Source organism: Streptomyces sp. JLBT605, assembly GCF_058215555.1.
Genome location: NZ_CM177087.1, coordinates 4203720 through 4433902 on the forward strand (window position 1 = coordinate 4203720; position 230183 = coordinate 4433902).

Sequence of the window (230183 nt, forward strand, 5' to 3'; positions counted from 1 at the left end):
CGGTGCGCCTCGTGCACCACCCGGTGGTGCGGCACGAAGCCGGAGGGGTCGTCCAGGCTTCCGAGCAGCGCCGGAAGGCCGTCCAGCAGCCAGGGGCCGCCCGGCCCCCAGGCGTCGGCGACGACCTCGCCGCCCGCCCGGGCGATGCGCACCGTGCCCGGCCCCTCCGGGGTCCGGCTGGCTCGCCACACCGCCCCGTCCGCGCCGACCCGGAACGAGGGATCCCCCGGCCCCCGGCGCAGCGGCCCCAGCGTCAGCCCGAGATCCAGCGCGCCCTGCGGCACCCAGCGCCGCGCATGTGCCGCCGCCTCGGCCGGGCGCGCCCGCGGCACGGCGACGCGACCGCCGCGCACGGTGGTGCGGGTCAGCGGCGTGCCATCCATCGGGTGCCTTCCTGGAGTAGGTGCCCTCCGAGCGTAAACCGGGGTCCTCAATCGGGACGGGCTGCAATATCCAGCCCGTCCTGGGGGCACCTCCCTGGGGGCACCCCCGGACGAAGTCTGGGGGAGGTAGCTGGGGGAGTTTGAGGGCCGGGGCCCGGGGCGGAGCCCCGGAAACAGGAAATCAGCGCACCTCGACGAAGGCGTCGGCCACCCGCCCCGGCCGCGGCTTCGGCGGCTCCGCCGCGTGCCCCACCGCCACCGCGCCCATCGGGTCCCACTCCTGCGGCAGCTGAAGCACCTCGCGCACGACATCCCGGCAGAACATCGTCGAGGACACCCAGGCCGAGCCCAGCCCCTCGCCGGCCAGCGCGACGAGCAGGTTCTGCACCCCGGCGCCGGTGGCGACCACGAACATCTCGCGCTCCGCCGCCGACCGCCGCGCGTCCGGATAGGCGTGCGAGCCGTCCATCACCAGGCAGGGCACCACCAGATACGGCGCGTTGCGCAGTACATCGCCGCGCCGCACCCGCTTGGCGATGCTCTGCTCGCTGAAACCGTCGCCGCGCAGGTCCGCGATCCACGCCTCCCGCATCGCGTCCACCAGCCGCAGCCGCGACTCGGCGGACTCCAGCAGCACGAACCGCCACGGCGTGGTGTGGTGCGGCGCGGGCGCGGTCACCGCCGCGGCGACGGCCCGGCGCACCGCGCCCCGGTCCACCGGCTCCTCGGTGAACGCCCGCACCGTGCGCCGCTGCGTCACGGCCTCCCGCACGGCTTCGGAGGTGCCCAGCCGGAACATGTCCTCGGCGGCGCCGCGTGCCAGGGCCCGGGCGCCCTGCCCGTCCCAGGGTCCGTGCCCGTCCTCCATGAGGTGCGGCAGGCCGCGGACGACGGCGACCGGCATCCCGGTGGTCTTGCCCTTCACCAGGTCGCCGGCGGCGGCCAGTTCGTCGGCGGTGGCGACGACGGTGGCGTTCAGCGCGTTGCCGAAGGTGTCGGTGGAGCCGCGCAGGTCGTCCAGGACGCGGATCCCGGCGGAGCCGATGGCGACATCGGTCAGCCCCTTGCGCCAGGCGCGGCCGAAGGTGTCGGTGACGAGCACGCCGACGTCCACGCCGAGCGCCTCGCGCAGCCGGTCGCGGATCTGCCGCGCCGAGGCGTCGGGGTCCTCGGGGAGCAGCAGCACCGTCCCGGCGGGGGTGTTGGAGGCGTCGACCCCGGCGGCGGCCATGACGAAGCCGTGCCGCGACTCGACGATCCGCATCGTCCCGCGGCGGGCGACGACCCGCACCATCTCGGCGTCGATGGCGGCCTCGCGGTCCTCGGCCTGGATGATCCGGCCCTCGGCCTTGCTGACGATCTTGGAGGTGACGATCACCGTGTCGCCGTCGGCGAGGCCGGGCAGCCCCTCGGCGGTCGCGGCGTCGGCGATGAGCTTGCCGAGGTCGTCCCCGGACCGCACCTCGGGCAGCCCGGGCAGTGCCCACACCCGGTAGGACGGGACCGACGGTGTGCTCATGCCCGTGCCTCCTCGGCGAGCGCCAGCGCCTGCGCGGCCATCCGGGCCGTGGCGTCGACGTCGGTCATCATCAGCGGCACCGCCCGGCACCGGATCCCGGCCTCGGTCACCGCGTCCACCGCCGCGGCGTCCACCGTGTCCACCAGCCAGCCGTCGAGCAGGTCGGCGCCGTAGTGCCGGGCGACCGCGGCGGCCGTGGACTCCACGCCCACCGCCGCCAGCACCTTGTCGGCCATGCCGCGCACCGGCGCGTCACCGACGATGGGGGAGAGGCCGACCACCGGCGCGTCCGCCTCGACGATCGCCTGCCGCACCCCCGGCACCGCCAGGATCGTGCCGATGGAGACGACCGGGTTGGAGGGCGGGAAGAGGATGACGTCGGCCTCGGCGATCGCCTCCAGCACGCCGGGCGCGGGCTTGGCCTCCTCCGCGCCGACCGGAATGACCGCGTGGGCCGGGACGGACGCCCGCAGCCGCACCCAGTACTCCTGGAAGTGCACCGCCCTGCGCCCCTCGCCGCCGTCCTCCGCGGCCGAGTCGCCGAGGTCGGCGGTGTCGATGAGCACATGCGTCTCGACCCGGTCGTCGGACATCGGCAGCAGCCGGACGCCCGGCTGCCACCGCGCGCACAGCGCCTCGGTGACGGCACTCAGCGGATAGCCGGCGCTGATCATCTGGGTGCGGACGATATGGGTCGCGAAGTCGCGGTCGCCCAGCCCGAACCACTCGGGCCCGACCCCGTACGCCGCCAACTCCTCCTTGACCGTGAAGGACTCGTCGGCGCGCCCCCATCCCTGTTCCTCGTGGATGCCGCCGCCGAGCGTGTACATCACGGTGTCGAGGTCGGGACAGACCTTCAGCCCGAAGAGGTGGATGTCATCGCCGGTGTTGCCGATGACGGTGATGTCGGCGTCCGGAGCCGCCGACTTGAGACCGCGTAGGAAACGGGCACCGCCGATTCCGCCTGCCAGAGCCACAATGCGCATGCGCCAAGTCTGGCACCAGCGGATGTCAGTTCGTGACGGACTCCGGCGACGCCGTGGCCTGTGCGGCAACCTGCTGCTGGCTGGGGTGCATCGGCATGTCCGTCAGCCCCGGGAAGTAGATGTGCAGGCTGACCGCCGGCTCCAGGGAGTCGTTGGCGATGTCGTGCACATAGCCGGGGGCGAAGACCCGCTGGGCGCCGGGGGCCAGGGTGTGCTGGGTCCGGCGCGCGGGGGTGCGCTCGGTCAGTTCGCCCTGGAGCACGGTGAGCACACCGGAGGAGGCGCCGTGGTCGTGCGCCCCGGTGCTCTGGCCGGGCACCCAGCTCAGCAGCCAGACCTCGTAGCCGATTGGGGCCTCCCCTGCTCGAGCGGAGTCGAGAGCTTGGGGAACGGTGCGCAGCCGGTGGTACCAGCGGCTGGTGGCGTCGTACCGCACGAGCGGGGCCCAGCTGTCGCGGTCGGCGGCGATGGTCCGGGCGAGGCCGGCGAAGGCGGAGACGGTGGAGGGGTGCGCGGGTACGGGCGGCAGCAGATGCGGGATGGCGAGCGGGTCACCGGCGATCTGGACGTCGCTGTTCATGAAACGGATTCCTCGGCAGGCAAGCGGAAGCGCGGAAGTCGGGAGCGCGGAGGCTCCTCGTGCGGAAGCACGGTGCGGGAGGTGCGGGAATGCCGGAGGCGCGAAGAGGGCGCACTCGGAAGCTGGAGCCTTCTTGAGTGGCATCAACAGCTGGAACAGCGACAGCGAGCCTGCACAGCGCAGCGGGACCCGTGGGTACGGGTCGGCTGGAGCATGTGGGTCACTGGCATGGAACCAAGGAGAGCGGGTAGAGGACGCTCCTGTCAACCTACCGCCCGTTTTGCCGTCAATGTTTCACCTCATCCGGTTGATGCAGCCGGAGAAAGGTTTGCTCAAGCGGTAATCAGGAGAGGTGGCGCAGCAACCGCCCGCCGGATGCAACGAGATCGGCAGCCGTGACGTCCTCAATCCCTGAAGGGGGAGGCCCGGGTGGCGCGCGGGACAAGTGTCTGTTTTAAGCCTATTTCAACACTTACCGCGCACCCTTGGTTCCGCAGAGTGAATAAGGGGCCCAATAGCAGATCTCGGCTTGACTGGCCCGGATCGGCACACTTGTAATTTCACTCGTGTCGTTCGCCGGGGGGAGTCATCCCATCGGCGGCGGCGCGGGGACGTAAAAACAGACGAGGGGCGCACATGACCGAGTTGTTCCAGCAACTGCTGGTCGAAGAGGCGGATGAAGAGCTCGGTTGGCAGGAGCGCGCACTGTGCGCCCAGACCGATCCCGAGTCGTTCTTCCCGGAAAAGGGTGGTTCTACGCGTGAGGCGAAGAAAGTCTGCCTGGCGTGTGAAGTCCGTTCCGAGTGCCTTGAGTACGCCCTCGCCAACGACGAACGCTTCGGTATCTGGGGCGGCCTGTCGGAGCGTGAGCGCCGCCGCCTGAAGAAGGCCGCGGTCTGACCCCCGGCGCGCCGGACGGACGCCTGGCCCCGTGCCCCGGCCCGGCACCCGGGATGCCCGCCGCGGCCACCGGAGCCTCCGCCGCCGCATCCGCGTCTGACGCGCCGCCTCCGGCGCCCCGGCCACCGGCACCTCCCCGGCCGACACATCCGAACAAGTCGCCGCATACCGTACAGTCCGCCTCCCGCACCCCCGGTGCAGGGAGGCGGACCGCTGTGGGCGCAGCCGTTAATGTGGGGTCCCCTGGGGACCCACACCAGTGGGGCCACCCTGGCCTGGCCGGGACCCCAGCGACGCGCGGGCGGCCCCAGGGCGCGCGCGCCCACCGCAGTCCAGCACCGCAGTCTCCCGGGGGCTCCGGCCCACAGCGGCTTCGCCGCGGGCCCCCGCACCCCCGGTCGGAGGGCCCGTACCTCGATGTCCGTGCACAGCCAGCCGTCGGCCTCCTATCCGGCCGCCGCCCCCGCGCCCACCTCCGGGCCCCCGGCAGCCCCCGGCGCCGCCCCTGGCGCCGCGCCCGCCCCCGGCCCCCTCGCGGACCGGACGGGGACGGCCCCCGCGTTCCCGCGCCATGTCGTCACCGCCGTGCTGGTCGCCCATGACGGCGCCCGCTGGCTGCCCGACGCCCTCGCCGGGCTGACCGGCCAGGAACGCCCGGTGCAGTACATCGTCGCCGCCGACACCGGCAGCGCCGACGACTCCGCCCAACTGCTCGCCGACGCCCTCGGCCCGGACCGGGTGCTCCACCTCGCGCGCCGCTCCGGCTTCGGCACCGCCGTCGACGAGGCCGTCCGCACCGCCCCGGTGCCCGGCCCCGACCAGCTGCCCTACCTCAAGCGCCCCAGCAGCTGGGACCCGGCCACCCGCACCTGGCGCGACGACACCTACGACATGCCGGAGCTGCCGCACGGCGAACCCGTCCAGTGGCTGTGGCTGCTCCACGACGACTGCGCCCCCGCCCCGGACGCCCTCGCCGAACTCCTGAAGGTCGCCGACGCGAGCCCGCGCACCGCGATCGTCGGCCCCAAGCTGCGCAGCTGGTACGACGGCAGGCAGCTCCTCGAAGTCGGCGTCAGCATCGCCCGCAGCGGCCGCCGTTGGACCGGCCTGGAGCGCCGCGAGCAGGACCAGGGCCAGCACGACCAGGTCCGGCCGGTGCTGGCGGTCTCCACCGCCGGCATGCTCATCCGTCGCGACGTGTGGGAGCAGCTCGGCGGCTTCGACCCCAGACTGCCGCTGATGCGCGACGACATCGACCTGTGCTGGCGCGCCCAGGCCGCCGGCCACCAGGTGCTCATCGCCCCCGACGCCGTACTCCGGCACGCCGAGGCGTCCGCCCGCGAACGGCGCCCCATCGACTGCGTCGGCCGCTCGGTAGCCGACCCGCACAAGGTCGACAAGGCCGGCGCCGTCTACACCCTGCTCGCCAACACCCGTGGCGCCCTGCTCCCTTACGTCCTGCTGCGGATCGTGCTGAGCACCCTGCTGCGCACCCTCGCCTACCTCGTCGGCAAGGTTCCCCGCCAGGCCCTGGACGAGATCACCGGCCTGTTCAGCACCCTGCTGCGCCCGGAGAAGATCCTCGCCGCCCGCCGGACGCGCGGAAAGCCCCAGGTGGAGGCGGCCGAACTGCGCCCCCTCTTCCCGCCGCCCGGCGCCACCGTCCGCGCCACCGTCGAGCAGGTCGCCAGCAACGTCGGCGGCCGCTCGGAGCCCGAACTCTCCGCCGGCGGACGGCACGGCGCGGTCGAGTCCGGCCCCGGCGACGACGACGCCGACTTCCTGGAAGTCGACCAGTTCGCCCGGCTCAAGCGCATCGCGCGCAAGCCGGGCCCGATGCTCTTCGCCGTCCTGCTGCTGGTCTCCTTCGTCGCCTGCCGCGGCCTGATCGGCGGCGGCGCACTGGCCGGCGGCGCCCTGCTGCCGGCCCCCAGCGACGTCACCGACCTGTGGGCCCGCTACACCGACGGCTGGCACCCGGTCGGCACCGGCGGCACCCAGACCGCGCCGCCCTATCTCGCGGTGCTCGCCGCGCTGTCCACGGTGTTCCTCGGCTCCACCGGCTTCACCCTCACCCTGCTGCTGGTCTGCTCGGTGCCACTGGCCGGCATCACCGCCTACTTCGCCTCCCGCCCGCTGGTCGAATCCCGGCTGCTGCGGGCCTGGGGCGCCGTCGCCTACGCCTTCCTGCCCGCCGCCACCGGCGCGCTGGCCGCCGGACGGATCGGCACCGCGGCACTGGCCGTCCTGCTGCCGCTGCTGGCCCGCGCCGCCGCCGCGGCCGGCGGCTTCACCCGGTCCCGCCCCAGCTGGCGCGCGGTGTGGGCGTACGCCCTGCTGCTCACCTTCACCACCGCCTTCACCCCGGTGGTGTGGCCGCTGGCGCTGCTGCTGGGGCTCGGCGTGCTGGCCTTCCGCTTCTACGAGACCCGCACCGAGCAGCTGACCGCCTACGGGCTGCGCCTGCTGGCCGTGCTCGCCACCCCGCTGCTCGTCCTCGCCCCCTGGTCGCTGGGGCTGCTGGCCCACCCGGGCCGCTTCCTGGACGAGGCCGGGCTCGACCCCGGCACCGGCTCCGGCACCGCCCTCGAACTGCTCTCGCTCAGCCCCGGCGGACCGAAGGCCGGCGGCTCGCTGCTGCTGCTCGGCTTCGTCCTGGCCGCCCTCGGCGCCCTGCTGCGCGGCGAGCGGCAGACCGCGATCCGCACCGCCTGGGTGGTGGCGCTGGCCGGTCTGCTCTTCGCCGCGATCAGCAACGGCTCCGGCTGGGCCGGCCCCGCGACCCTGGTCTACGGACTCGGTCTGCTCAGCGCCGCCGTGGTCGGTGCCGAGGGAGCGCGGGAGCGCGTCGCGGCGCAGAGCTTCGGCTGGCGGCAGCCCGCCGCCCTGCTGGTCGCCGTCGCCTCGGCCGCCGCCCCGCTGCTCGCCGCCCTCAGCTGGATGGCGGGCGGCGCGAACGGCCCGGTCGAGCGCCGCGACCCGGTGCAGGTCCCGGCGTTCGTCGCCGAGGAGGCCACCGACCCCGACCAGGCCCGCACCCTGGTCCTCGACGGCGACCAGGCACGCGTGGACTACGTCCTGGTGCGCGGCCGCGGCGCCCGGCTCGGCGACGGCGAACTCGCCGCCGAGGCCGGCAGCGACCCCCGGCTCGACGCCGTCGTCGCCAACCTGGTGGCCGGCTCCGGCGCCGACCAGAGCAGCCAGCTCAGCGGTTACGCGGTGGGCTATGTGCTGATCCGGGAAGGCGCCCCCCGCCCGCTGGTCAAGGTGCTGGAGACCACGCCCGGACTGACCCGGCTCAGCCAGGAGGACGGCACCACCCTGCTCCGCGTCGACCAGCGGGTCTCCCGGGTCGCCATCCTGCCCGCCCCGGACGGCGACCGGCCCGCGGCGGCCGCCTCCGCCGCCCCGGTGCCGGTCGGCGCCGGCCCCGTCGAGGCCCACACCGACATCCCCGCGGGCCCGGCCGGCCGGGTGCTGCGCGTCGCCGACCGGGCCGCCCCCGGCTGGCAGGCCACGCTGGACGGCAAGCCGCTGAAGGCCGTCAAGGTCGACGACTGGGCGCAGGGCTTCGAACTCCCCGCCGAGGGCGGCCGTCTGGACCTCACCTACGAAACCCCGCTCACCCACACCGCCTGGGTGTGGACCCAGGCCCTCTTCGCGGTCGTGCTGCTCGTCCTCGCCCTGCCCGGCCGCCGCCGGGAGATCGACGACGACCTCCCCGAGGCGGAGGCCGCCGCCCAGGCCGCGGCGGCGCTGCGCGCCCAGGAGATCTCGGGCGACGGCCGCCGGGCCCGCCGGCTGCGCGCCGCCGCCGAAGCGGCGGAGGCGGCCGCCACCCCGACCGCCGGCCCTTCCGGTGCCGCCGTACCGGACGCCTGGCCGACCGGTCCGACCGGACCGGGCGAGCCGGGGCAGGTCCCGGCCGCCGCCGGGGACACCGGTGCGGCGCCGACCCCGCCCATGCCGGACGTCCTGCCCCACAGCGCCCACGCGCCGGGCGAGGCGGGCCAGGCCACCGCGCTGCCTGCCGCGGCCATCCCCGAGCAGGCCCGCCCGGTCGGCTCCGGCCAGGCCCCCGAGGCGGCCGCCGGCTACCCCGCGCCCGCCGGGGCCGTGCCCGCGCCGCCGACCGCGCCCCCGGCGGCCGGTGACCCGTACGCCGAGGCGCCCGCCGAGGCCCCGCCGGCCGGCGGGCAGACCTACGACGACTGGCCGGGCACTCAGCAGCCCTACCCGGCGGCTCCGGCGGACTACGCGACGTACCAGGGCGATCCCTACCAGGCAGGGGCGTACCCGAGCGGCTCCTATCCGTCCGCGTCCTACCCCCAGGGCCGGTACACCGGCGATCCCGCGGCCACCGGCCCCTACCAGGACGGCCAGTACGCCGGAGGCCAGTACGGGGACGGCCAGTACCAGGACAGCCAATACGGTGAGGGCCAGTACGCGCAGGCCCAGTACCCCGACGGCTCGTACCCGGAGGATCCGTACGCCGCCGCCCGGTACCCCGAGGACCCGTACCCGGCGCAGCCCTACCAGCCCGGCGGGCCGCACTACTCCGACGGCACCGCCGCGGCCGCCCCGCACGGCGACTACCCCTCGCCCGGCGACACCACCTACGGCGGCGGGGACTCCGAGGCCCACCGCGACGGGAGCGAGCACCAGCGATGAACCGCACCACCTGGTCCCTGATCGCCGCCGCCACCGCGCTCGCCGCGGTCACCGGCGTCGCCGTCCTCACCGAGCCCTCGGACTCTTCGGACGCGCCCGCCGCGGTGGCCGCCCGGCTGCCCGTCGAACGCTCCACCCTGCTGTGCCCCGCGCCCAGCCAGTCGGAGCTGGCCGAGACCGGCTACACCGCGTTCACCCCGCAGACCAAGGGCGAGGCACCGGCGCCGGCGAAGAAGGGCAGCGCCGAACTGCTGCCCGCCGCCGACGCCACACCGACCGGCGGGGAGACCGGGACGGGCGACGACGCGGACGGCGACGGAGACGACGCCAAGCGGTCGAAGAAGCCGGCGAAGGAGAGCGGCGAGCCGGTCGCCCCGCTGAAGCAGCCCGGCACCCCGGTCACCGCCGACGCGGACGGAGCCGGCGCCCCCGCACTGGTCGGTGCCGCCGACGGACGTCTGGCCCCCGGCTGGACCGTGCAGCAGACCACCGTGGTGGACGCGGGCGTCGGCCGCGGCCTGCTGGGAGCCTCCTGCACCACCCCGGACACCGACTTCTGGTTCCCGGCCGCCAGCACCGCCAGCGACCGCCAGGACTACGTCCATCTGACCAACCCCGACAGCGGCTCCGCAGTCGTGGACCTCCAGCTGTTCGGCGCCGAGGGCGAGGTGAGCGACGAGGCGGGGGAGAACATCAAGGTCCCCGGCCGGTCCACGGTCGCCGTGCTGCTCTCCACCCTCACCAAGGAACCGCAGATCAACCTGACCCTCCATGTGACCGCCCGGTCAGGACGGGTGGGCGCCGCCGTGCAGGCGTCCGACACCAACCTGGGCGGCGACTGGCTGCCGGCCTCCGCCGACCCGGCCCCGAGCCTGGTCCTCCCCGGGATCCCGAAGGACGCGACGGGGGTGCGCCTGGTCGCCTTCGCGCCCGGCGAGGACGCCGACCTCAAGGTCCGGCTGTCCGGCCCGTCCGGCTCCTTCACCCCGGCCGGCAGTGCGTCGCTGCACGTCAAGAGCAGGATGACGGCCGAGATGGACCTCGGGGACGTCACCAAGGGCGAGGCCGGCTCCCTGGTGCTCACCCCGGCGGGCCGCGGCGGGGCCCCGGTGGTGGCCGCGCTGCGGGTCACCCGGGGCAAGGGCGACAAGCAGGAGACGGCCTTCATCCCCGCCACCCCGGCCATCGACAAGCGCGGCACCGTCGCCGACAACCGCGCCAAGGGCACCACCCTCTCCCTGACCGCCCCGGGCAGGACCGCGACGGTCCGGGTCACGTCCTCCGCGACCACCGAGGGCGGCAGCCCGGTGAGCGAGACCTACACCGTCAAGTCCGGGACGACCAAGGCCATCGAGCCGCCGCGCCCGTCAGGCGGCAAGGGCCCGTACGCGGTGACCGTCGAGCGGCTGACCGGTGGCCCGGTGCACGCCTCCCGGATGCTCGCGCTGGAGCGGGACGGGGTGCCGATGTTCACCGTGCAGACGCTGCCGGACGACCGGGGGACGGTCGAGGTCCCCAAGGCCGAGCAGGACCTCTCCCTCCTCAACCACTGAGCGGCGGGGCGCCGGGCGCGCAACGGGACAGGGCGGCGCGGCGGGACAGGCCAGGGTGCCAGGCGGCTTCAGGAGGTGTCCGGTGGGGCGACGCCGCGCGGGGCGGGCCCATTCGGACAGCCCTTATTCCTGCCCGTACCTCGGGTCCACCGACTCGGGAGCCAGCCCCAGCAGCTCGGCGACCTGCTCGACGACGACCTCATGGACGAGCAGCGCCCGCTCGTCCCGGTTCTTGGAGCGGATCTCCACCGGTCGGCGGTAGACCACGATCCGGTCCCGGCCCTCGCCATGGGCGGCGATGAACCTGCCCAGCGGCACGGAGTCGCCGTCCCAGGGCGGCACGTCCCCCTCCGGCCCCGTACCGTCGGCACCGACCGAGGGCACCTCCAGGACCGCGAAGTCGACCCCGGACAGCTGCGGCCAGCGTCTTTCCAGCCGCTCCGCCGAGTCATGCACGAGATCGACGAAGGACTCGGCGCGGCTGACCGACAGCGGCACCTGCGGTGGCGCGATGGGACCGCGCATGCCGCGTCCATGCCGATCGCGGTGGCGCGGACGCGGATCGGACGGGTAGGAAGGTACGGGGCTGGTCATCACTCATGAGAGTAGCCGTCAGCACCCATCCGGCACGCTCTCAACGGTCACCCACGGCGGCGTCAAAGGTCCCACACGAACAATTCAGCCATCGATGGGGGCAAAAACAGACGTCTGGCGGAATGTGCCTCCCGCTCCGGGCGCTCGCCCGGCGACCGCGCCCCGGACACGGCGGCGCACGCCCCCGACCGCCCCGATCAGGACGCGGCGCAGGTCAGAGCAGCTGTTCGCGTATCGGACGGTCCGGGCGAACCGGGACGACACGGTGGAGTGAGCCGCTGGGGAGTCGTCGCGGCCCGCTCAAGAGTGCGGTACCGTCCAACGTCGTGAGCCCTGTACGTCGCTGTTCGCGCACCGCGTGCGGCCGCCCCGCCGTCGCGACGCTGACGTACGTCTACGCGGACTCGACCGCAGTCCTCGGACCGCTCGCCACCTACGCCGAGCCGCACTGTTATGACCTGTGCTCGGAGCACTCCGAGCGGCTGACCGCGCCGCGCGGCTGGGAGGTCGTGCGCCTCGCCGTCGATGCCGGTCCGGCCCGCCCCAGCGGGGACGACCTCGAAGCCCTGGCCAACGCGGTCCGCGAGGCCGCCCGCCCGCATGAGCGCGCGGCCGGCGGCGGAAGCGGCGGCCCCGGCGCCGTCGGACCGAACGGCCGGGAGGGCAACCCGGTGGAGGTCGCCCGCCGCGGCCATCTGCGGGTGCTGCGCTCGCCCGACTCCTGAGCGCGGGCCGTACGGCCCGAAGTCCGGGCCCACGCCGCCCGCACACCTCTGCCACCCCTCTGCCGCCCCGCCCCGCGCACCTCCGCGCTTCCGGCGTGGCTCCCGGACGTGGCGCGGCGCACGCCCCAGCCACCCTTCGCGATCAGCACCTGCGGGTAGGTTGGGGGCGTCCGAAGACCTCCGAAATACCTCCCAGAACTCCAGAAGGGGTGGGCCGTGCCCGACTTGTCGCAGATCGTGAAGGCTTACGACGTGCGCGGAGTGGTCCCGGACCAGTGGGACGAGTCGCTCGCCGAACTCTTCGGTGCCGCCTTCGCGCGCGTCACCGGAGCGGCCGCGATCGTCGTCGGCCACGACATGCGTCCCTCCTCGCCCGGCCTGTCGCGGGCCTTCGCGCGCGGCGCCGCCAACCTCGGCACCCACGTGACCGAGATCGGCCTGTGCTCCACCGACCAGCTCTACTTCGCCAGCGGCCGGCTCGACCTGCCCGGCGCGATGTTCACGGCCAGCCACAACCCGGCGCAGTACAACGGCATCAAGATGTGCCGGGCCGGTGCCGCCCCGGTCGGCGCGGACACCGGGCTCGCCGAGATCCGCGCCCTGGTCGAGGAGTGGGCCACCACCGGCGCGCCCGCCCCGGCCGTCACCCCCGGCGAGATCACCCAGCGCGACGTCCTCGACGACTACGCGGCCCACCTGCGGTCCCTCGTCGACCTCTCCGCCATCAGGCCGCTGAAGGTCGTCGTGGACGCGGGCAACGGCATGGGCGGCCACACCGTCCCCACCGTCTTCACCGGGCTGCCCATCGACCTCACCGCGATGTACTTCGAGCTCGACGGCACCTTCCCCAACCACGAGGCCAACCCCCTCGACCCGAAGAACCTGGTCGACCTCCAGGCCCGCGTCCGGGAGACCGGCGCGGACATCGGCCTCGCCTTCGACGGCGACGCCGACCGCTGCTTCGTCGTCGACGAGCGCGGCGAGCCCGTCTCGCCTTCCGCGATCACCGCGCTGGTCGCCGCCCGCGAGCTCGGCAAGCACCCCGGCGGCACGGTCATCCACAACTGCATCACCTCCTGGTCCGTCCCGGAGGTGGTCGAGGAGAGCGGCGGCACGCCCGTCCGCACCCGCGTGGGCCACTCCTTCATCAAGGCCGAGATGGCCCGCACCGGCGCGATCTTCGGTGGCGAGCACTCCGCCCACTACTACTTCCGCGACTTCTGGAACGCCGACACCGGCATGCTCGCCGCGCTCCACGTCCTCGCCGCGCTCGGCGGCCAGTCCGGACCGCTCTCGCAGCTGGTGGCCCAGTACGACCGCTACGCCGCCTCCGGCGAGATCAACAGCACCGTCGCGGACCAGGCGGACCGCGCGGCCGCGGTGCGCGCGGCGTTCGTCGGGCGCGACGGCGCCCGACTCGACGACCTCGACGGCCTGACCGTCACCACCACCGACTGGTGGTTCAACCTCCGCGCCTCCAACACCGAGCCGCTGCTCCGCCTCAACGTGGAGGCCCGCGACCCGGAGACCGTCGCCCGCATCCGCGACGAGGTCCTCTCCATCGTCCGCGCCTGACCCCCGCGCGACGCCGCCCGCCGGCGCCGACGCACGCATTGCACGCCTGGTCCACCCGCCGGTCGCGCGCCGACTGCCTCAGGCGTCGGCGCGCGGCCCGCTGCGCGATGCCGGCCCGCCGATCACCCCGGCGCCGCCGCGCCACCCGCGCGTAACGCCCCGGTACCTGCGGGGCGTCGCCGGCACCGATCACCGCGCACCGGCCGCGTCCGGGCGAGATGATCGGAAGTGGGCTGGCGCCTGCCCACCAGCCTGCAGGTGACCGGCGGATGGCCGGCTCGGACGAGCGGCAAGGGCCGCCCACGCGCCTGCCGCAGAGCTGCCCGACCCACCGGCCGCCCGACTGCCCGCGCGTCACCCGGCACCGCGTCGCGCGCGCCCGCCTCCCGACCCACCCCGCCTCCCGACCCGCCCCGCCTCCCGACCCGCCCCGCCTCCCGACCCACCCCGCCTCCCGACCCGCCCCGCCGCCCGGCGGTCCGCGGCGACCGGCCGGGTGGCGGGTCGACCGCCCGGGCCGCGCCACCGGCGGCCCGGCGGTACGCTGACGACGCCGAATCCAATCCCGAAGGGACACCGCCGATGCCGCTCGAAGCCGGTCTTCTGGAGATCCTCGCCTGCCCGGCGTGCCACGCCCCGCTGCGCGAGGAGTCGGGGCCGGAGACCCCCGAGCTGGTGTGCACCGGCCAGGGCTGCGGTCTCGCCTACCCGGTACGGGACTCCATCCCCGTGCTGCTCGTCGACGAAGCCCGCCGCCCCGCCTGACCCCGCCCGGGCACCTGACCCCGCCCGGGCGCCGCGCTCCGCGCCCGGCCGAACGGCGGCCGGGCCCGGAACCGGCCGGACGCCCCGCCGTCCGGACGGAGCCCGGTCCGGGCGGAGCCCGTCCCGACGACGCAGAGCCGGTCAGCAGGACGACGCAGAGCCGGTCCGCAGCCTGGATTCCGGGGTACCCGGATCCGGAACCCCCGCGGGGATCGAAGCCCCCGTGGAGCCGCACACGGCGATCGGAGGCCGACGCACCATGCTCGATGAATCGCTCCTCGACGCCCCCGAGGCCCTCGCCCGCGCCGACATCCGCGGACTGCTGCGCGGCGCCGCGGAGTCCGGCGCGCGGGTGCGCACCGCGGCCCGGCACGCCGCCGAGGCCGGCATCCCGGACCTCCAGCCGGGCGGCCGCCCCCGCGCGCTGCTGGTCGCCGGGCCGGGAGCGGCCGGGAGCTGCACCGCCGACCTGCTGGCCGCGCTCAGCGGCGGCAGCCTGCCGGTGACCCTGATCGCCCCCGGCGGCGTCGCCCCCGCCCCCGGAGCGCTGCGCTGGACGCTGCCCGGCTGGGCCGGCTCGGCGGACCTGGTGCTGATCGCGACGCCGGACGGCACCGAACCAGGCCTCCCCGAACTGGTCGAGCAGGCATACCGCAGAGGCTGCTCGATCGTCGCGGTGAGCCCCGCCAGCTCCCCGCTGACCGAGGCCGTCGCCCAGGCGCGCGGCCTCGCCGTCCCGCTGGCCGCCGCCCCGTACGACACCGGCCCGTTCATCCCGACACCCTTCGACACCGAGGACGGGGAGACCCCGGCCGAGCAGGCCGTCACCGGCACCGTCGACATCACGGCGACCGGCGCGCTGGGCGGCGCACCGGAGGCCGCGGCGGCCGGGCACGCGGCCCACCCGCACGCCCACACCGGCGCCGGACACACCGAGGACCCCACCGGCACCGCCCCCGACGAGATCACCGGCCCGGCCCTCCCCGGCACCCTGTGGGCCCTGCTCACCCCGCTGCTCGCACTCGTCGACCGGATCGGCCTGGTGGACGCGTCCCCCGCCGCGCTGTCCCAGGTCGCGGACCGGCTGGACCAGGTCGCCGAGCGCTGCGGCCCGGCCATCGCCACGTACACCAACCCGGCCAAGACCCTGGCGGCCGAACTCGCCGGGGCGCTCCCGCTGGTGTGGACGGAGGGACCGGTGGCGTCCGCCGCCGGCCGCCGCTTCGCCGGACTGCTCGCCGCGCTCGCCGGCCGGCCCGCGCTCGCCGCCGAGCTGCCCGTCGCGCTCTCCGCACACAGCGCGCTGCTGACCGGGGCATTCGCCGGCGGCGCGAACCCGGACGACTTCTTCCGGGACCGGGTCGAGGAGCCCGAGGCGCTGCACGCGCGGATCGTCCTCTTCCACGACCAGCCGGTGAGCGCCATCTCGGCCGTGCCCACCGCCCGCGATCTCGCCCTCGCCCACGACACCCCGGTCAGCGAGCTCGCGCCGGCCGAGGGCACCGCGCTGGAAACCGCCGCCGAGCTTCTCGCCATCGCGGATTTCGCCGCCGTTTACCTGGCGCTCGCCTCGACCGAGAGATCATGACGGGGCGGCCGCGACCGGACCCTCCCGCTACGCCCTGCGGGCATGGGAGGACCCCCAGCGGGCACGGGGGGACCCTCAGCGGGCCCCCCACGCGAGGACAGTCACCGGCCGCGACCGCCACCGGCCGCCGCCACCGCCGGTCACCCCGTCCCGCTCACCCCACGCCTCACCCACAGCAGGAAGCGACCCGCCATGGACCGCCTCGCCAACACCGTGCGCCCCTACGCCTGGGGCTCCACCACCGCCATCCCCGAGCTCCTCGGCGTCCGGCCCACCGGTGAGCCGCAGGCCGAGCTGTGGATGGGCGCGCACCCGGGAGCACCGTCCCGCGTCGAGCGCGGCACCGGGCCGGTCGCCCTCGGCGACATCATCGAGGCCGACCCCGAGCGCGAACTTGGCCCGGACGCGGTTCGGCGCTTCGGCCCGCGGCTGCCCTTCCTGTTCAAGGTGCTCGCGGCCGGGTCGCCGCTCTCCCTCCAGGTGCACCCCGACCTCGACCAGGCCAGGGCCGGCTTCGCGGACGAGGAGGCGCGCGGAGTCCCGATCGACGCCCCGCACCGCAACTACAAGGACGCCAACCACAAGCCCGAAATGATCTGCGCGCTCACGCCGTTCGACGGGCTGTGCGGCTTCCGCGACCCGGTCGAGACCGCCGACCTGATGGCCGCCCTCGACGTCGACTCGCTCAAGCCGTACGTCGATATCCTGCACGCCCATCCCGAATCGGACGCCCTGCGCGAACTGCTCACCGCCGTGCTCACCGCCGACCGCGAAGCCATGGCCGAGACGGTCGAACAGGTCGGCCACGCCGCCGAACGCCTCGCCGCCGGAATCCAAGAGGGCGAAGCCCTTCCGCAGCAGGGCGGTGGTGGGCTGGGGGCACCTCCCTGGGGGCACCCCCGGACGAAGTCTGGGGGAGGTAGCCGGGGGAAGGTGGGCCGGCACGCCCGGGACTACGCCGCCTACGCCTCCCTCGCCCGGGACTTCCCCGGCGACCCGGGCGTGATCGCCGCCATGCTCCTCAACCACGTGACACTGCAGCCCGGCGAAGCGCTCTACCTCGGCGCCGGCGTGCCGCACGCCTACATCAGCGGCCTCGGCGTGGAGATCATGGCCAACTCCGACAACGTGCTGCGCTGCGGTCTCACCCCCAAGCACGTCGACGTCCCCGAACTGCTGCGCGTCGTCCGCTTCGAGAGCGGCGCCCCGGGCGTGCTGCGCCCCGAGGCCGACCCCGACGGCGAGGAGCTGTACGTCACGCCGATCGACGAGTTCCGGCTCTCCCGCTACGTCCTGATCGAGGGCACCGCCCCGCACCGGCTGCCCGCCGGCACCCCGCAGATCCTGCTCTGCGCCTCCGGCACGATCCGGCTGCGCGCCACCGACGGCAGCGCCGAACTCTCCCTCGCCTGCGGCGAATCCGCCTTCGTGCCCGCGGTCGAGCACATCGAGGCGGCCGGCGGCGGCACTCTCTTCCGTGCCACGGTGGGCTCCTGACGCCAGGCCCCCGACCGGGCTGCGACAATGTCCCGCCGTAACAGGCAAAGGGGGAGTCAAGCTCCCGGATGAACCGAAGGGACACCCGGCTCGCATGAGTGCATCAGGCGGAACCAAGGCGATCGTCGCCGCGTTGGGCGCCAACCTGGCCATCGCGGTGGCCAAGTTCGTGGCGGCCGCGGTCAGCGGCTCGGCGTCGATGCTCGCCGAAGGCGTGCACTCGCTCGCCGACTCGGGCAACCAGGGACTGCTGCTGCTCGGCGGCAAGAAGGCCAAGCGGGAGGCGACCGAGCAGCACCCCTTCGGCTACGGCCGGGAGCGCTACATCTACGGCTTCCTCGTCTCCATCGTGCTGTTCACCATCGGTGGTGTCTTCGCGCTCTACGAGGGCTACGAGAAGGTCAAGCACCCGCACGACATCGAGCACTGGTACTGGCCGGTCGGCGTCCTGGTCTTCGCGATCATCGCGGAGAGCTTCTCCTTCCGTACCGCCATCAAGGAGTCCAACGAGATCCGCGGAAACCTCACCTGGTCGCAGTTCGTCCGCCGCGCCAAGGCCCCCGAGCTGCCGGTCGTCCTCCTGGAAGACCTCGGCGCGCTGGTCGGCCTGGTCCTCGCCCTCGGCGGCGTCGGACTCGCCCTGATCACCGGGGACGGCGTCTGGGACGGCGTCGGCACCATGTGCATCGGCGCGCTCCTCGTCCTGATCGCCCTGGTCCTCGCCGCCGAGACCAAGTCCCTGCTGCTGGGCGAGGCGGCCGATGTCGACCAGGTCGAGAAGATCCGCGAGGCGGTGGTCGACGGCGACACCGTCACCGGCCTGATCCACATGCGCACCCTGCACCTCGGCCCCGAGGAGCTCCTCGTCGCCGCCAAGATCGCGGTGGCCCACGACCACACCGCGGAGATGGTCGCCCGAGCGATCGACGAGGCCGAGGCCCGCATCCGCCAGGCCGTCCCCATCGCCCGCGTCATCTACCTGGAGCCCGACATCTTCAGCGCGGAAGCCGCCAAGCCGGCCACCTCCGACGCCTGACAGCCCCCTCAGCCGCCGGACGGGCTGTTCCCATCATTCGGACGGGCTGGGTTTTCCAGCCCGTCCTGGGGGCACCCCCGGACGAAGTCTGGGGGAGGTAGCTGGGGGAGCTCGAGGGCCGGAACCGGGGCGGAGCCCCGGTTCCGCACGCCCTACCCAATCTCCCCCAAGACCCCCAACACCTCCCCGACCCCCACCGCACCCAGCAACCGCTCCCGGAACCCCGCATCCATCAGCTTCCGCGAGAGCAGCGCCAGAATGCGCAGATGCTCGTCGCCCGCGGCCGCCTCCGGCACCGCGATCATGAAGACGAGCCTCGCCTTCGTCCCGTCCAGCGAGTCCCACTCGATGCCCTCGGCGGAGCGCGCGAACCCGACGACCGGCGCCGTCACCGCGTCCGTCTTCGCATGCGGGATCGCGATCCCCTCACCGAGCCCCGTCGTGCCCTGCTCCTCGCGGGCGAAGGCGACCCGGACCAGCTCCGCCACATCGGTCACCTTGCCGCTGACGGCCAGCAGCTCGGCCATCTCCTGGATCGCGGCCTCCTTGCCGTCCGCGTCCAGCGCCTCCTTGACCGTCCGCCCGGTCAGATACCCCGACAGCACCTCCCCGGCCACCCCAGGTGCGGCGACCGCCGGTTCGGGCACGGGCTGGGCCCCCATCGGCTGGGCCACCACACCCTCAGCCGCCGCACCCCCAGCGGTCACCGCGGCCCCCGCCCCCGACTCCCGCCAGGACATCAGCCCCACCGTCGTCAGCGCCGTCACCCCCGTACCGACCACCACCGCCACGAAGAACATCGGGACGCCACCCACCGCACCCAGCAGCGCGACGATCGGCCCGCCGTGCGGCACGCTGTCCTCGACCGCCGCCAGCCCGGCCACCGCGCCCGCGGCCGCACCGCCGAGCATGTTGGCCGGGATGACCAGCGCCGGGCGCGCCGCGGCGAACGGAATGGCGCCCTCGGTGATGCCGAAGAAGCCCATGAACAGCGCGGCCAGCCCCGTCTCCCGCTCCTGGTCGTCGAAGAGCCGGCGCCGGATCAGCGTGGCCAGTCCCTGCCCCAGCGGCGGAACCGGGATCGCCGCCGCACACGCGCCCATGACCTCCGGATTCTTCGAGACCAGTCCCGCCCCGAAGAGGAACGCCGTCTTGTTGACCGGACCGCCCATGTCGAACGCGATCATCAGCCCGAGGACGATCCCCAGCAGCGCCGCGCTCGTCCCGGTGAGCCCGCCGAGCCAGTCCGTCAGGTGCTCGAACACCCAGGAGATCGGCTCACCCAGCACATAGACGAAGAAGAGGCCGAGCGCCGAGGTCGCCACGATCGGGATCACGATGATCGGCATGATCGGCCGGACGAACCGGGGCACCTCGATCTTCTTGATCCACAGCACCAGATAGCCGGCGAGGAAGCCGGTGACGATCGCGCCGATGAAGCCCGCGCCCGCCTCGCTGTCGTACAGCTCGCCGTGGCCCGCTATCCACCCGCCGACCATGCCCGGCACCAGCGCCGGGCGGTCCGCGATCGCGTAGGCGATGTAGCCGGAGAGGATCGGAATCATCAGCTCGAAGCCGATGGCGCCGATGTCGTTGACCGTCTTCCACACGGAGTCCTCGGGGATGACGATCCCCTTCGACGTCGTATGACCGCCGAGCGCCAGCGACACGGCGATCAGCAGACCGCCGACCACGACGAACGGGATCATGAACGAGACGCCGTTCATCAGCGCCTTGTAGGTGGCGCCGCGCTCCCCGCCCGCGCCGGGCCGGCCGGTCCCACGCCCTTCCGCCGCACGCCCTCCCCTCCCGCGCTCGTCCCCATCGCGCCCGGCCGCATCGCCGTGCGCCCCCGCATCGCCGCCGGCCCCCGCTCGGTGCACCGGCGCGCCGCTCGCCCGCTCGATCAGCCACTCCGGGCGGTGGATGCCGTCCGCGACACCGACAGCCAGCACCGGCTTGCCGACGAAACGACCGAGGTCGACGTCCTTGTCCGCGGCGACGATGATGGCGTCCGCCTCGCTGACATCGTTGTCAGACAGGATGTTCTCAGCCCCGATCGAGCCTTGCGTCTCCACCTTCATGCTGTGACCGAGCGACGCCGCGGCCTGGGCCAGCTTCTCGGCGGCCATATAGGTGTGGGCGATACCGGTCGGGCAGGCGGTCACCGCCAGCAGCTTCAGGGGCCGCTGCCCCACGGGCCCGGTGGTCTCCGCGGCCCCCGCGGCCCCCGCGGCCCCCGCGGCCCCCTCGGACTCGGCGGGATCGGCTGGACTCGTCACGTGGATCTCTCCTTACGACTCTCGATGCGCGCGACACCGCTCTCAGCGCGCGAAGGGTGCGCAGGCCCCCGCGCCAGCCCGCATCCTGCAACACCCGCGGCGCGCGGCAAAGCTCCCGCACGGCGACCGCCGCCTCCCACACAGCGACTCGCCGCCCCCAATCCCCATCGAATCGCCCCCGATCCACTCCCCACGCCCCTCCCAAGCACTCCCCGACGGCTCGCGAAGCCTGTGATTCCGACTGAAGATCGACCCCGCGGGCTGGGGAACGCTCGGCCCACCGGTGTAGATTCGTGACAGAGCCAGACGTCGCTGCTGATGGCGGTCGGGCGGCCCATGCGCGGACCGTCCGAGGGAGAGAGGGCCTCCGACGGACTGCGCCTGTGAGTGGCGGACGCGCGCATGCCGCCGTTTTCGCATGCGCCGAAGTCCGCTACCGCATGCCCAGCCGAGACCACTCTCGCTCGAACCCATGGAGGACAACCGCATGACCACCGCCGCCACCGGCCAGGACTTCAAGGTCGCAGACCTGTCGCTGGCCGCCTTCGGCCGCAAGGAGATCAGCCTCGCCGAGCACGAGATGCCCGGCCTCATGGCGATCCGCGCGGAGTACGCCGACGCTCAGCCGCTCGCCGGCGCCCGCGTCACCGGCTCGCTCCACATGACCGTCCAGACCGCCGTCCTCATCGAGACGCTGGTCGCGCTCGGCGCCGAGGTGCGCTGGGCCTCCTGCAACATCTTCTCCACCCAGGACCACGCGGCCGCCGCCGTCGCCGTCGGCCCGAACGGCACCCCGGAGAACCCCCAGGGTGTCCCGGTCTTCGCCTGGAAGGGCGAGACCCTGGAGGAGTACTGGTGGTGCACCGAGCAGGCGCTGACCTGGCCGGGCACCGAGACCGGCGGCCCGAACATGATCCTGGACGACGGCGGTGACGCCACTCTCCTGGTCCACAAGGGCGTCGAGTACGAGAAGGCCGGTGCCGCCCCGGCGGTGGAGACCGCGGAGAACGACGAGCACCGCGTCATCCTCGAGCTCCTCAACCGCACCCTCGCCGAGAGCCCGCAGAAGTGGACCCGGCTCGCCTCCGAGATCCGCGGCGTGACCGAGGAGACCACCACCGGCGTGCACCGTCTCTACGAGATGCACCGTGAGGGCTCGCTGCTCTTCCCGGCGATCAACGTCAACGACTCCGTCACCAAGTCGAAGTTCGACAACAAGTACGGCTGCCGCCACTCGCTGATCGACGGCATCAACCGCGCCACCGACGTCCTCATCGGCGGCAAGGTCGCGGTCGTCTGCGGCTACGGCGACGTCGGCAAGGGCTGCGCCGAGTCGCTGCGCGGCCAGGGCGCCCGCGTCATCGTCACCGAGATCGACCCGATCTGCGCGCTCCAGGCAGCCATGGACGGCTACCAGGTCGCCACCCTCGACGACGTCGTCGAGACCGCTGACATCTTCGTCACGACCACCGGCAACAAGGACATCATCATGGCCGCCGACATGGCCAAGATGAAGCACCAGGCCATCGTCGGGAACATCGGCCACTTCGACAACGAGATCGACATGGCCGGCCTCGCCGCGATCCCCGGCATCGTCAAGGACGAGGTCAAGCCGCAGGTCCACACCTGGACCTTCCCCGACGGCAAGACGATCATCGTGCTGTCCGAGGGCCGCCTGCTCAACCTGGGCAACGCCACCGGTCACCCGTCGTTCGTGATGTCCAACTCCTTCGCGAACCAGACCATCGCCCAGATCGAGCTGTTCACCAAGCCCGAGTCCTACCCGACCGACGTCTACGTGCTCCCCAAGCACCTGGACGAGAAGGTCGCCCGCCTCCACCTGGACGCCCTCGGTGCCAAGCTGACCACGCTCCGCCAGGAGCAGGCCGACTACATCGGCGTCCCGGTCGAGGGCCCGTACAAGTCCGAGCACTACCGCTACTGAGCCCAGGCGCCGCGGCCCCGACCGTCAGGCGCGCTGAGCAGTCGGTATCAGGCCCCCGCCCCACCAGCGGGGGCCTGTCCCGTCTGTACCGTCAAGGACCCCACCATGCCTCGCGGCCGCTATTCGCTCCACGATCCGCACGACCACACCCCCCTCGGAGAAGAGCACTTCCACTGCGCCCCCGGCCCGTCCGGCTGGCGCTACGTCTCCCAGATCACCACCCCTTCCCCCGGCAGCCCCGGCAGCCCCGGCAGCCCCGGCAGCACGGCCCCCGGAACCACCGTCACCGGCTCCGTCGACCTCACCCTCGACGAACTCGGCCGCCCGCTCCGTCTGGAACTCCAGGCCGCGGACTGGCAGGTCCGCGGTGCCGCCCTCGACGGCGTCACCTGGGTCCGCACGGACCCCACCGGCGAACACGCCACCGAAGGCAACGTCCCCGCCCACGCCTTCACCGGCGCTTCCCCCGCCTTCCTCGTCGCCACCTCCCGACTGCTTCGGCTTGACCCCGGTGCCCCGGCCACCCGCGTGCGACTCGTCGCCTTCACCGCCCCCGTGCTCGCCCCCCGCACCCTCGACCAGTCCTGGGCGCTGATCACCAGGACAGCACACGCCACTGACAACGGCCCCCTGATGGTGGACGAATACCAGGTCAGCGCCCTGGACACAGGGGAGCAGCACACCATCCACATCGCCGGCGACGTCGTCCTGTCGGCCCCCGGGATCGAACTCGAAGACCTCGATTCCCCACCCTCCACCTTCCCCTGACCCCGCCCGCGCAGCCCGCCACCCCGCCCGCGCCCGCACCTTCCCGCACGGCGCCGGCCCCCCGCCGGATTGCGCGGTGCCAGACCCCTGACCACCCGGCCGCGCTCACGGCCACCCGAGCCCGCCGCGGGCCGGCGCCCCCAGGGGCTGTCCGCTAGCTCGGCGGTACGAAGCCCGTAGCCGCCCGAGAGCCCGCCGGCCGTCCCTTCCGCAGCCCGTCCGCCGCCGGTGCCCCGCCCGGACGCGCCTCCCCGGCCGCCTCGACCGCACCCCCGGTCGATCCCTCGGCCGATCCCTCGGCCTCCCCGGCGGCCGAACCCTCCCTGCCCCCGCTCGTCCCGTCCCCCGCAGAAACCCCCGCGTCAGAAACCCCCGCGCCGCCCGGCACCCACCCCAGTGCCGCGCCTTCCATCGCGCCGAACCCGCCCCCCGTGCCCAAGCCCGCACCGGACCCCGCATCGAAGCCCGCGCCGAAGCCCGAGGCGGCGGCCCACGCGCCTTCGGGCCGCGCACCCCCGCCCGGCGCGGGACCGAAGACCCGCCGAGCGTCGCGCTCCCGCCGCTCGCCCGCCACCGCCGCCAGAAACGCCGCGGGCGGCGTCCCCTCCGGCAGCTCCGTCCCCGTGCGCGCCGCGACCTCGGCCGCCAGCCGCTCCGCCATCGTGGCCGCCACGGCCCGATCGAGCTGGCTCATCCGCGTCAGGTACTGCCGCACCTCCAGCCACAGCCCGTCCGGCACCCCGGACAGATCCACACCGGCGAATCTCCCGGCCAGCCATGGCGGTGGCGCCGGCTGCATCACCGGCCGCGCCGCCGGTATCCGCTCCCGGACCACCAAGGTCCCCGCGAGTACATCGCCGACACGCCGCCCCCGCGCGGAGATCAGCGAAGCGATACACGCGATCGTGCCCAACGACGCCAGGATCTCGATCACCCCCACCGCCCCGCGCACCAGCGCGTGCCGGAAACGGATCGGCCCACCGTCGTCACGCACCACCCGAAGCCCGCACACGAGCTTGCCCAGCGAGCGCCCCTGGCTCAGCGTCTCCACCGCGATCGGAATCCCCACCAGCACCAGAAGAAACAGCGCCACCGCCACCGCCGCCGAAGCGGCCTCGTCGAGCGAGCCGATCGCGGCCAGCACCGCCATGGACACGGCGAGATAGACGAGCCAGGCCACCACCAGGTCGATCAGCACGGCCAGCGCCCGGCTGGGCAACCGAGCCGGCCGCAGGCCCAGGACCACCGCATCACCCGTGACGAGCTCGCTCATACGGGCCGCCTCCCGCCCATCTCCGACGTACGGCCCAGTCTGCCGCCGCCGCTGAGCACCCCGCCAAGGCAAGTGGCGGAGCCCGCCGGGAACCCGTGGCTCCGCTGCCCGCCGCCGGTCCGTCTGCCAAGCTGACTGTGCTCGCCCCCACCGCGAGGAGCAGCCGCCATGGACCTCGATGTCTTCGTCACGGCCCACCGCGCCGAATGGGAGCGGCTGGACGCGCTGGTACGCCGCCACCGCCGCCTCACGGGTGCGGAGGCGGACGAGCTCGTCCGCCTCTACCGGCGTGCGGCCACCCACCTCTCGCTGCTGCGGACCATGGCTCCCGAGACCCACCCCGCCGGGGCGCTCACCTCGCTGGTGGCCAGGGCCCGGAGCGCGGTCACAGGGCCGCGCAAGGCCGGCTGGCAGGACGCCGCACACTTCTTCGCGGCCGGCTTCCCGGCCGCCATGTACCGCTCCCGCCACTGGTGGGTCCCCACCGCGCTGCTCTCGCTGACCGTCGCCGCCCTGATCGGCTGGTGGATCGGCACCCATCCCGACGTGCAGTCGTCGATCGCGGCCCCGGAGGAAATCCGGGACCTCACCCGGCCGGGCGGCGAGTACGAGAGGTACTACTCAAGCCATCCCGCCACCTCGTTCGCGGCGCAGGTATGGACGAACAACGCCCAGGCCGTGGCGCTCTGCCTGGTCCTCGGCGCCTTCCTCTGCCTGCCGGTGCTGGGGATTCTCTTCCTCAACATGCTCAACCTCGGCGTCGGCCTCGGCCTGATGTCCGCCGCCGGAAGACTGGACACGTTCCTCGGCCTGCTCCTGCCCCATGGCCTGCTGGAGCTCACCGCGGTCTTCGTCGCCGCCGGCACCGGCCTCCGGCTCGGCTGGACGGTCATCGACCCGGGCCCGCGCCCCCGCAGGACGGCACTCGCCCAAGAGGGCCGCGCGGCTCTCGGTATGGCGATCGGCCTGGCGGCGGTGCTCCTCGTGGCCGGGGCCATCGAGGCGTATGTGACGCCCTCCAGCCTGCCCACATCGGCCAGGATCGCCCTCGGCATCGCGGCTGAGCTGGCCCTCCTCGGCTACGTCTTCGTCGTGGGCCGCCGAGCGGCGAGGTCCGGGGAGTCCGGCGACATCGCCGCGGCGGACCGCAGCGCGCCCGTGCCCACCGCCGCCTGATGTGCGTTGGACGCCTCTGAGCTGCTAGTCTCCTCTTCGCCCCACAAGACCTGTTGACACGGGTTGAGGGGGGAGGTAGATTTAAACGGTTGTCGGGAGGCTAGACCTAGCGGCTCGCAACTGTTAGCATCTACGTCGCTTCGCTCTGGAACTGACATTCCCGCGAAGCATCTTCGAATCAGTTGGGAAAGCAGCGCCGATTAGATCGGCGGAAGCGATTCTGATAAAGTCGAAACAGCCGAAAGGCAAAGGCCCTCCAACGGCCACCGGAAATGAATTCCGACCGGGAACGGAACGGAAAACGGATCTGGTAAGGTTGGAAACACCGAAGGGAAGCGCCCGGAGGAAAGCCCGAGAGGGTGAGTACGAAGGAAGCGTCCGTTCCTTGAGAACTCAACAGCGTGCCAAAAGTCAACGCCAGATATGTTGATACCCCGTCTCCGGGCCTGATGGTCTGGGACGAGGTTCCTTTGAAGAAAAAACACAGCGAGGACGCTGTGAACCGAGGGGACTATTCCTCCTCTTGGTTCCGCTCAACGCGAGTGTGCAACCGGATTACCGGTAAACATTCACGGAGAGTTTGATCCTGGCTCAGGACGAACGCTGGCGGCGTGCTTAACACATGCAAGTCGAACGATGAACCCGCTTCGGTGGGGGATTAGTGGCGAACGGGTGAGTAACACGTGGGCAATCTGCCCTGCACTCTGGGACAAGCCCTGGAAACGGGGTCTAATACCGGATATGACCACTGACCGCATGGTTGGTGGTGGAAAGCTCCGGCGGTGCAGGATGAGCCCGCGGCCTATCAGCTTGTTGGTGGGGTGATGGCCTACCAAGGCGACGACGGGTAGCCGGCCTGAGAGGGCGACCGGCCACACTGGGACTGAGACACGGCCCAGACTCCTACGGGAGGCAGCAGTGGGGAATATTGCACAATGGGCGAAAGCCTGATGCAGCGACGCCGCGTGAGGGATGACGGCCTTCGGGTTGTAAACCTCTTTCAGCAGGGAAGAAGCGAAAGTGACGGTACCTGCAGAAGAAGCGCCGGCTAACTACGTGCCAGCAGCCGCGGTAATACGTAGGGCGCGAGCGTTGTCCGGAATTATTGGGCGTAAAGAGCTCGTAGGCGGCTTGTCGCGTCGGATGTGAAAGCCCGGGGCTTAACCCCGGGTCTGCATTCGATACGGGCAGGCTAGAGTTCGGTAGGGGAGATCGGAATTCCTGGTGTAGCGGTGAAATGCGCAGATATCAGGAGGAACACCGGTGGCGAAGGCGGATCTCTGGGCCGATACTGACGCTGAGGAGCGAAAGCGTGGGGAGCGAACAGGATTAGATACCCTGGTAGTCCACGCCGTAAACGTTGGGAACTAGGTGTGGGCGACATTCCACGTTGTCCGTGCCGCAGCTAACGCATTAAGTTCCCCGCCTGGGGAGTACGGCCGCAAGGCTAAAACTCAAAGGAATTGACGGGGGCCCGCACAAGCGGCGGAGCATGTGGCTTAATTCGACGCAACGCGAAGAACCTTACCAAGGCTTGACATACACCGGAAACATCCAGAGATGGGTGCCCCCTTGTGGTCGGTGTACAGGTGGTGCATGGCTGTCGTCAGCTCGTGTCGTGAGATGTTGGGTTAAGTCCCGCAACGAGCGCAACCCTTGTTCTGTGTTGCCAGCATGCCCTTCGGGGTGATGGGGACTCACAGGAGACTGCCGGGGTCAACTCGGAGGAAGGTGGGGACGACGTCAAGTCATCATGCCCCTTATGTCTTGGGCTGCACACGTGCTACAATGGCCGGTACAATGAGCTGCGATACCGCGAGGTGGAGCGAATCTCAAAAAGCCGGTCTCAGTTCGGATTGGGGTCTGCAACTCGACCCCATGAAGTCGGAGTCGCTAGTAATCGCAGATCAGCATTGCTGCGGTGAATACGTTCCCGGGCCTTGTACACACCGCCCGTCACGTCACGAAAGTCGGTAACACCCGAAGCCGGTGGCCCAACCCCTTGTGGGAGGGAGTCGTCGAAGGTGGGACTGGCGATTGGGACGAAGTCGTAACAAGGTAGCCGTACCGGAAGGTGCGGCTGGATCACCTCCTTTCTAAGGAGCACAGCACCGTCTGCGAGCGAATGTCTCGCACGGTCAGCTCATGGGTGGAACGTTGACTACTCGGCACTCTTGTTGGTTGTGACTGTTAGTACTGCTTCGGCGTGGAACACAGGTCATCGGCTGCGAGGGTGTCGGGCACGCTGTTGGGTGTCTGAGGGTGCGAGCGTTTGCTTGCCCTTCAAACGCCGGCCCCAGTGCACTCCGGATGTTTGGTTCGGGGGTGATGGGTGGCTGGTCGTTGCTTGAGAACTGCACAGTGGACGCGAGCATCTGTGGCCAAGTTTTTAAGGGCGCACGGTGGATGCCTTGGCACCAGGAACCGATGAAGGACGTGGGAGGCCGCGATAGGCCCCGGGGAGCTGTCAACCGAGCTTTGATCCGGGGGTGTCCGAATGGGGAAACCCGGCAGTCGTCATGGGCTGTCACCCATACCTGAACACATAGGGTATGTGGAGGGAACGCGGGGAAGTGAAACATCTCAGTACCCGCAGGAAGAGAAAACAACCGTGATTCCGGGAGTAGTGGCGAGCGAAACTGGATGAGGCTAAACCGTATGTGTGTGATACCCGGCAGGGGTTGCGCATGCGGGGTTGTGGGAGTGAGCTTCAGTCGTCTGCCGGCGGCTGGGCGAGTCAGAAACCGTATGGATAGGCGAAGGACATGCGAAAGGTCCGGCGTAGAGGGTAAGACCCCCGTAGCTGAAATCTGTACGGCTTGCTTGCTTATTTCCCAAGTAGCACGGGGCCCGAGAAATCCCGTGTGAATCTGGCGGGACCACCCGCTAAGCCTAAATATTCCCTGGTGACCGATAGCGGATAGTACCGTGAGGGAATGGTGAAAAGTACCGCGGGAGCGGAGTGAAATAGTACCTGAAACCGTGTGCCTACAAGCCGTGGGAGCGTCGCATGCAAGCTTGCTTGTATGTCGTGACTGCGTGCCTTTTGAAGAATGAGCCTGCGAGTTTGCGGTGTGTTGCGAGGTTAACCCGTGTGGGGAAGCCGTAGCGAAAGCGAGTCCGAATAGGGCGATGTAGTAGCGCGCTCAAGACCCGAAGCGGAGTGATCTAGCCATGGGCAGGTTGAAGCGGAGGTAAGACTTCGTGGAGGACCGAACCCACCAGGGTTGAAAACCTGGGGGATGACCTGTGGTTAGGGGTGAAAGGCCAATCAAACTCCGTGATAGCTGGTTCTCCCCGAAATGCATTTAGGTGCAGCGTCGTGTGTTTCTTGCCGGAGGTAGAGCACTGGATAGGCGATGGGCCCTACCGGGTTACTGACCTTAGCCAAACTCCGAATGCCGGTAAGTGAGAGCGCGGCAGTGAGACTGTGGGGGATAAGCTCCATGGTCGAGAGGGAAACAGCCCAGAGCATCGACTAAGGCCCCTAAGCGTACGCTAAGTGGGAAAGGATGTGGAGTCGCAGAGACAACCAGGAGGTTGGCTTAGAAGCAGCCACCCTTGAAAGAGTGCGTAATAGCTCACTGGTCAAGTGATTCCGCGCCGACAATGTAGCGGGGCTCAAGCGTACCGCCGAAGTCGTGTCATTGCAGTACATACCCCCAACGGGGACTGTGATGGGTAGGGGAGCGTCGTGTGCCGGGTGAAGCAGTGCCGGAAGGTAGTTGTGGACGGTTCACGAGTGAGAATGCAGGCATGAGTAGCGATTCACACGTGAGAAACGTGTGCGCCGATTGACTAAGGGTTCCTGGGTCAAGCTGATCTGCCCAGGGTAAGTCGGGACCTAAGGCGAGGCCGACAGGCGTAGTCGATGGACAACCGGTTGATATTCCGGTACCCGCTTTGAAACGCCCAATATCGAGCCCATTAATGCTAAGGCCGTGAAGCCGCCTCTGATCTCTTCGGAGTGAGGGGGAGTGGTGGAGCCGCTGACCCAAGGTGGTAGTAGGTAAGCGATGGGGTGACGCAGGAAGGTAGTCCAGCCCGGGCGGTGGTTGTCCCGGGGTAAGGGTGTAGGCCGTGTGGTAGGCAAATCCGTCACACGTTAAGGCTGAGACCTGATGCCGAGCCGATTGTGGTGAAGTGGATGATCCTATGCTGTCGAGAAAAGCCTCTAGCGAGTTTCATGGCGGCCCGTACCCTAAACCGACTCAGGTGGTCAGGTAGAGAATACCGAGGCGTTCGGGTGAACTATGGTTAAGGAACTCGGCAAAATGCCCCCGTAACTTCGGGAGAAGGGGGGCCATTTCCGGTGATGGAATTTACTTCCTGAGCTGGGGGTGGCCGCAGAGACCAGCGAGAAGCGACTGTTTACTAAAAACACAGGTCCGTGCGAAGCCGTAAGGCGATGTATACGGACTGACGCCTGCCCGGTGCTGGAACGTTAAGGGGACCGGTTAGCTCTGTTTCGACGGGGCGAAGCTGAGAACTTAAGCGCCAGTAAACGGCGGTGGTAACTATAACCATCCTAAGGTAGCGAAATTCCTTGTCGGGTAAGTTCCGACCTGCACGAATGGCGTAACGACTTCTCGACTGTCTCAACCATAGGCCCGGTGAAATTGCATTACGAGTAAAGATGCTCGTTTCGCGCAGCAGGACGGAAAGACCCCGGGACCTTTACTATAGCTTGATATTGGTGTTCGGTTCGGCTTGTGTAGGATAGGTGGGAGACTGTGAAGCATGCACGCCAGTGTGTGTGGAGTCGTCGTTGAAATACCACTCTGGTCGTGCTGGATGTCTAACCTGGGTCCGTGATCCGGATCAGGGACAGTGTCTGGTGGGTAGTTTAACTGGGGCGGTTGCCTCCTAAAGGGTAACGGAGGCGCCCAAAGGTTCCCTCAGCCTGGTTGGCAATCAGGTGTTGAGTGTAAGTGCACAAGGGAGCTTGACTGTGAGACCGACGGGTCGAGCAGGGACGAAAGTCGGGACTAGTGATCCGGCGGTGGCTTGTGGAAGCGCCGTCGCTCAACGGATAAAAGGTACCCCGGGGATAACAGGCTGATCTTCCCCAAGAGTCCATATCGACGGGATGGTTTGGCACCTCGATGTCGGCTCGTCGCATCCTGGGGCTGGAGTCGGTCCCAAGGGTTGGGCTGTTCGCCCATTAAAGCGGTACGCGAGCTGGGTTTAGAACGTCGTGAGACAGTTCGGTCCCTATCCGCTGTGCGCGTAGGAGTCTTGAGAAGGGCTGTCCCTAGTACGAGAGGACCGGGACGGACGAACCTCTGGTGTGCCAGTTGTTCTGCCAAGGGCATGGCTGGTTGGCTACGTTCGGGAGGGATAACCGCTGAAAGCATCTAAGCGGGAAGCCTGCTTCGAGATGAGGACTCCCACCTCCTAGAGAGGGTAAGGCTCCCAGTAGACGACTGGGTTGATAGGCCAGATATGGAAGCCGGGTAACCGGTGGAGTTGACTGGTACTAATAGGCCGAGGGCTTGTCCTCAGTTGCTCGCGTCCACTGTGTTAGTTCTGAAGTAACGAATTCGCCTTTGCTGGCTGGAGTTCGATATCTTCATAGTGTTTCGGTGGTCATTGCGTTAGGGAAACGCCCGGTTACATTCCGAACCCGGAAGCTAAGCCTTTCAGCGCCGATGGTACTGCAGGGGGGACCCTGTGGGAGAGTAGGACGCCGCCGAACAAATTGTGAGAGTAAGCCCTGTCGGGGACCTTTGGTTCCTGGCAGGGCTTACTCGCGTTTACGGGCCTCTATAGGCTCTCTACCGGCGACCAGACCCGCCGTGTCTCAGAGGCGGCCCGTCTGTTTGAGGGAGAGATACGCATCGGCCAAGGCCGGCGCGAACGTCTCCGGTGGAGCGTCGACCACGGTGGCGCCGTGCCGACGGAGCCGTTCTCTCATCGCCTCCCGCTCGGCTTGCACCCCCAGGCCGACAGCGGCCTCGTACATCTGAGCAATACCTCCCCGTGCCTCGGCCATTTCGTCCACCCGGGGATCGGACACCGCCCCCACCAGGACGCGATTCCGTCGGGTGAGCAACGGCATCACGGGCAGCAACCCCTCTTCCAGCGCAGGTGCGTCGAGTGTCGTGAGAAGGACGATGAGCGAACCAGACGATGCGATCCGCATTGCCGTCGTGACCAGGCCATGAGCGTCGGTCTCCACCAAGGAGGCATCGACGGGCGACAGCGCGTCCACCAGTGCAGGCAGAATGTCCCTGGCATTGCGGCCCTGAACGAGTGTCCGGATGCGTCGGTCGTAGGCCATCAGATCCACTCTGTCTCCGGCACGCGAGGCCAGTGCCGCCAGGAGCAGAGCGGCGTCCATCGAGGCGTCGAGTCGCGGGGCATCACCGACGCGGGCGGCAGCTGTCCGGCCGGTGTCCAGCACCACGAGGAGCCGGCGATCCCGTTCTGGCCGCCAGGTGCGGATTGCCAGGTCCGAGCGTCGAGCAGTGGCCCGCCAGTCGATCGAACGAGGATCGTCACCCGGCAGATAGGTACGCAGGCTGTCGAACTCGGTTCCCTGGCCCCGGGTGAGGCTGCTCATCCGGCCGTCGAGCTCCCGGAGGCGTGCGAGCCTCGCGGGCAGATGCCGACGGCTGGGGAACGGCGGCAGCACCCGGACAGTGCAGGGAACTCGGTGATGGCCCTGGCGTGCGGCGAGGCCCAGCGGGCCGTACGACCGGACGGAGATGCGGTCGGCGTGATGGTCGCCGCGGCGGCTGGGCCGCAGCACCGTGGTGAAACGCCTGCGTTCGCCCGGGGGCACGGCAAGCTTGTGCCGGGGCGACATGACGCCATCCTGGTTGAGCCGGGCGGTAGCCGTAGTGTCCGGGGGCAGCGTGCTGGGTGGCCAGGCATCGCGGACCCGGGCACGGAGAAGCCGAGTAGTCGGATTGTGGACCGTGACCTCCAGCCGCACGTCCTCATCGAACCGAACAACAGTGTCACCAGAACGGGTGAACCGAAGCCCGGACACTGGCGCGGCGAGCAGCAGGTCGCACAGAATTGCTAGCAGCAGGGGGAAATTGACGGCGAGCACTCCAGCCCAGCTGGGGAGCACAAGGCCGACGATCAGCGCGCTGACTGCGGCGAGGAAAGCCACTCGCCCGGTGATGGCCACGGTGCCGGCCTCACCGGGGGACGGGGACGTGAAGCAGAAGCGCGGTGATCACCGAGTCGGTGGTGATGCCCTCCATCTCGGCTTCGGGCCGGAGTTGGAGTCGATGCCGCAGGGTCGGCAAGGCGAGCGCTTTGACGTCGTCGGGCGTCACATAGTCGCGGCCGGTAAGCCAGGCCCAGGCGCGTGAGGTGGCAAGCAGTGCGGTGGCGGCTCGGGGCGAGGCGCCAAGAGTGAGTGAGGGGGACTCACGAGTGGCACGACAGATATCGACGACGTAGCCGGTGACCTCAGGGGAAATTCTCGTCTCGGCCACCGCGAGGCGCGCTTCTTCGAGGTCGGCAGGACCCGCCACAGGGCGAATGCCGGCGGTGGCCAGGTCGTGCGGGTTGAAGCCTTCGGCGTGACGAGTCAGGACATCAATCTCGTCCTGACGACTGGGCAGCGGGACCGTCAGCTTCATGAGAAAGCGGTCCAGTTGAGCCTCAGGCAGCGGATACGTGCCTTCGTATTCGATCGGGTTCTGAGTTGCGGCGACAAGGAACGGCACAGGTAGCGGGCGAGGAATTCCGTCGACCGAGACCTGACGTTCCTCCATGGCCTCGAGCAGCGACGCCTGTGTCTTCGGCGGGGTGCGGTTGATCTCGTCGGCGAGAAGGAGATGGGTGAAGACCGGGCCGGGTTGGAAGGTGAACTCCGCTGTACGCGAGTCATAGACCAGAGAACCCGTCACGTCACTGGGCATCAGGTCGGGAGTGAACTGCACGCGCTTGCTGTCGAGTTCCAACGAGGCGGCGAGCGCGCGGACGATGAGGGTCTTGGCCACGCCCGGCACTCCTTCCAGGAGGACATGTCCTCGGCACAGCAGTGCGACGACCAGTCCGGTGATGACGGGGTCCTGGCCGACCACGGCTTTGCCGATCTCGGTTCGGATGGCTTCCAGGGAGGCTCGGGCACGGTCGGCGGTCGGGACGCTCACGCGGTGCTGTCCTTGTCTCTCGGGAGTGGAGCTTGCTGTGTGCGGTGCGTCGGTCCGGAGCTGATGGCGAGGGCGAGGGCATCGAGTTGGTCGGCGAGCCTGATGAGTTCCGCGTCATCCGCCGGGGTGGGACCGAAGAGGAGGGCCGGGACCGTCGGAAGCTTCGCCTCCTCACCCTGGTCGCGCAGCCGGGCGTGGACGGCGGGAGTCAGCAAGTCGGGCTCGTGTGCCTGGGATCGGGGGATCCCGACCAGCCCGGCCAGCCGGACGCGGGTGGCCGAGCGCAGGGCGGCGGCCGCGCGGTCGCGGGCATTGGCCCGGTGGTAGAGGCGGGCGTGGCCTTCGATGGTCTCGGAGGCCATCACCGAGACAGGGAGCGGCTCCACCACAAGGGGGCCCAGGCGGCGTGCCCGCCACACGGCGGCGAGTACGGCCGCGATGCCCAGCTGGAGCGCCCCCCAGCGCCAGCCGGCGGGGATGAGTTCGAAGAAGCTCCGGTCGCCATCGGCGGCGGAGACATCGTCCAGTGAGGGGAGGTACCAGACCAGATGCGGTCGGGATCCGAGGAGTTGCAGTGCCAGCGAGGCGTTGCCCCGCTCGCCGAGGCGCTGGTTGAAGAGGAGGTCCGGCGCGCCCAGCAGCACGGTGTCGCCAGGGCCGCTGCCGTCCGGCCCGGCCGGCAGGCGCAGCAGGGTGGGGAGTCCGGAGCTGGGGTAACAGCCCTCGGCGCCAGGGAGGATGGTGGTGTAGCGGATGCCGCCGAGGTCGGTGTCCCCCGCGCGGCGGGCGGCGGCCAGTGCGCACTCCGGGGTGCGCCGCTTCACGGCAGTGGAGGTCCGGGCTTCCACCCCCGGGGCCAGCGCGGTGAGGGACTCGGTGCCGGGAGCCAGCAGCACGGTGCGCCCGCCGGAAGGGGCGAGCCGACGGCGCAGGGCCTCTCGCTGCCGGTCGCTGAGCAGGTCGGGGTCGGTGATCAGGAGAGTCGTGTCCGGGCCCGCGGCGGTGCCGGCGGCCTGGGCGGTGGTGACGACGCGGACGCTGACTCCTCTGTCCCTGAGGAGTTCGGCGACGGCCCGGCTTCCGCGCGGGTCGCTGGATCGAGGGTCGAGCAGGCCGTGCCGCTCATCGGAGCGGACGACGGCGAACAGCAGACCGGCGGCGAGCAGGACGGCCAGGGCGATCAGCGGCCCCCGGGCGCGGGGCCACCACTGTGCGGCGGTGGGGGCCGGGATGCCGTCGGCGGCGGCCGTGGCCATCACCGCCCTCCGGTGGCGTCGGAGGGGAGGAGCGGCGGGGTGCGTCGCAGATCGCGGTCGAGTTCGGACAGCTGGGCGTATGAGTGCTCGCTGCCCGGCCGCCCTCCATACCGGATGCCGTCGAAGGTGCGAGCGGCCGCGGCCAGCCGGCCGGCCTCGGTGGGGATCGCGAGGCCCGCTTCAGCGGCGGTCTCCGCGGCAGTCCGGCCGGGGCGGACGTCGATCAGAGTCCGTTCCTCCAGCGAGCGGACGATGGCCCGCATCCGCTCCTGGACGGCGTCGCTCCAGCGGTGGTGGGCGGCGTGCTCTTCCGCCGCGGCGCGGTGTTCGGCGGAGCTGAGCGTCCGTTCCTCGAACAGTGCGCCCGGTTCGGCCTTCGCCGCAGGACGCGGAGGGCCGAGGCGCAGCCGCAGCGCGATGCCGAGCAGAAGGACGATCAGGACGATGACGGCCAGCCCTGTGCCGCCCCCGGGAGCGGCCCCGGAAGCGGCGTCGAGCACGTCACTGATCCAGTCCCACACCGCGTCGAAGACGCGCTGGACGATGTTGGGTTCATGCTCCTGGTATCGGGGCTTGGAGAGCTCGTCCTCGGCCGCTTGGCGGGCGGGGACGCGGGGGTCCGTCACCGGTACGCCATCCGCGGTGGGCAGCATCAGCAGGGCCCTCGCGGTCGTCGCTCCCGGTGCGGTCACCCGATCAGCCTCCGGACGCCTGACCGGGTGGGTTCCCCGTTCCCTGCCCTGTCCCGCCGTATCCCTCGGCACCGGCCGCGCGGCCGAGTTCGAGGTCCAGGGCCTCGCGGCGGATCCGCTGGTCCATGTAGAGCAGCGCGGTGACCCCTGCGGTGATCGGCAGCGTGATGGTGGTGCTGATGACCCCGCCGATTCCGATGACGGTGAGGAACGCCCAGCCCACCGAGGTGTCCTCGCCCGAGAGCCAGTCGGTCGCGCTGTCACCGCCGACGACCATGGCCACCATGCTCGCCGGGATCTCCACGATCGCCTCGACGATCAGGACGATGAGGAGGGCCAGCAGTTGGATGCCGAACACCCGCCACCAGGCGCCGCGCACCAGCCTGGCGGAGCGGCGCAGCGCGGTGGTCACCGGAGCCTTCTCCAGCATCAGTGCGGGCGCCGCGAGGCTGTAGCGGATCCACAGCCAGATGGCGGTGACCACACCGGCGAGGCCGCCGAGCAGGGCGAGGGCGGCGCCGCCGCTCTCCGCCCCGGCCAGGGCCAGCAGCAGGCCGGGTGCGATGCCGGCGAGCAGCGTGGCGATGACGATCAGCGGCAGCAGGAAGAGCAGGGCCAGCAGGCGCGGCAACTGCGGCCGGGCGGTGCGCCAGGCCTCGCCCATGGTCACCGGGCGTCCCAGCACGGCCCGGCTGGCGACGACGGTCAGCAGAGCGGTGGCGACGACGGTGCCGAGCACGCCGACGAGGGCCGCGACGCCGGTGGTGCCCAGAGTGCCGCCGATCGCGTCAAGGGTTTCGTCGAAGGTCGGATCCGAGCGGTCGTCGAGACTCTCCAGTCCCTCGGTGTCCTGGAACCACAGACCGCTCGCGACGGTCAGCAGGATCTGGGTGACGACGGCCACGGCCAGCGCGATGCCCAGGACGGTGCGCCAGTGGGCCCGCATGGTGGAGACCGCGCCGTCGAGTATCTCGCCGACGCCCAGTGGGCGCAGCGGGATGACTCCGGGCCGGGCGGCCGTCGGCGGGGCGGTCCACCCGGCTCCCCACTGGCGTCCCGGGCCCGCCTGGCCTGGAGGCGGTGCCGGAGGGCCGCCGGGTGCGGACCAGCGCCCGGCCGGTGGCTGCCGCTCGGCCCACTTCGCGCCCCAGGCGGGCTGCTCGGGTGCGGTGGGCCGGTCGGAGGACGCACCCTCTTGCCGGGCGTCCCGGCCGGGCTCGTCCGCCGAGGAAGATCCGGGCGGTGCCCAGCCCGGAGAGTCGTTCATCGTCACTCCTTCGCGCCGGCTTGCCGCCGGTGTGACGGAGGCCGGTTGGCTGCCATCGTGCCACGCTGCACCGGGCTTGGTCCCGGCCTCCCGACCGGCGGCGCCCCCTTCAACAGTCGGTGTTCCCCGGGGCAGACTGGGCCCATGGCCGACCAGCACCCGGTACCCCGGGAGTACGGCACCTCGTCCACGATCCACGCGCTGCGCCGGGTGCCCCTCGCCGCGCCGGGCTCCTCGGTGTACGACCCCGCCTTTGACGTCATACCCCCGAACTGCTGACGGCGGTCGTCACCGAGCACCGGGTGATACCGCCGGTCACCGGCGCCGCCCTCGGCGGCCTGGGCGCCGGGCTGCGACCGCCGCGGCCCGAGCCGTCCGGCTGATCCGGGAGGCTCGCCGCGCCACCAGGGGTGAGCGGTCGCCCCCTCCGCCGCGCCACGAGGCCAGGCGCACCCCTATCATCTGGGCTGCCGAGACTCAGTGGTCGGAACAATCCGTTACGTTCCTGGCTGATCCGGGCGAACGGCTCCGAATCGCGCAAGACACCCCTAGGACAGAGGCAGACATCAGCGGACAAGATGCCCTTAATCGTGAGCTGGATCACCCTGCTCTATGGGCTGGATGCGAAAATGGGATGATGTCGATATGAAGGGACGCGTCCTCGTCGTCGACGACGACACCGCACTGGCAGAGATGCTCGGCATCGTGCTGCGCGGCGAAGGCTTTGAACCATCGTTCGTGGCGGACGGCGACAAGGCTCTGGCGGCCTTCCGTGAGGCCAAACCGGATCTGGTGCTGCTCGACCTCATGCTGCCCGGACGGGACGGCATCGAGGTGTGCCGGCTGATCCGGGCCGAGTCCGGGGTGCCGATCGTCATGCTGACCGCCAAGAGCGACACGGTCGACGTCGTGGTGGGCCTGGAGTCCGGGGCGGACGACTACATCATCAAGCCGTTCAAGCCCAAGGAGCTCGTCGCCCGTATCCGGGCGCGGCTGCGGCGCTCCGAGGAGCCCGCGCCGGAGCAGCTGGCCATCGGTGACCTGGTCATCGATGTGGCCGGGCACTCGGTCAAGCGGGACGGGCAGTCGATAGCGCTGACTCCGCTGGAGTTCGACCTGCTGGTCGCGCTGGCCCGCAAGCCGTGGCAGGTCTTCACCCGTGAGGTGCTCCTGGAGCAGGTGTGGGGCTACCGGCACGCCGCCGACACCCGGCTGGTCAACGTGCATGTGCAGCGGCTGCGGTCCAAGGTCGAGAAGGACCCTGAGCGGCCGGAGATCGTGGTGACCGTGCGCGGCGTGGGCTACAAGGCCGGGCCGAGCTGACATGTCCGGGAACGACCCTGCTCCGCAGTCCGGTACGCCGGGCGGAGCCGGCGCGGGGAGCACCCGCACGGGACGGCCTGCCGACCCGGCGGGTGACATCCCGCTCTTCCGGCGCCTGTGGAGCGGCGGTCACCTCCTGCCCGACGGCGCCAAGGGCGGACCGGCGCACCCGCTGATCCGGCTCTTCGGCCGCTGGGTGCGGCGGCCCCTGGTCCCGGCCGCCCGGCTGTGGCGGCGCAACATCCAGCTGAGGGTCGTCGCCACCACACTGCTGATGTCGCTGGGCGTCGTGCTGCTGCTCGGCCTCGTCGTCATCGGCCAGGTGCGCAACGGCCTGCTGGAGGCCAAGCGGCACGCGGCACAGGGGCAGGCGGCGGGCGGCTTCGACGTCGCGGAGCAGATGGCCGAGGCCGCTGCCAGTGACGCCCGGGGCCAGGAGGAGGCGGGCGCGGGCAGCCGCGGCACCCAGGACACCGGTGCCTGGCTCACCGCGCTCGTCCACCAGCTGGCCAGCGGCGGCAAGGGCTCGTACTCCGTGGTGGCGCTCAGCTCCGGGTCCACCGGCGCGCCTGCCGTCGCCAGCCGGGGCCCGCGCGCCTCCGGTGACATCAAGCCGGCCAGTGTGCCGGAGGAGCTGCGGGAGCGGCTGAACAAGCCCGACGAGGTCTTCGAGCAGTACACCAAGATCGTCCACAACAGTTCCGAAGAGGACGAGCCGGGCCTGGTCATCGGCAAGCAGCTCGACGACAACAACGGCGAGCCGTATCAGCTGTACTACCTCTTCCCCTTCACCCAGGAGGAGAAGTCGCTGAGCCTGGTGAAGGGCACGCTCGCGACGGCCGGGGTGTTCGTCGTGGTGCTGCTCGGCGCCATCGCCTGGGTCGTGGTGCGGCAGGTCGTCACACCCGTCCGGATGGCCGCCAGCATCTCCGAGCGGCTGGCCGCCGGCCTGCTCCAGGAACGCATGAAGGTCACCGGCGAGGACGACATCGCCCGCCTCGGTGAAGCCTTCAACAAGATGGGCCAGAACCTCCAGGGGAAGATCCAGCAGCTGGAGGAGCTGTCCCGGATGCAGCGCCGCTTCGTCTCGGACGTCTCCCATGAGCTGCGCACTCCGCTGACCACCGTCCGGATGGCGGCGGACGTCATCCACGAGGCCCGCGAGGACTTCGACCCGGTCACCGCCCGCTCCGCCGAGCTGCTGATCGGCCAGCTCGACCGTTTCGAGTCGCTGCTGGCCGACCTGCTGGAGATCAGCCGCTTCGACGCCGGCGCGGCCGCCCTGGAAGCCGAGCCGATCGATCTGCGCGATGTGGTCCACCGCGTCGTGGACGCCGCCGAGCCGCTGGCCGACCGCAAGGGCAGCCGGCTCCTGGTGCGCGGCGCCGAGCATCCGGTACTCGCCGAGGCGGACTCCCGGCGCGTGGAGCGGGTGCTGCGCAATCTCGTGGTGAACGCCGTCGAGCACGGCGAGGGCCGGGATGTGGTGATCCGGCTGGCCGCCTCGCACAGCGCGGTCGCGGTCGCCGTCCGGGACTACGGCGTCGGGCTCAAGCCCGGCGAGGCGACCCGGGTGTTCAACCGCTTCTGGCGGGCGGACCCGGCGCGTGCCCGTACCACCGGCGGCACCGGCCTCGGACTGTCGATCGCCGAGGAGGACGCGCGGCTGCACGGCGGCTGGCTCCAGGCCTGGGGCGAGCCCGGCGGCGGGTCGCAGTTCCGGCTGACCCTGCCGCGTACGGCGGGCGACGCGCTGCGCGCCTCCCCGATACCGCTGGAGCCGGAGGACTCGCGCCGCAACCGGGGCGTCCACGGCTCGACGGTGGCACCCCGGTCCGGGCGGCGCGGACCCACCGCGCTCCCCACCCAGGTGCGGCCGGCGCTACCCCCCGGCCCGCCCGCGCAGCCGCCCGGGGGACCCGCGAACCGGCCGGGCGAGGAAGGCACGGGCGGTGCCTCGGGGAGGGTCATCCGTGGCACCGTGCACAGGACCGGCAACGAACCGGAGGGCCCTGCTGGTGGGCGCTGACAGTCACCGACATCATGGACGCCGCCCGCTCACCCGGCGCCGCTGGAGCGCGCCCGCCGCGCTGACCTGTGGCGCCGTGCTGCTGGCCGGCTGTGCCTCGATGCCCGACAGCGGTGATGTGAGCCGCGTCGACTCCTCTCCCCGCAGCGAGGTCGACACCCAGGTCCGGGTGTACGGCGTGAGCCCGGGCAAGAACGAGCCGCCCAGGGAACTGGTCTCCGGTTTCCTGGAGGCGACCACCAGCGACGAGGAGCACTTCGACACGGCGAAGCAGTACCTCGCGGAGCGCACCGCGGACTCCTGGGACCCGTTCGCCGCCATCACCGTGCTCGCCGAGGCGCCCGCGATGCAGGTGATCTCCGACCGGGACGGCGAGGGGGTGTCGGTGGAGCTGACCGGTACCCAGCTGGCCAGGGTGGACTCCCACCACGCCTACGAGCCGCGGGAGAAGCCGTACCGGCAGGTGGTCCACCTCGGGCGGTCCGGGTCCGAGTGGCGGATCGACAACGTGCCGGAGGGCCTGATCCTGGTCGAGTCCGACTTCCAGCGGCTCTACGGCGCGGTCAACAAGTACTACTTCGCCGAGCTCGGGCCGGACGCCCAGCGGGCGCAGTTCGACGACAGTCAGCTGGTCCCCGATCCGGTGTATCTGCGGCGCCGTATAGACCCCGTCACCTCCACCGTGAAGGCCCTGCTCAGTGGGCCGACGAACTGGCTCGACCCGGTGGTCCGCACGGCCTTCCCCCAGGGCACCAGGCTGGCCGACGACCACAGGCTGACCCTGGACGACTCGGACGCCCTGAAGATCCGGCTGCGCATGCCCGTGCGGGTGGACGGGGAGCGCTGCCGGCGGATGGCGGCCCAGGTGCTGTTCACCGTGCAGGACCAGGCGTCGGCGCACCTCAACGAGGTCCAGCTGGAGCGGGCGAACGGCTCCGAGCTGTGCTCGCTCTCCCGTGACGAGGCCCTTCCGTACGACCCGGAAACCATCAACGGGTCGGCCGGCCACCAGTACTTCATCGACGCCGAGCACCGCATGGTGCGCATGGCGGACCAGGACGACAAGCCGCAGACCGTGCCCGGCCCCTTCGGCGCGGACGGCGCCCTGCTGCGGGCGGTCGCGGTGGCCCGGGACGAGCAGCACGCCGCGGGCGTCTCCCAGGACGGCCGGCGGCTGTACGTGACGGACCTGACCGAGGGCGCCGAGCGCGGCCCGGTGAGGCTGCACAGCAGGACGGGCGGTGAGAAGACCGGGCTGTCGGTGCCCAGTTGGGACGGCCTGGGCGGCCTCTGGGTGGCCGACCGGGATCCTGATCGGCCGCGGCTGCTGCGTCTGCAGGACGGCACCGGTGACCTCACCGAGGTGCGGATACCGGATCTGAAGGGCGGGCGCATCGCCTCGCTGCGGGTGTCGGCGGACGGCATGCGGATCGTGTTGCTGGTGAAGCGCGGAGGACACACCAAGCTGCTGCTCGGGCGCATCGAGCGGGCCGGCAGCGCCGAGCGGCCCGAGCTGTCGGTGACCGGGCTGCGGCCGATCGCGCCGAAGCTGGAGGACGTGGACGCGGTGTCCTGGGCCGCCGGCAACCGGCTGGTGGTGGCGGGCCGGGAGACCCGGGGCGTGCAGCAACTGCAGTATGTGGAGACCGACGGTTCCCCGGTGAACGTCCCGCCGCCGCCCAGTCCGAACCGGGCGGAGACTTTGGCCGCCTCGGAGGCCCCCGACAAGCCGCTGATCGCCCAGTCGCCGGACGGCATTGTGCGACTCCCGCTGAACGGCGACTGGAAGACGGTCTCCAAGGACGGCACCGCCCCCGTCTATCCGGGCTGATCCCACCGCTTCGGCGGTTCCCGGCCGCGACCGGGGGTATCTCGCCGGGAGTTTTCCACAGGGGTGGCGGCCGGGTGGGACCCCAGGGAGAGTGGTCCCATGCGCGGGTGGTGGCAGGAGATCACCGGCCTGGTGCTGCCGGTGAGCTGTGCGGGGTGCGGTCAGCCGCGTTCGACGCTGTGCGCGGCGTGCCACGCGGTGCTGTGCGAGGCGGGATCGCGGCGTGTCCGTCTGAGCCCGGTGCCGCCGGGACTGCCGCCGGTGCATGCGGTGGCGGCGTACGAGGACCAGGCGCGGGCGGTGCTGCTCGCGCACAAGGAGCGGGGCGGTCTGCGGCTGGCCGAGCCCCTCGGGGCGGCTCTGGCCGGCGCGGTGCGCGGGGCGCACCGGGCGGCGGGCGGCGCCCCGCCGGGAAGAGGCGGCCGCGAGCCGGGGCCGCTGCTGCTGCTGCCGGTGCCGTCCGCGCGCCGGGCGGTGGCGGCGCGGGGTCATGACCCGGCCCGGCGGATCGCGCTCGTCGCGGCCCGGTCGCTGCGGCGTGCCGGGGTTCCGGCCCGGGTGGCGCCGGTGTTGCGGCAGCGCCGACCGGTGAGCGACCAGACGGGGCTGGACGGGCGGCAGCGGCTGGCGAACCTGGCCGGGGCCCTGGAGGTGGCGCCCGGGGCCGCGGGGCTGCTGGCGCCTGGCCGGGTGGTGCTGGTGGACGACCTGATGACGACCGGTGCGTCGCTGGCCGAGGCGGCGCGGGCGGTGCGCCGAGCGGCCGTGGCGGTGGTGGGGGCGGCCGTGATCGCCGCGCCACGGGACGCCTTCGGGGCGCACCACCGGTTGCGTTCGATTTGAAGCGGAACTCAAATAGAACATAAGTCGTTGCAGGTAGTGCGGGGAAAAGTGGCATCCGAGCGGAGGGTACGGCTCGGTAGGGGTGTCGACTTCCCCCCAGGGGAGCTATGTTCGGTCGTGAGGGATGGCGGGCGCTATACCCCTTACATCCTCTTGGTGCGCTTTCATGCTTCCTTCGCGAACATTGAAAAATCTGGGGTGGAGATCTTGTACAAGGGGGAGGAGGAGGTGAAAGCCGCCAAGTCGGGGGCTCCGGAGATCTCCGGAGCCTAGTGCAGCAAGGGACGCGCTCCGCCTCTTGATGACGGAGCGCCCCGGGAACGGAGTTCTGCGTGGACATCGTCGTCAAAGGCCGCAAGACAGAGGTGCCCGAGCGGTTCCGGAAGCACGTGGCCGAAAAGCTGAAGCTGGACAAGATCCAGAAGCTCGACGGCAAGGTGATCAGCCTGGACGTCGAGGTGTCCAAGGAACACAATCCGCGGCAGGCTGACCGATCCGACCGAGTCGAGATCACCCTTCGCTCCCGCGGGCCGGTGATCCGTGCGGAGGCCGCGGCCGCAGATCCGTACGCAGCGCTGGACCTGGCAGCGGGCAAGCTGGAGGCGCGCATGCGAAAGCAGCACGACAAGCGCCACACACGGCGTGGCAACGGGCGGATTCCGGCGAGCGACGTCACCGTCGCGGTGCCCGAGGCGGCCCGCATGAACGGAAGCGGCGAGATCGCCGCGCAGCGGGCCCCCGAAGCCGTACCCACCACCCGGATGGGCTCCCTGGAGGTGCAGGGGGAAGGCCCGCTGGTGGTCCGGGAGAAGACCCACGCCGCCGCGCCGATGTCGCTCGACCAGGCCCTGTACGAGATGGAGCTCGTCGGGCACGACTTCTACCTGTTCGTCGACTCCGAGACCAAACACCCCAGCGTCGTCTACCGGCGCCACGCATACGACTACGGCGTCATCCACCTGGAGCCGGAGGCGTTCGTGGGTGAGGAGGCCGGCGGAGCCGGCGGCTCTCTCGGCGGCTGACCGCCGCACAAGCGATCGACACCGATCGAAAAATCGATGACGTAGTGGTGCCCCGGGGCGACATGCGCCCCCGGGGCACCGGTGTGCCCCCCACCGAGGGCACCATCGCGTCGCCCAGGCATGGAATCATGGCCGACAGCGCACAACCGGCGTACGGACCGGACCGGTTGGACGTCGCACGCCAGTGTGCAGACAGCAGGCCATGGCCTTCAGGGGGAGGAACAATGGCGGACAGCTTCGGGCCCGCCTCGAGCGCGGACGACGACCGCGGCGTCGACGCCGGCGGGGAAAGGGGAGGGTCGCGCAAGGAGCCGATCAGGGTGCTCGTCGTGGACGATCACGCGCTCTTCCGGCGCGGGCTGGAGATCGTCCTCGCCCAGGAGGAGGACATCCAGGTCGTCGGTGAGGCGGGGGACGGGGCGGAGGCCGTCGACAAGGCGGCCGACCTGCTGCCCGACATCGTGCTGATGGATGTGCGGATGCCCAAGCGCGGTGGCATCGAGGCATGCACGTCCATCAAGGAGGTGGCCCCCAGCGCCAAGATCATCATGCTGACGATAAGCGACGAGGAGGCCGACCTCTACGACGCGATCAAGGCGGGGGCCACGGGCTATCTCCTCAAGGAGATCTCCACCGACGAGGTCTCCACCGCGATCCGCGCGGTCGCCGACGGGCAGTCGCAGATCAGCCCCTCGATGGCGTCCAAGCTGCTCACCGAGTTCAAGTCGATGATCCAGCGCACCGACGAGCGCCGCCTGGTGCCGGCTCCCCGGCTCACCGACCGTGAGCTGGAGGTGCTCAAGCTCGTGGCCACCGGGATGAACAACCGGGACATCGCCAAGGAGCTCTTCATCAGCGAGAACACGGTGAAGAACCATGTGCGGAACATCCTGGAGAAGCTCCAGCTGCACTCGCGCATGGAGGCCGTGGTGTACGCGATGCGGGAGAAGATCCTCGAGATCCGCTAGCCGCCGACCGCCGGCCCTCAGCCGCCGGCGGCCCGCCCGCTCCGGGTGTCAGCCCCCTGGGGTCAGCCCAGCGGTGTCAGCCCAGTGCGGCGGTGAGCGCCGCGGCCAGCTCCGGCCGGTCCACCCGCTCGATCCGCACCGCATCGCAGCCGACCCATTGCGCGGCCTCCGTCAGCGCCCGCGCCATCGGCTCCACGGCCTTCCGGGTCTCCAGCGACACCTGCCGCGCCACCAGCGTCTTCCCCTCCCGCGCCGGGTCGACCCGGCCGAGCAGCCGGCCGCCCGACAGCAGAGGCATGGCGAAGTAGCCGTAGACCCGCTTGGGCCTGGGCACATACGCCTCCAGCCGGTGGGTGAAGCCGAAGATCCGTTCGGTGCGCGCCCGGTCCCATATCAGCGAGTCGAACGGCGACAGCAGGGTCGTCCGGTGCCGGCCGCCGCCCGCGGAGGCCGCCGCCAGCGCCCCCGGATCCGCCCAGGCGGGCTTGGCCCAGCCCGCCACCTCGACCGGGACCAGCCCGCTGTCCGCGATCACGCTGTCCACCTGCTCACCCTTGAGCCGGTGGTAGTCGGCGAGATCCGCGCGGGTGGCGACGCCGAGCGACTGCCCCGCCAGCCGCACCAGCCGCCGCAGGCACTCCGCGTCGTCCAGGTCGTCGTGGAGCAGGGCATCCGGCACCGCGCGCTCGGCCAGGTCGTAGACCCGCTTCCAGCCTCGCCGCTCGGTGCACACCACCTCGCCGTACATCAAGGCGCGCTCCACCGCGACCTTCGCCGCGGACCAGTCCCACCACGGGCCGCCGTTCTTCGCGCCGCCGAGCTCGGTGGCGGTCAGCGGGCCCTCGGCGCGCAGCTGCCGGATGACCGCCTCGTACGCCCCGTCGGGGAGTGCGTGGCCCCAGTGCGGCCGGCTCCGGTAGGCGCGCCGCCGGAAGGCGAAGTGCGGCCACTCCTCGATCGGCAGGACGCAGGCCGCGTGCGACCAGTACTCGAAGCCGGACGGCCGGGGCCCGGAACCGGCAGCCGATGCCCCGGCGCCCTCCGGCGTGGCGCCGGACCAGTACGCCGCCTCCACCGCGCCGCGGCCGACCGCGCCCAGCCGTGCGTAGGGGACCAGCTCATGGGAGCGGGCCAGCACCGAGATGGTGTCCAGCTGGACCGCGCCCAGGTGCCGCAGCACCCCCCGCACGCCACCCTTGCGGTCCGGCGCGCCGAGCAGGCCCTGGGCGCGCAGCGCCATGCGCCGTGCTTCGTCGGCGGACAGGGTGATCTCCGGAGCGGGCGCCGGCGCGGCCTCGGGACTCGTCATGGGGACACCGTAGAGGCAGCCACTGACAACGCCGGGTGGATCACGCCCCGGAAGGGTCCGGTGCCGGGAGGTAGGGCGTCGTGGACGGCAGGCCCAGGTCGCCGGGGAGCAGCGCGCCGACCCAGGCGTCCCGCCGGGTGCCCTCGTGCGGGATCCGGCCGCGCAGCGTCCCCTCCATCCGGAAGCCCACCTTCAGCGCGACCGCCCGCGAGCCGGTGTTCCCCACTTCGGCGTACCACTCCATGCGCTCCACGCCCAGCTCGGTGAAGGCCCACTCCACCAGGGCCCGCGACGCCTCGACGGTGTAGCCGCGGCCCCGGTGCTCCTTGGCGGTCCAGTAGCCCAGCTCGGCCTGGCGCTCGGGGGCGTGCAGCCAGTGCAGCCGGACCAGCCCGACCGCTCCCACGAGCATGCCGCCGTCCCGGGTGACCACGGCGAGGTTGTAGACGGTGTTGTCCCGCCAGCCCTCGGGGGAGATGCGCTCGACGAACTCCGCCGCGTGTTCGCGCGTGTACGGAGAGGGGACGCTGGTCCAGCGCGGGATCTCCGGGTCCTGGCAGGCGGCGTGCACGGCCGGGATGTCGGAGGACTGAAACGGGCGCAGCACCAGGCGGTCGGTGGTGAGGGTTACGGGCTCCATACCGCGAGTCTCCGCCTTCACCCCTGCTCAGAGCCACCGTGTTTCCACCGCGATCGACCGCCTCGGGGCACCTTGTGGCGGCCCGGCACGTTGAATCCGGTAGGCGACACCCGGCCTTCGTGCTGACGGACCTCCCGGCGTGGCGGGGTCCTGTCTTACGATGGCCGTTGCGGCGGGGCCAGCGCCGCCTGATAATGCCGCGCCAGCGCACCCGACCGTGCCACGCCCGACCGGCAAGGAGCCAGCCTAAGTGTCCGTCCTCAACAAAATCATGCGTGCAGGCGAAGGAAAGATCCTGCGCAAGCTGCACCGCATCGCGGACCAGGTCAATTCCATCGAAGAGGACTTCCTGTCCCTCTCCGACGCCGAGTTGCGTGCGCTCACCGAGGAGTACAAGGAGCGGTACGCGGACGGCGAGAGCCTTGACGACCTGATGCCCGAGGCGTTCGCCACGGTCCGCGAGGCCGCCAAGCGCGTCCTGGGCCAGCGCCACTACGACGTTCAGCTGATGGGCGGTGCCGCGCTCCACCTCGGCTACGTCGCCGAGATGAAGACCGGTGAGGGCAAGACCCTCGTCGGCACGCTCCCCGCCTACCTCAACGCGCTGTCCGGCAAGGGCGTCCACCTGATCACGGTCAACGACTACCTGGCCGAGCGCGACTCCGAGATGATGGGCCGGGTGCACCGGTTCCTCGGCCTCGAGGTCGGCTGCATCCTCGCCAACATGACCCCGGCGCAGCGCCGCGAGCAGTACGCCTGCGACATCACCTACGGCACCAACAACGAGTTCGGCTTCGACTACCTGCGCGACAACATGGCGTGGTCCAAGGACGAACTCGTCCAGCGCGGGCACAACTTCGCCATCGTCGACGAGGTCGACTCCATCCTCGTCGACGAGGCCCGTACGCCGCTGATCATCTCCGGCCCGGCCGACCAGGCCACCAAGTGGTACGGCGACTTCGCCAAGCTGGTCACCCGGCTCACCAAGGGCGAGCCGGCCAACCCGCAGAAGGGCCTGGAGGAGACCGGCGACTACGAGGTCGACGAGAAGAAGCGGACCGTCGCCATCCATGAGGCCGGTGTCGGCAAGGTCGAGGACTGGCTGGGCATCGACAACCTCTACGAGTCGGTCAACACCCCGCTCGTCGGCTATCTGAACAACGCCATCAAGGCCAAGGAACTGTTCAAGAAGGACAAGGACTACGTCGTCATGGACGGCGAAGTCATGATCGTCGACGAGCACACCGGCCGTATCCTCGCCGGCCGCCGCTACAACGAGGGCATGCACCAGGCGATCGAGGCGAAGGAAGGGGTGGAGATCAAGGACGAGAACCAGACCCTCGCCACGATCACCCTGCAGAACTTCTTCCGCCTCTACGACAAGCTCTCCGGCATGACCGGTACGGCGATGACCGAGGCGGCCGAGTTCCACCAGATCTACAAGCTGGGCGTCGTCCCGATCCCGACCAACCGGCCGATGGTCCGGAAGGACCAGTCCGACCTGATCTACCGCACCGAGGTCGCCAAGTTCTCCGCGGTCGTCGAGGACATCGTCGACAAGCACAAGAAGGGCCAGCCGGTCCTGGTCGGCACCACCTCGGTCGAGAAGTCCGAGTACCTCTCGCAGCAGCTCACCAAGCGCGGGGTGCGGCACGAGGTGCTCAACGCCAAGCAGCACGACCGGGAGGCGATCATCGTCGCCCAGGCCGGCCGCCGCGGCGCCGTCACCGTCGCCACCAACATGGCCGGCCGTGGTACGGACATCAAGCTCGGCGGCAACCCGGACGACATCGCCGAGACCGAGCTGCGCGGCAGGGGCCTGGACCCGGTCGAGCACGTCGAGGAGTGGGCGGCCGCCCTGCCCGCCGCCCTGGAGCGGGCCGAGGCCGCGGTCAAGGCCGAGTTCGAAGAGGTCAAGGAGCTCGGCGGGCTGTACGTGCTGGGCACCGAGCGCCACGAGTCGCGGCGTATCGACAACCAGCTGCGCGGTCGTTCCGGCCGTCAGGGCGACCCGGGCGAGTCCCGTTTCTACCTCTCCCTGGGCGATGACCTGATGCGGCTGTTCAAGGCCCAGATGGTCGAGCGCGTCATGGCCATGGCCAACGTCCCCGACGACGTCCCGATCGAGAACAAGATGGTCACCCGGGCCATCGCCTCCGCCCAGTCGCAGGTCGAGCAGCAGAACTTCGAGACCCGTAAGAACGTCCTGAAGTACGACGAGGTGCTCAACCGCCAGCGTGAGGTCATCTACGGCGAGCGCCGCCGCGTCCTGGAGGGCGAGGACCTGCACGAGCAGGTGCAGCACTTCATGGACGACACGATCGACGCCTACATCCAGGCCGAGACCGTCGAGGGCTTCGCCGAGGAGTGGGACCTGGACCGGCTGTGGGGCGCCTTCAAGCAGCTCTACCCGGTGCAGGTGACCATCGACGAGCTGGAGGAGGCGGCCGGCGGCCGCGAGGGCCTGACCGCCGAGTTCATCGCCGAGGCCATCAAGGACGACGTCCACGAGCAGTACGCCGCCCGGGAGAAGCAGCTCGGCTCGGACATCATGCGCGAGCTGGAGCGCCGGGTCGTGCTGTCGGTACTGGACCGCAAGTGGCGCGAGCACCTCTACGAGATGGACTACCTCCAGGAGGGCATCGGCCTGCGCGCGATGGCCCAGAAGGACCCGCTGGTCGAGTACCAGCGCGAGGGCTTCGACATGTTCTCCGCGATGATGGACGGCATCAAGGAGGAGTCGGTCGGCTACCTGTTCAACCTGGAGGTCCAGGTCGAGCAGCAGGTCGAGGAGGTCCCGGTCCAGGCCGGCGAGGCGCGGGCCTCGCTGGACAAGGACGAGGAGGCCGCGGTGCCGGTCGCCGCGGGCGGCGGTCGGCCGGAGATCCGCGCCAAGGGCCTGGAGGCCCCGCAGCGCCCGGACAAGCTGCACTTCACCGCCCCGAAGGTGGACGGCGAGGGCGACATCGTCGAGGGCGACTTCGCGACGGAGCAGCCCCCGGCGCCGCGTGGCTCGGAGTCGGACGGCCTGACCCGTGCGGAGCGCCGCAAGGCGGGCAAGGGCGGACGCCGCCGCAAGAAGTAGCCCTTCGCGGTACGGAGGTGGGCCGGGATCCGGCGGCGCAGGCCGCCGGACCCCGGCCCCGCTGCGTTTGCGGCCCTGTCCCCGCTGCGTCCAGCGCAGCCGCGAGTCCCGGCCTTGCTGTGTCTGCTGCCCTGCCGGGTGCGGGCCAGGCAGCCGGACCTCGGTCCCGCTGCGTTTGGGGGCCGGTGCCGCGCGGGGCCGGGGGCAGGCGGTGTCGGGATCAGCTGATCGGGGGGCGGCCTGTCGTCGGTGGCTCAGAGCGCGGCGGCCGGGCCGAGGTCGACCGCGGCGCAGCGCCAGCGGTCGTCGCGCCCGCGCTCCAGCCGGAAGGCGAAGGCCGTCAGCCGGTCGCCGAAGGCGACGCGTGCGAACGCCTCGATGACCCCTTGGCGCGGCTGGTACTGGCCGCACTCGGCGACGTACGGCGCCGGACCGCAAGCCGGGCGTAACGGGGTCCGCGGTGCCAGCTCGACCAGCTGGTCGTAGGCGGTCGGCAGCGCGTGGCCCAGCAGGGTGTGCACCGGGCACTGGCCGCTGAGGGTGAGCAGCAGCCGATGGGCGAACCAGTAGCGCGGCTGCCCCTCGCGCGCTTGGCGCCGTGCGGCCACGGCAGCCTGTCGCGACACCGAGGCGGCTGCGGCCGGACGGCTCCCGTCGCCCGGCCGACGGGAGTCGCCTCGGCTGGACGGCCGGGCTCCGGCGGCCGGTCGCGTCCGGGACTGGGCCGGGACACGGCTCGCCGCCGGACGGCGGCGGGGCGCGTGGCTCGCCGGTGTGCCACCGATGTTCCTGGCGCCCGCACGGTCGGCGGAGTCCGTGCGAGCCGGGGCCTCCGCCCCGCCCGGCGCGCTCACGGCGCGGGCTGCCGCTGCCCTGTCGGCGGGCTGCCTGCTTCCGATGACTGTTGCCGGCTTGCCGCCGACGGTGGTGGCATCCGCCGTGCCGGTGCGGGCGGCCGCCCTGCCGGTGCCGGTCGCCGAGCTTTCGCCGCAGGACCGGTTGCCGGCCTCTGCCGTGGTGGGCGGCTGCGCGGCGGTCCCCGGGCGTGTGGTGATGTCTGGCCTTTCCGGGGCCGTGGCCGGGCTTGTCGCGCGGGATGTGGTGCCGTCTGCCGGGCCGAGGGGGTCCGTGGCGGGCGGGATGGGCGGGGTGGTCGTCGCGTGTGAGGTTCGGATGGTGTGGACGGCGTCGATGGCGCCGTGGCTTCCGTTCATGCTCATCGCCCCGATCAGAACCGGTACCCCTGTGGATACCGGTTGGTAACTTCCGTGGCGAGTCTTCTACCGGCGCGGTTCCGGCACGGGCAACGACGGTCGTCGGAAACCCGCTCGCTGGAGCCGGTTCACCTATCCGGGGGACGGGCGGGGCGTGATCAAGGGGTGGGGTGGGGCGTGACCCGGTCCTCGTGGGGTCGCACGGCGCGCGGCCACGTGCGGGAGAGGGCCGCGAAGGGACGGGGCTCGGCTGCCCCGAAGGGGGACCGGCGCCCGTATGCTGGCTGCACATCCGTATGTCCGTAAGCCTCGAAGAGCCTTTTACGAAAGCGGCAGCCATGCGTGTCTACGTCCCCCTGACTCTCCCCGGGCTCGCCGAGGCGTACAAGGCGGGCGAGCTGGGCCCGGCGCCGCTGGACGCCTACGCCGTCACCCCGGCGCTGCGCGAGTGGTACGTCTCCGACGACATCGAGGAGCTGGAGTACGCGGCGCTGAGCCGCGCCGCCCAGGCGTCGCTGCGTCGTCTCGCCGTCGACCCGCAGGCCGCCCGGCGGCGGGTGGTGGTCGCGGTGGACGTGGCCGACGGGGCCGCGGTCGCCGACCCCGACCGGGGGCTGGACCAGTCCGCGCTCGGCGAGGTGCGGATCAGCGCGGTGGTGCCGCTGGCCAAGGCCGCCGCGGTGCACGTTGACTCCGGGGACGCGGAGCAGGACGTCGCGGCGGCCGCCGATGCGCTGGGCGCGGCGGACCTCGGTGACGACGACGCGCAGTTCGTGGTGGACGGGGCCGAGGACCACGAGCTGATGTGGTACGCGACACAGGAGATCCCCAACCTCATCGGTTGAGGCCAACGGTGGCGGTGGCGGACACCGCGTTCCGGTGGAATCCGCTGTCAGCACCTCTCGGTACCGTCGTCAGCATGGGGAAGCACGTGGCACACATCGTCTGGGACTGGAACGGCACGCTCCTCCACGACACCGACGCGGTGATCGTGGCGACCAACGCCTCGTTCGCCGAGGTCGGGCTGGCTCCGATCACGCTGGAGCGCTACCGCGAGCTGTACTGCGTGCCGATCCCGCGCTTCTACGAGCGGCTGCTGGGGCGGCAGCCCAGCGAGGAGGAGTGGGAGGCCATGGACGCGGCCTTCCACCGGCACTACTGGGCGATAGCCGAGACCGCGGGCCTGGCGCTCGGGGCCAAGGAACTGCTCGCCGACTGGCAGGCCGCGGGGCTCACCCAGTCGCTGTGCTCGCTGGCGCCGCACGACCGGCTGGTGCCCCTGCTGCGTACGTATGGGATCGATCAGCACTTCATGCGGGTGGACGGCCGCCTCGGCAACAGCAACAACACCGGCAAGGCGCAGCAGATGGTGCGTCATCTGGGGGCGCTGGAGGGTGTGCCGCCGGAGCGGATCGTGGTGATAGGTGATGCGGTGGACGACGCTCTGGCCGCCGCGCACGCCGGGGCGCACGCCGTCCTCTACACCGGCGGCTCGCACAGCCGGGCCAGTCTGGAGGTCGCCGGGGTCCCGGTCGTGGACAGCCTGCTGGAGGCGGCGGAGATCGCCAAGGAGCTGGCCGGCGGCCGGCCGCTCAGCGGCCTGAACGGCGCCGGATAGGCCCGGACAGGACACGCCGGGCGCGCGAACAGGCACCGGGCAGGCCGGAAATCCCGTCCGGTGCCTGCGGTCACTTCACCGGCCGGCCGACCGCCTCCGCGGCGGTCAGCTCTCGGGTGCCTTGGCGCGGAGGATCTGGAGGAACTCGCGCATCCAGGCCGGATTGTCCGGCCAGGCCCGCGCCGAGACCAGGGGGCCGTCCACCACGACCTCCTGGTCCTGGAAGCTCGCCCCGGCCGCCTGCATGTCCGGCTCCAGGGCCGGATACGCGGTGACCCGGCGCCCGGTCAGCCCATCGACCACGGCGGTGAGCAGCGCGCCGTGGCAGGTCTGGGCGACGGGCTTGTCCGCGTCGAAGAACGCCTTGAGGACCTTGCGGAGCTCGGGGTCGTTGCGCAGGTACTCCGGGGCACGGCCGCCGGGGATCACCAGGCCGGCGTAGTCGCCGGGGTCGACATCGGAGAAGGCGAGGTCGGCGGGCCAGGTATAGCCTGGCTTCTCGGTGTAGGTGTCGAAGCCCTCCTCGAAGTCGTGGACCACGAAGCGGAGCTTCTTGCGGCTCGGGGCGGCGATGTGCACCTCGTACCCCTCCTCGCGCAGCCGTTGGTAGGGGTAGAACACCTCCAGTGAGTCGGCCGCGTCGCCGGTAACGATCAGAACTTTCGCAGCCATGCCGCCCACCTCTGCTTCGTCACGTACTTTCACGCTACTCGCCCTCGGCGCGTCCTACCGTGCACGTACACCGGCGGGTTGCCAAGAGCGCCTCCTCGGCCACGCCACAGCTGTCCACATCGTCAAACTTCCGGGCCGAGATTTGTACACATACAGCTCATGACGAGGCCGGGGGGGAGAGCGATAGCCTTACGGCGTGATCAGTGCGATATCAGCCAGGGGCGACGAAGCCTCTGCTGCTCAGCGCCCGGGACGCCCAAGCGTCCGGGCGGCCGCTGATCCGTGTCGCCAGGGGTCTTCGCCGGAATCGGCCGAGAACACCCCTGCCTTTCCCCATTTCGGCATACCGTCGTGGTATCGGAGCGGATACCCCGCGCCGCCACGCGATGCCACCACCATCGATGTCACGCAACGGCGCGCGACAGGAGCCAGAGGACATGCAGACCAAGCTGGACGAAGCCAAGGCCGAGCTGCTCGCACGTGCCGCCCGGGTCGCTGAGAACAGTCCTGCCGGGGGACCGGTACAGGGGCTGGGCCCGGAGTCCCTCCACGCGTACCTCCAGCGCTACTACCTGCACACCGCCCCCGAGGACCTCGCCGGCCGTGAGCCGGACGACGTGCTGGGCGCCGCCTACTCCCACTACCGGCTGGCTGAAAACCGTCCTCAGGGCACGGCGAACGTCCGGGTGTACAGCCCGACGGTCGAGGAGAACGGCTGGACCTGCCCCCACTCCGTGGTGGAGGTCGTCACCGACGACATGCCCTTCCTCGTCGACTCGGTGACCAACGAGCTGTCCCGCCAGGGCCGTGGCATCCACGTCGTGATCCACCCGCAGATGGTCGTCCGCCGCGACCTGACCGGCAAGCTCATCGAGGTGCTCGACTCCACCCGGGACGGCAACGGCGGCGGGGTGGCCGAGCTGCCGCACGACGCCCTCGTGGAGTCCTGGATCCACGTCGAGACCGACCGGGAGACCGACCGGGGCAACCTCAAGCAGATCACCGCCGATCTGCTCCGGGTCCTCTCCGACGTCCGCGAGGCCGTCGAGGACTGGGAGAAGATGCGCGACGCCGCGCTGCGCATCGCCGAGGACCTGCCCGCCGAGCCCATCCCCGGTGACCTGCGGGACCAGGAGGTCGAGGAGGCCCGCGAGCTGCTGCGCTGGCTCTCCGCCGACCACTTCACCTTCCTCGGCTACCGCGAGTACGAGCTGACCCAGGCGCCCACCGAGAACGGCGCCGAGGAGGACGTGCTGACCGCCGTGCCCGGCACCGGCCTCGGCATCCTCCGCTCCGACCCGCACCACCGCGAGGGTGACGGCCACGGCAGTCTCGCCCTCGCGGGCCACGCCGGCTCCCCGTCCTTCAGCCGGCTGCCGAAGGACGCCCGCGCCAAGGCGCGCGAGCACAAGCTGCTCGTCCTCACCAAGGCCAACAGCCGGGCCACCGTGCACCGCCCCTCCTACCTCGACTACATCGGGGTGAAGAAGTTCGACGCCCAGGGCAACGTGATCGGCGAGCGCCGCTTCCTGGGCCTGTTCTCCTCCGCCGCCTACACCGAGTCGGTGCGCCGGGTGCCGGTGATCCGCCGCAAGGTCCAGGAGGTCCTGGAGGGGTCCGGCTTCGCGCCCGCCAGCCACGACGGCCGGGACCTGCTCCAGATCCTGGAGACCTACCCGCGCGATGAGCTGTTCCAGACCCCGGTCGACGGGCTGCTGTCCATCGTCACCTCCGTCCTGTACCTCCAGGAGCGCCGCCGGCTGCGGCTGTTCCTGCGCCAGGACGAGTACGGGCGCTACTACTCCGCGCTGGTCTACCTGCCGCGCGACCGTTTCACCACCGACGTCCGGCTGCGGCTGACCGACATCCTGCTGGAGGAGCTGAACGGCCGCGCCCCGGTCGACTTCACCGCACTGCACACCGAGTCGGTGCTCTCCCGGCTGCACTTCGTGGTCCGGGTCCAGCCCGGCAGCGAGCTGCCCGACCTGACCGACGCCGACGTCGAGCGCATCGAGCGCCGGCTGGTGGAGGCCGCCCGTTCCTGGGCCGACGGCTTCGCCGAGGCGCTGGGCGCCGAGCTCGGCGAGGAGCGCGCCGCCGAGCTGATGCGCCGGTACGCGGGCGCCTTCCCCGAGGGATACAAGGCCGACCACTCGCCGCGCGCCGCCGTCGCCGACCTCCAGCACCTGGAGCGGCTGACCGCCGCGGGCGGTGAGGACGACTTCCGGCTCAGCCTCTACGAGCCGGTCGGGGCGGCCGGCGGTGAGCGCCGCTTCAAGATCTACCGGACCGGGGCGCAGGTCTCGCTCTCCGAGGTGCTGCCGGTGCTCAGCCGGCTCGGCGTGGAGGTGGTCGACGAGCGCCCGTACGAGCTGCGCTGCTCGGACCGCACCTCCGCGTGGATCTACGACTTCGGTCTGCGGCTGCCCTCGCGCAACGGCGAGACGCTGCCCGACGACGCCCGCGAGCGCTTCCAGAACGCCTTCGCCGCGGTGTGGACCGGCCGGGCGGAGAACGACAACTTCAACCAGCTGGTGCTGGGCGCCGGCCTGGACTGGCGGCAGGCGATGGTGCTGCGCGCCTACGCCAAGTACCTGCGGCAGGCCGGGGCCACCTTCAGCCAGGACTACATGGAGGACACCCTCCGCAACAACGTCCACACCACCCGGCTGCTGGTAAGCCTGTTCGAGGCGCGGATGTCGCCGGAGCGGCAGCGGGCCGGCACCGAGCTGACCGACGCGCTGCTGGAGGAGCTGGAAGCGGCCCTGGACCAGGTCGCCTCGCTCGACGAGGACCGCATCCTGCGCTCCTTCCTCACCCTGATCAAGGCGACCCTGCGCACCAACCACTTCCAGGTGGACAAGAGCGGCGAGCCGCACTCCTACCTGTCCATGAAGCTGGACCCGCAGGCCATCCCGGACCTGCCCGCGCCCCGCCCGGCGTACGAGATCTGGGTGTACTCGCCGCGGGTGGAGGGCGTGCACCTGCGCTTCGGCAAGGTCGCCCGCGGTGGTCTGCGCTGGTCCGACCGGCGTGAGGACTTCCGCACCGAGATCCTGGGCCTGGTCAAGGCGCAGATGGTGAAGAACACCGTCATCGTGCCGGTCGGCGCCAAGGGCGGTTTCGTCGGCAAGCGGCTGCCGGACCCGTCGGTGGACCGGGACGCCTGGCTGGCCGAGGGCATCGCCTGCTACAAGACCTTCATCTCCGGTCTGCTCGACATCACCGACAACATGGTCGGCGGCGAGGTCGTGCACCCCTCGAGCGTGGTCCGGCACGACGGGGACGACACCTATCTGGTGGTCGCCGCCGACAAGGGCACCGCGACCTTCTCCGACATCGCCAACGAGGTGGCCACCGCCTACGGCTTCTGGCTCGGCGACGCCTTCGCCTCCGGCGGCTCGGCCGGATACGACCACAAGGGCATGGGCATCACCGCCCGCGGCGCCTGGGAGTCGGTCAAGCGGCACTTCCGGGAGCTGGGGCACGACACCCAGACGCAGGACTTCACGGTCGTCGGCGTCGGCGACATGTCCGGCGACGTGTTCGGCAACGGCATGCTGCTGAGCGAGCACATCCGGCTGATCGCCGCCTTCGACCACCGGCACATCTTCGTCGACCCGGATCCGGACGCCGCGGTCTCCTACGCCGAGCGGCGCCGCCTGTTCGAGCTGCCGCGCTCCTCCTGGGCCGACTACGACACCGAGCTGCTCTCCCCGGGCGGCGGCATCCACCCGCGTACCGCCAAGTCCATCCCGATCACCCCGCAGGTCCGCGCGGCCCTCGGCATCGAGCCGGGTATCGCCAAGATGACCCCGGCCGACCTGATGAAGGCCATCCTCAAGGCCCCGGTCGACCTGCTGTGGAACGGCGGCATCGGCACCTACGTCAAGGCGCACACCGAGACGCACGCCGACGTCGGCGACAAGGCGAACGACGCCATCCGGGTGGACGGCCAGGACCTGCGGGTCAAGGTCGTCGGCGAGGGCGGCAACCTGGGCCTGACCCAGCTGGGCCGGATCGAGTTCGCCGCCAGCGGCGGCCACATCAACACCGACGCGATCGACAACAGCGCCGGCGTGGACACCTCCGACCACGAGGTGAACATCAAGATCCTGCTCAACGCGCTCGTCACCGACGGCGACATGACCGTCAAGCAGCGCAACAAGCTGCTCGCCGAGATGACCGACGAGGTCGGCGCGCTGGTGCTGCGCAACAACTACGCGCAGAACGTCGCCCTGGCCAACGCCGCCGCACAGGCCCCCAGCCTGCTCCACGCGCAGGCGCGCGCCATGCGCCGCCTGGTCCGCGACGGGGCCCTGGACCGCGCGCTGGAGTTCCTGCCCACCGACCGGCAGATCCGCGAGCGGCTCTCCGCCGGGCGCGGTCTGACCCAGCCGGAGCTGGCCGTCCTGCTCGCCTACACCAAGATCACGGCGGCGGAGGAGCTGATCGGCACCAGCCTGCCGGACGACGCCTACCTCCAGCGCCTGCTGCACGCCTACTTCCCCAAGGCGCTCAACGAGCAGTTCGGCGAGCAGGTCGACGCCCACGCGCTGCGCCGGGAGATCATCACCACGGTGCTGGTCAACGACACCGTCAACACCGGCGGGTCGACCTTCCTGCACCGGCTGCGCGAGGAGACCGGCGCCTCCGTCGAGGAGATCGTCCGCGCCCAGACCGCCGCCCGCGCCATCTTCTGCCTGGGAGAGGTCTGGGACGAGGTCGAGTCGCTGGACAACGTGGTCGCCGCCGACGTCCAGACCCGGATCCGGCTGCACAGCCGCCGCCTGGTCGAGCGCGGCACCCGCTGGCTGCTCAACAACCGCCCGCAGCCGCTGGAGCTGGCCGAGACCATCGACTTCTTCAGCGACGGGGTGGCGGCCGTCTGGTCCGCGCTGCCGAAGATGCTGCGCGGCGCCGACCTGGAGTGGCACCAGAACATCTACGACGAGCTGACCGGCGCCGGAGTGCCGGAGACCCTGGCCACCCGGGTGGCCGGATTCTCCTCCGCCTTCCCGGCGCTGGACATCGTCGCCACCGCGGACCGCACCGGCAAGGACCCGCTCGCCGTGGCCGAGGTCTACTACGACCTGGCCGACCGGCTGCGGATCACGCAGCTGATGGACCGGATCATCGAACTGCCGCGCGCCGACCGGTGGCAGTCCATGGCCCGTGCCTCCATCCGCGAGGAGCTGTACGCGGCGCACGCCGCCCTCACCGCCGACGTACTCGCCGTCGGTAACGGCGCCGCGTCGCCGGAGGAGCGTTTCGGCAGCTGGGAGGAGCGGAACGCGGCGATCCTGCAGCGGGCCCGCACCACCCTGGAGGAGATCCAGAGCTCGGAGACCTTCGACCTGGCGAACCTGTCGGTGGCGATGCGGACGATGCGGACGCTGCTGCGCTCGCACGCGTGACGCGAGGCCGCGTGACGCGACGCGTGTGACGCGGTCGGCCTGATACGCCGGAGGGGGCGGTACGGATTCCGTACCGCCCCCTCCGGCGTTGCGCCGGGCGCACTTACGGCTTGGGCTTCCACAGGGTCAGCTCGGTCGTGTACGACGGAATGCCCGGCCGCCCCTGGTGGATCTCCGGCTTGCTCGGGTCGCGGTAGCCCTGCCGCACCGCGGTGATCTTGACCATGGCGAGGTTGCCCTCGGAGGTGAAGGTGCAGAGCCAGTCGCCGGTTTGGATGCGGCCGGTGCTGCCGTTCAGATCGCTCGCCCGCATCTTCTCGGGCAGTCGCTTCTCCGGGTTCCTGGCGGCGAGTTCACACCCCTTCTCGTCCGGGCTGAGGCTCGGGCTGAACCGGTGAGGGGTGGTCAGCTCCTCGTACTCCATCCGCCACTCCAGCTTGGTGATGCCGATGGATGGTGCGTTGCCCGTCTTGATCCCCTGCTCTGTCTGCTGCTCCGCGGTGTCGAGGTCGGTGTTCAACTGGCCCATGGTCGAGGACGGCCAGACGAACGAAAGCGGCTTGTTGGCGTACACCAGCTCGTAGCCATGGGGTGCCGGGCGCGCGGTCCCGGTCGGCGTCGGGCTGCTCACACTGCCCGCGCTGTGCGTCTTCCTGCCGCCGTCGTCGTCACTCCGGGTGAGTGCCCAGATCCCGCCGCCGATCAGCGCCACGGCCAGGACGGCCCCGATGACGACCGGCCCGCTCTTCCGCCGCGACGGGCCGGGGGCTGGTGCGGGGGCCGTCGCGGGGGCGGCCGGGCCGGCAGGTGACGCGGCGGCCTGGGTGGGGACGGCGTACGCGGGCGTCGGCGCGGGCGCGTACCCCTGGTGCTGCGCTGAGGGTGCCGGCGAGGGAGCCGCCGCCTGGGTGGGCGCGTACATGGCCGGAGGCTGCTGCCCCGGTGCGGCCGCCTGCGTCGCGACGTACGCCGGCCCGAAACCGGGTGAGGCGGCCGCCGTCGGCGGCTCCGGCCTCGGGGGCTCTTCCGCCGCCGCCTCGCGTCGGGCGATCTCCTTGGCGAGCGGCGCGGGCAGCCAGTCGGCGAAGTCCCGCAGTTCCCGCCCGGCCGCCTGCGCGCACCAGTCGGCCAGGGCGGCCGGCGCGGGCCGCCGCTCGGGATCGGCCGCCAGGCAGGCCTCCAGCAGCTGCCGGAGCGGCTCCGGGTAGCCGCTCAGGTCCGGCGGCTGCTGGGCGGTGTTGGCGATGGTCGCGGCGATGGACAGGCCGGAGCCGTCGCCGTACGGGTGGCGTCCGGTGGCCACGACGGCGGCGATCAGCCCGAGCGCGAAGATGTCGGTGGCGGCGGTGACCTTGCGGCCCAGCGCGTGCTCGGGCGACATGTACTGCGGGGTGCCGATGAACCCGCCGGTCTGGGTCAGCTGGCTGGAGTCGGTGGCGCGCGCGATACCGAAGTCGATGACCCACGGCCCCTTGGAGCTGAGCAGGATGTTGCTCGGCTTGAGGTCGCGGTGGATCACCGACGCGGAGTGCACGGAGTGCAGCGCCTGCGCGGTGCAGCCGATGAGCTGGAGCGCCGCGGGCAGCGGCAGCGGACCGTAGGTGGCCAGGGCGTCGTCCAGGGCCATGCCGGGCACGTACGAGGTGGCGATCCACGGCTCGTCACCGCTCACATCGTGGTCCACCACCGGCACGATGTGGTAGCCGGACACCCGCCGCGCCGCCTGCACCTCCTGCTCGAAGCGAGCGCGGAAGTCGGGATTCCGGGCGAACTCGCGCCGGATGACCTTCAGGGCGACCGGCTGGTTGCCGCGGGTGCGGGTGAGGTACACCGCGCCCATGCCGCCCTCGCCCACCTTGGCGAGCAGCTGGTAGCCGGAGACCTCGCGCGGGTCATCCGGCCCCAGAGGCTTCAGGACAGGCTGATCGGCGTGCGGCATCGGTTCCCCCTAGCGGTGTGGCAACGGAGTCGATGCTATCGATCGCTCACTGCCGCAGCCGGTGCCGTAGCCGGGCCAGCCGGCGGCGCACCGCCACACCGACCCTGACCGGGGCCACCTCCAGCACCAGGGCCGCCTCCGGCCCTCGGACCAGCGGCTTGGCGTAGTACGGGCGACCGAAACGGAACCACCGGGTGCCGCTCAGCCGGGCCGGGCGCGGCACGGCCGCGGAGCGCTCCATCTCCTCGCCGCCCTGGCCGCCATCCCCCTGGACCAGGGTCACCGTCCAGCGGCCGGGCCGCAGGGCGGCGACCGGCAGGCAGGCACTGAAGGCGGGCCCGGAGCCCTTCGCTCCGTACCGGGCGGGCTCCTCGCGCACCGCGCCCGATTCATGGACGGCGCGCAGCCGCGGCGGCCCGCACTCGGCCGCGGAGCCGGCGGCGTCGCCGGTCAGCCGGCCGCCGATGGCCAGGGTGTTCTGTCTGCCTCCGCTGCCGGGTCTGCCGTGTCTGCCTCGTCTGCCGGGTCTGCCTTGTTCGGAGGGCGCCCAGCGCACCTCGGTGATCGCGCAGGGCAGGGCGGGCCCGTGCAGCACCCGCCCCACGTCGAGCGAGAAGTTGCCGTACGGGGTGAAGAACGGCGTCACCGCCGTCTTGTCGACCATCCGGGGCGGTGGCGCCGTCCGCTCGGCCGCGGCGTCCACTCCGGTGCGGCGGTGCCGCAGCCGGACGGTGCGGCTGACACCCTGCGCGCGCACATCCACGAACAGGTCCCAGATGCCGCGGCCCAGCGGGGCGCCGCCGTCGGCCGAGGCGAGATCGATGTCGGCGGTGAAACCCGCCTCCCGGTGCATGCCGTCGCCGGGCAGCTCGCTGGGCGCGGCGCAGGCGGTGGTGGGCACCCGGATGTCGGGGCGGTCGGCGTCCCGCATCCGCAGGATCAGCTCGGTCTCCGGGTCGAGGGTGGCGACGTGCTCGATGTACGCGTGGCCGGTGACCCGCAGCACCCCATCACCCTGCCAGCCGGCGGTGTCCAGGGCCTGGTGGGCGGGGAGCCGGTCGGTGACGTCGAAGCAGGCGTCGGGGATCGCGGCGGCCGGGTCGCGGAAGAGCGGATGGAGCCAGTAGACGCGGCCCTTGTCCACCAGATGGCCGCGCCGGGCATCCTCCTTGGCGTTCCGTGCCACGGTCAGCAGCTCCTCGAAGCGGTCGGCGCGCAGCAGATGGATCAGCAACCGGTCGGGCGCGTCGAGCTGCCGGCACAGGTCCTCGTTCGCCCAGGTCCTGGCCCAGTGCCGGAATTCGGGGAAGAAGCGGGTCCGGGCGTCCTCCTCGTCCTCACGCGGCAGCAGGGCGCGCAGCGGGCCGCACAGCTCCCACTCGACATGGCGGCGCATGATGCGGTCGCGGCGCGGGCCGGGCTCCAGGTAGCGGGCCACGGTCTCGAAGCACAGCCGGGTGCCGTCCATCCGGTGGACGAGGTCGGAGGCGACCCGGGTGAGGTTGTTGCCGTTCTCCCTGTTCCGCACGTAGTAGCAGTCGTAGTCGGCGACCACCGATATGCCGTCGGCGTTGAGGTACGCGGCGGCGGTGAACGGCTTGTCCTCGCAGTTGCGGTACGGCGGGAAGCGCAGGCGGAGCCGCTCGATGAGGGAGCGGCGGAACAGCTTCCAGGGGCCCAGGGTCCGGTAGGCGGCCGAGGTGAAGATGTCGGTGCGCGGCTGGTTGTGGCGGAAGACGGCGGTGGGCACGGCGCGCCCGCCGACCGAGACCATCTTGCCGAGCACCACGTCGGTGCCGTTCTCGTCGGCCATGGCGACCATGCGGCGCAGCGCGTCCGGTCCCAGGTAGTCGTCGGAGTCGAGGAAGAAGACGAAGTCGCCACGGGCGAGGTCCAGCCCGGTGTTGCGGGGGCCGCCCGCGCCCCCGGAGTTCTCCTGGTGCACCACGCGCAGCGCGGGGCAGTCGCGGGCCAGCCGGTCCAGCTCGGCGCCGGTGCCGTCGGTGGAGCCGTCGTCGACCGCGATGATCTCGATCCGCTCCAGGCCCAGCGTCTGCTCCATCGCCGAGGTGATGCAGCGGGTGAGCTCGGGCATCGCGTTGTAGGCGGGGACGATCACGCTGACCCGCGGGGCGGCGGCGGGGAGGGGTGGCGCTATCGCGGCGGTGGGGGACGGTCCGGTCACGGCGGCCTCCGGGCTCGTGAGGTCTTGAGGGTTCCGGGTCGAAGGGGCTACGTCAGACGGGTGTCTCGGCGGTCTCGCGTCCGGTCCGGCGGGGAGGTGAGGCGGGTTTGGACGGTCGGGGTGGTGTCTTGGCCTCGGCGGGCAGCATCACGGTCCTCACGACGCGTTCGGCGGCGTGGCCGTCGTCGTATTGGCAGAAGCGGTCGCGGAAGGCGGCGCGGAGTGCGGTGGTGTGGGGGTCTTGCCAGGTGCCGTCGCGGAAGAGGGTGATGAGTTGGTCCTCGGTGCGGGCGATGGGGCCGGGGGTTTCGCCGGGTTGTCCGGACAGGAGGTTGAAGTAGACGCCTCGGGTGGCGCGGTAGGTGTCCCAGTCGTCGGCGTGGATGATGATGGGTCGGTCGAGGTTGGCGTAGTCGAACATGATGGATGAGTAGTCGGTGATGAGGGCGTCGGCGGCGAGGCAGAGTTCTTCGACGCGGGGGTGGCGGGAGACGTCGATGACCAGGCCTTGCTGTTGGAGGCGTTGGAGTCCTGGGTCGGTGGTGTAGGAGTAGTGGGCGCGGACCAGCAGGACGGTCCCGGCGCCCAGCCCCCGCGCCACCCGCTCCAGGTCCAGATGGGGTGAGAAGCCCTTCTGGTAGTCCCGGATCGTGGGGGCGTAGAGGATCGCGGTGTGGCCGGCCGGGATGCCCAGGGACGAGCGGATGCGCGCGATGTCGTCCTTGGTCGCGGTGAAGAAGATGTCGTTGCGCGGGTATCCGTACTCCAGCAGCCGGTAGTTGGACGGATAGACCCGCTCCCAGATCTCGCTGGAGTGCGCGTTCGAGGAGAGTACGTAATCCCAGCGGTCGACGCGCTTGAGGAGATTGTTGAAACTCATCCCGGCCGCGGCCGCGGGGTAGCGCTGCTGGTCGAGTCCCATGCATTTGAGTGGTGTGCCGTGCAGCGTCTGCACATGAATCGTGCCCGGCCGTTTCACGACGTCGTTGGGGAAGTTCGCGTTGTTGACGAGGTATTTGGCGCGGGCCACCACCCGATAGAATTTCCGGGTTCCCGGGACGACGTAGTCGATTCCTTCCGGGAGGGAATCGATCTCGGATTTCTTCACCACCCACACGCCGCGGATGTGCGGGGCGAGTTCCTTCGCCTTGTAGTAGATCGCGGCCGGGTTGCACAGCACTCCGCGATTCCAGTACGCCGAGTAGACGGCCAGGTTCGCATCGACCGGCCGCATCCGGTGCAGCCGGTAGAGGCCCTGCTTGGCTCGCGCCGCCAGGGGGCGCCGGAGTGTCCGCTTCGCCTTGCGGGCGCCGGCCGCCGCCCGTCCGGACAGCTCGCGGTAGCGGTACCGGGCGAATGAGCCGTGCGCCAGCGCGTCGTAGCGCCACTTGTCCTCGCCGGGCGGGACGAAGCCCTCCGGCAGGTGCTCGCGATACCACTCCACAGCCCGCTGGAAATAGCGGCGGCGGTCCTGCGGTGCCACTCGGTTCGGGCGGTCCAGGCAGAACAGGAAATGGTGGACCGCTCTTTCGAAGAGTGCGGGGCGGAGGGGGTCGAGGTGGGGTTTGTCGTTGAGGTAGGTGAAGAGTCGGGCGTATTGCTGGAAGATGATGAAGTGTTCTTCGCCGGGGGTGCGGGTGGAGGCGCCGGTGCGGCGTTGTCGGTATTCGAGGCCGACGTGGTTGGTGCAGGCGATGGTGTCGGCGGTGAGCATGGTTTTGTAGGAGAGTAGGGCGTCTTCGTAGATGCCTTCGCTGAATCTGAAGTTGTGTCGGGTGTAGAAGTCGCGTCGGTAGACGCGGTTGGAGGACATGGCGAAGAGGCGGAGGAATTGGGGTCGGTCGAGGATGTTGAAGGTGTCGGTGCCGGCGGAGGTGAGGAGGTCGCCGAAGAGGCTGGGGTCTTTGCGTCCGTTCCAGTAGGTGCGGGTGTGGTCGAAGTAGAGGATGTCGGGGTTGTGGTTGTGGGTGAGGCGGTGGTGGAGGTGGGTGAGGGTGTCGGGGGCGAGGGTGTCGTCGCCGTCGAGGAAGAGGAGGTAGTCGCCGGTTGCGTGTTCGGCGCCTGCGTTGCGGGCGTGTCCGGGTCCGGAGTTGAAGGGTTGGTGGAGGGGGTGGACGCGGGGGTCGTGGGTTGCGTATTCGTCGATGATGGCGCCGCAGTTGTCGGGTGAGCGGTCGTCGACGGCGATGATTTCGATGTCCTGGAAGGACTGGGTGAGGGCGGAGTCCAGGCAGTCGCGCAGATAGCCCTGCACGCGGTACGCGGCGATGACGATGCTGAATCTGGGCATAACGCTCCTCTCGCTGACTGCTCACTATAGGGCGGTATGTCCGAATAAGTGGGATAAGTGAATGAGTGGCCGCGTGTGCGGAGTCCCCGCCGTGCTGGGCCGACCGGGTGGCCGCGCGGCCGCCGCGCGGAGAGCTCTCGGGTCCCCGCCGGCCAGGAGCGCTTCGGCCGGTCAGGATGACGACGGCGGCTTCGGCTTGATCACGGCGAACACCGCGCCCTGCGCGTCCTTCACCAGCGCCATCCGCCCCGCGACCATGTCGTACGGCCCCTCGATCGCCGCCCCGCCGGCCGCCGACATCCGCGCCACCGCCTCGTCGGCGTCGTCCACGGCGAAGTAGGTCAGCCAGTGCGAGGGCGTGCCGGGCGGGGCGTCCTTGGGCAGCTCGCGCATGCCGCCGACCACCCTGTCCCGCACGGACAGCGAGAAGTAGCCCTCAGCCCCCTCCGCCTCGAAGGGCACGGACTCGATCCCCAGCGCCGCCGCGTAGAAGTCGCGCGCCGCGTCGAGGTCGGTGGTGTTCAGCTCGTTCCAGATCGGCGCGTTCGGCTCGTTGACGACCTGCGAGCCGATGAACGACCCCGGCTGCCAGATGCCGAAGACCGCCCCGGTCGGGTCGGCCGCCACCAGCATCCGCCCCAGCTCCGTCACCTCCATCACCGGCGCCACCACCGTCCCGCCGTGGTGGATGACCGCCGCCGAGGTGGCCTCCGCGTCGGCGGAGGCGAAGTAGGTCGTCCACACCGTGGGCGGCGCCGGGTGATCGCCGAGGGGCTGCGCCGCCATGATGCCGGCCACCGGTTTCTCCCGTAGCGAGCAGACCGAGTACCCGCCCACCTCGGCCGGGCCGATCTCACCGGTCCAGCCGAACACCTCGGCGTAGTAGTCCAGGGCGGCCTGCTGGTCGGGGGTCACCAACTCGACCCAGCAGGGCGTCCCGGGCTCGTAGCGGGCGGTGACTTCGGGCATGGATCGTGCCTCCACGACAGGTCCGGCCCTGCCCCCGCCATGGCTGGCGGCGACCGGACCGCGGGTACGGTGGCCCCCCGGCTCAGCCTTCCCGGCGGGCCGGGGAGGCGCCACTCGAACGCGGCGGAGCGGGGGACGGCCACCTGGTCCCGGCCGTGGACGGGCCGGGGGCGCGGAGCGGACCGCTTGGCCGGCGCGAGGCCCGGTCAGCGCGGGAGGCCGGCCAGGAAGCGGTCGAGCAGGGCGGTCTGACGCGCCGGCGGGAAGCGGTCCGGATCGAACAGCGCCTGGACGACCAGCCCGTGCGCGAAGGCCGCGGCGAGCGCCGCCAGCTCCTCGGGGTCGGTGCCCGCGGGCAGCTCGCCCAGGTCCACCGCGTCCGCGAGGTGGACGCCGAGCGCCTCCCGCCACCGCACGTACCGCGCGGTCTGCCCGGCGCCCAGGCCCGGATCGGCGAGCGCGGCGTCCCAGGAGCTGACCCAGGCCCGGCTCATCCGCGTCATCTCCTCGGTCAGCGGGAGCACATCGAGGAGCGCGGTCCGCAGACCCGCCAGCCCGGGGCCGGGCGGGGTGCGCAGGGCGCGATGCGCGGTGCGCTCCTCGGCGACCTCCAGCGCATGCGCCATCAGCGCCCGCTTGCTCGGGAAGTAGTGGCTGACCAGGCCGGTCGAGGCGCCCAGCTCGGCGGCGACCGCGCGCAGGGTCAGGCCGCCGAAGCCGCGCTCGCCCAGCACCCGCCACACCGCGTCCGATACGTCGCGGCGCTTGGCGTCGTGATCGCCACGTGCGGGCATATGCGCTTCCTCCTCGGGCCGGTGACGCCTATCCTACGTGGTGCATAACAAACGTTTGGAACGCAGATGCGGACGCCGACGCGCATGCGCACGCAGACGCCGACGCGGAACCCAAGGACCCACGACAGATCGGAGTGCGCTGTGCTCAGCTCCCCTCTCGGCGACGGCGCGGAACTGTGCCCGCTGGAGCCCTGGCAGGCCGAGGAGTTCGCCGCCTACATCGACCGCCACCGCGCCCATCTGGCGCCCTGGCTGCCGTGGGCCACCGCCATCACCGACACCGAGAGCGCCCGCGGCTTCCTGCTCAGGTACGCCGAAGCCCAGCGTGACGACGACGGCCGGCTCTTCGCCATCCGGCTCAACGGGGAACTGGTCGGCGGCACGGTGTTCCGGATCTTCGACGTCGCGTCCGGGGTCTGCGAACTGGGCGTGTGGATCGCGCCGGAGACCGAGGGCCGGGGACTGGTCACCGCCGCCGCCCGCCGGATGATCGACTGGGCCTTCGGGGTGCGCGGCATGGCCCGCGTCGAATGGCGCGCGGCCCCGGACAACCTGCGCAGCACGGCGGTGGCCAGGCGCCTGGGCATGACCCACGAAGGGGTGCTGCGCCAGGTCTTCCCACTGAACGGCATCCGCTCGGACCTGGCGGTGTGGTCGCTGCTCGCCTCGGAGTGGGACGGCCCGACCGAGCCGGGCGGGACCGCGCGGTAGGGCATACCGCGCGGGCCCACCGGACACCCCCTACTGCACCGGGTGGGCGCTGGAACGCGTTTCGTCGGGGACGTCGGGGCCGGCCGGCGCGGGGGTGGAGGCAGGGGCCGGCTCGGGAGCGGGGGCGGGCGCCGGGTCGGGGACGGCGGGGGTCGGCTCGGTCTCGGCGGCGACGGTCTCGGCGTCGCGCGCGTGCGGCAGCGGCGACTGGTCGCCGGTCTCCGTGCCCGGGCAGGGCATCAGTGCTCGTACGACGCGTTCGGCGGCGTGGCCGTCGTCGTATTGGCAGAAGCGGTCGCGGAAGGCGGCGCGGAGTGCGGTGGTGTGGGGGTCTTGCCAGGTGCCGTCGCGGAAGAGGGTGATGAGTTGGTCCTCGGTGCGGGCGATGGGGCCGGGGGTTTCGCCGGGTTGTCCGGACAGGAGGTTGAAGTAGACGCCGCGGGTGGCGCGGTAGGTGTCCCAGTCGTCGGCGTGGATGATGATGGGTCGGTCGAGGTTGGCGTAGTCGAACATGATGGATGAGTAGTCGGTGATGAGGGCGTCGGCGGCGAGGCAGAGTTCTTCGACTCGGGGGTGGCGGGAGACGTCGATGACCAGGCCTTGTTGTTGGAGGCGTTGGAGTCCTGGGTCGGTGGTGTAGGAGTAGTGGGCGCGGACCAGCAGGACGGTCCCGGCGCCCAGCCCCCGCGCCACCCGCTCCAGATCGAGGCGCGGGGTGAAGCCGCGCTCGTAGTCGCGCAGGGTCGGGGTATAGAGGATCGCGGTGTGGCCGGCTGGGATGCCAAGAGACGAGCGGATGCGCGCGATGTCGTCCCCGGTGGCCGTGAAGAAGATGTCGTTCCGCGGATAGCCGGTCTCCAGCAGCTGGTACGAGGACGGGTAGACCCGCTCCCAGATCTCGCTGGAGAACTGGTTGGCGGAAAGAGCGAAGTCCCAGCGGTCGACGCGCTTGAGGAGATTGGCGAAACTCATCGTCCCTGCCACGACGGGATAGTGCTGCTGGTCGAGTCCCATGGTCTTCAGCGGGGTGCCGTGCAGCGTCTGCAGATGGACCGAGCCGGGCCGCTTGAGCAGATCGTTGGGGAAATTCACGTTGTTGATGAGGTATTTGGCGCGGGCCACGGTGCGGTAGTAGTCGCGTGTGCCGGGAATGACGTATTCGATTCCGTCCGGCAGGAATTCGACCTCCGATCTGCGTACTACCCACACCCCGCGCACCTGGGGCGCCAACTCCCGGGCCTTGTAGTAGATCGCGGCCGGGTTGCACAGCACTCCGCGGTTCCAGTACGCCGAGTAGACGGCCAGGTTCTCGTCGATCGGCTGGCGTAGCTGGAAGCGGTAGAAGGCGCGTGTGGCGCGGGCCGCCAGCGGACGGCGGACCGCGCGCCCCATGCGCTGGGCCCGCTTGACGCCCTCGATCGCCACCTCACGCGCCCGGTAGCGGGCGAAGGAACCGCGGGCGAGAGCCTCGAAGCGCTCGGCGTTCTCGGCCGGCGGCACGAACCCGACGGGGCGGTGCAGCTGGTACCAGTCGGCGGCCTTGCGGAACCAGCGGGCGCGGTCGGCCGGGGCGACGCGGGACGGATTGTCCAGACAGAAGAGGAAGTGCGAGAGGGCTCTTTCGAAGAGTGCGGGGCGGAGGGGGTCGAGGTGGGGTTTGTCGTTGAGGTAGGTGAAGAGTCGGGCGTATTGCTGGAAGATGATGAAGTGTTCTTCGCCGGGGGTGCGGGTGGAGGCGCCGGTGCGGCGTTGTCGGTATTCGAGGCCGACGTGGTTGGTGCAGGCGATGGTGTCGGCGGTGAGCATGGTTTTGTAGGAGAGGAGGGCGTCTTCGTAGATGCCTTCGCTGAATCTGAAGTTGTGTCGGGTGTAGAAGTCGCGTCGGTAGACGCGGTTGGAGGACATGGCGAAGAGGCGGAGGAATTGGGGTCGGTCGAGGATGTTGAAGGTGTCGGTGCCGGCGGAGGTGAGGAGGTCGCCGAAGAGGCTGGGGTCTTTGCGTCCGTTCCAGTAGGTGCGGGTGTGGTCGAAGTAGAGGATGTCGGGGTTGTGGTTGTGGGTGAGGCGGTGGTGGAGGTGGGTGAGGGTGTCGGGGGCGAGGGTGTCGTCGCCGTCGAGGAAGAGGAGGTAGTCGCCGGTTGCGTGTTCGGCGCCTGCGTTGCGGGCGTGTCCGGGTCCGGAGTTGAAGGGTTGGTGGAGGGGGTGGACGCGGGGGTCGTGGGTTGCGTATTCGTCGATGATGGCGCCGCAGTTGTCGGGTGAGCGGTCGTCGACGGCGATGATTTCGATGTCCTGGAAGGACTGGGTGAGGGCGGAGTCCAGGCAGTCGCGCAGATAGCCCTGCACGCGGTACGCGGCGATGACGATGCTGAATCTGGGCATAACGCTCCTCCTGCGGCGGGACGGCGGACGGCGATCGGGTGGGGGCGGCGACCGGAAAGCGGCGGCGATCGGGGGAGGCGGCGGGCGTCGGGTCGAAAGGCGTCAGGTCGAAAGGCGGCGGGGAGAGGCGGGAGGGGACGGTCAGGGCGCGGCGAGCGGCAGCCTCGCCGGGGCGGCGGCCGGCGGACGGTGACCGCCCTGGGCCGGGGCGGGCCTGCGCTCCGCCGGCGGCACCACGGGTGGCAGGGCCTCGCCCCGCTCGCCGAGGAAGACCCGCCGCACCACGCGCTCGGCGGCCTGCCCGTCGTCATACGGGCAGAAGCGCTCCCGGAAGGCGGCGCGCAGTTCGGCGGCGTGCGCGTCGCACCATGCCGGGCCGGTGGCCTCGCCGCCGCTTTGAGCGTCGGCCGGTCGCGTGAACAGGGCGATCAGCTCCTCCTCGGTGCGGGAGACGTGTCCCGGCGGGGTGGCGAGGAGGTCGAAGTAGACGCCGCGGGTGGCGCGGTAGGCGTCCCAGTCGTCGGCGTGGATGACGATCGGCCGGTCGAGGTTGACGTAGTCGAACATGATCGACGAGTAGTCGGTGATCAGGCCGTCGGAGGCCAGGCACAGCTCCTCCACGGCCGGGTGCGCCGAGACGTCGATGATCCGCCCGTCGCCGCCGGGGCCGTCCGGCTCCTCCAAGGGGAAGCGGCGCACCCCGTCGGGCGGGAGGCGGTGGCCGCCGTCCGGCGGGAGGCCGTGCGCCTCCTCCGGGCGGCCGGAGGGCGCGCGGGCGAGCAGGACGAAGCCCGGGCCGAGGGCGCGGGCCAGCCGGGCCGGGTCCAGCCGGGGGATGAAGTCGCGCTGGTAGTCGCGGTGCGTGGGCGCGTACAGGAGCGCCGTCGCCCCGAGCGGGATGCCCAGCCCCGCGCGGATCCGCCGCACGTCGTCGGCGGTGGCCCGCTGGAAGGCGTCGTTGCGCGGGCGGCCGTACTCCAGGGTTTCGAAGCCCGAGGGGTAGACGCGCTCCCAGGTCAGGGTGGAGTGGCGGTTCGCCGACAGGCTCACATCCCAGCGGTCCGCCCCCGCCAGCAGCCGCCGGATGTCCATGGAGCGGGCGGCGGCCGGCCGGTCCTTCAGGTCCAGGCCCATGTGCCCCAGCGGGGTGCCGCGATGGGTCTGGAGGTGGATCTGCCCCGGGCGCTTGCGCAGCCGGTCGGTGAAGCCGGTGTCGTTGACCAGGAAGCCGGCGCGGGCCAGGGCCGTCCAGTAGGCCATCGAGCCGGGGCGCAGTCGGCGCACCCCCGGCGGCAGGGTGTGCGCGTGATCGGGGGTGGTGATCCAGGCGGTGCGGATGTGCGGGGCCAGCTTGCGGACCGCGGCCTCGATCGCCGCCGGGTCGCCGGCGTATCCGCGATGCCGGTCGGTGGCGAAGACCGCCAGCCGTTCGTCGAGGTGTCTCAGCCGCTGGATCCGGTAGTGCGCGGCCAGCACGGCCGCGCGCAGGGCCCGGCAGCCGGTGGCGGTCAGCGCCGCGGCCCGGCGCGCGCACCGGTGGGCGCGGCGCAGCAGCCCCCAGGTACGGCACGCCCCCAGGCGCAGCAGCAGCGAGTAGATCCGGGGCCGGAGGCCGGCGGCCCGTAGCTCACCGGCCCGGCTGCCGGTGGAGTGCGGTCGGGCGCCGCGCAGCCGGGCGCCGCGCCGCGCCGCCCGCGGGCCGGCGCCGCGGAGCCGAAGAGCCCGCAGGCCGGTGGCGTGCGCCCGGCCGGTCGGCGGAGCGGTGACGCGCGGGCCGGTGGCCGGGCGGCCCGCCGCCCGGGCCCGGTAGTGCCGGTGGTGGTCGCGGGCGCGGCGGGCGAACTCCGGGCGGATGCGGGGCGGCAGCCGGCCCGGCGCGGCGTGGATCGCGGCCAGCTGGTCGAGCATCAGCCGGAAGACGGCGGACCGCCAGCGGGCGAACTCCGGCCGCCCGTCGATGAAGGCGAAGACCCGGTCGTACTGGTCGAAGACGTCGAAGTGGGCCCGGCCCGCGGTGTCCAGGATGCTGCCCCGGCGCCGCTGCCGGTGGTGCACGCACACCCGGTCCAAGGTGGCCATGGAGCGGGCGGTGAAGAGCACCGGAAAGGTCCAGGCGGTGCCCTCGTAGAGGCCGGGCGGGAAAGCGAAGCTCTCCCGCCCGACGAAGTCCCGGCGGTAGGCCTTGTTCCAGGGGACCATCGGCAGGCGCAGCAGCGCGGGCCGCTCCGCCAGCTCGAAGACCTCCGGTCCGTCCGGCTCCCCGGCCAGCAGCGCGGTGCCCGGATGCGGGGTGAGCGTGCCGGCCCAGTGCTCGCGGACGTGCCCGTAGACCAGCACCTCGGGATCGCCGGTCTCCGCCAGCCGGTCGGCGAGGGCCCGCAGTGCGCCGGGGGCCAGGGTGTCGTCACCGTCCAGGAAGAGCAGGTACTCCCCGGTGGCGTGGCGCAGTCCGGCGTTGCGGGCCCGGCCCGGGCCGACGTTCTCGGTCAGGTGGATGGCACGGACCCGCAGGTCCTTGGTGGCGGTCTCGTCGAGGATGGCGCCGCAGGCGTCGGGGGAGTGGTCGTCGACGGCGATCAGTTCGAGGTCGGCGAACTCCTGGGTCAGCACCGATCGCAGGCAGTCGTGCAGATATGCCTGGACCTTGTAGGCGGGGACGATGACGCTGAACCGAGGCACTGCGCATCCCAAGGGTCGAGCGGGTAAGAAGCTTGTCCCACTATCATCTGAATAGTTCGGGAATCGTGGCTTCTGCTCCGCTCGGGATGAGGAAGACGCCCCGTTCGGGCTAAGGGGGTGCCCGACGGGGCTCCGCGGCGTCGCGCCATCGGACACCCCCTAACGCCCGGCGGCGCCGACCGGCCGCGGCTCTCCTCCCCGCTACTTCACCGCACCCTCCGTCACCCCGGCCACGAACTGCCGCTGGAAGGCGAAGAACACCACGAGCGGCACCACCATCGAGATGAACGCACCCGGCCCGAGCACGTCGATGTTGTTCCCGAACTGCCGCACCTGCTGCTGCAACGCCACCGTGATCGGCGGATCCCCGCTGTCCGCGAAGATCAGCGCGACCAGCATGTCGTTCCACACCCACAGGAACTGGAAGATGCCGAGCGAGGCGATCGCCGGACCGCCCAGCGGCAGTACGACCTTGAAGAACAGCCGCAGCTCACCGGCCCCGTCCAGACGCGCCGCCTCCAGCAGCTCGCGCGGGATCTCGGCGAAGAAGTTCCGCAGCAGATAGATCGCGAACGGCAGTCCGAAGGCGGTGTGGAAGAGCACCACCCCGGTCGTCGTCTCGAAGATGCCGATCTCGCCGAAGAGTTTCGCCACCGGGATCAGCGCCACCTGCACCGGCACCACCAGCAGCCCCACCACCACCAGGAACCACCCGTCGCGCCCGGGGAAGTCCATCCACGCGAAGGCGTATCCCGCCAGGGCGCCGAGCAGCACCACCAGCGCCGTCGCCGGCACGGTGATCGCCGCCGTCGTCCACAGCGAATCGGTGATCGCCTCATTGCTCAGCAGGTCGTCGTAGGAGCTCAGGGTCAGCTGGCCCGGATCCCCGAAGACCTTCCACCAGCCCGAGACGTCCACCTCGGCCGGATCCCGCAGCGAGGACAGCAGCAGGCCCACCGTCGGGGTCAGCCACACCAGCCCGACCACGACGAGGAAGACCCGCACCGCCCCACCGCCCGCGCGCGCCGCGATCCGCGCGGCGAGCGACTGCTTCGCCGGCGCGGCCCGCTCCGCGCCGGCCGGCATGGCAACGGCCGCGGCCGTGTCCGCAGATGTCATCGGCGGCTCTCCTTTCGGATCCGGCGGATGTTCCAGAGCATCACGGGCACCACCAGCACCAGCAGGAACACCGAGATCGCGCTGCCCACGCCCTGGTTGACATCGGTCCCGAAGGACGACTGGAACAGCTGCAGCGCCAGCACATTGGCGTCGTCCTGCGTGGTGCCCGGAGCGATGATGTAGACCAGGTCGAAGATCTTCAGCACGTTGATCATCAGCGTGACCATCACGACCCCGAGCACCGGCGCCAGCAGCGGCACCGTCACCCGCCGGAACACCTGCCACTCATTGGCCCCGTCCACCCGGGCCGCCTCCAGGAGCTCCCGCGGCACACCCGCCAGACCGGCCGCGATCAGCACCATCGCGAACCCCGCCCACATCCACACATAGCTGCCGATGATCGCCGGGGTGACCAGCGACGGGCCCAGCCAGTCCACCCCGTTGTACGGCTCGTCGAAATTGGCCGCGGGCAGTCTCAGCCGCGCGCCCGCCGCCTCGCCCGGCAGGGTGTACGTACCGTCCGAGCGCGTCCTCGCCTCGGCGACGACCCGGCCGTCCTTCACCGCCTCGACGGTGACCCCGGCCAGCGCCTTCTCGCCCGCGTCCAGGACGCCGTGCCGGCCCCCGCCGCCGCGGGTGAAGTCGAACCACACCGTCCCGGTGACCTTGCCCGGCTCCGGACGCGCCGCCACCGCCTCCGCCGCGCCGCTCACGTCCCCGCGCTTGGCCCCCACCAGCGGAATCAGCTGCGCCGATCCCGCGCCGGCCACCGCCGGGGCGGTGTACGAGCCGTCCGGCGACTCGCGCAGACCGGCGTCGGCACGCGGATGGGCACCGGGGAACGGCGGCCGGTCGGCGAAGGTGTCGTGCACCGTCGTCCACATGGCGTTCGCCACGCCCCGGTCCGGGTCCTGCTCGTACACCAGCCGGAAGATGATCCCGGCCGCCAGCATGGAGATCGCCATCGGCATGAAGACGACGAGCTTGAACGCCGTACCCCAGCGGACCCGCTCGGTCAGCACGGCGAAGATCAGCCCCAGGGCGGTGGCCACGGACGGGGCGACGATCACCCAGATGACGTTGTTCTTGACGGCCGTCCGGATGGAGTCGTCGGAGAAGACCTCCCGGTAGTTGTCCATCCCGACGAAGCCGTCACCCGACGCGTCGAACAGACTCCGCCAGAGGGAGTAGCCGATGGGATAGACCACCAGCGCGCCCAGCAGCGTCAGCGCGGGCAGCAGGAACAGCGCCGCCACCCAGGGGCGGCTGCCCATCAGAGATTTCCTGGATTTCCGGGCCTTACCCGGCGGGCCGGAGGTGCCGCCTGAGCTTGAGGTGGGTGGTCGCGAGCCAGGCGCCGCCGCGCCGCCCGCCGTCACGGTCGACATGATGTGGGCCTCCCGGTCGCCTGATCAGTCCTGGTACGCCTTGGCGGCGTCGGCCTCCAGCCGACGCTGCGTGCCGCGCACGTTCCGCGGATCCCCCAGAAAGTCCTGGAGCGCCTTCCACTCGCCCTGCGCCGGCTTGCCGCCGAAGGAGGCGGGCGCCTGATCGGACATGTCGAAACGGAAGTCGTCACCGGCCGCGATCACCGCGGTGGCGATGGACCGCAGCGGGGCGCTGGGGTACGCCTTCACATCCAGTGCCTTGTTCGCCGAGACGAAACCGCCCGCCTGGGCCCAGATGTGCGCGGCGTCCGGCGAGGCGAGGAAGGTCAGCAGCGCCTGCGACGCCTTGCTGTTCTTCAGCGCGACCGCGACATCTCCGCCGGTGACCACCGGCGCCTTGCCGCCGTCCACCCCCGGGAACGGGAACACCTTCGCCTCCGTGCCCAGGTCCGCGCCCGCGTCGGCGACGTTCCCGGCGACGAAGTCACCCTCGAAGACCATCCCGGCCTCCGGCTCGGCCGCGTTGCCGAACACCTTGGTCACCGAGTCCGGGAACGCCGTCCGCAGCGAGCCGCCCCTGCCGCCCGCCAGCAGCCCCTTGCCGCCCCACAGTTCGGCGAGCGTCGTCAGCGCCTTCGTCACCGAAGGATCCGTCCACTTGATCTTGTGCTGGGCGAGCAGGTCGTACTTCTCGGGCCCCGCCTGGGAGAGGTAGACGTTCTCGAACCAGTCGGTCAGCGTCCAGCCGTCCGCGCCCCCCACGGACACCGGATCGGTGCCGGAGTCGGAGATCAACTGCGCCTGGGCGAGCAGATCCCGCCAGTCCTTGGGCTCCTTGGCGCCCGCGTACTCGAAGGCCGAGGTGTTGTACCAGATCAGCGACTTGTTGCTGACCTTGAAGTACACGCCGTAAGGGGTGCCCTGGTACGAGCCGAGGTCCTGCCAGCCCCGCGCGTAGTTCTTGGCCAGCTGGGCCCTGGCCTCCGGCCCCAGCGGCTTGGCCCAGCCCTTCTCGGCGAACTCCCGCAACACCCCGACCTGCCCCACCAGCGCCACGTCCGGCGGCCGGCCGCCCGCGATCTTCGATCCGACGAAGGAGGACATGTCATCGCCGCTCGGCACGAACGACACCTCGGCGCCGGTGCGCTTCTCGAACTCGGTCAGGACCTTGGTGAAGTTCGCCTGCTCGGTCCCGGTCCACACCGCGGTCACCTGGAGCTTCTCCCCCTTCAGCTGGGGCAGCCGCACGGTGACCGGAGCCGGACTGCCCCCGGCCGCGGCGTCCTCGCCGCCACAGCCCGCGGCGGCCAGGACGAGTGCGACGGCCGTCGCCAGCGCCGGCACCACCCGCGTCGCCCGCCGCGCCTGCCTGGTGGGCCGCACCCGCCGCGGTGGCTCCGGTCGCCCCTCGCGCCTCCCGCACTTGCGAAGCGGTGTGTGCATCCCCGCAGCCCCTCCCGTTACGGACCCTGCCCGCCGTCCCCGTCCGTGCTTTGGCCGTTTCCCGTTCGCACAGTCCTACGCCCCGTCCCCGGCCGCCGCAATACCGTGATCAAGGTCAACTCCCCGATCGTGACCGGGATGTGATGCGGGGTCAGGTAGTGGGGTTGAGCGTCTGGCGGAGGTGGGACCAGGGGCGGTTGGGGCGTGGGGCGCGGGTTGTCAGAGGAGGGCGGGGATGGTGGGCGCTTGCGCCGACTGCGCGGCGCGCTGCAACGCGCTGGCGAGCAGGGCCAGATCCGTCGGGCCGTTGCCCAGTTCGCGCAGCGGTCGGCGGGTGGGCGGGTCGCCCATCCGCCGCCAGTCCAGCGGTACGACCGTCGGCCGCTGGGTCGCCGTGCGCGGGATGCGCCCGGTCACCCGCCCCGCCTGGAAGGGCATGACGGCGCCGTCGTCCGGCCGGTGCAGGCGGCCACGGCCCGCCCCCGGGGTGCCCGTCGTGCCCTGGTCGTCCCCACCTGGAGCCGGCCGCGGCTCCAGAGTGATCCAGAGCCCGGCGTGGGCGACCGCCGCCGTGTCCGCCGTACGGTCCGGGCGGCCGGATGCCGCGATCAGGTGCACCCCGAGCCGGGCGCCGTCCCGGGCCACGGCCTCCAGCGCCCGTACGACCGACCCGGCCGCGGGCCGACCGGTGCTGCCGAGCGCGGGCGCCACCAGTGCGTCGAAGTCGTCGACCAGGACGACGAGCCGGGGCAGCGCGGTCCGCTCGGTCAGCCGCCCCTCCGCCTTGTCGGATGCCGCCTGGGTGCGCAACCGCAGTGTGCCGCTGGGCGCCGGGTCAAGATCGCCCCCGCGGCCGGGTTCCGGGGTGTGGCCTGGGCCGGAGCCCGAGCCCGAGCCCGGGGCAGGGCTGGTTCCGGCGCTGGTGCCTCTGTCGGCGCCCGACACCGGTCCGGGCGCCCCGGGTCGGGAACGCGGGCCCGGCATCGTGCCCCCAGTGCCAGTGCCAGTGCCAGTGCCAGTGCCAGTGCCGGCGTCCGCCCCGGGCCTCGGGGACCCCGGGGCCGCGCCGGGCGGTGTCTCCTGCGCGGATCCGGAGTGCGAAGCGCGCGGCGCGGCAGCCGGGTCGGTGTTACCGGCCCGCCCTCCGGCCACGCCGGGTGCGCCGGACGGGCCGGCGGCCGGGGTGGGGGCCGTCGCCCGGACGGCGTCGGCGCTGGAGCCGTGGCCGGCTTCGGCGGCGGCCGACACCGCACCGGCGTCCCCGGCACGGCGGGGTGAGACCACCCGGGACCCGCGCTTGTGCCGTGCGTGCCAGGTGACGAAGTCCAACTGGCCCAGCAACTCGGCGCGGCGCTTGAGCTCCGATGTGAGCGCCTGCGCGAACTCCCGCATCCGGACCGGGTCCGAGGCGGCCAGATACGTCGAGACGTGCGGCAGATCCGTGCAGACCCGGAGTCCTTCGCCGCGCTCCGTGCCGCCGCCGTCCACGAGCACCAGCCCCAGCCGGTCCGGCCGCTCGGCGGCGGCGAGCGAGGCGGCGAGGGAACGCAGGAGCTCCGTCTTACCGGTGCCCGGCGCGCCGTCGACCAGCAGATGCGGCCCCTCGGCGGCAAGGTCGACGGAGATCGGGCCCCGAGGCCCCGCCCCGAGCACCGCCAGGGTCCGCCCGCCGATCGGCGCCTGGTCGGCGGCAGCGGCCCAACGCGCCATCAGGGAGGCGGGGGTGGCCCGCGCCAGGCCCAATTCATCCAGGAGACGGGAGGATTCGGGCAGCGCGGAGGCCGACAGGGCGGAGCCCGCGGGCTCCGCGAGGCCGAGCGAGCGCAGCGGGGCGAGCGCCCGGGCGAACCGCTCGGCCCAGGCGGCGGACACCGCGTCCACCGTCGCGTCACCGTCGCCACCGGGCGCCGCGGCCAGCTGCCTCACCTCGGGCAGGTACCCGGCGTGCCCCGCGGCGGCGTCGAAACCGACCGGCCGTGCCTGGCTTCCGGCAGCGCCCTGCCCGGTGGCCGCGCCCGGCGGCACCTGCCCCGCGTGGCCGACCGGCGCATGGCCGGTGTGAGCGGCTGGTGCCGGGCCGGCTTGGGCGGCGGACCTGTGCCCGGCCTCGGTGGCCGGGACGTGTCCCGCCTGGTCGTCTGGGGCGTGTCCGGTTCGGGTAGTCGGGGCGTGCCCGGCTCGGCCTGCCGACACCTGGCCGGCTTGGCCTGCAGTGGCGTGCCTGGCCTGGGCGGCTGCTGGGCCCGCCTGATCGGACGGGGCCGCCGGGGCGTGCCCGGCTCGGCCGGTCGCCCCTGGGCCCGCAGGGGCGGCCGGCTGCCCGGAATGGGCGCCTTGGGCGTATCCCGCTCGGTCGGCGGGGACCTGCCCGGCCTGGTCAGCCGGGGAGGACTGGGCGTGCGGCGAGGTTTGAGGGGGAGTCGGGGGCACGCCCGGGGCATCCCGGACGGGGCCTCCCGCGACGGGCGCCCGCTCCGGGCCGGCCCCGCCGGAGGTGTGGCCGGACGCACCGCTTCCACCGCCGTACCGGGCGCTCGCGGCCGGAGCCGCGCCGGAGGACGACCGCGTCCCCGGGGCACCGGCCTGGGCCCAGCCCGCCTCGGGGCCGGGCGAGTGCGGGGCGTGACCAGGGGCGGCGCTGCCTCGCTCCCCGGCCCGGCCTCCGGCGACCCGGCCCTCGCCGCTGCCGGGCGCACCGCCGGGGCGGTCGTACGGTGCGGCGTGCTGGCCGGTGGCGGCAGGTACACCGGCCCCTGGGGCCTCTGCCGGGCGGCCCTGACTGGCGGGCCCGGCCCAGCCTGATGCTCCTGTGGCCCCGGCCACAGCGGACCCGTTCGCTTGATGAGGGGCGCGGTGATCACGGGCATCACGGTGATCGCGGGTCTCGCGGGTCTCACGGGGGTCGAAGCTCGCGTCGGGCGCGGCAGGCGCCCCCGCGCAGCTGCCCGGCTCCTGACTGCCCGGCCCCTGATCACCCGCGCCGGGCACGCGCTGGCCATCTCCTGCGGTGGGCACCGCCGCCCGGTCACCCGCGCCGGGCGCCGCCTGGACCGCGCCGCGTACAGCCGCCGAGCCGCCGGGCCGGGCGGCGGGATCTCCGGCCTGGCCGAATGGGGCCTGGCCGTACGACGCCTGGCCGTATGAGGCTTGGCGGTACGACGCCTGGTCGTACGGGCCTTGAGCGGCCGGGTCGTGAGCAGGCGAGGCGCCGTGCACAGCAGGCGAGGCGCCGTGCCCGGTGGCGGCGTACCGGGCGGCATCCGGGCCGGCCGCCGGGCCGGCCGCCGGGGCGGCGGCGACCGGCGGCCTGGACGGTGCCGCGCCGTACCGGCGATGGGCGCGCTCGGGCCGGGCGACATGGAGCCTCGTCGCCACGTCACCGCCGAGCAGCGCCACCGTCCCGCACTCGGCGAACACCGGGGAGACCGCACACGCGTCCGCGTAGCCCGCGGAGAGCGGATCCGTGGCGGCGACGGCCGGGGTCTCGGCCAGGCAGATCAGATGCACACCGCCCGCCGCGCCGCCCGCCGCCAGGCGGGCGAGCGATTCGCGCAGGGCGGGCGAGCCCGGGTCGCCGTCCACGATCACCACCGCGAACGGCCCGTCGTACTCCTCGGCCGCCGCGTCCACCGCCGCCGGCGGCGCGGTGGCCCAGGCCGGGCCCAGCTGACTCTCGTCCAGCCGCCGGACCAGCTCCGTCGCGCGAGCCGTGGCCTGCTCGCGGTCGTAGGCGAGCAGGAGCCGGCAGTCCTGCCCGTGGGACGGGTGCAGCTGGGGCAGCCAGCCGAGCCAGGACCACTCGGACAGCCGCTCCTCGACGCCGCGCCCCCGGTCCGTGCTGATCAGGACGATCTCCAGCACGGCGGGGGAGTGCAGTGCGGCCAGCTGGGCGATCACGGAACGGGCCAGTCCGGAGAGCCGGGCGCGCGGCCCCGCCAGTCCGAGGGACCCGGCGCGCCGCAGATCCAGGGTCACCGGCGCGGCGGGGATCAGGGCGCCGTCGGCCGAGGGCCGGTCGGCCGCGCCCAGCCGCACGGTCAGCGCGTCGGGGTGGCGCGGCCCGCGCTCCCACAGCCGGGGCCCGGGCCCGAGGGCCGTCATCAGGATTTCGGCGGCGTCCGGCCAGCGCCGCTGCAACGCCGCCGCTTCGGCGGCGGCGCGCGCCCGCTGGGCGTCGAGGTCCTCGCCGGTCCACTCGTCCTGCTCCGCCGCGCGCTCGGCCGCCCGCCCGCCCGCGAGCCGCCGGGCCCAGGCGCCTATGCCGCCGCGTCGGCGCGGTGAGGACGATGACGACGGCGGCGGCTGCGAGGCCCCGCCGCCGGGCTGCCCGGCAGCGTGCCCCGCCCGTGCGGCGCCCTGCCCGCCGGCGCCGACCGCTCCGGGGTCCTGCGGGTCCGTCCAGTACGTCCCCGGGCCGGGCTCCCGTTGGTCCGTCCGGTACGTCCCGGGGCCGGGCTCGCCGGTTGCGTAGCCGTGTCCGCCGGGCCCCGGCTCGGGGCCGTGCGCGGGCGGGTAGCCGGTGGCGGCTCCGGCGGCGGCGGACTGCGGCCGGTCCGTCGGGTGGCTGTGCGGTGACGGGGGCGCGGCGGCCTGCGGGATGTCCGCCGGGACCGGCGTGCCGCGCAGCGGCGTCCCCCGGCCGGCTCCGCTCGGCGCGCCTGGCCGGCGGCCGACCAGGGATCCGCTGCCAGGGTGGGTGGCATCGGCGCCGCCCGGGTGGGAGCCGAGGCCACCGCCGGGCGGCTCGCCCCCGGGGGCCCCGGGACGCGACTTGGCCACCGAGTGGGGCCCGTGGCCGTCTCCTGGATACGAATCGGCCCCGGGACGCGGCCCGGCGTAGCCCCCGGGATACGCGCCCGGAGGCGTCCTCGAAAGCGCCCCGGCATCCGCCGCCGGTGAGCCGGAGGCGGCGGGATGGGCGCCCGGGGCACCCGGGGCGCCCGCGGCCCGGCCCGGGGCCGGGGTCCGCAGCCGCAGCGCGGATTCGCCGATCCGGAGCAGCGCGTCCGGGGTCAGCGGGACCGGCGCGCCGCCGATCCGCTCGCCGTCGACCGAGGTGCCGTTGGTCGAACCCAGGTCGGCGACGGTGATCCGGCCGTCCTCGGCGACCGTCACGGCGCAGTGCATCCGGGAGACGTCCGGATCGTCCAGCGGTACGTCCGCGTCCATGGAGCGGCCTATCCGGATCTGGCCGCCGTGCAGCAGATGCACGCCGCCGGCGTCCGGCCCGGCGACGACATGCAGCTGGACGCCGGTGTCGGCCGCGGAGGCGGTGAGCGCCTGGTCGCCGGGGTGGGCATGAAGATCGGCCGGGGCGTGGAAGGAGAGCACCGCGCCATCCACCACAGGGGGCTCGCCCAGCACGCTGCCCTGCGGGTCCAGCCGCTCGGCGCCCGCGAAGAGCACGCCGGATCCGCTGCCCACATCCGCACCGGCCGCGGCCACGGCGTCCGCCAGCCCGCCCGTCACCGCCGAGAGGAGGGTCCCGGCCGGGGCGGTCACCAGGACGTCCACCGCGCAGGGGGGCCCGGGATGAGCCGCCGCTCCGGAGGGCGCGGGGTGCGGTGGCGGGCCGGACCGGGTGGCGTGCGCCTCGTTCGCCTGCTGATGGCCCGGCTGGCCCGGCCGGCCCAGTGAGCCGGGGTGGGCAGCACGCGGCCCGAGGACGGTCAGCCGAATTCGCATAGCCGTCAACGGTCCCTTCTGCCCGCGGGGTCCGGGGCGCCGTTTCCCCATCGCCCCCAGGCGCTCGGCACGTACGCGTACAGGTCGTACACGTACGACAAGGTTCGTACTCGGCGCGGAACGCGACCCCCGGCTGGCCGTGCCACCGCTTCCGTGCTGCGTGCATCCTCGCACCTGCCGCTGACACTCCGTCGGGCGGCCACCAGTCCGTGATCTTGATTGGTCGGTCGGCTGGCTGAAACCGCCCGGTTGGGACCGAGACGGTGGGCGCCCGATGACGTCATGCGTCCGTGTCGTAACGCCGACTGTCCACAGGTGACGACGATTGACCGTTTCGATAACGACCGGATGGCGGTGGATGACCTCACCACTTCTTCCCGGAGCCGCGGCAACCATCCGTCCGGATCCCGCGTCTTCCTTCCGCAGCCGCCGGTACCCGATGGCCGGTGACCGGTGGCAGGCAGGCCGGCCCGGTGAGGGACACCGCCCGGCGGGCTGTGAGACGGGCCACCCGGGGCGCGCCGCGGCGGCACTAGAGTGGGGCGGACCGGCCGCCTCCGCCGCCGGAGCAGACGCGCGGCACCGCAGGCCCGGCAGGGCCGCGGAGCACCACCGGCGGCACCGAGGAGCACCAGAACACCAGAGACCGGACACCAGGCAGCAGACGACGGACAGCAGTCAGCGTTTCAGCCGAGACACGCAGACGCAGCAGCACACCGTAATGACCACGATCAGGGAGCGCATGACGTGCGGCCGGTAGGCAGCAAGTACCTCTTGGAGGAGCCGCTCGGGCGCGGAGCCACGGGCACCGTCTGGCGAGCGAGTCAGCGGGAGGCGGCGGGCGCGGAAGCCGCCGTCGCCGGACAGCCCGGCGAGACCGTCGCGATCAAGGTCCTCAAGGAGGAGCTCGCGAACGACGCCGAGATCGTGATGCGCTTCCTGCGCGAGCGGTCCGTGCTGCTGCGGCTCACCCACCCCAACATCGTCCGCACCCGCGACCTGGTCGTCGAGGGTGATCTGCTCGCCCTGGTCATGGACCTGGTGGACGGGCCGGACCTGCACAAGTACCTCCGCGAGAATGGCCCCTTCACCCCGGTGGCCGCGTCCCTGCTCACCGCGCAGATCGCCGACGCGCTCGCCGCCAGCCACGCCGACGGCGTCGTGCACCGCGACCTCAAGCCCGCCAACGTGCTGCTCGCGGGCACCGGCGAGGGCGAGCAGATGCACCCGATGCTGACCGACTTCGGCATCGCGCGCCTGGCCGACTCGCCCGGGCTGACCCGCACCCATGAGTTCGTCGGCACCCCGGCCTATGTGGCGCCGGAGTCCGCCGAGGGCCGCCCGCAGACCTCCGCCGTCGACATCTACGGCGCGGGCATCATGCTGTACGAGCTGGTCACCGGCCGGCCCCCGTTCGCCGGGAACACCGCTCTGGAGGTGCTGCACCGGCATCTCAGCGAGGAGCCGCGCCGGCCCAGCACCCTGCCCGAGCCGCTGTGGACGGTCATCGAGCGCTGCCTGCGCAAGAGCCCGGAGGAGCGGCCGAGCGCCGAGAACCTGGCCCGGGCGCTGCGGGTGGTCGCCGAGGGCATCGGCGTGCACGCCTCGCCCGCCCAGGCCGAGGCCGCGCTGGGCGTCGCCGCGCTGCTCGACCCGGACCCGGCACCGGCCCCGGTGCCGGGCGGCGATCCGGCCGGTGCGGCCGATCCCACCCAGGTGCTGCCCTCCGGCGCCGCCGGCGCTCCGTCCTACGACCCGGCCGCGGCGACCAGTGTGCTGCCGCAGACCGGGGGACCGGGCGGGCCGGGGGCCGGCGGACCGGACGCCGACCCCACCCGGGCGATGCCCACCGGCTCCGGGCCGGCCGGTGCGGCCGACCCCACCCGCGCCATGCCCACCGGCTCCGGCCAGGGCGCCGGCTCCGGGCCGGACGAGCCGCACCCCTGGCAGAACCAGATGCGCGCGGCCCGCGACCGCAACGAGCAGACCCAGTACCTCGACCCGGGCCAGGACCCGCTGGCCCGCCGCCCGCAGCGCCGCCCCGCGGCCCAGCAGCCGTACCAGCAGCAGGGGTACCAGCAGCCGCAGCAGCGCCGCCAGCAGCAGCCGCCGCCGTACCAGCCGTATCCGCCGCAGCACCAGCAGCCGCAGCCGCCGCCGATGGCCCAGCAGCGGCCGGTGCCGCCGGCCCCGCCGCCGGCTCCGTACCGCCGGCAGCCGCAGCCCCAGCCGTACGCGCCGCCTCAGCAGCCCCACCAGCCCCAGCCGCCGCAGCCCGCGCCGCGCCGGGAGCCGCGCCAGCGCAGCGCCAATCCGATGCGGATCCCGGGCATGGGCTGCCTCAAGGGCTGCCTGTTCGTGATCGTGCTGATGATCGTGGGCTCCTGGCTGGTCTGGGAGCTGACCCCGCTCAAGGACTGGATCGCCGACGGCAAGAACTTCTGGGACACCGTCACCGGCCTGCTCGGCGAGCTCAAGGACCTGCTCAGCAAAATCGACAACCTGACCCAATAGCGGCCTGCCCCGGTCACTCCGGTGTAATTCACGCGATATCGGCCCCGGTTGCCCTGCGACCGGGGCCGATTCGCTGCCGACCTTGGAGATTTGTCGACATCTGAAGGGTGTTTTCTGCCGCAGAAGTGACAGTTGGCACGCACTGTGGCTCCCTATCGGGCCGCGGCCGCGTAGTTTTGTCGCCAACATGCCCGTCGGAGGAGTCGGAGCAGTCTTGTCACGGAAGATCGGCAGCCGGTACACCGCCAACCAGATCCTCGGTCGCGGAAGTGCCGGCACGGTGTGGCTGGGCGAGGGGCCGGACGGTCCCGTCGCCATCAAGCTGCTGCGCGAGGACCTCGCCTCCGACCAGGAGCTCGTCGGCCGCTTCGTCCAGGAGCGCGCCGCGCTGCTCGGCCTGGACCACCCCCGGGTGGTCGGCGTGCGCGACCTCGTCGTGGACGGCAACGACCTCGCCCTCGTCATGGACCTGGTGCGCGGCACCGATCTGCGGACCCGCCTCGACCGGGCGCGCCGCCTGCCTCCCGAGGCCGCGGTCGCCATCACCGCGGACGTCGCAGACGGGCTGGCCGCCGCCCACGCCGCCGGGATCGTGCACCGGGACGTCAAGCCGGAGAACATCCTGCTGGACATGCAGGGCCCGCTCGGCCCCGGCGACTCCCACCCGGCCCTGCTCACCGACTTCGGCATCGCCCGCCTGGTGGACGTACCGCGCCGCGCCACGCCCCCGGCCGGCACCGGCTCCACCCGGGCCACCGCCACCCGGGTCATCGGCACCCCCGACTACCTCGCCCCCGAGATCATCGAGGGCCTGCCGCCCCGGGCCAGCGTCGACGTCTACGCCCTGGCCACGGTGCTCTACGAGCTGCTGGCGGGCTTCACCCCGTTCGGCGGCGGGCACCCCGGCGCGGTGCTGCGCCGCCATGTCACCGAGACCGTCGCCCCGCTCCCCGGCATCCCCGACGAGCTGTGGCAGCTCCTCGTCCAGTGCCTCGCCAAGGCCCCGGCCTCCCGGCTGCGCGCCTCGGAGCTGGCCGGCCGGCTGCGCGAGCTCCTTCCCGCCCTGGCCGGATATCCGCCGCTGGACATCGACGAGCCGGAGGAGGAAGGGCCGGCCGACGGCCCGGCAGGCGCCTCGGGCCCGGCGCCGGGAGAGTACGACCCCTCCGCGTACGCCGCCGGGGATCCAGGCGTGCCCGGAGCGGGCGGCGTCCCGGCCCGGCGCCGCGGCGCGGTGCCGCTGGTGCCCGGGGCGGTGCCCGACTCCGCCCGGGACACCCACACCAGCATGCGGGTGCCGGACGCGGAGGAGCTGGCCGGCGGCGCGCACGGCACCGCCCGCGCCCCCCGGGCCGCCGGGCAGCGCCGGGCCGGATCGGCGCGCAACCGCACCGCCTCCCCGGCGGTGCGCCGCCGCCGGGTGAAGCTGGGCGTGGCCGCCGCCGGAGTGATCGCGGCCGCCGCCCTCGGCGGCTGGCTGGCGGTCGGCCAGGACGGCGGGGACGACGCCCCCAAGGGCAGCGAGCACTCGGCCCCCGAGGGCCCCGGCGCCCCCGCTCCTTGATCGCTCTGGGATCGACCCCGGAGCCCCACAGATCACCCATACAGTCCGCCCCGAACCGGCCCGCACCGCTCTGACCAGCCGCTTTGCGCGTCTTTAGGTCCCGCGCCGGCCGAGGCGCGGCCCGGCTGCGGCCGCCTCGGCCCCGGCCCCCGGCGGGCCTGTTCCCGCCCTTGTCGCAGCGGCCGGGCACCGACCGGGACAGGTTGCCCGCGTCAGCCGTTACGCTGGTGCCGTGGCAGTTGTCGATGTATCCGAAGAGCTGAAGTCCCTCTCCTCCACCATGGGGTCGATCGAGGCGGTCCTCGATCTGGACAAGATGAGGGCCGACATCGCCGTGCTCGAGGAGCAGGCGGCGGCCCCGTCCCTGTGGGACGACCCGGACAACGCGCAGAAGATCACCAGCAAGCTCTCCTACCTCCAGGGGCAGCTGCGCCGGACCGAGGAGCTGCGCGGCCGGATCGACGACGTCGAGGTGCTCTTCGAGCTCGCCGAGGCCGAGGGCGACGAGGACACCCGCACCGAGGCCCTCGCCGAGCTGGACTCGGTGCGCAAGGCCGTCGACGAGATGGAGGTCCGCACCCTCCTGTCCGGCGAGTACGACGCCCGTGAGGCCCTGGTCAACATCCGGGCCGAGGCGGGTGGCGTGGACGCCGCCGACTTCGCCGAGCAGCTCCAGCGCATGTATCTGCGCTGGGCCGAGCGCCACGGGTACAAGACCGAGGTGTACGAGACCTCGTACGCGGAAGAGGCCGGCATCAAGTCGACCACCTTCGCCGTCCAGTCCCCGTACGCCTACGGCACCCTCTCCGTGGAGCAGGGCACGCACCGGCTGGTCCGGATCTCGCCGTTCGACAACCAGGGCCGCCGCCAGACGTCCTTCGCGGGTGTCGAGGTGCTCCCGGTGGTCGAGCAGACCGACCACATCGAGATCGACGAGTCCGAGCTGCGGGTGGACGTCTACCGCTCCTCCGGCCCCGGCGGTCAGGGCGTGAACACCACCGACTCGGCGGTGCGCCTGACGCACATCCCCACCGGGATCGTGGTCTCCTGCCAGAACGAGCGGTCGCAGATCCAGAACAAGGCCACCGCGATGAACGTCCTCCAGGCCAAGCTCCTCGAGCGCCGCCGCCAGGAGGAGCAGGCCAAGATGGACGCGCTCAAGGGCGACGGCGGCAACTCCTGGGGCAACCAGATGCGTTCGTACGTCCTGCACCCGTACCAGATGGTGAAGGACCTGCGCACCGAACACGAGGTCGGCAACCCGCAGTCCGTGCTGGACGGCGAGATCGACGGCTTCCTGGAGGCCGGCATCCGCTGGCGCAAGCAGCAGGAGCAGCAGGCCCAGTAGCCGCCGATCCGGCTGAAACCCCCCTGCCCGGCGCCGATTTCGTCACAGTCCCGTACCCGTACGGGCGTCAAGGGCCTGCATAACGGACATCTCGTGCGCAATGCCCTTGACGCTGCTGGGGAAACTGGGAAAGCTGACGCGCGGCATGCGTGTGACCGGGGCGCGTGCGCAGGGGGGCAGGCGGACCGCCGCATGGCCGCGTCCGCAACTCAGCACCCCCTCACGGCCGTTGCCCCGTGCGCTGCTCCATGACGAGTACAGCTACTGGGGGTAGCAGCCATATGACGAAGAAGACGCGGCTGCGCGTCGCTCGATTCGCGGCCGGTGCGGTGATCGCGGCGGGTGCGTCGCTCACCGCCGCCGGGGCCGCTTCGGCCGCCGGCATAGATGTCAGCGTCGGTGGCGTCGGTGTGACGGCCAGCGCGGACGCCGACGGCGTCAACGTCGGTGTGAAGGCTCCGGACGACGACCCGACCACCATTCCGACCGACCCGCCGACGGACCCGACGGACCCGCCGACCATCCCGACCGACCCGCCGACCGTTCCGACCGATCCGCCGACCATCCCGACGGACCCGCCGACGACTCCGACGGACCCGCCGACCACCCCGACGGACCCGCCGACCACGCCCACCGACCCGCCGACGACTCCGACGGACCCGCCGACGGACCCGACGGACCCGCCGACCACGCCCACCGACCCGCCGAGCAACGGCACCGGTGGCAACAACGGAGGCGGCGACAACGGCAACAACGGTGGCGGTACGGACAACACCGACACCGACAGCGCCGGCAACAAGCCTGTCCAGCAGGGCAAGGCCAAGGAGGAGCTGGCGGAGACCGGTGACAGCGGTGAGCTGGCCGAGACCGGTGCCGGTCAGACCACCTTCCTGCTGGTCGGTGCCGCGACCATGATCGCCGGTGGCATCGGCTTCCGGGTCATGCCGCGCCTGATCAACCGCAACACCATCGCCTGACCTGGCGGAATGGCGTAAGGGCCCGGAGCGCACGCGCTCCGGGCCCTCGTCGTATCAGGCGGTGACCTGGTCGCGCTAGGCGGTGACCTGGTGGGCCAGCAGCGCCACCGCGATCAGCGCCAGCAGCAGACTGGCCAGTGCGGCCGGCGTCAGCCCGGCGAAGAGCCCGTCCTGCTGCTGCAACCGCTCCCGGCTGGCCCGGCAGACCGGGCACCGGGCCTCGCTCACGGGGCTCGAGCAGTTGGCGCAGACGAGCCTGTCGTACGTCATGCGCTCTCCTTCTCCCGCGCGGCCGAGCCGCTCATTCGTCACGGGGTGAACGCCTTCACCGATGGGATTGTTCCCCCTACCACTGTGCCAGCTTCCACCCGGTTCGGCGCGCCCCGTACGATTCTGTGCCCGGACCGTACCGGGCTCGTGGCATCGCCGCCGGCCCGGCGGCGGGCCGGTGCGGGACCGGTGCCGGCGCGGTGCGGGCGCTCAGTGGCTCAGCGGGAGTCTTCCGTCCGCTTTGTCCGTGATGTGCCGTGAAGAAACGCACCAACGCGGAGTGACGACTGCGCGTGCGCACGCGCTTCGCGTATGGTCACGCACACCGACGGGAGCCGCACCAGCGGTACCCGTCCTCCTGTCCAGGTCGACCGTGGACCGTGGTGCTTTTCAGTGATCCGATTCGACAACGTCTCCAAGTCCTACCCCAAGCAGAACCGCCCCGCGCTCCGCGATGTCTCGCTGGAGGTCGAGAAGGGCGAGTTCGTCTTCCTGGTGGGGTCCTCGGGGTCGGGCAAGTCCACCTTCCTGCGCCTGCTCCTCCGCGAGGAGCGCGCCACGCACGGCGCGGTCCATGTGCTGGGCAAGGACCTCGCGCGGCTCTCCAACTGGAAGGTGCCGCAGATGCGCCGCCAGTTGGGGACGGTGTTCCAGGACTTCCGGCTGCTCCCCAACAAGACCGTCGGGGAGAACGTCGCCTTCGCCCTCGAAGTGATCGGCAAGCCGCGCGCCGCCATCCGTAAGACCGTCCCCGAGGTGCTGGAACTCGTCGGCCTCGGCGGCAAGGAGGACCGGATGCCCGGCGAGCTCTCCGGTGGTGAGCAGCAGCGGGTGGCCATCGCGCGGGCCTTCGTCAACCGGCCGCTGCTGCTGATCGCCGACGAGCCCACCGGCAACCTCGACCCGCAGACCTCGGTCGGGATCATGAAGCTGCTGGACCGGATCAACCGGACCGGGACCACCGTGGTCATGGCCACCCACGACCAGCAGATCGTGGACCAGATGCGCAAGCGCGTGATCGAACTTGAACAGGGCCGTCTCGTCCGCGACCAGTCGCGCGGCGTCTACGGCTACCAGCACTGAAAGGACGCCATGCGCGCCCAGTTCGTCATGTCGGAGATCGGCGTCGGTCTCCGCCGAAATCTCACGATGACCTTCGCGGTGATCGTCTCCGTGGCCCTTTCACTCGCCCTGTTCGGCGGGTCGCTGCTGATGCGCGAGCAGGTCAGCTCGATGAAGGACTACTGGTACGACAAGGTCAACGTCTCGATCTTCCTCTGCAACGAGAACGACCAGGAGACCTCGCCCCGGACCTGCGACAAGGGCGCGGCCACCGCGGAGCAGAAGAAGGAAATCCGCGATGAGCTGAACAAGATGGGCATCGTCGAGTCGGTCCACTTCGAGACCACCGACGAGGCGTACAAGCACTACAAGGAGGAGTTCGGCGACTCCCCGCTGGCGGCCTCGCTCACCCCGGACCAGATGCAGGAGTCGTTCCGGATCAAGCTGAAGGACCCCGAGCAGTACAAGGTCATCTCCAGTGCCTTCGCGGCCCGCCCCGGCGTCCAGGAGGTCAACGACCAACGCGAGGCGCTGGACAACCTCTTCGACCTCCTCAACGGCATGAACTTCGCCGCCCTCGGTGTGATGGCCCTGCTGCTCGTCGTGGCGCTCATGCTGATCGTCAACACGGTCCGGGTGTCGGCCTTCAGCCGCCGCCGCGAGACCGGCATCATGCGGCTGGTCGGCGCCTCCAGCTTCTACATCCAGATGCCGTTCATCATGGAGGCCGCCATCGCGGGCCTGATGGGCGGCGTCCTCGCCGGCGTGCTGCTCGTCTGCGGGCAGCAGTTCCTCATCCAGGGATGGCTGGCGGACCGGATAAGCGTCATCGACTTCATCGGCTGGGACGCGGTCCTCGCCAAGCTTCCGCTGGTACTGGCGATCGGGCTGCTGATGCCCGCCCTCGCGGCGTTCTTCACGCTCCGCAAGTACCTCAAGGTGTGACACATTCGCCCCGGGCGCCGTGGGTTCAACAACCCTTGCGGCGCCCGTCGGTGGCCTAGACTCACCGCCATGTCGGGCCCGTGTTCATACCTACCTGCCCCTGGCGCCGGCGGTGGAACCCCCCGTCGCCTGTGCCGCGGGGCCGCCCTGACACTGGTCTTCGCCGGCGTCCTGGCCACCGGGGCCGCCACCGGCTCCTGGGGTGACGCCCCGCACCGCGAGCCGGAGGCCGCCGCGCCGGTGCCGGCCGCACCCGTGGCCGACGCGGCCGACACCCGCGAGGCGGCGGCCGTGGCCGCGGTGGCCGCCGCCGTCCAGGAGGGCCAGTCGGGAGCGGCGGCCCGCGAGGCGGTGAGCCGCAGCGGCGACCGCTGGAGCGCCGTCTACAGCGCCCGCGAATACGAAGGCTTCCGGCAGCGGCTCGACGGCCGCTACGTGGGCGTGGGGCTGGCCGCCCGGCGCGCCCGGAGCGGGCAGCTCGAGGTGGACCGCGTCGAGGCCGGCAGCCCCGCCGCCCGGGCCGGCATCCGCCCCGGCGACCGGCTGCGCACCGTCAACGGCACCCCCACCGCGGGCCGGCCGGTCACCGAGGTGGTGGCCGAGCTCCGCGGCGACCACCTCGGCGACCGGGCCGAGGACACCCCGGTCGTCCTCGGCCTCCAGCGCGGCACCCGGCGGTGGGAACGCACCCTGCGCCGGGCCCGGCTGCGCACCCGGCCGGTGACCGTCGACCGGCTCACCGACCGGCGGCCGCCGGCCACCCGTATCAGGGTCCAGTCCTTCACCAAGGGCACCGGCGAGGAGGTGCGCCGCGCGGTCCGCCGGACCCCCGACGGCGACGGCATCCTCCTCGACCTGCGCGGCAACTCCGGCGGACTGGTCACCGAGGCCACCTCCGCCGCCTCCGCCTTCCTCGACGGCGGCCTGGTGGGCACCTACGACGACCGGGGCGAGCAGCGGGTGCTCGACGCGGACACCGGCGGCGACACCGACACCCCGGTGGTTGTGCTCGTCGACGGCGGCACCATGAGCGCCGCCGAGCTGCTCACCGGCGCCCTCCAGGACCGCGGCCGCGCGGTGGTCGTCGGCTCCCGTACTTTCGGCAAGGGCTCCGTGCAGGTGCCCAGGGAGCTGCCGGACGGCTCGGTCGCCGAGCTGACCGTGGGGCACTACCGGACCCCGTCCGGCAGAAACGTCGACGGAGCCGGAATCGTCCCCGACCTGAACACCGGCGGCGATACCGGCCAGGCCGCCGAGGAGCGGGCCCGCAAGGTATTGAGTGGCCTCGGGGGCGGGTCCTAGTGCGAGAATGGCTGGGCTATGGCTAAGGAAACGGGTCGCAAACTGATCGCGCAGCACAAGAAGGCGCGACACGACTATCACATTCTGGACACGTACGAGTGCGGCCTGGTGCTCACCGGCACCGAGGTGAAATCACTCCGCCAGGGACGTGCCTCGCTGGTCGACGGCTTTGTGCAGATCGACGGTCACGAAGCGTGGCTGCACAACGTCCACGTCCCGGAGTACAGCCAGGGGACCTGGACCAACCACAGCGCCCGCCGCAAGCGGAAGCTGCTGCTGCACCGCGCCGAGATCGACAAGCTGGAGCAGAAGATCCAGGAGACCGGCCACACCATCGTGCCGCTCTCCCTGTACTTCAAGGACGGCCGGGCCAAGGTCGAGGTGGCGCTGGCCAAGGGCAAGAAGGAGTACGACAAGCGGCAGACGCTGCGCGAGAAGCAGGACCGCCGGGAGGCGGACCGGGCGATCTCCGCGGCGCGCCGGCGGCAGCGGGCGTAACCCTCTCCGGCCCGCGGGAATACGCTGGCACGGTCCCGCGTTGTTCCCGTACGATGGCACCTGCACGCTCGCTCGCCGGGTGTGCGCACCTTGATAAAACAACATGGGGATGATCGGTTTCGACAGCGGCTGTCGAAGCAGGGGAAGCGAGCCGAGGAAGCGGCAATGATCTCGTAAACCATATGCCGAAACCAATAATCGCCAACACCAAGCGCGATTCCTTCGCCCTCGCTGCCTAAGTAGCGACTTGCGAAGTGTCAGCCCGGGGCTGTTCCCGACCCGGATCCTGGCATCAGCTAGGGGACTAAACCACTGAGCCCGGCCACGGGACTCGGTGGGAAATCAAACAGTGGCTGAGCCCGTCGGAGACTTGTCCGCGTGATCTCCGGGGCCGAGAAAAGCACAGCGGACTGCGCTCGGAGAAGTCCTGGTTCCGCACCGTTGGACGCGGGTTCGATTCCCGCCATCTCCACTTCATCCCATGTGAGGCGAAGGCCCCGCTGCCAATCCGGCAGCGGGGCCTTCGTCATGTCTCACCCCCGCGAGGCAACCCCGACCGTGATCACGGGCTCTTCACCAGCGACGAGAGGGGATGCCGTGAGCGGGATGCCGAAGCGGGCGGCGGTGGCGATGGCGGTATGCGGCGGGGTGCTGAGCTGCGCGATCGTGGCGGGCCCGGCGTACGCCGACGGCGCCGGCCCGGCCGGTGAGGGGGACCCGTCGCTCTCCCTGATCCTCAACGGGGCCGAGGGAGCCCGCCCCGGCGAGGTCGTCGACCTGGCGCTGGACCACATCGGCACCGCACCGGGCCAGGACACGGCGGTGGCCTCCTCACCGGTGTTCCGCGCCCCGGTCCGCCTCCGCCCCGAGCAGGGGTCGCCCTATGCGGCGCGGGAGCCGATCGTGATGACGGCCAAGCCCGGCACGTACCCGGTCGTCGTCAAGGTCGGCGGCAAGGTCGTGGCACGCGACAAGGTCAAGGTCGTCGCCTCCCAGCGGCCGCGCTTCGAGGTCTCCGCGATGGACACCGACGTGGCCCGGCCCGGGGAGCGGCTGTACCTGGCCTTCGACGACCTCTACCCCGGGGAGACCGGCACGGCGTTCACCGCACGCTCCAAGGCGTTCGCCGCGCCCGTCCGGCTCACCCACGACGACGAGTACGACTGGAACAACCCCAGGATGTTCAGCGCGCAGCCGCACCTGCCGCCGGGCACCCCGGACGGCGTGTACGCGGTGACCGTGACCGGCGGCGACGGCCATCGGGTCACCGAGGCGAAGCTGACGGTACGCGCCGCCCGGTCCGGCGACGGGGACTACGTCGGCAAGGTGCGGAAGCTGGCGTTCTTCGGCAAACACGGGTACCCGGACGCCTCCCGTACGAAGGGCTACCGCCTCAGGTCCGGGGGCGCGGTCAACGTCCTGCTGCGCGACGCCTACCCGGACCCGGGCGAGGAGGACCGGCTCACGGCGACCTCCCCGGCCTTCGCGGGCCCGGTGAAGCTGCGTCGCGACGACAGCAAGGCGGGGGACGGCGACGATCCCCGCTACTACGGACTGGCGAAGACCCGGCGCGGCCTGGAGCCGGGCAGCTACCCGGTCACCGTCGTCAGCCACCACGGGCGGGTGAAGCGGACCGCCCACCTCACCGTCACCAAGGGACCGGCGCACGACTACGAGGACGAGGACGGGGGCGGTGTGCCGGGCGCGGTGTGGGCCGGCGGGGGCGCCGGTGCCGCCGCCCTGCTCGGCGCGGCGGCGGCCGTCCTCGTACGCAAGCGCAGGCGGGCGGCGAACGGCTGACGTGAGGTCAGCGCGCGCCGGGCGGGCCCGCGTTCCACTGTCCCGCCGCGTCCCGCCGCGTTTCGCCCTCCACCCCGGCTCGTCTCCCGCCCCCTATCGTCGCGGCCGCTCCTGCGGGACCCTCACGTGACATGAGCAGACGTGTGAGTGCCACCCAGCGCCCCGCCTCCCTCCGTGCGCGCGCCCGTGCCCGCGCCGGTGCCGGTGGCCGGACCCGCGCCGAGGCCGATGCCGGTGGCCGGAACCATGACCGCCGTGCCGGGGCCCGGGCCGGGGCCGGTGACCATCGGCCCCGCGCCCGTAGCCGCGCCTGGGCCTGGCCGCTGGTCCTCGGCCTGGTCGCCACCCTCACCTGGAGCGCCCCGGCCGGCGCCGACTCCGCCCGGACCGGCGGCGACGACGACCTCAAGAGGGCCATCGACACCATCCTCCAGGACCGCCGGCTGAGCGGTGGCGCCGCGAGCGTGGTCGTCGCCGACGCCGCCACCGGCGACATCCGCTACCAACACCGCCCCGCCGACCGGCTGATGCCCGCCTCCACCACCAAACTGACCACCTCGGCCGCCGCCATGGAACTGCTGGGCCCGGGCTACCGCTTCCGCACCGAGGTGCTCAGCGACGGCCGCCGCCAGGGCTCCGACCTCGTAGGCGATCTGTACCTGCGCGGCACCGGCGACCCGACCATGCTCGCCAAGGACTACGACAAGCTCGCCGCCGACCTGGCCCGCACGGGCATCAAGCGGGTCACCGGGCGGCTCGTCGCCGACGACACCCGCTTCGACACCCAGCGGGTCGGCCGCTCCTGGGCCGCCGACGACGAGTCCGCCTACTACGCGGCCCAGATCTCCGCGCTCACCGTCGCCCCCGACACCGACTACGACGCGGGCAGCGTCATCGTCCAGGCCACGCCCGGGCCGGCTGTCGGCGACAAGCCGAAAGTGACGCTGACCCCCGCCAACGACCACGTACGCGTCGACAACCGGGCCACCACCGTCGCCCGGGGCCGCCCCGGCACCCTCACCGTCGAGCGGCTCCACGGCACCAACACCATCACCCTCACCGGGCAGATCCCCATCGGCGCCCCGGCCACCAAGGAGTGGGTGAGCGTCTGGGAGCCCACCGGTTACGCCGCCGCCGTCTTCGCCGACGCCCTCGCCGACCACGGCATACACGTCACCGGCAAGCCCCGGCTCGGCCTGCCCGCCCCGCCCACCGCCAGGTCGCTCGCCGGCCACCGTTCCATGCCGCTCAAGGACCTCCTCGTCCCCTTCATGAAGCTGTCCAACAACAACCACGCCGAGGTGCTGACGAAGACCATCGGCTACGAGGCGACCGGCAAGGGCACCTGGAGCGCCGGGCTCACCGCCATCAGCGGCTACCTCAAGCGCGCCGGGGTGGACCCGGGCACGCTGCGCCAGGTCGACGGATCCGGCCTGTCCCGTATGAACACCATCCCGGCGGGCGAGTTCGCCACCCTGCTGCTCTCCGTCCGGGACGAACCCTGGTACGCCGACTGGTACGCCGCCCTGCCCGTCGCCTGCGGCCCGGACCGCCTCACCGGCGGCACCCTGCGCTCCCGGATGTGCGGCACCCCGGCGGAGCGCAAGGTCCACGCCAAGACCGGCTCCCTGACCGGCGCCTCCGCGCTCTCCGGGTACGTCACCGATGCGGACGGCCGTGAGCTGGTCTTCTCCATCGTCCTCAACAACTTCCTCGCCCCGTCGGTGAAGAGCGTCGAGGACGCGATCGTGGTCACCCTGGCGTCGTCGCACGCGGACGGCACGGTCGCGGCCCGGCCGCACGTCTCCTTGCGGAACACGGAGCTGCCCGGAGATCTGGAATGCGCCTGGCGGAAACCGGTCCACTGCTGATCCTGCCCCTGCCCCTGGCCTTGCCCCTGCCCCTGGCCTTGACGCACGCGGCCGCCGCCCGCTCTCCCTGCGACGCGGGCGGCGGCGACCGCCTTTTGAGAGCGGATACCGCACACACGCCCGGCGAACGGGCGATCAGGCGGTGGTCACCGTGCGGCGGGTCGCGCCCGCCACGGCCGCGACGAAGGCGAGGGTCGAGGCGAGCGCCGGAGCGGCGTAACCCGCGTCCGCACCGAAGTGCTCCACCGTCCAGCCGCCGGCGGCCGCCCCGGCGGAGATGCCGATGAGCAGGCCGGTGTAGACGGTGGTGATCCCCTCGTTGAGCTGGGCGGACGGCAGCAGCCGCTGGACCAGCGTCATGCCGGTGATCATCGTCGGCGCGGTGGCCGTCCCGACGAGGAACAGCAGCACCGCAAGGGTGCCGAGCCCGTCCGCCGCCAGCAGCACCGGCACGGCCAGCGCCATGGCCGCCACCCCCGCCACGAAGCGCCAGGTGGCCGACGCGCGCACCGGCAGCGCGCCGAAGACCAGCCCGGCCAGGCACGATCCGGCGGCCTGCAGCCCCAGCACGGCACTGCTCGCCGCACCGTGGCCGGCGTGTCCGTACGACTCGACGGTCGCCACCGTGGCGACCTCCATGGAGCCGAACACCGCCCCGGTCGCCAGGAAGGTGATCAGCACCATCCGCAGCCCCGGCAGGCGCAGCGGCGACCGGCCCGGCCCGCCGTCGGCCCCCGCCGCCTCCCCACGGCTCTCCGTACCGACCGCCCCGGCCGTCCCCGGGTTCTTGCGGGGGTGCGGTGGTGGCTCGGTGGCGCGCTGGGCCGCGAAGGCGAGGACGCCGACGACCAGCAGCACGGCCCCGGTCAGCAGCCCGGCCTCCGGGAAGAGCGCGGTGCACAGCACCATCGCCAGCGCCGGTCCGACCATGAAGCACAGCTCGTCGATGACCTGCTCGAAGGAGCCGGCGGTGTGCCGGGCCGCCGCGTCGTCCCGGTGGATCGCCACCCACCGGGCGCGGGTCATGGCCCCCACGCCGGGCACCCCGGCCGTACCCACCACGCAGCCGAACAGCGCCCAGGCCGGGGCCCCGTAGTGCACGCACAGCAGCATCGCCAGCGCCCCGAGGGCGAAGACCCCGGCCGCCGGGACCGCCACCCTCGCCTGCCCGTACCGGTCCACCAGCCGCCCGAGCAGCGGGGACGCGACCGCGGCGACCGCCACGCCGGTCGCCGAGACCGCCCCGGCGAGCGCGTAGGAGTCCCGGGTCAGCGCGATCATCAGCACGTTGCTGACGCCGAGCATCGCCCCGGCGAGCCGGGCGAGCAGCGCGGCGAGCGTGAAGGCGAGCGCCCCGGGCGCGTCGAAGATCCGCCGGTACGGACCGAGCAACGCGCCCCGCCGCCGGGCTGCCTTCGCGCGTGCGGCCGGGCGGCCCCCAGCGCCGGGGAGCGCGCCCTCGGACACCGCGCCAAGTCGGCGACGGGCAGGGACGACAGGCCGCGAGGCAAGGAAAAGGATCACCCGACCACGGTCGCCGGACCGCCCCGCTCCGGTCCAACACCTGACCAGCCCCCATTCACTCACTGGCGTTGTCAATGCCGGACGGGGAAGGATGGGCGGGTGCCCCATGACATAGAGCCGCGACTGCTGCGGTCCTTCACCGCCGTGGCCGAGGAACTGCACTTCACCCGTGCCGCCGCCCGGCTGTTCGTCGCCCAGCAGGCCCTCAGCCGCGATATCCGCCGCTTGGAGGGCGAGTTGGGCGCGGACCTCTTCGTACGCACCACCCGGCAGGTGACCCTCACCCCGGCCGGTGAGCGCCTGCTGCCGCACGCCCGCCGGGTGCTGACCGCCCACGACGAGCTGACCGCCGCCTTCGTCCGTGACGAGCGTCCGCTGCTCGTCGACGTCGGAGCGAAGGTCGGCACCGCGTACCAACTCCTCAGCCGCACCCGGGCCACCGCCCCCGAGCTCGAACTGATCGCCCGCTTCCACACCGGCCTGACCGGCGCGGCCGCCGAGATCCTCGCCGGTCGCCTGGACGTCTCCTTCGGCCGCGTCGCGGGCCTGGCCCCGGCCGTCCTGGCCCGCCTCGACCACCGCCCGGTCCGCTACGAGCCCATGACGGTCCTGCTCCCGGAGGACCACCCCCTGGCGTCCCGGGCCGAAATCCCCCTCGCCTCCCTGGCGGGCGAAACCCTCTACGCGGCGGCAGGCAACCCGCACACGGCGGAATGGACGGACCTCGCGACCCGCCTCTTCGCGGGCCGCGGCATCCATATCGCCGAGCCGTTCCCGGAGATCGACGGCGAGGAGGAATTCATCCGCGTCGTGCGCAAACGCCGCTGGTCCGTCCTGGCCAGCGTCGAATTCATCGAACTCCCCGGCATGGTGCTCCGCCCGATCGTCGACCCGGTCCCGCTCTCCCCGATCTCCCTGGTCTGGCGCAAGGGCCTGCGCCACCCCGGCCTGGACGCCCTGCACCGCACGGTGACCGCCCTGTCCGCCTCCGCGGGCTGGCTGACCCGCCCGCCGGGCTCCTGGCTCCCGGACCCCGACCTTCGGCTGATGTCGCCGGAACGGTGAGCGAGAGCCGGGCATGCTACCGCAGGACTTCATGCCACCATGAATGGGCAGGCGGACCTGCCCACACGGTAGGTAGCGTCGATCCACACACCGACCCGCAACGCCAAGGGGCCAGCAATGAGCGCACAACCTGTTGAGCCTGGCGCGACAGAGGCCTACTACCGGCTTCGCGACCTTGCCGAAGAGATGGTCGACACGGCCGATCGGCGAGGCACCCGGGTGAGGGCCGACGTCGCCGACCAGAGGATCAACATCATCATGATGAGCCCGTCCCCCCGCCACGGAGAGATCGTGGGTCTGCTGACCGAGCAGATCAGAGGCCAGGACCGGGGGGCGGCGGCCATGCCCGAGACCCGCGTGGAGCACCCCGGGCTCGGCCTGTGCCGGACCGCAGACCTGCTCGTCATGTCACGGGACGCGTTCGACGCCCAAGAGGACGACGCGGCCGCCTTCGCTCCCGATGTCGATCTCGCCGTGGAGGTCGTGTCGAAGTCGAACCCGGCCAACGACTACATGGTCAAGCTCCGCGAGTACCCGCGCATGGGCATCCGCGCCTACGCGATCATCGACCCGCGTGACGGCACCATCAGCGTCCACACCGACCCTGACACCATCAGTGGCGAGCCGCAGTACCGCACTCACCAGCGGCACGTGTTCGGCGAGAAGATCCTTATGGGCCAATGGATCGTCGACACGTCCCGCTTCCCCCGATACCGCAGCGGAAGCACTGCCTGACCGGCAGCCGGGTACCCGGCGGTTGACGCTGGGCATGATCGAAAATCGGTGGTCCACCGCACGCCGCCGGCATCATCCTCAAACCAAGGAAGAACCGAAGTACCAGATTCGCGCGCTACACGGAGACCACGGTCACCGTCTACCAGGCGTACCCGCCGGAGATCGGCCTGCCCGCGGCACGGGACGGCCGATTCCCCGCGGCCTGGAAACGGGACCGGATGACCTGGATCAAGCCGTCATTCCTATGGATGATGTACCGCTGCGGCTGGGCGACGAAGCAAGGCCAGGAGACGGTCCTCGCCGTCGAGATCTCCCGCCAGGGTTTCGAATGGGCGCTGCGGAACGCCTGCCTCTCCCACTACGAGCACGGCCTGCACCCCGACCAAGCCGCCTGGAAGCGCCAGCTGAAACAAGCCCCCGCCCGCGTCCAATGGGACCCCGAACGCGACCTCCACCTGCGCCCGCTGCCCCACCGCTCACTCCAACTCGGCCTGAGCGGCGAAGCCGCACACCGATACGCGGATGAGTGGATCGTCTCCATCACGGACGTGACGCCGCTGGCCCGTGAGGTCGGAGCGCTGGTCAAGGAAGGAGACCTGAGCGCTGCCCATCGGAACCTGCCGCTGGAGCGCCCTTACCCGGCCGAGGACGAGCCCTTGGCCCACCTGGCCAGATGAGCTGAAATCCGGGGTCGCGGGTCATGCCCGGAGAGCCCTTGTCAGGAGCGGCCGCGGAGTCATTGCGTAACGGTGCCGTCAAATTTGATGAATGGGTGTACCGATGCCAGCTGTCCGACAAGATGAACCATTTCTCTTGGGTTCACTCCGGGCAGGGAGAGGAATTTCCACGGGCTAACGTCCAAGGGCATCACTGCCATCCTCTGTGTGCTCTTCAACACCACCATGCAGCGAATATCTCTAGAGCGCAGTCTGTACGCCAGCATGGGGACCAAGTATGCATCGTCGAAGTCTTGGTGATTGCGGCTCATCCACTCGACGTTGCCTTCGTGTGCGATGCTGGCATCCTTGGCCGATTTCATCAAGGTGACCGCAAGGCCTGGCGGCAACCTCTTTACGCGGCGTTCCGCAAGCCGGACTGCGACACTACGACCCGGGGTGCGCATTGAATTACTCCCAGCCTCGAATGTAGATGGGAGTATCCCAGTCGATATTCTTGTTTTGAGGGTCTTTGGCCCGTTCGATGAGCTCTGCCATTCTGTGATTACCCTCCAGCATGTGTCCGTCGCTGTGGTAGGTCATGAAGGTTCGAAATTCGTCATCTGGGTCGAATACTGCTCGGAGCAATTTGTGGTCGTCCAGACTTCCGAGCATACCCCTCTTCATTGGGTCATAGCTCCACTTATCGTGCTCGTCCACGACGTCGTGGGTGATGCCGCGTAGATCTCCCACCGTTGCGTTTGCTGGAGGCGGCTCGGGCTTTTCCTTCCTTCCGAAGAGTCTGTCGAGAAGTCCCCTTCGCTTTGGCTTACCTTCTTCACACTCTGGGGCCAGCCCAAGGCAGTCGGTCCAGGTATGCGGGTTGTGGACATAGGCTGCAGGGTTGGCTGCTGGCGAGAGGCCGAGCGGATCCGCAGACAAGTACCGCGCCGTTTGCGGGTCGTAGTAGCGCTGGACGTTGTAGTGCAGGCCCGTTTCGGGGTCGAAGTACTGGCCTGGGAAGCGGAGCGGGGTGTAGGCCGTGCTGTCGGTGGCCCAGGTGGTGGTGCCCCAGAGTGTGGACCGGGTGCGCCAGGCGATGTCGCCTGTCTCGGCCACGAGCTCCGTCGGGGCGCCCACCAGGTCCGTGACGATGGCGAAGAATCGGGCGTCGATCTCGCGTTGGGTGGTGGCGTCGGTGATGCGTTCGGTTTGGGATATCGGGCGGAGGCCGGCGTGGTCCCAGGTGAGGGTGACGGGGTGGGGGAGACCGGGCGAGCTGGTGGTTTCCTCGACCAGGGTGGGGCCGTCCCAGGTGAAGGTGACTTCCTCGGTGACCTCGTGGTCGGCGCCCAGGCGTTGCTTGGCGACGCGGCGGCCGAAGGGGTCGTAGAGGTAGCGCCAGATCGTGCCGTCGGGGGTGGTGACGGAGGTCAGGCGGTCCTCGGCGTCCCATGTGTAGCGCCAGGTGTCCGGTTTCTTGGACAGGCGGGTCTTCTGGCGCAGGGTGAGGCGGCCGGCGGCGTCGTGCTCGTAGCGATAGCTGCCCGCGCGGGTGATGCGGGTGCCGGTGTAGGCGCGGGTGCCGGTGGCCTCTTGGGAGGGGTGGTCGGCGGGCCAGGCCGCCTGGGTCTGGTTGCCGGCCTCGTCGTAGGCGTAGCTCTCGGTCCAGGCCCCGGCGTGGACGGCGGTGACCCGGCCCGCCGTGTCGAGGTCGAAGGTGCGGGGGCCGTTGAGGTGGTCGGTCAGCCCGGTGAGGTGGCCGTCGGCGCGGTAGGTGTAGGCCCGGTGTTGGATTCTTACCTGATCAGCGCCCGTGAGTGTTTGGGCCGTCAGGCGGCCCAGTGGGTCCCAGGTGCTGGTCAGCTCCAGGGCGTCGCCGATCCTCCGGGTCAGCTCGCGGCCCGCTGCGTCGTAGCCGGAGGCCACGGTGTGGCCCGACGCCGTGAGGGTGGTGCGGTTGCCCGCCGCGTCGTAGCCGTATGTGGTGACTGTGCCGGTGGGGGTGATGCGGCGGGTGCGGCGGCCGAGGGCGTCGTAGGTGTGGGTGAGCACGCGGCCCGCGACCATCTCGGACTTCACGCGGCCGAGGCGATCGCGTTGGTAGACGACCTCGGCGTCGGGGCCGGTGGCGGAGAGCAGGCGGCCGATCGGGTCGTAGGTGAAGGACGTCGTCCGCCCGTCGGCGTCTTTGCGGGTGGTGCGGCCGAGGGCGTCCCGTTCGTAGGTGATCGTCTGGGCGAGGGGGTTGGTACGGGTCGCCAGGCGGCCTGCGGCGTCGTACGTGTAGGTCAGGCGGCGGTCGTCGAAGTCGGTCTCGGAGAGCAGGCGTCCGGCCGGGTCGTACTCGTATTGCCAGGTCAGGCCCTGCGGGTTGGTGACCTCGGTGAGGCGGAGGGAGGCGTCGTGCGTGAACTCGTACCTCACCCCGTCCGGGCCCGTGCGGGCGGCGAGCAGGTCGAAGTGGGTGTACTCGAAGTGGGTGATGCCGCCGATGGGGTCGGTGTGGGTGGTGCAGTTGCCTTCGCCGTCGTAGGTCCAGTGCTCCTGTGAGCCGTCCGGGGCGGTGCGGCTGGTGAGCTTGCCTTCGATGGACCAGGTCAGGCGGGTGGTCGCGCCCGTGGGGTCGACGATGGTCGTCGGGCGGCCGAAGCCGTCGCGGTGGTAGGCGGTGGTCCCGCCGAGCGGGTCGGTGATCTCGACGGGCAGGCCGGCCGCATCGCAGCGGACGTGGGTCGTGTGGCCCAGGGGATCCGTGACCGCCGACAGGTGGCCGAGGGTGTCGTAGGCGTAGTGGGTGGTGTGGCCGGCCGGGTCCGTCACCGACGTGCGGCGGCCCGCCTCGTCGTAGGTCTGGCGCCAGGTGGCGCCGTCCGGGCCGGTGAGCTGCGACGGCAGACGCAGGTCGTTGTACTCGGCCGTGGACCGGCTGCCGTCCGGGCCGGTGATCGCCGTCAGGTTGCCCGCCGCGTCGTACTCGTACGCCGTGGTGTGGCCGAGGGCGTCGGTGCGGGTAAGGACGCGGTCGTGGCGGTCGTACGTGGTGCGGACGGTGTTGCCGAGCGGGTCCGTCGCTGACACGACCTTGCATCGCTCGTTCACCACGTACCGGCTGACGGCGCCTTGGGCGGTGGTGACCGTGGTGACGCGGTGGCCGGTCCCGTCGTCCGGATCCTGGTAGGCGAACCGCATCGTGATGTGGCCCGCCTCGCCGCCCTGGGCGATGCAGCGGTCGCGGTTGTCGTAGACGTAGTCGTAGCGGCGGTCGTTGGTGTCGGTCCAGGAGATGATCCGGCGCTCGTCGTCGTACGCGAAACGCAGCGGCAGGCCGCTGGAGTTGACGACCTCGGTGAGATTGCCGTCGGTGTAGCCGTAGCGGATCAGCTCTTGGTCGGAGCCCTCGGAGCCCTCGGAGCCGTGGGAGCTGCCGGGGGCCGCGCCCACCAAGTGGAGGGCGGTGATCCGGCCGTCGGCGGTCGTGAGCTTCAGCTCGTAGCCGGCGCTGTGGACGATGCGCGTCGGGACGCCCTCGGGGCCGTACTCGAACGTGATCCAGTGGCCACCACGGTCGGATATCTGCTCGATGCGGGCGGTGCCGTCGCTGCCGTTGGGCTCGCCCTCGGGTGCGGTGAAGTGCCGTACCCAGCCGGAATCCGGATCGGTGAGGGTGTAATCGCCGTGCGCGTCCCGCTCCAGCGGCCAGCGCGGGCCCGCTTCGGGGAGGGTGGGGACGCCAGGGGCCGGATGCGGGTAGGCCAGCAGCAGCCCGTCCTCGCTGACGAAGACGACTCCCTCGGCGTCGATCTCCAGGCGCTGGTCGACGGTGCTCGTCCAGCCCGGGCCGAACCAGCGCCCGAGCGCGTAACCGGACTCCGTCTGCCGCTTGAACTCCAGCGGCAGCGACCCGGGAAGCGCCACATCGGTCTGCGGCAGGAACATCTTCCCGGTCGCCAGGTCGACCGGGTCGCCGCACTCCTCCCGGTTCCGGTTCTCGGTCGTGTTCTCGTACGGGCCGTGCCGGGACGTGTCGCGCGCCGATGGGCCCTCCTCCGGCACCGCATGTGGCTCGTGCCGGCGGAGTCCCCGCGTCCTGACGCCTGTCTTCGCCGCCCCCGCGCCCTTGGCGCCGATGATCTCGGGAATGGCCCGGCCGAAGCCCTCCGACGGGTCCTTGGCGAATTCCCGGACCATGTCCTTGCCCGCCCCGGTCGGGTCGCTTGCGACCGTGTAGAGATCGGCCGCGGTGCTGTTCAGGCTGGTGACGTACTCCGCCGGGTGGCCGAGGTTGTACGGATCGGTCGGGTTGAGACTGCGCCCGAAGCCGATGATCCCGGCGCCGCCCTTGACCACCCCGGCGGCCAGGTGCTCGGTGTCCAGCGCGAGGCGCACATTCCCGTCCGCGACCTGGTCGCCGTAGGACGGCTTCGGTGGGGCCGCGGCCCGGGCGGTCTGGACAGCCAGCTGCGCGAGTGCCGCGGCCGCGTCGCGCTGCCGACGGGCCTCGTCCAGGATCTGCTGGGCCGCCTCCTCGAACGCGGGTCCGGGGTCCTGGAACTCCGCCGGCTTGGTCGGCGGCGGGCCGGGGTCCTTACCGATGAGGACTGCCGCGCCCCACTTCTTTTGTGCGATGTTGTACGTGCCGACGACGGCGTCGTAGGCGGTACGGGCCGCGGCGGAAACCTCCTTGCCCTGCTTGTACGTGTCGAGTGCCACCTGGGCCTGGCCCTGCGCCCACTCGACCGTGTCGGCGAAGCCGTCCAGCGCGCCGGCGGCCGACTCGCAGGCGTCCGCGGCCTTGAACCACTTCTTCGGCTCGACCGCCACCTGCAACCGGAAGGCGTCGGCCGCCTGGCCTTTCCAGTGCGTCGAGTCCAGCTTCCGCAGGCCGTTCCCGACGTTGTCGAACGCCTTCTGGAAATCCCGGAGATGGGACGCGGTGGACCGGATCTTCGAGACGCTGCCGTAGATCAGCTTCCTGGGGTTGTCGGTTTCTCCCAGACCCAGCTCGGAGACGTCCGCGCCCAGGCGGTTGGCCAGCGATTTGCTCTTGTCCCGGACCACGTCGGCCGCGCTGTCCGCACCGACCGCGTCCAACCCGTCGGCGAGCTTGCCACCTCCGTATTCGATGCCTTCGCCGACCACCTCCACGCCGTCCTCGACCGCGTCTTCGAGGCTGTCGGGCGTGACGTCGCTGACCCAGTCCCCGAAGCCCATCAGCCCTCATCCCCCGGCTGCGAGGGGAGCGAGAACCCGGTGAGCTTCTTCTTGTGGCCGGCGTCCCCAGCGGTCTGCCACGTCTCTCGGATGTCCTGCCCCGCCTCCTCGAACGACTCCTTGCTGTAGTCGGGGGCGTATGTCTCCGCCGAGAACAGCTCGCCCCAGCTCTTCTCCGTGACTTCCTCCTCGCTCAGGTGCGGGTTCCCGGCGACGGCGTTGGCGGTGATCTTGAAGGTGTCGTTGATGTACTTGTCGTTCTCGTAGTGGAGGCCGGCGGCCAGCCCGGTCTTCTGCGCCAGGGTGTTGGCGTCCTGGATCAGCGCCCGGACACCCCATTCCCAGATCTCGCAGAAGTCCTCGAAGTCCTTGGCCAGTTCGTTGTGCCCGGCCTCCATGCTGGTCATCGAGAGCTTCTCGAACCCGGCCCCGATCAGCGAGCTGGTCTCGTCGCCGATGCCCGCCAGTTCCTCGATCGCGGCCCGCAACCCCTTGGTGATGTTGTTCAGCGCCTCTTGGTCGATCTTCAGGTCGCTGTTGTCGCCGCCGCCGTCGCTCATCGAGCGTCGCCCCCCGCGTCTGCCGAGTCGTCCGGTGAGGTGTTCATGGAGCCGCTGACCGCTTCGGGGTACGCATCCACCGCGACCGCGTCCGGCACGATCCCCCGGGCCGGCGGGAAGAGCATCGATCCCTCCGGGTCGGCGACGTCCACCGCGACCCCGGCCGGGCCGTCCAGCGCCGGAATCACCACGTCCAACAGGCGCGCGCCCAGGACCTTCCGGTACGGCACCTCGGCATCGGCGGCGGCGCCGCGCCCCACCGCGAAGCGGGTGAGGGACTCTTCGTCGGTGAAGGCGTAGATCCAGCGGATCCCCTCCCGGCTTGCCGTCATCAGCCCGCCGTCGGCCACGAGCGGCACCAGCACCGCCGTACGCCGGAGCTCCCCGACCAGAGCCGCGGGGTCGCCCTCGCCGGCCCGTATCGCCGCAATCTCGTCCGACAAGCCCACGTCGGCCCCGCCCCTCACCGCTTGAAGATCCATCCGACGATACGACAAATGGTCACCGTGGATTGACGCTAGGTGTCCGCCCGCGTGTCGGGCGGTGTCGGGCCGGCCACACGGGCCACGCGGGGCGCTCCCGGGCCCGGAGCGCGCTGCCCCGGCCCGGGCTGCCCCACCCGCGGCCCGGAGCGCGCTGCCCCAGTCCGGAGCGTGGCCACCCCCCGGCCCGGGCTGCCCCACCCCCGGCCCGGCGCGGGCTGCCCCGGCCCGGAGCGCGGCTCACCACGTCGGCCCGCAGCCCGTGAGAGCAAGGTTTCGTCCGCGTCACCTGCCACCACAGCCGCGGTAACGCGCCGTTCCTACCGTCGTGGGCGACACCCCCCGGAACGAGCTCCGTAATGCCGGTACAGCCCTGTGGAGGCGTGATGACAGCCCCGACCACCACCACCCCACGTACGAGGGGCCGCTGGATCCAGCAGTGGGACCCGGAGGACGAGACCTTCTGGGAGGAGAAGGGGAAGCGGATCGCCACCCGCAACCTCGTCTTCTCCATCCTCTCCGAGCACATCGGCTTCTCGATCTTCGGCCTGTGGTCGGTGATGGTCCTCTTCATGGGGCCGGAGTACGGCGTGGACCCGGCCGGGAAGTTCTTCCTGGTAGCGATGCCGACACTGGTCGGCGCGGTGCTGCGGGTGCCGTACTCCCTCGTGGTGGCCCGGTTCGGCGGGCGCAACTGGACGGTGATCAGCGCGCTGCTGCTGCTGGTGCCCACCGTCGCGGCGGCGTTCGTGATGGAGCCCGGCACCTCGTACACCACCTATCTGGTGGTCGCGGCGCTCGCCGGGGTCGGCGGCGGCAACTTCGCGTCCTCCATGACGAACATCAACTCCTTCTATCCGCTGCGGAAGAAGGGCTGGGCGCTCGGGCTCAACGCGGGCGGCGGCAACGTCGGCGTCCCGGTCATCCAGCTCGTCGGGCTGCTGGTGATCGGCACCGCGGGGGCCGCGCACCCGCGGATCGTGCTGGCCGCCTACATCCCCTTCATCGTGGTCGCCGCCGTGCTCGCCGCGCTGTTCATGGACAATCTGGCGCCGGTCAAGAACGACTCCGGGGCCATGCGGGAAGCGGCCAGGGACGCGCACACCTGGATCATGTCGGTGCTCTACATCGGCTGCTTCGGCTCGTTCATCGGCTACAGCTTCGCCTTCGGGCTCGTCCTGCAGAACCAGTTCGACCGCACCCCGCTGCAGGCGGCCTCGCTCACCTTCATCGGCCCGCTGCTCGGCTCGCTGATCCGGCCCGTCGGCGGCCGGCTAGCCGACGCCTACGGCGGCGCCCGGATCACTCTGTGGAACTTCGGCGCGATGGCGGCGGCGGCCCTGGTGGTCGTCTACGCCTCCGCCGAGAAGTCGCTGTCGGTCTTCCTGGTCGGCTTCATCGCGCTCTTCGTGCTCAGCGGACTCGGCAACGGCTCCACCTTCAAGATGATCCCCGGGATCTTCCAGGCGAAGGCCGTGGCGCGGGGCATGGACGGGGAGGAGGCCGCGGCGTACGGGCGGCGCCTCTCCGGCGCCGCCATGGGCCTGATCGGGGCGGTCGGCGCGCTCGGCGGGCTGGGCATCAACATGGCCTTCCGGCAGTCCTTCCTCAGCGCGCACTCCGGCACCCCGGCCTTCGTCTCCTTCCTCGCCTTCTACGCCGTGTGCTCGGCGCTGACCTGGGCCGTATACCTGCGTAAGGCACCCATCTCCCGGCCGGCGGACGCCGCGGACCAGGGCGCGAGCGGTGCGGAGGCGGACGCGGGCACGGACGTGGACGCCGGCGCCGACCAGCGGCGTCAGCCCGCCTACGCGGACGTGTGAGACGGGGTGAGGACGTGCCAGGGCGCGAGATACGCGGGGGAAAGAGAGAAGGGGCCCCAGGGGCGCCTGAGACGACGTCCTCGCAACGCCTGAGCACGATGTGAGCAGTACGGAGGGGGCGGTTCCGGCCAATGGCCGGAGCCGTGCCTCCGTAACACCGGCGAAATCCCGTCGAACCGCGTCCGACACGGGCCGTCGGCAGGATGCCAAGACCCGCAGGGCGCGCGGACCGCCATGGCGCGCAGACGACAGCGGATCGGGACGAGAACCATGCACGGACAGCACCACACCGGACCACACGGTCCGCCCAGCACGCAGGACACCACCACTACCGACATCCACGCCGAGACGGGCACCGGCACCGGTACAGACGTCAACGCCGGGACCAGGACGACGACCGCCGCCAGGGCGGCCTCAGCCGAGAGCGGCAAGGCGGCCGAGGGCGGCAAGGCGGCCGAGAGCGGCAGAGCGGCCGGGGGCGGGCCCGGGCCGCTGGCCGGGTTCACCGTCGGCGTCACCGCCGCCCGCCGCGCGGACGAACTGATCGCGCTGCTCCGCCGCCGCGGCACGGACGTGATGCACGCTCCCGCGCTGCGCATCGTCCCGCTCCCGGACGACGCCGAACTCCTCGCCGCCACCAAGCAACTCATCACGGAGGCCCCCGATGTCGTGGTCGCCACCACGGCCATCGGCTTCCGCGGCTGGATCGAGGCGGCCGACGGCTGGGGCCTGGGCGACGCGCTGATCGAACGGCTGCGGGGGGTGCGGCTGCTGGCCCGCGGTCCCAAGGTGCGCGGGGCGATACGGGCCGCCGGGCTCACCGAGGAGTGGTCGCCCGCTTCCGAATCCATGGCCGAGCTGCTCGACCGGATGCTGATCGAGGGCGTCTGCGGCCGCCGGATAGCCGTCCAGCTGCACGGCGAGCCGCTCCCCGGCTTCGTCGAATCGCTGCGGGCCGGTGGCGCCGAGGTCGTCGGGGTGCCGGTCTACCGGTGGATGCCGCCGGCCGACCTCGCCCCCGTCGACCGGCTGCTGGACGCCATCGTCTCCCGCGGCGTGGACGCGGTCACCTTCACCAGCGCGCCGGCGGCGGCCAGTCTGCTGGAGCGGGCCGAGGGGCGCGGCATCCTCGGCGAGGTGCTGGACGCGCTGCGGCACGATGTGCTGCCCGCCTGCGTCGGCCCGGTCACCGCACTGCCGCTGCAAGCCCACGATGTGCCCACCAGCCAGCCGGAACGCTTCCGCCTCGGCCCCCTGGTGCAGCTGCTCACCACCGAACTCCCCGGCCGCGTGCAGCCGTTGCCGGTCGCCGGCCGCAGGCTGGAGATCCGCGGCCACGCGGTGCTGGTCGACGGAGAACTGCGGCCGGTGCCCCCGGCCGGCATGGCGCTGCTGCGCGCGCTGGCCCGCCGCCCCGGCTGGGTGGTCGCCCGCGCCGACCTGCTGCGCGCGCTGCCCGGCGCGGGACGGGACGAGCACGCGGTGGAGACGGCGATGGCCCGGCTGCGCAGCGCCCTGGGCGCCCCCAAGCTCATCCAGACCGTGGTCAAACGCGGCTACCGGCTGGCGGTGGACACCTCGGCCGAGACCAAGTACGGGTACGGGGACGGCGAGGTGGACCGAGCCCGGGTGAGGTAGTGGCTCACGCCGCGGCCCGCCCGGGGCGCCCGAGCACGTCCCGGGCGGCCGCGCGTGCCCGCCGCACGCCCCTGTGGGGGGCTCGTGCCTTGCCTGACGGGGTGGGCTCGTGGATCGAGGAACCCGCCGCTCGGGGCAGTCCCGGGAATTCCTCCGGCGGAGATGAACGGACCGCCGCCCCCGTCCGTACTGCCGGACAGCGGGGCCGGGGCGGGGCGGCCACCGGGACGGCGACGCGGTATCGACCTGGGGGCTTTGGTTGCGTGAGGATACGCGGGTGACCGAGAGGACCACGCCTGAGGACGACCTCATGCGGGCGCTTTACGACGAACACGCCGGGGCGCTGTTCGCCTTCGTACTGCGCCTGGTGGCGAACGACCGCCACCGCGCCGAGGACGTGGTGCAGGAGACGCTGCTGCGCGCCTGGCGCAACGCCGACCAGCTCCAGCGCGCCACGGGCTCGGTGCGCCCCTGGCTGGTGACCGTCGCCCGCCGCATCGTGATCGACGGCCACCGCAGTCGGCAGGCCCGGCCGCAGGAGGTCGACCCGGCGCCGCTGGAGGCCGTGCCCGCGCCGGACGAGATCGACCGGGCGCTGCGGCTGATGACCATCTCGGACGCGCTGGGCGACCTCTCCGACGCCCACCGGGAGGCCCTCGTCGAGACGTACTTCAAAGGGCGCACGGTGAGCGAGGCGGCGAAGGCGCTGCGCGTGCCGGACGGGACGGTTCGGTCCCGCGTCTTCTACGCGCTGCGCTCCCTGAAGCTCTCGCTCGAAGAACGAGGAGTGACGGCATGACGCCGCCCGCAGAGCACATCGGGCACACCGGCCACACCGGGCACACCGGGCACACGGACGTCGGCGCCTACGCGCTCGGCATCCTCGACGGCGCGGACGCCACCCGCTTCGAGGAACACCTGGCCGGGTGCGACCGCTGCGCCGCCGAACTCGACGAGCTGATGGGGATTGCCCCGCTCCTCGCGGAATTCGCCGAGGCCGCGCCGGTGGGAATCACGGCCGACGGGGCGGTGGGGGAGAGGGCCGCCGGGGGAGTGGGGGAGACGGCTGCCGCGGAGTGGGCCGCCGCCCGGCCCGGCCCGCACCTTCTCGACAACCTCCTCGACGAGGTCGCCGCCACCCGACGTGCCCGCCGCCGGCGCCGCCTCTGGCTGGTCGCGGCGGCCGCGGCCCTCATCATCGGCGGTCCGCTGGCCACCTTCGCCGTCACCGGCACCTCGGACTCCTCCGGCTCCGGGCACGTCGCCGGCCCGGCCCGGCAGACGTTCGAGCACGGTGAGCAGATCGGCGCCGTCGACCCGGTGACCAAGGTGTCGGCGACCGTCTCCCTGGAGCCCAAGCCCTGGGGCACCCATGTCGCCCTCAAGCTCGCCAACGTCACCGGTCGCCGCGAGTGCGACCTGGTCGCCATCGGCAAGAAAGGCGAGGAGCAGACCGTCACCACCTGGGCCGTGCCCGCCGCGGGCTACGGGGTTCCCGGCAGCGGCGCCAAGTGGAACAAGGAGCCGCTGTACGCGCACGGCGGCGCGGCCCTCGACCGCGACGAGATCGACCGCTTCGAGGTCCGCACCCTGACCGGCGAACGGCTGGTGACGGTCAAGGTCTGAGCGATCACCGCCGCCGCCGGCTTGGCGCCCCCCCGCGGCCGGCCGCCTACCGCATCGCGCCGCAGCCCACCCACCGCACCACGCGACAGACCACCCACCACGTCGCGCCGCACGCCACCCGCCTGCGCGTGCGCGCGCCCGCCAGGCCCCGCAGCGCATCCCGCCGCAGGCCACCCGCCCTGTGGCGGGGGGCCGTCGCGGCGAAGCGCGCGCGTCCGGACAGGTGCGCACATGCCCCGGTTCGCGTACGGTTGACGGCTGCCTCACGCACAGCAGAAGGGGGCCTGGTGGCCGCGCAGAACGCCACACACTCCGCACCAGCGGAGATCTCGGACGGGGATGGCGTCCGGGACCGGGAGATCCGGATCGAGCAGGAGCACCTCGACCGGGTGTACCGGCGCCTTGAGGAGAAGATCCACGAGGCCGAGTTCCTGATGAACGACGCCGCCAAGCGCGGCCAGGTCGGGACGCCGGGCGCGCTCGCCGAGCGCGACGCCCAGGTATTCCGGGCCGGGGTCCATCTCAACCGGCTGAACAGCGAGTTCGAGGACTTCCTCTTCGGCCGCATCGACCTGCTGCTCGGCAAGGACGGCGAGCGCGGCCCGGACGGCGCGTACACCTCCGTCGAGCCCGCCGACGACGCGGTGCGGACCGACGAGTCCGGCGGGACCCGGGCCGAGATCGCCGAGACCCTGCACATCGGCCGCCTGGGCGTCCTCGACGCGGACTACGCCCCGCTCGTCATCGACTGGCGTGCCCCGGCCGCCGCCCCCTTCTACCGCTCCACCCCGGTCGCTCCCGGCCGGGTCGTCCGCCGCCGGGTCATCCGCAGCAAGGGCCGCCGGGTGCTGGGTGTCGAGGACGACCTGCTGAGACCCGAGCTGACCGCGACCCTGGACGGGGACTCGCTGCCGGTGGTCGGCGACGGCGCGCTGATGGCCGCGCTCGGCCAGGCCCGCAGCCACACCATGCGCGACATCGTCGCGTCCATCCAGGCCGAGCAGGACCTGGTGATCCGCGCCCCCGCCGCCTCGATCACCGAGGTCGAGGGCGGCCCGGGCACCGGCAAGACCGCGGTCGCGCTGCACCGCGCCGCGTACCTGCTCTACCAGGACCGGCGGCGGTACGCCGGCGGCATCCTCGTCGTCAGCCCCACCCCGCTCCTGGTCGCCTACACCGAAGGCGTGCTGCCCTCGCTGGGCGAGGAGGGGCAGGTCGCCATCCGCGCCCTGGGCTCGCTGGTCGACGGGGCCGAGGCCACCGCGTACGACGAGCCGGCGGCGGCCCGCATCAAGGGCTCCGCACGCATGGCGAAGCTGCTGCGCCGGGCGGCGCGCGGGGCCCTGGAGCGGTCCGCTCCGGACGGCCGGCCCACCCCCGACCGGCTGCGGGTCGTCGCCTTCGGCGCCCGCCTGGAACTCGACGCGGACGACCTGCGGCGCATCCGGCAGACCGTGCTGGGCGGCACCGCGCCGGTCAACCTGCTGCGCCCGCGCGCCCGCCGGCTGCTGCTGGACGCGTTGTGGAGCCGGTCCGGCGCCCCCAAGCCCTACACCGACCCGGAGCTGGCGGCCGAGGCGCGCGGTGCGTTCGACGAGGACATCACCACCGAGCAGGAGTTCATCGACTTCCTCGCCGCCTGGTGGCCCGAGCTGACCCCGCGCGGGGTGCTCGCCGCGATGGCGGACGAGAAGCTGCTGGGCCGGTGGGCGCGCCGGATCCTCACCCCCCGGGAGACCCGGCAGCTGGCCCGCTCGCTCAAGCGCCTCGGACCGGACGGGCAGGGCGCCCTGTCGGTCCACGACGTGGCACTGCTCGACGAGCTCAACACGGTGCTCGGCGCCCCGGCGCGGCCCCGGCGGCGCGACGTCGACCCGCTGGACCAGCTGACCGGCCTGGAGGAGCTGACCACCTACGCCGACCGGATGGCGGGCGGCGGGCGCTCCCGCGAGGAGCGGCTGGAGCGTCTCCGCGACGAGGCGCGCACCGACTACGCGCACGTCATCGTCGACGAGGCGCAGGACCTCACCCCGATGCAGTGGCGCATGGTGGGGCGGCGCGGCCGGCACGCCACCTGGACCGTGGTCGGCGACCCGGCGCAGAGCTCCTGGTCGGACCCGGACGAGGCGGCCGAGGCCCGTGACGAGGCCCTGGGCACCCGCCCGCGCCGCCGCTTCACGCTCACGGTGAACTACCGCAACCCGGCGGAGATCGCCGACCTGGCGGCAAAGGTGCTCGCCCTGGCCATGCCCGGCATGACCGCCCCGGCGGCGGTCCGCTCCACCGGCCTGGTGCCGAGATTCAGCGTGGCGGACGGCCAGGACCTCGGCGCCCGGGTGCGCGAGGAGGCGTCCCGGCTGCTCGCGGAGGTGGAGGGCACGGTCGGCGTGGTGGTCGCCATGGGCCGCCGGGCCCAGGCCCGCGAGTGGCTGGCCGGACTCGGCGACCGGGTGGTGCCGCTGGGCAGCCTGGAGGCCAAGGGGCTGGAGTACGACGCGACGGTGGTGGTCTCGCCCGCCGAGATCGCCGACGAGTCCCCGGCGGGCCTGCGCGTGCTGTACGTGGCGCTGACCCGCGCGACGCAGCAGCTGACCGTGGTCTCCGGCGAGCGTGACGAGCCGGACGCCGCGGGCGTGCCGGACCTGCTGCGCGACTGACGTCGGGTGGTCCCCGGCTCCGGTCGCGCGAGCGATCCGGCTGCCCGCTGATCCGGCCGCGTGACGGTTCGGGCCAGTTGGAGCAGTTGGGCGTGTGCGACGGGAATCGCTTCCGGGGATCGTTTGTTAGCCTGAGTACGGCACCGGCTCGATCCAAGCCCCCGGGCCCAACCTTCGTCGCTTCGAGCGACCACTTGCCGCGAGGCGAGCATGGCGGGTCGGTGCCACCTCAGCGTTCCGGACAGGTCCGCGTCAGTCTCTGACGCGGACCTGTCCCGTTTCCGGGCGCGGTTTCCGGGCGCCCCGGGCCGGCCCTGCCGGCCGGTGACACCTCGCCGACTCCCTCCCGTATCGCAGAACAATATTTCCGAAACTGGGGGCTGGTTACCTCGTACCGGCAGGTAGGTGCGACGATCGGATGGTGCGCCCAGGCCGCTTTGCCGGTCACCACCACGCACGAACACGCACGAACCCGCACCAACGAGCACCACCACGCACGGACCACGTGCGACACAAGCGAAACAGGGAAAGCAGAGGAAGCAGGCCATGGCAACGGCGCCCAGCGTCTCCTACTCGATGACGATCCGGCTCGAGGTTCCGGCCAGCGGCACCGCCGTGAGCCAGCTCACCACCGCGGTGGAGTCCTCCGGCGGCTCGGTCACCGGCCTGGACGTGACGGCCTCCGGCCACGAGAAGCTGCGCATAGACGTCACCATCGCCGCCACCTCCACCGCGCACGCCGACGAGATCGTCGAGAAGCTGCGCGGCATCGAGGGCGTCGCGCTGGGCAAGGTCTCCGACCGTACGTTCCTGATGCACCTCGGCGGCAAGATCGAGATGGCTTCCAAGCACCCGATCCGCAACCGCGACGACCTCTCCATGGTCTACACCCCCGGTGTCGCGCGGGTCTGCCAGGCCATCGCGGAGAACCCCGAGGACGCCCGCCGCCTGACCATCAAGCGCAACAGCGTCGCGGTCGTCACCGACGGCTCGGCCGTGCTGGGCCTGGGCAACATCGGCCCCAAGGCCGCGCTGCCGGTCATGGAGGGCAAGGCGGCCCTCTTCAAGCGCTTCGCGGGCATCGACGCCTGGCCGCTGTGCCTGGACACCCAGGACCCGGACGAGATCGTCGCCATCGTCAAGGCGATCGCGCCGGGCTTCGCGGGCATCAACCTGGAGGACATCTCCGCGCCCCGCTGCTTCGAGATCGAGGCCCGGCTGCGCGAGGCCCTGGACATCCCGGTCTTCCACGACGACCAGCACGGCACCGCCATCGTCGTCCTCGCGGCCCTCACCAACGCGCTGCGCGTGGTCGGCAAGAACATCGGGGACGTGCGCGTGGTGATGTCCGGCGCGGGCGCGGCCGGCACCGCCATCCTCAAGCTGCTGATCGCCGCCGGCGTCAAGCACGCGGTGGTCGCCGACATCCACGGCGTGGTGCACGCGGGCCGCGCGGACCTGGTCGACGCCGACCCGGACTCGCCGTTGCGCTGGATCGCCGACAACACCAACCCGGAGGGCGTCACCGGCACCCTCAAGGAGGCCGTGCGCGCCGCCGACGTCTTCATCGGCGTCTCCGCCCCCAACGTCCTCGGCGGCGAGGACGTGGCCGCCATGGCCGACGGGGCGATCGTCTTCGCGCTGGCCAACCCCGACCCCGAGGTGGACCCGGCGGTCGCCCGGCAGACCGCCGCGGTGGTCGCCACCGGCCGCTCCGACTTCCCGAACCAGATCAACAACGTGCTGGTCTTCCCGGGCGTCTTCCGCGGCCTGCTGGACGCCCAGTCGCGCACCGTGAACACCGAGATGATGCTGGCCGCGGCCGGTGCGCTCGCCGACGTGGTGCACGACGAGGAGCTGAACGCGAACTACATCATCCCCAGCGTGTTCAACGACAAGGTCGCGGGCGCGGTCGCCGGAGCGGTCCGGGACGCCGCCAAGACCGCGGCCGCCGACGAGACGCTCTGACGGACCGTCCGGAGCTCCGGCGAGCCGTCCGGAGCTCTCTCGGACCGTCCGGAGCTCTGTCGGGCCGGCCGGAGCTCTGGCGGGGCGCCCCGAGCCCGCTGACGAACGCCCCAGGCCGCTGAGGAACCGTTCCGTCCTCTGACGGACCGTCGAGCCCTGGCGGACCCGTCCGGGCTCTGACGGCCGTCCCGGGCCGCCGACGGGCCCTCCCGAGCCTCTGACGGGCTCTCCCGAGCCGCTGACGGCCCCTGACGGGCCGTCGGGCGAGCCGTCCCCGGGCATCAGGCCAGGGTATCGACCCCGGGTGCCGTCGCGGCGGCGCCCGCCCGCCCGGGGCGGCTTGTCGGGCCTGGCACGGCGCGTCGCGCGGCGCCCCGCTCTGCCCGTCGCCATAGGGTGACGGGCAGAAAAACGGCCGTCGCGGCACCCGCGGCGTGATCTTCCTGGGTGCCGGATTGGCTTTCCCGCCACAGGTGGGGGCAGGATGCTTCCCCGAGGACTCCGTCCAGGGGGCACCCCCGGGGCGCGGAAAGATCAAAAGGCCAGACCCGGTCCGGGGACTGTCCGAGGGCCCTGGCAGCATCGGCTTCGATCTCACGCCTCATTGGCAAGAAGAACACGGGAGTACAACATGAACCGCAGTGAGTTGGTGGCCGCGCTGGCCGACCGCGCCGAGGTGACCCGCAAGGACGCCGACGCCGTGCTGGCCGCCCTCGCCGAGACCGTCGGTGAGGTCGTCGCCAAGGGCGACGAGAAGGTCACCATCCCTGGCTTCCTCACCTTCGAGCGCACCCACCGTGCCGCTCGCACCGCGCGCAACCCGCAGACCGGTGAGCCGATCGAGATCCCGGCCGGCTTCAGCGTGAAGGTTTCGGCGGGCTCCAAGCTCAAGGAAGCCGCCAAGGGCAAGTAAGCCCCGAGGCGCGAAGGGCGGCCACCCACGGGAGGGTGGCCGCCCTTTCGGCGTTGAAGACGTTCTTCCGGCGGCGCCCTCCGCCACGGACGCAAGCGAACGGGGCCCGGGACATGTCCCGGGCCCCGTTCGGCGCTCAGAGGGCCCTACGGCCGTTCACCCGGCCGCGCGGGCTCTTAGGAGCCGCTGGGCAGCTCGACCTTCGCCCCCAGCGTGGCCAGCTTCTCCATGAAGTTCTCGTAGCCGCGGTTGATCAGGTCGATGCCGTGCACCCGCGAGGTGCCCTGCGCGGCCAGGGCCGCGATCAGGTAGGAGAAGCCGCCGCGCAGGTCGGGGATGACCAGGTCGGCGCCCTGGAGCTTGGTCGGGCCGGAGACGACCGCCGAGTGCAGGAAGTTCCGCTGGCCGAAGCGGCAGGCGGAGCCGCCCAGGCACTCGCGGTAGAGCTGGATGTGGGCGCCCATCTGGTTCAGCGCCGAGGTGAAGCCCAGCCGCGACTCGTACACCGTCTCGTGCACGATCGACAGGCCGGACGCCTGCGTCAGGGCGACGACCAGCGGCTGCTGCCAGTCGGTCTGGAAGCCGGGGTGGACGTCGGTCTCCAGCGCGATGGCGTTGAGCGAGCCGCCCGGGTGCCAGAAGCGGATGCCCTCGTCGTCGATCTCGAAGGCGCCGCCGACCTTCCGGTAGGTGTTGAGGAAGGTCATCATCGAGCGCTGCTGGGCGCCGCGCACGTAGATGTTGCCCTCGGTGGCGAGCGCCGCGGACGCCCAGGAGGCCGCCTCCAGGCGGTCCGGGATGGCCCGGTGGTTGTAGCCGCTGAGCTTGTCGACACCCGTGATCCGGATCGTCCGGTCGGTGTCCATGGAGATGATCGCGCCCATCTTCTGCAGCACGCAGATGAGGTCCTCGATCTCCGGCTCGACGGCCGCGTTCGTCAGCTCGGTGACGCCCTCCGCGAGCACGGCGGTGAGCAGCACCTGCTCCGTCGAGCCGACCGACGGGTAGGGCAGACGGATCTTGCAGCCGCGCAGTCGCTGCGGGGCCTCCAGGTACTGGCCGTCGGCGCGCTTCTCGATCGTCGCGCCGAACTGCCGCAGCACCTCGAAGTGGAAGTCGATCGGCCGGCCGCCGATGTCGCAACCGCCCAGGCCCGGGATGAACGCGTGGCCCAGCCGGTGCAGCAGCGGGCCGCAGAAGAGGATCGGGATGCGGGAGGAGCCGGCGTGCGCGTCGATGTCGGCGACGTTCGCGCTCTCCACGCGCGTCGGGTCGAGCACCAGCTCACCGGGCTCGTCACCGGGTCGTACCGTCACGCCGTGCAGCTGCAGCAGCCCCCGCACCACGCGCACGTCGCGGATGTCGGGCACATTGCGCAGCCGGCTCGGCTCACTGCCGAGCAGCGCGGCGACCATGGCCTTCGGCACGAGGTTCTTCGCGCCGCGGACACGGATCTCGCCCTCGAGCGGGGTGCCGCCGTGGACGAGGAGTACATCATCGATGCCGGTCATCTGGTCTCGCGTTCCTGGGATGGGCAGGGGCAGGAGAAAAGGGTAATGGCCATGGCGCCCCCCTCCGTAAGGCTCAGGGGGCAGCTGGCGCGCCGAATCGCGCCACGGCGGACGCTCCGCTTCCGGTCGTGCGCGGAGGGTGAGCCCCAGGGTGCGTGCGCCGCCGCTGCTGTCGTACGCCCCGCCCTGCTCTCGCCCCAAATCTCTCCTCCACTCCCCCTCGGGGCGGGATATGGGGGATCATGTGGCCATGACCGAGGTGTCCTCCCTCACAGGGCGGCTGCTCGTCGCCACTCCGGCCCTCGCCGACCCGAATTTCGACCGTGCGGTCGTGCTCCTCCTCGATCACGACGAGGAGGGCTCGCTCGGCGTCGTCCTCAACCGTCCCACCCCGGTGGGTGTGGGCGACATCCTGGAGTCCTGGGCCGCGCTGGCGGGCGAGCCGGGCGTGGTCTTCCAGGGCGGCCCGGTGTCGATGGACTCGGCCCTGGGCGTGGCCGTGGTGCCCGGCGAGGCCGACCGCGCCGACCGGGCGGGCCTGGCCTCGGCGGCCGAAGGCGGGTCGTCCTCCGGCTCTCCGCCGCGCACGGGCGGCGGGGACCTCATCGGCTGGCGGCGGGTGCACGGCGCGATCGGGCTGGTCGACCTGGAGGCGCCCCCCGAGCTGCTGGCCGCCGCGCTCGGTTCGCTGCGGATCTTCGCCGGCTACGCCGGGTGGGGGCCCGGCCAGCTGGAGGAGGAGCTGGCCGACGGCGCCTGGTACGTCGTCGAGTCCGAGCCCGGCGACGTCTCGTCCCCCGCGCCGGAGCGGCTGTGGCGCTCGGTGCTGCGCAGGCAGCGCAGCGAGCTGGCCATGGTCGCCACCTACCCGGACGACCCCTCCCTCAACTAGCGCAAGCCGGCCTCGCGGCGCCCTCCCGGCACCCTCGCGACACCTTCCCGACACCCTCGCGGCGCTCTCCGGGCCCCCTCCCCGGGCCGCCCGATGGCCCACCCGGGTGGCTCACACGTGTGGCCCATCCGTGCACCAGGCAGCCGGGGCGTGCGCTCCCCGCACTTGCCCGGCGTGAGTACCCTTGGGCCGTATGAGCACTCTTGAGCCCGAGCGCGGGGCAGGTACGGGGACCCTCGTTGAGCCGACACCCCAGGTGTCGCACGGTGACGGCGACCACGAGCGCTTCGCCCACTACGTTCAGAAGGACAAGATCATGGAGAGCGCGCTCTCCGGATCCCCCGTGGTCGCCCTCTGCGGCAAGGTCTGGGTCCCCGGCCGGGACCCGAAGAAGTACCCGGTGTGCCCGATGTGCAAGGAGATCTTCGACGGCATGGGCGCCGGCGGAGACGACAAGGACGGCAAGGGCGGCGGCAAGAAGTAGCCGCTCCGCACCACACCCCCGCCTCAGGCCCGCGCCCCCGGTGACCCCGGGGGCGTCCGGCGACCCCGGAAGGCCCGCATGCATGCCTGGCCCCCGTCCGCACCTCACCACGGCGGGGGCCTCGCCATGCCCGGCCGCCCCGCCGCCCTCCGCCCTACGACCCGCAAGAGCAGTAGGCCGCACCCCGCACAGCACGCACTGTCCCGCGTGCTGTGCGGGGTGCGGGGCGGCAGTAGGGTCGGCGCATGAGCGGGGACGCCGTCAAGCGGGTTTCGTATCTGGTCTTCGGGGCGCGGGAGGTCGACGAGTCCGACGACCGGGTCATGGCGTACTGCCAGTTCGAGAAGGACTGGGACGCGCAGCTCGAGCGCTGCGCCCGGCTGGCGAAGGAGCGCGGATACCAGCCGGTGGGCAGCAGCGTCTTCTCGGTGACGCAGCCCACCCTCGCCCGGGTGCTGGAGTGGGCGGACGATCCCGCCTGCGAGGTGGTGCTCGCGGCGAGCGACCGCATCCTGGGGCGGTTCCGGGAGGGTTGGCCGGACTGGCAGCTGGTCGAGGACCGGCTGCGCGCGGCCGGCGCGGTCCTGGACTCCGTTCCGTATCCCGAACCGGCCTACCCGGGTGAGGAGTTCTGCCGGCGAAGCTAGCGGCGGCCTGCTGTGAGAGCGGCTTCCATGCCCGGTCATGTCGATGTCCGATCGCCGCCAGCGCGGTCTGCCGCAGCTGATCACACTTGCGGCATGACCACTGCACCCACCACCGACTCGATGACCGTCCTGACCGGCATGTACGCGGCGGAGGCGGAATACCTGGCGTCCGGAGGCCCGGGGGAGGCCCCGTTCGAACCCCTCGCCCCCTTCTTCGCGCCCGATGTCGTACTGCACCAGGCCGACGCCCTGCCCTACGGCGGAACGTGGCGCGGGCACGAGGGCATCGAGCGCTTCTTCCTGGCGATGAGCCAGGTGTGGGAGTCCTTCGAGATGGCGGAGCAGGAGTTCCTGGCCACGGGCGAGACCGCGGTGGTTCTCACCCGCGTCCGTGCCCGCGCTCGTGCGACCGGCCGGGAGCTCACCTTCCCGATCCTGCAGACCATCACGATCAAGGGCGCCCGGATCACCGAGGTCCGTCCCTTCTACTGGGACACCGCGGCGATCGCCGACGCCTGCGCGGGACCGTCACCGGCCGCCGCCGCGGACTGACCGCCCGCCCGCGTGGTGGCCTGCACCCGGATGGCGGCCTTCCCGCGCTCGCGCGGCGGGAAAACCTGGGGAGGTTCCCGAGGAGAGGAAGCGACCCCCATGGCGAAGAACGCCCATGTGCGCCAGGCCGGTGACGGACCCGCATTCTGGATGCTGAACGGCCTCTACGAGGTCAAGGCGTCCAGCGAGGAGACCGGCGGCGCGATGACCGTCATGGAGATGACCATTCCGGAGGGGATGGGCCCGCCGCCGCACACCCACCCCGGCACGGAGAGCGTCTACGTCGTCGAGGGCACCGTGCGCTATCACATCGCCGGCGAGACGTACGAAGGCGGACCGGGCTCCTTCTTCCACATCCCCGAGGGCACCCTGGAGAACTTCGAGCCCACCAGCACGGTGCGGCTGGTCATCACCTACACGCCCGGCGGCATCGACAAGTTCTTCGCCGAGGCGGGCGAACCGGCGCAGCGGCGCGAGCTGCCGCCCCAGTCCGACACCCCGCCCGACATCGACCGCATGATCGAGGTCGGCAAGCGGTACGGCGTCGAGATGCAGCGGCCGTAGGCGGACCGGCCCCTAGGGGGTGTCCGGTGGGTCGGCGTGGGAGAAGGAGCGGCGTCTGGTGCCTGTGATCGCAAGGCGGAGGAGGGAGTCCACGCGGAGCGGTGGGGGCACCTCCCTGCTCGAGCGAAGCCGAGAGCTTGGGGGAGACTGACGACAACGCCGCGAGCGCTGGTGCCAGGCGTCGCGACGCCGCGCAGACCCATCGGACACCCCCTAAGACGCTTCAGCGCGCGAGGGCGCGTAGCAGCCGTATGTGCAGGCTCCAGCGGGCCGGGCGGGCTATCGCGCCGGTGCAGGCCAGTTCGGCGCGGTCCATGCTGTCCTCCAGGCACGCGTCGTGAAGCGGGCGCCAGGCGAGCGGCCAGGTGATGCGGGCGAGACCGTGGGTTCGCATGGCGAGGGTGTGCCGGAGCAGCGTGTGGTCGTCGTCGACGGGCAGGACGGCGTACTCGTGGAATCCGTGGAAACCGTGCGGCTCGGTGAAGGTGAAGCGCACCCAGGTGGCGGGGACGTACGCGGCGACGGTGTACCGGACCGGGCCATGCCCGCCGACCGCCCCCGAGGCCAACGGCCGGTCGAACTCCATCGGCGGCCAGCTCGCGTGCGGCCAGAGCTTGTCGTGGTCGGTCGCCAGGGTGTCGATGAGCGCTCCCACCTCGCTCGGCTTCGCGGCCAGCAGCCGCTCGTGCACGTTGTAGACGCCGCCCATGTGTCCTCCCGGAGGGATTATTAGAGAGCTATCTCTAATATAGGCGGCTGATGATGCCGCGTCGCCATCGGCCCCCGGGTGGACGCCGTCGCGACCCTATGGCGCTCACTGTAGTGTCGCTATAGTGAGGCTATGGCGACGACGACGATTCAGGTTCCCCGGGAAACGCGTGATCATCTCGCCGAGCTCGCGAAGGAGCGCGGCCTGAGCATCGGCCAACTGGTCGAGGCCCTTGCCGCCGAGCAGCCGACCGCAGCGCAGCGAGCCGAGCGGCTCGCCGCTGACCGGGAGGTCGTGCGCCGTCTGGTCGGCGTCGAGATCAGTGACGAGGAGTTCGACCAGGCGCCCGACGTGCTCGGCAACATCTACAAGATCGCCGCCGAGAAGGCCCGGGCCGCCCGGGGCGACGCCGCGTGATCATCCTCGACACCAGCGCCATCCGGGCGCTCGCCGGTGGGCACAAGGCCCTGAATCTGCTCGCCGGCAACATGGCCCACACGCCCGGCGACAGGCTCAGCGTCCCCGCCCTGTGTCTGACGCAGGCGCAATCGGAGGACGGGGGCGTCTCCCAGCGGCTGCTCGCCTTCTCGTCCGTCACCGTCGACAGTCTCGATGCGATCGCCGCCGTCAGCGTCGGCACGATGATCCGCGACGGCTACGGCAGCCCCGACATCTGCCATGCCCTGTACTGCGCGCTGCCACGCCCGGAGTTCACCGGCATGTCGATCCTGCTGACCGGCCACGAGGGCGCCTACCCGCCGGGTGTGGTCACCGTCGACATCGATTCGGCCGACATGCTCGGCTTCCACTGAGGCAACGGGCTCAAAAACCCCACTGGGCCCGCTGTCGGGCACGCTCGCGCTCGTCCATGCCGGGGAAGGCGCGCTCGTTGAGGAGCCGGGTGAGCTGGGCGTTCACGACCGAGGCGTCATCGATGGAGAGCTGGACGTCCTCGGTGGCGATCTGCACCGCGCCTCGGAAGACGTGGGCCCGGATGCTGAACCGGTCGCCATCGAGGCGTACGCCGTCGGTCAGTTTCAGCGTTCGGGGGAGCCGTTCCAGGCGGTGGTCGCTAGGTTGGGTCATGTCGACCTGTCCTCTCTGCTTTCAGGTTGGCCATGCCCCCGGGCCGGTTGCGTCGGTCGCGGGGGTCTGACGTGTGGGCGCACGGTGGGCAGGCCGGGGTGAAATCCCACCGTGCGTGCCTCCATGGTCACGGAGCGCCGGTAGCCTGGGAAGCGCTGCGGTTTACAGCCCGCGAGAGGCAAACGGGAGGCAACGATGCCTGCGCCCAAGGAACTTGACCCGTCGACTTCGCTCGAAGCGCTGTTCGGGAAGAAGCTCCGCAAGCTGCGGATGAGTAAGGGCTGGACGCAGAAGCAGTTGGGCGACAAGATCCCGATCGCCCACAGTCGCATCGCCCAGTTCGAGTTGGGCAAGGAGACGCCCACCGAGGATGTCTGCGAGGCGTTGGACGCGCTGCTCGGAGCCGACGGCGACCTCCGAGATCTGTGGGGGCACATGAGGCGGACGCCGTTCCCGAACTGGGCGCGGAAGTACATGCACTACGAGGCCAGGGCCGTTGCGATGCACAAGTACATGGCGCACACCGTGCCAGGCTTGCTGCAGACCGAGGCGTACGCCCGGGAACTGCTACGGCTCGGCTTGCCTTGGTGCAGCGAGTCCGAGATCGAAGAGAAGGTGCAGGCTCGACTCGATCGGCAGAAACTCCTCTGGGGGCCAACGCGCCCACTGCTGTGGGTTGTATTGGACGAGGCGGCGCTAAGGCGGCACGTCGGCGGAGCTGCGGTTATGTGTGAGCAGTTGGCGCGCGTAATCGAATGTTCCGAGGCGCCGAACCTCGCGGTGCAGGTTCTTCCGTTCTCCACCGGCGCACATTCAGCTCTGGGCGGCTCATTGACGTTGCTGTCCTTCGAAAACGGTCCAGACAGGGCCTACTTGGAGACGAGCCACAACGGCGAGTGGGTGGAAGACCGAGCCGCCGTCAGGAGACACGCCCATCGGTACGATCTCGTGCATGCCTTGGCGCTTCCCCCAGCCGAGTCAAATGCCATGATCCGTCGGGCGATGGAGGACTTCAGCAGATGTGCACCACCGCGCGCACGGGCATAGCGGCTGTCAGGTGGCGCAAGAGCACCTACAGCAACGAGGGCGGCGGCGACTGCATCGAGGTGGCCGACGGCCTCGTCGGCGTCGTCCCGGTCCGCGACAGCAAAAGCCCTGACGGCCCCGCCCTCGTCTTCGACGCCTCCGAGTGGGCCGCGTTCGTCAACGCCGTGAAGGCGGGGGAGTTTCCGAACGCCTGACGCGCGGCAGGCATGGGTGCATGACCGACACGGATCTCATTCCGGCACCGCTGAGCGTCTCCGCGTCCACCGGCGGCGGGTTCGCTCTTGACGAGCACACCACGCTGACGGCGGGGCCCGGCACGGGCAGCACCGAGCGGTGGTTGCGGTCCGTGGTGGGAGCGGCGACCGGGTTGCCGTTCCCATCGGGGGAGCCCGGCTCGCGGGCGAACACCGCCGAGAGGGCGATCGAGCTGCGGATCGACGGCGCGCTTCCGGTGGAGGGTTACCGGATCAACGTCCGCGACGGGCGGGCCCTGGTGAGCGGCGGGGACCCGGCGGGGGTTTTCTGGGGTGCCCAGACGCTGCGGCAGCTGCTCGGGCCGGACGCGTACCGGCGTGCGCCGGTGCGCGCGGAGCGGCGATGGGAGCTGCCCGCCGTGGAGATCGAGGACGCCCCGCGCTTCGGGTGGCGCGGCATGCTGCTGGACGTCGCGCGGCACTTCATGCCCAAGGACGGCGTGCTGCGCTACCTCGACCTGCTCGCCGCCCACAAGCTCAACGTGCTCCATCTGCACCTCACCGACGACCAGGGCTGGCGGATCGAGATCGAGCGGTACCCGCGGCTGACGGAGGTCGGCGCGTGGCGGGAGCGGAGCCGGTACGGGCACCGGGCCTCGCCGCTGTGGGACCCGCGGCCGCACGGCGGGTTCTACCGCCAGGACGACATCCGGGAGATCGTCGCGTACGCCGCCGAGCGGCACATCACCGTCGTGCCGGAGATCGACGTCCCCGGCCATTCGCAGGCCGCCATCGCCGCGTATCCGGAGCTGGGGAACACCGACGTCACCGACACCGCCGGGCTCGGGGTCTGGGACGACTGGGGGATCAGCCCGCATGTGCTGGCGCCGGCGGACCACACCCTGCGCTTCTACGAGGGCGTGCTGGAGGAGGTGCTGGCGCTCTTCCCGTCGACCTTCATCCATATCGGTGGGGACGAGTGCCCCAAGGGGGAGTGGCGGGCCTCGGCGGCGGCGCGGGCGCGGCGGGAGGCGCTGGGGCTGGCGGACGAGGACGCGCTGCAGAGCTGGTTCATCCGGCACTTCGACCGCTGGCTCGCGGAGCGGGGGCGGCGGCTGATCGGCTGGGACGAGATCCTTGAAGGCGGCTTGGCGGAGGGGGCGGCGGTGTCGTCGTGGCGGGGGTACGCGGGCGGGGTCGCGGCGGCGCGATCCGGCCATGACGTGGTCATGTGCCCTCAGCAACAGGTCTACCTCGACCACCGGCAGGCGCCGGGCCCCGACGAGCCGATGCCGATCGGCTACGTCCGCACCCTGGAGGACGTCTACCGCTTCGAGCCGGTGCCGCCGGAGTTGACCGGGGCGGAGGCCGCCCGGGTGCTCGGAGCGCAGGCCAATGTGTGGACCGAGGTGCTGGAGACGCAGGCGCGTGTCGACTACCAGACCTTTCCACGGCTGGCGGCCTTCGCCGAGGTCGTCTGGTCCCGGCTGCCGTCCCCGGCCGCGCGCGATGTCGCCGGATTCCAGCGGCGCATGGCGGCGCACTACGCCCGGCTGGACGCCCTCGGCGTCGATTACCGGCCGCCCGGCGGGCCTCGCCCCTGGCAGCGGCGTCCGGTCCCGCCGGGGATGCGGGGCACCCTCGGACGTCCGATCGAGGGGGCGCCCCCGATCGTGTGAGCCCGGCCGGAAGGGGCGCGCGGGGTCGCGCACGGTGCCGCCGGTGGAGCCCCCATCAGCGCCCTGCCCGGCGAGCCGTCCAGCGCCCTGCCCAGAGCCCCGTCCAGCGCGCCGCACAGCGCCGACCCGGCTCCCCGGACGCGCCCGGGAAGCGCCGCGGAAACCTGGGAGGGCCGTGAGGGTCCTCGGGGGCTCCGGGAGACCCCAGCAGCCGCCGCTGGAGGGGGCGGTGGGGCCCGCCGGGGCCCGAACCGGAGCACGAACCGGGGCGGAAAGTGCGCACGACAAGCCGTACAAGGATCCCTGAAACGTGCCAATCGGACTCCGTGCCGACGTCTCCGGCAAACCGGACCATTACCCAGGTCAACGGCAGACCGCCGCTTCACGGACCCTCGCGACGACGGACTCCGAAGATGTGCCAGAGTTGCCACGTCCGGGCCGTCAGCACGTACCGTACGGCGAACAGCCGGGACACCGGGGAAGGGGCAGCGGTTGACCACGCACGCACCGCAGGCGGCGCACACGGTGAACACGGTGACGTTGCCGGGCTCGCTCGACGAGGCCGTGGCGGCGCTCACGGCCATGCCCGCCGCCGTGCCGGTGGCGGGCGGCACCGATCTGATGGCCGCGGTCAACGCCGGGCTGCTGCGGCCCGCGGGACTGGTCGGCCTCGGCCGGATCAGCGAGATCCGCGGCTGGCAGTACCAGGACGGACACGCGCTGCTCGGCGCCGGTCTCACCCACGCGCGCATGGGGCGCCCGGACTTCGCCGCGCTGATCCCCGCGCTGGCCGCCGCCGCGCGCGCCGCCGGACCGCCGCAGATCCGCAACGCGGGCACCCTCGGCGGCAACATCGTCAGCGCCGCGCCCACCAACGACGCGCTGCCGGTGCTGGCCGCCCTGGAGGCCATGCTGGTGGTCGTCGGCCCGGGTGACGGCGGGGGCACCGCCGGCCGGGAGATCCCGGTCGGCCATCTGCTGGCCGGAGTCGAGATGCTGCGCCCCGGCGAGCTCGTCGGATTCGTCCGGGTTCCGCTGCTGCACGCCCCGCAGGCCTTCCTGAAGGCCACCGGCCGCACCGGCCCCGGCCGGGCCACCGCGTCCGTCGCCGTCGTGCTCGACCCGGCCCGGCGCCATGTGCGGTGCGCGGTCGGCGCGGTGGCGCCGATGCCGCTGCGCCCGCTGGACGCCGAGGCGTGGGTCGCCTCGCTGATCGACTGGGACGGCGACCGCGGCCTGGACCCGGAGGTGTGCAAGGCGTTCGGCGAGTACGTCGCCGTGGCCTGCATCCCCGATCTTCCGCAGGAGGAGGGCGCGGAGCCGGTCACCCTGCCGCCCGCCGCGCTGCACCTGAGGCGTACCGTGGCAGCTCTGGCCCGCCGAGCACTGGGGAGGGCACTCGCGTGAGTGACGAACAGCAGCCAGTTCAGCCCGAGGCCGGGGCCGGCTGGCAGCCGATGCCGCGCGGCCCGGAGTACGACGCCGAGGGCACCGCCTTCGTGCAGCTGCCCCCCGACCTGGCCGACCCGGCCGCGATGCCGGTGGGTTGGGACCCGCTGGCCGCGCCCGGCACCGGCTACACCCCGCCCGACTTCACCCAGGGCGGCCCCCAGACGGCCTCGCCGATGACCGCGGACCCCTCCCAGGGCGGCCAGTGGCAGGCGCACGCCCAGGGCCTGGCGGCCGGCTACGCACAGCGGCACGCCGAGCAGCAGCCGCAGCACGGCGGCGCCCAGCCGTACGCGGCGTCGGACGCGCAGCCGTACGGGCAGCCGGGGCAGGTCCACGGCGAGGCGCCGGTCGGCTCCGGACCGGGCGACAGCGGGCAGTGGGCCGTGCCCGGCGGCTGGCCGGCCCCCGGCACCCCGACGGACACACCCGCCTGGGGCACGCCCGGCATCGCCGACGGCGGCACCGGGGAGTACCCGGCGGCCGGGGCGACCGACCCGCACCCGAACGATCCCCACACGGCCGATCCGCACGCGGTCGGCCCCCACGCACACGACCCCCACGGGACCGATCCGCACGCGACCGTGCACTGGCCGATGCCGGCCGGTGGCGCCGACGTCCGGACAGGCCAGTGGTCCATCCCGGTGGCCGACGAAGGCGCGGACGAGACCGGGGAATTCACGGTCGGCCATGCCTCACCGGCCATGCAGTGGCCGATGTCCGCGGTGAGCGGCGACACCGGTCAGTGGGCCTCCCCGGATGGACAGGGCACCGTCGGCGGCCCGGTCGACGGGACGGGAGAGGTGGCGCTCGGCGACCGGCTCACCGCACGCGGACGCCCCGCCGCACAGCAGCCCGCCGCGGCCCCCGCCACCGACCCGCATGCCACGGTGCAGTGGACGATGCCCTTCGCGGACGAGGGCGCGGACGGCCGGGCGCCGGGCCGAGCCGGGCAGCCGGGCCGAGCCGGGCAGTCAGGCAGGAACGCGCCGGCGGGCCACTCGGACCCGGCGGTTCCCGGCGCGCCGTCGGAGCGGACCGGCCAGGTCGGCGAGAGCGGCCGACCCGGCCAGGGCGGCCAGTGGTCGGTTCCGGTTGCCGGAGACGACCCGATGGACGACTCCGGCGAGTACCCGGTCGGCGAGCCCGGCGCGGGCCACGACGGGCACGCGGCGGCCTCCGCGGCACTCGGCGCTCCGGCAGCTCCGGCCCCCGCCGCGCCTTCCCATGACTTCCGCCCCGGGCCCGCGCAGGGCGGCCAGGGCATCCAGGGCGGGTATCCGGCCGGTCCGGAGGTGCCCGGGGCGGGCCGCCCCGGTGTGCCGCACGGTGCCCCGGACGCCCCCGTCGGCCCCACCGGCGGCCCCGGCGAACCGGTCACCGCTTCCGGCGCGTTCGCCCCCGACGGCCAGGGTGCCGCGCACCCGGACGGCACCGCCGTCTCCGGCGAGGCGACCGGGGCCACGAACGACGAGTACGCCGCGCACCCGGCCGATGCCGAGTCGGTGGGCGGTGTGGTGGCCGCGGGCCGGGATCGGCGTCGGGCGCGTGCGGGCCGGGGCCCTGGCGCGGCTGCGGGCGCGGAGGCCGCCGACGAGATGCCTGGCGTTGAGCCTGCCCCGGACGTGCTCCCTGGCGATGTCCCCGTCTCCGTTCCCGGCGAGGGTGCGGACGATTGGGGCGCGGACGCCGCGGGCAGCGCGGGCGTGCCGGCTGACGGTACCGACGTGGACGGTCACCCGGCCGATGTCGAGTCGGTGGGCGGTGTGGTCGCGGCGGGCCGGGATCGGCGTCGGGCGCGTGCGGGCCGGGGTCCTGCCGTGGCTCCGGACGCGGAGGCCGCCGCCGGTGTTCCCGCCGAGGTGCCTGGCGTTGAGCCTGCCCCGGACGTGGTCCCGGGCGATGTCCCCGTCTCCGTTCCCGGCGAGGGTGTGGACGACTGGGGCGCGGACGCCGCGGGCGCCGCGGGCGTGCCGGTTGACGGCCGTGGCGTGGACGGTCACCCGGCCGATGCCGAGCCGGTCGTTGGTCCGGCCGGTGCGGGGCGCGGGCGCCGCCGGGCCCAGCCGGGCCGGGGTGCCGCCCCGGCACAGGGCATGGACGTCCCCCCGGACTTCGTCCGGGGGGACCACGGCGAGGCTTCCGGCGCTGGTGCGCCGGGCGCCGACGCCTCCCCGGAGTTCGTCCGGGAGGACCTCCCTGCGGCCGAGCCCGGTGACGTCTCGTCCGGGCACGGCGCGCGGGTCCCGAACCACGCCGTCGCCGACGGCTCCGGCGAGGAGCCCGGGGCGCGGCCCCGGCAGGCCGCGCAGCTGCCCCACGGCGAGGCCCACTGGGCGCCCCCCGGGGCGGAGCCCGGCGACGGCATGAGGGACGGCGGGGACGGACCCGCGCCCGAAACGTCAGCGGGAGCCCTCGCGGACGGCGCGGAAGCGGCCGAGGCCGGCCCGCGGGCAGTGGCCGCCGTCCCCGGCGGCGCTGCGGCCGCAGGCGTGGAGACCGCCGGGTCCGCCGCGTCCGCCGCCCCGGCCACCGGCGGCACCACATCCACCGAGGCCGGGACCGGAGCCGAAGCCCGAGCCCGGCTCGGGGCCGAGGGCGAGCCCACGACGCCGGTAACCGACGCAGAGGCCGAGGCAGGAGCCGGGGCGCCCGTGGAGCGGGCCGACGTCCCGGAGCACGCCGAGGCCGACGCCGAGGCCGGGGACGCGGTGCGGACCGCCCCCGGGGCAGGCACCGGCACCCCCGACGGCGCCCCGGCCACCCCGGACGCGACGGACGCCGCGAACACGGACGCGACGGACGACGCGGCCGCGCCGGAGCTGCCGCACAGCGAGCACCCGGCCGCCTCCTACGTCCTGCGCGTCAACGGCACCGACCGGCCGGTCACCGACGCCTGGATCGGCGAGTCCCTCCTCTACGTGCTGCGCGAACGCCTCGGCCTGGCGGGTGCCAAGGACGGCTGCTCGCAGGGCGAGTGCGGGGCCTGCTCGGTGCAGGTCGACGGGCGGCTGGTCGCCTCCTGCCTGGTGCCCGCCGCCACCGCCGCGGGCTGCGAGGTCCGGACCGTGGAGGGCCTGGCCACCGACGGGCAGCCCTCCGACGTGCAGCGCGCGCTCGCCGCGTCGGGCGCGGTGCAGTGCGGCTTCTGCGTGCCCGGCCTCGCGATGACCGTGCACGACCTGCTGGAAGGCAACCACGCCCCGACCGAGCTGGAGACCCGGCAGGCGATCTGCGGCAACCTCTGCCGCTGCTCCGGCTACCGGGGCGTGCTGGAGGCGGTCCGCGAGGTCATCTCCGAGCGGGAGGCGGCCGACGCGGATGCCGAGGCCGGGCCCGCGGCGGCGGACGCCACGCCGCCGGGCGCCGCGCCCGGGGCGGAGCCCGCGGAGCAGGTCCGTATCCCGCACCAGAGCGGCCCGCACGGCGCCGGCGGATTCGGCGGCAACGGCGGCCATCACAGTCACACCGGCGGCAACGGCACTGGAGGGGCGAGCGCATGACCGGAATCGCGGACGGTGCCGTCACCACCAACGCCGTCACCAGCCAGTCCGCCGTGCCGGCACCGCCGCCGGCACCGCAGGGTCTGGGCGTCTCCCTGCCCTCCGCCGACGCCCCCGCGAAGGCCGCCGGCACCTTCCCGTACGCGGCCGACCTGTGGGCCGAGGGGCTGCTGTGGGCCGCGGTGCTGCGCTCCCCGCACCCGCACGCCCGCATCCTGTCCATCGACACCACGCAGGCGGCCGAGATGCCGGGCGTGCGGGCCGTGGTGACGCACGCCGACGTGCCGGGCGACGCCGGGCACGGGCGCCGGGTCGCCGACCGGCCGGTCTTCGCCAAGGACCTGGTCCGGCACCACGGTGAGCCGATCGCCGCGGTCGCCGCCGACCACCCGGACACCGCCCGGCTGGCCGCCGCCGCGATCGCCGTCGAGTACGAGGTGCTGGAGCCGGTCACCGACCCGGAGCAGGCGTTCGCGGCCGAGCCGCTGCACCCGGAAGGCAATCTGATCCGGCACATCCCGCTCAGCTTCGGCGACCCGGAGGTCACCGGGGACGTCATCGTCGAGGGGCTGTACCGGATCGGCCGCCAGGATCCGGCGCCGATCGGGGCCGAGGCGGGCCTGGCGGTGCCCCGCCCGGACGGCGGGGTGGAGATCTACACCGCCTCCACCGACCCGCACGCCGACCGGGACGCGGCCGCCGCCTGCTTCGGCCTGGACCCGGACCGGGTCAAGATCGTGGTCACCGGCGTGCCCGGGGCGATGGGCGAGCGCGAGGACCCCGGCATGCAGCTGCCGCTGGGGCTGCTGGCGCTGCGCACCGGCCGTCCGGTGAAGCTCGCCGCGACCCGCGAGGAGTCCTTCCTCGGCCACCCGCACCGCCACCCCACCCTGCTCCGCTACCGCCACCACGCGGACGCCGAGGGCAAGCTGCTGAAGGTCGAGGCGCAGATCCTGCTGGACGCGGGCGCCTACGCCGACTCCTCCGGGGACGCGCTCGCCGCCGCGGTGTCCTTCGCCTGCGGCCCGTACGTCGTCCCGCACGCCTTCATCGAGGGCTGGGCGGTGCGCACCAACAACCCCCCGTCCGGCCATGTGCGGGGCGAGGGCGCGATGCAGGTGTGCGCCGCCTACGAGGGCCAGATGGACAAGCTCGCCGCCAAGCTGGGCATGGACCCGGCCGAGCTGCGGCTGCGCAACGTGATGGCCACCGGCGACCTGCTGCCCACCGGACAGACCGTCACCTGCCCGGCGCCCGTCGCCGAACTGCTGCGCGCGGTGCGCGACGAGCCGCTGCCGCCGCTGCCCGACGACGAGCCGGACACCTGGCTGCTGCCGGGCGGGCCGGAGGGCGCGGGCGATCCGGACGCGGTGCGGCGCGGGGTCGGCTACGCGCTGGGCATGGTGCACATGCTCGGCGCCGAGGGCACGGACGAGGTGTCCACCGCCACCGTCAAGGTCTCCGGCTCGGTGGCCACGGTCATCTGCGCCGCGGTGGAGACCGGCCAGGGCTTCACCACCCTGGCCCGGCAGATCGTCCAGGAGATCCTGGGCATCGAGGAGGTGCACGTCGCCTCCGTCGACACCGACCAGCCCCCGGCCGGGCCGGCCGCGCGCGGCCGGCACACCTGGGTCTCCGGCGGTGCCGTCGAGCGGGCCGCCAAGATGGTCCGTACCCAGCTGCTCCAGCCGCTGGCGCACAAGTTCGGCATGTCGACCGAGCTGCTGACCATCGCCGACGGCAAGATCACCTCGTACGACGGGGTGCTCTCCACGACCGTGCACGAGGCCCTGGAGGGCAAGGAGCTGTGGGCGACAGCGCAGTGCCGCCCGCACCCGACCGAGCCGCTGGACGAGGCCGGGCAGGGCGACGCCTTCGTCGGGCTCGCGTTCTGCGCGATGCGCGCGGTGGTCGACGTCGACATCGAGCTGGGCCTGGTCCGGGTGGTCGACATGACGGTGGCCCAGGACGTCGGCCGGGCGCTCAACCCGCGCCAGGTCGCGGCCCGGATCGAGGCGGGCGTCGCCCAGGGGATCGGCGCCGCCCTCACCGAGAACCTGCGCACCTCGCGCGGAATCATCCGGCACCCGAACCTCACCAGCTACGCCCTGCCGACCGCGGTCGACGTGCCCCCGATCCGCATCGTGAAGCTGGTCGAGGAGCGGGATGTCGTCGCGCCCTTCGGGGCGAAGGCGGTCAGCGCGGTGCCGGTGGTGACTGCCCCCTCCGCGGTCGCCGCCGCGGTGCGCGCCGCGACCGGACGGCCCGTCAACCGGCTCCCGATCCGGCCGCAGGCGGCTGTGGGCGCGGAACTCCGAGGCTGACGCCCGCGCCGCGCGGATGCGCCGGCCGGGCGGGCATACGCAAAGGGGCGGCACCTTTTCGAAGGTGCCACCCCTTTGCGTGTGGAGGCCGCGGCGGGATTCGAACCCACGTGCTGTGCTTGTTCGGGGGCGACCCCCGCACCCCCGGCAGGGGGCGTGGGGGGGGCCAGGTTGCGTGTAGAGGCCGCGGCGGGATTCGAACCCACGTAACTCGCTTTGCAGGCGAGCCCCTGAACCACTCGGGCACGCGGCCGTGTTCCGTTCTTCGTGCGGATCACGTTAGGCGGGGCGCGCGGGGTCGTTCAACGGTTCGGGGGCCGCTGACATGTGAATGGCACAGCGCGTTCACGAAAGGGCCGGGCCGAGGAAGCCCTCCACCGTGGTGCGGAACAACTCCGGCTCGTCCACCCACGGGTAGTGGCCCACGCCGGGCAGTACCCGGACCCGGGCGTCGGGGAAGGACTCCGCCACCAGCTCACCGGCGCGCATGCCGGTCACCGCGTCCTGGTCGCCGGTGATCACCAGCACCGGGCAGGCCACCTCGTGCAGCGCGACCAGCAGGGCCCGCCGGGCCGGCTCGTCCACGCCCTGCCAGAAGCCCGCGCGGGGGACCGGGCCCAGCTGGCCGCCCTCGGCCGCGGCGTGGGCGCGCTGGGGCTCCTCCCACCGCCCGTACGCCATCGGGGCGGCGCGCAGCAGCAGGGTGCGGATCTCGCCAAGATCGGTGGCCTCGGTGAGCCGCTGGGCCGCGAGATACGCCTCCTGCCACCAGGGTTCGGCGGCGCGGGAGGTGAAGATCTGGCGGGCGTCCTCGGGGAGTTCGCCCTGCAGCCGGGAGCCGGGGCACACCAGGATCAGCCTGCTCAGCCGGTGCGGGTGGGCGGCGGCGTACGCCTGCGCGGTCGCGGCGGCCGCGTCGTGGGCCAGCAGGGCGAAGCGTTCCAGCCCGAGATGGCCGCGCAGCGCTTCGAGGTCCTCGGCCAGCCGGGGGAAGGCGTAGCCGCCCGGGTCGGCGGCGGGTGGTGAGTCGCCGGTGCCGCGGCTGTCCGGGACGATCAGGTCCCGGTCGGTGTCCAGGCCGCCGAGGTCGCCGAGGTAGGCCGCGTCCCGGCCGGGGCCGCCGGCCAGCGCGACCAGCGGGGGAAGGGAGGCCCGGTCGCCGCTGTGGTGTGCGGGCAGCACGCGGTAGGAGAGCTCGGCTGCGTCGTACGAGGGATAGTGCGGCATTTGACCAGCTTGCCCGAGGCGCGGGAACGGCGCGCGACCGCGCGACGGCGTACGGTCGCGGTGCCGCGAGTGACCCAAAAGCGCCTGAGGTCGTCTGACGCGTTACCCCAATTTCCGCTTATGATTCGAGGGTGTTCGATTCCCGGCACATCAAGACGTTCCACGAAGTGGTCCGGGCCGGTTCGTACTCGGCCGCCGCTCGTGCACTCGGCTATACGCAGCCGGCCATCACCCAGCAGATGAAGGCGCTCGAACGGGCCGTCGGCACGCCGCTGTTCATCCGGGTCGGCCGGGGGATGCGGCTCACCGAGGCGGGGGAGGCCCTGACCCGGCACGCGGACACCATCCTGGAGAGCATCGCCGCCGCGCAGGCCCAGATGAACGCCATCACCCGGCTGCGGGCCGGACGGGTACGGGTGTGCGCCTTCCCCAGCGCCAACGCCACGCTGATCCCGGAGACCATGGCCCGGCTCGCCGCCGGGCATCCCGGGGTCCGGGTGGATCTGCTGGAGGGCGAGCCGCCGGAGTCGCTGGGGCGGCTGGCGCGCGGCGAGTGCGACATCACGCTGGCCTTCACCTATCCCGGGCTGCACGACGACGTTCCGGAGGACGTCGTGGAGATCCCGCTGCTGGAGGACCAGCTGACGGTGCTGATGCCGACCGGCCACCCCCTCGCCCGCCGGCGCGCCGTGAAGCTCACCGACCTCGCCGAGGAGCGCTGGATCGCGGGATGCCTGCGCTGCCGCGCCAACTTCCTGCACGAGTGCGCGGAGCAGGGCTTCGCCCCGGACATCGCGTTCACCACCGACGACAACCTGGTCGTGCAGAGCCTGGTCGCAGAGGGGCTGGGGGTGGCGATGATGCCCGGACTGGTGCTCTCCTTCCTGTGCCACAGCAAGGTCACCGGGCGGGCGCTGGACCCCGCCTCGCGCCGTCAGGTCTCGGCGTACGTGCTCCGCGAGCATCTGCGGATCCCGGCCACCGCGCTGGTGCTGGAGGAGCTGAAGGCGGTGGCGGCGAGCCGGGTCGGCTGCTGAGCCGGGCCTGAGCGGGGCCGGGGCCCGTTGCCGAGACGGGGCCTGGGCCGGGGGCCTGAGCCGGTCCATCCATAAGCAGAGTTTGGGACCTGGCGAAAGAACCGTCGTTGGACGTGATGGGTCGGACGGCTGGACCCTGCCGTTATGACCACTCCGACCGCATTCCGCGCCGCCCGCACGACCGAACGGTTCAACGCGCTGCTCAGCGACGTGCGCGAGGCCGTCGACCGGGGACTGCCGCCGGACCTGACGGCCTATCTGGTCGGCGAACGGCTGGCGCCCCACCTCGGTGCGCCCGACCTGCTCACCGAGGAGCAGCAGACCGGCGACCCCGACTGCTACCGCCAGCACATCCTCCACGCCGAGCAGGACGGCAGCTTCTCCATCGTCGCGCTGGTCTGGATGCCCGGACAGCGCACCGCCATCCACGACCATGTGTCCTGGTGCGTGGCCGGAGTTCACCAGGGCGAGGAGAGTGAGACCCGCTACCGCCTGGTCTCCGACGGCACCAGCTCGCGGCTGGTCGCCACCGCGCAGGTGGTGAACCCGCAGGGCTCGGTGTGCGGGTTCGCGCCGCCCGGTGACATCCACCGGGTGCTCAACTCCTGTGACGGCAAGGCGATCTCCATCCACATCTACGGTGCGGACATCGCGCGGCTGGGCAACAGCGTGCGGCGGGTGTACGAGCCTCCGGCCGGCGAGCGGTGAGCCGCCGCACAGCGCACGGAGCCCTGGCCGCCACCACCAAGCCGGCAGAGCCCGCCGACCCCCCGCCGGCGGGCTCTGCCACCGCCCCCGACGCCCCTGCGTCCGACACTTCCGCGCCCGGCGCCGGCGCGTCCGACACCCACGAGTCCAGCGTCCCCGCGTCCACCGCCTCCGCGCCCGTCGGAGGGGCGTCCGGCGGGGTGCCGCGCGAGGCCGCCGGGCTGGCGTTCGCGGTGGCCGGGGTCGGCCTCGCCTGGCTGGTGCACTGGTTGCTGCCGGGCGTGCCGATGCTCACCGCCGCGGTCGTGCTCGGCATCACCGCCGCCCATCTGCCGGGCGCGCGCGGGCTGATCCGCGGCCCCGGCCGGGCCGGGCTCTCCTTCGCCGGAAAGCGGCTGATGCGGCTCGGCGTCGTCCTGCTGGGGCTGAAGCTCAGCCTGGACGATGTGCTGGGACTCGGCTGGGCCACCGTGGCGATGGTGTTCGCGGTGGTCGCGGCCACCCTGGGCGGCACCTGGTGGCTCGGCCGCCGGATGGGGCTGCCCGGCGACCAGCCGCTGCTGATAGCCACCGGCTACTCCATCTGCGGTGCGTCCGCGATAGGCGCGGTCAGCGAGGTCAACGACAGCGACGAGAAGGACGTGGCGACCTCGGTCGCGCTGGTGACGCTCTGCGGCACCCTCGCCATCGCCGTCCTGCCGCTGCTCCAGCAGCCGCTGGGGCTGGACGACGGGCAGTTCGGCCGCTGGGCCGGGGCGAGCGTGCACGACGTGGGCCAGGTGGTGGCGACCGCGCAGACCGCCGGGGCGGACGCCCTGACCGACGCGGTGCTGGTCAAGCTGATGCGCGTGGCGCTGCTGGCGCCGCTGGTCGCGGCGGTGGCGATCTCGGTACGGGCCCGGCGGCAGGCGGACGCGCGAGGCGATGACGCCGGAGCCGACGCGGGCCGGCGGCCGCCGCTGGTGCCGCTGTTCGTCGCCGGGTTCCTGGCGATGGTCGTCCTGCGCTCCACCGGCCTGCTGACCTCCGGAACGCTGGAGGCCGCACAGCACACGCAGGAACTGCTGCTGGCCGCGGCGCTCTTCGGGCTGGGCAGCGCGGTCCACCTGCCCTCGCTGACCCGCACCGGCGGCCGGGTCGCGTTGCTCGGCCTGTGCGCCTGGGTGGTGGTCGCCGGCGTCAGCTACGGCGGGGTGCTGCTCACCACCTGAACCTCTGGCAGATGGCAAGGCCCGCAGGGGGAACGGAGCCCGGCGCCGGAAGCGCGCCGGGCTCCGCGGGGTTCAGGAGGTGATCAGTTCGGTGATCACCGAGACGTTGTTCTCCGCGTCCACCTGGATGTCGTACGGGCCGTTGCCGGAGCACTTCTCCTTCGGGTCCTCCGGCTTCTCGCCCAGCGGGTCCGCCAGCTTGGCGACGCAGACCTGAAGGTGCTTGATGGTGCGCGTGCTGGTGGTGTCGTCGTCCAGCAGCAGCGGGTTGATCTCGGCGTCGTCCAGGATGGTGTACTGCTGGGTCTTGCCCGCGGGGGAGAAGAACGCGCCCTCGTTCATCTCCCGGTTGCAGCTGAGCTTGCCGTCCTTGGCGAAGAGGACGTTGCCCTCCATCTTCTCCGCGTAGATGAACTTGTGGCCCGGCGCCTCGATCGGGCAGCCGTCCTTGTCGAACTTCACGCCGCCCTTCCCGGCGGCGGTGTCGTCGCCCTTCCCGCCCTTGGGCGTGGCCGACGTGTCGCCGCCCGGCTTGGAGCTGGAGCTCGCCGAGGCGTCCGTGTCGGCGGTGTCCTCGTCCTGGCAGGCGGTCAGGGTGAGGGCCGCCGAGACGAGCAGGGCGGAGGCGAAGATACGACGCATACGCATGGAAATGGGGTTCCCTCGGTGCGCACCCGGCCGCTGTCGACCGGGTGGGAATGACATGAAGAGAAGTGGGGGGCCGGCGATGGGATACGCGCGGCGCGCGGGGCCCGGCGCGGATGTGCCGCGCCCCGCGGGGTTCAGCCGGTGTACTGCTCCGTCATCTCGGTGATCTTGCCGTCGGGTCCCACCGCGACGTCGTAGAAGTTGGTGCCGCAGGTGGACTTGTCGACCTTCGGGGCCTGCCCGCCGTCGTAGGTCTTGCCGTCCGGGTCCGCACACGACTTGACGTGGGCGATGCCGCCGGTCGCGGCGGTGGTCTTCTGCCGGCCGTCCTTGCCGATGATCGTCATCGCGGTGTCGCCGGATGCCATGGAGTAGATCTTCGGCTCGCCTTCGGACGGCTTGAAGACGACCCCTTCACCGCTGGAGCCGCACTCCCACACGGCTTCCCTTGCGACGATGTTGTTCATGGCGCCTTCGACGTTGTCGACCCAGATGACCTTGTGGCCCTTGGCCAGCTCGTAGCAGCCGTAGTCGGCGTTGCCCGCCGTGCTGCCGGGGGCCGGCTTCGCCTTGTCGCCGCCCGGCTTGGAGCTGGAGCTCGCCGAGGCGTCCGTGTCGGTGCCATCGTCCTGGCAGGCCGTCAGCGTGAGCGCCGCGGAGACCAGCGCGGCGGCGGCCAGGGCACGACGAATCTGCATGTTTCCGGTGCTCCCCCGTAAGTCGCCCCGGAGCCGTGGGCGTCCGGGGCGAGTTTCAGAATGAAAGAAGAGTGGTCCGCCGACGTAGGCGTGACGGGCGGTCAACTGGCCGAAATCGTACAGCCATGTTCATGGCGAGTTGATCTTTGAACGGTAAAGCATCGGAAACAGATGTCTCCGCACGGGAACACCGGAGCCGATGCCGGGACCAACACCCAGACCACCACCCGGACCACCACCCGGACCACCACCGGGACCGACGCCGCGACCAACACCGCGACCCGTGTGGTCCTACGCGCGAACGCCTAGGACCCATGGCGGAGAACAGCTCCGTCCCGCGACAGGCGTCAGGCCGTAAAACGCGCCTTACGCTGGCGCAATGACCGCTCTCGAAGCCGATACGGCCACGGCGGCGCACCCCGATGCCCAGACCCTCGGCACCGAGACCGTGCTCAGCCGCCGCTACCGCGCCCTGACCCTGGGCATCATCTCCGTCGTCTCGCTGATCGCCTTCGAGGCCAGCGCCGTCAACACCGCCATGCCGGTGGCGGCCCACGCCCTGGACGGGGTGGAGCTCTACGCGTACGCCTTCTCCGCCTACTTCACCGCCAGCCTCTTCGCGATGACGCTCTCCGGCGAGTGGTGCGACCGCAAGGGGCCGCTGACGCCGCTGTTCGCCGGGATCGCCGCGTTCGGCGCCGGACTGGTCGTCTCCGGCTCCGCGCGCCAGATGTGGATGTTCGTCGCCGGGCGCGGCATCCAGGGCATCGGCGGCGGGCTGGTGATCGTCGCGCTGTACGTGGTGGTCGGCCGGGCCTACCCGGAGCGGCTGCGGCCCGCCGTGCTCGCCGCCTTCTCCGCGGCCTGGGTGCTGCCCGTGATCGTCGGCCCGGTGGTCGCCGGCACGGTCACCGAACAGCTCGGCTGGCGCTGGGTCTTCCTGTCCATACCCGTGCTGGTGCTGCTGCCGCTGTCGGTGATGCTCCCGGCCCTGCGCAAGCTGCCGGCCGGGGACCGCACCCCGGCCATGAACCGCCGCCGGATCCTGCTGGCCCTGGCCGTCGCCGCCGGCGCCGGGCTGCTCCAGTACGCCGGACAGAACGTCACCGGGGGCCACGGTCTCTGGGCCGCCGGGATCCCCGCCGCCGCCGGGCTCGCGCTGCTCGTCCCCTGCATCCTGCGGCTGCTGCCGCGCGGCACCTTCCGGGCCCGCCGCGGACTGCCGTCGGTGATCCTGCTGCGCGGGATCACGGCGGGCGCCTTCCTCGGCGCGGAGAGCTTCGTCCCGCTGATGCTGGTCACCGAGCGCGGTCTGTCCGCCACCCTGGCCGGGCTCTCCCTCACCGGCGGCGGCCTGACCTGGGCGCTGGGCAGTTACGTCCAGTCCCGGCCCCGGCTGGAGCCGTACCGCGAGCGGCTGATGGGGCTGGGGCTGCTGCTGATCGCCGCCTCCATCGGGATGGTCCCGCTGGTGCTGCTGGACGGCGTCCCGGTGTGGATGGCGGCCGTCGCCTGGGTGATCGGCGGCTTCGGCATGGGCCTGGCGATCTCCAGCGCCAGCGTGCTGCTGCTCAAGCTCTCCACCCCCGAGGAGGCGGGCAGCAACTCCGCCTCCCTCCAGGTCTCCGACGCGCTCGGCAACATCACCCTGGTCGGGCTGAGCGGTGTGCTCTTCGTCTCCTTCGGCGGCGGCTCCACCTCCGGAACCGGCCACGACGGCCACCTCTCGGCCGACGCCGGCAGCCACCCCGCCGCCTTCGCCGCGGTGTACCTGGCGATGGCCGCGGTGGCGCTGGTCGGCGCCTTCGTCACCACCCGGGTGCGGCCGGTCACCAAGGAGCCGCCGGTCGGCAAGTAGCCGTGCGGACGGCGGATGTGAGCTGGATCCCACCCCGGGGTGGACCCCTGCGGTAACCCGGGGACGGGCCCGGTGACACAGGTAGGCTGACGCGGTTGCCGAGCCCGCGCCCGAGTTCCGATAAAGCCCGTGTCCGAGTCCGAGCCTGTCCGACGGAGACCGTGACTACCACCGCATCCCCCTCCAGCCACCATCTCTCCCCCGCCTTCCCCGGCCGGGCCCCCTGGGGCACCGCCAGCAAGCTGCGCGCCTGGCAGCAGGGCGCGATGGAGAAGTACGTCCAGGAGCAGCCGCGCGACTTCCTCGCCGTCGCGACCCCGGGCGCGGGAAAGACCACCTTCGCGCTCACCCTCGCCTCCTGGCTGCTCCACCACCACGTGGTGCAGCAGGTGACCGTCGTCGCGCCCACCGAGCACCTGAAGAAGCAGTGGGCGGAGGCGGCGGCCCGGATCGGCATCAAGCTGGACCCGGAGTACAGCGCGGGGCCGCTGGGGCGGGAGTACCACGGCGTCGCCGTGACCTACGCGGGCGTCGGCGTGCGGCCGATGCTGCACCGCAACCGCTGTGAGCAGCGCAAGACGCTGGTCATCCTGGACGAGATCCACCACGCCGGCGACTCCAAGTCCTGGGGCGAGGCCTGCCTGGAGGCGTTCGAACCGGCCACCCGGCGGCTGGCGCTCACCGGCACCCCCTTCCGCTCGGACACCAACCCGATCCCCTTCGTCACCTACGAGGAGGGGAACGACGGCATCCGGCGGTCGGCCGCCGACTACACCTACGGCTACGGCAACGCGCTCTCCGACGGCGTCGTCCGGCCGGTGATCTTCCTCTCCTACAGCGGCAACATGCGCTGGCGCACCAAGGCGGGCGACGAGCTCCAGGCCCGGCTCGGCGAGCCGATGACCAAGGACGCGGTCTCCCAGGCGTGGCGCACCGCCCTGGATCCGCGCGGCGACTGGATGCCCAACGTGCTGCGCGCCGCCGACCAGCGGCTGACCGAGGTCCGCAAGGCCATCCCGGACGCGGGCGCGCTGGTGATCGCCACCGACCAGGACTCCGCCCGCTCCTACGCCAAGCTGCTGCGCGAGATCACCGGGGAGAAGGCCACCGTGGTGCTCTCCGACGACTCCGGCGCCTCGCAGCGCATCGAGGACTTCAGCCACAACGAGGACCGCTGGATGGTCGCGGTCCGCATGGTCTCCGAGGGCGTGGACGTGCCCCGGCTGGCCGTCGGCGTCTACGCCACCACCATCTCCACCCCGCTGTTCTTCGCCCAGGCCGTCGGCCGCTTCGTGCGGTCCCGGCGGCGCGGCGAGACCGCCTCGGTCTTCCTGCCCACCATCCCGATGCTGCTCGGCTTCGCCAATGAGATGGAGGTCGAGCGCGACCACGTCCTGGACAAGCCGAAGAAGGAGGGCGAGGAGGAGGACCCGTACGCCGAGTCCGAGAAGGAGATGGAGGAGGCGAACAAGGAGCAGGACGAGGACACCGGCGAGCAGGACATGCTGCCCTTCGAGGCGCTGGAGTCCGACGCGGTCTTCGACCGGGTGCTCTTCGACGGTGCCGAGTTCGGCATGCAGGCCCACCCGGGCAGCGAGGAGGAGCAGGACTACCTCGGCATCCCCGGGCTGCTGGAGCCCGACCAGGTGCAGCTGCTGCTCCAGAAGCGGCAGGCCCGGCAGATCGCGCACAGCCGCAAGAAGCCGGACACCGAGGCCGATCTCCTCGAACTCCCGGCGGAGCGGCGGCCGGTGGTCACCCACAAGGAGCTGCTGGAGCTGCGCAAGGAGCTCAACTCGCTGGTGGGCGCGTACGTCCACCAGAGCGGCAAGCCGCACGGGGTGATCCACACCGAGCTGCGGCGGGTCTGCGGCGGACCGCCGAGCGCGGAGGCGACGGCCGGGCAGATCCGGGAGCGGATCAAGAAGGTCCGGGAGTGGGCCACCCGGATGCGCTGAGCGGCGTCGCCCCGGCGCTGTCGCGTCGGGCGCTGTCAGTGGTGTCGCGTCCGGCGCCTTGTCCGGTGCGGTGCCCTATCCGGTGCCGTACGGGCTCGCAAGCCCTTTCGGGAATTCTCATGAACCTGCCATGAATTCCGACCCGTGAGCGGGATAAAGCGGGTGATAACACCCTATGACCGGCGCCGTCGTGTGTCACAGGGTGTCAGGTCCGCTCGGATTCTGGACGGACTCTTCCGCTGAGCGGACCGCGTCGCTAGGTTTCCGGCTACGCACACGCCCCGTGGCAGCGCCGCCGCGGAGCGCAGCCGGTGCGTGCGACCCGCGACCGGCGGCCTCTTCCGCGCGCCGTCGCAGGGACGATGACGCATCCGCGTGGAGAGCCGCCACTCACACCGAGGAGGGGGCGTCGTGACCGCGGAGACCTCACAGACGCTCGACCGAGGACTGCGTGTCCTCAAACTGCTGGCCGACACCGACCACGGCCTGACCGTCACCGAGCTGTCCAACAAGCTCGGGGTCAACCGCACCGTGGTCTACCGCCTGCTGGCCACCCTGGAGCAGCACGCGCTGGTCCGCCGGGACATCGGCGGCCGCGCCCGCGTCGGCCTGGGGGTGCTCCAGCTCGGCCGCCAGGTGCATCCGCTCGTCCGCGAGGCCGCGCTGCCCGCGCTGCGCGCCCTCGCCGAGGACATCGGGGCCACCGCCCACCTCACCCTGGTCGACGGCACCGAGGCCCTCGCGGTCGCGGTGGTGGAGCCGACCTGGACCGACTACCACGTCGCCTACCGCGCCGGATTCCGCCACCCGCTGGACCGCGGCGCCGCCGGCCGCGCGATCCTCGCCGCCCGCAGCGGCCGGGGCGACGACCCGGGCTACGCCCTGACCCACGGCGAGCTGGAGGCCGGTGCCAGCGGCGCGGCCGCCCCGCTGATGGGGGTCACCGGGATAGAGGGCAGCGTGGGGGTGGTGATGCTCGCGGACTCGGTCCCCGAGCGGGTCGGCCCCCGCGTCCTGGACGCCGCCCGCGAGGTCTCCGACGCGCTGCGCTGACCCCGGGGACATCCACCGGACACCATCGGCCACCCACCGGACACCCCCTAGAACCCCGACGGCAGGCGCGGCGTGTACGGGGCTTCGAGCGCCGCGACCTCGTCCTCGGTCAGCCGCACGTCGAGGGCGGCGACGGCATCGTCGAGATGGTGGGGCTTGGTCGCTCCGATGACGGGGGCGGCGACCACCGGATTGCGGAGCACCCATCCGAGGGCGACCTGCGCCATCGGGATGTCCCGCTCGGCCGCGATGCGGTGGACGGCGTCGACGATGGGACGGTCGCCGTCACCGAAGAACCGCTGACCGCCGGGGTCCGCGGCCGAGCGTTCCGTCCGCTGTCCGTAGGGGCGCGCCAGGCGTCCCTTGGCCAGCGGGCACCAGGGCAGGCTGGAGACGCCCTGGTCGGCGAGGAGGCCGAACATCTCGCGCTCCTCCTCGCGTTGGACGAGGCTGTACTGGTCCTGCATCGAGATGAAGGCGGCCCACCCGCGTCGCTCGGCGGCGTGGTTCATCTTGGCGAACTGCCACGCCCACATCGAGGAGGCGCCGATGTACCGGACCTTCCCCGACCTGATGACATCGTTCAGGGCCTCCATCGTCTCCTCGACCGGCGTGTCGGGGTCGAAGCGGTGGATCTGGTAGAGATCGATGTAGTCGGTCCCCAGGCGGGTGAGCGAGGCGTCGACCTGCTCCATGATCGCCCTGCGGGAGAGCCCCGACCCGCCGGGGCCGGAGTGCATCGGAAGGTGGACCTTGGTCGCGAGGACGACGTCCTCCCGGCGGGTGTAGCGCCGCACGGCCCGTCCGACGATCTCCTCGGAGGTGCCGTTGCCGTAGACGTTGGCGGTGTCCCACAGCGTGATGCCCAGGTCGACCGCGCGGCGGAAGAGCGGTTCGGCGGCGTCCTCGTCCAGCGCCCAGGGGTTGAACGGGGTGGGTTCGCCGAAGCCCATGCAGCCGAGGGCGATGCGGCTCACCTTCAGCCCCGAGCGTCCGAGTCGGGTGTGTTCCACGAGTGCTCCTTGTTCTCAGGGGTTGCCAGGGTTCTCAGGATCGTCAGGGTTCTCAGGCCGGGTAGGGGGAGGCGTCGCGCGCCGCACGCAGGGCACCGGCCCACCAGGCGAGCTGTTCCAGCAGGGTCTTGGCGTAGACGGGCGCCTCCTGGTCCAGCGGGCTGCCGTCCTCCCAGGCGGTGAAGTAGTTCGGGAAGGCCAGGCCGTCGCGGATCGTCACCGCGTGCAGTTCGGTGAGGACGTTCTCCAGGTGGAGGACGGCGTGGCGGCCTCCGGCGGCACCGCCGTAGCTGACGAAGGCGACCGGTTTGGCGGTCCACTGGGTGAAGTGCCAGTCGATGGCGGCCTTCACGGAGGCCGGGTAGCTGTGGTTGTACTCGGGCGTGACCACGATGAACGCGTCCGCGTCCGCCAACGCGGAGGTCAGGGGCGCCATGGATTCCGGACGCGGGTAGGAGTCGCCGGCGAACTTCGGGGGCATCGCCGGCAGCGACAGCGGGATCTCCATGTCGGCGAGGTCGACGACGCGGACGTCGAACGCCCCGTGCAGGCGTGCCTGCTCGGCGACCCAGGACGCGACAACCGGCCCGAAACGGCCTTCCCGGACGCTGCCGACGATGATGGCCAAGGTGTGCTTCTCACTCATGTGCTCCACCATCGGCCGCCGCGGAGGGGGTAACCAGACCGGGCGGAGGCTGGCCCCCGTGGGGCCACCCTGCGGCTTCCGGGGCCCTGTCAAGATCGCCTAGACTCTCGGGCATGTCCACGCCGTTGGGTGACTTCATACGCGCCAAGCGCGACAGCATCCAGCCGGAGTCGCTCGGACTCCCCGATCACGGCCGCCGTCGTGCTCCGGGGCTGCGACGCTCTGACCTGGCCCTGCGCGCCGGCATCAGCGTCGAGTACCTCACCCGTATCGAGCAGGGACGGGACCGCAATCCGTCCCCCGCCGTGGTGACCGCTCTCGCGGACGCCCTGAGCCTGGACGCCACCGAGCGCGATCACCTGAGCTACCTGGCCAAGATCGCCGGTGGTGCCTGCGCCGCGCACCGGCAGCCGGCACCCCCCGACCGCCAGGTGCGGCCCACCGTGCTGGAGACCCTCCGGCTCCTGGAACCCGGGATCGCGTTCGTCACCAACCGCCTGGGAGACGTGCTGGCCCGCACCGCCGGCTTCGACCTGGTGATGGACGGGAGCGGTCTGCTGGAGGCGGCGACGCCCAATCTGACGCGGTACGTGTTCACCGACCCCCGGGCCCGGACGTTCTTCGCCGACTGGGACCAGGTCGCCGACGAGCAGGCCTTCGACCTGTGGCTCGGGCCGTCCGCGGAGACCTCCGAATGGTTCAGGGCCGAGCTCGCCCCCGCCGCCGGACCCGAATTCACCCGGCGGCTCAACCGCCACCTGCCCCCGCCCCCCGCCGTGCTCCGGCTCAACCACCCCACCGGCCACGAGCTGCGATGGCATCGGGAGAGGCTGGAGCTGCCGAGAACCGACGCGCAGGAGCTGGTGGTCCTGCTGCCCGCCGACGAGGCGACGGCCCAGGCGATGGAGCGGCTGCGCCGGCCCGACCCCGTCCTGCGCGCGGCAACCTGACGGCGACCGCGCGGCCACCGGCCCGGACGGTGGCGCGGGAGGGCGTGGGCGAGCCGCGACAGCGGAAGGCTAGGGTGGCCGCGTGTCTCCTCGCGCTCGCATCCTCACGGTCTGCTCCGCGCTCGTCGCGGCCCTGCTCGCGGTGGCGGCGTTCGCCCCGCTGCCGTTCTCGCTGGCCGCGCCCGGCTCCACCGTGAACGTGCTCGGTGACGACAAGGGCAAGCCGGTGATCACCATCTCCGGCGCGGCCACCCGCAAGACCAAGGGCCAGCTGCGGATGACGACCATCGTGGCGACCGGCCCGGACGCCGACGTCAGGCTCGGCGACGTGCTCGACGGCTGGTTCGACGAGGACCGGGCCGTACTGCCGCGCGACTCGGTCTACCCCGAAGGCGACTCGGCCGAGGAGATCGAGCGGCACAACGTGCGGGAGATGAAGAAGTCCCAGGACGACGCGGCCGCGGCCGCGCTGCGCTATCTGCACCGGTCTGGCGAGGGCATCGAGGTGCGGCTGCGCCTGGCGGACGTGGGCGGCCCCAGCGCCGGGCTGCTGTTCAGCCTCGGCATCATCGACAAGCTCGACGGCGACGGCCGCGGCGGCGACCTCACCGGCGGCCAGGCCATCGCCGGCACCGGGACGATCGAACCGGACGGCACGGTCGGCCCGGTAGGCGGCGTCGAGCTGAAGACGAAGGCCGCCAAGCGCGACGGGGCGACGGTCTTCCTCGTCCCGGAGGAGGAGTGCTCCGAAGCGAAGGCCGAGCTTCCCGAGGGGCTGCGGCTGATCCCGGTCACCGAGCTGAAGGACGCGGTGTCCTCGCTCAAGGCCCTGGCTGCCGGCAAGAAGGTCCCCACCTGCTGAGACGCACCCCCTGCCGAGACCCCGGGCTTGCCGGGGCTCCGCGCATACCGGGACTCCGGGCTTGCCGGGGCTCCGCGCTTGCCAGGGGATCCAGGTTTGCTGGGCTTCCGGCGGGGCGTCAGTCCTCGGCGGCCTGCCGCACCAGCGGGATGATCCGCAGCGGCACCGGATTCTCCATCACGATCGCGGTGGAGGCGCGCACGATCCCCTCGATCCCCACCACCCGGTCGATCACCCGCTGGAGGTCGGCGTTGGAGCGGGCGACCAGGCGGCAGAGCATGTCCCCGTGACCGGTGGTGGTGTGCAGCTCCAGCACCTCCGGGACGGTGGCCAGATGGGCGCGGACGTCCTGGCCCTGGCCCTGCTTGATCTCCAGGGTGGCGAAGGCGGTGACCGGGTAGCCGATGGCCGCCGGGTCCACATCCGGACCGAAGCCGCGGATCACCCCGCTCGCCTGGAGGCGGTCCAGCCGCGCCTGCGCGGTGCCGCGCGCCACTCCGAGCCGGCGGGACGCCTCCAGTACCCCTATCCGCGGCTCCTCGGCGAGCAGCCCGATCAGCCGGGCGTCCAGCACGTCGATCCCCATGGCATGCCTCTCCTTAGCCGCCGATGCTGGTCATCCTGCACAGAACGACCGGCGGATCCCCGGTAACACTATGCAAAGTGTCCAGCAGAAACGACAACTATTGCGCACCTTGTGGAACAGCGGGAACCTGCGGCCATGACTGAGACCATCGATCAGACCCCCCACACCGCTCGGCAGGCCGACCCGTTCCCGGTGAAGGGAATGGACGCGGTCGTCTTCGCCGTCGGCAACGCCAAGCAGGCCGCGCACTACTACTCCACGGCCTTCGGCATGAAGCTGGTCGCCTACTCCGGCCCGGAGAACGGCAACCGTGAGACGGCGGCCTACGTTCTCGTCTCGGGCGGCGCCCGGTTCGTGTTCACCTCCGTCATCAAGGCGTCCACCGAGCGCGGCCGCTTCCTGGAGCAGCACGTCGCCGAGCACGGCGACGGCGTGGTCGACCTGGCCATCGAGGTGCCGGACGTGCGCGCCGCGTACGCCTACGCGATCGAGCACGGCGCCACCGGCCTGGAGGAGCCGCGCGAGGTGAAGGACGAGCACGGCACCGTCGTGCTCGCGGCCATCGCCACCTACGGCCAGACCCGGCACACCCTGGTGGAGCGGACCGGCTACGAGGGCCCGTACCTGCCGGGCTTCGCCGCCGCCGACCCGATCGTGGAGCCCCCGGCCAAGCGCACCTTCCAGGCCATCGACCACTGCGTGGGCAACGTCGAGCTCGGCAAGATGGACGAGTGGGTGAGCTTCTACAACAACGTCATGGGCTTCACCAACATGAAGGAGTTCGTCGGCGACGACATCGCCACCGAGTACTCCGCGCTGATGTCCAAGGTCGTCGCGGACGGCACCCGCAAGGTGAAGTTCCCGCTCAACGAGCCGGCCATCGCCAAGAAGAAGTCGCAGATCGACGAGTACCTGGAGTTCTACGGCGGCCCCGGCGTCCAGCACATCGCGCTCGCCACCAACGACATCGTCGCCACGGTGCGGGCCATGCGCGCGGCCGGTGTGCAGTTCCTGGACACCCCCGACTCCTACTACGACACCCTCGGCGAGTGGGTCGGCGAGACCCGGGTGCCGATCGACACCCTGCGCGAGCTGAAGATCCTCGCCGACCGCGACGAGGACGGCTACCTGCTGCAGATCTTCACCAAGCCGGTGCAGGACCGGCCGACGGTCTTCTTCGAGATGATCGAGCGGCACGGCTCGATGGGCTTCGGCAAGGGCAACTTCAAGGCGCTCTTCGAGGCGATCGAGCGCGAGCAGGAGAAGCGCGGCAACCTGTAACCGCGCCCAGCGGCGAAACGTTTGCCCTTCAGCTCCGGACGGGCTGATTCCGAGCCCGTCCGGAGCTCGAATGCTGGGCCGGAGCCCGGCGGAGTGCCAGTCTGGATCCATGACGGACCTGGTCGAAACACTGCGTGAGGGACTCCCCGAAGAGGCGGTACTGACCGACCTCGACATCACCGGCAGTTACGCCCATGACATGGCGAGCTTCTGCGAGGCGGGCGTCCCCGCCGTCGTGGTGCTGCCGCGCACCGTCGAGCAGGTCCAGCACGTGATGCGCACCGCCACCGCGCTGCGTGTCCCGGTCGTCCCGCAGGGCGCCCGTACCGGCCTGTCCGGCGCGGCCAACGCCACCGAGGGCTGCGTCATCCTCTCCCTGGTCAAGATGGACCGGATCCTGGAGATCAGCGCCGTGGACCGGATCGCGGTGGTGGAGCCGGGCGTGGTCAACGCGACCCTCTCCCGCGCCGTCGGGGAGCTGGGGCTGTGCTATCCGCCGGACCCCTCCAGCTGGGAGCAGTGCACCATCGGCGGCAACATCGGCACCGCCTCCGGCGGCCTGTGCTGCGTGAAGTACGGGGTCACAGCCGAATACGTGCTCGGCCTGGACGTGGTGCTGGCCGACGGCCGGCTGCTGTCCACCGGCCGCCGCACCGCCAAGGGCGTGGCCGGCTACGACCTCACCCGGCTCTTCGTGGGCTCCGAGGGCAGTCTGGGCGTGGTGGTGCGGGCGGTGCTCGCGCTCAGGCCCGCCCCGCCGCCGCAGCTGGTGGTGGCCGCCGAGTTCCCCTCCACCGCCGCCGCCTGCGCGGCCGTCTGCGGAATCATGGAGGCCGGCCACGCACCCGCGCTGCTGGAGCTGATGGACCGCACCTGCCTGCGCGCGGTCAACGACCTGGCCCACATGGGCCTGCCGGAGTCCACCGAGGCGCTGCTGCTCGCCGCCTTCGACAGCGCCGACCCGGCCGCCGACCTCGCCGCCGTCGGCGAGCTGTGCACGGCGGCCGGCGCCACCGAAGTGGTGCCGGCCGAGGACGCCGCCGAGTCCGAGCTCCTCCTCAAGGCCCGGCGGATGACGATCACCGCGCTGGAGAAGGTGAGCTCCGCGACGATGATCGACGACGTGTGCGTGCCGCGCTCCCGGCTCGCCGAGATGATCGACGGCACCGCGGCCATCGCCGCGAAGTACGACCTCACCATCGGCGTGGTGGCGCACGCCGGTGACGGCAACACCCACCCGACCGTCTGCTTCGACGCGGCCGACCCCGATCAGTCGCGGCGGGCCCGCGCCTCCTTCGACGAGATCATGGCGCTCGGGCTGAGCCTGGGCGGCACCATCACCGGCGAACACGGCGTCGGCATGCTGAAGAAGGAGTGGCTCGCCCGGGAACTCGGCCCGGTGGGGCTGGAGCTGCAGCGCGGCATCAAGCAGGTCTTCGACCCGCTCGGCCTGCTCAACCCGGGCAAGCTGTTCTGACCCGGCCGGCCGGACCTTCTAGCCCCGGCCGGCCGGATCGCCGCGGTCAGTCGCGCAGCGAGTCGATGTCGATCACGAAGCGGTAGCGCACATCGCTGGCCAGCACCCGCTCGTACGCCTCGTTGATCTGCTCGGCGCGGATCACCTCGATCTCCGAGCCCAGCCCGTGCTCCGCGCAGAAGTCCAGCATCTCCTGGGTCTCCGCGATGCCCCCGATCGCCGAGCCGGCCAGCGTCTTGCGGCCCAGCATGAGGGAGAAGAGGTTGAGCGAGACCGGCTCCTCCGGGGCGCCCACGTTCACGAAGGCGCCGTCCGTCTTCAGCAGCCCCAGGTAGGCGTCCAGGTCCAGCGGCACCGCGACCGTGGAGACGATCAGGTCGAAGGTGCCGGCCAGCTTCTCGAAGGTCTCCGGGTCGGAGGTGGCGTGGAAGTGGTCCGCGCCCAGCCGCAGCCCGTCCTCCTGCTTGCGCAGCGACTGGCTCAGCACGGTCACCTCGGCGCCCAGCGCGTGGGCGATCTTGACGCCCATGTGCCCGAGCCCGCCCATGCCCACGATCGCGACCTTCTTGCCCGGACCGGCCTTCCAGTGCGTCAGCGGGGAGTACAGGGTGATCCCGGCGCACAGCAGCGGGGCCGCCGCGTCGAGCCCGATGCCCTCGGGGATCCGCACGGTGTAGTTCTCGTCCACGACGATGTGGGTGGAGTAACCGCCGTAGGTGGGCTCGCCGTTCTTGTCCAGGGCGTTGTACGTGCCGGTCATGCCCTTGACGCAGTACTGCTCCAGACCCTGCTCGCAGTACTCGCACTCGCGGCAGGAGTCGACGAAGCAGCCGACCCCGGCCCGGTCGCCGACCTTGAACCTGGTGACGGCGGAGCCGACCTCGGTGATGACACCGGCGATCTCATGGCCGGGGACCATCGGGAAGATGCCCTCGCCCCAGCCGTCCCGGGCCTGGTGGATGTCGGAGTGGCAGATCCCGGCGTACGCGATCTCGATCAGGACGTCGTGCTCGCCGACCGGGCGGCGGGGGACGGTGGTGCGCTCCAGCGGCGCCTTCGCGGACGGAGCGGCGTAGGCGGTCGCGGTCAGGCTGCTCATATCAGGTGGCTCCTGGTGTCACGGTGTTGAAAATGAGGAAGTTCAGGCGGGGGCGCGGTCCAGTCGGCCAGCAGCCGCAGCGCCGCCTCGGAGGGCGAGCCCGGCTCCACGCTGTAGACGCACAGCGTCTGATCGGGGTCGGCCGGGAAGGTGAGGGACTCGAAGTGCAGGGTCATGTCGCCCACCACGGGGTGGCGGTACGCCTTGGTCCCGTGGCACTTCTCACGCACGTTGTGGTCCGCCCACCAGCGCCGGAACTCCGGGCTCTTGATGGTCAGTTCGCCGACCAGCTCGGTCAGCCGTGGATCGTCGGGATGCCGCCCGGCCTCCAGCCGCAGCACCGCGACCATCTCAGAGGCGCACTTCTCCCACTCGCGGTACAGGTCGCGGGCCGCCTCGTCCAGGAACATGAACCGGGTCATGTTCCGCTCGCGGTACGCCAGCGCGTCGAAGTCGGTGATCAGCGCCCGGGCCAGCCGGTTGCTCGCCAGCACGTCCGTACGCCGGCCGAGGACGAAGGCCGGCGAGACCCCGTCCAGCATCCGCAGCATCTGGTGCACCTCCGGGCGCACCCGCTGCGGGCGCTGCGGGCGACGGCGCGCCGTGCGGTGCGGCCGGGCCAGCTGGAAGAGGTAGGCGCACTCGGTGGCGTCCAGCCGCAGGGCGCGGGCGACCGAGTCCAGCACCGCCTCCGACACATTGAGATGCCGGCCCTGCTCCAGACGCGTGTAGTAGTCCGTGCTCACCCCGGCCAGCTGCGCCAGCTCCTCGCGGCGCAGCCCCGGCACCCGGCGCGGGCTGGCGGCATGCACGCTCACGCCCGCGTCCTGCGGGCGCAGCCGCGCCCGGCGGGAGCGCAGAAACTCACTGAGCTCGGCGTTTCGATCCATGCACTCCAGTATGGAGGCGCCCTCCGCTTCGGCGGGGGCCTCAGCCTGGGTCTGTTGGACCTAGGCTGCGCGAAGCCCGTTTAAGGGTGGTGGCGGCCTGCCGCCCGCCTGGTGCCGGCGTCTGCCGCCCCACCTCACTCGTCCCCGTGCGTGGGCGCCAGCAGCTCGCGCAGGGCCCCGTCCACATCCAGCTCCTGGCTCTCGCTGCCCGGCGGCACCACCCGCAGGGTGCGCTCCAGCCACGCCGACACCGCCGGGGCCGGCGCCTCCAGCAGCGCCTCGCCGTCCGGCGAGCTCAACCCCATCACCACGATGGCGCGCCCGCCCAGCTTGGCCGGCCACACCCGCACGTCGCCCTCGCCGCTGGCCCTGAACACCCCTTCCACCAGCAGTTCGCGGGCGAAGGTCCAGTGCACCGGCAGCTCCGAGCCGATGTGGAAGGTGATGTGCACGGCGTACGGGTCGGCCGTCCGGTAGGCCAGCAGGGCCGGGACCGGGATGCTGTGCTCAGGCGACAGCACCAGGTGCATTTCCAGTTCTCGCTCCACCACGGTGTTCATCGCATGTGCCTCTCTGCTCTCCTCGCGGGGGCCCGTCTCCTCGGGCCCATACCAGGGAGAGGGCACCGCCCCCGCGTCATTACGCGACTTTCCGCAAACCATCTGAACTTTTCTTCACCCGGCCTTCGCCCATGCGGGAGACTCGCACGGGAGAGTGGTGCCACCCGCCGTGCGAGCCCGGGCGGCGGCCCCCGTCTGATAGACCTGACTCCACTCCACGCCAGTTCGCGGCCCGCCCCGCGGCGACGCGGCGACGGAACGGCACGCAAGAGGCGGCGGAGCGATGTCCCGCACATCGCGCTCGTGCGGCAGACTGCATACGCCCCACCGACAGCACACGGCAGACTCGGGACATCGGAGATCATGAGCGCCCCTACCTCAGGATCCTCGGACGGCAGCTCCATCCCCGGCTACTATCCGGACCCGTCCATCCCCAACTACATCCGCTACTGGAACGGCGCGGCCTGGGTCCCAGGCACCAGCCGGCCCGCGCCCGCCGAGGGCGAGCCGCTGCCCGCGCCCCCGCCGGGCGTCGCTGTGGTGCACCCGGGGCCCGCGTCGTCCAACGCGACCCAGATGACGACGTTCGCGCCGGACGTGACCGGACCGATGTTCCTCGACCAGTCGCCGGCCGAAGACGAGCCGGGCGGCCCCGCGCTGCCGCAGACCCGCCCGCGCGGCGCGGCGGACGCCCCGGACGCGCCCGCGCTGCCCGGCGCCCGGCAGGCGCAGGACCCGCGCTCGACGCCGCCGGCCCCGGTGGCCTGGGACGATCCGCAGCGGCTGCACGGCAGCCGGCCCGAACCGGCCACCGCCTGGCAGGCCGACGCCGGACGCCAGGCCGGCTTCGGCGGCGACCAGGACCAGCGGGTCGCCTGGGGATCGGACGCGCCGCGTGGCGCACAGCTGCCGGACCCCCGGCAGGGCGGCGCCCCGGATCCCGGCGCGGCCGGAGCCGGGACGCGGCCGGCCGCCGGGGACGCCGCGGGCGGCCCCGCCCGGCAGTCGCCGCCCGCCCGGCAGAACCCGGCACTCCCCCCGGCCCGCGCCGGAGCCCCCGGCGCGGCCGACCGGCCCGGCGCCCCCGAGGGCGCGGGCCCCAAGGGCGGCCCCGACGGCACGCTGACGCTCCGCGCGGTCCAGCAGGGCGCCGCGCCCGGCGCGGGAGCGGCGGGCGGCGCCTCGGACGGCCGCGGCGAGGGCACCATGACCATCCGGGCCGTCGCGCCCGACGCGGCCGGACCCGAGACGGCCCCGCCGGGCGGCGGCACGGCGACCGCGCCGGGCTCCGCTCAGCCGGCCCGGGCCGGATCCGCCGCGCCCGGCACCCCGAGCACCCCCATCGCCTCCGCCCCGCCCGCCCCGACCGCGGCCCCGGGCCCGGCCGCCGCTCCCGGTGTGCCGGGACAAGGCGGCGCGCCCGGCGCCCCGCAGGGCTGGGCCCAGCAGGTCCAGCAGCTGGCGCAGCAGCCCGCCGCCGGGCCCGCCGCCGGAGCTGCCGGGCCCGCGCCCGGAGCCGCCGGGGCCGCCGGCGGACCGGGCACGGCCGGCGCGGCGGGCGGCCCGGGCGCACCGGAAGGCGTCATCCCGTGGAAGCCGCCGGTCGACAACCCCTTCCTCCAGGCCGCCCAGGCCCAGGGCCGGCCCGCCCCCCTCGGCCGCCGACTCCTCGCGCGGTTGATCGACACCGTGCTGCTGCTCGCGGTGGTCGGCGCCGCCGCGGTCCCGCTGTGGACCAAGGGCAAGGACCACGTCGAGGCGAAGATCGACGAGGCGAAGCTGACCGGTAAGACGGTCACCGTCTACGTACTGGACGGCACCATCGGGGCGTACCTCGGCATCCTGCTGGGCGTGCTCCTGGTGGCCGGTGTCCTCTACGAGGCCCTGCCGACCGCCAAGTGGGGCCGCACGCTGGGCAAGAAGCTGTGCGGACTGCGCACCCTGGACATCGAGTCGCACTCCACCCCGTCCTTCGCGGCGGCGCTGCGCCGCTGGCTGGTGTACGGGCTGCTCGGCGCGGTGGCGGTCGGTGTGGTCAATGTGCTGTGGTGCCTCTTCGACCGCCCCTGGCGGCAGTGCTGGCACGACAAGGCGGCCCGCACCTTCGTCGCCACCGACAGCTGACCGGTCGCCAGCGGGCCCGAAGCCGCAGGGCTTTCCGGCGCCGCTCCGCAACGCGCCCCGCGTAGCCCGAACGGCGCGCGCCGGATGCGGTGGAGCGGCTGCCGGGTTCGACTCGGGCCATGAGCAGCGAGCCGGGCGACAACGTCCCGTATCCGCAGCAGCCGCCGTCCGGACCTCCGCCAGGCCGGGACGGCGGCCCGCACGGCACCGGCACCGGTCCCTGTAACGGCACTCCGTACGCCGGGGCGCAGGCCGGCGGGTCCCACGGCGAGGGCCCGACCGGCGGCGGCCCGGGCGGTCCCCCCGGCGGTGGCCCGCCCGGCGGTGGTCCCTACGGCGGCGGCCCCGGGAGCGGTTCCGGCGGCGACGATCCCTTCTCCGGCGCGCCGCCCGGCGGGGAAGGCCCACCCGGCGGTCCTCCCGGCGGCGGTCCTCCCGGCGGCGGCCCTCCGGGCGGAGGCGGTCCGTACGGCGGCGGCCCTCCCGGCGGGGGCGGTCCGTACGGCGGGGGCGGTCCGTACGGCGGTGGCCCGTATGAGGGCGGGCCCTACGGCGGCGGGTACGGGCCGCCCGATCCGCTGGCCGGCATGCCACCGCTCGGCGGACTCGGCCGCCGGCTGGCCGCCCGGATCATCGACGGACTGATCATCGGCGTGCCGGTCGGCCTCATCATGGCCGTGCTGCTGGGCGGTTACGACCCCGTCGAGGACAACGGCAAGGCCACCGTGGTGACCGTGGTCGGCGCCCTCACCTACTTCGCGTACGAGGGGATGATGCTGACCAGCAGCGGCCAGACCATCGGCAAGCGGCTGATGAAGATCCGGGTCGCCCTGCTCCAGGACGGCTCGGTACCGGCCGGGCAGGCGGGCTGGCTCCGCGCCGCCGTCTACTCGCTGCCGACCGTGGTGCCCTGCTGCGGCTTCATCTTCTGGCTCGTCAACGTCGTGTGGTGCACCTGGGACCGGCCGTACCGGCAGTGCGTCCACGACAAGGTGGCGGCCACCGTGGTGGTCTCCGCCCCGGTCCCGAACTACCCGCCCGGTCCGGGGGGCTGATGTAATCGGGGCATGAGCCCGGACCACCAGCAGCCCTACCCGCCCGCCCCTGCCATGCCCCCGGCGCCGCTCGCCGGTATGCCGCCGCTGGCCACACCGGGCCAGCGGTTCGGGGCCCGGGTGATCGACGGGATGGTGCTCGGGGTGATCTGGTCGGTGATGTTCGCCGCCACCGGCGGGCTCCAGTACGCCATGGACAACCCGGGCGAACAGGACGCGTCCAAGTCGCTCGTCGCGGCGGTGCTCACCTTCGTCCTCTACTTCGCCTACGAGGGGGCGATGCTGGCGCACAGCGGCCAGACCCTCGGCAAGAAGGTGCTGCGGATCCGGGTCGCGATGCTCTCCGACGGCGATGTGCCCGGCCGGCAGGGCTGGGTGCGCGGCGCGGTGTACGCGCTGCCGGGCACCCTGACGCCGCTGACGGTGGGCACGATCTTCTGGCTGCTGAACTCCCTGTGGCAGCTGTGGGACAAGCCGTACCGGCAGAGCATTCACGACAAGGCGGCCAGGACCGTGGTGGTCTCGGCCCTCTGACGTCCCCGCCGGTCAGCCCCGGCGCGAGCCCACCGCCGATTCCGGCTGCTGCGCCGCTCGTTCCCCCGGCGCGGGCGAGGACGCGGACTGGGCGGGAATGGTGGTGCGCGCCGGACCGCCCGCCGCCACCGGGTGCCCGGTGTTCCGGGAGCGGGCCGGGCGCTGCGCGGCGCGGGGGAGCGGCGCGGTGACCGCGACCAGCAGCCCGAGCAGCAGACCCGCCACCGTGATGACGGCGATGCCGGTGGCCGAACGCGACTGGGTCAGCAGCAGCATGGCGAAGGTCGCGAAGACGACGGTGGCCGAACCGTAGGCGAGCTGTGCGGGGGTCGGACGCGGCATGGCGGGATCCGTCCTCAAGACATCGGTGAGCAGGCTTCGGTGCTCAGGGCGGCAAAGGCACGGCGCCCAAGGTGCCAGATGCCCTCGGGCGGCGGCCGGTAAGCGTGACCTGACCCACGCCTCCGTTGCACAGGGGGCGCACGGAGTCATAGCGTGTTTCAACCTGCGAGGCGCTCGCGGCCCTTGGCCCGCAGCGGGGACACGGCGCATGTCCGCTATCCGTGCGATGAGGGCCGGTTAACGTACTGGCCCGCCCTGGCCATGTCAAGGTCTGTCTTTTCTCCTGTCACTCCGGTCAAATACCGCCAAGGTTTGACTGGGGAGGCATATCAGAGTGAACAGCCAACGGAGGGCCGTCAGATCGGCCGCCATCGCCACCGTGATCGCCGCCGTCGGTGCGGCAGCCCTCGGCACGGGTCTGGCGCAGGCGGACGAGACTTCTGCTGCGAAGCCGGTCGAGCGCCATGACCCAGCGCTCGTCACGCCCGGCACCGAGCATGATCTGACGGGGCCGTTCGACAAGGAGCAGGACGCCCGCCGCGAGGCAGCCCTGCGACAGGTCATCTCCGGAGACGCCAAGGCCGTGCGGCGTGGCGACTCCAAGGTGGTCAAGGTCGGCAAGGGGAAGTACGTCGAGCTGGCCCGGGAGAAGACCGACAAGATCTTCACCATCCTGGTCGAGTTCGGCGACAAGGTCGACAACACCACGATGCACGACCCGGACGGCCCCGACGGTCCGCAGCCGCCGGTGAAGAAGTACGGCGGCGAGCCGGGCCCGGCGCACAACACCATCGACCAGCCGGACCGCACCCAGGACAACAGCACCGCCTGGCAGAAGGACTACAACCGCGAGCACTTCCAGGACCTGTACTTCTCCAAGGAGAAGGGCAAGCAGTCCCTGAAGAAGTACTACGAGAAGCAGTCCTCCGGCCGTTACTCGGTCGAGGGCGAGGTCGCCGACTGGGTGAAGGTCGACTGGAACGAGGCCCGCTACGGTTCCAACTACTGCGGCGACACCAACTGCGCCAACGCCTGGGACCTGATCCGCGACGGCGTCAACCAGTGGGCCAAGGACCAGAAGGCGGCCGGCCGCACCGACGCCGAGATCAAGGCGACCGTGGCCAAGTACGACCAGTGGGACCGGTACGACTTCGACGCCGACGGCAACTTCAACGAGCCGGACGGCTACATCGACCACTTCCAGATCGTGCACGCCGGTGAGGACGAGTCCGCGGGCGGCGGCAAGCAGGGCAAGACGGCCATCTGGGCCCACCGCTGGTACGCCTACGGCTCCGACGCCGGCCAGACCGGCCCCGGCCAGAACAGGGCCGGCGGCACCCAGATCGGTGACACCGGCATCTGGGTCGGCGACTACACCATGCAGCCGGAGAACGGCGGGCTGGGTGTCTTCGCCCACGAGTACGGCCACGACCTGGGCCTCCCCGACGAGTACGACACCACCGGCAAGGGTGAGTCCTCCGTCGCCTACTGGTCGCTGATGTCCTCCGGTTCCTGGCTCGGCCGGGGCAAGGACACCATCGGCGACCTGCCCGGCGACATGAACGCCTGGGACAAGCTCCAGCTGGGCTGGCTCAACTACGGCAAGGCCAAGGCCGGGCAGAAGTCCAGCCACAAGCTGGGCGTCGCCGAGTACAACACCAAGCGCAAGCAGGCGCTGGTCGTGGACCTGCCGGCCAAGCCCGTCACCACCGAGGTCGTCAAGCCGGCCGAGGGCACCAAGCAGTGGTGGAGCGGCCAGGGCGACAACCTCAAGAACACCCTGACCCGCTCGGTCGACCTCACCGGTGCCTCCAAGGCCTCCCTGGACCTCAAGGGCTGGTGGGACATCGAGGAGAACTACGACTTCGCCTACGCCGAGGTCTCCACCGACGGCACCAACTGGACCCCGATCGACGGCACCGCGGACGGCAAGCCGCTCCCGCGTGACGGCGGCGACAAGCCGGCGCTCACCGGCGCCTCCGGCGCGTACAAGCAGCTCTCCTTCCCGCTCGACGCCTACGCCGGCAAGAAGATCGACATCCGCTTCCGCTACCAGACGGACGGCGGCGTCAACCTCAAGGGCTTCGCGGCCGACGCCATCACGCTGACCGCCGACGGCAAGCAGCTGTTCGCCGACAACGCCGAGGGCGACGACAACGGCTGGAAGGTCAACGGCTTCTCGCGCATCGGCGCCTCCATCACCAAGGATTACGCGCAGTACTACATCGCGGAGAACCGCCAGTACGTGTCGTACGACAAGACCCTCAAGGTCGGTCCGTACAACTTCGGCTGGACCACCACCAAGCCCCACTGGGTCGAGCACTTCCCGTACCAGAACGGCCTGCTGATCTGGAAGTGGGACACCTCGCAGCAGGACAACAACGTCGGCGTCCACCCCGGCTACGGCCTGGTCCTCCCGGTCGACGCGCACGCCAAGCCGGAGAAGTGGGCGGACGGCACCCTGATGAAGAACCGCTTCCAGGCCTACGACTCGACCTTCAGCCACTTCCGCAGCGACGGCTACACCGTGCACCGCGACGGCGTGGCCACGAAGATCAAGTCGAAGAAGGGCAGCGCGGTCTTCGACGACCGCACCGGCGTCTACTGGTACGACACCAACCCGACCGGTGGTGTCCGGATCACCGACACCAACACCCGCATCAAGATCTCCAAGGAGGCGCTTGACGGCACCTGGATGAACGTCCAGGTCGGCCCGAACGCCAAGTAAAGGAGATCGTCGCAGGTCAGAGCCTTGTTGAGGCTTTAACGGCCGCCGCCCCTAGCGGGCGGCGGCCGTTCGCGTTCATGATGCTCTACGACCACTCTTATTGACATGACATCTCACGGGGGAGATCACCGTATGGCCTACGGAGGATTCACCAAGCTGCCGGGAGGGAGTGTGGTCGTGGCGCTGTCCCTGCCACGCCCACTGGGCGCGGGCGGCATGCCCGGCTCACTCGTCCGGGTACTGGTGCACGCCGCGAACCGCCAGCGCGCCCTGACCAGGCTGCGCAACCTGGGACTGCGCGCCGTCTACCTGCGCGGCAACACCGAGCCGCCGACGCCGGACGAGGTGACCGCCGTCCTGCACCACCCCGACGGCCTGGTCTGGCGCGCGGTCCCGGAGTGCGGCGGGGAACTCTGGCACCCGATCCGGGCCCTGCTGCGCCCGGTGCCCCCGCCGGCCCCCGCCGCGCCCCGCGGCGGAGGCGGCCCCAGTGGGCTGGGTGTCCCCGGCGGCCCGGACGGCCCCGCCCTGATCGCTCCGGTGGCCCCGACGATCCCGGCCGCCTGAGGGTCAGACGACCGGCTTCCCGGTGAGCTCCACGCCCGCCGACCGCAGCTCCTCCAGCGCCTGCTGGGTGGTCTGCTCGGCCACCCCGGCCGTCAGGTCCAGCAGCACCTGCGTGCGGAAGCCCTCGTGGTGGGCGTCCAGGGCGGTGGCCCGCACGCAGTAGTCGGTGGCGATGCCCACCACGTCGACCTCGGTCACATCCCGCTGGCGGAGCCAGTCCGCCAGCGGGGTGCCGTTCTCGTCGGCGCCCTGGAAGCCGCTGTACGCCGCCGCGTAGGCACCCTTGTCGAAGACCGCCTCGACCGCTCCGGAGGCGATGGCCGGGGCGAAGTTCGGGTGGAAGCCGCTGCCCTCGGTGCCGGCCACGCAGTGCACCGGCCAGGTGTGGACGAAGTCGGGGTCGGCCGAGAAGTGGTCACCGGGATTGACGTGGTGGTCACGGGTAGCGACGACATGCCGGTACCCGGCGGTCGCCTGCCCGATCAGATCGGTGATGGCGGCGGCGACGTCGGCGCCACCGGTGACCGGGAGGCTGCCGCCCTCGCAGAAGTCGTTCTGCACATCGACGACGATCAGTGCGCGGTGCATGACGCGTACCTTCCGTAGGGCCGGACCGGGCCGGCGTGCCGTTCCGGTCCGAGGAGGATGTAACTGAGGGTAGAGACTCAGGAGTCAATCCGGGAGTGGGCGGACGGGCACCGGCCCAGGCCGGTCGTCCGGCGGTACCCGGCCACGCGGGCCGGGCCGCCGCTCACCTGAAACCGCCGCTCAGCTGTACTCGGTGGGCAGCACCGGCTCGCCGCGCGAGAGCTGGGTCGCCGACAGCGGGAGCCCGGCCCGCGCCGCCGCGTGCCGGTCGCGGGCGGTGTCCAGCGGCTCGCGGGCCACCACCTCGCCCCCGCGCACCAGCTCCACCAGCAGCTGCCGGTCGCGCAGCTCGGAGGGGACCTCGCCGGAGCCGACCACCTCGGCCTCGGCCACCCCGGCCGCGTCCAGCCGGCGCGCGGCCCACTTGCGGCCGCCGATGGAGAGCTTGCCCCCCATCGACTTCTTCGCCACCGGCCGCAGCGGCGCCCCGGGCGTGCCGCTGTCCGCGCGGGCGACCAGCTTGTAGACCATCGAGCAGGTGGGGTGCCCGCTGCCGGTCACCAGCTGGGTGCCGACGCCGTACGCGTCCACCGGCGCGGCGGCCAGCGAGGCGATCGCGTACTCGTCGAGATCGCTGGTCACCACGATCTTGGTCTCCTTGGCGCCGAGCTCGTCCAGCTGCTGCCGCACCCGGTGCGCGAGCAGCAGCAGGTCCCCGGAGTCGATCCGCACCGCGCCGAGCCCTGTCCCGGCGACCTCGACGGCGGTGCGCACCGCCTCGGTGACGTCGTAGGTGTCCACCAGCAGCGTGGTGGAGCCGCCGAGGGTGTCGACCTGCGCGCTGAAGGCGTCCCGCTCGCTGTCGTGCAGCAGGGTGAAGGCGTGCGCGCTGGTGCCCACGGTCGGGATGTTGTACCGGAAACCGGCCGCCAGATCGGAGGTGGAGGTGAAGCCGCCCACGTAGGCGGCGCGGGCGGCGGCGACGGCGGCCAGCTCATGGGTGCGGCGGGCACCCATCTCGATGAGCGGCCGGTCACCGGCGGCGACGGCCATCCGGGAGGCCGCGGCGGCGACCGCCGAGTCGTGGTTGAGGATGGAGAGGATCACCGTCTCCAGCAGCACCGCCTCCGCGAAGGTGCCCTCCACCCGCATGATCGGGGAGCCGGGGAAGTACACCTCGCCCTCCGGATAGCCCCAGATGTCGCCGCGGAACCGGTAGTCGGCGAGCCAGGCGAGGGTGGGTTCGTCGACGATGCGCTGCTCGGCGAGGAAGTCCAGTACGCCGCTGTCGAAGCGGAAGTTCTCCACGGCGTCCAGCACCCGGCCGGTGCCCGCGACCACGCCGTAGCGGCGGCCCTCGGGCAGACGGCGGGTGAAGACCTCGAAGACCGAAGCCCGGTCGGCGGTGCCGGCCCGCAGCGCGGCCTGCACCATGGTGAGCTCGTACCGGTCGGTGAAGAGCGCCGTCGAAGGAACGGCTACGGGCAACCCCAGATCCGCAGTGTCCATGCACATGATCCTACCGCGAAATCGTCACTCTGACGAAATCTGTCCGACCCCGTTTGTGCGGCGCCCTGCACCGGGTGGCAGCATGGAACCCGTGAGTGTCGCACCGGTGGAGATCGAACGGACCGAGTCGAGCGAGGCGCCCTCCGCGGTGCCCGAGCCCGACGTTCCCTGGGTGACGGTGGTCCACAACGACCCGGTGAACCTCATGAGCTACGTCACCTATGTCTTCCAGAGCTACTTCGGCTACCCGAAGGACAAGGCGCACCAACTGATGCTCGACGTCCACCACAAAGGCCGCGCGATCGTCTCCAGCGGCAGTCGCGAGGAGATGGAACGCGACGTGCAGGCCATGCACGGGTACGGCCTGTGGGCCACCCTTCAGCAGGACCGCTGATGCTGGGACATTTCGAGCCGGTCCCCGGCGGTGGCGCGGCCATCACCCTCGACGACGCCCAGATCTCCATCCTGCGCAGCCTCGCCGTCCAGCTGCTGGAGCTGATCGGCCCCGGTGACGCGGAGCCGCAGGACGCGACCGACCCGTTCGCCGCGCTCTTCGCCGAGGGGCCCAGCGAGCCGCCGTCCGATCCGGCGCTCGCCCGCCTCTTCCCCGACGCCTACGGCGGGCCGGACCGCGAGCTGGGACCGGCGGAGGCGGCCGAGGCGCGCGCCGCGTCGGCGGAGTTCCGCCGCTACACCGAGAACGACCTGCGGGCCCGCAAGCGGGAGGACGCCCTGGTGGTGGTCCGCTCGCTGGACTCGGCCGCCGCCGGTATCTCCGACCTCTCCGGGGCCTCCCGGGCGGACGCGGACACCGATGCCGGCACGGATGCCGGTACGGACGCCGACGCCGAGATCACCGTGCTGGAGCTGGACGCGGAGGACAGCGGGCGGTGGCTGGGCACGCTCAACGACCTGCGCCTGGCGATCGGCACCCGGCTGGAGGTCACGGACGAGGAGGACGGCGGTCAGCTGCTGCGGCTGCCGGACTCCGATCCGCGCAAGCCGATGGTGGTGGCGTACTTCTGGCTGGGCGAGCTTCAGGAGTCACTCGTAGAGACGCTCATGACCTGAGACAAAGCGGCTGATTTCACCGCGTTTCGGACATCTCGGGTGGGTGTTCGCTCAGAGGACCCTCAACTCCGGATAACGATCGCATCACCGCGTACGCCGTATTTGCTGACCGATGAGTCTTTTGTCCGCTTTTTCCTGTGAACCAGTCCACAATCGCCGCTCTGGATCAATGTTGCGGGCGTGATAAATCTTCACGACCACCCGTGGACGACACCCCTGTCCGCGGGGCGCTATCAGTCGGCAGACCGTCGGCAGCACTCCATCCACATCCGGGGGGATCGGGACCCGATCCGAGCCACAGCGGCCGGGTCGGTATGGAGAAAGGCGTCCATCCATGACCTCAGTGCAGGTCGACAAGGTTCACGACGGCAATGAGGCCGCGGGTAACACCCCTGAAGAGGGTTACGAGCGGGGACTTGGCAGCCGCCAGGTCCAGATGATCGCCATCGGTGGTGCCATCGGTGTCGGTCTCTTCATGGGAGCCGGGGCGAACATCGCCAAGGCCGGCCCCAGCATCATCCTGATGTACGCCCTCGCCGGCGTCATCATCTTCTTCATCATGCGGGCGCTCGGCGAGCTGCTCCTGTACCGGCCGTGCTCGGGCTCCTTCGCGGAGTACGCCCGTGAGTTCCTCGGCCCGTTCTTCGGGTACGTCACCGGCTGGACCTACTGGCTGATGTGGGTCGTGACCGGCATGGCCGAGCTCACCGCCGCGGCCATCTACGTCAACTTCTGGTTCCCGGACATCCCGCAATGGGTCAGCGCCCTGGTCTTCCTGGTGGTGCTCTTCGGCGTCAACCTGATCTCGGTGAAGATCTTCGGTGAGGTCGAGTTCTGGTTCTCGATGGTCAAGGTCACCGCGATCATCGGCATGATCGTCATCGGTCTGGGCGTGCTCACCCTCGGCTTCTCCGACGCCGGTGACACCGCCACCCCGTCCAACCTCTGGTCGCACGGCGGCGTCTTCCCCAACGGCATCGGCGACAGCCTGATGACCCTCCAGGGCGTGATGTTCGCCTACCTCGCGGTCGAGCTGGTCGGCGTCACCGCCGGTGAGTCCGAGAACCCGGAGAAGACCCTCCCCAAGGCGATCAACACCCTGCCGTGGCGGATCATCATCTTCTACGTCGGCGCGCTCGCGGTCCTGCTGGCCGTGGTCAAGTGGACCGAGTTCGAGGCCGGGCAGAGCCCGTTCGTCCACGCCTTCGACAAGATCGGCATCCCGTTCGCGGCCGGCATCGTCAACTTCGTGGTCCTCACCGCGGCCCTGTCGTCCTGCAACTCCGGCATGTACTCCACCGGCCGCATGCTGCGCGACCTGGCCGCCAACGGCGAGGCGCCGGGCGTCTTCGGCAAGCTCAACTCCCGCAAGACCCCGGCCATCGGCATCACGCTCTCGGTGATCCTGATGGGCATCGGCGTGGTCCTGAACTACGTCGTCCCGGACAAGGCGTTCGAGTACGTCGTCTCGGTCGCCACCGCCGCCGGTATCTGGACCTGGATGATGATCCTCGTCAGCCACATCCGCTACCGCAGCGCGGTCACCAAGGGCCGACTGCCGGGCTCCTCCTTCCCGGCCCCCGGCGGTGCCGTCTTCAGCTGGGTCGCCCTGATCTTCCTGATCTGCGTCACCGGCATGATCGCCTACGACAAGGACGCCCGCGTCTCGCTGTACGTCGGCGCCGGCTGGGCGGTCGCCCTGGCCGTCGGCTGGTTCATCCTCAAGAGCCGCAACCCGCAGCTCGCGCAGGGTGGCGCCGCCGAGCAGGAGAAGGAGCTCGCCGCCAAGTAACGCGGCGTCTCACGGCAGCATCTCAGCAGGCGGGCTCTGGATCTCGACTCCAGAGCCCGCCTTTTATTGTGTGCACCATGCTGACCATCACCAAGGCCCTCCACGACCAGATCGTCGCGCACGCCCGTGTGGACCACCCCGACGAGGCGTGCGGCGTGGTCGCCGGCCCGGCCGGCAGCGGCCGCCCCGAGCGGTTCATCCCGATGCTCAACGCGGCCCGTTCGCCCACCTTCTACGAGTTCGACTCGACCGACCTGCTCAAGCTCTACCGGGAGATGGACGACCGGGACGAGGAGCCGGTCGTCATCTACCACTCGCACACCGCCACCGAGGCCTACCCCTCCCGCACCGACATCTCCTACGCCAACGAGCCCGGCGCGCACTACGTCCTGGTCTCCACGGCCGACTGCGGCAATGACGAGGGCCCGGTGCAGTTCCGATCGTTCCGCATCGTGGACGGCGAAGTGACCGAAGAAGAGGTCAAGGTCGTCGAGGCGTACTGATCCGCCACCTCCGGGCCCCATTCATCCCAACACGTGGTCGCAGAACGTCCGGATCCCGGGACGAGCTTCCGGGGCCGGGCCCGGGAATCGTTACGATGACCGCATGGTTGTCCAGGACGTGAGCGACACCTGACTCCTCCCTGACCGCGTCCGGGGGGAGCCAGTGGAGCGCCGTCCACCGCCGGACGGGCCCGCCGTCAACAGCCCCGCCTTCTCACAGGAGCCCCTACATGGCCATCGAGGTCCGTATCCCGACCATCCTCCGCACCTACACCGACGGCCAGAAGGCGGTCGAAGGCAAGGGCGGCACGCTCGCCGAGCTCTTCGCCGACCTCGAGACGCGGCACACCGGCATCGAGGCCCGGCTGGTCGAGGACGGCAAGCTGCGCCGCTTCGTCAACGTCTACCTCAACGACGAGGACGTCCGCTTCCTGGACGGCATCGCCACCCAGCTCTCCGACGGCGACAGCGTGACCATCCTGCCCGCCGTGGCCGGAGGCGCGCGCTGAGATGCGCTACGACAGCCCGCTGGCCGCGGTGGGGAACACCCCGCTCGTCCGGCTGCCCCGGCTCTCCCCCTCCACCGACGTCCGGATCTGGGCGAAGCTGGAGGACCGCAATCCGACCGGTTCGGTCAAGGACCGCCCCGCGCTCCACATGATCGAACAGGCCGAGAAGGACGGCCGGTTGCGGCCCGGCTGCACCATCCTGGAGCCGACCAGCGGAAACACCGGCATCTCGCTCGCCATGGCGGCCAAGCTCAAGGGCTACCGCATCGTGTGCGTCATGCCGGAGAACACCAGCGAGGAGCGCCGCCGGCTGCTCGCCATGTGGGGCGCGGAGATCGTCTCCTCACCCGCCGCCGGCGGCTCCAACACCGCCGTGCGGGTCGCCAAGGAGCTGGCCGCCGAGCACCCCGACTGGGTGATGCTCTACCAGTACGGAAACCCGGACAACGCCGGCGCCCACTACGCCACCACCGGCCCGGAGATCCTCGCCGACCTGCCCTCCATCACCCACTTCGTCGCCGGGCTCGGCACCACCGGCACGCTGATGGGCGTCGGCCGCTATCTGCGCGAGCACGTCCCCGGCATCCAGATCGTCGCGGCCGAGCCCCGCTACGACGACGTGGTGTACGGACTGCGCAACCTGGACGAGGGCTTCGTCCCCGAGCTGTACGACGCGTCGGTGCTCACCACGCGCTTCTCGGTCGGCTCCGAGGACGCCGTCGCCCGCACCCGTGAACTCCTCAACCAGGAGGGGATCTTCGCCGGGGTCTCCACCGGCGCCGCGCTGCACGCCGCGCTCGGCGTCGCCCGCAAGGCCGTCAAGGCCGGGCAGAGCGCCGATGTGGTCTTCGTCGTCGCCGACGGCGGCTGGAAGTACCTGTCCACCGGCGTCTACACGGCGGCCACGACCGAGGAAGCGATCGAGGCGCTGCACGGCCAGCTCTGGGCCTAGCAGCTCCGCGACCCGCCACGTCACCTCCGCACGGCCCACGGCCGGACCTTGGAAAAGGTCCGGCCGTCCTGGTGATTCCAGCCACAACGCAGGCTCGCAGAGGAGCGACCTGGGCTTTCGCGCCTTACTCTCGTGGGCACCGCATGACCCCCGGACCCGCCCCTGGCCTTCGGCATGGGGACCCCCAAGGAGGTTCCTGCTTCATGAAGCTCACCGTCGTCGGATGCTCGGGGTCGTTCCCGTCAGCGGAATCGGCCTGTTCGAGCTACCTCGTAGAGGCCGACGGCTTCCGGCTGCTGCTCGACATGGGCAACGGCGCCCTCGGCGAGCTCCAGCGCCACATCGGTCTGTACGACCTCGACGCGGTCCTGCTGTCCCACCTGCACCCCGACCACTGCATCGACATGTGCGGCTACTTCGTCGCCCGCTACTACCGCTTCGACGGCGGGCGCGCGCACGCCATCCCGGTCCACGGACCCGAGGGCACCGAGCAGCGGCTGGTCCGGGCGTACGACGACGTCCCGGACGAGACCTGCATGCGGGAGGTCTTCGACTTCCACACCCTGACTCCGGGCACCTTCACCGTCGGCCCGTTCACGGTGACCTGCGCCCGGGTCTGCCACCCGGTGGAGGCGTTCGGCTTCCGGATCGAGCACCGCGGCCGCACCCTGGTCTACTCCGGCGACACCGGGCCCTGCCGGTCGCTGCGTGAGCTGGCCGAGGGGGCGGACCTGTTCCTGTGCGAGGCGGCGTTCACCCACGGCAAGGAAGACATCCCCAAGCTGCACCTCAACGGCCGCCAGGCGGGGGAGCACGCGCAGGCCGCCGGCGTCCGCAGCCTGGTCCTCACCCACATTCCGCCGTGGACCGATCCGCAGGTCAACCAGCGCGACGCGCAGGAGGTCTTCGACGGGCCGGTGGAGCTGGCGAAGGCCGGCGCGGTCTACGAGATCTAGCGCCGCCGCCGGCGGACGGACGTGCGAAGGGCCCCCGAACCGAGCGGTTCGGGGGCCCTTGACGCAGTCGGTCGGGATCAGGCCTTGTACTGGGCCTTGTCCTGCTCGGCGATCTCCTCGTCGGACTCGCGGCCCGGCGTCGGGAGATTGAACTTGATGATCGCGAAGCGGAAGATCACGTAGTACAGCGCCGCGAAGCACAGGCCGACGCCGACCAGCATCCACGGCTTGGTCGCGATGCCGAAGTTGAGCAGGAAGTCGATGGCGCCGGCCGAGAAGCCGAAGCCGTCCTTCATGCCCAGAGCCCAGGTCAGCGCCAGCGAGACACCCGTGAGCACCGCGTGGATGGCGTACAGCACCGGCGCGATGAACATGAAGGTGAACTCGATCGGCTCGGTCACACCGGTGACGAAGGCAGTGAGCGCGACGGAGAACATCATGCCGCCGACGACCTTGCGCCGCTCGGGGCGGGCGCAGTGCACGATGGCCAGGCAGGCGGCCGGCAGGGCGAACATCATGATCGGGAAGAAGCCGGTCATGAACTGGCCGGCGGCCGGGTCGCCCTCCAGGAAGCGGGCGATGTCGCCGTGCTTGTCGTGGAAGTCACCGGCCTGGAGCCAGGGGAAGGAGTTGAGCAGGTGGTGCATGCCGACGGGGATCAGCGCCCGGTTGGCCACACCGAAGATGCCCGCGCCGGCGGCACCGGAGCCGACCAGCCACTCACCGAAGTTGTGCAGACCCGAGCCGAGGACCGGCCAGATGTAGCCGAAGGCGACGCCGATGAACAGGCCGGCGAAGGCCGCCAGGATCGGGACCAGGCGGCGGCCGCCGAAGAAGCCCAGCCAGTCCGGGAGCTTCTTGCGGCTGTACCGCTGGTAGAGGAGGGCGACGACGATGCCCATCACCACGCCGCCGAGGACGCCGGCGTTGACCGCCGGAGCGACTTCGACGATCTTGTCGCCCTCGACCACCTTCTCCTTGGGCAGATTGCCGTCGGTGAAGGTGCCCAGCACCTTGCTGAAGACGAGGTAGCCGACGACGGCGGCGAGCGCGGTGGAGCCGTCCGCCTTCTTGGCGAAGCCGATGGCGATGCCGACGGCGAACAGCAGCGGCATGTTGTCCAGCAGCGCGCCGCCGCCCGCCGCCAGGAACTCGGCGATCTTGTTCAGGAAGGCGGGAAGCGATTCCTTCCCGAGCATGTCGTCATGGCCCAGGCGGACCATGAGGGCCGCGGCGGGCAGCGTGGCGATGGGCAGCATGAGGCTGCGGCCGATGCGCTGGGCCACGGCCATGACGCTGGAGCCGCGGCCTTTCTTGTCGGGGGCCGCGGTGGCGGTGGCCGTACTCATCGGGTTCCTCCTGGTGAGGCGGGCGCTCGAAGGGGGGACAGCCCGCTTTTGGTCTACACCACTTGGTGGTGTAGACCTGTTGTAGCACGGGGGTCTCCGTGGAAGGAATCCGTTGTTCCATGGTGCCACGTGGTCTAAACCAGATTGTGATCGGGGCGACATCGGCTTCGCGGCCGCCCCTCAGGCCCTGACGTTCTCCTCCTCCCGCTCCTCGGTGTCCGGCTCCCGGCCCGGCGTCTGGAGATCGAATCTGGTGATCAGGAAGCGGAAGAGGGCGTAGTAGACCGCCGCGAAGCACAGCCCGATCGGGATGATCAGCCACGGTCTGGTGGCCAGTCCCCAGTTGATGACGTAGTCGATCAGCCCGGCCGAGAAACTGAAGCCGTCGTGCACCCCCAGTGACCAGGTGACCGCCATCGACACCCCGGTGAGCAGGGCGTGGATCGCGTAGAGCGCCGGGGCCACGAAGAGGAAGGAGTACTCGATGGGCTCGGTGATGCCGGTGACCAGCGAGGTGAGCCCCACCGACAGCATCATCCCGCTCACTTCCTTCCGGCGCGCGGGCTTGGCGCAGTGGGCGATGGCGAGCGCGGCGGCGGGCAGCGCGAACATCATGATCGGGAAGAACCCCGAGGTGAAGATCCCCGCATGCGGGTCCCCGTTGAGGAAGCGGTTGATGTCGCCCTGATAGGTCTTGCCGTCCGGCGCGGTCCAGCTGCCGTACTGGTACCAGGCGAAGGTGTTGAGGAACTGGTGCAGCCCCACCGTGAGCAGCGCCCGGTTCGCCACCCCGAACAGCCCCGACCCCCAGGCGCCCAGACCGGTCAGCCAGTCGCTGAACTCCTCCAGCGCGTCGCCCACCGGCGGCCAGACCCCCAGGCACACCACCGCGAAGACCACCCCGACGAAGGACATCAGGATCGGGACCAGCCGCCGGCCGTTGAAGAACCCGAGCCAGTCCACCAGCCTGGTGCGGTGATACCGCTGCCAGATCCAGGCGGAGAACAGGCCCAGCAGGATGCCGCCGAAGACTCCGGGGTTCTGCGGCTTGCCGTCGTCGTCCGGGAACTGGGCCAGCACGTTGTGGTAGACGAGGAAGCCGGCCACCGCCGCCAGCGCGGTCGAGCCGTCCGACTTCTTCGCCATGCCGATGGCCACGCCCACGCAGAACAGCAGCGGCAGCCCGAGCACCGGGTCGAGCAGCGCGCCGCCCGCCCCGGCGAAGACCTTCGCCACGTTGTCCCAGCCGAGCCCGTCGGAGCCGAACACGTCCTTCTGCCCCAGCCGGTTGAGGATGCCCGCCGCGGGCAGCACGGCGATCGGCAGCTGAAGGCTGCGGCCCATCTTCTGCAGGGCCTGGAAGAGTGAAGAGGTCCAGCGGCGCCCGGCCGGCCGGGACCGGGCCGGGGGACCTCCGGGCGGCGGGCCCTCGGGACCGGAGGCGGCCGCCGCGCTGTCGGAACTCATCCCAGCCCTCCCGGCTGCGGTTGTCCAAGACGCTTGCCGCATAATGGTGTAGACCACTCGCGGGTGTGTGGTCCGGCGCATGGGCCGGCCGGGGCGCCGCCCTGGCCCACGCCGCCGGATGATCGTCATCTTTCGTCAGATGACGGACATACGCCTGCGAAGTTGGGCTGAACGTGGTTAACGTATGAAAACCGCTCGTCGGTATCGCCGAAGGGCCGAGACAACAGGAGTGGCCATGGCCAGCAAGGCTGAGAAGATCGTCGCCGGGCTCGGCGGTCTCGACAACATCGACGAGATCGAGGGCTGCATCACCCGGCTCCGCACCGAGGTCGCCGACCCCGACCTGGTCAACGAGGCCGCCCTCAAGGCCGCCGGTGCGCACGGCGTGGTGAAGATGGGCACCGCCATCCAGGTCGTCATCGGCACCGACGCCGACCCGATCGCCGCCGAGATCGAAGACATGATGTGACGTTTCGGCGCACGAAGACATGATGTGACGTCCGGCGCACGGTGACGTCCCATCCGGCGAAGGGCCCCGGCCCCCGCGAGCGGCAGCCGCTCACCGGGGCCGGGGCCCTTCGCCTAGCCGATAGGCTCATCCCATGTCTCGAATCGACGGCCGCACCCCCGATCAGCTCCGCCCCGTGACCATCGAACGCGGATGGAGCAAGCACGCCGAGGGCTCCGTCCTCGTCTCCTTCGGGGACACCCGCGTACTGTGCACCGCCAGCGTCACCGAAGGTGTCCCGCGCTGGCGCAAGGGCAGCGGCGAGGGCTGGGTCACCGCGGAGTACGCCATGCTGCCCCGCTCGACCAACACCCGCGGCGACCGCGAATCGGTGCGAGGCAAGATCGGCGGCCGCACCCACGAGATCTCCCGGCTCATCGGCCGCTCGCTGCGCGCCGTCATCGACTACAAGGCCCTCGGCGAGAACACCGTGGTCCTGGACTGCGACGTCCTCCAGGCCGACGGCGGCACCCGCACCGCCGCCATCACCGGCGCCTACGTCGCGCTCGCCGACGCCGTCAGCTGGGCCCAGGCCCGCAAGCTGGTCAAGGCCGGCCGCCGCCCGCTCACCGGCACCGTCGCCGCCGTCAGCGTCGGCATCGTCGACGGCGTCCCGCTGCTGGACCTGTGCTACGAGGAGGACGTGCGCGCCGAGACCGACATGAACGTGGTCTGCACCGGCGACGGCCGCTTCGTCGAGGTCCAGGGCACCGCGGAAGGCGCCCCCTTCGCCCGCGAGGAGCTCAACGGCCTGCTGGACCTGGCGGTGGCGGGCTGCGGGCGCCTGGACGAGCTCCAGCGTGAGGCCCTCGCCAAGACGCTCTAGCCGTCGCCGGCCGTCGTCGTTTCCTCCCGGGCTTGCGGATGAGCAACCCGGGAGACGGGTTCAGGCGTTCTTACAGATGCCCGTATCGAGGGGGAGGGACCCGCAGATGACCGCACACCGATCGACCGGCCGACGCCGCACCACCGTCACCGCGCTCGCCGCCGTGGCCGCGCTCGCCCTGGCCACACCACTGCTGACCGGCTGCGACGCCGTCCGCAAGGCCGTCGACTGCGCACAGCTCGCCCTGGAGATATCCAACGACGTGGACGATCTGCAGCGCGCGGTGACCGGCGCCGCGGTGGACCCGGACGAGGCCGACCGGATCATCGACACCCTCGACCAGGACATCGACAAGATGGCCAACAAGGCCGACAACCCGGACGTCGGCAAGGCCCTCGACGACCTCCAGAAGGCCGTCGACAATGTCCAGACGGCCATCGACCAGGGCAAGAACCCCGACTTCACCCCGGTCGCCGACGCCATGGGCGAACTCACCAAGGTCTGCTCACCGGGATAATCGCCCAATGCAGCAGCCACCATCCGATCCAGCGGTCCGCCTGATCCTCGCCACCCGCAACGCCAACAAGGTCACCGAACTGCGGGCGATCCTCACCGGGGCCGGGCTCGACGTCGAACTCGTCGGCGCCGACGCCTACCCCGAGATCCCCGACGTCAAGGAGACCGGCGTCACCTTCGCCGAGAACGCCCTGCTGAAGGCACACGCCCTCGCCCGCGCCACCGGCCTGCCCGCGGTCGCCGACGACTCCGGCCTGTGCGTGGACGTACTCGGCGGCGCCCCCGGCATCTTCTCCGCCCGCTGGGCCGGCCGGCACGGCGACGACAAGGCCAACCTGGACCTGCTCCTCGCCCAGCTCGGCGACATCGCGGACGAGCACCGCGCCGCCCACTTCGCCTGCGCCGCCGCGCTGGCCCTTCCCGACGGCCGCGAGCAGGTCGTCGAGGGCCGTCTGGAGGGCACCCTGCGGCACGAGCCCGCAGGCTCCGGCGGCTTCGGCTACGACCCGATCCTCCAGCCGCTCGGCGAGTCGCGCACCTGCGCCGAGCTCACCCCGGAGGAGAAGAACGCCATCAGCCACCGCGGGAAGGCGTTTCGGGCACTGGTGCCCGTGGTGCGCGAACTGCTGGGCTGACACGCGAGTGGCGGAGCCCCGGTCTGCGGGGCCCCGCCACTCCTGTGCACGTGGGACCGGTCGGATTCGAACCGACACTGTTCAGCACCTAAAGCTGTTGCCTCCTGCCGTTGGGCTACGGTCCCGGCTCGACCAGGGTAGTACTCGGCGAAGACAGGTGCTTCAACCCCCCTCGGCTTGACGTCTCTTCACGGTGGGACGCCCGGGTGTGCGGACGGTCTGCGAGGCGGTGGTCCGGTTCTTTCCACGGCCGCAGTAAGTGTCCGTAACCGCATGACAATTCGGGCACAGCAGCCTGAGATTACCCGGGGTGTTGTCCAGCCAGTCACCGTTGATGTGGTCGACTTCCAGCGTCATCGGGCGCCCGCGCCAGACAGGCCCGACACCGCAGCCTGCGCATCGCTCCGGGACGCCTGTCTCCAGCAGCTTGCTGACTGAGCTGCGATATCCGCGAGTAATGCGCGGGTGTACTTCATCGGGCGCATGGTTTCCCTCCCGAGCGTGCGCCGCATCGTCGAACTGATCAACGAAGGGGAGGGTGGGTGGTTACGCGCCTGTGCGGCGGAGTGCGCCGCACAGGCGCGCCGGAGTCAGAGCCCCAGGTCCTTGATGATCTTCGCTACGTGGCCGGTGGCCTTCACGTTGTACAGCGCGCGCTCGACCTTGCCCTGCTCGTCGACGATGACGGTCGAGCGGATCACGCCGGTGACCGTCTTGCCGTACAGCTTCTTCTCGCCGAAGGCGCCGTACGCCTCCAGGACGGACTTGTCCGGGTCGCCGAGCAGGGTGACCTTCAGCTCCTCCTTGTCGCGGAACTTCGCCAGCTTCTCCGGCTTGTCCGGCGAGATGCCGATGACGTCGTAGCCGTGACCGGCGAGGAAGTCCAGGTTGTCGGTGAAGTCGCACGCCTGCTTGGTGCATCCCGGGGTGAGGGCGGCCGGGTAGAAGTAGACGATGACCTTCCGGCCCGCGTGGTCGGCGAGCGAGATCTGCTTGCCGTCCGCGTCGGGCAGGGTGAACGCCGGGGCGGTGTCGCCGGGCTGGAGTCGCTCGCTCATGGCTCTCCTCGTGAGGTGCGGTGCGTACCCCCGAGACTAGCCAGCGGGGCAAACGGGGGTGCTGTGGGGCATCGGCGCGAGTGAGCTGACAGACTGTCCACCACGGACGGACTTCAGATCGACGACCATGTGACGGAGGCAGCGCGGTGTCGGATGCCAGGACCCCTGCGCAGATCGAGGCGGACATCGCCCGCAGGCGGCAGGAGCTCGCCCTCACGCTCGACGAGATCGGGGTGCGCATGCACCCCAAGACGATCATCGGCGACGCGAAGGCGAAGGCGGCGTCGGCCGTGGACCGCACCGCCGGGCGTGCCTACGTGGCCGCCAACCGCGTGCTGACCAACGTGCGCGGCCAGCTGGTCGGGGAGGACGGCGCGCCCCGGCTGGAGCGGATCGTGCCGGTCGCGATGGTGGCCGTCGGCGTGATCGGGCTGCTCACGGTCTCCGCGCGACGCCGTCACAGCTGATCGCCGGGGCGTGGCTGTGGCCGCCCTGAGGCGCCGTCGGGCCTTGCGGACAGGTACGGTCATGTCGTGAGTGCGAACACCTCCCATGACAAGCTGCCCATCCGGATGCTGCACGACCGGGTGCTGGTCCGTACCGACATCCCCGAGGGCGAGCGCCGCTCGTCCGGCGGCATCGTGATCCCGGCGACGGCCGCGGTGGGCAGGCGGCTGGCCTGGGCCGAGGTGGTCGCGGTCGGGCAGAACGTCCGCACCGTGGAGACCGGCGACCGGGTGCTGTACGACCCGGAGGACCGGGCCGAGGTCGAGGTCCGGGGCGTCGCCTACGTCCTGATGCGGGAGCGGGATCTGCACGCGGTCGCGGCCGAGCGCCTGGAGGGCGCGGACGACTCCACGGGGCTGTATCTGTAGCGGGAGCCGTGGCGGGATCCTTGGCGGCGAACGACCGATCCATCGGATCGATCAAGGGTGGTGACGGGAGTCACCACCCTTTTTCTGTGTCTTTGCTACGGTCGAGGACATCCCGACGAGACGCGCCGTACCGGGTCATGCAAAGACGACGCACCCCCTGGAGAGATTCCTGACACGGAGGTGCCGTCATGGCCTGGGTCCTGCTCATCGTCGCCGGTCTGCTGGAGGTCGGCTGGTCGATCGGGATGAAGTTCACCGACGGATTCACCCGGCTGTGGCCCAGCGTCCTCACCGGCGCGGGCATCGTGGCCAGCATGCTGCTGCTGTCGTACGCAGCCCGGACGCTGCCGATCGGTACCGCTTACGGCGTGTGGGTGGGCATCGGCGCGGCCGGCGCGGCGGTGCTCGGCATGGTGGCGCTCGGTGAGCCCGCCACCGCCGCCCGGATCTTCTTCGTGGGGCTGCTGCTGGTGGCGGTGGTCGGCCTGAAGGCCACCTCCGGCCACTGAGACCTGCCCTCACCAGGCACTGACGCGGGCGGCGGCCCGACCCGATGGGTCGGGCCGCCGCCCGATGTGTCCGCCCTGGCCGCGCAGGCGCGCCCAGGGGCCGGCTAGCCCGTGGCGCCGCCCAGGTCACCTGGGTCGCCGGGCCCTCCGCCGGCGCCCCCGCTCGGGCCGCCGTCGGTGCCGCCGTCCACGCCGCCGTCGGTCTCCCCGCCGGTGCCGCCACCGTCCGGGAAGCCTGTCGGCGGCTCGAAGGTGGGCTCGGTCGGCGGGACGGTCGGCGGTTCGGCGGTCGGCTCGGTGCTCGGGACGCTGGTCGGCGGGGTGACCGTCGGCGGGACCTCGGTGGCCGGGGGCTGGGTGCCCGCGGGCGGCTGCTCGCCGGTGGGCGGCAGCTGCGGGGTCCCGGTGCCGTCCTGGGTGTCCAGGTCGAAGTCCTTGACCGGCTTCCCCTCCAGCGCCTTGGCGGTGTACGCCGCCCAGATCTTCGCCGGGGCACCGCCGCCGTTGATACGCGGCTGGCCGGTGGCCCCGTACAGCGGCTTCTGCGCGCCGGTGTTGGAGTCCTGGCCCATCACGGAGACCACGGTGACCAGGTCGGGGGTGTACCCCGCGAACCAGGCCGCCTTGTCCTCCTCGGCGGTGCCGGTCTTGCCCGCCGCCGGGCGGCCGGCCGCCTGCGCCTCGGTGGCGGTGCCGCCCTCGACGACGCTCTTGAGGATCGCGGTGGTGGAGTCCGCGGCGGCGCGCGGCACGGCCTGCTTGACCTCACCGAGGCCCGGCACGTCGACCTCCTGCCCGTCCTTGGTGATCTTCGAGACGAGGGTGTAGCGACCGTGCTGGCCGTGGTTGGCGAGGGTGGCGTACGCCTTGGTCATGTCCAGCACGCTGGCGGTGGAGGTGCCCAGCGCGATCGACGGGTACGGGGCCAGGTCCGGGGTCTTCTCCGGCACACCGAGGTCGACCGCGGTCTCCATGACCTTGCGGGGGCCGACGTCCACGGCCATCTGGGCGTAGACCGAGTTGACCGACCGGTCGGTGGCCTCGGTGACGGTGATCGGCCCGTACGACCCCTGGTCCTCGTTCTCCGGGGCCCAGGGCTCGCCGCCCCAGCCGACGATCGGGCGCTTGTTGGTGCCGTCGTAGATCGTGTTGGGGGTGATCGTCTGGCCGCTCTGGGTGGTGGCCCCGTTCTGCACCGCCGAGGTGAAGACGAACGGCTTGAAGGTCGAGCCGACCTGGTAGTCGCGCCGGGTGGCGTTGTTCACGAACTGCTTGGTGAAGTCGATACCGCCGTAGAGCGCGACGACCTTCCCGGTCTTGGGGTCGATCGAGGCGCCGCCCGCGCGGACGTACTTGTCGACCTTGCGGTCCTTGCTGAGCTTGCTCATCAGCTGTTCCTGGACCGCGTCGACGAAGGCGTCCTGCTTCTTCCGGTCGATCGTGGTGGTGATCCGGTAGCCGCCGCGCGCCAGGGTCTGCTCGTCGATGATGCCGTTGCTGGTCAGGTAGTCCTCGACCGCCTCCACGAGGTAGCCGCGCTGGCCGGACATGGCCGACTGCGGCTTGATCCTGCCGGGCGTGGGGAACTTCATCGACTCCCGCTCGGCGGAGTCCAGCCAGCCCTGCTTCACCATGCCGTCGAGCACGTAGTTCCAGCGGGCCACGGCCGCGGGCTTGTTCTCCGGGTGGGCCACCACGTCGTACGCGCTGGGGGCGTTGAGCAGCGTCGCCAGGTAGGCGGCCTCGGCGGTGCCGATCTTCTCGATGTCCTTGCCGTAGTACGCCTGGGCGGCGGCCTGGATGCCGTAGGAGTTGCGGCCGAAGTAGCTGGTGTTCAGGTAGCCCTCGAGGATGTCGTCCTTGCTCACCTCGCGGTCCAGCTTGATCGAGATGAAGAACTCCTTCACCTTGCGGGTGACGGTCTGGTCCTGGTCCAGGTAGTAGTTCTTCACGTACTGCTGGGTGATGGTGGAGCCGGACTGCTTGCCCTTGCCGGTGACGGTGTTCCAGCCGGCCCGGACCATCGCCAGCGGGTTGATGGCGGACTCGGTGTAGAAGTCGCGGTCCTCGGCCGCCAGCACCGCGCGCTGGGCGGTCTTGGGCACCTGGCTGAGCTGGACGTTCTCCCGGTTGACCGCGCCGTCGCGGGCCAGCGGGGTGCCGTCGGAGTAGAGGTAGACGTTGGTCTGCTTGATGGCGGCCTTGTTGGGCTTGGGGATGTCGACCAGCATGTATCCGGTCACGAAGGCGCCACCGATGAGCAGCACGATCAGCAGGAAGCCGCCCAGCACCATGCGCCAGGTGGGGAACAGCCGGCGCCAGCCGGTGCGCTTGGGTCGCTGCTTCTTGCCCTTCTTGTTCTTTTTGTCCGCCTTTGCGCCTTCGCTGCTCTGTGCGCCAGAATTCCCGCCCGGAGTCGGGGCCATGGCGCCCGGGATCAGGCCCGGGGTCGGGTTGACGGCTCCGGGGGCCGGGGCCGGGGCAGGGGTGCCCGGCGGCGGGCCGCTCGGCTTGGCCGCGCCGCTCGCTGCGGCCGCGTTGCCTGCTGCCGCCGCGCCGCCTGCTGCCGCCGCGTTGCCGCCCGCCGGGCCGTTCAGGCCCGCCGCGCGGCCGGTGCCGCTGGTCGTCTCGCCGGACGGGCGCGCCGGGGCGCCGCCGGGGCGTTCGCCGCCGGGGCCCTCCTTGCCAGGGCTCTCTTTGCCAGGACCCTCATTGCCCGAGCCATCCTTGTCGCCGCTGCCCGCGCCGGGGCCGCCATCACGGGGGCTGTCCGCGCCGGAGGCGGCGTCGGCGGGGCTGTCGTCGCCGGGCTTGCCACCGCCGTCCCGGGACGCCCAGCTGGGGCCGGAGCGGGAGGGAGAGGAGCCGGAAGCGGAAGGGGAACCAGACGGGGAACCGGAGGCTGGGTCACTGTCGTCCTTCGGCTGTCGGGGTTCCTGCTGCTGGGGCTCGTCGCTCATGTCTCCTGAGACTCCTCGGCCGCCGTGAAAGGTTGCGTCGACCCCGGCGGAAATGGTGGCGTGTCGGGCGAATAGCGTGGTACGCCCCAATAAATCACTGTCGCATCATGCCTTCTGGGCGGAGCGGCTGGCACGCTCCCGTGACAGGTCTGTGACCGGCCGAACGGATGATCTTCATCACTCCAACCGGTGAAAACCCCTTGGCTCTTCCCAGGGCCCCCGCATTAGGCTCGGGAGCTTTGGCTACGGGAACGAGGGAGGGGCCGACGCGATGCGGTTATACGCGGCCGTCGCGGTGAGCGGATTCCGGCGCTACGCGACATACCGGGCCGCTACCGCGGCAGGAGTGTTCACCAACACCGTCTTCGGATTCATTCTCGCCTATACCTACCTCGCGCTGTGGGACCAGCGGCCGCACCTCGGCGGCTACGACGCCTCCCAGGCGCTGACCTTCGTGTGGATGGGCCAGGCGCTGCTGGCCGCCGCCGCGCTGATGGGCGGCAGTTTCCAGGAGGAGCTACAGGACCGTATCCGGTCCGGGGACATCGCCGTCGACCTCTACCGCCCGGTGGACCTCCAGATGTGGTGGCTGGCCTCCGATCTCGGCCGCGCCGCCTTCCATCTGCTGGGTCGCGGCATCGTACCGATCATGGCGGGCGCGCTGGTCTTCGAGCTCACCCTGCCTGCCTCGCCGCTCGTCTGGCTGGCGTTCCTGCTCTCGCTCGCCCTCGGCGTCCTGGTCGGTTTCGCGGTGCGCTACCTGGTCGCGCTGACCGCCTTCTGGCTGCTCGACGGCTCCGGAGTGAACGCGATCAGCGCCCTGCTGTGCCTGTTCTTCTCCGGCATGCTGCTGCCGCTGACCGTCTTCCCCGGAGCGCTCGGCGAGATCGCGCGCGTCCTGCCGTGGGCCGGGATCTTCCAGGTTCCGGCGGACGTCCTGCTGGGGGAGTACCAAGGGGCCTCGCTCGCCGGGGCGTTCGCCTTCCAGGCGGCCTGGGCGGTGGCACTGCTGGCGGCCGGGCGCGCGCTCCAGACGGCGGCGACCCGGAAGGTGGTCGTCCAAGGTGGCTGACGCACGCCCGCGCCCGGGCGCACGGCCGTGCGGCGCATCGGAGCGGCGCGACGCATGGGAGCCGGACCACGAGGCGGAGCCGGACCACCAAGCAGAGCGTGACCACGAGAGCGAGCCGGGCCACGAGGGGCAGCCGGGCCGGGACCGGGAGCCGCGCCATGGCTCGCGGCTGCGCCAGGGGCTGCGCGCCTATGGGCTGATCGTGGCCATGTGGGTGCGTTCCACGATGGCCTACCGCGCCTCCTTCCTCATCATGACCTTCGGCAATCTCGCCGTCACCGGTCTGGACTTCGTCGCCATCTGGCTGATGTTCGCGCACGTGGACAGCCTCGGCGGCTTCACCCTGCCCGAAGTCGCCCTGCTGTATGGCACCACGAGCACCGCGTTCGGCCTCGCGGACCTGGCGCTGGGTTCCATGGACCGGGTGGGCCGGCGGGTGCGCGACGGCACCATGGACACCCTGCTGGTGCGGCCCGCGCCGATCCTCGCCCAGGTCGCCGCCGACCGCTTCGCGCTGCGCCGGCTGGGCCGGATCAGCCAGGGGCTGTTGCTGCTGGTCTGGTCGCTGACCGCCGTCGAGGTCGACTGGTCCTGGGACCGGCTGCTGCTGGTGCCGGTGATGCTGCTGAGCGGGGCGGCCATCTACGGGTCGGTGTTCGTGGCGGGCGCGGCCTTCCAGTTCTGGGCCAGTGACGCCGCCGAGGTGCAGAACTCCTTCACCTACGGCGGGAACACCCTGCTCCAGTACCCGCCGACGGTGTTCGCCAGGGAACTGCTGTGGGGCGTCACCTTCGTCGTCCCGCTGGCCTTCGTCAACTGGCTGCCCGTACTGCACATCCTGGGCCGCCCGGACCCGCTGTCCCTGCCGGCCTGGACCGATTTCGCCTCGCCGCTGGTCGCCCTCACCACCGGCGTGCTCGCCGGGCTGGCGTGGCGCGCGGGGCTGCGTACGTACCGGAGCACGGGAAGCTGATCCGCTGCGAAGTCTCCGGTCGCCGGAAGCTCCGGCCGGCGGAAGCGGAATCAACGAGGAAAGCGGAATCAACGATGAAAGCCGAGGGGAGCGGAGTGCGTTGGACGAGTGCGGATTCATCGACGTCGACCGGATCGAGAAGGTCTTCGTGGTGCGGCGCAAGACCGGGCGGGTGCGCCGGGAGCGGCAGGAGGTGCGGGCGGTGGACGGCATCAGCTTCCAGGTGCCGCGTGGCGAGATGGTCGGCTACATCGGGCCCAACGGCGCGGGCAAGTCCACCACCATCAAGATGCTGACCGGCATTCTGGCGCCCAGCGGCGGCCGGCTGCGGGTGGCCGGTGTCGACCCCTCGCGCGACCGGCACCGGCTGGCCCACCGGATCGGGGTGGTCTTCGGGCAGCGCACCACCTTGTGGTGGGACTTGCCGCTACGCGATTCCTACGCCCTGGTGCGCCGGATGTACCGGATTCCCGACCGTCGCTACCAGCGGAATCTCGACCGCTGCGTGGAACTCCTCGATCTTGCGAAGCTGTTGGAGGTGCCGGTCCGGCAGCTGTCGCTGGGGCAGCGGATGCGCGGGGACATCGCCGCCGCGCTGCTGCACGACCCCGAGGTGCTCTATCTCGACGAGCCCACGATCGGGCTCGATGTGGTCAGCAAGGCGAAGGTGCGCGCGTTCCTGCGCGAGGTGAACGCCGAGCAGGGCACCACGGTGCTGCTCACCACCCACGATCTGACCGACATCGAGCAGCTCTGCAGCCGCGTCATGGTGATCGACCACGGCCGTCTGGTGTACGACGGCGGGCTGGAGGGGCTGCACGCGGTGGGGGAGAGCGAACGCACCCTGGTGGTCGACCTGGAGCGGGAGTTGCCGCCGATCGAGGTGGCGGGGGCGCGGACGGTGCGGACCGAGGGGCCGCGGCAGTGGCTGGCCTTCCCGGCGACCGGCAGCGCGGCGCCGATCGTCGCCGCGGTGGCCGCCGGATATCCGCTGGTGGACCTCTCGGTACGTGAGCCGGACATCGAGGACGTCATCGCCAGGATGCTCTATCCGGCGGCGGACGAGGCGGGCCCCTCACCGGACTCCGGCCGGGAGGACCCTCAGCCGCGCCGTCGATAGGGTGTGCGACATGACCGATGATCTCCCTGAGATGCGTGCCTCCGACGCCGAGCGCGAGCGGGTCGCCGATGCCCTGCGGGACGCCGTCGCCGAGGGCCGGCTGACCATGGAGGAGTTCGAGGAGCGGCTGGACGCCGCTCTCCGGGCCCGTACCCACGGCGAACTGGAGCCGCTGGTACGAGACCTGCCGGCGCCCGCCCGGGCCGCGGCGCACCACGCGGCGTACCCCGCGCCCACCGGGCCGGCGGGAGACTCCGACTGGCCGGCCCGGATCGGCCACACGCCCACCTCCCGCAGCGGCATCGCGGTGCTGAGCGGCTTCGACCGCAGCGGCGGCTGGGTGGTGCCGCGCCGCTTCACCGCCTTCAGCTTCTGGGGCGGCGGGGAGATCGACCTGCGCGAGGCCCGCTTCGAGGACCGCGAGGTGGTGATCCGCTGCATCGCCATCATGGGCGGGGTGCAGGTGACCGTGCCCCCGGACATGGAGGTGCACGTCAACGGCATCGGCATCATGGGCGGTTTCGACCACAGCGGGGCGGGCGAGGGAAGCCTGGGATCGCCCCGGGTCACCGTCACCGGTTTCGCCTTCTGGGGCGGCATCGGCGTGGAGCGCAAGCTCCGCAAGGCGGAGCTCAAGCGGCTGAAGGCCGAGCGCAGGGAGCTTCGGGCGCAGCGCCGGGAGGACCGCAGGGAGGACCGCCGGATGGAGCAGCAGCGGCGCCGGCCCCTGGAGAAGTCCCGCGATCCGGAGGACTGGCCGGACCGCGACCGGGACGAGTAGGGGACCGGCGGCGGGTCAGAGGGCGGCGGCGGTGCGGCCGCGCAGGCGGTCCAGGTCGAGTGCCCGGGCCATCGCGCGGTAACCCTCGTCGCTCGGGTGCAGGTGGTCGCCGGAGTCGTACTCCGGCCGCAGCCGCCGCGCGTCGTAGGGGTCGCTGAGCGCCCGGTCGAAGTCCACGACGGCGTCGAAGACCTTCCCGTCCCGGATCTGCCGGTTCACGCCCTGCCGGGTGGCCTCCAGCTCGGGCGTGTAGCCGCGGTGCCCGTAGAAGGGCATCACGGTGGCACCGATCACCCGCAGGCCGCGTGCGTGGGCCTGCTCGGTGAGGCGGCGCAGCCCGTCCGCCAGCTTGTCGGCGTCGGTGACGTGCGGGTTGCGCAGTATGTCGTTGATCCCCAGCTGGATGACCACGGTCTCCACGCCGGTGCGGGAGAGCACATCGCGGTTGAAGCGGCTCAGCGCGCTGGGGTTGTCCGGCGGGAAGTGGTGGCCGTTGCTGAGCACGCGGTTACCGCTGATGCCCTGGTTGAGCACGCTGTACCGGGGCGCCCCGCGCTGGGTGCGCAGACGCTCGGCCAGGTAGTCCGTCCAGCGGTGGTTGGCGCCCGCGGTCGAGGTGACGCCGTCGGTGATCGAGTCGCCGATCACCACGACCGCGCCCCGCGCCTCCTTGGACCAGACGTCCACCGCGGTGAGGTACCGCCAGTACGGGCTCTGCTCGGTGTAGGCCAGCCCCAACGGGTCCTGGGCACGGTCGCCGCGCGCCAGGTACGAGGTCTGACGGGCGTGCGGGTGGTAGGTGACCAGGCCGGAGGGGGTCGGGGAGTAGGTGGTGACCAGCAGGTCGGCGGCGTCCGGCACGGTCAGCCGCACCGCGTCGCTGACCGCGCTCTGGCCGGCCGGGATGGTCACCGAGGGACGGTCACCGAAGGTCAGCCGGCGCAGCGTGCCGGGCGCGGCCGCCGGGTTGCTGGGGGTGGCGGCCACCGCCACCGAGGCGCTGGTGATGGTCAGCGGACGGGCGCCGTACAGGTTCGACAGGTGGATCCGGACCATGCTGCCGCCGACGCTGGTGTGCACCACGTTCCGTATCGACATGTCGGTAAAACCGTCGTACGTGCGGGGTTCGGCGGCGGCCGCGGACGTGGACCAGGTGCCCACCCAGCTTCCCGAGGACGCGGGCTCGGCCGCGCTGCGCGGCTTGTGCGGCGAGGCGTCCAGCGTCCCGTCGCCCCGGCCGACGCCGAGGTATATCGCCGTCGAGACGAGGACCACCACGGCCACCAGCGCAGCCAGTACGGCGAAGGCCGTACGCCTGGGCATCGTGGGCACGGTCATGTGCGGGTGTCTCCTCGGGCAGGCGGAGCCCCGGGGCTCCGAGTGGACGGGAAGGGTGCGGTGTAACCACGCGTGATCGAGGGCGCCGTTGCCCGTCCGATCGGCCCTCCATGATCCCACGTTCGGGTAACGCGCCGTGCCCCGGGCCGGTGTGCCGCGCCCGGGCGCGGGGCGGGAACTGAAGGTGAGATGCCGGGAGTAGGACAGGTGTGAACAATGCACAGGGGGACGGCCTGACCGGGTGGAGTGGATGGAACGGACGAATGCGGATACGGCAGGCGAGCCCCGCGCTCCGATGAGCGAGCGCCCGGCGAGTGGTGGCGGTGACGCGGAGCACGACGGTGTCGCGGCAGGTGGCGGCGGTGCGGCGCCTGGCGGCGGCGCGGAGCCTGGCGGCGACCCGTCAGGTCGTGGCCCCGTGTCAGGTGGCGGCGCGTCGCCGGCCGGCACTGCCGCATCAGCCGGCACTGCCTCGTCAGGTGGCACTGCCTCGTCAGGTGACCGAGGGTCGGTGGCTGGTGGCGGTCCGTCGGGCACCGGCGGCTCGTCCGGCGGGGGCTCGGCCCGCGGCGGCTCGGCGGGCGGTGGCGGCTCGCCCGCAGGTGGCTCAGGCGGCTCAGCGGGCCCTGAAGGCCCGGGAGGTCCTGCCGGCCCCGGTGGCCCGGTCCGCGGGGGCTGGTCCGGCGGCGGCCGGTCGCCAGGGGGCGGTCCGGCGGGGGGTTTCGTGCCGGAGGGGCCCGCGGATGCGGAGCGGCGGCGCGGGGTGCGCCGGATGAAGGCGTTCGCGACCGGGTTGCTGCTGGCGGTGGCCGCCGTCTACGCGCTGGCCGCGTGGGCGCGGGCGGCCGGGGCCGGCGGCTGGGCCGGTTATGTGGCCGCGGCCGCCGAGGCCGGGATGGTCGGCGCCCTCGCCGACTGGTTCGCCGTCACCGCGCTGTTCCGGCGGCCGCTGGGCCTGCCCATTCCGCACACCGCGATCATCCCGACCAAGAAGGACCAGTTCGGCGTCAGTCTGGGTGAGTTCGTCGGCGAGAACTTCCTGCCCGGAGAGGTGATCCGGATGCGGCTGCGCGCCATCGGCGTCGGTGGCCGGCTGGGCGCCTGGCTGGCCGAACCGGCGCACGCCGACCGGGTGACCGCCGAACTGGCCGCGGCGCTGCGCGGCGCGCTCACCGTGCTGCGCGACTCCGATGTGCAGGCCGTGGTCGGCGAGGCCATCAACCGTCGTGCGGCCGCGCAGGAGATCGCGCCGGGGCTGGGCGACATGCTGCGCAGGGTCGTCGCCGACGGCGGCCACCGCCGGGTCGTGGACCTGGTGTGCGTACGCGGCCATGACTGGCTGGTGCTGCACGGTGACGCGGTGATGGAGGCGGTGGTCGTCGGCGCGCCGGGTTGGACGCCGCGGTTCGTGGACCGCAGGGTCGGCGAGCGGGTCTACAAGGAGCTGCTGCGCTTCGTCACCGAGATGCGGGACATGCCCGATCATCCGGCGCGGGGCGCGGTGGACCAGTTCCTCACCGATTTCGCCGGGGATCTGCGATCGGACGCCGACACCCGGGCGCGGGTGGAGCGGCTGAAGTCGGAGCTGCTGGGGCGCTCCGAGGTGCAGGATCTGATCGCCTCGGCGTGGGCCGCGGTGCGCGGCATGGTGGTGGCCGCCGCGGAGGACGAGCGGAGCGAGCTGCGGCTGCGGGCCCGGGCCTCGATCCTGTCGCTGGGGGCGCGGATGTCCGGCGACGAGCGGCTGCGCGCGAAGGTGGACGGCTGGCTGGAGGACGCGGCGGTCTACGTGGTGACCACCTACCGCGACGAGATCACCTCGCTGATCACCGAGACCGTGGCCGGCTGGGACGCGGAGCACACCTCGCGCAAGATCGAGGCGCACATCGGCCGCGATCTGCAGTTCATCAGGATCAACGGCACGGTGGTGGGCGCGCTGGCGGGCCTGTGCATCCACGCGGTCTCGCGCGGGCTTGGAGCGTGACTTTCGAACGAGACGGAAGCCCGACAGGACGGAAGCCCAGGTCTGAGACCTGGGCTTCCGAGGGCCCTGCCGCGACGTCAGCGCCTGCGAGGTGGGCTTCCTTCGGCGGCATTGTCCGCATCAGGTGATTGGAGGTCGCCGTCCAGTCTTCGGACCTCTCGGTCGTCCGACCTTCGGGCCTCTCAGCCGGGCCAGTCGATGGCGCCGTCAGCGGGACTTCGGGTTTCCCCTGGGTCTCACGACGTCACCTCGTGGTCAAGCTCCCTCGCTCGCCCCACAGGCTTACTAAAAGAGTAACTCTGTCGCGGAAAATGCAAAAGGCCTGAGCTGAGGCAATATAGGTTGATTTCTCTCCCTTTGACCCCGGTTACGGTCCAGTCTGTGAACGAGCCCTTGCCCAGCGGAGCCGGCTCTTGGAGGATCGAACAACTCGGGGTCTGGGTCCGTCCCCCCGGACCGATCTGTCGACCACGGGAGTCAAGAGATGAAGCTGCTGCGTGTCGGGCCGGCGGGGGCGGAGCGCCCGGCCCTGCTCGATTCCGCCGGGGTGCTCCGCGACCTGTCCGACGCGGTGCGGGACATCGACGGCGAGCTGCTCGCCGATGACGCCGCCCTGGACCGGATACGCACCGCCGCCGCCACGGGCCGGCTGCCCGCGCTGGACCCGACGGGGCTGCGTACCGGCCCACCGCTGGCTCGTATCGGCAAGATCGTGTGCATTGGGCTGAACTACCACGATCACGCGGCCGAGACCGGCGCCGCGATCCCGCCCGAGCCGATCCTCTTCCTGAAGGCCCCGGACACGGTGGTCGGCCCCGACGACACGGTGCTGGTGCCGCGCGGCAGCGAGAAGACCGACTGGGAGGTCGAGCTGGCCGTCGTCATCGGCCGCACCGCCCGCTACCTGGAGTCGGACGAGGCCGCGCTCGCCTCGGTCGCCGGGTACACCATCGCGCACGACGTCTCGGAGCGGGAGTTCCAGATCGAGCGAGGCGGCCAGTGGGACAAGGGCAAGAACTGCGAGACGTTCAACCCGCTGGGCCCCTGGCTGGTGACGGCCGACGAGATCCCGGACCCGCAGGCACTGCGCCTGCGGCTGTGGGTCAACGGCGTCCTGCGGCAGGACGGCACGACGGCCGACCAGATCTTCCCGGTCGCCCAGGTGGTGCGGTACGTCAGCCGGTTCATGACGCTGTACCCCGGTGACGTGATCAACACCGGCACCCCGGCGGGCGTGGCCATGGGCCGGCCGGACCCCAAGCCCTACCTGCGGGCCGGTGACGTGGTCGAGCTGGAGGTGGACGGCCTGGGCCGCCAGCGCCAGCAGCTGAAGAACGCGTAAGCGCTCGCCGCTCGGCCGCTCCGCGCGTCGCGGGCCTGTGCGGGTGCGGGGAGGGGGCTGGTCCGCGATGCCGGGGGGCTTGGCGGAGCGGGCCCCCGGTAAGCGGAGCGGGGCCCGGCTGCAGGAGGGGCGCAGCCGGGCCTGCGGCGAGGTCTCATCCTCAGCCTCCCCGGACTTCGTCCGGGGGCGCCCCCAGGACGGGCTGGATTTCGTCAGTCGCCGAACGGGCTGGGCTTCGTCAATCGCCGGACGGGCTGGACTTCGTCGGGTCGAGCGGGACCGTACGGCCTTCGGTCGCGGAGCGCCGCGCCGCTTCCAGGACGCGGAGCGCGGCGGCCGCCTGCAGGGCCGTCACCGGCGGTTGCCCGCCGTCCCGCAGGGCCGCGGCCACCCCCGCGTAGTACGCCGGGTAGTCGCCGGGCAGGGTCGCCACCGGCTCGCCGCCGCCGGTCAGCGGCGACTGGCCGGAGCCCAGGCGGCCCCACGCGGATTCCGGCTCGACGCCCCACGCGGTGGAGTCGCCGGGCCGCGCGCCCGCGCGCAGCGCGGCCTCCTGCGGGTCCAGCCCGTACTTCACGTAGCCCGCCGCACTGCCCAGCACCCGGAAGCGGGGGCCGAGCTGGGCGGTGGTGGCGCTCATCCACAGATGGCTGCGGACGCCCGAGGCGTGGGTGAGGGCGATGAAGGTGTCGTCGTCGGCCGCGGCGCCGGGCCGGCGCACGTCGATCTCGGCGTACACCGAGGCGGCCGGGCCGAAGAGGGTCAGGGCCTGGTCGACGAGGTGGCTGCCCAGGTCGTACAGCAGCCCGCCGATCTCGGCCGGGTCGCCGGACTCGCGCCAGCCGCCCTTGAGCTGCGGCCGCCACCGCTCGAAGCGCGACTCGAAGCGCTGGACCTCGCCGAGCGCGCCGTCCGCGATGAGCTTCTTGACTGTGCGGAAGTCGTTGTCCCAGCGGCGGTTCTGGAAGGCGCTGAGCAGCAGCCCGCGCTCGCCGGCCAGCACGGCGAGCTCCTCGGCCTCGGCGGCGGTGGCGGCCAGCGGCTTGTCGACGACCACCGGCAGACCGGCCTCCAGCGCGGTCCGGGCGAGCGGGACGTGGGTCCGGTTGGGCGAGGCGATGACGATCAGGTCCAGCTCGGCGGCCCTGCTCCACAGCTCCTCGGGGGTGGCCGCGCACCGCGCCTGGGGGTGCTCGGCCAGCGCCTGCCGCTGCCGCTCGGGGTTGCCGGTGACCACGGTGTCCAGGGTCAGTCCCTCGGTCGCCGCGATCAGCGGGGCGTGGAAGACGGAGCCGGCCAGGCCGAAGCCGATCAGTCCCACGCGGAGCGGGCGGCCGGCGCCGCCGGATGTGGCGGATGTGCTGGGGCTGCCGGTGGTGCCGGTGGTGCTTGGGCTGCCGGGAGTGGCGGATGCGCTGGGGGTGCCGGTGGTGTCAGCCATGCACTCCACTTTGACAACGCTGTTGCCAAAGCGCAAGCGGCGGGGAGAATGGCTCCTGTGCGGCAATTTCACGACACCGGTTCCGGAGCCAACCTCTCGGTGCTGCGCGGCCACAACGCCGCGCTCGTCCTCGGCCTGCTGCGCGAGGCGGGCGAGGCCGGGGCGAGCCGGCTGGAGCTCGCCGAGCACACCGGCCTCACCCCGCAGGCGGTCAGCAAGATCACCGCGCGGCTGCGCGCGGAGGGTCTGGTCGCCGAGGCGGGCCACCGTCCCTCCACCGGCGGAAAGCCGCGCACCGTGCTGCGGCTGGTGCGCCGGGCGCGCGGCGCGATCGGGCTGCACCTGGACCGCGACCGGCTTACTGCGGTGCGGACCGATCTCACCGGTGAGCCGCTGGAGGTGCGCGAGGCCCCGCTGGATCTCGGCGCGGATGTCGCGGCGGTCCTGGCGACCGTGGTGACCGAGGCGGCGGCGCTGCTCGCGGCGGGGGACGGTCCCGGGGCACCGGACACCGCCGGGAGGGCGGGGGCCGGGCCGGTGCTCGGGGTGGGGGTCGCCGCGCCCGGGCCGCTCGACCACGCCTCCGGCGTGCTGCGCCGGGTCACCGGCGCCCCGCACTGGGACGGCTATCCGCTGCGCGACGCGCTCGCCGGCAGGCTTGGGTTGCCGGTCGTCCTCGACAAGGACACCAATGCCGCCGCGCTGGGCCTGGCGCTGCGCGCGACCGACGGCCCCACCGGCTCGCCCGGCGGCGCCACCGGCTCCACGACTGGGAGTACCGGCACCACCACCGACTGGCTCGGTTCCCCCACCGACTCGTTCGCGTATCTGCACCTGGGGACCGGCCTGGGCGCCGGGCTGGTGCTGGGCGGCGAGGTGTACCGGGGGGCGCGCACCGATGCCGGGGAGTTCGGGCACCAGGTGATCCAGCTGGACGGGCCGGTCTGCGGCTGCGGCAATCGCGGCTGCCTGGAGGCGATGTGCCTCGCCGCGGTCGCCGACGGTGACCCGGCGCGCGCGGCGCGACTGCTCGGGGTCGGCGCGGCCAATCTCGTCCGGCTGCTCGACATCGACCGGGTGCTGCTCGGCGGCAGGACCGTGCTGGCCGACCCCGGACCGTACCTGCGGGGCGTCGGCGAGGCGCTGGCCGAGGACGCGGTACGCCGCGGGGCCGCCGCCGTCCCGGTCGCGGTGGCCGGATCCGACGGGCGCGCGGTCGTGACGGGCGCGGCGCAACTGGTGCTGGCCCCGCTCTTCGCCCGCCGGATGGGATAGCCGGGCCCCGGCCCCCGTACCGGGCGTGCCTGGCCCGGCCCTGCCGATCGGGACCGGCACTGGGCTGATCGAGCGGGATTGTGACGGCCAGTCGGAGTCAGTCGGCGGCCGCCGCACGGTGTCGCCGTGCTCGCGGGGAAAGTCCGATTAGCCCGGAAAGCACGGCAGCAAAGGTTCGTTATGCGTCTGCCCACCATGCCCGCCGTCTGCGTCGCGGCGGTGGCCACCGCGATCGCACCCCTCCCGTCCTGGCCCGCGGCCGCCCATGCGCACCCCGCCGCGCACGGGCCGGGCCGGGCGCCCGCGCCCGTACTCGCCGCCGCGCCCGCCCTGGCCCCCGGGCACGCCCCCGCCGCCGCCCCCGCGCCCGCCTGCGGGGAGCGGGACAGCCCTCGCTTCCCGCTCCGCGCCGAGCTGCGCGGCGGGCCGAGCCGGTTCCCGCGCGGCGGGTACTGGCGGGCCTGGCACCTGGAGTTGCGCAACACCACGCGCGCCGAGTGCCGCGCCATCCACCCGGTCGTCGTCCTGGCCGACCGGGGCCGGGCGCTGCGCCCCGACCACATCCGCCTGGAGTTCTACGACGAGCGGGCGGCCCTGTGGCGCGCCGTACGGTTCGAGACCACCGGTGAGGACGAGAACGTCGGCGTCCTGGACGGCGCGGGATTCAAGGGCTTCGCCGTGCCGTCGCGCCGTAGCGTCACCGCCGCCATGCGGGTGCGCTTCACCGAGAAGGCCCCGACCGGGCCGGTGACCGCCAATGTCACCACGGTGCAGCGGCGCGAGGGGGACGGCGACTGGGTCGGCCAGTCCGGCGACGTCTCCTTCCGGATCACCCAGGGCCCGGCCGCCGATGCCGATGCCGATGCCGCGGGCGCGGGAACCGACCGTGAACCGGGCGGTGGCAAGGACTCCGGCAGCCCCGTCGGCGCGGGCCCGGACGCCGCGAAGCCCGGCACGGGCAAGGAGCACACCGGCCCCGGCAAGGGGGACGAGTCCGGCCCCGGCAAGGGGGACGAGTCCGGCCCGGGCAAGGGGAAGGAGTCCGGCTTCGGCAAGGAGCGGGAGCTGGGGCCCGAGGCGTATCCGCAGGCCCCGGCCCTCGCCGAGACCGGCCACCCCCGGCGGGCGGAGCGCGACCGGCTGCTGCCGATCGCGGGCATCAGCCTCGCCTGCCTCCTCGGCGGCTTCGGACTGGTCGCCCTCACCCGCCGCCTGCGCCGCTGACGCGCCCCATCATGGCCTGGAACCGCCCCCCGCAGGTGATTGCCTAGGCGCTCGGCATGGGCAGACCCTGCGGGGAGTACCCAGGGGAGGGGCCATCATGCAGCGGAAGACCGTGCTCGGGATCGTGGTAGCGGTGCTGATCGTCGGGAGCGTCACCGACGTCTTCGAGAGCGACGACAAGGATGACAAGAAGGGCGGGGCCGCCAAGGGGAAGCCGACCGCCGCCGCCAGCGCGCCGGCGAAGCCCGGCAAGGGGTCGAAGACCGCCTCGAAAGCGGTCTCCGCGTTCCCGTCCCCCAACCCCGCGCAGACGAAAGACCTGTTGAAGCGGCTCGGCAAGATCCATCCGTATCTGGCCGCCAAGGAGGTCAGATCCGTCAGCCGGGCCCGCAACGTCTGCAACGACCTGCGGCACCACAAGGGGGACACGACCGGAGTGAGCCGGCGCGCCGCCGCGTACTTCAGCGGCGGCGACGTGCCCAACCTGAGTCCGGCCCAGGGCGCCCGCATCGTCACCGCCGTGCGCAAGACGTTCTGCCCGTGAGGCTCAATTCACCACGGCACGCGCGATCAGCGTGCCGATGTGACCGGGCGTGGGCGCGTCGAGAACCCGTACGTCGGCGTCGCCGAAGCCGGCCCTCAGCAGAAGATTGGTCCATTTCCGGGGCGTGTAGCTGTAGCGGTACGTGAACATGGCCTTCCCCGCGAATCCGCCCTTGTACATCCCCTGCGGGCCGTATGCGCCGGGGATCGCCGGAGGGTGGGAGAAGGCCAGCACCCCGCCGGGGTTGAGCCGCTGGGCGATCAGCGGGAGCAGCCGGGCCGGGTCGGTGAACCAGACCGCGCCGAAGATCGAGTAGATGGCGTCGTAGGTCTCCGTGCTGCTGCTCAGATGCTCCAGCACTTCAGCGCAGACGAACTGCGCGCCCCAAGGCCCCCACCGCTCGGTGGTGTGCGCGACCATCACGGGCGAGAGGTCGACGCCGGTGGCCTTCACCCCGCGCTGAGCGAGGCAGGCCAGCGCCCGCCCGGTGCCGCAGCCGATCTCCAGCGCCGTCGCCGGGTTGCCCAGGAGCTCCGGCCCCGGCCCATGCCCGGCGTACTGGGTCCAGCAGAAGACGGGGTCGGACTCGAAGACCTTGTCCTTGGTGCTCTCCGCGTAGGTGTCCCAGAGTTCGCGCTCGGCGTCGATGTCGTGTCGTACGGGCAACGGGCTTCCTCGCTTGGTGGGTAGGAACGCGGCATTGCCCCCACCCCCGGTGAGGAGGGCAGGGGCAGGCACTCTAGTGCCGGTTCAGTGGCTGTCGGGGACCTTGTTGTCACAGGGCGAGCAGTCGGAGGCATCGACCTCCCACAACTCGTCGTCGACCTCGAAGCCGTTCTTGCGCAGCAACCCGGCGGTCCGCAACACGGTGCCGTCGCGGCGGCGTTCGATCAGCGGCGCGTGGTGCTTGTACTTCCCGCCGTTGTACTCGTCGCACAACGCGAAGTAGAGGGGGGTGTCGAGGATGAGCTGGTGGACCCCGATGTCGACGGTGTGGCCGACGCCCATGTCCACGCCGGGCTTTTCCATGGCGGTGATCAGGTACGCGATGCCCTGGCCGAGGATGCGCTCGGCGAGGCTGCGCACCACCACGCTGTCGCGCAGCAGCAGCCGTACCTCGCGCTCCCAGAGGTCGGTCACGCCGGCATCCGAGACCAGGTGGGGGACGCGCTGCTCTAACGCGTTGAGGATGATGCGCGGATCACGGGTCCGCGTCTGCATGGCCGTACTCATCGTGCGTTCTCCTTCTGTGTGTGGAGTTCGCTGCACTTGCTGACCCGGACCGGTCGCTCTGAGCCTTCCTGCTCGTCGGCGGCCGGACCGGGGGCTTGCTCGCCTAGCGGCGGCTGCTGGGCCCCCGCTGGATCGCGTTCCGGCAGTCCGGGGCGAAGTCGGGTACGGGCTGGCCGTCGAGGGTGTAGCAGAGGGCGGCGTGCAGTTGCTCGGCCTCGGCCGTGGTCAGTAGGAGTTCCGAGACGCCGACGACCTCGCCTTCGCGGGCGACCCACAAGGGCAGCGCGAGGTGTCCGTCTTCCGCACGGCGGACGGGATGTCCGGGGCGTTGCCCGATCTGCCAGTCGGTCATGACGATGCCCCCTCGTCCGTGAGGCGCAGGCCTCGGCTCTCCGCCACGCGCAGCGCGTCGCGGAGTGCTTCGGTGAGCCGGGTGGCCAGGAACCGCAGTTCCCGGGCGTCGGCCGTCGGGTCGCCCACGAGCGCGTGCGCGTGCTGGATCACCTCGACGCCCATGCGGAGCTGCACCGCCTCCATCTCGTCGGCGAGCTTCCACAGGTGGCGGTCGGCACCGCCGTCGGGGGCGAGGTACGAGGGCTGTCCGGCCGGACCGGGCCACGGCAGCAACCGGGGTGACGCACTCATCGCGCGGCCGCCTTCGTGGCGTGAGATCGGCTGGGGCTGAACTGGATGCCGTGTACGGCGAGGACGCGGGTGCCGTAGCCGTCGTACGCGGGGTGGGCCGTGGGTGGCTCGGGCTGGGTTGTGCGGTGGCGGCCGCATGCGCGCAGCAGCAAGTGCAGCAGACGGTCAGTGAATCGGGGGATAGCCTTACGCACGTTGACGCTCCTCAGCAGCGTTGACCACGCCCCCGGGCCGACGCACATCGGTCGCGGGGGTCTCTGTCAGAGGCAGACTGGCCCCCCGTTGGGGGCGTATCGCCTCGTTTCCCGGGACCGTTGGGCCTTCCGAGAGCTACCGTCGAAGAACGCCCAAACGTCCCCAGGGGGAATCTTGAATACGGCCTTACGTTCGGCTATGGAGACGGCTGGCTTGTCGCCCAGGAAGCTGGCACTCCGGGTGGGAGTCTCCGGCAAGACTGTGGAACGGTGGGTCGCAGACGAAGACCTGATCCCGCATGCGAGAAATCGGGAAGACACTGCCAAGGCGTTGGGAGTTGAGGCAGGGATGTTGTGGCCGAAGGCCGTGAGGGAGCGACTCAGGACCGGTGGCGGTCAGGAGATCGTGGACAGCTACGCGTACCGGTCCGCCTGCCCGTCCGGCACCTGGGCCCAGCTGATCGAGGACGCGAACGAGGAACTCTTCTTCGGCGGCTTCACCTCCTACTTCCTGTGGACGCAGGTACCGGCGTTCCCCGAGACCCTGCGACGCAAGACTGAGCGAGGCTGCCGTGTCCGGTTCCTGCTCGGTGATCCGGCGGGGGAGGTGACTCGCCAGCGGGAGGAGATCGAGGGAGTCGCACTGACGGTCTCCACGCGGATCAACACGACGCTGGAACACCTTGCCAAGCTTGGCCCGGTCGACGGCCTGGAAGCTCGGTTCTCGGCGCCCGCCGACGCCATGAACCACGTATCGCTGTCGGTTTTCCGCTTCGATGACGAAGCACTTGTCACCCCGCACCTGGCCTCGGCTGTTGGACATGACTCGCCGCTGATGCATCTGCGGCGCCAGAGCGATCGCGGCGTCTTCTCCCGGTTCGCCGAACATTGCGAGGAACTCTGGGAGCGGGGCACGCCGACACTGGGAGGACACCGTGAGCAGCGCTGAGTGGGTCAGTACCTCGATGCCGTATCTGACGCCGCGCGAGAAGGGTCAAGGTGACGCCTGGGGCGCGGAGGCCGCCGCTCGGCAACGGCGGGGTACTCAGCGGATCGTGCACGCCGGGGAGGTTCCGGCGCCGCCGGAGGTGGCTGAGCTGCTGGGCGTGGCCGAGGGGGACGACGTGGTCGTGCGGGGGCGGGTGATCTGCCTCGACGACGAGCCATGCGAGTTGACGGACACCTACTACCCGGCGCACATCGCCCGGGGCACCCGTCTCGCGGGTACGGCGAAGATTCCCGGTGGGGCCGTCACGCTGCTCGCCGAGCTCGGGCATGTCGGGGTGCGTGTCCGGGAGGACGTGAGCGCCCGGATGGCGAGCGGGGAGGAGCGGGAGGTGCTGGGCATCGGGCCGGACGAGCCGGTGCTGTGCCTGGCGCGGCTCACCCTCGACGCCGACGATCGACCCATCCAGGTCGACATGACGGCCTGGCCCGCCGGCCGTCAGCGGCTGCGGTACGAGATCCGGATCGGGTGACGGCGGCGAACGGCGCCGCCCTGGGCGTCGTCACGGGGGGTCGGGTGCGAGGATCCTCCGGTGGACTTTCCGATCGAGCAGAAGCCCGGGGCGCCGGTCCGGGCGGGGATTCCGGAGCATGGCCGGGTCCCCAAGTACTACGCGGTCAAGGCGCGGATCGCCGCGCTCCTGGACGAGCTGGGGGAGGGGGAGCCGCTGCCGCCCGAGCGGGATCTCGCGGTGACCTACGAGGTGTCGCGGGAGACCGTCCGGCAGGCGCTGCGCGAGCTGCTGCTGGAGGGGCGGCTGCGGCGGCACGGCCGGGGCACCGTGGTCGCCGGGCCGAAGCTGGAGCAGCCGTTGTCGCTGGCCAGCTACACCGAGGGGGTGCGGCGGCAGGGGCGGCGGCCGGGGCGGAGCCTCATCGGGTTGGAGCGGTTCGCGGCCTCCGCCGCGCTGGCGGGCGAGATCGGGGCCGAGGCCGGGGAGCCGGTCTGGCACATGGAGCGGGTGCTGCTCGCCGACGACGAGCGGGTCGGGCTGGAGAGCACGTATGTGCCGGTGGCGCGGGTGCCCCGGCTGGACACGGAGTTCGAGCCGGACTCGTCGTTCTACGCCTATCTGCGCGAGAAGCTGGGGATCCGGTTCGGGGACGCGGACGAGCGGCTGGAGACCGTGCTGGCCACGCCGCGTGAGGCGCTGCTGGTCGGGACCCCGCCCGCGCTGCCGATGCTGCTCATCCACCGCACCTCGCGGGACTCCGAGGGGCGCCCACTGGAGCGGGTGCGCTCCCTCTACCGGGGCGACCGGTTCAGCTTCTCGGTTCATCTCGGTCCGTCTCGCTGACGGAAGCGGGCAACCCCATGGGCGGCGTCTGTTTGATCACGGAACGATAACGGGTCTGGTCCAAACTTGCGCGGTCGTTCACGACCTCGTCGCCGCCCGGTCCCTCGCGGGTCACCGGGCGGCAGGACCGTGGCCGCCGTGAGAGTGATAGTCGTCGGAGCCGGCGTGGTGGGAACCATGCACGCCTGGCACGCAGTTGAACGAGGCCATGAGGTCATCCACATCGAGCGCGAGGCCGAGGCGCGCGGCGCCAGCCTGCGGAACTTCGGCCTGATCTGGGTCGGCGGGCGCGCGGACGGCGCCGAGCTGGAAACCGCCCTGCGGGCCCGGGGGTTGTGGGAGGGCATCGCCGAGCGCGTACCCGAGCTGGGCTTCCGCCCGGGCGGCTCGCTCACCCTGGTGCGGAGCGAGCGGGAGCTGGCCGTCGCCGCGGCCGCCGCCGCCCGGCCGGACGCCGCCGCGCGTGGATACGAGCTGCTCGGCGCGGACGAGGCCCGCAAGCTCAACCCGGCGCTGCGCGGTGAGTTCACCGGCGCCCTGTGGTGCGAGCGGGACGCCGCCGTCGAGCCGCGCACCGCGCAGCTCGCCCTGAAGCGCGCACTGCTCGCCTCCGGCCGCTACACCTTCCTCGGCGGCCGCGAGGTGCGCGAGGTCATCGGCGACAGCGCCGTCCGCGACGACCACGGGGAGACCCACCACGGCGACACGGTGGTGCTGTGCACCGGCGCCTGGCTGGGCGGGCTGGTCAGGGAGCTGGTGCCCGACCTGCCGGTGCGCCGCGTCCGGCTGCAGATGATGCAGACCGACCCGCTGGGCGAGCCGCTCACCACCTCCGTCGCCGACGCGGACAGCTTCCGCTACTACCCGGCGTACGCCGGCGGGGCCCTGGACGCGCTGAGCACCGGCCAGCCGCAGCCCGCCGTCGCCGCCGAACACCGGATGCAGCTGCTGATGGTCCAGCGCCGCGACGGCGGGCTGACCATCGGGGACACCCATGAGTACGACCACCCCTTCGGCTTCGATGTCGTGGAGGACCCCTACGACCATCTCGCCGAGGCCGCCGCCTCCTTCCTGGGCCGCCCGCTGCCGAGGATCCGCCGCCGCTGGGCCGGCGTGTACGCGCAGTGCCTGGACACCGCCGCGGTCGTCCACCGGCAGCGGGTGCGCGACGGCGTCTGGCTGGTCACCGGCCCCGGCGGACGCGGCATGACCTGCTCCCCGGCGATCGCCGAGACCACCGCCGACGAGCTGGGCTGGTGACACGGTGAGGAACGACCACACGGGCGGCCTGATGACCGACCCCACGACCGACCATCGGATACGCCTGGTGGTGCTGGACATGGCGGGCACCACCGTCGCCGACGACGGCCTGGTGGAGCGGGCCTTCGGCGCCGCGGCCGAGGAGCTGGGTGTCCGGCCGGGCTCCGCGGAACACGCGGCCCAGCTGGACCATGTCCGCGCCACCATGGGCGAGTCGAAGATCTCCGTCTTCCGGCAGCTGTTCGGCGACGAGGAGCGGGCCCAGCGCGCCAACACCGCCTTCGAGCGGGCGTACGCCGAGCTGGTCGGCGCCGGGCACTGCGCCCCGGTGCCGGGCGCCCGCCAGGCCATCGAGCGGCTGCGGCGCGACGGCCGCACCGTCGTGCTGACCACCGGATTCGCCCGCACCACCCAGGACGCCATCCTCGCTGCCCTCGGCTGGGACCAGAGCCTGGTGGACCTGACGCTGTGCCCGGCCGACGCGGGCCGTGGCCGCCCGTACCCCGACATGGTCCTGACCGCGCTGCTGCGCACCCGGGCGGCCGACGGCGTCGGCCGGATCGCCGTCGCCGGTGACACCTCGTACGACATGCTCTCCGGCCGCCGCGCCGGGGCCGGGATGGTCGCCGGAGTGCTCACCGGCGCGCACGACGCGGCCGCACTGCGTATGGCGGGCGCCACCCATGTGCTGGACTCGGTGGCCGAGTTGCCCGAGGCGATCGCCGAGTGGGAGCGGGGCGCCGCCGCCGTTCCCGGCGGTGAGGGGTCCACTGGCCCCGGCGGCGAGCCGATGGCGGAGGACGGACGGTGAGCCGGCGGGAGGTCGCGCAGGCGCCCAGCGGCATCCGCTTCGATGAGGTCTCCGTCGCCTACGGCGACGACCTCGTCCTGGACTCCTTCGACCTCACCGTCGAACCGGGCGAGGTCATGGCCCTCCTCGGGCCATCCGGCTCCGGCAAGACCACCGCCCTGCGCGCGGTGGCCGGATTCGTGACGCCGGTCAGCGGCCGGGTGCTGATCGGGGGTGAGGACGTCACCGACCTGCCGCCCCACCGGCGCGGCATCGGCATGGTGGTGCAGAGCTATGCGCTCTTCCCTCATCTGCGCGTCGAGCAGAACGTCGCCTTCGGGCTCAAGGCGCAAAAGGCGCCGCGCCGCGAGATTCCCGGCCGGGTCGCCGAGGCACTGGAGCTGACCGGCATGGCCGGGTATGCCAGGCGCTACCCGCGCGAACTCTCCGGCGGGCAGCAGCAGCGCGTGGCCATCGCCCGCGCGCTGGCCATCCGGCCCCGGGTGCTGCTGCTGGACGAGCCGCTGTCGGCGCTCGACGCGCGGCTGCGCTCCGGCATGCTCACCGAACTCGCCCGGCTGCACCGCGAACTCCCCGACGTCTCCGTGCTGTACGTCACCCATGACCAGGTCGAGGCGCTCACCCTGGCCGACCGGATCGCGGTGATGGACAAGGCGCGGCTGCGCGACGTCGGCACCCCGCAGCAGCTGTACCGCGCGCCCCGCACCGAATTCACCGCCTCCTTCGTCGGCAGCGCGAACCTGCTGCGGGCGCGGACCCTGGCGGACGACGCGGACGCCGATGCCGATGCCGGCGCGGACCGCGATGCGCCCGCACCCTTCGGCGGCGCACCGGCCGGTGGTGGCGCGCCGGCCGGTGACGGCGCGCCGCCCGGCGGGATCGTGGCCGTCGACCTGGGCGGCGGTACCCGGCTGTACGCCCGGGCCGAGGGCACCGCTCCCGCGGCGCACACCCCGGTGACCCTGTGCGTACGCCCCCATCTGGTCGCCCTCGGCGAGGGCGACCAGGGGCAGAACACCTTGCGCGGTGTGGTCACCGGGCTGCAGTGGCGCGGCTCCTCGCACCGGATCACCGCGGAGGTCGGCGCCGACGGTCAGGAGATCACCGCCGAGGTGCGGGAACTGCGCGCCCCGCCCGCCCTCGGCGAAACGGTGGCCCTGCACTTCGCCACCGAGGACGCGGTCCTGCTGCGGGGCACCGCTCCGAGCGCGAAGGAGGGCACCGGAGATGTCTGACGCGGCCGAGCTGACACGCGGCGGAACCCCGGGCGGGCCGCACACGCCGGACAGTCCCCGCCAGCAGCCCACACCGGGCGGGCCCGGCCCACAGGACACACCGGACGACCCCCGCCAGCAGCCCACACCGGACGACCCCCGCCAGCAGCCCACACCGGACGGCCACCGCTCGCAGCACTCACCGGACGGCCCCCGCCCACGGCCCTCGCGGCCGGGGCGGAACCACTCCGTCCCGGCCTGGGTATGGGCGCTGCCCCCCATCGCCGTCCTCGGCCTGGTCTTCCTCTACCCCCTCGCCCTGGTCGTCCGGCAGTCGGTCCAGCCGGAGGAGGGCGGCACGTCCCTGGAGCCCTACCGGGAGGTCTTCGCCTCCGAGGCGTTCCGCGAGGCGCTGGCCACGACGGTGTGGATCGCGCTCGGCGCCACCGCCGGATGCCTGGTTCTCGGCTTCGTCCTGGCGCTGATCATCGCCTTCGTGCCGTTCCCCGGGGGCAGGGCGGTCGCCCGGTTCATCGACGTCTTCCTCTCCTTCCCGTCCTTCCTGATCACCCTGGCGCTGCTGTTCCTCTACGGCACCACCGGGATGGCCAACGGGGTGTGGACGGACGTCACCGGCGCCTCGGAAGGGCCGTTCCACTTCCTGACCAGCCCCTGGGGCGTGCTGCTCGCGGAAATCACCTACTTCACGCCCTTCGTGGTGCGGCCGCTGCTCGCGGCGTTCGCCCAGCTGGACACCGCCCAGCTGGAGGCGGCCTCCTCGCTCGGCGCGCGACCGGCGCGGATCGTGCGCCAGGTGATCCTCCCGGAGGCGCTGCCCGCGCTCGCGGCCGGCGGCAGCCTGGTGCTGGTGATGTGCCTCAACGAGTTCGGCATCGTGCTGTTCACCGGGGCCAAGGGCGTCACCACCCTGCCGACGCTCGTCTACAGCAAGGCGATTCTGGAGTCCGACTACCCGGCCGCCTGCGTCGTCGCCGTCGTCGACATCGCGATCTCCGTCGGTCTCTACGGCCTCTACAGGATGGTGAGCCGTCGTGCTGGTGCATAGCCGCAAGGGCCGGCTGGCCGCCTGGGCGGTGTTCTTCCTGCTCTTCCTCCCGGTCTTCGCGATGCCGCTGCTGGTCGTCGTGGCCGCGTCCTTCGCCACCCACTGGAGCGGCGCCTTCCCCTCCGGGCCGACCACCGGGCACTACGACGCCGCGCTGCGCGGCGACAGCCTCCAGGCCCTCACCACCAGCCTGGTCACCGCGCTCACCGCCAGCCTGCTGGCCCTGACCGCGGGCACCTGGGCGGCGCTCGCGGCGGCCGCACTGCGCAAGCGGGGCCGCCGGACGCTGGACGCGCTGTTCATGCTGCCGGTGGCGGTGCCCTCGGTGGTCGTGGGCCTGGCCCTGCTGGTCGCCTTCAGCAAGCCGCCGATGCTGCTCAACGGCACCCGCTGGATCGTGATCCTGGCGCATGCGGTGCTGGTCACCGCCTTCGCCTACCAGTCCGTGTCCGCCGCCCTCAGCCGGCTGGACCCGGTCTACGAGCAGGCCGCGGCGAGCCTGGGCGCCCGCCCCGGATATGTGCTGTGGCGGGTCAGACTGCCGCTGCTGCTGCCCTCGCTGGGGGCGGCCGCCGGACTGTGCTTCGCGCTGTCCATGGGGGAGTTGAGCGCCACGATGATGCTCTATCCGCCGGACTGGGTGCCGCTGCCGGTCCAGATCTTCGCCGCCACCGACCGCGGCTCGCTCTTCACCGGCTCCGCCGTCGCGGTCGTGCTGATGGCCACGACGCTGCTGGTGCTGCTCGCCGTCTCCCGGATCCGCACCCGGGCCTCGTACCGATAGCTCCCTACCGATAACTCCCCCTACCTATAGCTCCCCCACTGAGAACTCCGCTACCGGCAACCGCCCTGCCCTGCCACCGGCACGTCCCGAATCTGCAAGGAGAACACGACGTCATGCGCACGCACCTCAAGCCGCTCGCCGCCACCTGCGGCGCCCTCCTCCTCGCCGGAACCCTCACCGCCTGCTCCACCGGCTCCGCCGCCGACGACAAGAGCGCCGTCACCGTCTACAGCGCCGACGGACTCAAAGGGGAGAACGGCGACGGCTGGTACGACCGGGTCTTCAAGGACTTCGAGAAGAAGACCGGCATCAAGGTCAACTATGTGGAGGGCGGCTCGGGCGAGATGGTGCAGCGCGCCCTCCGCGAGAAGTCCAACACCCAGGCTGACCTGCTGATCACCCTGCCGCCGTTCATCCAGCAGGCCGACGGCCGGGGCCTGCTCCAGCCCTACACGCCGCAGGGCGCCGAGCGGATCGCCGCGGCCGACAAGGACCCGAAGGGCCACTGGACGGCCGTCGTCAAGAACTACTTCTGCTTCGTCTACAACAAGAAGGAGCTGAAGACCCCGCCCAGGACCTGGGAGGAGCTGCTGGACGGCAGGTTCAAGAACAAGATCCAGTACTCCACCCCGGGGGTCGCGGGCGACGGCACCGCCGTGGTCATCAAGGCGATGCACGACTTCGGCGGTGAGCGGCCGGCCATGGACTACCTGGAGAAGCTCCAGTCCAACAACGTCGGCCCGTCCTCCTCCACCAGCAAGCTGGCGCCGAAGACCGACAAGGGCGAGATCCTGGCCGCCAACGGCGATGTGCAGATGAACCTCGCCCAAGCCAAGACCATGCCGAACCTCGGCATCTGGTTCCCCCGGCACGGCGAGCAGGGCGCCCCCAGCACCTTCTCGCTGCCCTACGCCGCCGGGCTGGTGAAGAACGCCCCGCACCCCGCCAACGCCAGGAAGCTGCTGGACTTCATGGTCGGCGAGGGCCCGCAGCGCCAGGTGAGCGAGATCGGCGGCGGCGTCACGGCCCGCACCGACGTCAAGGCCACCGACCCGAACGCCACCGAACTCGCCAGGCTGCTCAAAGGGGTTGAGATCTTCCGCCCCGACTGGCAGGACATCGACGAGCACCTCGACGACTACATCGACGCATGGAAGTCAGCCACCGGAAGCTGACGCCTCTCGCCGAACAGGAGACCACATGTCCCAGGGCATCTCCCGACGTTCCGTACTCGCCGGTGCCTCGGCGACCGCCGCGGCCGCCGCGCTCGAGGCGCTGACCGCAGGCGTCGCCCACGCCGCCGCGCCCACCCTCCCAGGCGGCACCAGCGCGGACAAGGTGCTGGTCGTCGGCATGGACGGACTGCGTTACGACCGGATCGACGCCGCCAAGGCGCCCAACCTCAAGTCGCTGATGGCGAAGGGGACGTACGGCCGCTCGCTGCTGTACGCCAAGCCGATGGCCGCCACCTCCTCCGGCCCCGGCTGGTCCACCATCTCCACCGGCGTCTGGCCCGACAAGCACGGCGTGAAGGACAACACCTTCGCGGGCAAGAACTACGCCAGATACCCGGGCTTCCTGGCCCGGCTGCACCAGGTGCGGCCGGAGCTGTCCCTCTTCGCCGCCGTCGACTGGCCCGAGCTGGACATCCACGGCACGGTCACCCCGGGCGCCGACGCCAAGCTCGTGTACGACAACGACTACGCCGTCAACGACAAGGTCATCACCGACGCGACCGAGGACATCCTGCGCCACCAGAACCCGGACGTCCTCTTCGTCTACTTCGGCGAGACCGACGAGATCGGCCACAACTACGGGGCCGGCAGCCAGAGATACCTGGACGCCATCGACGTCCAGGACGGCTACCTCGGCCGCCTGCTGGCCGCCATCGAGGCCCGTCCCACCTACGCCACCGAGCGCTGGACGGTCATCGTCACCACCGACCACGGCCACCTCGACGGCGGTGGGCACGGCGGCTCCTCGATCGAGGAGCGCCGTACCTTCGTCCTCGCCCAGGGACCGGGCATCGCCGCCGGCGCCCGCCCCCTCGACACCCGTCTCGTCGATGTCGCCGCCACCGTCTTCCACCAGCTGGGCATCGTGCCCGACCCGTCCTGGGAGCTGGACGGCAAACCGATCCAGCAGCGCTCCACCGACCCCTTCGACTCCCTCCAGACCGCGCTGGCCGGGCGGGTGGACGAGACCGGCATCCCGGCCGGGGTCCTCGGCTTCACCCACACCCCGCCCAGCGGCTGGTCGGTGATCAACTCCGCGATGGGCACCGGCGGGGTGACCGAGTGGCGCGGCTGGTCCTTCGCCACCGACGAGTTCTGGTCCCGCACCCAGCGCGACCAGTCCCGCGAGCTCAACGTCCGCGCGCGGGGGGTGTTCGCGGTCGCGGACTCCGACGAGTGGGCGGACAAGAGCTTCACCGGGACGTACGACTCGACGCTGGTCACCCCGGCGTACCCGGTGGGCGGGAAGTCCAGGGTCACCCTCGACTACACCACCCTCTACCGGCAGGAGGGCAGCCAGAGCGCCCAGGTGCTCGCCTCCTTCAACGGCGGCACGCCCACCGTCGTGAGGAGCCACACCTCGGATGTGATCTCCAAGCGCCAGTCGGTCACCGTGAGCGTCCCCTCCGGAGCCTCCAGCGTGAGCTTCCGCTTCCGGTACACCGGTGCCAACAACTGGTACTGGGTGATCGACCAGATCTCGGTGACCGCGGCCTGATTAGGGTGGAGGTGCCGGCGCCCGCACGACGCGGTGCCGCCGGCGCCCCCAGCGCGGATTTCGCGACGTACGTCAGGAGTGCGGCAGATGGCAGAGCGCAAGCCGATCGAGTCATGGCTCACGGACATGGACGGTGTGCTGATCCACGAGGGCGTTCCGATCCCCGGAGCCGACGCCTTCATCAAGAAGCTGCGCGAGTCCGGGAAGCCCTTCCTCGTGCTGACCAACAATTCCATCTACACCGCCCGTGACCTGCACGCCCGGCTGGCCCGGATGGGGCTGGACGTGCCGGTGGACAACATCTGGACCTCCGCGCTGGCCACCGCGCAGTTCCTGGACGACCAGCGGCCCGGCGGCACCGCGTACGTCATCGGGGAGGCGGGGCTCACCACGGCGCTGCACGACATCGGGTACGTCCTCACCGACGCCGACCCGGACTACGTCGTGCTCGGCGAGACCCGTACCTACTCCTTCGAGGCGCTGACGAAGGCCATCCGGCTGATCAACGGCGGGGCGCGGTTCATCGCCACCAACCCCGACGAGACCGGCCCGTCCACCGAGGGGCCGCTGCCCGCGACCGGCTCGGTCGCCGCCCTGATCACCAAGGCGACCGGCAAGGATCCGTACTTCGTCGGCAAGCCCAACCCGCTGATGATGCGCGCCGGGCTCAACGCCATCGGGGCCCACTCCGAGACCAGCGCGATGATCGGCGACCGGATGGACACCGATGTGCTCGCCGGCCTGGAGGCGGGCATGGAGACCTTCCTGGTGCTCACCGGGCTGACCCGGCCGGGCGAGATCGACCGCTTCCCCTTCCGGCCGTCGCGAGTCGTGGACTCCATCGCGGACCTCGTCGAGCGCGTCTGAGCCGACGGCACGCCGACTCGGCCGAGCTCTGGGCTGCCGGCTCGGGGCCGTGCTCGGCGGCCTCCGGTCGAGGGGCCGTGCCACCCGGACGGATCACCGGCGGCCCGCAGCGGATGCGGGCCGCCGCCGCACGCGTGAGCCTGTCGCAGTACGGGAGGTTCACCATGCGTTCCGTTGGCATCACTGTCCGCTCCGCCGCCGCGGCGGCGGCCTGCGCCGGGGTCCTGGCCGTCCCGGCCGCCGCGGTCGAGGATCCCGGCACCACGACCGGCGATCGGCCCGGCCGGCCCGCCGCCCCGGACCGCCTGGACGGCGACACCGTGCCGGACGCCCCCGAACCCCGGGCATTCGGCCCCTCGGACGCGTACGGCCTGGCGCTGGCCGGCGGGGCCGCGCTCACGGTCGGCGGGCTGGCCGTGCGCCGCAGACGCGCCGCCCGCGCCGCCCGGTCCCGCTGTTCGACCGCCGGCTGACGCCATGGCCGACACCCACGCGCACCGGTTCGACCCCCGACTGCTGACCGGGGTGGCCTGGGCACTGCTGCTGCTCGGCCTGTGGCTGTGGAGCCGGGACACGCCCGAGCAGGCGGCGATCACCCGGGGAGACGTGGCGGCGGTGGGCCGGCCCGCCCCGCCCGGGCTGCCTCCGGCCCATCGGCCACTGCCCGGGGCGCTGCCGCGGCAGCTGGTCATCGAGGCGGCGGGGGTGCGCGCCCCGGTCGTCGGCCTCGGGCCGGAGGACGGCAGCGCGAACGAAGCCGCGGACGAGGTCGTGTACGCGGGACCGCGGCCCGGCTCGGCAGGGGTGGCGGTACTGGTCGGCCGGACGGGCACCGCCTCCCGTCCCGCCGTCTTCCGCCGGCTCAGCGAGCTGAGACCCGGGCAGCAGGTGCGGGTGAACCGGGCCGACGGCTCGGTGGCCCGGTTCACCGTCGAGAGCGTCGAGACGATCCGCGACGGCCGCCTCGACCCGCGGCGGGTGAGGGAGGCGCGGGTGGCCGGCCGGGCGGAGCTGAGGCTCATCGGCTCCGAGGGAGGCCGCGGCCACGCGCCGCACGGTGCGGCCGGGCCCGTCGTCGTCACCGCGTATCTCACCGGCGCCGGGAGCGCTGCCCCCGGCTCCACCGCGGGAAGCGCCCCAGCCGGCCGTAGGCCCATCGGTGGATCGTTCCCTCAGCCGGGGTGGTAGAGGGCGCGGGCGCGCGCCAGGTCGGCAGGCCCGTCCTGGCCGAGGGCGAAGAAGTACTTCACCTGCCATGCCTGGGTGGTGCGAGCCTGCCGGTTGGTCGTGGTCACCCACGGCGGATAGACGCGGAATCCGCGCTTCCCGCCGGAGCCGTCGCGGGAGACGATGTCGCGCTCGCACAACACCTCGCGCGGGAACACGAACTGTCCGAAGCCGTCGTCGTCGCGGCTGCTGATGACGAAGAGGTCCACCCCGTCGTCGGCGTCGAAGGGCCGGATCGGCCCCTCCTCGGAGCGCTGCCACACAGTGACGAACTGGCCCGCCTTCGTCGGGGTGGTCTTGGCCACGCGGAACCGGACCGAGCGGCCGTCGAGCGTGAACGCGCACGCCGCGTACTCGGCACTCTCCGGTTCGGGCACCGGCAGCGAGCAGGCGAAGCCGCTCGGGTCGTACACCGACGCCTTCGCCGCCAGCAGATCACCGTGCAGCCCTGCCCATGGCTGATTCGTCACCGTCATCCTGCCGGGTCCAACCGCAGCATCGCCGCCTCGTCCGCGCTGCCGGGTGCGGCCTGGTAGACGACGAGCCGTTGTCCGCCTGTCCGGGCCAGCTTCATGACCTCGTAGGTGAGCGTCATCGCGCCGACCTCCGGATGGGCGAAGCTCTTGGTGCCGCCGCCGCGCTCCTTCACGTCGTAGCGGTCCCACAGTCGCGCGAAGTCCGGCGACTTCAGCAGCAGTTCGCCCACGAGGGCGGCCATCTGCGGTGAGTCCGGATCGGCGCCGCCGACGGCCCGCAGGTGGGCTACCGACTTGGCGACGGTCTCCTCCCAGGGCTGGTAGAGGGTGCGCCCCACCGGGTGCAGGAACAGATACCGCGTCACGTTGCGCTGCTCCGGCGGCCAGTCCCACAGGCCGGGCAGCAGCCGCCGGCCCGCGGGGTTGGCGGCCAGCAGGTAGCTGTGCGGGCTGACGACGTAGGCGGGTAGCGGACGCACCGCCTCCAGCATGCGCAGAACGGATTCGCGCACCGTCTGCTCGGTGGTGGGCTGCGGCTCCGTCACGCGACCCGAGGCGAGCTCGGCGAGGTCGTGCAGCCGCTCGTGGGCGTCCCCGCGCAGGCGCAGGGCGCGGCCGAGAGCGTCGATCACAGCCGACGAGGGGTTGGTCTCGCGCCCGCGTTCAAGCCGTGTGTAGTAGTCCACGCTCACCCCGGCGAGCGTCGCCAGCTCCTCACGGCGCAGCCCGGGCGTGCGGCGGATCCCGGTGCCCGCGGGCAGCCCTGCCTCCTCGGGGGTGATCCGTGCCCGTCGCGCCCGTAGGTATCTGCCCAGTTCGGTGCTGTCTGCCATCCGTTCATTGTCCCTGGTGGCAGCCGTGGGTTGGGGGGCCGTGTCAGGGCCAGGAACGCGGCGCCCCGGAGAAGTGCGGCCTGCCGCCGCGGGGGACGGCCGAACAGACTGGTCACCGTTGCGGGCGGCCGGCCGCCGCGGACCCAGGGGGCGCACGACGCCGGGCCGCGGACGTGGCGGACGCGCCGCCCGCACGGAAGACCCGCGGTGAGCGCGGCCGCCCAGGCCCGCCCCGCAATCCTTCGCCCCGTCAGGCCGAGGGGTCCGCGCGGCCCTTCCCGCCACACCCGCCCGTCCCGCCGCTCCCGTCCTTCACGTCCTTCACGTCCTTCCCCGCAACGCAGGAGGTCCTCGTCCATGCCGTCCACCACTGCCGCACGGCGGCCACAGACAGCGCCCCCGACGGGGAACCCCCGCACTTCGTCGCCGTCACCGTCGCTGTCGCCGCCCCCGTCGTCGCGGGCCTCCTCCATCGCGCTGATCGCCTCGCTCCTCGGCTTCACCGTCATCACCATCGACGTCTCCGCCGTCAACATCGCACTGCCCGCCATACGCACCTCACTGCACAGCGGCATGTCCGGTCTGCAGTGGGTCGTCGACGCGTACACGCTGATGTTCGCCGCCCTGATGCTCTCCGCCGGCGCCCTCGCCGACCGGGCCGGCGCACGGCGCGCCTACGCCTGGGGCGTCACCCTGTTCACCCTCGCCTCACTCGGCTGCGCCCTCGCCCCCGGTATCGGCTCGCTCATCGCGGCGCGCGTCGTGCAGGGCGGCGCGGCGGCGATCGTCATGCCCGCCTCGCTGGCGCTGATCCGGCAGGTGTACGACGACCCGCGCCGCCGCGCCCGCGCCATCGCGATGTGGACCGTGGGCGGTTCGGTCGCCATGGCGGCCGGGCCGGTGCTCGGCGGTGTCCTCACGCAGGCGGCGGGCTGGCGCACCGTCTTCCTCCTGAACCTCCCGGTCGGTGCCGTGATCCTGGCCCTGCTGGCCCGCACGCCCGCCTCCCCGCGCCGCCCCGCCCCCCTCGATCTGGCGGGGCAGGTCAGCGCCGTGCTGGCCCTGGCCGGTCTCGCCTACGGGGTGATCGAGGGCGGGCACGCGGGGTGGACGTCCCCGCCGGTCCTCGCCGCGTTCGCCGTCGCGTTCGCCGCCGCGTTCGCCTTCCACACCGCCGAGAAGCGGCATCGCGCGCCGATGGTCCCGCTCGGCATGCTGCGGCAGCGCCAGGTCGCGGTGCCCCTCGTGGTCGGCTTCGCGGTGAACGCCGGCTTCTACGGTGTCGTCTTCCTCCTCGGCCTGTACTACCAGCAGTTGCGCGGCATGACGGGCACGGCGGCCGGGCTGATGTTCGTCCCCCTGGCGGCCGTCATCACGTCGATGAACGTCGTCTCCCCGCGCCTGGCGGAGCGCGTGGGCCGCCGGAAGGTCATCGTGCTGGGGCAGGCGGTCCTGGCCCTGGCGATGTTCGCCCTGCTCCCGCTGACGGCCCACACGCCGCTGTGGCTGGTCCTGGTCCTTCTCATCCCCACCGGCATGGGCGGTGCCCTGGCCGTGCCCGCGCTCACCGCCCTGCTCATGGACGCCGTCCCCGGCCACCGTGTCGGCACCGCCTCCGGCCTGCTCAACGCCCTCCGCCAGACAGGCGGAGCCCTGTCCGTCGCACTGTTCGGCGTGCTGCTGGCCGGGGGAGAGGCGGGCGAGAGCTTCTCCCTCCCCGGCATGCGGACGAGCCTTCTCGCGGCGGGCCTGACCCTGTGCGCGACGACTGCTCTGGCCGCCTGGCTCCTTCCGCGGGCACGGTCCTGACCCGCCGGACCGGTGGGTCGGATCGGACTAGTGGCGGCCCGGCGGCACGGCCTGGGCGCCCGGGTGTGTTAAGTATGATTTGACCAATCTTGTTCGATCTTGTCCTGTGAGGGCCAAGGGGAGCGGATGTACCGGAGTTGGACAGGCCGCCTGCGCGGGACCCTGTGCGTGTTGTCAGCCGTGGGCGCACTGCTGGCGCTGTCCGGATGCGCCGGCTCCGCCAGCCCGGAGGAGAAGCGGACCCATGCCGCGAAGCCGCCGCCGCAGCGGCCCCGGTCGACCATCCCGTACTGGGTGAATCCGCAGGGCAGCGCCGCGAAGCAGCTGGCGACCTACCGCGCCAGGGGTGACGAGGAGCGGGCGCGGCTGATCGCCCGGATCGCCGGGCAGCCGGTGGCGGAGTGGATCGGCCCGGACGACCCGCAGGGCCAGGCCCGCGGCTTCACCGATGCCGCCACCGCGGTGGAACGCGACGCCCTGCTGGTCCTCTACAACATCCCGCACCGCGACTGCGGTCAGTACTCGCGCGGCGGCGCGGCGGACGGGGAGACCTATCTCGCCTGGCTCGACCGGGCCGTGGCGGGCATCGGCGACCGCGCCGCGACCGTCATCCTGGAGCCGGACGCGCTGCCGCACGCGGTGGACGGCTGTACGCCGCAGCAGTTCCACGAGGAGCGGTACCACCTGCTGACCCAGGCGGTCACCCGGCTGAAGGCGCTGCCGCGGACGAAGGTCTATCTGGACGCCGGGAACCCGGCCTGGATCACCGACACGAGTCAGATGGCCGAGCCGCTCAGGCGGGCGGGCATCGCCAAGGCCGACGGCTTCGCCCTGAACATCTCCAACTACCAGACCACCGAGGCGAACATCTCCTACGGCCGGAGGCTGTCCGCGCTGGTCGGCGGGAAGCCCTTCGTGATCGACACCAGCCGCAACGGCAACGGCCCGGTGAGCGGCGCCAAGGACGCGCAGTCCTGGTGCAACCCCCCGGGCCGGGCACTGGGCGAGTCGCCCACCACGTGGACCGGCGAGAAGCTGGTCGCGGCCTTCTTGTGGATCAAGCGCCCGGGGGAGTCGGACGGAACCTGCAAGGGCGGCCCGAAGGCGGGCCGGTGGTGGCCGCGGTACGCGCTGGAGCTGGCCCGCAACGCCGACTGACCCGCCGGGGGCGCCGCCGGGCCGGGCGAAGCCCCGGATCCCGTCGCCTGGGCGTCCTCAGAACGCCCGGACGCCCTTGGCCACGGGCACCTTCACCCACACCGCCTTCGACGGGGCGCCGCCCTCGTCCACCACATGGAGCATGTACCAGCCCGGCGGCACCAGGGACGGGTCCTTGGGGAGGGTCACCGTGATCCGGTCCGCGGTCTTGGTGAACTCCAGCGCGATCGACTTCTGCTCGACGTTGGTGACGTGGGTGAAGGAGCCGGGCCGGATCAGCCGCGCGGTGGCGATGGTCTCGGTGCGGCTGGCCCGGTAGCTGGTCCGCCCGCCCAGCACCACGGTCCTCGGCGCGGTGTCCAGCAGTGCCGGGCGCGTCCCCCGGTAGAGATACGGCGGGGTGTAGATGTCGATCTGCTGCTCGAACCTCCCCGGCTGGGTGTTGGCCGCGTCGCTGAAGAGCGAGTCGGAGCCGAAGGTCATCACCCGGCCGTCGGGCAGCAGCAGCGCCCCGGAGTGGTAGTTGCGTCCCACCAGCGGGTCGGCGACCCGGCGTGTGGTGTTCGTCCTGGGGTTGTAGAGCTCGGCCCGCAGCACGTTGCTGGCGCCGCGGCCGCGGTAGTCGCCCGAGCCGTTGGTGGTGAGGATCGTGTCGTCGGGGAGGATGACGCTGCTGGGGTAGCGGACCTTGGCATAGAGCCGGGGCCCGTCCTGGAAGCGCGGGTAGCGGTCGTGCAGGTCGACGATGCGGGTCTTCGCGGTGGAGGTGGAGTCCTCGCCGACCCCGCCGCCGCCGAGCACCATGTACCGCTGGTCCTGGGCGGGTGGCAGCAGGACGGACATCGAGGTCTCCAGCGCGTCCGGGTCGCTGATGCCCGGCACCACGTCGAAGGTGTTGGTCCGCAGGTTCCACAGGCCCGGCTCGCGGCCCTGGTCGGCCGGGCCGTAGCCCGCGTTGGAGCCGGTGTAGAAGATCTTGCCGTTGTCGGTGAGGAAGAGGGCCGGGTAGGTGGGGAAGAAGCGCTGCTTGGGCAGATACCGCCACTTCTTCGTCCGAGGGTCGTAGATCTCGTTCTTGCCGGGCACCACCTGGCCGATCTCGTCCAGCCCGGAGACCGAGAGCACCTTGCCGTCCTGCAGTGTGGTGAGGGTCGGGTACCAGCGGGCCTCCTTCATCGGGTCGACCGGGATGTACCGCTCGGCCACCGGGTCGAACTCATAGCTCTCCCGGATTCCCTGGAAGTCCTTCTTGTCGAAGGAGAGCTTCTGGGCGACGCCGTAGAAATTATGGGTGTCCGGCCCGCGCAGCCCGCTGATCCGGTAATGGTCCTCGGTGCCGGTCTGATATCGCCTGCCCTTTTTCAGCGCCTCGACGTAGACGCGGCCGGTGCCGGGGACGGAGACGGTCTTGCCGGTCTTCTTGTCCTTGACCTGCTGGGCGCGGGGGACGAGTACGGGGTCCTTCGACTCGAACGTCCTGCCGTTGTTCTCTCCGGTGAACCGGGTGCCGGCCGGGAACGTCCGGGGCCGGTCCGGATTCTCGTTGTGGACGAACATCAGCCCGCCGGCCCGCTCCACGTCGCCTTGGAGTCTCTCGTAGCGCTGGGTGCCGCCGGCCACCAGCAGACGGCCGTCCGGGAGCTGGGTGTGGCCGGCGCAGAACATGTCCTTCGGCGTCGGGATGTCCTTGAAGGTGCCCCTGGTGGGGTCCCACAGCACGCTGCGGAAGGTCTTGGCGGCGAAGTTCTTGGCGTTGTTGCCGGAACCTGCGATCAGCAGCACCTTGCCGGTGTGCAGCAGTGCGGCATGGATGGTGTTGATCCGGTACTTCTCCGGGACATTCACCACACCCCAGTGGCCGTGTCGTGACTTGTACTCCGGCTGATTGATTTTGTATTGGTGGTACTTGACGGTGGTGAAACGGTAGATGGCGGGCCCATTGAGTCCTGCCAGCACAAGAAACGTCGCGGTGCCAATCGCGTAGCGGCGGGTGCGGCGACTCGGTCGGTACTTCACTCGCTCACGCCTCCCAAGCACGATCTTCGTCTTCCCGCCCGAACTGTTGCCGAAGTCGGGGGTTGAGGCGAGCGACCCGCCGAAGACCCGAAGAATGAATAAATGGACTTCGGGCCCGTGGACGAGTCACCGGGGAGACGAGGGCCGGGGGAGATCCGGATACCCGCTAGGAGCGGTGTGCCGAGCGCAGCCGGGTCCGTATGTTTCCGAAGTGGTCGCGGACCGCGGCCTCGGCGGCGGCAGCGTCGCCGGACCGCACCGCCGCCAGGATCTCGCGGTGCTGCGCGCAGGTGACCGCGGGATCCGCGGGCACCTCGACGAGGTCGGTGCGGACCCGGTGGAAGGCGTCCCAGAAGGCTTCCAGCACCTCGCTGAGGAGCAGGTTGTCCAGATGCCGGTAGAGCGAGGCGTGGAAGGCCCGGTCGGTGTCGGCGGCGACGGCCCCGGCGGTGGCCTCCTCCTCCATCCGGGTCACGATCGCCTCCAGCTCGGCGAGATCGGCCTCGGGAATCCGGCCGGCCAGCCGCGCGACCAGGCCGGTCTCCACCGCCTCGCGCAGCTCCAGCAGTTGCAGCAGGCTGTCCTCGCCGCGGTAGTGGCCCGCCACGGTGCGGAAGATCAGGCCCTCGATCATGGGGGCCATCGACATCGGGCCGACATAGGTGCCGAAGCCGTGCCGGATCTCCACGATGCCCATCGCCTGGAGCGCCTTCAGCGCCTCGCGCACCGAATTGCGGCTGACTCCGAGCAGCTCCATGAGTTCGGTCTCGGTCGGCAGCGGGGCGCCGGAGGGCAGCCGCTGGTCGATGATCAGCCTCTTGATCCGCTCCTGGATGTCGCGCGCCATCCCGCGACTGTGCACCGTGCCTCCCCATTTGACCAGCGGTACGACCCACGCCCGGCGCTGGGGCGAACGGTGGCCCCCCAAGGCCCGGAAAAACACTGTGGGCGTTCTCGGAGAACCGAGAACGCCCACGTCAGCAGCTTGATCACTGGTGCGCCGCCAGGGACTCGAACCCCGGACCCGCTGATTAAGAGTCAGCTGCTCTAACCAACTGAGCTAGCGGCGCTTGCTGACGAAAGAAATCTTACCCGACGGAAAAGGGTGCTCCGGACCACCGGTGAATCGCCGACTCTCGCCGCCTTCCGTTCCGCGGAAGTTATTGGTCTGGACATGACCAAATCTCGGGGTTAGCCTCGAACTTGGTCTAGACCGCACTGCGCGCGATCCCCAGCACTTCCCCCACGCATCCCAGAACCCCACGTTCTCCTGGAGCGAAGCATGCGCAAGAAGATCAGTGCGGCCTTCATCGGCGTCGGCCTCACTGCCGCCGCGGTCCTGTCGACCGGCGGCAGCGCGTACAGCCACGGCTACACCGACTCACCCATCAGCCGCCAGAAGCTGTGCGCCAACGGCACAGTGCGGGACTGTGGCCCCATCCAGTGGGAGCCGCAGAGCGTCGAGGGCCCCAAGGGCTTCCCGAACGGCGGGCCCGCCGACGGCACCATCTGTTCCGGCGGGCACGGCGAGTTCGCCCAGCTGGATGATCCGCGCGGCGGCTCCTGGCCGACCACCAAGGTCAGCGCGGGTCAGGACTACACCTTCACCTGGCGGTTCACCGCCGCACACGCGACCACCGACTTCCGCTACTACATCACCAAGGACGGCTACGACCCCAGCCAGAAGATCACCCGGGCCAACCTCAACCTCACCCCCTTCCTGACCGTCCCCTACAACGGCCAGCGGCCCCCGTTCACGCTCTCCCACACCGGCCGGCTGCCCGGCGGCAAGTCCGGTCACCATGTGATCGTCGCGGTCTGGACGATCGCCGACACGGGCAACGCCTTCTACGCCTGTTCGGACGTCCTGTTCTGACCGGCCGCGCCCGCCCGGACGACCGGTTTCCGGCCGGCCGGGCCGGCGGGGCATGGGCACCCCCGCAACGGGGGTGCCCATTTGCTTCTGGCAACCCTGGCCAAGGCTGGCAGCAACCGGACACCTCTGGTGCCACCCCTCTCACGGCCTCGCTCGATCGCCGCGCTGCGTGTGCGCCTGGCGGCGCTGCGTGGCGGCCGGGGTCAGCTTGCTGCCACCCGGCCCGGTTTCCCGGGGCGTGATGCGCGGTAAGGCGCCGGCTCCGCCAACTCGGTGGCTCACAGGGTGCGTTGACGTCGTTGCTGTGTGCGAATTACTGTCGGAAAGGGTTTTGGCTCGAAGATCGCAGAAGATCGCAATTGTCCGCCGCGCCGGACCAGGGGATGTCATGGCTGCTCGACCGATGATGTCCGGGCCCTCGTCGGAAGGCGCCCTGGCACAGGTACGCGTCCCCGCGCCGCGGTCCGCCCGCGCCCCACTCCACCCCGCGCCCCGCCAGGCCGTCCCGCTCCAGCCCGCGCCCGGCCCGGACCAGTCGGACCCGTCGGTCCAGTCGGGCCCGTCGGGCCGGCCGGATCCGGTCGAGCAGGCCCTGCTGGCGGCCCGCGACCTGATCGCCGCCACCGTCCGCCTCCACCGCCGCGAGCCGGCCCGGCCCTCACTGCCCGGCACCGTCCCCGCCGACATCGTCGAGCGGCTGGTCCGCGGCGCGGTCCACACCGTCTGCGCCGTGGTGACCGACGCCGACCAGGAGGAGGCGCTGCTGGCGGCGCTGGACCGGACCGCCACCCCCGGCGGCGAGCGGCTCACCGTCAAACTGCTGTGCCCGCCGCGCGCCCCGGCCGCCGACCGCGCCCGCCCGGTGCCGCCCGGCGGCGCGCGCCTGGAGATCCGGGTCACCGACGCCGCGCTCCCCTACGCGCTGCTGGTCGACGCCCGTGCCGCCTACCTGCGCCGGGGGCCCACAGACCCGGGCGCCGCGGGCTCGGTCGTCGAGGACCCCACGACCGTGCACGCCCTGGAGCTGATGTTCGCCGGGGCCTGGCAGCGTGCCCTGGCCCCCGAGGAATACCCGCGGCTGGGAGGGCGCTTGTGCCCCGAGTCGGTGCGGCGGATCCTGGAGTGCCTGCGCACGGGCCACACCGACGAGGTGGCCGCCCGTGAGATGCGGGTCTCGCTGCGCACCTATCGCCGCTATGTCGCGGAGATCATGCGGGAGCTGGGGGCGGGGTCCCGGTTCCAGGCGGGAGTCAGAGCGGTCGAGCTGGGGCTGCTGCCGGGCCGTCGCTAGGGGGTGTCCGATGGGTCTGCGCGGCGTCGCGACGCCTGGCACCCGCGCTCGCGGCGTTGTCGTCAGTCGCCGACGCTCCGCGTGGACTCCCTCCTCCGCCTTGCGATCACAGGCACCAGACGCCGCTCCTTCTCCCACGCCGACCCACCGGACACCCCCTAGTCGGCGTCCGGCGGGCCGGCGCCGCGACGCCGCGGCGACCCATCGGACACCCTCCGGGGCGGTCCGATCCGACCAGTACCCGGAGGCGGGGGAATGAAGGATCGCACGCTGCCCGACCACGGACCCACGCCCCCGGCCGAGGATCCCCTCGACCGCACCCTGGCCGCGGTCCGCGCGCTGATCGAGTCCACGGTGACCGAGCACCGGGCCCGGCGCACCCGCAGCCGGCAGGTCATCGAGATCGGGGTGGAGGACGCCGCGATACGGGCCGCCGCCGAGCAGGTCGCCGAGGAGGCCCGGCACACCGTCGACATCGCCCTGCCCGCCGCGAGCCCCGCGATGACAGCCGTCCACACCGCGCTCGCCGAACTGGTCGCCGGGCTCGGCGACGAGATCGAGGTGCGGGTGCTGTGCTCGGACCCGTCCGCCGCCTGGGGTGCCCGGGGCGAGGTGCGTACCGCCCGGGTGCCGCTGCCGACCCTGGTCATCGCCGACGGCGGCAGCGCCCTGGTGTGCACCGAGTCGGCGGCCGGCCGGCAGACCTCGGTCGCCTCGGACCCGGTGGTGGTGCGGACCATGTGCTCGATGTTCCAGAGCATCTGGGCCTCCGCCACCCCGGTGGCCTGGCCGTTCGACTTCGGCAACCGGGCCCGCGCGGACATGGTGCGGCGGGTGCTGGAGCGGCTGCGGGACGGGGTGACGGACGAGGCGGCCGCCCGTGAACTGGCCATTTCGGTCCGCACCTATCGCCGGTATGTCACCGGCATCCTGGAACTGCTGGACGCCGACTCCCGTTTCCAGGCCGGAGTGCGCGCGATGGAACTCGGCATCCTGCGCGACAAGTGATTCAGTGGGAAACGCCGGTCTTGCCGGATCCGGGCCCGCAAGGAATCCCGCGGACCCCGCCCGCTACTCAATTATGCTTTCCTGATCACATTGTGTACCGGAGCGTGCTGGCGATAGGTTGCACGCAGGCGTGCCGAGATCTGGCAACGCCCGGTAATGCAAGGGGATTTGTGGGATGGCGGACAGGCGCAGAAGGGGTGGGGTCGCGTTGGCCGACGCCGGCATCGGCCCGGTGGCGACCGAGCCGCGGCGAAGCGGACACGGCTCGAATTCACCTCAATCGGGACGAGCGCGGAAAACCGGCGGTCAGGTGAATCGGGAACGCGGCCGAGCCCGGGAAAGCGGCCGGCGGAACCACGGCCGCCGTGGCCGCGGGAATGGGATGGCGGCGCTGACCCGCGTGGTGCTGCCGCCACTCGTCCTCGGTGTTCTCCTGCTCATCGCCTGGGATGTCGCCACACGCACCGGGGCGGTCTCGACGTACTTCCTGCCGACGCCCTGGGATCTGGCGGACCATTTCACCCACGAGCTGTTCCACGGGCAGCTGCTCGACTACACCCGGGTGACCGTGTGGGAAGCGGCGGCCGGTGGCGGCATGGGAATCGGGGTGGCGCTTCCGCTGGGATATCTCATCGCCCGCAGCGATATCGCGGCCGCCGCGCTCCAGCCGTATCTGGCCGCTTCCCAGGCGGTGCCAGCGGTGGCCCTCGCCCCGCTGCTCGCCCTGTGGCTGGGCTACGGCCTGCTGCCCATCGCGGTGCTCTGCGCGCTGCTCGTCTTCTTCCCCATCCTGGTCAACACCGTGCTCGGGCTCCGCTCGGTGGACGCCGAGGTGATGGGCGCCGCGCGGGTGGACGGCGTGGGGTGGTGGGGGATGCTCTGGTACATCGAGTTCCCGCTGGCCCTGCCCAGCATCCTGGCCGGCGTCCGCAACGGCCTCACCCTCTCCATCACCGGCGCGGTGGTCGGCGAGTTCGTCATGGGCGGCGACGGCCTGGGCCAGCTGCTGTCCGTGCAGCGCCAGGAGGCCGACACCCTCGGCCTGTTCACCACCATCACCATGCTCTCCCTGCTCGCCGCCGGACTGTACGGCGCGATCCGGATGGTCGAGCGGGCGGTGCAGCGCTGAGGACGACCCCCACCCCCCTCTTGCGACGTTTTCCAGATCTTTCCTTCCCTTTCGTTTGCTTCCTAAGGAGAAGTACGTGTCTTCCACCCAGGGGACTACCCAGCGGCCGGCGCGCAGACGTCATGTCATGGGGGCGGCCGTGCTGTCGGTCGTGGCGGTCGCCGCGCTCACCTCGTGTGCCGAGGAGCCGGGGAAGTCGGAGGGCAAGAACGGCGACCCCATCACCCTCGGGCTGACCTACACCCCCAACATCCAGTTCGCGCCGTTCTACGTGGCCCAGGAGAAGGGCTACTACAAGGACGCCGGGGTCGAGGTGAAGCTGCGCCACCACGGCGCGGCCGAGGACCTCTTCGGCGCGCTGAAGCAGGGCCGCGAGGACGTGGTCTACGCGGGCGGGGACGAGATGCTCCAGGCCCGCTCCAAGGACCTGCCGATCGTGGACATCGCCACGATCTACCACAAATACCCGGTGGCCCTGCTGGTCCCGGAGGATTCCGAGATCGAAAAGCCGGCCGACCTCAAGGGCAAGACCCTGGGAACTCCCGGGAAGTACGGCGAGACCTATTTCGGATTGCTCGCCCTGCTCAAGGAGGCCGGGCTCTCCGAGAAGGACGCCGACGTGAAGTTCATCGGCTTCACCCAGCAGGCGGCGCTCAAGGGCGACCGGGTCGACGGCGTGATGGGTTACATCAACAACGACGCCGTGGCCTTCAAGGAATCCGATATTCCGGTCCGCGCCCTCACCCTCTCCGCCGACGGCGGCGGAGAGTCCCTGGTCGGGCCGTCGCTGGGCGCCAAGCAGAGCACCCTGGACAAGCGCGCCGAGGACGTACGGAAATTCGTGGACGCCTCGCTGCGCGGCATGCGCTACACCATCGACCACCCCGAAGAGGCGGTGAAGCTCAGCGAGAAGTACATTCCCGGGCTCGACGACAAGAAGCACCAGGAGAACGCGCTGGCCGTCCTGGAGGCGACCAAGCCGCTGATGCAGAACCGGCGCGGTGAGCTGGGCTTCATCGACCCGCAGGTATGGGACCGGATGGCCCAGTTCATGTCCGACCAGGGGCTGCTGGAGAAGCAGCTCCAGGCCGAGGAGGCGTACGACGCGGACTACCTGCCGCCCCGGCACTGACCAGACACGCCCCCGGACCCTGACCGCCAGGCCCGCGCCACCGCAACGAGGGCGCGGGCCTGGCCGGTGAGGTCAGGCGCCCAGCGCGTCCCGGAGCTTCAGCAGCTCCTCCACCACCCGCAGGTCGTACGGCTCGGCCAGCGAGACCACCACATGGCGGGCGCCGGCCTCGGCGAACCCCTCGACCAGCGGCAGCTGGTCGGGGTTGACCATGACGGTGCGGACCACCGCGCCCGGGTCGCGGCCGACCCGGGCGCACCACTGGTCCAGCACCCCGCTCAGCTCGCGGAACTCCGCCACCGGGTCCGCGGAGGCCCAGCCGTACCAGTTCCACCAGTCGGCCTCGCGGGCCACCAGCTCGAGGGTGCGCTTGCGGCCACCGCCGCCGATCAGCAGCGGCAGCTCGCCCGCCGGGCCCGGATTGAGCTTCGCCAGCCGCCGCTTGACCACGCGGACCGAGGCGGCGAAGGCGTCCATCCGCTCGGCCGGGCCGGGGAAGGGCAGCCCGTACTCGGTGTGCTCCTGCTCGAACCAGCCCGCGCCGAGGCCCAGCACCAGCCGCCCGCCGCTGAGCTGGTCGACGGTGCGGGCCATGTCGGCGAGCAGGTCGGGATTGCGGAAGGCGGTGCAGCTGACCAGCGGGCCGATAGCCGCCCGTTCCGTCTCCACCGCCATCGCCGACAGCAGCGACCAGCACTCGAAGTGCCGTCCGTCCGGGTCCCCGGTGTGCGGCAGGAAGTGGTCCCAGGTCCAGATCGAGTCCACGCCGAGCGCGTCCGCCGCGCGCCAGGCGGCGCGCAGCGTCCCGATCTCGGTGTGCTGGGGGTGGAGCTGCACGCCGACCCGCAGGCCGGTCGCGGCCCCGTCGTACTGCGACACGTCGGGCGCCTTTCTGTCGGTCCTCGGTCCTTCGGTCTTCGGGTCTTCGCTCTCGCGGCCGCCGCGTCAGGAGCGGTCAGGGGGTGACGAGGACCCGGTAGACGGGGGTCTGGGCGGTCTGCTTGAGCGCCTGCTCCACCTCGTCCAGCGGGTAGCGGGCGGTGACCAGCGCGGCCAGACGCTTCGTGAGCAGCCCGCCGCGCAGCAGTTCCGCCGCGGCGCGCCAGTCCGCGGGCTCCTGGCTGTAGGACCCGGTGACGGTCAGCTGACGGCGGTGCACCTCGTAACCGGGCAGCTCGGCGGGCGGGCCGTCCGGTGAGCCGCCGAAGAGCACGATCCTGCCCCCGTCGGCCACCGCCGCCAGCGCGGTGGCGATGGCCGCAGGAGAGGCGATGGTCACGAAGACCACGTCGGCGCGGGGCACCTCGGCCAGTCGGTCCGGCGCGATCGCCGCGTCCGGGCCCGCGGCCTCGATGGCGGCGCGGCGCTCCTCGTCCAGCTCGACGACCACCACCGAGCGGGCCTGCTGGTGGCGGGCGAGCGCGAGGTGCAGATGGCCCATGAATCCGGCGCCCACGACGGTGACCCGGTCGCCCGGCCGCAGCCCGCCACGGCGCAGCGAGTGCACCACGCAGGCCAGCGGCTCGCCCATGGCGGCCAGGACGGGATCGGCGTCGCCGACCGGCCAGACCTGGGAGGCGGGGGCCGTGACGTACTCGGCGAGCCCGGCGCCCATGGTGATCGCCCCGTCGGCGCGCATCCCGCCCTGCGGCGAGGCGCAGACGGCGGACTGTCCGGCCCGGCAGCCACGGCAGGCCCCGCAGCGGGTGAGCAGGTCCACGGTGACCAGGTCGCCGACGGCCGGGGCGTCCTCCAGCTCGGTGGCGCGGGCGCCGACCCGCTCCACCCAGCCGGAGATCTCGTGGCCCGCGGCGGTCGGGTACACGGGCATGCGACCCGCGTAGAGGTTGCCTTCCATGGTGCACAGCCCGCACGCGGCCACCCGTACCAGCACCTGGTCATCGGCGACTTCGGGGGCGGGGATCCGCCGCACCTCCACCTGGCCCGGCGCGGTGATGACAGCTGTGCGCATGGGAACTGCCTTCCGCATACGAGGAGTTGTGTCCGGAGGCTATGCCGGGCCGTCGACGGGTGGCAAGGGCAAGATCCCCGCGCGTAGATGGAGCCGGCGGCGGGCCGGTGTGGACCGTCGTGCCGCTTTCGGCCGCCGCCATCACCGGTACCACGCACAGTGGTTGGGGCGCTTTATGGGCTCATGTGGAGATCCGCGCGCCCTCTCTCGCCGCCGTAAGCGGGGTGATCTTCCTTGCCGACCAGCACACGTGCTGGTTATCGTGAAGTGCTATTGGTGCGGGGGGACTTCACGCTGCGCCGCAACGGTCATGGGGGCATCCTTTGAGCCACTCCGGAATTCGGCACAAGGACCGGGCGGCCTTCGGCATGGAAGCCGATGCGGGTGCGGCCGCCACCGATCCACCCCCTGCCGAGGACGCCTCCACCGACGATCTGGAGGCCGCGCTCGGACAGGCGCTCACCCTGCTGGAGTCGGCCGTTCACCAGCACCGCCGCTCCACCCTCGCCTGTGTCACCGCCGATCTGCCGGTGGGCGGCGAGGCCGTCGCCGGATGGGTCGCACGCCTGGTGCTGCGCGCCGAACGCGCGGTGATCTGGAGCCTGCCGGAGGTCGCCTCCGAGGGGCACGGCCGGCTGATCGCGCAGACCCTCACCCAGCTCGCGGGCAAGGGCGTGCGCACCCGGATGCTCTGCCCGCCGCCGGTGATCCGCGGCCCGCTGTGGGCCCGGACGATCGGCGCCTTAGCGCCGGAGGCGGAGGTCCGCGTCTGCGGCGCGGTCCGCCAGGAGCTGGTGGTCGTCGACGGTGCCGCGGTCATCGCGCCGGACGCCACCCCCGGGGAGCCCGGCGGCTCCCGGGCCTCGATGATCCAGAATTCCACCGTCGCCGACATGACCTACCAACTGCTGGCCGGCATGTGGGACACCGCCCAGCGCCCGGTGCGGCCGCTGTCCTTTGAAGGCGGTGCGCGCGGCCGGGTGCTGCGCGAGGTGCTGACGCTGATGGCCGAGGGCTACAAGGACGACGCCGCGGCCCGCAAGCTGGGCCTCTCGGTTCGCACCTACCGGCGCTACGTCGCCGACATCATGCGCGACCTCGGGGTCGAATCCCGCTTTCAGGCAGGTGTGCGGGCAGCCCGTTCCGGCCTCATGGAGACGGACACCCAGTAATCTGGTGTGAGTGACCTGGCCCACAAGGGTGCAGGTCTATGCCAGTTGAGGTTAACGATCGGTATCTCTCCCGCACCGTGTGACAGGTAGTGGACTCCGACCTTGCTGCACACATCTTCGCCCCCCTAGCGTCTTGGCCGTTCGTCAGAACCCTCAGGTTTTCGTCCATGACACAAATGGAGGTGCGGAGCTGATGACCGCCATCGTCGAAGAGCGCCGGGAAACCATCAAGGAAATCGTCACGGACATCCTGGAGATCGATCCCGACGAGGTCACGGAGACCAGCCTCTTCAAAGAGGAGCACGACGCGGACTCGCTCCGCGCCATTGAAATCCTGGCCGCCTTGGAAAGAGAGTTCGATGTGGTGATAAACCAGTCCGAACTGGCTCGAATGGTCAACCTTCAGGGCGTCTACGAGGTCGTTTCACAGGCAGCCGGCTGGTAATCGGCTCCCTGGCGGCACGCAGGAGGCTGCGCGAACATGCATGATGAACCGACCCGCCGCGTCGTGATTACGGGCGTGGGACCGGTGTCCAGCATCGGTGTCGGCGCAGCAGAGTTCGGGTCCGGACTGCGCTTGGGAAAAAATGCCGCGAAACCCATCACCGCGTTCGACACCGAAGGCTTTGACCACGCCATCGCGTGCGAGATCACCGATTTCGATCCGACCCGCTGGATCCACCATCTCGACCCGCGCACCCTGGGCCGCGCCAGCCAGTTCTCGGTGGCCGCGGCACGGCTGGCGGTCACCGACGCCGGGCTGACCGAGGAGCAACTGCGCGGCGCTCCGTGCCTGGTGTCCATCGGCACCACCGACGGCGAGTCGCGCGACCTGGACCACCTGGTCGAGGTCGAGGTGACCGAGGGACCCGAGCAGATGGACCCCCAGGTGGCGCGGCGGGTGCCCGCCGGACGGCTCTCGGCCGCCATCGCCCAGGAGTTCGGCCTGCGACGGGCCGAAGTGGTCACCCTCCCCACCGCCTGCGCCGCCGGCAACTACGCCATCGGATACGGCTTCGACGCCATCCGCGGCGGCGACGTGGAGTACGCCCTGTGCGGCGGCGCCGACGCGCTGTGCCGCAAGACCTTCACCGGCTTCTACCGGCTGGGCACCATCGCGCCGGAGCGCTGCCAGCCCTTCGACAAGGACCGCAGCGGCATCCTCACCGGCGAAGGCGCCGGGGTGCTGCTGATGGAGTCGCTGGAATCCGCGCTGGCCCGCGGCGCCCGCGTCCTTGCCGAAGTCCTCGGCTACGGCCTCAACTGCGACGCCCACCACCCCGTCGCGCCGCACCAGGACAGCGTCGCCCACTGCATGCGACTCGCGCTGGACAACGCCGGCGTCAAGCCCGAAGAGGTCGACTTCATCTCCGCGCACGGCACGGGGACAAAAGCCAACGACGTCACCGAGGCCGGCGCCATCCGCCAGGTCTTCGGCGACCTGGCCCCGCCGCGCACCGTCTCCATCAAATCGATGATCGGCCACGCCATGGGCGCCGCCAGCGCCCTGGCCTCCATCGGCTGTGCCCTCGCACTTGACCAGGGGTTCATCCCGCCGACCATCAACCACGTGCAGACCGACCCGGAATGCGGCCTGGACTGCGTGCCGAACGAGGCCGTCGAGGCCCGACTCCACGTCGTCCAGAACAACGGCCTCGCCTTCGGCGGCAACAACGCCGTGGTCATCTTCGGCAGTCTCGACCGCCGGCGCACGGAGGTCCGGGCGTGAGTCAGGTGATCACCGGCGCCGGGGCCGTGGTGAGCGTCGGCGACGGCGTGGACGAGATCTTCGACGCGCTGTGCGCCGGCAGCAGCGGCATCGGTGAACTCCGCGGCTTCGACCGCGGCAAATACCGCGCCCGGCACGCCTACGAGATCGACGACCGCCCGCCGGGCGGCGGCGACGTCCCCGGCCGTGCCACCGGCTGGCTGTTGCGCGCCATCGCCGAGGCCACCGCGCAGGCCGGCCTCGGCGACGACCTCGGCGAGGTGCCGGTCCTCATCGGCACCGGCCTGCGGGAGCTGCGCTCCGCCGAACTGGCACACCGCGACGGCACCCCCTTCGACATCGACCGGCTGCACTTCGGCACCGCGCTGCGTGAGCGCTTCGGCGCCACCCGCACCTACACCTTCGCCGGCGCCTGCTCCGCCTCCCTGTACGCCCTCGCCATGGGCAGCGACCTGCTGGCCACCGGTGCCGCGGACACCGTGGTCGTCGCGGGCGTCGACCCGATCACCGAGTCCATGTTCGGCCTGGTCGACCGGGTCAACATGGAGCCCGCCGAGTGCTGCCGGCCCTTCGACCGGGCCCGGCGCGGCGCGGTGATGGGCGACGGGGCCACCGCCGTGGTGCTGCGCCGCGAGGAGCCCGGGACGGCCGTGGCGCCGCGCGGATCCGCCGGACACCCCCTGGGTCGGCTGCGCGCGGTCAGCATGAACTGCGACGCGCACCATGTCACCGCCCCGGACGTGAAGGGCATGGCCGCCTCGGTGCGCGAGGCACACCGACAGGCGGGCCTGACCCCGCGCGACATCGACCTGGTGATGCTGCACGGCACCGGGACCATGCTCAACGACGAGGCGGAGGCCACCGCCATCGCCGAGGTCTTCGGCGACGCCGCCACCGAGCCGCTGATGACCGCCCTGAAGTCCATGACCGGCCACACCTCCGGCAGTTCCGGCCTGCTCAGCCTGATCGTGGCGCTCAAGACCATCGCCTCCGGGAAGGTGCCGCCCATCCTGGGGCTCACCGACCCGATCGCGGCGACCGCCGGCTTCCGGCTGGTCACCGCCCCGGTCGCGGGCGCGGACATCGCCGTCGCCCAGGTCGAGGCGTTCGGTTTCGGCGGCGTCAACGCGGTCGCCATCGTGGAGAGGGCAGAGGGTTGAGCACCACCCGGACCGCCGTCATCAGCGGCGTCGGCCTGGCCCTGGCCGGCGTGACGGACCCCACCGACCTGCTGCGCACCACCGCGGCGGCCCGGCCCGAACCGTTCGACACCGCCGCCGTCATCGGCCGCCGCGGCCACCGTTACAAGGATCGCGCCACCCGACTGGCGCTGTGCGCCGCCGTCCACGCGCTGCGCGACGCCGGCCTCACCCCGGACGGCGGCCGGGAGTTGGCCGTGCCCGGGGAGAGCGTCGGCGTGGTCGCCAGCTCCAACCTCGGCAACCTGGACACCGTCTGCCAGATCACCGCGCAGATCGCCGAGGAGGGCACCGGCACCATCAGCCCGATGGCCACCCCCAACGCCTCCAGCAACGTGGTCGCCTCCACCGTCGCGATCCACTTCGGCCTGCGCGGCCCCAACATCATGCTCTGCAACGGGCCCACCTCCGGCCTGGACGCCGTCCACTGGGCGGCCACCCTGATCGCCGCCGGCCGGTTGCGCCGCGCCCTGGTCATCGGCGTGGAGACCGGCAACGACATCGTCGGCGGGCTGCTCGGCCGCGACCCGCGCGAGCTGCTGGACGGCGCGGCCGCCCTCGTCGTGGAGGCCACCGACGCGGCCCGCGACCGCGGCGCCGACCCGGCCGCCGTCCTGGGGCCGCACACCCGCCGCGGCGACCTGCGCTCGTGCGTCGCCGCCCTGCTGCCCGGCCCCGGCGGCCCGCACCACGGCCTGGGCCCGAGCGGCCAACCCGGGGCCGGCGAGGCCGGGCCGGCGGCCGCCCCGCCCGGCATCTGGTTCACCCCCGAGGGGTACGAGCCGGGCCCGGGCACCGCGCCGGTGCCCGACACCGTGCCCCGCCATGACGTCTCCCGTGGAGTCGGCCCGGCCTCCGGCGCCCTCGGCGTCCTCCAGTGCGCCGCCGCGGCCGGCTGGCTCGCCACCGCCGCCGACGGCCGCCGCGCGCTGATCACCACCGGCGACGACGCCTCGGACGGGGTCGCCGGACTGCTTCTGACACCCCACGGAGCGTCGTGAAGCGCGCCCGAAGCGAAAACCCCCGCCCTTCCGATGGAGCACACCTGATGACAGCTGCGATCGAGTCGGCCCCGGGGCTCACGTCCCTGCTCGGCGACACCACGCTGGTGCGGCTGCGGCCCCGCTACGAGGGGTCCAACATCTGCACCTGGATAGGCTTCAAGCACATCAACTACCTGGTCGAGGAAGCCGTCCTGCGCCACTTCGAGCAGTGCGGCCTGCCCTCCCGCCGGCTGTACGAGGAGTACGGCCTCGGCCTGGACTTCGTCGCCATGGACACCCGCATACTGCACGCCTTCCACCTCGACGACGAGGCCGAGGCCGAGGTCGTGCCGGTCGGCGGGGGCGCCGAGACGGCGCTCTCCTTCAAGGTGATCCTGCGGGTCCGCCGCGACGGCGGGGTGCTGAAGGCCGCCACCGCCAAGGTGCGGCTGGCGCTGCGGATCGACACGGTCCTGGCGCCCGCCGCCTTCCCCGAGACCCTGCGGCCCTTCGTGGTCGAGCGGCTGGGGGCCGACCTGCCGCCGGTCGCCGACCCCGGCGCCGAGTTCACCGCGGCAGCCGAGGCGGTGCTGGCGGCCGGCGGCGAGGAGACCGCGGTCCTCGCCGCGCTCACCGAGGGCCGCAACGCCTACGCCTGGAAGTGGAACATCTCCTACCCGTACTGCCACTTCACCGAGCGGCTCCAGCTCTCCGGCTATCTGCGGCTGATGGAGGAGGCCAAGGACCGCTTCGTCCGCGACCGGGGCATCTCCATCAAGACGCTGCTGGACGAACGCCGGTGGATCCCCGCCTGCCCGGCCTCGAAGGTCCGGATCGTCGACGAGGCGCTGATGGAGGAGGACCTGTACACCGTCTACACCGTGGAGCAGGTCTTCAAGGACCTCACCTACACCTCCCGGGTGGACTGCTACGTCGTCCGGGACGGCCGCCTCCACCTGGTCCAGTCGGGCACCGTGGTGCACGGCTACGCGGAGGTCACCGGCCGCCGCGAGTGGAACCTGGTCCCCTTCGACCAGCGGGTGCTGGACGCCCTGCACGGGACCGCCTCCGGACAACTGGTCGGTGCCTGATGAGCGGCACGGCTGCGGCCGGCGAGGTGGTGATCACCGGCATCGGGACGCTGTGCTGCGTCGGCTCCGGCGCGGACGCCTTCTGGCAGGGCATGAACGCCGCGAAGAGCCTGCCGCAGGCCATCCCCGACCCGCTGGCGCACATGCCGCACCCGCTGATGTACCTCGTCCCGGAGGCCGATCTGCCGGACGGGCCGCGCGAGCAGGACGGCCTGCCGCTGGGCCGCGGCTCGCAGTTCGCGCTCGCGGCGGCACGGCAGGCCCTGGCCGACGCGGGCCTGGCCGGCCCCTTCGGGGAGCCCGCCGGCCAGGCGGGTCCGAGCGGCCCGGCCGCGGCCCGGCCCGTGCCCGGCGGCCCCGCACACCCCCTGGACCCGCGCCGGGTGGCCGTCTTGATCAGCACTGGCATGGGCGACGCCCATCTGCAGGAGCAGTGGCGCACCGGGGCGGCCGACAAACCGGACCGCTGGGTGCCCGACTTCCCCGTCGCCGCCGTGGTGGGCGGCTGGCTCGGCGCCGAGGGCGCCAACACCAGCATCAGCAACGCCTGTGCGGCCAGCGGGTACGCGCTGTCCATGGCCGCCGACCTGATCCGCTCCGGCGAGGCCGACCTCGCCGTGGTGGGCGGCGCCGAGGCGTACTCGCGGGTGGCACTGGCCTGCTTCAACCGGCTGGGCGCGATGGACCCCGAGCGGTGCCGCCCGTTCGCCGCCGGCCGGCGCGGAACGCTGTTCGGCGAGGGCGCCGCGGTGCTGGTCCTGGAGTCGGCCGAGCACGCCCGCCGCCGGGGCGCGCGGGCCCCCTACGCCACGCTCGCGGGCGCCGGCTGGAGCTGCGACGCCCACCACGCCACCGCGCCCGAGCCCGGCGGCGCCGAGATCGAGCGCGCGATGCGGTCCGCCTTCGCCGAGGCGGCCACCGGCAGCGAGGGGCTCGGCTTCGTGGTGCCGCACGGCACCGGCACCGAGCTCAACGACGTGGTGGAGAGCGAGACGCTGGCCAGGGTGCTCGGCGCCGCCGCCTCCGGCGTCCCGGCCTACAGCCTCAAGGCGCTGATCGGGCACACCGGTTCGGCCGCCGCCGCCTTCGGGACGGCCGCCGCCGCACTGATCCTGCACCACCGCACGGTGCCGCCGAACGTGCCGGTGGGCGAGCCGGACCCGCGCTGCGACATCCCGCTGCCGGCCGCCGCCACCCCGGTCACCGCCCCGTACGGCCTGGTCAACGCCTACGCCTTCGGGGGCAACAACATCTCCCTGCTGCTGACGGAGGCCGCCGCGTGAGCGCCGGCAGCGGCCGCGCCGCCAGCGAATGGGTGGTCACCGGCATCGGCGTGACCGAGGCCGAGGGCTTCGACCACCGCACCGCGCTGGGCCGGCGCGGCTACAAGTACCTCCCCGCCGCCTCGCAGTACTTCCTCGCCGCGGCCCGCCGGGCGCTGGCCGAGACCGGCGAACACCCCCCGGAGGCCGTCGCACCCGAGCGGCGCGGGGCGGTGGTCGGCACCAACAGCGCCGCCACCGCACTCCACGACGCCATGGACCGGACCGTCGTGGAGACCAGCTCCGAGGAGCTGAGCCCGGTCACCGCGCCCTACTTCTCCATCAACGTCTACATCACCAGGCTCGCCACCGAGCAGCGGCTCAAGGCGTTCAACATGACCTTCACCAGCCCCCGGGTCGCCGGCCTGGAAGCGCTGGAAGCGGGGCGGCGGGCGCTCGCCGCGGGCCGCGCCGACTGGCTGGTGGCGGGCGCCACCGAGGCCGCGCTGCCCGACTCCGCCCCGGGCGCGACGAGCTCCGAGGCGGGCGCGGTCGCCCTGGTGCT

188 protein-coding genes, 3 tRNA genes, 3 rRNA genes, 1 other RNA gene, 3 pseudogenes and 1 riboswitch (2 of these 199 cut by a window edge) are annotated in these 230183 nt (G+C 71.9%); of the genes and pseudogenes, 129 read left to right on the top strand and 69 right to left on the bottom strand.

The window, feature by feature from the left end; genetic code table 11:
• From AC4BDD_RS18255 to AC4BDD_RS18270, 4 genes are all read right to left on the bottom strand, one after another.
• A protein-coding gene (locus AC4BDD_RS18255) for a DNA-3-methyladenine glycosylase family protein (RefSeq protein ID WP_490686512.1) crosses the window boundary here: on the bottom strand, positions 1-383 show its 5' portion. Its footprint begins 601 nt before the window's first position; the window shows 383 of its 984 coding nt (coding positions 1-383); its start codon is at positions 381-383; its stop codon lies beyond the left edge, outside the window.
• Between the two features lie 181 nt (positions 384-564).
• The gene (locus AC4BDD_RS18260; protein ID WP_490686513.1) at positions 565-1902 is read right to left on the bottom strand and encodes a coenzyme F420-0:L-glutamate ligase; all 1338 of its coding nucleotides are present in this window, start codon (positions 1900-1902) and stop codon (positions 565-567) included.
• Positions 1899-2888, bottom strand: coding sequence for a 2-phospho-L-lactate transferase (gene cofD / locus AC4BDD_RS18265; protein ID WP_490686514.1), 990 nt, complete (start codon positions 2886-2888; stop codon positions 1899-1901). Before cofD ends, AC4BDD_RS18260 begins: the two co-directional genes overlap by 4 nt.
• A gap of 25 nt (positions 2889-2913) precedes the next feature.
• Complete coding sequence (locus AC4BDD_RS18270; protein ID WP_490686515.1) at positions 2914-3468, bottom strand: cysteine dioxygenase; 555 nt, start codon at positions 3466-3468, stop codon at positions 2914-2916.
• A gap of 636 nt (positions 3469-4104) precedes the next feature.
• Here AC4BDD_RS18270 and AC4BDD_RS18275 point away from each other — a divergent pair.
• From AC4BDD_RS18275 to AC4BDD_RS18285, 3 genes are all read left to right on the top strand, one after another.
• Positions 4105-4368, top strand: coding sequence for a WhiB family transcriptional regulator (locus AC4BDD_RS18275; RefSeq protein ID WP_004952403.1), 264 nt, complete (start codon positions 4105-4107; stop codon positions 4366-4368).
• 417 nt (positions 4369-4785) lie between these two features.
• On the top strand, positions 4786-9039 hold the full coding sequence (locus AC4BDD_RS18280; RefSeq protein WP_490686516.1) for a glycosyltransferase family 2 protein: 4254 nt from the start codon (positions 4786-4788) through the stop codon (positions 9037-9039).
• Entirely contained in the window at positions 9036-10592 is a 1557-nt protein-coding gene (locus AC4BDD_RS18285; RefSeq protein WP_490686517.1) for a DUF5719 family protein, read from the top strand. The genes AC4BDD_RS18280 and AC4BDD_RS18285 overlap by 4 nt, the downstream gene beginning before the upstream one ends.
• 123 nt (positions 10593-10715) lie before the next feature.
• On the opposite strand, the gene AC4BDD_RS18290 is transcribed toward AC4BDD_RS18285, so the two are convergent.
• Positions 10716-11186 (bottom strand): metallopeptidase family protein, encoded by a 471-nt coding sequence (locus AC4BDD_RS18290; RefSeq protein WP_490686518.1) that lies wholly within the window; start codon positions 11184-11186, stop codon positions 10716-10718.
• A gap of 278 nt (positions 11187-11464) precedes the next feature.
• Here AC4BDD_RS18290 and AC4BDD_RS18295 point away from each other — a divergent pair, with 278 nt between their 5' ends.
• The 6 genes from AC4BDD_RS18295 (at position 11465) to AC4BDD_RS18320 (ending at position 18372) form a co-directional block, all read left to right on the top strand.
• Positions 11465-11911, top strand: a complete 447-nt coding sequence (locus AC4BDD_RS18295; RefSeq protein ID WP_490691833.1) for a DUF3499 domain-containing protein — start codon at positions 11465-11467, stop codon at positions 11909-11911.
• A gap of 216 nt (positions 11912-12127) precedes the next feature.
• Positions 12128-13486, top strand: a complete 1359-nt coding sequence (locus AC4BDD_RS18300) for a phosphomannomutase/phosphoglucomutase (protein ID WP_490686519.1) — start codon at positions 12128-12130, stop codon at positions 13484-13486.
• 582 nt (positions 13487-14068) lie between these two features.
• A complete protein-coding gene (locus tag AC4BDD_RS18305) occupies positions 14069-14251 on the top strand; it encodes a Trm112 family protein (protein WP_490686520.1) in 183 nt (60 codons plus the stop codon).
• 259 nt (positions 14252-14510) lie between these two features.
• The gene (locus AC4BDD_RS18310) at positions 14511-15839 is read left to right on the top strand and encodes an SIS domain-containing protein (RefSeq protein WP_490686521.1); all 1329 of its coding nucleotides are present in this window, start codon (positions 14511-14513) and stop codon (positions 15837-15839) included.
• A 192-nt stretch (positions 15840-16031) separates the two neighbouring features.
• Positions 16032-17336, top strand: coding sequence for a mannose-6-phosphate isomerase, class I (gene manA, locus AC4BDD_RS18315; RefSeq protein ID WP_490686522.1), 1305 nt, complete (start codon positions 16032-16034; stop codon positions 17334-17336).
• Between the two features lie 94 nt (positions 17337-17430).
• Positions 17431-18372, top strand: coding sequence for a cation diffusion facilitator family transporter (locus AC4BDD_RS18320; RefSeq protein WP_490686523.1), 942 nt, complete (start codon positions 17431-17433; stop codon positions 18370-18372).
• Between the two features lie 152 nt (positions 18373-18524).
• Here the strand turns inward: AC4BDD_RS18320 and AC4BDD_RS18325 are convergent, their stop codons facing one another.
• Positions 18525-20654, bottom strand: a complete 2130-nt coding sequence (locus AC4BDD_RS18325; protein WP_490686524.1) for a fructose-specific PTS transporter subunit EIIC — start codon at positions 20652-20654, stop codon at positions 18525-18527.
• Positions 20655-21141: 487 nt separating this feature from the next.
• Here AC4BDD_RS18325 and ahcY point away from each other — a divergent pair, with 487 nt between their 5' ends.
• Positions 21142-22599, top strand: coding sequence for an adenosylhomocysteinase (ahcY, locus tag AC4BDD_RS18330; RefSeq protein WP_490691834.1), 1458 nt, complete (start codon positions 21142-21144; stop codon positions 22597-22599).
• A 105-nt stretch (positions 22600-22704) separates the two neighbouring features.
• The gene (locus AC4BDD_RS18335) at positions 22705-23367 is read left to right on the top strand and encodes a hypothetical protein (protein WP_490686525.1); all 663 of its coding nucleotides are present in this window, start codon (positions 22705-22707) and stop codon (positions 23365-23367) included.
• Positions 23368-23521: 154 nt separating this feature from the next.
• On the opposite strand, the gene AC4BDD_RS18340 is transcribed toward AC4BDD_RS18335, so the two are convergent.
• The gene (locus tag AC4BDD_RS18340) at positions 23522-24640 is read right to left on the bottom strand and encodes an RDD family protein (protein WP_490686526.1); all 1119 of its coding nucleotides are present in this window, start codon (positions 24638-24640) and stop codon (positions 23522-23524) included.
• Positions 24641-24808: 168 nt separating this feature from the next.
• Here AC4BDD_RS18340 and AC4BDD_RS18345 point away from each other — a divergent pair, with 168 nt between their 5' ends.
• The 4 genes from AC4BDD_RS18345 to rrf all read left to right on the top strand — a co-directional run bounded on the left by AC4BDD_RS18345 (position 24809) and on the right by rrf (position 31514).
• The gene (locus AC4BDD_RS18345; RefSeq protein WP_490686527.1) at positions 24809-25816 is read left to right on the top strand and encodes a stage II sporulation protein M; all 1008 of its coding nucleotides are present in this window, start codon (positions 24809-24811) and stop codon (positions 25814-25816) included.
• A 568-nt stretch (positions 25817-26384) separates the two neighbouring features.
• A 16S ribosomal RNA gene (locus AC4BDD_RS18350) occupies positions 26385-27912 on the top strand.
• A 283-nt stretch (positions 27913-28195) separates the two neighbouring features.
• Positions 28196-31319, top strand: a 23S ribosomal RNA gene (locus AC4BDD_RS18355).
• A gap of 78 nt (positions 31320-31397) precedes the next feature.
• Positions 31398-31514, top strand: a 5S ribosomal RNA gene (rrf, locus tag AC4BDD_RS18360).
• Together the 16S, 23S and 5S rRNA genes form the textbook arrangement of a ribosomal RNA operon.
• Positions 31515-31619: 105 nt before the next feature.
• On the opposite strand, the gene AC4BDD_RS18365 is transcribed toward rrf, so the two are convergent.
• Genes AC4BDD_RS18365 through AC4BDD_RS18385 form a run of 5 tightly spaced genes read right to left on the bottom strand, consistent with a single transcriptional unit; the run spans position 31620 to position 37148 of the window.
• On the bottom strand, positions 31620-32957 hold the full coding sequence (locus AC4BDD_RS18365; protein WP_490686528.1) for a DUF58 domain-containing protein: 1338 nt from the start codon (positions 32955-32957) through the stop codon (positions 31620-31622).
• A 10-nt stretch (positions 32958-32967) separates the two neighbouring features.
• A complete protein-coding gene (locus tag AC4BDD_RS18370) occupies positions 32968-33933 on the bottom strand; it encodes an AAA family ATPase (protein ID WP_490686529.1) in 966 nt (321 codons plus the stop codon).
• Positions 33930-35189, bottom strand: coding sequence for a DUF4350 domain-containing protein (locus AC4BDD_RS18375; RefSeq protein WP_490686530.1), 1260 nt, complete (start codon positions 35187-35189; stop codon positions 33930-33932). The genes AC4BDD_RS18370 and AC4BDD_RS18375 overlap by 4 nt, the downstream gene beginning before the upstream one ends.
• On the bottom strand, positions 35189-35881 hold the full coding sequence (locus tag AC4BDD_RS18380; protein WP_490686531.1) for a DUF4129 domain-containing protein: 693 nt from the start codon (positions 35879-35881) through the stop codon (positions 35189-35191). Before AC4BDD_RS18380 ends, AC4BDD_RS18375 begins: the two co-directional genes overlap by 1 nt.
• Before the next feature lie 4 nt (positions 35882-35885).
• Positions 35886-37148 (bottom strand): hypothetical protein, encoded by a 1263-nt coding sequence (locus tag AC4BDD_RS18385; RefSeq protein WP_490686532.1) that lies wholly within the window; start codon positions 37146-37148, stop codon positions 35886-35888.
• Between the two features lie 144 nt (positions 37149-37292).
• Between AC4BDD_RS18385 and AC4BDD_RS18390 the strand changes: the two genes are divergently transcribed.
• The 7 genes from AC4BDD_RS18390 to AC4BDD_RS18420 all read left to right on the top strand — a co-directional run bounded on the left by AC4BDD_RS18390 (position 37293) and on the right by AC4BDD_RS18420 (position 45164).
• A complete protein-coding gene (locus AC4BDD_RS18390) occupies positions 37293-37427 on the top strand; it encodes a hypothetical protein (RefSeq protein WP_490686533.1) in 135 nt (44 codons plus the stop codon).
• A gap of 366 nt (positions 37428-37793) precedes the next feature.
• Positions 37794-38471, top strand: coding sequence for a two-component system response regulator MtrA (mtrA, locus tag AC4BDD_RS18395; protein WP_490686534.1), 678 nt, complete (start codon positions 37794-37796; stop codon positions 38469-38471).
• Position 38472: 1 nt separating this feature from the next.
• Positions 38473-40500, top strand: coding sequence for an MtrAB system histidine kinase MtrB (gene mtrB, locus AC4BDD_RS18400; protein WP_490686535.1), 2028 nt, complete (start codon positions 38473-38475; stop codon positions 40498-40500).
• Positions 40490-42331 (top strand): LpqB family beta-propeller domain-containing protein, encoded by a 1842-nt coding sequence (locus AC4BDD_RS18405; RefSeq protein ID WP_490686536.1) that lies wholly within the window; start codon positions 40490-40492, stop codon positions 42329-42331. The genes mtrB and AC4BDD_RS18405 overlap by 11 nt, the downstream gene beginning before the upstream one ends.
• 99 nt (positions 42332-42430) lie before the next feature.
• Positions 42431-43174 carry a ComF family protein gene (locus AC4BDD_RS18410; protein WP_490686537.1) on the top strand — a complete coding sequence of 248 codons (744 nt, stop codon included), beginning with the start codon at positions 42431-42433 and terminating at the stop codon, positions 43172-43174.
• Between the two features lie 332 nt (positions 43175-43506).
• The gene (gene hpf, locus AC4BDD_RS18415) at positions 43507-44196 is read left to right on the top strand and encodes a ribosome hibernation-promoting factor, HPF/YfiA family (RefSeq protein ID WP_490686538.1); all 690 of its coding nucleotides are present in this window, start codon (positions 43507-43509) and stop codon (positions 44194-44196) included.
• Between the two features lie 224 nt (positions 44197-44420).
• The gene (locus tag AC4BDD_RS18420; protein WP_490686539.1) at positions 44421-45164 is read left to right on the top strand and encodes a response regulator; all 744 of its coding nucleotides are present in this window, start codon (positions 44421-44423) and stop codon (positions 45162-45164) included.
• 76 nt (positions 45165-45240) lie between these two features.
• On the opposite strand, the gene AC4BDD_RS18425 is transcribed toward AC4BDD_RS18420, so the two are convergent.
• Both AC4BDD_RS18425 and AC4BDD_RS18430 read right to left on the bottom strand, forming a co-directional pair.
• The gene (locus AC4BDD_RS18425) at positions 45241-46473 is read right to left on the bottom strand and encodes a winged helix-turn-helix domain-containing protein (RefSeq protein ID WP_490686540.1); all 1233 of its coding nucleotides are present in this window, start codon (positions 46471-46473) and stop codon (positions 45241-45243) included.
• A gap of 40 nt (positions 46474-46513) precedes the next feature.
• Positions 46514-47113 carry a GNAT family N-acetyltransferase gene (locus tag AC4BDD_RS18430; protein WP_490686541.1) on the bottom strand — a complete coding sequence of 200 codons (600 nt, stop codon included), beginning with the start codon at positions 47111-47113 and terminating at the stop codon, positions 46514-46516.
• 250 nt (positions 47114-47363) lie between these two features.
• Here AC4BDD_RS18430 and secA point away from each other — a divergent pair, with 250 nt between their 5' ends.
• Positions 47364-50198, top strand: coding sequence for a preprotein translocase subunit SecA (gene secA, locus AC4BDD_RS18435; RefSeq protein ID WP_490686542.1), 2835 nt, complete (start codon positions 47364-47366; stop codon positions 50196-50198).
• 254 nt (positions 50199-50452) lie between these two features.
• Here the strand turns inward: secA and AC4BDD_RS18440 are convergent, their stop codons facing one another.
• Positions 50453-50806 carry an Rv3235 family protein gene (locus AC4BDD_RS18440; protein WP_490686543.1) on the bottom strand — a complete coding sequence of 118 codons (354 nt, stop codon included), beginning with the start codon at positions 50804-50806 and terminating at the stop codon, positions 50453-50455.
• Between the two features lie 289 nt (positions 50807-51095).
• Here AC4BDD_RS18440 and AC4BDD_RS18445 point away from each other — a divergent pair, with 289 nt between their 5' ends.
• The 3 genes from AC4BDD_RS18445 to AC4BDD_RS18455 all read left to right on the top strand — a co-directional run bounded on the left by AC4BDD_RS18445 (position 51096) and on the right by AC4BDD_RS18455 (position 53030).
• Positions 51096-51461 carry a hypothetical protein gene (locus AC4BDD_RS18445; RefSeq protein ID WP_490686544.1) on the top strand — a complete coding sequence of 122 codons (366 nt, stop codon included), beginning with the start codon at positions 51096-51098 and terminating at the stop codon, positions 51459-51461.
• A 289-nt stretch (positions 51462-51750) separates the two neighbouring features.
• The gene (locus AC4BDD_RS18450) at positions 51751-52257 is read left to right on the top strand and encodes a DUF6912 family protein (RefSeq protein WP_490686545.1); all 507 of its coding nucleotides are present in this window, start codon (positions 51751-51753) and stop codon (positions 52255-52257) included.
• A 74-nt stretch (positions 52258-52331) separates the two neighbouring features.
• Positions 52332-53030 (top strand): HAD family hydrolase, encoded by a 699-nt coding sequence (locus tag AC4BDD_RS18455; RefSeq protein WP_490686546.1) that lies wholly within the window; start codon positions 52332-52334, stop codon positions 53028-53030.
• A gap of 105 nt (positions 53031-53135) precedes the next feature.
• On the opposite strand, the gene AC4BDD_RS18460 is transcribed toward AC4BDD_RS18455, so the two are convergent.
• Positions 53136-53702: a DJ-1/PfpI family protein gene (locus tag AC4BDD_RS18460; RefSeq protein WP_490686547.1), complete on the bottom strand. Its 567-nt coding sequence runs from the start codon at positions 53700-53702 to the stop codon at positions 53136-53138.
• 437 nt (positions 53703-54139) lie between these two features.
• On the opposite strand from AC4BDD_RS18460, the gene AC4BDD_RS18465 reads away from it, so the two are divergent.
• On the top strand, positions 54140-59119 hold the full coding sequence (locus AC4BDD_RS18465; protein ID WP_490686548.1) for an NAD-glutamate dehydrogenase: 4980 nt from the start codon (positions 54140-54142) through the stop codon (positions 59117-59119).
• A 103-nt stretch (positions 59120-59222) separates the two neighbouring features.
• Here AC4BDD_RS18465 and AC4BDD_RS18470 read toward each other — a convergent pair whose 3' ends face one another.
• The 5 genes from AC4BDD_RS18470 to AC4BDD_RS18490 all read right to left on the bottom strand — a co-directional run bounded on the left by AC4BDD_RS18470 (position 59223) and on the right by AC4BDD_RS18490 (position 67296).
• Positions 59223-61058: a serine/threonine-protein kinase gene (locus AC4BDD_RS18470; protein WP_490686549.1), complete on the bottom strand. Its 1836-nt coding sequence runs from the start codon at positions 61056-61058 to the stop codon at positions 59223-59225.
• Between the two features lie 46 nt (positions 61059-61104).
• A complete protein-coding gene (locus AC4BDD_RS18475) occupies positions 61105-63243 on the bottom strand; it encodes a glycosyltransferase family 2 protein (protein WP_490686550.1) in 2139 nt (712 codons plus the stop codon).
• A 52-nt stretch (positions 63244-63295) separates the two neighbouring features.
• Entirely contained in the window at positions 63296-65533 is a 2238-nt protein-coding gene (locus tag AC4BDD_RS18480; protein WP_490686551.1) for a bifunctional glycosyltransferase/CDP-glycerol:glycerophosphate glycerophosphotransferase, read from the bottom strand.
• 171 nt (positions 65534-65704) lie between these two features.
• Positions 65705-66502, bottom strand: coding sequence for a VOC family protein (locus AC4BDD_RS18485; protein ID WP_490686552.1), 798 nt, complete (start codon positions 66500-66502; stop codon positions 65705-65707).
• Positions 66503-66708: 206 nt separating this feature from the next.
• Positions 66709-67296 (bottom strand): TetR/AcrR family transcriptional regulator, encoded by a 588-nt coding sequence (locus AC4BDD_RS18490; protein ID WP_490686553.1) that lies wholly within the window; start codon positions 67294-67296, stop codon positions 66709-66711.
• Positions 67297-67437: 141 nt separating this feature from the next.
• Here AC4BDD_RS18490 and AC4BDD_RS18495 point away from each other — a divergent pair, with 141 nt between their 5' ends.
• Positions 67438-68007 (top strand): GNAT family N-acetyltransferase, encoded by a 570-nt coding sequence (locus AC4BDD_RS18495; protein ID WP_490686554.1) that lies wholly within the window; start codon positions 67438-67440, stop codon positions 68005-68007.
• Between the two features lie 30 nt (positions 68008-68037).
• Here AC4BDD_RS18495 and AC4BDD_RS18500 read toward each other — a convergent pair whose 3' ends face one another.
• The 6 genes from AC4BDD_RS18500 to AC4BDD_RS18525 all read right to left on the bottom strand — a co-directional run bounded on the left by AC4BDD_RS18500 (position 68038) and on the right by AC4BDD_RS18525 (position 82703).
• The gene (locus AC4BDD_RS18500; RefSeq protein WP_490686555.1) at positions 68038-70389 is read right to left on the bottom strand and encodes a bifunctional glycosyltransferase/CDP-glycerol:glycerophosphate glycerophosphotransferase; all 2352 of its coding nucleotides are present in this window, start codon (positions 70387-70389) and stop codon (positions 68038-68040) included.
• A gap of 141 nt (positions 70390-70530) precedes the next feature.
• Positions 70531-73068 (bottom strand): bifunctional glycosyltransferase/CDP-glycerol:glycerophosphate glycerophosphotransferase, encoded by a 2538-nt coding sequence (locus AC4BDD_RS18505; protein ID WP_490686556.1) that lies wholly within the window; start codon positions 73066-73068, stop codon positions 70531-70533.
• Between the two features lie 201 nt (positions 73069-73269).
• The gene (locus AC4BDD_RS18510; RefSeq protein ID WP_490691835.1) at positions 73270-74154 is read right to left on the bottom strand and encodes a carbohydrate ABC transporter permease; all 885 of its coding nucleotides are present in this window, start codon (positions 74152-74154) and stop codon (positions 73270-73272) included.
• Between the two features lie 29 nt (positions 74155-74183).
• The gene (locus AC4BDD_RS18515; protein ID WP_490686557.1) at positions 74184-75575 is read right to left on the bottom strand and encodes a carbohydrate ABC transporter permease; all 1392 of its coding nucleotides are present in this window, start codon (positions 75573-75575) and stop codon (positions 74184-74186) included.
• A 24-nt stretch (positions 75576-75599) separates the two neighbouring features.
• A complete protein-coding gene (locus AC4BDD_RS18520; RefSeq protein ID WP_490691836.1) occupies positions 75600-76919 on the bottom strand; it encodes an ABC transporter substrate-binding protein in 1320 nt (439 codons plus the stop codon).
• Positions 76920-77237: 318 nt separating this feature from the next.
• The gene (locus AC4BDD_RS18525) at positions 77238-82703 is read right to left on the bottom strand and encodes an FtsK/SpoIIIE domain-containing protein (protein ID WP_490686558.1); all 5466 of its coding nucleotides are present in this window, start codon (positions 82701-82703) and stop codon (positions 77238-77240) included.
• 747 nt (positions 82704-83450) lie between these two features.
• Here AC4BDD_RS18525 and AC4BDD_RS18530 point away from each other — a divergent pair.
• From AC4BDD_RS18530 to AC4BDD_RS18545, 4 genes are all read left to right on the top strand, one after another.
• Complete coding sequence (locus AC4BDD_RS18530; protein WP_490686559.1) at positions 83451-85217, top strand: serine/threonine-protein kinase; 1767 nt, start codon at positions 83451-83453, stop codon at positions 85215-85217.
• A 214-nt stretch (positions 85218-85431) separates the two neighbouring features.
• Positions 85432-86781, top strand: a complete 1350-nt coding sequence (locus AC4BDD_RS18535; protein ID WP_490686560.1) for a serine/threonine-protein kinase — start codon at positions 85432-85434, stop codon at positions 86779-86781.
• 232 nt (positions 86782-87013) lie between these two features.
• A complete protein-coding gene (gene prfB / locus AC4BDD_RS18540; RefSeq protein WP_490686561.1) occupies positions 87014-88129 on the top strand; it encodes a peptide chain release factor 2 in 1116 nt (371 codons plus the stop codon).
• 281 nt (positions 88130-88410) lie between these two features.
• On the top strand, positions 88411-89106 hold the full coding sequence (locus AC4BDD_RS18545; RefSeq protein WP_490686562.1) for a hypothetical protein: 696 nt from the start codon (positions 88411-88413) through the stop codon (positions 89104-89106).
• 75 nt (positions 89107-89181) lie between these two features.
• On the opposite strand, the gene AC4BDD_RS18550 is transcribed toward AC4BDD_RS18545, so the two are convergent.
• Entirely contained in the window at positions 89182-89376 is a 195-nt protein-coding gene (locus tag AC4BDD_RS18550) for a hypothetical protein (protein WP_490686563.1), read from the bottom strand.
• Positions 89377-89769: 393 nt separating this feature from the next.
• Here AC4BDD_RS18550 and ftsE point away from each other — a divergent pair, with 393 nt between their 5' ends.
• From ftsE to dacB, 7 genes are all read left to right on the top strand, one after another.
• A complete protein-coding gene (gene ftsE, locus AC4BDD_RS18555; protein WP_490686564.1) occupies positions 89770-90459 on the top strand; it encodes a cell division ATP-binding protein FtsE in 690 nt (229 codons plus the stop codon).
• A gap of 9 nt (positions 90460-90468) precedes the next feature.
• Entirely contained in the window at positions 90469-91383 is a 915-nt protein-coding gene (ftsX, locus tag AC4BDD_RS18560) for a permease-like cell division protein FtsX (RefSeq protein WP_490686565.1), read from the top strand.
• Positions 91384-91452: 69 nt separating this feature from the next.
• Positions 91453-92685, top strand: a complete 1233-nt coding sequence (locus AC4BDD_RS18565; RefSeq protein ID WP_490686566.1) for a S41 family peptidase — start codon at positions 91453-91455, stop codon at positions 92683-92685.
• An 18-nt stretch (positions 92686-92703) separates the two neighbouring features.
• A complete protein-coding gene (gene smpB / locus AC4BDD_RS18570; RefSeq protein ID WP_490686567.1) occupies positions 92704-93183 on the top strand; it encodes an SsrA-binding protein SmpB in 480 nt (159 codons plus the stop codon).
• A gap of 105 nt (positions 93184-93288) precedes the next feature.
• Positions 93289-93658: a transfer-messenger RNA gene (ssrA, locus tag AC4BDD_RS18575) on the top strand.
• Between the two features lie 131 nt (positions 93659-93789).
• Positions 93790-94983 (top strand): hypothetical protein, encoded by a 1194-nt coding sequence (locus AC4BDD_RS18580; RefSeq protein ID WP_490691837.1) that lies wholly within the window; start codon positions 93790-93792, stop codon positions 94981-94983.
• 131 nt (positions 94984-95114) lie between these two features.
• On the top strand, positions 95115-96854 hold the full coding sequence (gene dacB / locus AC4BDD_RS18585; RefSeq protein ID WP_490686568.1) for a D-alanyl-D-alanine carboxypeptidase/D-alanyl-D-alanine endopeptidase: 1740 nt from the start codon (positions 95115-95117) through the stop codon (positions 96852-96854).
• Positions 96855-96989: 135 nt separating this feature from the next.
• Here dacB and AC4BDD_RS18590 read toward each other — a convergent pair whose 3' ends face one another.
• Positions 96990-98321, bottom strand: a complete 1332-nt coding sequence (locus AC4BDD_RS18590) for an MFS transporter (protein ID WP_490686569.1) — start codon at positions 98319-98321, stop codon at positions 96990-96992.
• A 156-nt stretch (positions 98322-98477) separates the two neighbouring features.
• On the opposite strand from AC4BDD_RS18590, the gene AC4BDD_RS18595 reads away from it, so the two are divergent.
• The 3 genes and pseudogenes from AC4BDD_RS18595 to AC4BDD_RS18605 all read left to right on the top strand — a co-directional run bounded on the left by AC4BDD_RS18595 (position 98478) and on the right by AC4BDD_RS18605 (position 100855).
• A complete protein-coding gene (locus tag AC4BDD_RS18595; RefSeq protein WP_490686570.1) occupies positions 98478-99443 on the top strand; it encodes a LysR family transcriptional regulator in 966 nt (321 codons plus the stop codon).
• 117 nt (positions 99444-99560) lie between these two features.
• Positions 99561-100178, top strand: a complete 618-nt coding sequence (locus AC4BDD_RS18600) for a Uma2 family endonuclease (RefSeq protein ID WP_490686571.1) — start codon at positions 99561-99563, stop codon at positions 100176-100178.
• 34 nt (positions 100179-100212) lie between these two features.
• Positions 100213-100855: pseudogene (locus AC4BDD_RS18605) on the top strand (DUF4291 domain-containing protein).
• Between the two features lie 59 nt (positions 100856-100914).
• Here AC4BDD_RS18605 and AC4BDD_RS18610 read toward each other — a convergent pair.
• The 4 genes from AC4BDD_RS18610 to AC4BDD_RS18625 form a co-directional block, all read right to left on the bottom strand.
• Positions 100915-101217 carry a hypothetical protein gene (locus AC4BDD_RS18610; RefSeq protein WP_490686572.1) on the bottom strand — a complete coding sequence of 101 codons (303 nt, stop codon included), beginning with the start codon at positions 101215-101217 and terminating at the stop codon, positions 100915-100917.
• 88 nt (positions 101218-101305) lie between these two features.
• Positions 101306-106048 (bottom strand): putative T7SS-secreted protein, encoded by a 4743-nt coding sequence (locus tag AC4BDD_RS18615; RefSeq protein ID WP_490686573.1) that lies wholly within the window; start codon positions 106046-106048, stop codon positions 101306-101308.
• Positions 106048-106608 (bottom strand): hypothetical protein, encoded by a 561-nt coding sequence (locus AC4BDD_RS18620; RefSeq protein WP_490686574.1) that lies wholly within the window; start codon positions 106606-106608, stop codon positions 106048-106050. The genes AC4BDD_RS18615 and AC4BDD_RS18620 overlap by 1 nt, the downstream gene beginning before the upstream one ends.
• Positions 106605-107090, bottom strand: a complete 486-nt coding sequence (locus AC4BDD_RS18625; protein ID WP_490686575.1) for an SseB family protein — start codon at positions 107088-107090, stop codon at positions 106605-106607. Before AC4BDD_RS18625 ends, AC4BDD_RS18620 begins: the two co-directional genes overlap by 4 nt.
• 386 nt (positions 107091-107476) lie before the next feature.
• Here AC4BDD_RS18625 and AC4BDD_RS18630 point away from each other — a divergent pair, with 386 nt between their 5' ends.
• The 7 genes from AC4BDD_RS18630 to AC4BDD_RS18660 all read left to right on the top strand — a co-directional run bounded on the left by AC4BDD_RS18630 (position 107477) and on the right by AC4BDD_RS18660 (position 117715).
• Positions 107477-108913 (top strand): nitrate/nitrite transporter, encoded by a 1437-nt coding sequence (locus AC4BDD_RS18630; RefSeq protein WP_490686576.1) that lies wholly within the window; start codon positions 107477-107479, stop codon positions 108911-108913.
• A gap of 270 nt (positions 108914-109183) precedes the next feature.
• The gene (locus AC4BDD_RS18635; protein WP_490686577.1) at positions 109184-110551 is read left to right on the top strand and encodes a uroporphyrinogen-III synthase; all 1368 of its coding nucleotides are present in this window, start codon (positions 109184-109186) and stop codon (positions 110549-110551) included.
• A 310-nt stretch (positions 110552-110861) separates the two neighbouring features.
• Entirely contained in the window at positions 110862-111350 is a 489-nt protein-coding gene (locus AC4BDD_RS18640; RefSeq protein WP_490691838.1) for a sigma-70 family RNA polymerase sigma factor, read from the top strand.
• Positions 111347-112177, top strand: coding sequence for an anti-sigma factor family protein (locus AC4BDD_RS18645; RefSeq protein ID WP_490686578.1), 831 nt, complete (start codon positions 111347-111349; stop codon positions 112175-112177). The genes AC4BDD_RS18640 and AC4BDD_RS18645 overlap by 4 nt, the downstream gene beginning before the upstream one ends.
• Before the next feature lie 287 nt (positions 112178-112464).
• Positions 112465-114834, top strand: a complete 2370-nt coding sequence (locus AC4BDD_RS18650) for a UvrD-helicase domain-containing protein (protein ID WP_490686579.1) — start codon at positions 112465-112467, stop codon at positions 114832-114834.
• 546 nt (positions 114835-115380) lie between these two features.
• Positions 115381-116802, top strand: coding sequence for an NAD-dependent malic enzyme (locus AC4BDD_RS18655; protein WP_490686580.1), 1422 nt, complete (start codon positions 115381-115383; stop codon positions 116800-116802).
• 631 nt (positions 116803-117433) lie between these two features.
• Positions 117434-117715, top strand: coding sequence for an HU family DNA-binding protein (locus AC4BDD_RS18660; RefSeq protein WP_490686581.1), 282 nt, complete (start codon positions 117434-117436; stop codon positions 117713-117715).
• 176 nt (positions 117716-117891) lie between these two features.
• Here AC4BDD_RS18660 and murA read toward each other — a convergent pair whose 3' ends face one another.
• Positions 117892-119226 carry a UDP-N-acetylglucosamine 1-carboxyvinyltransferase gene (gene murA / locus AC4BDD_RS18665; protein WP_490686582.1) on the bottom strand — a complete coding sequence of 445 codons (1335 nt, stop codon included), beginning with the start codon at positions 119224-119226 and terminating at the stop codon, positions 117892-117894.
• Between the two features lie 250 nt (positions 119227-119476).
• Between murA and AC4BDD_RS18670 the strand changes: the two genes are divergently transcribed.
• From AC4BDD_RS18670 to AC4BDD_RS18690, 5 genes are all read left to right on the top strand, one after another.
• Entirely contained in the window at positions 119477-120118 is a 642-nt protein-coding gene (locus tag AC4BDD_RS18670; protein WP_490686583.1) for a YqgE/AlgH family protein, read from the top strand.
• Positions 120119-120311: 193 nt separating this feature from the next.
• A complete protein-coding gene (locus tag AC4BDD_RS18675) occupies positions 120312-120602 on the top strand; it encodes a DUF3039 domain-containing protein (protein WP_490686584.1) in 291 nt (96 codons plus the stop codon).
• 245 nt (positions 120603-120847) lie between these two features.
• Entirely contained in the window at positions 120848-121249 is a 402-nt protein-coding gene (locus AC4BDD_RS18680; RefSeq protein ID WP_490686585.1) for a hypothetical protein, read from the top strand.
• A 93-nt stretch (positions 121250-121342) separates the two neighbouring features.
• Positions 121343-121801 carry a nuclear transport factor 2 family protein gene (locus AC4BDD_RS18685; RefSeq protein WP_490686586.1) on the top strand — a complete coding sequence of 153 codons (459 nt, stop codon included), beginning with the start codon at positions 121343-121345 and terminating at the stop codon, positions 121799-121801.
• 99 nt (positions 121802-121900) lie between these two features.
• The gene (locus AC4BDD_RS18690; RefSeq protein ID WP_490686587.1) at positions 121901-122365 is read left to right on the top strand and encodes a cupin domain-containing protein; all 465 of its coding nucleotides are present in this window, start codon (positions 121901-121903) and stop codon (positions 122363-122365) included.
• 223 nt (positions 122366-122588) lie between these two features.
• Here AC4BDD_RS18690 and AC4BDD_RS18695 read toward each other — a convergent pair whose 3' ends face one another.
• Positions 122589-123074 carry an SRPBCC family protein gene (locus AC4BDD_RS18695; RefSeq protein WP_490686588.1) on the bottom strand — a complete coding sequence of 162 codons (486 nt, stop codon included), beginning with the start codon at positions 123072-123074 and terminating at the stop codon, positions 122589-122591.
• A gap of 132 nt (positions 123075-123206) precedes the next feature.
• On the opposite strand from AC4BDD_RS18695, the gene AC4BDD_RS18700 reads away from it, so the two are divergent.
• The gene (locus AC4BDD_RS18700; protein ID WP_490686589.1) at positions 123207-123491 is read left to right on the top strand and encodes a hypothetical protein; all 285 of its coding nucleotides are present in this window, start codon (positions 123207-123209) and stop codon (positions 123489-123491) included.
• Positions 123488-123886, top strand: coding sequence for a PIN domain-containing protein (locus AC4BDD_RS18705; protein ID WP_490686590.1), 399 nt, complete (start codon positions 123488-123490; stop codon positions 123884-123886). The genes AC4BDD_RS18700 and AC4BDD_RS18705 overlap by 4 nt, the downstream gene beginning before the upstream one ends.
• Positions 123887-123896: 10 nt before the next feature.
• Here AC4BDD_RS18705 and AC4BDD_RS18710 read toward each other — a convergent pair whose 3' ends face one another.
• Positions 123897-124160 carry a hypothetical protein gene (locus AC4BDD_RS18710; protein ID WP_490686591.1) on the bottom strand — a complete coding sequence of 88 codons (264 nt, stop codon included), beginning with the start codon at positions 124158-124160 and terminating at the stop codon, positions 123897-123899.
• Between the two features lie 195 nt (positions 124161-124355).
• Here AC4BDD_RS18710 and AC4BDD_RS18715 point away from each other — a divergent pair, with 195 nt between their 5' ends.
• The 6 genes from AC4BDD_RS18715 (at position 124356) to AC4BDD_RS18740 (ending at position 134356) form a co-directional block, all read left to right on the top strand.
• Complete coding sequence (locus tag AC4BDD_RS18715; protein ID WP_490686592.1) at positions 124356-125207, top strand: helix-turn-helix domain-containing protein; 852 nt, start codon at positions 124356-124358, stop codon at positions 125205-125207.
• Positions 125180-125401 (top strand): DUF397 domain-containing protein, encoded by a 222-nt coding sequence (locus tag AC4BDD_RS18720; RefSeq protein WP_490686593.1) that lies wholly within the window; start codon positions 125180-125182, stop codon positions 125399-125401. The genes AC4BDD_RS18715 and AC4BDD_RS18720 overlap by 28 nt, the downstream gene beginning before the upstream one ends.
• 20 nt (positions 125402-125421) lie before the next feature.
• Positions 125422-127080, top strand: coding sequence for a beta-N-acetylhexosaminidase (locus AC4BDD_RS18725; protein ID WP_490686594.1), 1659 nt, complete (start codon positions 125422-125424; stop codon positions 127078-127080).
• A gap of 492 nt (positions 127081-127572) precedes the next feature.
• The gene (locus tag AC4BDD_RS18730) at positions 127573-128487 is read left to right on the top strand and encodes an FAD binding domain-containing protein (RefSeq protein ID WP_490686595.1); all 915 of its coding nucleotides are present in this window, start codon (positions 127573-127575) and stop codon (positions 128485-128487) included.
• Positions 128484-132032, top strand: coding sequence for a 2Fe-2S iron-sulfur cluster-binding protein (locus AC4BDD_RS18735; protein WP_490686596.1), 3549 nt, complete (start codon positions 128484-128486; stop codon positions 132030-132032). The genes AC4BDD_RS18730 and AC4BDD_RS18735 overlap by 4 nt, the downstream gene beginning before the upstream one ends.
• The gene (locus AC4BDD_RS18740) at positions 132029-134356 is read left to right on the top strand and encodes a xanthine dehydrogenase family protein molybdopterin-binding subunit (protein WP_490686597.1); all 2328 of its coding nucleotides are present in this window, start codon (positions 132029-132031) and stop codon (positions 134354-134356) included. The genes AC4BDD_RS18735 and AC4BDD_RS18740 overlap by 4 nt, the downstream gene beginning before the upstream one ends.
• Before the next feature lie 181 nt (positions 134357-134537).
• On the opposite strand, the gene AC4BDD_RS18745 is transcribed toward AC4BDD_RS18740, so the two are convergent.
• Positions 134538-134609 (bottom strand) — tRNA-Cys (locus tag AC4BDD_RS18745).
• A 92-nt stretch (positions 134610-134701) separates the two neighbouring features.
• Entirely contained in the window at positions 134702-135583 is an 882-nt protein-coding gene (locus AC4BDD_RS18750; protein WP_490686598.1) for an alpha/beta fold hydrolase, read from the bottom strand.
• Positions 135584-135714: 131 nt separating this feature from the next.
• On the opposite strand from AC4BDD_RS18750, the gene AC4BDD_RS18755 reads away from it, so the two are divergent.
• The 3 genes from AC4BDD_RS18755 (at position 135715) to AC4BDD_RS18765 (ending at position 138539) form a co-directional block, all read left to right on the top strand.
• Complete coding sequence (locus AC4BDD_RS18755; protein ID WP_490686599.1) at positions 135715-136620, top strand: LysR family transcriptional regulator; 906 nt, start codon at positions 135715-135717, stop codon at positions 136618-136620.
• Positions 136621-136764: 144 nt separating this feature from the next.
• On the top strand, positions 136765-137328 hold the full coding sequence (locus tag AC4BDD_RS18760) for a cysteine dioxygenase family protein (protein WP_490686600.1): 564 nt from the start codon (positions 136765-136767) through the stop codon (positions 137326-137328).
• Between the two features lie 200 nt (positions 137329-137528).
• Positions 137529-138539 (top strand): YeiH family protein, encoded by a 1011-nt coding sequence (locus AC4BDD_RS18765; protein WP_490691839.1) that lies wholly within the window; start codon positions 137529-137531, stop codon positions 138537-138539.
• Between the two features lie 72 nt (positions 138540-138611).
• Here the strand turns inward: AC4BDD_RS18765 and AC4BDD_RS18770 are convergent, their stop codons facing one another.
• Complete coding sequence (locus AC4BDD_RS18770) at positions 138612-139187, bottom strand: hypothetical protein (RefSeq protein ID WP_490686601.1); 576 nt, start codon at positions 139185-139187, stop codon at positions 138612-138614.
• Between the two features lie 134 nt (positions 139188-139321).
• Positions 139322-139885, bottom strand: a complete 564-nt coding sequence (locus AC4BDD_RS18775; protein WP_490686602.1) for a hypothetical protein — start codon at positions 139883-139885, stop codon at positions 139322-139324.
• Between the two features lie 171 nt (positions 139886-140056).
• Between AC4BDD_RS18775 and AC4BDD_RS18780 the strand changes: the two genes are divergently transcribed.
• The 4 genes from AC4BDD_RS18780 (at position 140057) to AC4BDD_RS18795 (ending at position 144754) form a co-directional block, all read left to right on the top strand.
• Positions 140057-140194 (top strand): hypothetical protein, encoded by a 138-nt coding sequence (locus AC4BDD_RS18780; RefSeq protein ID WP_490686603.1) that lies wholly within the window; start codon positions 140057-140059, stop codon positions 140192-140194.
• A gap of 70 nt (positions 140195-140264) precedes the next feature.
• Positions 140265-141743, top strand: a complete 1479-nt coding sequence (locus AC4BDD_RS18785; protein WP_490686604.1) for an MFS transporter — start codon at positions 140265-140267, stop codon at positions 141741-141743.
• 161 nt (positions 141744-141904) lie between these two features.
• The gene (locus tag AC4BDD_RS18790; RefSeq protein WP_490686605.1) at positions 141905-143701 is read left to right on the top strand and encodes a DEAD/DEAH box helicase; all 1797 of its coding nucleotides are present in this window, start codon (positions 141905-141907) and stop codon (positions 143699-143701) included.
• Positions 143702-144112: 411 nt separating this feature from the next.
• Positions 144113-144754 carry an IclR family transcriptional regulator gene (locus AC4BDD_RS18795; protein WP_490686606.1) on the top strand — a complete coding sequence of 214 codons (642 nt, stop codon included), beginning with the start codon at positions 144113-144115 and terminating at the stop codon, positions 144752-144754.
• 47 nt (positions 144755-144801) lie between these two features.
• On the opposite strand, the gene AC4BDD_RS18800 is transcribed toward AC4BDD_RS18795, so the two are convergent.
• Positions 144802-145767, bottom strand: coding sequence for an aldo/keto reductase (locus AC4BDD_RS18800; RefSeq protein ID WP_490686607.1), 966 nt, complete (start codon positions 145765-145767; stop codon positions 144802-144804).
• 52 nt (positions 145768-145819) lie between these two features.
• On the bottom strand, positions 145820-146425 hold the full coding sequence (locus tag AC4BDD_RS18805) for an NADPH-dependent FMN reductase (RefSeq protein ID WP_490686608.1): 606 nt from the start codon (positions 146423-146425) through the stop codon (positions 145820-145822).
• 101 nt (positions 146426-146526) lie between these two features.
• Between AC4BDD_RS18805 and AC4BDD_RS18810 the strand changes: the two genes are divergently transcribed.
• Both AC4BDD_RS18810 and AC4BDD_RS18815 read left to right on the top strand, forming a co-directional pair.
• On the top strand, positions 146527-147363 hold the full coding sequence (locus AC4BDD_RS18810; protein ID WP_490686609.1) for a helix-turn-helix domain-containing protein: 837 nt from the start codon (positions 146527-146529) through the stop codon (positions 147361-147363).
• Between the two features lie 82 nt (positions 147364-147445).
• Positions 147446-148225 carry a S16 family serine protease gene (locus AC4BDD_RS18815; RefSeq protein WP_490686610.1) on the top strand — a complete coding sequence of 260 codons (780 nt, stop codon included), beginning with the start codon at positions 147446-147448 and terminating at the stop codon, positions 148223-148225.
• A gap of 118 nt (positions 148226-148343) precedes the next feature.
• Here the strand turns inward: AC4BDD_RS18815 and AC4BDD_RS18820 are convergent, their stop codons facing one another.
• A complete protein-coding gene (locus AC4BDD_RS18820; protein ID WP_490686611.1) occupies positions 148344-148811 on the bottom strand; it encodes an Lrp/AsnC family transcriptional regulator in 468 nt (155 codons plus the stop codon).
• A 135-nt stretch (positions 148812-148946) separates the two neighbouring features.
• On the opposite strand from AC4BDD_RS18820, the gene hppD reads away from it, so the two are divergent.
• On the top strand, positions 148947-150092 hold the full coding sequence (hppD, locus tag AC4BDD_RS18825; RefSeq protein WP_490686612.1) for a 4-hydroxyphenylpyruvate dioxygenase: 1146 nt from the start codon (positions 148947-148949) through the stop codon (positions 150090-150092).
• Between the two features lie 109 nt (positions 150093-150201).
• Entirely contained in the window at positions 150202-151569 is a 1368-nt protein-coding gene (locus AC4BDD_RS18830) for an FAD-binding oxidoreductase (RefSeq protein ID WP_490686613.1), read from the top strand.
• Between the two features lie 46 nt (positions 151570-151615).
• Here the strand turns inward: AC4BDD_RS18830 and AC4BDD_RS18835 are convergent, their stop codons facing one another.
• The 3 genes from AC4BDD_RS18835 to AC4BDD_RS18845 form a co-directional block, all read right to left on the bottom strand.
• Positions 151616-152668 carry an NAD(P)-dependent alcohol dehydrogenase gene (locus tag AC4BDD_RS18835; RefSeq protein WP_490686614.1) on the bottom strand — a complete coding sequence of 351 codons (1053 nt, stop codon included), beginning with the start codon at positions 152666-152668 and terminating at the stop codon, positions 151616-151618.
• Positions 152665-153558, bottom strand: a complete 894-nt coding sequence (locus AC4BDD_RS18840; protein ID WP_490686615.1) for a helix-turn-helix transcriptional regulator — start codon at positions 153556-153558, stop codon at positions 152665-152667. The genes AC4BDD_RS18835 and AC4BDD_RS18840 overlap by 4 nt, the downstream gene beginning before the upstream one ends.
• Before the next feature lie 134 nt (positions 153559-153692).
• Positions 153693-154118, bottom strand: a complete 426-nt coding sequence (locus AC4BDD_RS18845; protein ID WP_490686616.1) for an SsgA family sporulation/cell division regulator — start codon at positions 154116-154118, stop codon at positions 153693-153695.
• Between the two features lie 363 nt (positions 154119-154481).
• Between AC4BDD_RS18845 and AC4BDD_RS18850 the strand changes: the two genes are divergently transcribed.
• The 3 genes from AC4BDD_RS18850 to AC4BDD_RS18860 all read left to right on the top strand — a co-directional run bounded on the left by AC4BDD_RS18850 (position 154482) and on the right by AC4BDD_RS18860 (position 157831).
• A complete protein-coding gene (locus tag AC4BDD_RS18850) occupies positions 154482-156242 on the top strand; it encodes an RDD family protein (protein ID WP_490686617.1) in 1761 nt (586 codons plus the stop codon).
• A 119-nt stretch (positions 156243-156361) separates the two neighbouring features.
• A complete protein-coding gene (locus AC4BDD_RS18855; RefSeq protein ID WP_490686618.1) occupies positions 156362-157297 on the top strand; it encodes an RDD family protein in 936 nt (311 codons plus the stop codon).
• A 12-nt stretch (positions 157298-157309) separates the two neighbouring features.
• Positions 157310-157831 carry an RDD family protein gene (locus AC4BDD_RS18860; RefSeq protein WP_490686619.1) on the top strand — a complete coding sequence of 174 codons (522 nt, stop codon included), beginning with the start codon at positions 157310-157312 and terminating at the stop codon, positions 157829-157831.
• A 12-nt stretch (positions 157832-157843) separates the two neighbouring features.
• On the opposite strand, the gene AC4BDD_RS18865 is transcribed toward AC4BDD_RS18860, so the two are convergent.
• Positions 157844-158173 carry a hypothetical protein gene (locus tag AC4BDD_RS18865; protein ID WP_490686620.1) on the bottom strand — a complete coding sequence of 110 codons (330 nt, stop codon included), beginning with the start codon at positions 158171-158173 and terminating at the stop codon, positions 157844-157846.
• A 334-nt stretch (positions 158174-158507) separates the two neighbouring features.
• Here AC4BDD_RS18865 and AC4BDD_RS18870 point away from each other — a divergent pair, with 334 nt between their 5' ends.
• Positions 158508-160901: an immune inhibitor A domain-containing protein gene (locus AC4BDD_RS18870; protein WP_490686621.1), complete on the top strand. Its 2394-nt coding sequence runs from the start codon at positions 158508-158510 to the stop codon at positions 160899-160901.
• Positions 160902-161033: 132 nt separating this feature from the next.
• Positions 161034-161354: pseudogene (locus tag AC4BDD_RS18875) on the top strand (hypothetical protein); the annotation flags it as partial.
• Between the two features lie 117 nt (positions 161355-161471).
• Here AC4BDD_RS18875 and AC4BDD_RS18880 read toward each other — a convergent pair.
• Together AC4BDD_RS18880 and AC4BDD_RS18885 are read right to left on the bottom strand one after the other, a co-directional pair.
• Entirely contained in the window at positions 161472-162056 is a 585-nt protein-coding gene (locus AC4BDD_RS18880) for a nicotinamidase (RefSeq protein WP_490686622.1), read from the bottom strand.
• Positions 162057-162236: 180 nt separating this feature from the next.
• Positions 162237-163565, bottom strand: a complete 1329-nt coding sequence (locus AC4BDD_RS18885) for a nicotinate phosphoribosyltransferase (RefSeq protein ID WP_490686623.1) — start codon at positions 163563-163565, stop codon at positions 162237-162239.
• Between the two features lie 82 nt (positions 163566-163647).
• Here AC4BDD_RS18885 and clpS point away from each other — a divergent pair, with 82 nt between their 5' ends.
• The 7 genes from clpS to AC4BDD_RS18920 all read left to right on the top strand — a co-directional run bounded on the left by clpS (position 163648) and on the right by AC4BDD_RS18920 (position 169348).
• A complete protein-coding gene (gene clpS, locus AC4BDD_RS18890) occupies positions 163648-163959 on the top strand; it encodes an ATP-dependent Clp protease adapter ClpS (RefSeq protein WP_490686624.1) in 312 nt (103 codons plus the stop codon).
• Complete coding sequence (locus AC4BDD_RS18895; RefSeq protein WP_490686625.1) at positions 163959-164636, top strand: DUF2017 domain-containing protein; 678 nt, start codon at positions 163959-163961, stop codon at positions 164634-164636. The genes clpS and AC4BDD_RS18895 overlap by 1 nt, the downstream gene beginning before the upstream one ends.
• Positions 164637-164970: 334 nt before the next feature.
• Positions 164971-166428: an amino acid permease gene (locus AC4BDD_RS18900; protein WP_490686626.1), complete on the top strand. Its 1458-nt coding sequence runs from the start codon at positions 164971-164973 to the stop codon at positions 166426-166428.
• A 77-nt stretch (positions 166429-166505) separates the two neighbouring features.
• A complete protein-coding gene (locus AC4BDD_RS18905) occupies positions 166506-166931 on the top strand; it encodes a M67 family metallopeptidase (protein ID WP_490686627.1) in 426 nt (141 codons plus the stop codon).
• A gap of 230 nt (positions 166932-167161) precedes the next feature.
• Positions 167162-167440, top strand: a complete 279-nt coding sequence (locus tag AC4BDD_RS18910; protein WP_490686628.1) for a MoaD/ThiS family protein — start codon at positions 167162-167164, stop codon at positions 167438-167440.
• A gap of 1 nt (position 167441) precedes the next feature.
• Positions 167442-168392, top strand: coding sequence for a PLP-dependent cysteine synthase family protein (locus AC4BDD_RS18915; protein ID WP_490686629.1), 951 nt, complete (start codon positions 167442-167444; stop codon positions 168390-168392).
• A 203-nt stretch (positions 168393-168595) separates the two neighbouring features.
• Complete coding sequence (locus AC4BDD_RS18920) at positions 168596-169348, top strand: MBL fold metallo-hydrolase (RefSeq protein WP_490686630.1); 753 nt, start codon at positions 168596-168598, stop codon at positions 169346-169348.
• Positions 169349-169425: 77 nt separating this feature from the next.
• On the opposite strand, the gene AC4BDD_RS18925 is transcribed toward AC4BDD_RS18920, so the two are convergent.
• Both AC4BDD_RS18925 and AC4BDD_RS18930 read right to left on the bottom strand, forming a co-directional pair.
• Positions 169426-170697 carry a PTS transporter subunit EIIC gene (locus AC4BDD_RS18925; RefSeq protein ID WP_490686631.1) on the bottom strand — a complete coding sequence of 424 codons (1272 nt, stop codon included), beginning with the start codon at positions 170695-170697 and terminating at the stop codon, positions 169426-169428.
• A 180-nt stretch (positions 170698-170877) separates the two neighbouring features.
• Complete coding sequence (locus AC4BDD_RS18930) at positions 170878-172164, bottom strand: PTS transporter subunit EIIC (RefSeq protein WP_490686632.1); 1287 nt, start codon at positions 172162-172164, stop codon at positions 170878-170880.
• A 235-nt stretch (positions 172165-172399) separates the two neighbouring features.
• Between AC4BDD_RS18930 and AC4BDD_RS18935 the strand changes: the two genes are divergently transcribed.
• The 4 genes from AC4BDD_RS18935 (at position 172400) to rdgB (ending at position 174649) form a co-directional block, all read left to right on the top strand.
• Complete coding sequence (locus AC4BDD_RS18935; RefSeq protein ID WP_490686633.1) at positions 172400-172633, top strand: PTS sugar transporter subunit IIB; 234 nt, start codon at positions 172400-172402, stop codon at positions 172631-172633.
• 133 nt (positions 172634-172766) lie between these two features.
• Positions 172767-173498, top strand: a complete 732-nt coding sequence (rph, locus tag AC4BDD_RS18940; protein ID WP_490686634.1) for a ribonuclease PH — start codon at positions 172767-172769, stop codon at positions 173496-173498.
• A gap of 106 nt (positions 173499-173604) precedes the next feature.
• Positions 173605-174015, top strand: coding sequence for a hypothetical protein (locus AC4BDD_RS18945; RefSeq protein ID WP_490686635.1), 411 nt, complete (start codon positions 173605-173607; stop codon positions 174013-174015).
• A gap of 7 nt (positions 174016-174022) precedes the next feature.
• Positions 174023-174649: an RdgB/HAM1 family non-canonical purine NTP pyrophosphatase gene (gene rdgB, locus AC4BDD_RS18950; RefSeq protein WP_490686636.1), complete on the top strand. Its 627-nt coding sequence runs from the start codon at positions 174023-174025 to the stop codon at positions 174647-174649.
• A 51-nt stretch (positions 174650-174700) separates the two neighbouring features.
• On the opposite strand, the gene AC4BDD_RS18955 is transcribed toward rdgB, so the two are convergent.
• From AC4BDD_RS18955 to bcp, 3 genes and pseudogenes are all read right to left on the bottom strand, one after another.
• Positions 174701-174774 (bottom strand) — tRNA-Leu (locus tag AC4BDD_RS18955).
• A 37-nt stretch (positions 174775-174811) separates the two neighbouring features.
• Positions 174812-175075 (bottom strand): annotated as a pseudogene (locus AC4BDD_RS18960) (HNH endonuclease signature motif containing protein); the annotation flags it as partial.
• A gap of 164 nt (positions 175076-175239) precedes the next feature.
• Positions 175240-175707: a thioredoxin-dependent thiol peroxidase gene (gene bcp, locus AC4BDD_RS18965; RefSeq protein WP_490686637.1), complete on the bottom strand. Its 468-nt coding sequence runs from the start codon at positions 175705-175707 to the stop codon at positions 175240-175242.
• Positions 175708-175853: 146 nt separating this feature from the next.
• Here bcp and AC4BDD_RS18970 point away from each other — a divergent pair, with 146 nt between their 5' ends.
• The 3 genes from AC4BDD_RS18970 to AC4BDD_RS18980 all read left to right on the top strand — a co-directional run bounded on the left by AC4BDD_RS18970 (position 175854) and on the right by AC4BDD_RS18980 (position 177091).
• Positions 175854-176174 carry a DUF3618 domain-containing protein gene (locus tag AC4BDD_RS18970; RefSeq protein WP_490686638.1) on the top strand — a complete coding sequence of 107 codons (321 nt, stop codon included), beginning with the start codon at positions 175854-175856 and terminating at the stop codon, positions 176172-176174.
• A gap of 66 nt (positions 176175-176240) precedes the next feature.
• Positions 176241-176582 (top strand): GroES family chaperonin, encoded by a 342-nt coding sequence (locus tag AC4BDD_RS18975; RefSeq protein ID WP_490686639.1) that lies wholly within the window; start codon positions 176241-176243, stop codon positions 176580-176582.
• 95 nt (positions 176583-176677) lie between these two features.
• Positions 176678-176737: riboswitch (guanidine-III (ykkC-III) riboswitch) on the top strand.
• A gap of 33 nt (positions 176738-176770) precedes the next feature.
• Positions 176771-177091, top strand: coding sequence for a DMT family transporter (locus tag AC4BDD_RS18980; protein ID WP_490686640.1), 321 nt, complete (start codon positions 176771-176773; stop codon positions 177089-177091).
• A 104-nt stretch (positions 177092-177195) separates the two neighbouring features.
• On the opposite strand, the gene AC4BDD_RS18985 is transcribed toward AC4BDD_RS18980, so the two are convergent.
• On the bottom strand, positions 177196-180051 hold the full coding sequence (locus tag AC4BDD_RS18985) for a transglycosylase domain-containing protein (protein ID WP_490686641.1): 2856 nt from the start codon (positions 180049-180051) through the stop codon (positions 177196-177198).
• A 271-nt stretch (positions 180052-180322) separates the two neighbouring features.
• On the opposite strand from AC4BDD_RS18985, the gene AC4BDD_RS18990 reads away from it, so the two are divergent.
• The 4 genes from AC4BDD_RS18990 to AC4BDD_RS19005 all read left to right on the top strand — a co-directional run bounded on the left by AC4BDD_RS18990 (position 180323) and on the right by AC4BDD_RS19005 (position 183997).
• Positions 180323-181123, top strand: a complete 801-nt coding sequence (locus AC4BDD_RS18990) for an ABC transporter permease (protein ID WP_490686642.1) — start codon at positions 180323-180325, stop codon at positions 181121-181123.
• A gap of 208 nt (positions 181124-181331) precedes the next feature.
• Complete coding sequence (locus AC4BDD_RS18995) at positions 181332-182096, top strand: ABC transporter permease (protein WP_490691840.1); 765 nt, start codon at positions 181332-181334, stop codon at positions 182094-182096.
• A gap of 100 nt (positions 182097-182196) precedes the next feature.
• The gene (locus tag AC4BDD_RS19000) at positions 182197-183216 is read left to right on the top strand and encodes an ABC transporter ATP-binding protein (protein ID WP_490686643.1); all 1020 of its coding nucleotides are present in this window, start codon (positions 182197-182199) and stop codon (positions 183214-183216) included.
• Between the two features lie 10 nt (positions 183217-183226).
• Positions 183227-183997: a DUF1707 SHOCT-like domain-containing protein gene (locus AC4BDD_RS19005; RefSeq protein WP_490686644.1), complete on the top strand. Its 771-nt coding sequence runs from the start codon at positions 183227-183229 to the stop codon at positions 183995-183997.
• Between the two features lie 15 nt (positions 183998-184012).
• Here AC4BDD_RS19005 and AC4BDD_RS19010 read toward each other — a convergent pair whose 3' ends face one another.
• Positions 184013-185335, bottom strand: a complete 1323-nt coding sequence (locus AC4BDD_RS19010) for an SGNH/GDSL hydrolase family protein (RefSeq protein WP_490686645.1) — start codon at positions 185333-185335, stop codon at positions 184013-184015.
• Positions 185336-185846: 511 nt separating this feature from the next.
• Here AC4BDD_RS19010 and AC4BDD_RS19015 point away from each other — a divergent pair.
• The gene (locus AC4BDD_RS19015; protein ID WP_490686646.1) at positions 185847-187319 is read left to right on the top strand and encodes a DUF445 domain-containing protein; all 1473 of its coding nucleotides are present in this window, start codon (positions 185847-185849) and stop codon (positions 187317-187319) included.
• Positions 187320-187803: 484 nt separating this feature from the next.
• The gene (locus AC4BDD_RS19020) at positions 187804-188661 is read left to right on the top strand and encodes a fumarylacetoacetate hydrolase family protein (RefSeq protein WP_490686647.1); all 858 of its coding nucleotides are present in this window, start codon (positions 187804-187806) and stop codon (positions 188659-188661) included.
• A gap of 238 nt (positions 188662-188899) precedes the next feature.
• Here the strand turns inward: AC4BDD_RS19020 and AC4BDD_RS19025 are convergent, their stop codons facing one another.
• Complete coding sequence (locus AC4BDD_RS19025) at positions 188900-190102, bottom strand: Gfo/Idh/MocA family oxidoreductase (RefSeq protein ID WP_490686648.1); 1203 nt, start codon at positions 190100-190102, stop codon at positions 188900-188902.
• A gap of 48 nt (positions 190103-190150) precedes the next feature.
• On the opposite strand from AC4BDD_RS19025, the gene AC4BDD_RS19030 reads away from it, so the two are divergent.
• The 3 genes from AC4BDD_RS19030 to AC4BDD_RS19040 all read left to right on the top strand — a co-directional run bounded on the left by AC4BDD_RS19030 (position 190151) and on the right by AC4BDD_RS19040 (position 193145).
• Entirely contained in the window at positions 190151-191377 is a 1227-nt protein-coding gene (locus AC4BDD_RS19030) for an ROK family protein (RefSeq protein WP_490686649.1), read from the top strand.
• 180 nt (positions 191378-191557) lie between these two features.
• Positions 191558-192601 carry a hypothetical protein gene (locus tag AC4BDD_RS19035; RefSeq protein WP_490686650.1) on the top strand — a complete coding sequence of 348 codons (1044 nt, stop codon included), beginning with the start codon at positions 191558-191560 and terminating at the stop codon, positions 192599-192601.
• A gap of 97 nt (positions 192602-192698) precedes the next feature.
• Positions 192699-193145: a DUF732 domain-containing protein gene (locus AC4BDD_RS19040; RefSeq protein ID WP_490686651.1), complete on the top strand. Its 447-nt coding sequence runs from the start codon at positions 192699-192701 to the stop codon at positions 193143-193145.
• Between the two features lie 3 nt (positions 193146-193148).
• Here AC4BDD_RS19040 and AC4BDD_RS19045 read toward each other — a convergent pair whose 3' ends face one another.
• From AC4BDD_RS19045 to AC4BDD_RS19065, 5 genes are all read right to left on the bottom strand, one after another.
• Positions 193149-193811, bottom strand: a complete 663-nt coding sequence (locus AC4BDD_RS19045) for a class I SAM-dependent methyltransferase (protein ID WP_490686652.1) — start codon at positions 193809-193811, stop codon at positions 193149-193151.
• Between the two features lie 84 nt (positions 193812-193895).
• Entirely contained in the window at positions 193896-194378 is a 483-nt protein-coding gene (locus tag AC4BDD_RS19050) for a hypothetical protein (protein WP_490686653.1), read from the bottom strand.
• Between the two features lie 103 nt (positions 194379-194481).
• Positions 194482-194730, bottom strand: coding sequence for a hypothetical protein (locus AC4BDD_RS19055; protein ID WP_490686654.1), 249 nt, complete (start codon positions 194728-194730; stop codon positions 194482-194484).
• A complete protein-coding gene (locus tag AC4BDD_RS19060) occupies positions 194727-195023 on the bottom strand; it encodes a hypothetical protein (protein ID WP_490686655.1) in 297 nt (98 codons plus the stop codon). Before AC4BDD_RS19060 ends, AC4BDD_RS19055 begins: the two co-directional genes overlap by 4 nt.
• Complete coding sequence (locus tag AC4BDD_RS19065; protein WP_490686656.1) at positions 195020-195217, bottom strand: hypothetical protein; 198 nt, start codon at positions 195215-195217, stop codon at positions 195020-195022. The genes AC4BDD_RS19060 and AC4BDD_RS19065 overlap by 4 nt, the downstream gene beginning before the upstream one ends.
• A 349-nt stretch (positions 195218-195566) precedes the next feature.
• On the opposite strand from AC4BDD_RS19065, the gene AC4BDD_RS19070 reads away from it, so the two are divergent.
• The 13 genes from AC4BDD_RS19070 (at position 195567) to AC4BDD_RS19130 (ending at position 207443) form a co-directional block, all read left to right on the top strand.
• Positions 195567-196166, top strand: coding sequence for a DUF5919 domain-containing protein (locus AC4BDD_RS19070; RefSeq protein WP_490691841.1), 600 nt, complete (start codon positions 195567-195569; stop codon positions 196164-196166).
• A complete protein-coding gene (locus tag AC4BDD_RS19075; protein ID WP_490686657.1) occupies positions 196153-196695 on the top strand; it encodes a GntR family transcriptional regulator in 543 nt (180 codons plus the stop codon). The genes AC4BDD_RS19070 and AC4BDD_RS19075 overlap by 14 nt, the downstream gene beginning before the upstream one ends.
• Before the next feature lie 60 nt (positions 196696-196755).
• Complete coding sequence (locus tag AC4BDD_RS19080) at positions 196756-197520, top strand: GntR family transcriptional regulator (RefSeq protein WP_490686658.1); 765 nt, start codon at positions 196756-196758, stop codon at positions 197518-197520.
• Between the two features lie 138 nt (positions 197521-197658).
• A complete protein-coding gene (locus AC4BDD_RS19085) occupies positions 197659-198780 on the top strand; it encodes a TIGR03364 family FAD-dependent oxidoreductase (protein WP_490686659.1) in 1122 nt (373 codons plus the stop codon).
• 31 nt (positions 198781-198811) lie between these two features.
• Positions 198812-199591 (top strand): phosphonatase-like hydrolase, encoded by a 780-nt coding sequence (locus AC4BDD_RS19090; protein WP_490686660.1) that lies wholly within the window; start codon positions 198812-198814, stop codon positions 199589-199591.
• Positions 199588-200826, top strand: a complete 1239-nt coding sequence (locus AC4BDD_RS19095) for an ABC transporter ATP-binding protein (protein ID WP_490686661.1) — start codon at positions 199588-199590, stop codon at positions 200824-200826. The genes AC4BDD_RS19090 and AC4BDD_RS19095 overlap by 4 nt, the downstream gene beginning before the upstream one ends.
• Positions 200819-201871, top strand: a complete 1053-nt coding sequence (locus tag AC4BDD_RS19100) for a 2-aminoethylphosphonate ABC transporter permease subunit (RefSeq protein ID WP_490686662.1) — start codon at positions 200819-200821, stop codon at positions 201869-201871. The genes AC4BDD_RS19095 and AC4BDD_RS19100 overlap by 8 nt, the downstream gene beginning before the upstream one ends.
• Entirely contained in the window at positions 201858-202655 is a 798-nt protein-coding gene (locus tag AC4BDD_RS19105; protein WP_490686663.1) for an ABC transporter permease, read from the top strand. Before AC4BDD_RS19100 ends, AC4BDD_RS19105 begins: the two co-directional genes overlap by 14 nt.
• Before the next feature lie 113 nt (positions 202656-202768).
• A complete protein-coding gene (locus AC4BDD_RS19110) occupies positions 202769-203830 on the top strand; it encodes a 2-aminoethylphosphonate ABC transporter substrate-binding protein (protein ID WP_490686664.1) in 1062 nt (353 codons plus the stop codon).
• 25 nt (positions 203831-203855) lie between these two features.
• Positions 203856-205388: an alkaline phosphatase family protein gene (locus tag AC4BDD_RS19115; protein ID WP_490686665.1), complete on the top strand. Its 1533-nt coding sequence runs from the start codon at positions 203856-203858 to the stop codon at positions 205386-205388.
• An 87-nt stretch (positions 205389-205475) separates the two neighbouring features.
• Positions 205476-206255, top strand: a complete 780-nt coding sequence (locus tag AC4BDD_RS19120) for an HAD-IIA family hydrolase (RefSeq protein WP_490686666.1) — start codon at positions 205476-205478, stop codon at positions 206253-206255.
• Between the two features lie 164 nt (positions 206256-206419).
• A complete protein-coding gene (locus AC4BDD_RS19125) occupies positions 206420-206728 on the top strand; it encodes a hypothetical protein (protein WP_490686667.1) in 309 nt (102 codons plus the stop codon).
• 4 nt (positions 206729-206732) lie between these two features.
• Entirely contained in the window at positions 206733-207443 is a 711-nt protein-coding gene (locus AC4BDD_RS19130) for a sortase domain-containing protein (RefSeq protein ID WP_490686668.1), read from the top strand.
• Here AC4BDD_RS19130 and AC4BDD_RS19135 read toward each other — a convergent pair.
• Together AC4BDD_RS19135 and AC4BDD_RS19140 are read right to left on the bottom strand one after the other, a co-directional pair.
• The gene (locus tag AC4BDD_RS19135) at positions 207428-207952 is read right to left on the bottom strand and encodes a MepB family protein (RefSeq protein ID WP_490686669.1); all 525 of its coding nucleotides are present in this window, start codon (positions 207950-207952) and stop codon (positions 207428-207430) included. The genes AC4BDD_RS19130 and AC4BDD_RS19135 overlap by 16 nt on opposite strands.
• 2 nt (positions 207953-207954) lie before the next feature.
• On the bottom strand, positions 207955-208791 hold the full coding sequence (locus AC4BDD_RS19140; protein WP_490686670.1) for a helix-turn-helix transcriptional regulator: 837 nt from the start codon (positions 208789-208791) through the stop codon (positions 207955-207957).
• Between the two features lie 357 nt (positions 208792-209148).
• Here AC4BDD_RS19140 and AC4BDD_RS19145 point away from each other — a divergent pair, with 357 nt between their 5' ends.
• Positions 209149-210600, top strand: a complete 1452-nt coding sequence (locus AC4BDD_RS19145; RefSeq protein WP_490686671.1) for an MFS transporter — start codon at positions 209149-209151, stop codon at positions 210598-210600.
• Between the two features lie 126 nt (positions 210601-210726).
• Positions 210727-211758 carry a glycoside hydrolase family 6 protein gene (locus tag AC4BDD_RS19150; protein ID WP_490686672.1) on the top strand — a complete coding sequence of 344 codons (1032 nt, stop codon included), beginning with the start codon at positions 210727-210729 and terminating at the stop codon, positions 211756-211758.
• 57 nt (positions 211759-211815) lie between these two features.
• On the opposite strand, the gene glxA is transcribed toward AC4BDD_RS19150, so the two are convergent.
• From glxA to AC4BDD_RS19165, 3 genes are all read right to left on the bottom strand, one after another.
• On the bottom strand, positions 211816-213774 hold the full coding sequence (gene glxA, locus AC4BDD_RS19155; RefSeq protein ID WP_490686673.1) for a radical copper oxidase GlxA: 1959 nt from the start codon (positions 213772-213774) through the stop codon (positions 211816-211818).
• Between the two features lie 166 nt (positions 213775-213940).
• A complete protein-coding gene (locus AC4BDD_RS19160; protein WP_490686674.1) occupies positions 213941-214621 on the bottom strand; it encodes a FadR/GntR family transcriptional regulator in 681 nt (226 codons plus the stop codon).
• Positions 214622-214767: 146 nt separating this feature from the next.
• Positions 214768-214844: transfer RNA gene (locus tag AC4BDD_RS19165), tRNA-Lys, on the bottom strand.
• 212 nt (positions 214845-215056) lie between these two features.
• Between AC4BDD_RS19165 and AC4BDD_RS19170 the strand changes: the two genes are divergently transcribed.
• The 5 genes from AC4BDD_RS19170 to AC4BDD_RS19190 all read left to right on the top strand — a co-directional run bounded on the left by AC4BDD_RS19170 (position 215057) and on the right by AC4BDD_RS19190 (position 220210).
• Positions 215057-215650: a lytic polysaccharide monooxygenase auxiliary activity family 9 protein gene (locus AC4BDD_RS19170; RefSeq protein WP_490686675.1), complete on the top strand. Its 594-nt coding sequence runs from the start codon at positions 215057-215059 to the stop codon at positions 215648-215650.
• A gap of 388 nt (positions 215651-216038) precedes the next feature.
• The gene (locus AC4BDD_RS19175; protein WP_490686676.1) at positions 216039-216941 is read left to right on the top strand and encodes a helix-turn-helix transcriptional regulator; all 903 of its coding nucleotides are present in this window, start codon (positions 216039-216041) and stop codon (positions 216939-216941) included.
• A 255-nt stretch (positions 216942-217196) separates the two neighbouring features.
• Positions 217197-217949, top strand: a complete 753-nt coding sequence (locus tag AC4BDD_RS19180) for a DNA-binding response regulator (protein ID WP_490686677.1) — start codon at positions 217197-217199, stop codon at positions 217947-217949.
• Positions 217950-218517: 568 nt separating this feature from the next.
• On the top strand, positions 218518-219078 hold the full coding sequence (locus tag AC4BDD_RS19185) for an ABC transporter permease (RefSeq protein ID WP_490691842.1): 561 nt from the start codon (positions 218518-218520) through the stop codon (positions 219076-219078).
• 76 nt (positions 219079-219154) lie between these two features.
• Positions 219155-220210: an ABC transporter substrate-binding protein gene (locus AC4BDD_RS19190; protein WP_490686678.1), complete on the top strand. Its 1056-nt coding sequence runs from the start codon at positions 219155-219157 to the stop codon at positions 220208-220210.
• A gap of 72 nt (positions 220211-220282) precedes the next feature.
• Here the strand turns inward: AC4BDD_RS19190 and AC4BDD_RS19195 are convergent, their stop codons facing one another.
• The gene (locus AC4BDD_RS19195) at positions 220283-221089 is read right to left on the bottom strand and encodes an LLM class F420-dependent oxidoreductase (RefSeq protein WP_490686679.1); all 807 of its coding nucleotides are present in this window, start codon (positions 221087-221089) and stop codon (positions 220283-220285) included.
• A 76-nt stretch (positions 221090-221165) separates the two neighbouring features.
• Positions 221166-222182: an alcohol dehydrogenase catalytic domain-containing protein gene (locus AC4BDD_RS19200; protein ID WP_490686680.1), complete on the bottom strand. Its 1017-nt coding sequence runs from the start codon at positions 222180-222182 to the stop codon at positions 221166-221168.
• A gap of 323 nt (positions 222183-222505) precedes the next feature.
• Here AC4BDD_RS19200 and AC4BDD_RS19205 point away from each other — a divergent pair, with 323 nt between their 5' ends.
• The 8 genes from AC4BDD_RS19205 to AC4BDD_RS19240 form a co-directional block, all read left to right on the top strand.
• On the top strand, positions 222506-223354 hold the full coding sequence (locus AC4BDD_RS19205) for a helix-turn-helix transcriptional regulator (RefSeq protein ID WP_490686681.1): 849 nt from the start codon (positions 222506-222508) through the stop codon (positions 223352-223354).
• Between the two features lie 193 nt (positions 223355-223547).
• Positions 223548-223799 (top strand): acyl carrier protein, encoded by a 252-nt coding sequence (locus AC4BDD_RS19210; protein WP_490686682.1) that lies wholly within the window; start codon positions 223548-223550, stop codon positions 223797-223799.
• 36 nt (positions 223800-223835) lie between these two features.
• Positions 223836-225083 (top strand): beta-ketoacyl-[acyl-carrier-protein] synthase family protein, encoded by a 1248-nt coding sequence (locus tag AC4BDD_RS19215; RefSeq protein WP_490686683.1) that lies wholly within the window; start codon positions 223836-223838, stop codon positions 225081-225083.
• Positions 225080-226243: a beta-ketoacyl-[acyl-carrier-protein] synthase family protein gene (locus AC4BDD_RS19220; RefSeq protein ID WP_490686684.1), complete on the top strand. Its 1164-nt coding sequence runs from the start codon at positions 225080-225082 to the stop codon at positions 226241-226243. Before AC4BDD_RS19215 ends, AC4BDD_RS19220 begins: the two co-directional genes overlap by 4 nt.
• Positions 226240-227283 (top strand): beta-ketoacyl synthase N-terminal-like domain-containing protein, encoded by a 1044-nt coding sequence (locus tag AC4BDD_RS19225; RefSeq protein WP_490686685.1) that lies wholly within the window; start codon positions 226240-226242, stop codon positions 227281-227283. Before AC4BDD_RS19220 ends, AC4BDD_RS19225 begins: the two co-directional genes overlap by 4 nt.
• Positions 227284-227330: 47 nt before the next feature.
• A complete protein-coding gene (locus AC4BDD_RS19230; protein ID WP_490686686.1) occupies positions 227331-228356 on the top strand; it encodes a hotdog family protein in 1026 nt (341 codons plus the stop codon).
• The gene (locus AC4BDD_RS19235) at positions 228356-229639 is read left to right on the top strand and encodes a beta-ketoacyl-[acyl-carrier-protein] synthase family protein (protein WP_490686687.1); all 1284 of its coding nucleotides are present in this window, start codon (positions 228356-228358) and stop codon (positions 229637-229639) included. Before AC4BDD_RS19230 ends, AC4BDD_RS19235 begins: the two co-directional genes overlap by 1 nt.
• Positions 229636-230183, top strand: partial view of a beta-ketoacyl synthase N-terminal-like domain-containing protein gene (locus AC4BDD_RS19240; protein ID WP_490686688.1) — the 5' portion only. Its footprint extends 391 nt past the window's final position; the window shows 548 of its 939 coding nt (coding positions 1-548); its start codon is at positions 229636-229638; the stop codon falls past the right edge of the window. The genes AC4BDD_RS19235 and AC4BDD_RS19240 overlap by 4 nt, the downstream gene beginning before the upstream one ends.

Bases quoted from the DNA above. Each gene is read 5' to 3' on its own strand.
- AC4BDD_RS18260 (WP_490686513.1), bottom strand. From the start codon at position 1,902: ATGAGCACACCGTCGGTCCCGTCCTACCGGGTGTGGGCACTGCCCGGG.
- cofD (WP_490686514.1), bottom strand. From the start codon at position 2,888: ATGCGCATTGTGGCTCTGGCAGGCGGAATCGGCGGTGCCCGTTTCCTA.
- AC4BDD_RS18270 (WP_490686515.1), bottom strand. From the start codon at position 3,468: ATGAACAGCGACGTCCAGATCGCCGGTGACCCGCTCGCCATCCCGCAT.
- AC4BDD_RS18275 (WP_004952403.1), top strand. From the start codon at position 4,105: ATGACCGAGTTGTTCCAGCAACTGCTGGTCGAAGAGGCGGATGAAGAG.
- AC4BDD_RS18280 (WP_490686516.1), top strand. From the start codon at position 4,786: ATGTCCGTGCACAGCCAGCCGTCGGCCTCCTATCCGGCCGCCGCCCCC.
- AC4BDD_RS18285 (WP_490686517.1), top strand. From the start codon at position 9,036: ATGAACCGCACCACCTGGTCCCTGATCGCCGCCGCCACCGCGCTCGCC.
- AC4BDD_RS18290 (WP_490686518.1), bottom strand. From the start codon at position 11,186: ATGACCAGCCCCGTACCTTCCTACCCGTCCGATCCGCGTCCGCGCCAC.
- AC4BDD_RS18305 (WP_490686520.1), top strand. From the start codon at position 14,069: ATGCCGCTCGAAGCCGGTCTTCTGGAGATCCTCGCCTGCCCGGCGTGC.
- AC4BDD_RS18310 (WP_490686521.1), top strand. From the start codon at position 14,511: ATGCTCGATGAATCGCTCCTCGACGCCCCCGAGGCCCTCGCCCGCGCC.
- manA (WP_490686522.1), top strand. From the start codon at position 16,032: ATGGACCGCCTCGCCAACACCGTGCGCCCCTACGCCTGGGGCTCCACC.
- AC4BDD_RS18320 (WP_490686523.1), top strand. From the start codon at position 17,431: ATGAGTGCATCAGGCGGAACCAAGGCGATCGTCGCCGCGTTGGGCGCC.
- ahcY (WP_490691834.1), top strand. From the start codon at position 21,142: ATGACCACCGCCGCCACCGGCCAGGACTTCAAGGTCGCAGACCTGTCG.
- AC4BDD_RS18335 (WP_490686525.1), top strand. From the start codon at position 22,705: ATGCCTCGCGGCCGCTATTCGCTCCACGATCCGCACGACCACACCCCC.
- AC4BDD_RS18340 (WP_490686526.1), bottom strand. From the start codon at position 24,640: ATGAGCGAGCTCGTCACGGGTGATGCGGTGGTCCTGGGCCTGCGGCCG.
- AC4BDD_RS18345 (WP_490686527.1), top strand. From the start codon at position 24,809: ATGGACCTCGATGTCTTCGTCACGGCCCACCGCGCCGAATGGGAGCGG.
- AC4BDD_RS18375 (WP_490686530.1), bottom strand. From the start codon at position 35,189: ATGGCCACGGCCGCCGCCGACGGCATCCCGGCCCCCACCGCCGCACAG.
- AC4BDD_RS18385 (WP_490686532.1), bottom strand. From the start codon at position 37,148: ATGAACGACTCTCCGGGCTGGGCACCGCCCGGATCTTCCTCGGCGGAC.
- AC4BDD_RS18390 (WP_490686533.1), top strand. From the start codon at position 37,293: ATGGCCGACCAGCACCCGGTACCCCGGGAGTACGGCACCTCGTCCACG.
- mtrA (WP_490686534.1), top strand. From the start codon at position 37,794: ATGAAGGGACGCGTCCTCGTCGTCGACGACGACACCGCACTGGCAGAG.
- mtrB (WP_490686535.1), top strand. From the start codon at position 38,473: ATGTCCGGGAACGACCCTGCTCCGCAGTCCGGTACGCCGGGCGGAGCC.
- AC4BDD_RS18410 (WP_490686537.1), top strand. From the start codon at position 42,431: ATGCGCGGGTGGTGGCAGGAGATCACCGGCCTGGTGCTGCCGGTGAGC.
- AC4BDD_RS18420 (WP_490686539.1), top strand. From the start codon at position 44,421: ATGGCGGACAGCTTCGGGCCCGCCTCGAGCGCGGACGACGACCGCGGC.
- AC4BDD_RS18425 (WP_490686540.1), bottom strand. From the start codon at position 46,473: ATGACGAGTCCCGAGGCCGCGCCGGCGCCCGCTCCGGAGATCACCCTG.
- AC4BDD_RS18430 (WP_490686541.1), bottom strand. From the start codon at position 47,113: ATGGAGCCCGTAACCCTCACCACCGACCGCCTGGTGCTGCGCCCGTTT.
- AC4BDD_RS18445 (WP_490686544.1), top strand. From the start codon at position 51,096: ATGACTGTTGCCGGCTTGCCGCCGACGGTGGTGGCATCCGCCGTGCCG.
- AC4BDD_RS18450 (WP_490686545.1), top strand. From the start codon at position 51,751: ATGCGTGTCTACGTCCCCCTGACTCTCCCCGGGCTCGCCGAGGCGTAC.
- AC4BDD_RS18455 (WP_490686546.1), top strand. From the start codon at position 52,332: ATGGGGAAGCACGTGGCACACATCGTCTGGGACTGGAACGGCACGCTC.
- AC4BDD_RS18460 (WP_490686547.1), bottom strand. From the start codon at position 53,702: ATGGCTGCGAAAGTTCTGATCGTTACCGGCGACGCGGCCGACTCACTG.
- AC4BDD_RS18465 (WP_490686548.1), top strand. From the start codon at position 54,140: ATGCAGACCAAGCTGGACGAAGCCAAGGCCGAGCTGCTCGCACGTGCC.
- AC4BDD_RS18470 (WP_490686549.1), bottom strand. From the start codon at position 61,058: ATGCCGCACGCCGATCAGCCTGTCCTGAAGCCTCTGGGGCCGGATGAC.
- AC4BDD_RS18480 (WP_490686551.1), bottom strand. From the start codon at position 65,533: ATGCCCAGATTCAGCATCGTCATCGCCGCGTACCGCGTGCAGGGCTAT.
- AC4BDD_RS18485 (WP_490686552.1), bottom strand. From the start codon at position 66,502: ATGCCCGAAGTCACCGCCCGCTACGAGCCCGGGACGCCCTGCTGGGTC.
- AC4BDD_RS18490 (WP_490686553.1), bottom strand. From the start codon at position 67,296: ATGCCCGCACGTGGCGATCACGACGCCAAGCGCCGCGACGTATCGGAC.
- AC4BDD_RS18500 (WP_490686555.1), bottom strand. From the start codon at position 70,389: ATGCCCAGATTCAGCATCGTCATCGCCGCGTACCGCGTGCAGGGCTAT.
- AC4BDD_RS18510 (WP_490691835.1), bottom strand. From the start codon at position 74,154: ATGCCGGCCGGCGCGGAGCGGGCCGCGCCGGCGAAGCAGTCGCTCGCC.
- AC4BDD_RS18515 (WP_490686557.1), bottom strand. From the start codon at position 75,575: ATGTCGACCGTGACGGCGGGCGGCGCGGCGGCGCCTGGCTCGCGACCA.
- AC4BDD_RS18525 (WP_490686558.1), bottom strand. From the start codon at position 82,703: ATGCGAATTCGGCTGACCGTCCTCGGGCCGCGTGCTGCCCACCCCGGC.
- AC4BDD_RS18545 (WP_490686562.1), top strand. From the start codon at position 88,411: ATGACGAAGAAGACGCGGCTGCGCGTCGCTCGATTCGCGGCCGGTGCG.
- AC4BDD_RS18550 (WP_490686563.1), bottom strand. From the start codon at position 89,376: ATGACGTACGACAGGCTCGTCTGCGCCAACTGCTCGAGCCCCGTGAGC.
- ftsX (WP_490686565.1), top strand. From the start codon at position 90,469: ATGCGCGCCCAGTTCGTCATGTCGGAGATCGGCGTCGGTCTCCGCCGA.
- AC4BDD_RS18565 (WP_490686566.1), top strand. From the start codon at position 91,453: ATGTCGGGCCCGTGTTCATACCTACCTGCCCCTGGCGCCGGCGGTGGA.
- smpB (WP_490686567.1), top strand. From the start codon at position 92,704: ATGGCTAAGGAAACGGGTCGCAAACTGATCGCGCAGCACAAGAAGGCG.
- AC4BDD_RS18580 (WP_490691837.1), top strand. From the start codon at position 93,790: ATGCCGAAGCGGGCGGCGGTGGCGATGGCGGTATGCGGCGGGGTGCTG.
- dacB (WP_490686568.1), top strand. From the start codon at position 95,115: ATGAGCAGACGTGTGAGTGCCACCCAGCGCCCCGCCTCCCTCCGTGCG.
- AC4BDD_RS18600 (WP_490686571.1), top strand. From the start codon at position 99,561: ATGAGCGCACAACCTGTTGAGCCTGGCGCGACAGAGGCCTACTACCGG.
- AC4BDD_RS18610 (WP_490686572.1), bottom strand. From the start codon at position 101,217: ATGAAATCGGCCAAGGATGCCAGCATCGCACACGAAGGCAACGTCGAG.
- AC4BDD_RS18615 (WP_490686573.1), bottom strand. From the start codon at position 106,048: ATGGGCTTCGGGGACTGGGTCAGCGACGTCACGCCCGACAGCCTCGAA.
- AC4BDD_RS18620 (WP_490686574.1), bottom strand. From the start codon at position 106,608: ATGAGCGACGGCGGCGGCGACAACAGCGACCTGAAGATCGACCAAGAG.
- AC4BDD_RS18625 (WP_490686575.1), bottom strand. From the start codon at position 107,090: ATGGATCTTCAAGCGGTGAGGGGCGGGGCCGACGTGGGCTTGTCGGAC.
- AC4BDD_RS18630 (WP_490686576.1), top strand. From the start codon at position 107,477: ATGACAGCCCCGACCACCACCACCCCACGTACGAGGGGCCGCTGGATC.
- AC4BDD_RS18635 (WP_490686577.1), top strand. From the start codon at position 109,184: ATGCACGGACAGCACCACACCGGACCACACGGTCCGCCCAGCACGCAG.
- AC4BDD_RS18640 (WP_490691838.1), top strand. From the start codon at position 110,862: ATGCGGGCGCTTTACGACGAACACGCCGGGGCGCTGTTCGCCTTCGTA.
- AC4BDD_RS18645 (WP_490686578.1), top strand. From the start codon at position 111,347: ATGACGCCGCCCGCAGAGCACATCGGGCACACCGGCCACACCGGGCAC.
- AC4BDD_RS18655 (WP_490686580.1), top strand. From the start codon at position 115,381: ATGGCAACGGCGCCCAGCGTCTCCTACTCGATGACGATCCGGCTCGAG.
- AC4BDD_RS18660 (WP_490686581.1), top strand. From the start codon at position 117,434: ATGAACCGCAGTGAGTTGGTGGCCGCGCTGGCCGACCGCGCCGAGGTG.
- murA (WP_490686582.1), bottom strand. From the start codon at position 119,226: ATGACCGGCATCGATGATGTACTCCTCGTCCACGGCGGCACCCCGCTC.
- AC4BDD_RS18670 (WP_490686583.1), top strand. From the start codon at position 119,477: ATGACCGAGGTGTCCTCCCTCACAGGGCGGCTGCTCGTCGCCACTCCG.
- AC4BDD_RS18675 (WP_490686584.1), top strand. From the start codon at position 120,312: ATGAGCACTCTTGAGCCCGAGCGCGGGGCAGGTACGGGGACCCTCGTT.
- AC4BDD_RS18680 (WP_490686585.1), top strand. From the start codon at position 120,848: ATGAGCGGGGACGCCGTCAAGCGGGTTTCGTATCTGGTCTTCGGGGCG.
- AC4BDD_RS18685 (WP_490686586.1), top strand. From the start codon at position 121,343: ATGACCACTGCACCCACCACCGACTCGATGACCGTCCTGACCGGCATG.
- AC4BDD_RS18690 (WP_490686587.1), top strand. From the start codon at position 121,901: ATGGCGAAGAACGCCCATGTGCGCCAGGCCGGTGACGGACCCGCATTC.
- AC4BDD_RS18695 (WP_490686588.1), bottom strand. From the start codon at position 123,074: ATGGGCGGCGTCTACAACGTGCACGAGCGGCTGCTGGCCGCGAAGCCG.
- AC4BDD_RS18700 (WP_490686589.1), top strand. From the start codon at position 123,207: ATGGCGACGACGACGATTCAGGTTCCCCGGGAAACGCGTGATCATCTC.
- AC4BDD_RS18710 (WP_490686591.1), bottom strand. From the start codon at position 124,160: ATGACCCAACCTAGCGACCACCGCCTGGAACGGCTCCCCCGAACGCTG.
- AC4BDD_RS18715 (WP_490686592.1), top strand. From the start codon at position 124,356: ATGCCTGCGCCCAAGGAACTTGACCCGTCGACTTCGCTCGAAGCGCTG.
- AC4BDD_RS18720 (WP_490686593.1), top strand. From the start codon at position 125,180: ATGTGCACCACCGCGCGCACGGGCATAGCGGCTGTCAGGTGGCGCAAG.
- AC4BDD_RS18725 (WP_490686594.1), top strand. From the start codon at position 125,422: ATGACCGACACGGATCTCATTCCGGCACCGCTGAGCGTCTCCGCGTCC.
- AC4BDD_RS18740 (WP_490686597.1), top strand. From the start codon at position 132,029: ATGACCGGAATCGCGGACGGTGCCGTCACCACCAACGCCGTCACCAGC.
- AC4BDD_RS18750 (WP_490686598.1), bottom strand. From the start codon at position 135,583: ATGCCGCACTATCCCTCGTACGACGCAGCCGAGCTCTCCTACCGCGTG.
- AC4BDD_RS18760 (WP_490686600.1), top strand. From the start codon at position 136,765: ATGACCACTCCGACCGCATTCCGCGCCGCCCGCACGACCGAACGGTTC.
- AC4BDD_RS18770 (WP_490686601.1), bottom strand. From the start codon at position 139,187: ATGCGTATGCGTCGTATCTTCGCCTCCGCCCTGCTCGTCTCGGCGGCC.
- AC4BDD_RS18775 (WP_490686602.1), bottom strand. From the start codon at position 139,885: ATGCAGATTCGTCGTGCCCTGGCCGCCGCCGCGCTGGTCTCCGCGGCG.
- AC4BDD_RS18780 (WP_490686603.1), top strand. From the start codon at position 140,057: ATGTCTCCGCACGGGAACACCGGAGCCGATGCCGGGACCAACACCCAG.
- AC4BDD_RS18785 (WP_490686604.1), top strand. From the start codon at position 140,265: ATGACCGCTCTCGAAGCCGATACGGCCACGGCGGCGCACCCCGATGCC.
- AC4BDD_RS18805 (WP_490686608.1), bottom strand. From the start codon at position 146,425: ATGGTGGAGCACATGAGTGAGAAGCACACCTTGGCCATCATCGTCGGC.
- AC4BDD_RS18810 (WP_490686609.1), top strand. From the start codon at position 146,527: ATGTCCACGCCGTTGGGTGACTTCATACGCGCCAAGCGCGACAGCATC.
- AC4BDD_RS18820 (WP_490686611.1), bottom strand. From the start codon at position 148,811: ATGGGGATCGACGTGCTGGACGCCCGGCTGATCGGGCTGCTCGCCGAG.
- hppD (WP_490686612.1), top strand. From the start codon at position 148,947: ATGACTGAGACCATCGATCAGACCCCCCACACCGCTCGGCAGGCCGAC.
- AC4BDD_RS18830 (WP_490686613.1), top strand. From the start codon at position 150,202: ATGACGGACCTGGTCGAAACACTGCGTGAGGGACTCCCCGAAGAGGCG.
- AC4BDD_RS18835 (WP_490686614.1), bottom strand. From the start codon at position 152,668: ATGAGCAGCCTGACCGCGACCGCCTACGCCGCTCCGTCCGCGAAGGCG.
- AC4BDD_RS18840 (WP_490686615.1), bottom strand. From the start codon at position 153,558: ATGGATCGAAACGCCGAGCTCAGTGAGTTTCTGCGCTCCCGCCGGGCG.
- AC4BDD_RS18845 (WP_490686616.1), bottom strand. From the start codon at position 154,118: ATGAACACCGTGGTGGAGCGAGAACTGGAAATGCACCTGGTGCTGTCG.
- AC4BDD_RS18850 (WP_490686617.1), top strand. From the start codon at position 154,482: ATGAGCGCCCCTACCTCAGGATCCTCGGACGGCAGCTCCATCCCCGGC.
- AC4BDD_RS18855 (WP_490686618.1), top strand. From the start codon at position 156,362: ATGAGCAGCGAGCCGGGCGACAACGTCCCGTATCCGCAGCAGCCGCCG.
- AC4BDD_RS18860 (WP_490686619.1), top strand. From the start codon at position 157,310: ATGAGCCCGGACCACCAGCAGCCCTACCCGCCCGCCCCTGCCATGCCC.
- AC4BDD_RS18865 (WP_490686620.1), bottom strand. From the start codon at position 158,173: ATGCCGCGTCCGACCCCCGCACAGCTCGCCTACGGTTCGGCCACCGTC.
- AC4BDD_RS18880 (WP_490686622.1), bottom strand. From the start codon at position 162,056: ATGCACCGCGCACTGATCGTCGTCGATGTGCAGAACGACTTCTGCGAG.
- AC4BDD_RS18885 (WP_490686623.1), bottom strand. From the start codon at position 163,565: ATGGACACTGCGGATCTGGGGTTGCCCGTAGCCGTTCCTTCGACGGCG.
- clpS (WP_490686624.1), top strand. From the start codon at position 163,648: ATGGAACCCGTGAGTGTCGCACCGGTGGAGATCGAACGGACCGAGTCG.
- AC4BDD_RS18895 (WP_490686625.1), top strand. From the start codon at position 163,959: ATGCTGGGACATTTCGAGCCGGTCCCCGGCGGTGGCGCGGCCATCACC.
- AC4BDD_RS18900 (WP_490686626.1), top strand. From the start codon at position 164,971: ATGACCTCAGTGCAGGTCGACAAGGTTCACGACGGCAATGAGGCCGCG.
- AC4BDD_RS18905 (WP_490686627.1), top strand. From the start codon at position 166,506: ATGCTGACCATCACCAAGGCCCTCCACGACCAGATCGTCGCGCACGCC.
- AC4BDD_RS18910 (WP_490686628.1), top strand. From the start codon at position 167,162: ATGGCCATCGAGGTCCGTATCCCGACCATCCTCCGCACCTACACCGAC.
- AC4BDD_RS18915 (WP_490686629.1), top strand. From the start codon at position 167,442: ATGCGCTACGACAGCCCGCTGGCCGCGGTGGGGAACACCCCGCTCGTC.
- AC4BDD_RS18920 (WP_490686630.1), top strand. From the start codon at position 168,596: ATGAAGCTCACCGTCGTCGGATGCTCGGGGTCGTTCCCGTCAGCGGAA.
- AC4BDD_RS18925 (WP_490686631.1), bottom strand. From the start codon at position 170,697: ATGAGTACGGCCACCGCCACCGCGGCCCCCGACAAGAAAGGCCGCGGC.
- AC4BDD_RS18930 (WP_490686632.1), bottom strand. From the start codon at position 172,164: ATGAGTTCCGACAGCGCGGCGGCCGCCTCCGGTCCCGAGGGCCCGCCG.
- AC4BDD_RS18935 (WP_490686633.1), top strand. From the start codon at position 172,400: ATGGCCAGCAAGGCTGAGAAGATCGTCGCCGGGCTCGGCGGTCTCGAC.
- rph (WP_490686634.1), top strand. From the start codon at position 172,767: ATGTCTCGAATCGACGGCCGCACCCCCGATCAGCTCCGCCCCGTGACC.
- AC4BDD_RS18945 (WP_490686635.1), top strand. From the start codon at position 173,605: ATGACCGCACACCGATCGACCGGCCGACGCCGCACCACCGTCACCGCG.
- rdgB (WP_490686636.1), top strand. From the start codon at position 174,023: ATGCAGCAGCCACCATCCGATCCAGCGGTCCGCCTGATCCTCGCCACC.
- bcp (WP_490686637.1), bottom strand. From the start codon at position 175,707: ATGAGCGAGCGACTCCAGCCCGGCGACACCGCCCCGGCGTTCACCCTG.
- AC4BDD_RS18980 (WP_490686640.1), top strand. From the start codon at position 176,771: ATGGCCTGGGTCCTGCTCATCGTCGCCGGTCTGCTGGAGGTCGGCTGG.
- AC4BDD_RS18985 (WP_490686641.1), bottom strand. From the start codon at position 180,051: ATGAGCGACGAGCCCCAGCAGCAGGAACCCCGACAGCCGAAGGACGAC.
- AC4BDD_RS18990 (WP_490686642.1), top strand. From the start codon at position 180,323: ATGCGGTTATACGCGGCCGTCGCGGTGAGCGGATTCCGGCGCTACGCG.
- AC4BDD_RS18995 (WP_490691840.1), top strand. From the start codon at position 181,332: ATGTGGGTGCGTTCCACGATGGCCTACCGCGCCTCCTTCCTCATCATG.
- AC4BDD_RS19005 (WP_490686644.1), top strand. From the start codon at position 183,227: ATGACCGATGATCTCCCTGAGATGCGTGCCTCCGACGCCGAGCGCGAG.
- AC4BDD_RS19010 (WP_490686645.1), bottom strand. From the start codon at position 185,335: ATGACCGTGCCCACGATGCCCAGGCGTACGGCCTTCGCCGTACTGGCT.
- AC4BDD_RS19020 (WP_490686647.1), top strand. From the start codon at position 187,804: ATGAAGCTGCTGCGTGTCGGGCCGGCGGGGGCGGAGCGCCCGGCCCTG.
- AC4BDD_RS19025 (WP_490686648.1), bottom strand. From the start codon at position 190,102: ATGGCTGACACCACCGGCACCCCCAGCGCATCCGCCACTCCCGGCAGC.
- AC4BDD_RS19030 (WP_490686649.1), top strand. From the start codon at position 190,151: ATGGCTCCTGTGCGGCAATTTCACGACACCGGTTCCGGAGCCAACCTC.
- AC4BDD_RS19035 (WP_490686650.1), top strand. From the start codon at position 191,558: ATGCGTCTGCCCACCATGCCCGCCGTCTGCGTCGCGGCGGTGGCCACC.
- AC4BDD_RS19040 (WP_490686651.1), top strand. From the start codon at position 192,699: ATGCAGCGGAAGACCGTGCTCGGGATCGTGGTAGCGGTGCTGATCGTC.
- AC4BDD_RS19050 (WP_490686653.1), bottom strand. From the start codon at position 194,378: ATGAGTACGGCCATGCAGACGCGGACCCGTGATCCGCGCATCATCCTC.
- AC4BDD_RS19055 (WP_490686654.1), bottom strand. From the start codon at position 194,730: ATGACCGACTGGCAGATCGGGCAACGCCCCGGACATCCCGTCCGCCGT.
- AC4BDD_RS19060 (WP_490686655.1), bottom strand. From the start codon at position 195,023: ATGAGTGCGTCACCCCGGTTGCTGCCGTGGCCCGGTCCGGCCGGACAG.
- AC4BDD_RS19070 (WP_490691841.1), top strand. From the start codon at position 195,567: ATGTTGTGGCCGAAGGCCGTGAGGGAGCGACTCAGGACCGGTGGCGGT.
- AC4BDD_RS19090 (WP_490686660.1), top strand. From the start codon at position 198,812: ATGACCGACCCCACGACCGACCATCGGATACGCCTGGTGGTGCTGGAC.
- AC4BDD_RS19100 (WP_490686662.1), top strand. From the start codon at position 200,819: ATGTCTGACGCGGCCGAGCTGACACGCGGCGGAACCCCGGGCGGGCCG.
- AC4BDD_RS19110 (WP_490686664.1), top strand. From the start codon at position 202,769: ATGCGCACGCACCTCAAGCCGCTCGCCGCCACCTGCGGCGCCCTCCTC.
- AC4BDD_RS19115 (WP_490686665.1), top strand. From the start codon at position 203,856: ATGTCCCAGGGCATCTCCCGACGTTCCGTACTCGCCGGTGCCTCGGCG.
- AC4BDD_RS19120 (WP_490686666.1), top strand. From the start codon at position 205,476: ATGGCAGAGCGCAAGCCGATCGAGTCATGGCTCACGGACATGGACGGT.
- AC4BDD_RS19125 (WP_490686667.1), top strand. From the start codon at position 206,420: ATGCGTTCCGTTGGCATCACTGTCCGCTCCGCCGCCGCGGCGGCGGCC.
- AC4BDD_RS19130 (WP_490686668.1), top strand. From the start codon at position 206,733: ATGGCCGACACCCACGCGCACCGGTTCGACCCCCGACTGCTGACCGGG.
- AC4BDD_RS19140 (WP_490686670.1), bottom strand. From the start codon at position 208,791: ATGGCAGACAGCACCGAACTGGGCAGATACCTACGGGCGCGACGGGCA.
- AC4BDD_RS19145 (WP_490686671.1), top strand. From the start codon at position 209,149: ATGCCGTCCACCACTGCCGCACGGCGGCCACAGACAGCGCCCCCGACG.
- AC4BDD_RS19150 (WP_490686672.1), top strand. From the start codon at position 210,727: ATGTACCGGAGTTGGACAGGCCGCCTGCGCGGGACCCTGTGCGTGTTG.
- AC4BDD_RS19160 (WP_490686674.1), bottom strand. From the start codon at position 214,621: ATGGCGCGCGACATCCAGGAGCGGATCAAGAGGCTGATCATCGACCAG.
- AC4BDD_RS19170 (WP_490686675.1), top strand. From the start codon at position 215,057: ATGCGCAAGAAGATCAGTGCGGCCTTCATCGGCGTCGGCCTCACTGCC.
- AC4BDD_RS19175 (WP_490686676.1), top strand. From the start codon at position 216,039: ATGGCTGCTCGACCGATGATGTCCGGGCCCTCGTCGGAAGGCGCCCTG.
- AC4BDD_RS19180 (WP_490686677.1), top strand. From the start codon at position 217,197: ATGAAGGATCGCACGCTGCCCGACCACGGACCCACGCCCCCGGCCGAG.
- AC4BDD_RS19200 (WP_490686680.1), bottom strand. From the start codon at position 222,182: ATGCGCACAGCTGTCATCACCGCGCCGGGCCAGGTGGAGGTGCGGCGG.
- AC4BDD_RS19210 (WP_490686682.1), top strand. From the start codon at position 223,548: ATGACCGCCATCGTCGAAGAGCGCCGGGAAACCATCAAGGAAATCGTC.
- AC4BDD_RS19215 (WP_490686683.1), top strand. From the start codon at position 223,836: ATGCATGATGAACCGACCCGCCGCGTCGTGATTACGGGCGTGGGACCG.
- AC4BDD_RS19230 (WP_490686686.1), top strand. From the start codon at position 227,331: ATGACAGCTGCGATCGAGTCGGCCCCGGGGCTCACGTCCCTGCTCGGC.
- AC4BDD_RS19235 (WP_490686687.1), top strand. From the start codon at position 228,356: ATGAGCGGCACGGCTGCGGCCGGCGAGGTGGTGATCACCGGCATCGGG.